At 68.2% G+C, this 181,447-nt stretch carries 153 protein-coding genes, 1 tRNA gene and 2 pseudogenes; 70 read left to right on the forward strand and 86 right to left on the reverse strand.

The annotated features are described in order from the left end of the window. The first annotated feature begins 300 nt into the window (after nt 1-300). The 3 genes from MXC99_RS11905 (at nt 301) to MXC99_RS11915 (ending at nt 6,264) form a co-directional block, all read left to right on the forward strand. Nucleotides 301-1,959: a SpoIIE family protein phosphatase gene (locus tag MXC99_RS11905; RefSeq protein ID WP_247725670.1), complete on the forward strand. Its 1,659-nt coding sequence runs from the start codon at nt 301-303 to the stop codon at nt 1,957-1,959. 160 nt (nt 1,960-2,119) lie between these two features. Next, nucleotides 2,120-5,755 carry a response regulator gene (locus tag MXC99_RS11910; RefSeq protein ID WP_247725671.1) on the forward strand — a complete coding sequence of 1,212 codons (3,636 nt, stop codon included), beginning with the start codon at nt 2,120-2,122 and terminating at the stop codon, nt 5,753-5,755. After that, nucleotides 5,752-6,264, forward strand: a complete 513-nt coding sequence (locus tag MXC99_RS11915) for a response regulator (RefSeq protein ID WP_247725672.1) — start codon at nt 5,752-5,754, stop codon at nt 6,262-6,264. Before MXC99_RS11910 ends, MXC99_RS11915 begins: the two co-directional genes overlap by 4 nt. Before the next feature lie 267 nt (nt 6,265-6,531). Here MXC99_RS11915 and MXC99_RS11920 read toward each other — a convergent pair. The 5 genes and pseudogenes from MXC99_RS11920 to MXC99_RS11940 form a co-directional block, all read right to left on the reverse strand. Further along, nucleotides 6,532-6,714: pseudogene (locus tag MXC99_RS11920) on the reverse strand (IS701 family transposase); the annotation flags it as partial. A 71-nt stretch (nt 6,715-6,785) separates the two neighbouring features. Beyond that, nucleotides 6,786-7,196: a hypothetical protein gene (locus MXC99_RS11925; RefSeq protein ID WP_247725673.1), complete on the reverse strand. Its 411-nt coding sequence runs from the start codon at nt 7,194-7,196 to the stop codon at nt 6,786-6,788. 124 nt (nt 7,197-7,320) lie between these two features. Next, the gene (locus MXC99_RS11930) at nt 7,321-8,283 is read right to left on the reverse strand and encodes an HD domain-containing protein (protein ID WP_247725674.1); all 963 of its coding nucleotides are present in this window, start codon (nt 8,281-8,283) and stop codon (nt 7,321-7,323) included. Then, on the reverse strand, nt 8,276-9,580 hold the full coding sequence (locus tag MXC99_RS11935) for an Arm DNA-binding domain-containing protein (RefSeq protein WP_247725675.1): 1,305 nt from the start codon (nt 9,578-9,580) through the stop codon (nt 8,276-8,278). The genes MXC99_RS11930 and MXC99_RS11935 overlap by 8 nt, the downstream gene beginning before the upstream one ends. Beyond that, on the reverse strand, nt 9,573-9,809 hold the full coding sequence (locus MXC99_RS11940) for a hypothetical protein (protein ID WP_020685467.1): 237 nt from the start codon (nt 9,807-9,809) through the stop codon (nt 9,573-9,575). Before MXC99_RS11940 ends, MXC99_RS11935 begins: the two co-directional genes overlap by 8 nt. Nucleotides 9,810-10,008: 199 nt before the next feature. Between MXC99_RS11940 and MXC99_RS11945 the strand changes: the two genes are divergently transcribed. Beyond that, nucleotides 10,009-10,215: a helix-turn-helix domain-containing protein gene (locus MXC99_RS11945; protein ID WP_282100154.1), complete on the forward strand. Its 207-nt coding sequence runs from the start codon at nt 10,009-10,011 to the stop codon at nt 10,213-10,215. 165 nt (nt 10,216-10,380) lie between these two features. Here the strand turns inward: MXC99_RS11945 and MXC99_RS11950 are convergent. Continuing rightward, a tRNA-Arg gene (locus MXC99_RS11950) sits at nt 10,381-10,457 on the reverse strand. A gap of 146 nt (nt 10,458-10,603) precedes the next feature. On the opposite strand from MXC99_RS11950, the gene MXC99_RS11955 reads away from it, so the two are divergent. After that, nucleotides 10,604-11,065 carry a c-type cytochrome gene (locus tag MXC99_RS11955; protein ID WP_247725676.1) on the forward strand — a complete coding sequence of 154 codons (462 nt, stop codon included), beginning with the start codon at nt 10,604-10,606 and terminating at the stop codon, nt 11,063-11,065. A 145-nt stretch (nt 11,066-11,210) separates the two neighbouring features. Here the strand turns inward: MXC99_RS11955 and MXC99_RS11960 are convergent, their stop codons facing one another. After that, entirely contained in the window at nt 11,211-13,208 is a 1,998-nt protein-coding gene (locus MXC99_RS11960; RefSeq protein WP_247725677.1) for a UvrD-helicase domain-containing protein, read from the reverse strand. 304 nt (nt 13,209-13,512) lie between these two features. On the opposite strand from MXC99_RS11960, the gene MXC99_RS11965 reads away from it, so the two are divergent. Next, a complete protein-coding gene (locus MXC99_RS11965) occupies nt 13,513-14,160 on the forward strand; it encodes a pentapeptide repeat-containing protein (protein ID WP_247725678.1) in 648 nt (215 codons plus the stop codon). Between the two features lie 49 nt (nt 14,161-14,209). Here the strand turns inward: MXC99_RS11965 and lipA are convergent, their stop codons facing one another. The 11 genes from lipA to MXC99_RS12020 all read right to left on the reverse strand — a co-directional run bounded on the left by lipA (nt 14,210) and on the right by MXC99_RS12020 (nt 25,103). Beyond that, entirely contained in the window at nt 14,210-15,157 is a 948-nt protein-coding gene (gene lipA / locus MXC99_RS11970; RefSeq protein ID WP_247725679.1) for a lipoyl synthase, read from the reverse strand. Between the two features lie 102 nt (nt 15,158-15,259). Then, the gene (gene lipB / locus MXC99_RS11975; RefSeq protein WP_282100155.1) at nt 15,260-15,895 is read right to left on the reverse strand and encodes a lipoyl(octanoyl) transferase LipB; all 636 of its coding nucleotides are present in this window, start codon (nt 15,893-15,895) and stop codon (nt 15,260-15,262) included. 86 nt (nt 15,896-15,981) lie between these two features. Continuing rightward, nucleotides 15,982-16,266, reverse strand: coding sequence for a YbeD family protein (locus MXC99_RS11980; RefSeq protein WP_075146715.1), 285 nt, complete (start codon nt 16,264-16,266; stop codon nt 15,982-15,984). Further along, the gene (locus MXC99_RS11985) at nt 16,256-17,119 is read right to left on the reverse strand and encodes a D-amino acid aminotransferase (protein WP_247725798.1); all 864 of its coding nucleotides are present in this window, start codon (nt 17,117-17,119) and stop codon (nt 16,256-16,258) included. Before MXC99_RS11985 ends, MXC99_RS11980 begins: the two co-directional genes overlap by 11 nt. Nucleotides 17,120-17,124: 5 nt before the next feature. Beyond that, nucleotides 17,125-18,252, reverse strand: a complete 1,128-nt coding sequence (locus MXC99_RS11990) for a D-alanyl-D-alanine carboxypeptidase family protein (protein ID WP_247725680.1) — start codon at nt 18,250-18,252, stop codon at nt 17,125-17,127. A gap of 121 nt (nt 18,253-18,373) precedes the next feature. Beyond that, nucleotides 18,374-19,462 carry a septal ring lytic transglycosylase RlpA family protein gene (locus MXC99_RS11995; protein ID WP_247725681.1) on the reverse strand — a complete coding sequence of 363 codons (1,089 nt, stop codon included), beginning with the start codon at nt 19,460-19,462 and terminating at the stop codon, nt 18,374-18,376. A gap of 24 nt (nt 19,463-19,486) precedes the next feature. After that, a complete protein-coding gene (rodA, locus tag MXC99_RS12000; RefSeq protein ID WP_247725682.1) occupies nt 19,487-20,629 on the reverse strand; it encodes a rod shape-determining protein RodA in 1,143 nt (380 codons plus the stop codon). After that, the gene (mrdA, locus tag MXC99_RS12005; protein WP_247725683.1) at nt 20,626-22,581 is read right to left on the reverse strand and encodes a penicillin-binding protein 2; all 1,956 of its coding nucleotides are present in this window, start codon (nt 22,579-22,581) and stop codon (nt 20,626-20,628) included. Before mrdA ends, rodA begins: the two co-directional genes overlap by 4 nt. Nucleotides 22,582-22,593: 12 nt before the next feature. Next, nucleotides 22,594-23,115 carry a rod shape-determining protein MreD gene (gene mreD, locus MXC99_RS12010; RefSeq protein WP_247725684.1) on the reverse strand — a complete coding sequence of 174 codons (522 nt, stop codon included), beginning with the start codon at nt 23,113-23,115 and terminating at the stop codon, nt 22,594-22,596. 3 nt (nt 23,116-23,118) lie between these two features. Next, the gene (mreC, locus tag MXC99_RS12015; RefSeq protein ID WP_247725685.1) at nt 23,119-23,991 is read right to left on the reverse strand and encodes a rod shape-determining protein MreC; all 873 of its coding nucleotides are present in this window, start codon (nt 23,989-23,991) and stop codon (nt 23,119-23,121) included. Nucleotides 23,992-24,059: 68 nt separating this feature from the next. Continuing rightward, the gene (locus tag MXC99_RS12020; protein WP_075146708.1) at nt 24,060-25,103 is read right to left on the reverse strand and encodes a rod shape-determining protein; all 1,044 of its coding nucleotides are present in this window, start codon (nt 25,101-25,103) and stop codon (nt 24,060-24,062) included. A 147-nt stretch (nt 25,104-25,250) separates the two neighbouring features. Here MXC99_RS12020 and gatC point away from each other — a divergent pair, with 147 nt between their 5' ends. The 5 genes from gatC (at nt 25,251) to MXC99_RS12045 (ending at nt 30,119) form a co-directional block, all read left to right on the forward strand. Beyond that, on the forward strand, nt 25,251-25,538 hold the full coding sequence (gene gatC / locus MXC99_RS12025) for an Asp-tRNA(Asn)/Glu-tRNA(Gln) amidotransferase subunit GatC (protein ID WP_107219551.1): 288 nt from the start codon (nt 25,251-25,253) through the stop codon (nt 25,536-25,538). 127 nt (nt 25,539-25,665) lie between these two features. Further along, on the forward strand, nt 25,666-27,141 hold the full coding sequence (gene gatA / locus MXC99_RS12030; RefSeq protein ID WP_247725686.1) for an Asp-tRNA(Asn)/Glu-tRNA(Gln) amidotransferase subunit GatA: 1,476 nt from the start codon (nt 25,666-25,668) through the stop codon (nt 27,139-27,141). Nucleotides 27,142-27,171: 30 nt separating this feature from the next. After that, complete coding sequence (gene gatB, locus MXC99_RS12035; RefSeq protein ID WP_247725687.1) at nt 27,172-28,644, forward strand: Asp-tRNA(Asn)/Glu-tRNA(Gln) amidotransferase subunit GatB; 1,473 nt, start codon at nt 27,172-27,174, stop codon at nt 28,642-28,644. Nucleotides 28,645-28,787: 143 nt separating this feature from the next. Next, nucleotides 28,788-29,630, forward strand: a complete 843-nt coding sequence (locus tag MXC99_RS12040; RefSeq protein WP_247725688.1) for a class II glutamine amidotransferase — start codon at nt 28,788-28,790, stop codon at nt 29,628-29,630. 60 nt (nt 29,631-29,690) lie between these two features. Then, nucleotides 29,691-30,119: an HIT family protein gene (locus tag MXC99_RS12045; protein WP_247725689.1), complete on the forward strand. Its 429-nt coding sequence runs from the start codon at nt 29,691-29,693 to the stop codon at nt 30,117-30,119. A gap of 69 nt (nt 30,120-30,188) precedes the next feature. Here MXC99_RS12045 and phoR read toward each other — a convergent pair whose 3' ends face one another. Together phoR and phoB are read right to left on the reverse strand one after the other, a co-directional pair. After that, nucleotides 30,189-31,466: a phosphate regulon sensor histidine kinase PhoR gene (gene phoR / locus MXC99_RS12050; RefSeq protein WP_432654253.1), complete on the reverse strand. Its 1,278-nt coding sequence runs from the start codon at nt 31,464-31,466 to the stop codon at nt 30,189-30,191. Nucleotides 31,467-31,551: 85 nt separating this feature from the next. Beyond that, nucleotides 31,552-32,262, reverse strand: coding sequence for a phosphate regulon transcriptional regulator PhoB (gene phoB, locus MXC99_RS12055; protein ID WP_247725691.1), 711 nt, complete (start codon nt 32,260-32,262; stop codon nt 31,552-31,554). Nucleotides 32,263-32,508: 246 nt separating this feature from the next. On the opposite strand from phoB, the gene MXC99_RS12060 reads away from it, so the two are divergent. The 4 genes from MXC99_RS12060 to MXC99_RS12075 are packed head-to-tail and all read left to right on the forward strand — an operon-like array spanning nt 32,509 to nt 35,206. After that, nucleotides 32,509-32,931, forward strand: a complete 423-nt coding sequence (locus tag MXC99_RS12060) for a gamma-butyrobetaine hydroxylase-like domain-containing protein (protein WP_247725692.1) — start codon at nt 32,509-32,511, stop codon at nt 32,929-32,931. Between the two features lie 7 nt (nt 32,932-32,938). Next, nucleotides 32,939-33,676 (forward strand): bifunctional demethylmenaquinone methyltransferase/2-methoxy-6-polyprenyl-1,4-benzoquinol methylase UbiE, encoded by a 738-nt coding sequence (gene ubiE, locus MXC99_RS12065; RefSeq protein ID WP_075146695.1) that lies wholly within the window; start codon nt 32,939-32,941, stop codon nt 33,674-33,676. A gap of 19 nt (nt 33,677-33,695) precedes the next feature. Beyond that, nucleotides 33,696-34,571 (forward strand): Tim44 domain-containing protein, encoded by an 876-nt coding sequence (locus tag MXC99_RS12070; RefSeq protein WP_247725693.1) that lies wholly within the window; start codon nt 33,696-33,698, stop codon nt 34,569-34,571. Nucleotides 34,572-34,624: 53 nt separating this feature from the next. Next, nucleotides 34,625-35,206, forward strand: coding sequence for a ubiquinone biosynthesis accessory factor UbiJ (locus MXC99_RS12075; RefSeq protein ID WP_247725694.1), 582 nt, complete (start codon nt 34,625-34,627; stop codon nt 35,204-35,206). 185 nt (nt 35,207-35,391) lie between these two features. Here the strand turns inward: MXC99_RS12075 and MXC99_RS12080 are convergent, their stop codons facing one another. From MXC99_RS12080 to MXC99_RS12120, 9 genes are all read right to left on the reverse strand, one after another. Next, the gene (locus MXC99_RS12080) at nt 35,392-35,817 is read right to left on the reverse strand and encodes a F0F1 ATP synthase subunit epsilon (protein ID WP_107219535.1); all 426 of its coding nucleotides are present in this window, start codon (nt 35,815-35,817) and stop codon (nt 35,392-35,394) included. Nucleotides 35,818-35,870: 53 nt separating this feature from the next. Continuing rightward, complete coding sequence (atpD, locus tag MXC99_RS12085) at nt 35,871-37,271, reverse strand: F0F1 ATP synthase subunit beta (protein WP_075146691.1); 1,401 nt, start codon at nt 37,269-37,271, stop codon at nt 35,871-35,873. Between the two features lie 26 nt (nt 37,272-37,297). Next, nucleotides 37,298-38,167 carry a F0F1 ATP synthase subunit gamma gene (gene atpG, locus MXC99_RS12090; RefSeq protein WP_247725695.1) on the reverse strand — a complete coding sequence of 290 codons (870 nt, stop codon included), beginning with the start codon at nt 38,165-38,167 and terminating at the stop codon, nt 37,298-37,300. A 21-nt stretch (nt 38,168-38,188) separates the two neighbouring features. After that, entirely contained in the window at nt 38,189-39,727 is a 1,539-nt protein-coding gene (gene atpA / locus MXC99_RS12095) for a F0F1 ATP synthase subunit alpha (RefSeq protein ID WP_075146689.1), read from the reverse strand. Between the two features lie 12 nt (nt 39,728-39,739). After that, nucleotides 39,740-40,273, reverse strand: a complete 534-nt coding sequence (locus MXC99_RS12100; RefSeq protein WP_247725696.1) for a F0F1 ATP synthase subunit delta — start codon at nt 40,271-40,273, stop codon at nt 39,740-39,742. A 3-nt stretch (nt 40,274-40,276) separates the two neighbouring features. Beyond that, on the reverse strand, nt 40,277-40,750 hold the full coding sequence (locus MXC99_RS12105; RefSeq protein ID WP_075146687.1) for a F0F1 ATP synthase subunit B: 474 nt from the start codon (nt 40,748-40,750) through the stop codon (nt 40,277-40,279). 47 nt (nt 40,751-40,797) lie between these two features. Next, nucleotides 40,798-41,043: a F0F1 ATP synthase subunit C gene (atpE, locus tag MXC99_RS12110; RefSeq protein WP_002925444.1), complete on the reverse strand. Its 246-nt coding sequence runs from the start codon at nt 41,041-41,043 to the stop codon at nt 40,798-40,800. A gap of 65 nt (nt 41,044-41,108) precedes the next feature. Next, nucleotides 41,109-41,954: a F0F1 ATP synthase subunit A gene (gene atpB, locus MXC99_RS12115; protein ID WP_075146686.1), complete on the reverse strand. Its 846-nt coding sequence runs from the start codon at nt 41,952-41,954 to the stop codon at nt 41,109-41,111. A 2-nt stretch (nt 41,955-41,956) separates the two neighbouring features. Continuing rightward, on the reverse strand, nt 41,957-42,298 hold the full coding sequence (locus tag MXC99_RS12120; RefSeq protein ID WP_247725697.1) for an ATP synthase subunit I: 342 nt from the start codon (nt 42,296-42,298) through the stop codon (nt 41,957-41,959). A 267-nt stretch (nt 42,299-42,565) separates the two neighbouring features. On the opposite strand from MXC99_RS12120, the gene MXC99_RS12125 reads away from it, so the two are divergent. Next, nucleotides 42,566-43,879 (forward strand): MFS transporter, encoded by a 1,314-nt coding sequence (locus MXC99_RS12125; protein ID WP_247725698.1) that lies wholly within the window; start codon nt 42,566-42,568, stop codon nt 43,877-43,879. A gap of 19 nt (nt 43,880-43,898) precedes the next feature. Here the strand turns inward: MXC99_RS12125 and MXC99_RS12130 are convergent, their stop codons facing one another. The 4 genes from MXC99_RS12130 to mnmG form a co-directional block, all read right to left on the reverse strand. Then, nucleotides 43,899-44,750, reverse strand: a complete 852-nt coding sequence (locus tag MXC99_RS12130) for a ParB/RepB/Spo0J family partition protein (protein ID WP_247725699.1) — start codon at nt 44,748-44,750, stop codon at nt 43,899-43,901. A 14-nt stretch (nt 44,751-44,764) separates the two neighbouring features. Then, nucleotides 44,765-45,535, reverse strand: a complete 771-nt coding sequence (locus MXC99_RS12135) for a ParA family protein (protein WP_247725700.1) — start codon at nt 45,533-45,535, stop codon at nt 44,765-44,767. 114 nt (nt 45,536-45,649) lie between these two features. After that, a complete protein-coding gene (rsmG, locus tag MXC99_RS12140; RefSeq protein WP_247725701.1) occupies nt 45,650-46,306 on the reverse strand; it encodes a 16S rRNA (guanine(527)-N(7))-methyltransferase RsmG in 657 nt (218 codons plus the stop codon). Between the two features lie 79 nt (nt 46,307-46,385). Then, the gene (gene mnmG, locus MXC99_RS12145) at nt 46,386-48,317 is read right to left on the reverse strand and encodes a tRNA uridine-5-carboxymethylaminomethyl(34) synthesis enzyme MnmG (RefSeq protein WP_247725799.1); all 1,932 of its coding nucleotides are present in this window, start codon (nt 48,315-48,317) and stop codon (nt 46,386-46,388) included. Nucleotides 48,318-48,689: 372 nt separating this feature from the next. On the opposite strand from mnmG, the gene MXC99_RS12150 reads away from it, so the two are divergent. Next, entirely contained in the window at nt 48,690-49,904 is a 1,215-nt protein-coding gene (locus MXC99_RS12150; RefSeq protein ID WP_247725702.1) for an MFS transporter, read from the forward strand. 79 nt (nt 49,905-49,983) lie between these two features. Here MXC99_RS12150 and MXC99_RS12155 read toward each other — a convergent pair whose 3' ends face one another. From MXC99_RS12155 to MXC99_RS12165, 3 genes are read right to left on the reverse strand one after another with little or no spacing between them, the layout of a single operon-like run. Next, entirely contained in the window at nt 49,984-51,177 is a 1,194-nt protein-coding gene (locus MXC99_RS12155) for an acyl-CoA dehydrogenase family protein (RefSeq protein ID WP_247725703.1), read from the reverse strand. Nucleotides 51,178-51,188: 11 nt separating this feature from the next. Further along, a complete protein-coding gene (locus tag MXC99_RS12160) occupies nt 51,189-52,460 on the reverse strand; it encodes an acyl-CoA dehydrogenase family protein (RefSeq protein WP_247725704.1) in 1,272 nt (423 codons plus the stop codon). A gap of 48 nt (nt 52,461-52,508) precedes the next feature. Beyond that, nucleotides 52,509-53,603 carry a substrate-binding domain-containing protein gene (locus MXC99_RS12165; RefSeq protein WP_247725705.1) on the reverse strand — a complete coding sequence of 365 codons (1,095 nt, stop codon included), beginning with the start codon at nt 53,601-53,603 and terminating at the stop codon, nt 52,509-52,511. A gap of 383 nt (nt 53,604-53,986) precedes the next feature. Between MXC99_RS12165 and fdhD the strand changes: the two genes are divergently transcribed. The 4 genes from fdhD to MXC99_RS12185 are packed head-to-tail and all read left to right on the forward strand — an operon-like array spanning nt 53,987 to nt 59,189. Continuing rightward, complete coding sequence (gene fdhD / locus MXC99_RS12170) at nt 53,987-54,808, forward strand: formate dehydrogenase accessory sulfurtransferase FdhD (protein ID WP_247725706.1); 822 nt, start codon at nt 53,987-53,989, stop codon at nt 54,806-54,808. 15 nt (nt 54,809-54,823) lie between these two features. Then, nucleotides 54,824-57,577, forward strand: coding sequence for a molybdopterin-dependent oxidoreductase (locus tag MXC99_RS12175; protein WP_247725707.1), 2,754 nt, complete (start codon nt 54,824-54,826; stop codon nt 57,575-57,577). Then, a complete protein-coding gene (locus MXC99_RS12180; RefSeq protein WP_247725708.1) occupies nt 57,574-58,221 on the forward strand; it encodes a 4Fe-4S dicluster domain-containing protein in 648 nt (215 codons plus the stop codon). The genes MXC99_RS12175 and MXC99_RS12180 overlap by 4 nt, the downstream gene beginning before the upstream one ends. Next, nucleotides 58,218-59,189, forward strand: a complete 972-nt coding sequence (locus tag MXC99_RS12185) for a DmsC/YnfH family molybdoenzyme membrane anchor subunit (RefSeq protein ID WP_247725709.1) — start codon at nt 58,218-58,220, stop codon at nt 59,187-59,189. Before MXC99_RS12180 ends, MXC99_RS12185 begins: the two co-directional genes overlap by 4 nt. Here the strand turns inward: MXC99_RS12185 and paaX are convergent. After that, on the reverse strand, nt 59,123-60,085 hold the full coding sequence (gene paaX / locus MXC99_RS12190) for a phenylacetic acid degradation operon negative regulatory protein PaaX (protein ID WP_247725710.1): 963 nt from the start codon (nt 60,083-60,085) through the stop codon (nt 59,123-59,125). The two genes, MXC99_RS12185 and paaX, sit on opposite strands and share 67 nt — an antisense overlap. A 288-nt stretch (nt 60,086-60,373) precedes the next feature. Between paaX and MXC99_RS12195 the strand changes: the two genes are divergently transcribed. Continuing rightward, nucleotides 60,374-61,204: an extracellular solute-binding protein gene (locus MXC99_RS12195; protein WP_247725711.1), complete on the forward strand. Its 831-nt coding sequence runs from the start codon at nt 60,374-60,376 to the stop codon at nt 61,202-61,204. Between the two features lie 6 nt (nt 61,205-61,210). Here MXC99_RS12195 and MXC99_RS12200 read toward each other — a convergent pair whose 3' ends face one another. Continuing rightward, nucleotides 61,211-61,681, reverse strand: a complete 471-nt coding sequence (locus MXC99_RS12200) for an Lrp/AsnC family transcriptional regulator (protein WP_075146671.1) — start codon at nt 61,679-61,681, stop codon at nt 61,211-61,213. A gap of 165 nt (nt 61,682-61,846) precedes the next feature. Here MXC99_RS12200 and leuA point away from each other — a divergent pair, with 165 nt between their 5' ends. The 7 genes from leuA to MXC99_RS12235 all read left to right on the forward strand — a co-directional run bounded on the left by leuA (nt 61,847) and on the right by MXC99_RS12235 (nt 70,411). Beyond that, nucleotides 61,847-63,577 (forward strand): 2-isopropylmalate synthase, encoded by a 1,731-nt coding sequence (gene leuA / locus MXC99_RS12205; RefSeq protein ID WP_247725712.1) that lies wholly within the window; start codon nt 61,847-61,849, stop codon nt 63,575-63,577. Between the two features lie 173 nt (nt 63,578-63,750). Further along, nucleotides 63,751-64,635: a DNA ligase gene (locus MXC99_RS12210; RefSeq protein WP_247725713.1), complete on the forward strand. Its 885-nt coding sequence runs from the start codon at nt 63,751-63,753 to the stop codon at nt 64,633-64,635. Between the two features lie 158 nt (nt 64,636-64,793). After that, a complete protein-coding gene (locus MXC99_RS12215) occupies nt 64,794-66,512 on the forward strand; it encodes an acyl-CoA dehydrogenase family protein (protein ID WP_247725714.1) in 1,719 nt (572 codons plus the stop codon). Between the two features lie 60 nt (nt 66,513-66,572). Then, nucleotides 66,573-67,703: an alpha-hydroxy acid oxidase gene (locus MXC99_RS12220; RefSeq protein WP_247725715.1), complete on the forward strand. Its 1,131-nt coding sequence runs from the start codon at nt 66,573-66,575 to the stop codon at nt 67,701-67,703. Between the two features lie 210 nt (nt 67,704-67,913). Then, complete coding sequence (locus MXC99_RS12225; protein WP_247725716.1) at nt 67,914-69,605, forward strand: FAD-dependent monooxygenase; 1,692 nt, start codon at nt 67,914-67,916, stop codon at nt 69,603-69,605. Between the two features lie 12 nt (nt 69,606-69,617). Next, entirely contained in the window at nt 69,618-69,809 is a 192-nt protein-coding gene (locus MXC99_RS12230) for a hypothetical protein (protein WP_247725717.1), read from the forward strand. A 116-nt stretch (nt 69,810-69,925) separates the two neighbouring features. Next, complete coding sequence (locus MXC99_RS12235) at nt 69,926-70,411, forward strand: MarR family winged helix-turn-helix transcriptional regulator (RefSeq protein WP_247725718.1); 486 nt, start codon at nt 69,926-69,928, stop codon at nt 70,409-70,411. A gap of 17 nt (nt 70,412-70,428) precedes the next feature. Here the strand turns inward: MXC99_RS12235 and MXC99_RS12240 are convergent, their stop codons facing one another. From MXC99_RS12240 to MXC99_RS12255, 4 genes are all read right to left on the reverse strand, one after another. Next, nucleotides 70,429-72,627 carry a DUF6351 family protein gene (locus MXC99_RS12240; protein ID WP_247725719.1) on the reverse strand — a complete coding sequence of 733 codons (2,199 nt, stop codon included), beginning with the start codon at nt 72,625-72,627 and terminating at the stop codon, nt 70,429-70,431. 147 nt (nt 72,628-72,774) lie between these two features. Beyond that, on the reverse strand, nt 72,775-75,477 hold the full coding sequence (locus tag MXC99_RS12245) for an AAA family ATPase (RefSeq protein ID WP_247725720.1): 2,703 nt from the start codon (nt 75,475-75,477) through the stop codon (nt 72,775-72,777). Further along, nucleotides 75,474-76,631: a metallophosphoesterase family protein gene (locus MXC99_RS12250; protein WP_247725721.1), complete on the reverse strand. Its 1,158-nt coding sequence runs from the start codon at nt 76,629-76,631 to the stop codon at nt 75,474-75,476. Before MXC99_RS12250 ends, MXC99_RS12245 begins: the two co-directional genes overlap by 4 nt. 112 nt (nt 76,632-76,743) lie before the next feature. Continuing rightward, complete coding sequence (locus MXC99_RS12255) at nt 76,744-78,534, reverse strand: ABC transporter transmembrane domain-containing protein (protein WP_247725722.1); 1,791 nt, start codon at nt 78,532-78,534, stop codon at nt 76,744-76,746. A gap of 248 nt (nt 78,535-78,782) precedes the next feature. Here MXC99_RS12255 and MXC99_RS12260 point away from each other — a divergent pair, with 248 nt between their 5' ends. Both MXC99_RS12260 and MXC99_RS12265 read left to right on the forward strand, forming a co-directional pair. Then, complete coding sequence (locus MXC99_RS12260) at nt 78,783-79,493, forward strand: type 1 glutamine amidotransferase (RefSeq protein ID WP_247725723.1); 711 nt, start codon at nt 78,783-78,785, stop codon at nt 79,491-79,493. A 94-nt stretch (nt 79,494-79,587) separates the two neighbouring features. Beyond that, nucleotides 79,588-80,079 (forward strand): annotated as a pseudogene (locus MXC99_RS12265) (LEA type 2 family protein); the annotation flags it as partial. Nucleotides 80,080-80,284: 205 nt separating this feature from the next. On the opposite strand, the gene MXC99_RS12270 reads toward MXC99_RS12265, so the two are convergent. Continuing rightward, nucleotides 80,285-81,619 (reverse strand): hemolysin family protein, encoded by a 1,335-nt coding sequence (locus tag MXC99_RS12270; RefSeq protein WP_247725725.1) that lies wholly within the window; start codon nt 81,617-81,619, stop codon nt 80,285-80,287. A 634-nt stretch (nt 81,620-82,253) separates the two neighbouring features. Here MXC99_RS12270 and MXC99_RS12275 point away from each other — a divergent pair. Then, complete coding sequence (locus tag MXC99_RS12275; protein WP_247725726.1) at nt 82,254-83,216, forward strand: TerC family protein; 963 nt, start codon at nt 82,254-82,256, stop codon at nt 83,214-83,216. Nucleotide 83,217: 1 nt separating this feature from the next. Here the strand turns inward: MXC99_RS12275 and mnhG are convergent, their stop codons facing one another. The 7 genes from mnhG to MXC99_RS12310 all read right to left on the reverse strand — a co-directional run bounded on the left by mnhG (nt 83,218) and on the right by MXC99_RS12310 (nt 92,195). Next, nucleotides 83,218-83,574: a monovalent cation/H(+) antiporter subunit G gene (mnhG, locus tag MXC99_RS12280; RefSeq protein ID WP_247725727.1), complete on the reverse strand. Its 357-nt coding sequence runs from the start codon at nt 83,572-83,574 to the stop codon at nt 83,218-83,220. Next, nucleotides 83,571-83,855 (reverse strand): K+/H+ antiporter subunit F, encoded by a 285-nt coding sequence (locus MXC99_RS12285; RefSeq protein ID WP_107219499.1) that lies wholly within the window; start codon nt 83,853-83,855, stop codon nt 83,571-83,573. The genes mnhG and MXC99_RS12285 overlap by 4 nt, the downstream gene beginning before the upstream one ends. Continuing rightward, nucleotides 83,852-84,370: a Na+/H+ antiporter subunit E gene (locus MXC99_RS12290; RefSeq protein WP_247725728.1), complete on the reverse strand. Its 519-nt coding sequence runs from the start codon at nt 84,368-84,370 to the stop codon at nt 83,852-83,854. Before MXC99_RS12290 ends, MXC99_RS12285 begins: the two co-directional genes overlap by 4 nt. Continuing rightward, nucleotides 84,367-86,013 (reverse strand): monovalent cation/H+ antiporter subunit D, encoded by a 1,647-nt coding sequence (locus MXC99_RS12295; RefSeq protein WP_247725729.1) that lies wholly within the window; start codon nt 86,011-86,013, stop codon nt 84,367-84,369. Before MXC99_RS12295 ends, MXC99_RS12290 begins: the two co-directional genes overlap by 4 nt. Further along, a complete protein-coding gene (locus MXC99_RS12300; protein WP_247725730.1) occupies nt 86,010-86,351 on the reverse strand; it encodes a Na+/H+ antiporter subunit C in 342 nt (113 codons plus the stop codon). Before MXC99_RS12300 ends, MXC99_RS12295 begins: the two co-directional genes overlap by 4 nt. Then, the gene (locus MXC99_RS12305; RefSeq protein WP_247725731.1) at nt 86,351-89,260 is read right to left on the reverse strand and encodes a monovalent cation/H+ antiporter subunit A; all 2,910 of its coding nucleotides are present in this window, start codon (nt 89,258-89,260) and stop codon (nt 86,351-86,353) included. Before MXC99_RS12305 ends, MXC99_RS12300 begins: the two co-directional genes overlap by 1 nt. A 196-nt stretch (nt 89,261-89,456) precedes the next feature. Then, nucleotides 89,457-92,195, reverse strand: coding sequence for a cation-transporting P-type ATPase (locus MXC99_RS12310; RefSeq protein WP_247725732.1), 2,739 nt, complete (start codon nt 92,193-92,195; stop codon nt 89,457-89,459). A 284-nt stretch (nt 92,196-92,479) separates the two neighbouring features. On the opposite strand from MXC99_RS12310, the gene MXC99_RS12315 reads away from it, so the two are divergent. From MXC99_RS12315 to MXC99_RS12345, 7 genes are all read left to right on the forward strand, one after another. Beyond that, nucleotides 92,480-95,326: a DEAD/DEAH box helicase family protein gene (locus MXC99_RS12315; protein WP_247725733.1), complete on the forward strand. Its 2,847-nt coding sequence runs from the start codon at nt 92,480-92,482 to the stop codon at nt 95,324-95,326. Then, nucleotides 95,326-96,864 carry a restriction endonuclease subunit S gene (locus tag MXC99_RS12320; RefSeq protein WP_247725734.1) on the forward strand — a complete coding sequence of 513 codons (1,539 nt, stop codon included), beginning with the start codon at nt 95,326-95,328 and terminating at the stop codon, nt 96,862-96,864. The genes MXC99_RS12315 and MXC99_RS12320 overlap by 1 nt, the downstream gene beginning before the upstream one ends. Next, nucleotides 96,861-98,357, forward strand: coding sequence for an RNA-binding domain-containing protein (locus tag MXC99_RS12325; protein ID WP_247725735.1), 1,497 nt, complete (start codon nt 96,861-96,863; stop codon nt 98,355-98,357). Before MXC99_RS12320 ends, MXC99_RS12325 begins: the two co-directional genes overlap by 4 nt. Nucleotides 98,358-98,364: 7 nt before the next feature. Continuing rightward, a complete protein-coding gene (locus MXC99_RS12330) occupies nt 98,365-99,840 on the forward strand; it encodes an HsdM family class I SAM-dependent methyltransferase (RefSeq protein ID WP_247725736.1) in 1,476 nt (491 codons plus the stop codon). A gap of 90 nt (nt 99,841-99,930) precedes the next feature. Next, a complete protein-coding gene (gene uvrA, locus MXC99_RS12335) occupies nt 99,931-105,648 on the forward strand; it encodes an excinuclease ABC subunit UvrA (RefSeq protein WP_247725800.1) in 5,718 nt (1,905 codons plus the stop codon). An 8-nt stretch (nt 105,649-105,656) separates the two neighbouring features. Next, nucleotides 105,657-107,759: a sensor domain-containing diguanylate cyclase gene (locus MXC99_RS12340; protein WP_247725737.1), complete on the forward strand. Its 2,103-nt coding sequence runs from the start codon at nt 105,657-105,659 to the stop codon at nt 107,757-107,759. Continuing rightward, a complete protein-coding gene (locus MXC99_RS12345) occupies nt 107,756-108,445 on the forward strand; it encodes a cytochrome b/b6 domain-containing protein (protein WP_247725738.1) in 690 nt (229 codons plus the stop codon). Before MXC99_RS12340 ends, MXC99_RS12345 begins: the two co-directional genes overlap by 4 nt. Before the next feature lie 87 nt (nt 108,446-108,532). Here MXC99_RS12345 and MXC99_RS12350 read toward each other — a convergent pair whose 3' ends face one another. Both MXC99_RS12350 and MXC99_RS12355 read right to left on the reverse strand, forming a co-directional pair. After that, nucleotides 108,533-108,994 carry a c-type cytochrome gene (locus tag MXC99_RS12350; RefSeq protein WP_247725739.1) on the reverse strand — a complete coding sequence of 154 codons (462 nt, stop codon included), beginning with the start codon at nt 108,992-108,994 and terminating at the stop codon, nt 108,533-108,535. Nucleotides 108,995-109,128: 134 nt separating this feature from the next. Further along, nucleotides 109,129-110,610, reverse strand: a complete 1,482-nt coding sequence (locus tag MXC99_RS12355; RefSeq protein ID WP_247725740.1) for a DegQ family serine endoprotease — start codon at nt 110,608-110,610, stop codon at nt 109,129-109,131. 247 nt (nt 110,611-110,857) lie between these two features. Here MXC99_RS12355 and MXC99_RS12360 point away from each other — a divergent pair, with 247 nt between their 5' ends. Continuing rightward, on the forward strand, nt 110,858-111,805 hold the full coding sequence (locus MXC99_RS12360; protein ID WP_247725741.1) for a hydrogen peroxide-inducible genes activator: 948 nt from the start codon (nt 110,858-110,860) through the stop codon (nt 111,803-111,805). Between the two features lie 146 nt (nt 111,806-111,951). Next, a complete protein-coding gene (locus tag MXC99_RS12365) occupies nt 111,952-112,422 on the forward strand; it encodes a Dps family protein (RefSeq protein ID WP_247725742.1) in 471 nt (156 codons plus the stop codon). A 94-nt stretch (nt 112,423-112,516) separates the two neighbouring features. Here MXC99_RS12365 and MXC99_RS12370 read toward each other — a convergent pair whose 3' ends face one another. After that, nucleotides 112,517-113,038 (reverse strand): Lrp/AsnC family transcriptional regulator, encoded by a 522-nt coding sequence (locus tag MXC99_RS12370; RefSeq protein ID WP_247725743.1) that lies wholly within the window; start codon nt 113,036-113,038, stop codon nt 112,517-112,519. A 116-nt stretch (nt 113,039-113,154) separates the two neighbouring features. Here MXC99_RS12370 and ipdC point away from each other — a divergent pair, with 116 nt between their 5' ends. After that, on the forward strand, nt 113,155-114,783 hold the full coding sequence (gene ipdC, locus MXC99_RS12375; RefSeq protein WP_247725744.1) for an indolepyruvate/phenylpyruvate decarboxylase: 1,629 nt from the start codon (nt 113,155-113,157) through the stop codon (nt 114,781-114,783). A 25-nt stretch (nt 114,784-114,808) separates the two neighbouring features. Here the strand turns inward: ipdC and MXC99_RS12380 are convergent, their stop codons facing one another. The 4 genes from MXC99_RS12380 to MXC99_RS12395 form a co-directional block, all read right to left on the reverse strand. Further along, nucleotides 114,809-117,403 (reverse strand): DNA topoisomerase III, encoded by a 2,595-nt coding sequence (locus MXC99_RS12380; protein WP_247725745.1) that lies wholly within the window; start codon nt 117,401-117,403, stop codon nt 114,809-114,811. A 103-nt stretch (nt 117,404-117,506) separates the two neighbouring features. Further along, nucleotides 117,507-117,977: a DUF494 family protein gene (locus MXC99_RS12385; protein WP_247725746.1), complete on the reverse strand. Its 471-nt coding sequence runs from the start codon at nt 117,975-117,977 to the stop codon at nt 117,507-117,509. A 105-nt stretch (nt 117,978-118,082) separates the two neighbouring features. Beyond that, nucleotides 118,083-119,255, reverse strand: coding sequence for a DNA-processing protein DprA (gene dprA, locus MXC99_RS12390; protein WP_247725747.1), 1,173 nt, complete (start codon nt 119,253-119,255; stop codon nt 118,083-118,085). Between the two features lie 19 nt (nt 119,256-119,274). After that, complete coding sequence (locus MXC99_RS12395) at nt 119,275-120,309, reverse strand: LysM peptidoglycan-binding domain-containing protein (RefSeq protein WP_247725748.1); 1,035 nt, start codon at nt 120,307-120,309, stop codon at nt 119,275-119,277. Between the two features lie 208 nt (nt 120,310-120,517). On the opposite strand from MXC99_RS12395, the gene def reads away from it, so the two are divergent. The 4 genes from def (at nt 120,518) to tpx (ending at nt 123,597) form a co-directional block, all read left to right on the forward strand. Beyond that, the gene (gene def, locus MXC99_RS12400) at nt 120,518-121,021 is read left to right on the forward strand and encodes a peptide deformylase (RefSeq protein ID WP_247725749.1); all 504 of its coding nucleotides are present in this window, start codon (nt 120,518-120,520) and stop codon (nt 121,019-121,021) included. Then, nucleotides 121,018-121,989, forward strand: a complete 972-nt coding sequence (gene fmt / locus MXC99_RS12405; RefSeq protein WP_247725750.1) for a methionyl-tRNA formyltransferase — start codon at nt 121,018-121,020, stop codon at nt 121,987-121,989. The genes def and fmt overlap by 4 nt, the downstream gene beginning before the upstream one ends. Nucleotides 121,990-122,076: 87 nt before the next feature. Continuing rightward, nucleotides 122,077-122,916 carry a zinc metalloprotease HtpX gene (gene htpX / locus MXC99_RS12410; RefSeq protein WP_247725751.1) on the forward strand — a complete coding sequence of 280 codons (840 nt, stop codon included), beginning with the start codon at nt 122,077-122,079 and terminating at the stop codon, nt 122,914-122,916. Nucleotides 122,917-123,096: 180 nt separating this feature from the next. Next, nucleotides 123,097-123,597, forward strand: a complete 501-nt coding sequence (tpx, locus tag MXC99_RS12415; RefSeq protein WP_247725752.1) for a thiol peroxidase — start codon at nt 123,097-123,099, stop codon at nt 123,595-123,597. Nucleotides 123,598-123,745: 148 nt separating this feature from the next. Here tpx and MXC99_RS12420 read toward each other — a convergent pair whose 3' ends face one another. The 7 genes from MXC99_RS12420 to earP form a co-directional block, all read right to left on the reverse strand. Further along, the gene (locus MXC99_RS12420; RefSeq protein WP_247725753.1) at nt 123,746-125,632 is read right to left on the reverse strand and encodes a hypothetical protein; all 1,887 of its coding nucleotides are present in this window, start codon (nt 125,630-125,632) and stop codon (nt 123,746-123,748) included. Between the two features lie 72 nt (nt 125,633-125,704). Next, the gene (locus MXC99_RS12425; protein ID WP_247725754.1) at nt 125,705-126,004 is read right to left on the reverse strand and encodes a PilZ domain-containing protein; all 300 of its coding nucleotides are present in this window, start codon (nt 126,002-126,004) and stop codon (nt 125,705-125,707) included. A 294-nt stretch (nt 126,005-126,298) separates the two neighbouring features. Continuing rightward, nucleotides 126,299-127,033: a response regulator gene (locus tag MXC99_RS12430; protein WP_247725755.1), complete on the reverse strand. Its 735-nt coding sequence runs from the start codon at nt 127,031-127,033 to the stop codon at nt 126,299-126,301. Between the two features lie 190 nt (nt 127,034-127,223). After that, nucleotides 127,224-129,146, reverse strand: a complete 1,923-nt coding sequence (locus MXC99_RS12435) for a B12-binding domain-containing radical SAM protein (RefSeq protein ID WP_247725756.1) — start codon at nt 129,144-129,146, stop codon at nt 127,224-127,226. A 94-nt stretch (nt 129,147-129,240) separates the two neighbouring features. Next, nucleotides 129,241-129,699 carry a hypothetical protein gene (locus MXC99_RS12440; protein WP_247725757.1) on the reverse strand — a complete coding sequence of 153 codons (459 nt, stop codon included), beginning with the start codon at nt 129,697-129,699 and terminating at the stop codon, nt 129,241-129,243. A gap of 131 nt (nt 129,700-129,830) precedes the next feature. After that, entirely contained in the window at nt 129,831-130,388 is a 558-nt protein-coding gene (gene efp, locus MXC99_RS12445) for an elongation factor P (protein WP_075146635.1), read from the reverse strand. Between the two features lie 66 nt (nt 130,389-130,454). Then, entirely contained in the window at nt 130,455-131,639 is a 1,185-nt protein-coding gene (gene earP / locus MXC99_RS12450; RefSeq protein WP_348772098.1) for an elongation factor P maturation arginine rhamnosyltransferase EarP, read from the reverse strand. Nucleotides 131,640-132,042: 403 nt separating this feature from the next. Between earP and MXC99_RS12455 the strand changes: the two genes are divergently transcribed. Continuing rightward, nucleotides 132,043-133,023, forward strand: coding sequence for a hypothetical protein (locus tag MXC99_RS12455; protein WP_247725758.1), 981 nt, complete (start codon nt 132,043-132,045; stop codon nt 133,021-133,023). A gap of 9 nt (nt 133,024-133,032) precedes the next feature. Here the strand turns inward: MXC99_RS12455 and MXC99_RS12460 are convergent, their stop codons facing one another. Beyond that, entirely contained in the window at nt 133,033-133,779 is a 747-nt protein-coding gene (locus tag MXC99_RS12460; protein ID WP_247725759.1) for a 16S rRNA pseudouridine(516) synthase, read from the reverse strand. Nucleotides 133,780-133,921: 142 nt separating this feature from the next. Here MXC99_RS12460 and MXC99_RS12465 point away from each other — a divergent pair, with 142 nt between their 5' ends. The 6 genes from MXC99_RS12465 to MXC99_RS12490 all read left to right on the forward strand — a co-directional run bounded on the left by MXC99_RS12465 (nt 133,922) and on the right by MXC99_RS12490 (nt 137,905). After that, nucleotides 133,922-134,389: an SRPBCC family protein gene (locus MXC99_RS12465; protein WP_247725760.1), complete on the forward strand. Its 468-nt coding sequence runs from the start codon at nt 133,922-133,924 to the stop codon at nt 134,387-134,389. Nucleotides 134,390-134,502: 113 nt separating this feature from the next. Next, a complete protein-coding gene (locus tag MXC99_RS12470; protein ID WP_247725761.1) occupies nt 134,503-135,471 on the forward strand; it encodes a recombination-associated protein RdgC in 969 nt (322 codons plus the stop codon). Between the two features lie 362 nt (nt 135,472-135,833). Further along, nucleotides 135,834-136,289 carry an NfeD family protein gene (locus MXC99_RS12475; RefSeq protein WP_247725762.1) on the forward strand — a complete coding sequence of 152 codons (456 nt, stop codon included), beginning with the start codon at nt 135,834-135,836 and terminating at the stop codon, nt 136,287-136,289. Nucleotides 136,290-136,314: 25 nt separating this feature from the next. Further along, nucleotides 136,315-137,178: an SPFH domain-containing protein gene (locus tag MXC99_RS12480; protein WP_247725763.1), complete on the forward strand. Its 864-nt coding sequence runs from the start codon at nt 136,315-136,317 to the stop codon at nt 137,176-137,178. 63 nt (nt 137,179-137,241) lie between these two features. Further along, nucleotides 137,242-137,625, forward strand: a complete 384-nt coding sequence (locus MXC99_RS12485) for a hypothetical protein (protein WP_247725764.1) — start codon at nt 137,242-137,244, stop codon at nt 137,623-137,625. 85 nt (nt 137,626-137,710) lie between these two features. Beyond that, nucleotides 137,711-137,905 carry a hypothetical protein gene (locus tag MXC99_RS12490; protein WP_247725765.1) on the forward strand — a complete coding sequence of 65 codons (195 nt, stop codon included), beginning with the start codon at nt 137,711-137,713 and terminating at the stop codon, nt 137,903-137,905. A 22-nt stretch (nt 137,906-137,927) separates the two neighbouring features. Here the strand turns inward: MXC99_RS12490 and MXC99_RS12495 are convergent, their stop codons facing one another. Continuing rightward, nucleotides 137,928-139,550, reverse strand: a complete 1,623-nt coding sequence (locus tag MXC99_RS12495) for a peptide chain release factor 3 (protein ID WP_247725766.1) — start codon at nt 139,548-139,550, stop codon at nt 137,928-137,930. A gap of 168 nt (nt 139,551-139,718) precedes the next feature. Between MXC99_RS12495 and MXC99_RS12500 the strand changes: the two genes are divergently transcribed. Continuing rightward, nucleotides 139,719-140,297 carry a mechanosensitive ion channel family protein gene (locus tag MXC99_RS12500; protein WP_247725767.1) on the forward strand — a complete coding sequence of 193 codons (579 nt, stop codon included), beginning with the start codon at nt 139,719-139,721 and terminating at the stop codon, nt 140,295-140,297. Nucleotides 140,298-140,446: 149 nt separating this feature from the next. Continuing rightward, nucleotides 140,447-140,677, forward strand: a complete 231-nt coding sequence (locus tag MXC99_RS12505; protein ID WP_247725768.1) for a DUF2798 domain-containing protein — start codon at nt 140,447-140,449, stop codon at nt 140,675-140,677. Nucleotides 140,678-140,771: 94 nt separating this feature from the next. Here MXC99_RS12505 and MXC99_RS12510 read toward each other — a convergent pair whose 3' ends face one another. Together MXC99_RS12510 and MXC99_RS12515 are read right to left on the reverse strand one after the other, a co-directional pair. Next, on the reverse strand, nt 140,772-140,990 hold the full coding sequence (locus MXC99_RS12510; RefSeq protein WP_247725769.1) for a glycine zipper 2TM domain-containing protein: 219 nt from the start codon (nt 140,988-140,990) through the stop codon (nt 140,772-140,774). A 223-nt stretch (nt 140,991-141,213) separates the two neighbouring features. Then, on the reverse strand, nt 141,214-142,596 hold the full coding sequence (locus MXC99_RS12515; protein WP_247725770.1) for a class II fumarate hydratase: 1,383 nt from the start codon (nt 142,594-142,596) through the stop codon (nt 141,214-141,216). 365 nt (nt 142,597-142,961) lie between these two features. On the opposite strand from MXC99_RS12515, the gene MXC99_RS12520 reads away from it, so the two are divergent. Further along, nucleotides 142,962-143,897, forward strand: coding sequence for an AEC family transporter (locus tag MXC99_RS12520; protein WP_247725771.1), 936 nt, complete (start codon nt 142,962-142,964; stop codon nt 143,895-143,897). 266 nt (nt 143,898-144,163) lie between these two features. Next, on the forward strand, nt 144,164-144,532 hold the full coding sequence (locus MXC99_RS12525; protein ID WP_247725772.1) for a hypothetical protein: 369 nt from the start codon (nt 144,164-144,166) through the stop codon (nt 144,530-144,532). 15 nt (nt 144,533-144,547) lie between these two features. On the opposite strand, the gene mscK is transcribed toward MXC99_RS12525, so the two are convergent. The 5 genes from mscK to MXC99_RS12550 all read right to left on the reverse strand — a co-directional run bounded on the left by mscK (nt 144,548) and on the right by MXC99_RS12550 (nt 151,795). Further along, on the reverse strand, nt 144,548-147,877 hold the full coding sequence (gene mscK, locus MXC99_RS12530; RefSeq protein ID WP_247725773.1) for a mechanosensitive channel MscK: 3,330 nt from the start codon (nt 147,875-147,877) through the stop codon (nt 144,548-144,550). Nucleotides 147,878-148,085: 208 nt separating this feature from the next. Next, nucleotides 148,086-148,478, reverse strand: coding sequence for a hypothetical protein (locus MXC99_RS12535; protein WP_247725774.1), 393 nt, complete (start codon nt 148,476-148,478; stop codon nt 148,086-148,088). 138 nt (nt 148,479-148,616) lie between these two features. Further along, the gene (locus MXC99_RS12540) at nt 148,617-149,516 is read right to left on the reverse strand and encodes a radical SAM protein (protein ID WP_247725775.1); all 900 of its coding nucleotides are present in this window, start codon (nt 149,514-149,516) and stop codon (nt 148,617-148,619) included. A 61-nt stretch (nt 149,517-149,577) separates the two neighbouring features. After that, entirely contained in the window at nt 149,578-150,672 is a 1,095-nt protein-coding gene (locus MXC99_RS12545) for an FUSC family protein (protein WP_247725776.1), read from the reverse strand. 106 nt (nt 150,673-150,778) lie between these two features. Further along, the gene (locus tag MXC99_RS12550; protein WP_247725777.1) at nt 150,779-151,795 is read right to left on the reverse strand and encodes a class I SAM-dependent rRNA methyltransferase; all 1,017 of its coding nucleotides are present in this window, start codon (nt 151,793-151,795) and stop codon (nt 150,779-150,781) included. Nucleotides 151,796-151,914: 119 nt separating this feature from the next. On the opposite strand from MXC99_RS12550, the gene MXC99_RS12555 reads away from it, so the two are divergent. From MXC99_RS12555 to MXC99_RS12565, 3 genes are all read left to right on the forward strand, one after another. Then, a complete protein-coding gene (locus tag MXC99_RS12555) occupies nt 151,915-152,556 on the forward strand; it encodes a LysE family translocator (protein WP_247725778.1) in 642 nt (213 codons plus the stop codon). 10 nt (nt 152,557-152,566) lie between these two features. Continuing rightward, nucleotides 152,567-153,745, forward strand: coding sequence for an MFS transporter (locus tag MXC99_RS12560; RefSeq protein ID WP_247725779.1), 1,179 nt, complete (start codon nt 152,567-152,569; stop codon nt 153,743-153,745). A gap of 97 nt (nt 153,746-153,842) precedes the next feature. Beyond that, entirely contained in the window at nt 153,843-154,847 is a 1,005-nt protein-coding gene (locus MXC99_RS12565) for an MBL fold metallo-hydrolase (protein ID WP_247725780.1), read from the forward strand. A 24-nt stretch (nt 154,848-154,871) separates the two neighbouring features. Here MXC99_RS12565 and MXC99_RS12570 read toward each other — a convergent pair whose 3' ends face one another. Together MXC99_RS12570 and gpmI are read right to left on the reverse strand one after the other, a co-directional pair. After that, a complete protein-coding gene (locus MXC99_RS12570) occupies nt 154,872-156,200 on the reverse strand; it encodes a ferredoxin reductase family protein (protein ID WP_247725781.1) in 1,329 nt (442 codons plus the stop codon). A 148-nt stretch (nt 156,201-156,348) separates the two neighbouring features. After that, the gene (gene gpmI, locus MXC99_RS12575) at nt 156,349-158,001 is read right to left on the reverse strand and encodes a 2,3-bisphosphoglycerate-independent phosphoglycerate mutase (protein ID WP_247725782.1); all 1,653 of its coding nucleotides are present in this window, start codon (nt 157,999-158,001) and stop codon (nt 156,349-156,351) included. Between the two features lie 366 nt (nt 158,002-158,367). On the opposite strand from gpmI, the gene katG reads away from it, so the two are divergent. Continuing rightward, entirely contained in the window at nt 158,368-160,542 is a 2,175-nt protein-coding gene (katG, locus tag MXC99_RS12580; RefSeq protein WP_247725783.1) for a catalase/peroxidase HPI, read from the forward strand. Nucleotides 160,543-160,619: 77 nt separating this feature from the next. Here katG and MXC99_RS12585 read toward each other — a convergent pair whose 3' ends face one another. Further along, nucleotides 160,620-161,180 carry a YgjP-like metallopeptidase domain-containing protein gene (locus MXC99_RS12585; protein ID WP_247725784.1) on the reverse strand — a complete coding sequence of 187 codons (561 nt, stop codon included), beginning with the start codon at nt 161,178-161,180 and terminating at the stop codon, nt 160,620-160,622. A gap of 28 nt (nt 161,181-161,208) precedes the next feature. Next, on the reverse strand, nt 161,209-163,278 hold the full coding sequence (locus tag MXC99_RS12590; RefSeq protein WP_247725785.1) for a TonB-dependent receptor domain-containing protein: 2,070 nt from the start codon (nt 163,276-163,278) through the stop codon (nt 161,209-161,211). A gap of 1,263 nt (nt 163,279-164,541) precedes the next feature. Between MXC99_RS12590 and MXC99_RS12595 the strand changes: the two genes are divergently transcribed. Both MXC99_RS12595 and MXC99_RS12600 read left to right on the forward strand, forming a co-directional pair. Further along, a complete protein-coding gene (locus MXC99_RS12595) occupies nt 164,542-165,414 on the forward strand; it encodes a hypothetical protein (protein ID WP_107222251.1) in 873 nt (290 codons plus the stop codon). Nucleotides 165,415-165,428: 14 nt separating this feature from the next. Then, on the forward strand, nt 165,429-166,262 hold the full coding sequence (locus MXC99_RS12600; RefSeq protein WP_247725786.1) for a hypothetical protein: 834 nt from the start codon (nt 165,429-165,431) through the stop codon (nt 166,260-166,262). A 117-nt stretch (nt 166,263-166,379) separates the two neighbouring features. Here MXC99_RS12600 and MXC99_RS12605 read toward each other — a convergent pair whose 3' ends face one another. From MXC99_RS12605 to dnaA, 9 genes are all read right to left on the reverse strand, one after another. Further along, nucleotides 166,380-166,658, reverse strand: coding sequence for a type II toxin-antitoxin system RelE/ParE family toxin (locus MXC99_RS12605; RefSeq protein ID WP_247725787.1), 279 nt, complete (start codon nt 166,656-166,658; stop codon nt 166,380-166,382). Then, entirely contained in the window at nt 166,658-166,927 is a 270-nt protein-coding gene (locus tag MXC99_RS12610; RefSeq protein WP_107219447.1) for a CopG family ribbon-helix-helix protein, read from the reverse strand. Before MXC99_RS12610 ends, MXC99_RS12605 begins: the two co-directional genes overlap by 1 nt. Nucleotides 166,928-167,074: 147 nt before the next feature. Then, a complete protein-coding gene (locus tag MXC99_RS12615; RefSeq protein WP_107219446.1) occupies nt 167,075-167,338 on the reverse strand; it encodes a Txe/YoeB family addiction module toxin in 264 nt (87 codons plus the stop codon). Then, nucleotides 167,335-167,577: a type II toxin-antitoxin system Phd/YefM family antitoxin gene (locus MXC99_RS12620; RefSeq protein WP_012584201.1), complete on the reverse strand. Its 243-nt coding sequence runs from the start codon at nt 167,575-167,577 to the stop codon at nt 167,335-167,337. Before MXC99_RS12620 ends, MXC99_RS12615 begins: the two co-directional genes overlap by 4 nt. A gap of 212 nt (nt 167,578-167,789) precedes the next feature. Next, the gene (locus MXC99_RS12625; protein ID WP_247725788.1) at nt 167,790-168,980 is read right to left on the reverse strand and encodes a hypothetical protein; all 1,191 of its coding nucleotides are present in this window, start codon (nt 168,978-168,980) and stop codon (nt 167,790-167,792) included. Beyond that, entirely contained in the window at nt 168,977-169,588 is a 612-nt protein-coding gene (locus MXC99_RS12630; protein WP_247725789.1) for a hypothetical protein, read from the reverse strand. The genes MXC99_RS12625 and MXC99_RS12630 overlap by 4 nt, the downstream gene beginning before the upstream one ends. Before the next feature lie 377 nt (nt 169,589-169,965). Next, nucleotides 169,966-172,467 carry a DNA topoisomerase (ATP-hydrolyzing) subunit B gene (gene gyrB, locus MXC99_RS12635; protein ID WP_247725790.1) on the reverse strand — a complete coding sequence of 834 codons (2,502 nt, stop codon included), beginning with the start codon at nt 172,465-172,467 and terminating at the stop codon, nt 169,966-169,968. A gap of 49 nt (nt 172,468-172,516) precedes the next feature. Further along, a complete protein-coding gene (dnaN, locus tag MXC99_RS12640; RefSeq protein WP_247725791.1) occupies nt 172,517-173,638 on the reverse strand; it encodes a DNA polymerase III subunit beta in 1,122 nt (373 codons plus the stop codon). Nucleotides 173,639-173,703: 65 nt separating this feature from the next. Next, nucleotides 173,704-175,194, reverse strand: a complete 1,491-nt coding sequence (dnaA, locus tag MXC99_RS12645; RefSeq protein ID WP_247725792.1) for a chromosomal replication initiator protein DnaA — start codon at nt 175,192-175,194, stop codon at nt 173,704-173,706. Nucleotides 175,195-175,490: 296 nt separating this feature from the next. Between dnaA and rpmH the strand changes: the two genes are divergently transcribed. The 7 genes from rpmH (at nt 175,491) to MXC99_RS12680 (ending at nt 181,298) form a co-directional block, all read left to right on the forward strand. Further along, nucleotides 175,491-175,625, forward strand: coding sequence for a 50S ribosomal protein L34 (gene rpmH / locus MXC99_RS12650; protein WP_002926183.1), 135 nt, complete (start codon nt 175,491-175,493; stop codon nt 175,623-175,625). Between the two features lies 1 nt (nt 175,626). Continuing rightward, nucleotides 175,627-175,989, forward strand: a complete 363-nt coding sequence (gene rnpA / locus MXC99_RS12655) for a ribonuclease P protein component (RefSeq protein WP_107222249.1) — start codon at nt 175,627-175,629, stop codon at nt 175,987-175,989. Continuing rightward, nucleotides 175,986-176,195, forward strand: a complete 210-nt coding sequence (gene yidD, locus MXC99_RS12660; RefSeq protein WP_075149499.1) for a membrane protein insertion efficiency factor YidD — start codon at nt 175,986-175,988, stop codon at nt 176,193-176,195. Before rnpA ends, yidD begins: the two co-directional genes overlap by 4 nt. Nucleotides 176,196-176,214: 19 nt before the next feature. After that, the gene (yidC, locus tag MXC99_RS12665; protein ID WP_247725793.1) at nt 176,215-177,861 is read left to right on the forward strand and encodes a membrane protein insertase YidC; all 1,647 of its coding nucleotides are present in this window, start codon (nt 176,215-176,217) and stop codon (nt 177,859-177,861) included. Further along, the gene (gene mnmE, locus MXC99_RS12670) at nt 177,833-179,188 is read left to right on the forward strand and encodes a tRNA uridine-5-carboxymethylaminomethyl(34) synthesis GTPase MnmE (protein WP_247725794.1); all 1,356 of its coding nucleotides are present in this window, start codon (nt 177,833-177,835) and stop codon (nt 179,186-179,188) included. The genes yidC and mnmE overlap by 29 nt, the downstream gene beginning before the upstream one ends. Nucleotides 179,189-179,552: 364 nt before the next feature. Further along, nucleotides 179,553-180,866 carry a tyrosine-type recombinase/integrase gene (locus MXC99_RS12675; protein ID WP_247725802.1) on the forward strand — a complete coding sequence of 438 codons (1,314 nt, stop codon included), beginning with the start codon at nt 179,553-179,555 and terminating at the stop codon, nt 180,864-180,866. Between the two features lie 129 nt (nt 180,867-180,995). Beyond that, on the forward strand, nt 180,996-181,298 hold the full coding sequence (locus MXC99_RS12680; RefSeq protein ID WP_247725795.1) for a hypothetical protein: 303 nt from the start codon (nt 180,996-180,998) through the stop codon (nt 181,296-181,298). The last annotated feature ends 149 nt before the right edge of the window (nt 181,299-181,447 follow it).

Below are 181,447 nucleotides of genomic sequence, written 5' to 3' on the forward strand. Positions count from 1 at the left end.
CCGAACGCTTCAATTTCGACTCACCCATCGGGTGACTTCCTTGATCAACGCCAAACCCTTAGCCTGCCAGTATTACGGGCAAACTGCACCTCACCAACTGAGGTTTCTAGGATCATTACAACAAAGCACCGTCTGGCCGTTGTGTCAGAACTGCAAACAACTTGCAAGTTGAGAGGCCCCCGGCATTTCGCCTTCCAATCGCGCGATACACTCGAGGGCAGAACAACGGACGGATTCGCTGTGCTTCCTCAAACCGGATCCATGCTACCTTCAGGGGCTGAATGCAAGCCCATGCCCAGCATGAACAACAGCCTGAGCACCATTGAACCACCACACAAAATGCCGGGCCATCGCTCGAACATCCTGATCGTCGACGATGCGATCTCGAACATCGAGACGCTCGCGAAAATCCTCGAGTCCGACTGCGATGTCAGCATTGCGACATCCGGCCCGAAAGCCCTGGATTTACTGACCCGCTCGGCCCGACCCGACCTGATCCTGCTCGATGTGATGATGCCGGGCATGGACGGTTTCGAAGTCTTCGATGCCATCAAGCGCATGCCGGCCCTGTGCGACATTCCGGTGATCTTCATCACGGCGATGTCCGATGCAGCGAGCGAATTCAGGGCGCTGGCCGCGGGTGCGATGGACTTCATCCAGAAACCCTTCAATCCGGCAGTCGTGCTGGCGCGGGTCCAGCTTCATCTGGGTCTGGTACAGCAACGCAAGGATCTCGAAGCGCTCAATCTCAAGCTGGCTCAAAGCCTGCTCGAAACCCAGCAGGCGCAGGAGAAAATGCGCGTGCTGGCCACTGCACTGGAGTACAGCCCGACCTCGGTGCTGATCACCTCCCCTGCCGGACTGATCGAATACGTCAACCCGCATTTCGTCCGCAGCACGGGTTACACCGCCGACGAAGTCGTGAGCAAGAACCCCAGACTGCTCAGTTCGGGCCTGACCGGACGGGATGTTTACAAGAACTTGTGGGCCACGCTGCATCGTGGCGAGGTATGGTCGGGCGAACTGATCAACCGCGCCAAGGATGGCCGGATCTATCGGGCCGAGGCGCATATTGCGCCGGTCAAGGATGACCAGGGTCGCACCTCCCGTTACGTCGCCATTCAGCTCGACATCACGTCAAAACATGAAGCCGAGCAGGCTGCCATCCGGGCACGACAGCGCGAGCTGGAAATCAGCGCAAACATCCAGCAGCAATTGCTGTTCGGACAATTGCCGTCGAACATGCCGGCCTACTCGATCGCCTGTTTTTCGGAAGCCTCGCAGGTCGTGGATGGCGATTTCTATACCTTCACGACCCTCGGCCCGGCCAGTTTCGAAGTGCTGACCGGCGACGTGATGGGCAAGGGCGTGTCCGCCGCGCTGGTCGGGGCCGGGGTCAAGAACACCTACCGCGAGGTCTTCCTCGACCTGATGATCGGCGCCAATGGCCAGGGCCTGCCCTCACCGGCCGCGCTGATCAATGCGATCCATGCGCGGACCTCTCCGCATCTGATCGATCTCGGCGTGTTCGTGACCCTGTCGCTGCTGCGCTTCGACCATGCGGCCAGCACCGTGACCTGGGTCAATGCCGGGCATGGCCCCACCCTGCTGGCGACCGGTCAGGGCGAGGTGCAGGAACTGCTCGGCGACAACATGCCACTGGGCGTGATGCAGGAAGAAATTTATGTCGAGCATGTCACCCCGATGCGGCAGGGCGACACACTGCTGGTGTTTACAGACGGACTCTCCGAAGCGACGGACGGCCAGCAGAACCAGTATGGCATCGAACGGGTCAAGAACGCTCTGCAACACAGTCAGCAAGTCGGGCTGAGCCCACAAAGCACCCTGGACAAGATGCGTGCTGAAGTGGGTCATTTCACGGACCACGGCAAGCTGCATGACGATCTGACCGTGATTCTCGTGCAGTCCCTGGCACCCGGCTCGGCTTCGAACGGGTGAGCCACACGCTGGCGTGCTGAATGCGCCTAGCTGACCGGGTTAAGATGCGTTCCCTGAGCACGGGGCAGGACTTTGCCTGACCTCCCCGCTGCCATGCAGGCTACGGGCCGAATGACCAAGGCTTGGTCGGGGGCTGCCCGATTGCACGAATGGACCCTTGATGACGGCCCTGATACGCGACCGCTTCCAGATCGAATGGCTACTGCTGATCGCCAGCCTGCTGGTGGTCGGCTGCGCGCTGGGCTGGTCTAACTATAGGGAGTACGACGGAATCGGCCGGCACGAGCATGACCGGCTGGGGGTGCAGGCCCGGGTCATCGAGCACTCGGTGAGCCGTACGCTCGATGTGATCAACCGCACACTGACCAACATCCGTGACAACCTGCCGGTCTGGCAGTTGCAGCAGGATAGGGTGGATAGAGCCAATTCACGCCTCGCCGCCTTTGCCGACGCGATGCGCAGCGTGCGTACTTTCCTGGTGCTCGACGCCTCGGGCAAGGTCATCGCAGCCAGCCGACCGGAACTGCTGGGGCAGAACTTCAGCGAGCGTCAGTATTTTCAGACACCGCGTGCGCAGCCCGACCCCGACCGCCTGTATGTCAGCCCGCCCTTCCGCACCGTGCTCGGCGTCTGGACGATGATCGTCACACGGATGGTTCCCGGCCCGGACGGCTCGTTTGCCGGGGTCATCACCGCCACCCTCGATCCGGAAGAACTGCGGGCGGAACTCGGCGCTGTGCTGTACGAACCGGACATGTGGGCGGCGCTGGCGCATGGCGACGGCCTGCTGCTGATGACGGAGCCGGCGGTCAATGAACTGCCCGGCAAGAATCTGGCGCAGCCCGGCAGCTTCTTCACACGACACATGAACAGCGGCCTGACGGCACAGGTGCTGGAAGGCACCGTGCTGGCCACTGGCGAGTACCGGCTGATGGCGCTGCACACCATCTGGCCGGCCGGACTGCGGATGGACAAACCGCTGGTGGCGGCGATCAGCCGGGACGTCGGCGCACTGTACGCGGACTGGCGTCAGCGTGCCTGGTACGAGGCCGGGCTGTTCGGTACGTTCGCGCTGCTGAGCCTGGTCTGGCTGCAGCGCAGCCAGCGGCGACGCAGATGGCTGCAGGCCCAGCAGGGTCAGGCCGACGCAGCCCTGGCCGAGAGCGAACGCTTCATGCGCTCGCTGGTGGACATCATCCCCGGCATGGTGGGCTACTGGGACAACGACCTGCGCTGCCGTTTCGCCAACAAGTCCTACCTGGAATGGTTTGGCAAATCCCCCGAAGAGATGCAGGGCATCGAGATCGCGGCGCTGATGGGCGAGGAGCTGTTCCGGCAGAACGAGCCCTTCATCCGCGGTGCGCTCGCCGGCCAGCCGCAGGAGTTCGAACGCACCCTGATCAAGCCCGACGGCAGCATCGGCTACACTTGGGCGCATTACATCCCGGATGTGGTGGGCGGGCATGTGGTGGGCGGGCATGTGCTGGGCTTTTTCGCACATGTAGCCGACATTTCGGCGATCAAGCGCATCCAGCAGCAACTCGAAGTCAGCAATGCTGAGCTCGAGAAGCGCAGCATCGAGGCCGAGGCCGCCAGCCGGGCAAAAAGTGCCTTCGTCGCCAACATGAGCCATGAGATCCGCACGCCGATGAACGCGGTGCTGGGTCTGCTGCAGTTGCTGGAACTGACCCGGCTGGACGCGCGGCAGCTGGACTATGTGCGCAAGGCGCAGGGTGCCGGGCAGTCCCTGCTGGGCCTGCTCAACGACATTCTCGACTTTTCCAAGGTGGAGGCCGGCAAGCTGGAGCTCGACGTGCTGCCCTTCCGGCTCGACGAGATGTTGCGCAACCTGTCGGTGATGCTGGCCGGAGCGGTACGCAGCCAGGCCGTCGAGGTGCTGTTCCAGCTCGATCCCGGGCTGCCGCATGCACTGCGCGGCGACGGACTGCGCCTGCAGCAGGTGCTGCTGAATCTGGCCGGCAACGCGATCAAATTCACCGAGCGCGGCGAGGTGGTGGTCGCGCTGAAGTTGCTGGAGGAAACGCCGGAGGCGGTGCACATCGAGTTTTCGGTGCGCGACACCGGCATCGGCATTGCGCCGGACGTCCTGCCCCGGCTGTTCAGCGCCTTCGAGCAGGCGGACGCCTCGACCACCCGACGCTTCGGCGGCTCTGGTCTGGGGCTGGCGATCAGCCGGCGACTGGTGCAGCTGATGGGTGGCGAGCTGGCGGTGGAAAGCGTGCCGGGACAGGGTAGCCATTTCCATTTTTCCGTCCGCTTCAGCCGCGATGCCGAAGCGCACGCACAGGAATCTGCCAGCACTCCACCCCGCCAGACGGCCCAGCCGCTGAGGGTGCTGATCGCGGACGACAACGCCACCGCCCGCGAGGTGCTCGCTGCGATGGCCGAATCCTTTGGTTGGCAAGTGACAATAGTCGCCAGCGGCAGGCAGGCACTCGAACAGTTGCGCGCGGCCGACGACGCTGGACAGCCCTTCGACGTGCTCTGCGTGGACTGGATCATGCCCGACATGGACGGCTGGGCAACCCTGCAGCAGCTGCGTTCCAGCCATCCGGGCCGTCTGCCGGCCATCCTGATGGTGACGGCCCATGGCCGTGAGCTGGTCGAGGAGCAACTGGTCAAGCACCCCCAGGCGCTCGACGGCCTGCTGGTCAAGCCGGTGACCCCGTCGATGCTGTTCGATGCAGTTTCCCAGGCTACCGGCGGCGAGAAAAGCATCCCTCAGTCCACCGGCGAGCAGCTTGCCCAGACGAAACAGCCACTCGCCGGCCTGCGGGTGCTGCTGGTCGAGGATCATCCGCTCAATCAGCAGGTGGCCCGCGAGTTGCTGTCCCGCGCTGGAGCAGAGATCGAAATCGCCAGCAACGGCCTGCAGTGCATCGAATGCGTCCGCGCTGCCGCCCGGCCTTTCGATGCGATCCTGATGGACATCCAGATGCCGACGATGGACGGCTACACCGCCACCCGCATCCTGCGCACCGAAACCGGCATCACCACGCCGATCATCGCGATGACCGCGAATGCCATGCCCGCCGACCGCGAGGCCTGCATCGCAGCCGGCATGAACGACCATGTGGGCAAGCCGATCGACATCCGTGTCCTGATCGACTGTCTGCTGCGGCATTGCCGCCGGACACCGGTCGGCCACGCACCCGCTGAGGTCCGCCAGCCACCTGCGCTACCCGAGATACCCGAGGACTTCGACCTGGCCGCTGCGCTGGCCAGGGTCGATGGCAACCCCGACCTTTTTGTCCAACTGGCACGACGCTTTGGTGCAGATGGTGCGGCCATCCTGGCAAACGCCATGGCCGCCTGGCAGCGCAGTGATCATTCAACGCTGGCCAAAGAGATGCATACGCTGAAGGGCCTGGCGGCCACGCTGGGCGCACAAGCCTTGCAGCAGCAGGCTGCCGACATCGAAGCGGCGATCAGGGAAGCACCCGACACCGACCTCCTGCGCCAACTGACCGACCTGGTGGTCGAGCTGGCATCGGCAGCGGCCACGCTGCGGACGGTGGCCGATGCGCTTGCCCCCGAGCAGAAAACCGCTGAAGGAGAGATGACTCCAGCTCAGTTCCGGGAACGACTCGAAGCGCTGGATGCCTTGCTTGCGGAGTCCAATATGCGCGCACTGGATGTGTTTGCCGCGTTCAAACAGGAGGCCGGGGCAGCGTTCGCCCAAAGCTTGGCCCCACTCGACGACGCCTTGCAGGCTTTCGATTTCACCACTGCCCGCAAGATAATCGACGGACTCGAAGCGGATCTGAAATCATGACATATCCTTACAACCTGCCGCCCGAGCTCCACGCACTGGCCCAGCTGCCAGAGCGGCCTCGCTTGCTGATCGTCGACGACCAGCCGATCAACCTGCAGTCGCTCTACCAGATATTCCAGGCCAACCATGAGGTGTTCGTGGCTACAAGCGGCCAGCAGGCGCTGGACTTCTGCCACAGCAAACCACCGCCCGACCTGATCCTGCTCGACGTTGTGATGCCCGGCATGGATGGTCTGGAAACCTGCCGACAGCTGAAAGCTGAACCCGCCTTTGCCGACATTCCGGTGATCTTCGTGACGGCCGGCACCACGCCGGCCGACGAGGCAGCGGCACTCGAAGCCGGCGGCGTGGATTTCATCGCCAAGCCCTTCAACCCTGCCGTGGTACGCGCCCGCGTTCGTACCCATCTCACGCTCAAGGTACAGACGGAACTGCTGCGCTCGCTGCTGCTCACAGGCGTTGCCTCACACGGCAGCCCGAGCAGCAATGCGCGAACTGCGCCCGGATGAGCGCCACACCGCCCTGGCCCCCGGGCCAGTAAAACTGAACTGAATCGGCCAGCGATGCGCCGCCGCAGTTGATCAGCCTGTCGGCGCGCGTCTAAAACTACCCAGCGGTGCGCGTTGAATTTTACCCAGGCAATTTAGCTGCTCGTCATGGAGCAGCCGATGTTCAGTGTAGTCGAGTTACTGACCGCGAGTGTGCGCAGAGAAGCCCGCGAAGGGCGTAGCCCGAGGCGGGCTTCTCTGCGCGGGGCGCCTTGACGGACGCTATCCCACCCAGGCCAGTTGTTCCACCGTCGTCCCGGCTGGAGCCCAGGTGGTAAAGAACGCCAGCTCACCACCGAGCACGCGGCGCCGAATCAGCAGCCCACGCGTCCATCTTCCGATCAGCGCGGCGTTATAGTCATTGGCGTCCAGGTCGGCCTGTTGGACATAGGCCCAATCATGCAGACGAGGAAGATGCTTTCTGCCGTATCGTGTCTTCGACTTTGCGCGAGCACCACGCCTTTTCATTCTGCGTGGCATGCTCAGCGCATCGGTTCACCTTGAGGCGATCGACTACCGCGCGAGATTGAAGGCACTGCATGCGTGAAGCCACGAAAAGCGCGGTCATACGATAACCCTCGCCGGAACGCGGGGTCGCGGACATAGCTCGGCGCCGCCTCGGCAGCGATCAGCGCCGGTGCGAACGCCCCTGCCCACGTGCACGCCGCCTGGCGGAAGAACGGCAGCGCCTCGCCTGCGCGCCCAGTGCGCGCGAACGCGTCATCGACCGCCACCACGGCCTGCCAGCCGCGCGCCGCGTAGTCGAGCGCGTAGCGCCCGATCACCGTCTGCTCGAACTCGGGCGTGCCGCGCGGCGGCAGGCCCGCCGGATCGAGGTCGTCGAGCGGGATCTGGAAGATTTCGGGGGCTTGGGCAGGGCAGGGAAAAATCAAGAAACCCCCGCAGCCACGTTGGACTGCGGGGGCTGATGGACTGCGCGTGCGATCACGCCGGCTGGCTTCGTGCTCCCCGAACGCGCTCACATTCCCGTTGCCGGTGCTGGCATCGCCCGCTCCTTCAGACGCTTGTCCCAACCACGTAGGGCTGTCCGCGCAGGTGGGGATGAAAGCGCCCGAAGCCTGCCTGGGCCGGCGAGTGCCGCGCCATCAGCTCGATCTGCCCCGAGAGCCGGTCCGCAGCCGAGAGCAGGATCGCATCGAGCGTGCAGGGCTCGCGCAGCCCGAGCCACTCCGGGGCGCCGCGTGCGCTCGTGAGCGCATGGATCAGGCCGACGTACTGGGGCTCGGGGATGCAGACGCGGGCGTTGGCGACGGCCGCCGCGATCCACTCGATGATGGTGTGGCGGTGGCCGATGAGCTTGCCGCGCGTCGTCATCTCGAGGCCGCTACCGCCCAGGCAGTACTCGTCGGCTTTACCGGCGTCATGGAGCAAGGCCGCCATCAGGAGCACGTCCGGGCAGGCGAGCGCCTGGCTCTCGGCCATCTTGAGCGCCTGCTCCGCCACTTCCAGCGTGTGGCGGAGGTTGCCGTGTGCACCGCTGTGGTGCCCTCTCAGCGAACTCGCGCCGAGCAGGTAGCGGTGCAGCCGCGACGCGTCCCAGAAGATGGCGTTGAACAAGTGCTGGAAGTGGGGTGACAGCCTCTGCCACAACGCACTGGCACGACTGACCAGCGTGCGCTCCTGCACCCAGGCTGTCGGGATCGTCTGGAATACGTCGACACTCGGCTCCGGGCGCTCGAGCACCGCGAGGCGGCTGATGCGTACCGCACCCCCCAGACTCTCGGGCCTGCCAAGCCAGCGGATCGACACTAGGCTGCCGACGCCGAGCCGGGCGTCGACCTTGCGCGAAGGCCACTCGACCATCAGGCTGGCGCGCTCGTGAAACAGCACCGCGCGGTTCAGGGCATAGTGATTATCGAGCGGCAAACGGCTGATCGATTCCACACGAAAGATCGGTGGCAGCTTCGCCACCACGTTGTCCGGAGCAGCGGAAGGGATGGGCAGGTGCTGTTCAGTCATGATGCTCTCCTTCATCGGCCTGTTCGGCGACCGACTCGGTTTCCGGCACGGTGTTTTCGTCCTGCCCGGTTTTCACCGGCAAGGTCGTGCCCAAGGTCTGCGTGATGAGTCGCTCGAAGGCCGAGCCGTCACGCCGCGTCAAGTTGGGCACGTAACGCGAATACACGCGAAAGAGCATCTCGGTGGTGGTGTGCCCGAGCTGGCGGGCGATCCACTCCGGCGCCTCGCCGCTGGCGAGCCACAACGTCGCCGCGGTGTGGCGACACTGATACGGGCGGCGCTTCTTGAGGTTGAGGTGTCGCAACAGCGGATACCACACCCGGTTCGTGACGTTCTTGTGGTCGAGCGGAGTCCCCAGCCGGTTGCAGAACACGAACTTGCTGAGCTTGCCTGTGGCTTCGAACTGCGCCTTGAGTGCATCAAAGACCAATTGGCTCATCTGGATGTCGCGCTGGCTGCCGTCGGTCTTGGTGTATTCCTCCTCGCCACCCACCACGGTCTCGCGAACCAAGATCAGGCGGTTCTCGAAGTCGACGTACTTCCACTGCAAACCATCGATCTCGCCCGTGCGCATGCCGGTGAAAAAGCGCACGGTGAAGTAGTGCTTGAAGTCGGGCCGCACGGTGTCGAGGACCTGCTTCACCTCGGCGAGCGTGAAGGGGTCGACATCGGTCCGCTTCGTCTTGAGCTGTTTCACGCTGTCGAACGGCGTGCGAAAATCAAAGCGGTCGGCCGCTTCATTGAGGATTTGCCTGAGCGGGTTCAACATCTTGTTGATCCTTGCCGCAGACAGTTTGCTTTGCTTGCCTTTCGCGGTCGCTTTGCCGAGCTCGGCGCGATAGGCAAGGACGTCCGCCTTGGAGATCTGGCCGACCTCCTTCTCCCCAAACTTAGGGATCAGCGCACGGTCGAGCTCCCGGCGGATCGTCGTGCGGTACGAGCGACGCCACTCCACCTCTTTCTCGGCGAACCAGGTCTCGGCGAAGTCCTTGAAGAGCGGCGTGCTCGGGACGCTGGCTGCCGCCGACGGCAACGCAACCACAGCAGCGGTTGCCGACCCGACCATCCCTCCATGGGCTGGATCGAACTTCGCGGCGTTCTTGCTGCCGGGGAAGAAGCGGCGGTAGTCGAAGGTTCCGGCGGCGATGTCGGCCTCGATCGCGCTCAAAACCTTCTCAAGCTTCTTTTTGTTCGGAGCGGTCTCAGGGAGCGCGGTGTACTCGCGGCAGCGCACACCCTGATAACGGAAGTCGAAGAAAAGAAACCCCGTTTGGCTATGCTTGCGAATGCTACCCATGACACACCCCGCCATTTGCCATCGGGATTGCGAAGCTGGAGACACTCGAGGTGAGCCCCATATCGCGCTCGATATGCTCCCAGATGTAGAGGATCTTCCTGCCGCCGAAGGGGCGGATGTAGTGTGTTCCTTCGATGAGCACCGAATCCTTCAGCCGCTCACGGATCGTCCGCGGGTCGTACTTGATGAGCCCCGCGAGCTCGTCGGTGGTTAGATAGGTCAGCGACATCACAGCCTCCTTGATCTGATCGGTTATCAGCGATCTACATTTAAGATCACCTGATAACAAATTTAATCACGCCTTTGCAGGATGTCAACATCAGGCGATAATATTTTTCATCACCCGTTAGAAAACAGGCTCAGGTGCTCACATGATCAGGTTCCGACTCAAGGAGCTCATCGCAGAAAAGGAGTTTCGGGAACGTCGCGTGATCACGATGACGGAGGTCGCGGCCCAGACGGGTATCAACCGGATGACCCTGTCGAAAATCGCCAACCACCCGGGCTACAGCACCGTGACGGATAACCTGGACAAGCTGTGCGACTACTTCGCATGCCGGCTTGAGCAGCTTGCCGAGCATCTACCCAACTTGAAGCCTGCCGACGACGACGGCGTAGGCGATGCCCAGAAGTAGCGGTCAATTGGGCGGTGATACCGGGCCAGGGAAGCAAGGGTCGAAACCGCTGGCTCCAAGTGATGGCCCGCCAGGACGAGGGCCAAGGATGGGCCAAAAACGGGCCAAGCGTGGGCCAAAAAGAAAATGGGCTAGGCCCCTTAAGACCTAACCCATTGAATTCTTTGGCGCGCCCGAGACGATTCGAACGTCCGACCCCTGCCTTCGGAGGGCAGTACTCTATCCAGCTGAGCTACGGGCGCGCGGGTCGCGCGGCTTGCTGCGCGCGAGGCCGGCAAGCATATAACGCTTCGCCGGCAAAGTCCATGGCGCGCTGCCACAACGGGGTGACGCCCGCTATAATCCCGGCTTTCGCCTTGCGCCGTACAACAAGTCAAAGGAACCGAGCATGCCCAAGCCCCACGCTCCGCGCCCCCACCGGCGACCCGCCCGCCTTGCCCTGCCCCTTGCCGCGGTGGCCGCTGCCGCAGCGCTGACCGCGTGCGGCAAGCCGGACGCGATCGACCCCGAACTCAGCGCCTCGCTGATCCAGCCCGTCGCCCGACTCGAAGTCCAGGCGGTCACCGTTGCCCCCGGCAGCCGGACCGGGGAGCAGATCTACACCTCGCTGTGCACCGCCTGTCACGACACCGGCGCGGCGGGTGCGCCGAAAGCGGGCAACGCCGACGAATGGAAGCCGCGCCTGGCGCTCGGCCTGGACGGCCTGACCGCCTCGGCGATCGCCGGCAAGGGGGCGATGCCCCCGCGCGGTGGCGGCAGCGACCTGACCGACACCGAAGTCAAGCGCGCGGTGGCCTACCTCGCCAACACCGCCGGCGCCGGCTACACCGAGCCGCCGGTCGAACAGTAAGGCAGGGCGGCGCCGACCGCCTCCGCAGCAAAAAGGGCAGCCACGCGCTGCCCTTTTTGCTGCCCGCCTTCCCCGGCTCCCGCCCGCGTCACCCTCGCCTCACGGCGGCGATGCAATCGTCCGGTGGCAGCCCGAGGGCCGTGGCTCAGCCGCCCTCGCCGCCGCGCCCCTCGAGCATCGCCATCAGGTTGGCCAGCCGCGCCTTGCCTTCTTCCTTCGACACCGGCGCGGCGGTTTTGCGGTCGTTCATCCTGATGTCGCCGCCCATCTCGGCGATGAAGCGGCTCGGCTCGCAGGTACGGAATTCCTTGCCCGATTTGCGCCGCTCGCACCAGGTGAGGTTGAGACTGCGCTGGGCGCGGGTGATGCCGACGTACATCAGGCGGCGCTCTTCCTCGACCTTGTCCTCGTCGATGCTGCTCTGGTGCGGCAGCAGGCCTTCCTCGACGCCGACGAGGAACACATGGGGGAACTCCAGCCCCTTCGACGCATGCAAGGTAGCGAGCTGGACGCCGTCGAAGTCGGGGTCGTCCTTGTCGAGCATCGACATCAGCGCGATCGTCTGGGTGAGCTCGATCAGGTTCTTGCCGTCCTCCTCGCCCTTCTTGCCCAGCCAGCCGACGAAGTCGCGCACGTTGCTCCACTTCGACTCGGCCTCGCGGGTGTCGCAATGCTCGAACAGCCAGGCCTCGTAGCCGATCGCGGCGAGCAGGTCTTCGAGCAGCTGCGCCGCCGGCTCGCGCGGCGCGCGGTACTGCAGGCGGTTGATGAAGCCGGCGAATTCGTGCACACCGGCGAGCTGCTTGGCGTTCAGGTGCTGCGCCGCGCCTTCCTCGAACACCGCCGCAAAGAGGCTGATGTGGCGGCGCCCGGCGTAGGCGCCGAGCGCTTCCAGCGTGCTCGGGCCGATGCCGCGGCGCGGCGTGGTGATGGCGCGGATGAAGGCGAGGTCGTCGTCCTCGTTGAGCAGCAGGCGCAGGTAGGCAATCAGGTCGCGGATCTCGGCCTTGTCGAAGAAGCTCTGCCCGCCCGACAGCACGTAGGGGATGCGCTGGTTGCGCAGCTGCTGCTCGAGGATGCGCGCCTGGTGGTTGCCGCGGTAGAGCACGGCGTAGTCCTTGAAGCGGGTGCGGTGCTCGAACTTGTGCGCGGCGATCTTGGTCGCCACCCACTCCGCCTCGTGCTCGGCGTCGCGGCAGTTGGTGACGACGATCTGCTCGCCGGTGCCGTGCTCGGACCACAGGCGCTTGTCGAACAGCTTCTCGTTGTGGGCAATGACGGTGTTGGCGGCCTCCAGGATGCGGCGCGAGGAGCGGTAGTTCTGCTCGAGCTTGATCACCTTCAGCTTCGGATAATCGGTCTGCAGCAGCTTCAGGTTCTCGACGTCGGCGCCGCGCCAGGCGTAGATCGCCTGGTCGTCATCGCCCACCGCGGTGAACGCACCGCGCACGCCCGAGAGCAGGCGCAGCAGCCGGTACTGGGCGCGGTTGGTGTCCTGGTACTCATCGACGAGCAGGTAGCGCAGCTTGTTCTGCCAGCGCTCGCGCACTTCGGGGTGGGCGTCGAACAGGCGCACCGGGAGCGCGATCAGGTCGTCGAAATCCACCGCCTGGTAGGCGCGCAGGGTGCGTTCGTACTCCTTGTAGAGCTTCGCCGCGACCGAGGCGATCTCGTTGTCGGCGAGCTGCGCCGCCTCCTCAGGCGTGATCATCGCGTTCTTCCACGACGAGATCTGCCACTGCATCTGCTTGGCGATGCCCTTGTCGCTGTCGCCGGCGACGTCGGCGACGATCTGCACGGTGTCCGAAGCGTCGAGGATGGAGAACTGCGGCTTCAACCCGCAGTGCTTCGCCTCCTGGCGGATGATGCGCACGCCCAGGGCGTGGAAGGTGCACACGGTGAGCCCCTTCGGCACCCGCCCGCCCATGAGATGGGCGACGCGCTCCTGCATCTCCTTGGCGGCCTTGTTGGTGAAGGTGATCGCGGCGATGTTGGCCGGGCCGATGCCGCACTCGTTGATCAGGTGCGCGATCTTGTGCGTGATCACCCGCGTCTTGCCGCTACCGGCGCCGGCGAGCACCAGGCAGGGGCCGTCGAGGTAGCGGATCGCTTCGCGCTGCGGGGCATTGAGGAGGGCGGACATCGTCGGCGGCACGGAAAAACGAAGCCACCCGGACGGGTGGCGGAGCGTAATTCTAGCCGATCATCCGTAGCGGGTCCGCCGGCGTTACAGATCGGCGCCGCCGCTCCTGCGAGCTCATCGCGTGAACAGCGGCAGGCCCGGCAGGTGACAAGACGCGGGGTCTCACGCACAATCGCCGCGCATCGGAACGTGGTCGCGCCCGCGGCCTCCCCCTTCCGCGCTCCGCCCCGAGACCGAAGAGAAACGCCGAACCCAGCCGATTTCCGCCTGTCGGATCAACGACCGAACCCGCACTCCATCGTCCATGCCCAAGACCCGCGCCGCGCTGCTCGCCACCCTGTCCGCCACGGCCTTGCTCGCGCTGCCGCTATCCGCCGCGGCGCAACGCCCAGGCAATGTCGGCGGCTGCGACATCCGTCGCGGCACCTTGTGCACCAACATGAACCTGAACGGTGCCCAGCTCGCCGGGGTGAATCTGGCCAACTCGCAGTTCACCCGCTCCGACCTGTCGGGCGCCGACCTGCGCCGCGCGACGCTCGACGAGGCCAATTTCTCCCAGGCCGAGATCGCCGGCGCCACGCTCGACGAAGCCTCGTTGATGCGCGCCAATCTGCGCGGTGCCCGCCTCGTCGGCGCCAGCCTGAAAGGCGCCAACCTGCGCAACGCGATCCTGCAGAACGCCGATCTGCACGACGCCGACTTCAGCGGCGCCCAGCTCGGGGGGGCGGATCTGACCAATGCCCGCGCCGAGCGCACCCGCTTCGACGGCGCCGACCTGCAGCGCGCCAACCTGCGCGCGGCCAAGCTGTCGGGCGCCTCCTTCGCCGGCGCCAAGCTGCAAGGCGCCAACTTCACCCGCGCGCAACTCACTGATGCCGACCTCACCGGGGCCGACATCGCGCAGGCGGTCTTCCTCAACGCACAGACGGACGGCTGCAAGGGCTGCCCCTGAGGCCTTCTGCCAGACACCGCGCTCGGTATGTGCCGGGCGGTTTCGAGCGTCAGACCACGCCGGCGCCGTGGGCCTGCTGGTCGGCCCAGTAGCTCGAGCGCACCATCGGGCCGCAGGCGGCGTTCTTGAAGCCCATCTTCAGCGCTTCGGTCTCGAACATCTTGAAGGTGTCCGGATGCACGTAGCGCAGCACCGGCAGATGGCCGCCGGACGGTTGCAGGTACTGGCCGATGGTGAGCATCTCGACGTCGTGCGCGCGCAAATCGCGCATCACCTCGAGGATTTCGTCGTCGGTCTCGCCGAGGCCGACCATCAGCCCCGACTTGGTCGGGATTTCAGGATGGCGCGCCTTAAACGCCTGCAGCAGCTTCAGTGACCACGCGTAGTCGGCGCCGGGACGGGCCTGCTTGTACAGGCGCGGCACGGTTTCGAGGTTGTGGTTCATGACGTCGGGCGGGGCGGCGTCGAAGATGTCGAGGGCGATCTCCATGCGGCCGCGGAAATCGGGCACCAGCACTTCGATCGCGGTCGCGGGCGAGGCGGCGCGGGTTTCGCGGATGCAGTCGACGAAGTGCTGGGCGCCACCATCGCGCAGGTCGTCGCGGTCGACTGAAGTGATCACCACGTAATTGAGCCGCATCGCGGCGATGGTCCGCGCCAGCTCGGCCGGCTCGGCGGCGTCGAGCGGCGCAGGGCGGCCGTGGCCGACGTCGCAGAAGGGGCAGCGCCGGGTACAGATGTCGCCCATGATCATGAAGGTCGCGGTGCCCTTGCCGAAGCACTCGTGGATGTTCGGGCAGGAGGCTTCTTCGCACACGGTGTGGAGCTTGTGCTCGCGCAGCGTGGACTTGATCTCGTTGAAACGTTCGGCTTCCGTGCCGGCACCGAGCCGGATGCGGATCCAGTCGGGTTTTTTCAGGCGCTCGGCAGGAACGATCTTGATCGGGATGCGGGCGGTCTTGTCGGCGCCGCGCTGCTTGCGAACGGGGGTTTCCATGGTCGCTGTTCTCTGTGGGTTCCGGTGGGAAAGGGGAAAGCGGTGTTGTCGGACGAGGGTGGTCGAACGACAGTGTTCGGTCGGGGGTGGCCCGAGCGCGGATTATGAACCGGACGGCGCCGCTTCGACAGCCCGCATCGGCGGCAGCAGGCGCTGCAGGTGCCCGAGCAGGCGCTCGCCCACCGCCGCCACATCGTCGGCGACGCCGAAATCGTGCATGCGGACCGTCCTGAGGCCGGGGTAGCCGCAGGGGTTGATCCAGCCGAAGGGGGTGAGATCGGCATTCACGTTGAGCGCCAGTCCGTGATAACTGCAGCCCTTCCGGACCCGCAGGCCGAGCGCGGCGATCTTGTCGCCGGCGACGTACACTCCGGGAGCGCCGTTCTTGCGCTCGGCTGCAATCCCGTAATCGGCCAGCGTATCGATGATCGCCTGCTCCATCAGCAGCACCAGTTCGCGCACTTTGAGCGCGCGCCGCGGCAGGTCGATCAGCAGATAGGCGACAAGCTGGCCGGGGCCGTGGTAGGTGATCTGGCCGCCGCGGTCGATGTGCACCAGCGGAATGCCGGCCGGGTTCTGCAACAGGTGCTCGGCCTTGCCCGCCTGACCGAGGGTAAATACCGGCGGATGCTGGAGCAGCCAGATCTCGTCGGCGGTGGCCGCCTCGCGGGCAGCGGTAAACACCCGCATCGCCTCAAGAGCCGGCGCGTAGTCCACCACGCCGAGGCGCTTGACCACGCAGGACGGGCGGGCGCGATCGAGTTCGCCGGCGCCCTCGCCCGGCGCCGGGAGCGCATCGTGCGCAAGGCCGGCGCAGCCGGCGCTCACAGCACCACCTTGACCATCGGGTGCGCGGTCAGCTCGCGGTACATCGAATCGACCTGGAACTGCGACACCGCGCGGAACGTGCAGGTCACCGCGAGGTAGTTGCCCTTGCTCGACGGGCGCATTTCGGCGCCGGCGGGGTCGAAATCGGGGGCGTGGCGCAGCACGACCTCGATCACCGCCTGGGCAAAGCCGTCCACCCGCGCCCCCATCACCTTGATCGGGAAATCGCAGGGAAATTCGAGCAGGCTCTGGCGCGTCCGCGCGCCTTGTTCATCCGCCATTTCGCATTACCGTCCGTTTGAAGTCCTGGTACCAGCCATGCATCTGCCGTGCCACCGGCCCGGGGCTGCCGCTGCCCACCGGGCGCCCGTCGAGCGTGGTGATCGGCAGCACCTCCTTGGTCGACGAAGTCATCCACAGCTCGTCGGCGGCACGCACTTCGGCTTCGAGCACCTCGCCCACTACGTGGTGCAGGCCGTGGGTGCGCGCCAGTTCGAGGACCACGTCGTAGGTGATGCCGGGCAGCATCAGGTGGCTCTTCGGCGGCACGCGCAGCACGCCGTCCCTGACCACGAAAATGCTCGAAGCCGCGCCTTCGGTCAGGAAGCCGTCGCGGAACAGCACGGTCTCGGCGCAACCGTGGTCGATCGCGTGCTGGCGCAGCAGGCAGTTGGCGAGCATCGACACCGTCTTCAGGTCGCAGCGCAGCCAGCGGATGTCGGCAGCGCTCACCGCCGCCACGCCGCGCGCGAGTTGCTCGGCGTCCGGCGCCGGCAGCGGCTCGCTCATCAGGAACACGGTGGGCTTCACTTCCGGCCCGGGGAAGGCGTGGTTGCGCTTCACGTCGGCGCCGCGCGTCACCTGCAGGTAGACCGACTGGTCCTCCCACGGGTTGCGTGCGACGAGTTCGGCGACGATCGCCTTCCATTCGGCCGCCGGGTGGGGGTTGTCCATCCGCATCGCCGCCAGCGTCGCCGCCAGGCGGGCGATGTGCTCGTCGATGCGGAAGGGCCGCCGCGAATACACCGGGATCACTTCATAGGCGCCGTCGCCGAACAGGAAGCCGCGGTCCATCGGCGACACCCGCGCCTCGGCCAGCGGCAGGTAGGCGCCATTGACGAAGGCGGTGTTGATCGCGCTCACAGCTGCTTGAACAGCATCACGATCGCATCCCACAGGCGGCCGAAGAAACCCGCCACCGGCACCTCCTGCAGCGCCACCACCGGGTACTGTCCGGCCGGTTTGCCATCCACGGTCAGGGTCAGGGTGCCGACCTCCTGGCCCTTGTCGAGCGGCGCCACCAGCGGCTGCCGGCTCTCCAGGGTGACCTGGATCTTGTCCGCCGCTTCCTTCGGCAGCGAAATCACGAAGTCCTGGGCGAAGCCGACCGGCAACTCGTTGAGCTGGCCTTTCCACACCCGGAACTGCGACAGCGCCTCGTCGGCTTTGTACAGCTTCACCGTCTCGAAGAACTGGAAGCCGTAGTTGAGCAGTTTCAGCGACTCCTGCGCGCGCACGGTATCGGAAGCCGCCCCCAGCACCACCGAAATCAGCCGGCGCGGTCCGCGCTCGGCGGTGGACACGAGGCAGTAGCCGGCGGTGCTGGTGTGGCCCGTTTTCATGCCATCGACGGTCGGGTCCATGTACAGCAGGCGGTTGCGGTTGGGCTGGCGGATGTCGTTGTAGGTGAACTCCTTCATCGAATACAGGCTGTAGTACTCGGGGAAGTCGCGCACGATCGCACTGGCCAGGCGGGCGAGGTCGCCGGCGGTGGTGTACAGCTGCGGGTCGGGCAGGCCGGTGGAGTTGGTGAAGTGGGTGTTGACCATCCCCAGGCGCTGGGCTTCGCGGTTCATCAGCGCGGCAAAGCCTTCCTCGCTGCCGGCGATCAGCTCGGCCAGGGCGACGCAGGCATCGTTGCCCGACTGCACGATCACCCCCTTGATCAGTTCGTCGACGGTCACCGGCTTGCGCGGCTCGATGAACATCCGCGAGCCTTCCATGCGCCAGGCGCGCTCGGACACCGGCACCACCTGCTCGGCGGTGATCGTGCCCGCCTTCATCGCGGCGAAGGTCAGGTAGGCGGTCATCAGCTTGGTCAGCGAAGCCGGTTCGATGCGGGTATCGGGGTCCTTCGCCGCCAGGGTCTGGCCGGTGGCGTGATCGATCAGGATCCAGGCGTTGGCGGCCAACGCCGGCGGCGGCACCGACTGCGCGAGCGCGCCCAGGGAAAACAGTGAAACGAAAACCGCGATCAGAAAACGCATGACGAAACCCGGGGAAGGTGAAAAGAAAGGAGGTGATAGCGCCCGATTATAGGCGTCACCCGAAAACAGGCCAAAAGCCGAAAGCCTTTGTTGCAACCATAGCCGCGATCCCCACCCACGCTCAACGCACGACCACCAGCGGCTTGAGCTTGAGCAACGAAGCCATGCGCTCGGCGGCGCTGCGCGCCGCGGCGACGCTGTCGTAGGGGCCGGCATGGAGGCGGAAACGCTCGCCGTCGGTGAACACTTCGAAGCGCTCGGCGAGGGATGCGGCCTGGGTCTGCACCGCATCGCGGAAACCTTCGGCATTGGCATAGGAGGCGAAGGCGCCCAGTTGCAGGAAGATGCCGCCGCTGGCCGAAGCGATCGGCGGCGCGATCCCGGCCGCCCCGGCAGCGCGCGCGGCGGCCGGCGCAGCCGACGCCAGCGGCGCCAGCGCGCGGGGCGCGAGGGCGGGCGCCTCAGCCGCCACCACGCCCTCGTTGCCGCGCGCCGGCAGCGGCGGCACCGGCCGGGCGCCGGCCACCAGCGGAGCCTCGTCGGGGAGGATCTGCTCGACTTCGACCTGGGCGCTGCCGACATTCACGTAGCCCAGCTTGTACGCCGCAGTGTAGGACAGGTCGATGACCCGTCCGCGCAGGAAGGGGCCGCGGTCGTTGACCCGCACCACCACCGAGCGGCCGTTGTCCAGGTTGGTGACCCGCGCGTAACTCGGGATCGGCAGCGTCGGGTGTGCCGCGGTCATCGCGTACATGTCGTAGGGCTCGCCGCTGGAGGTGGGACTGCCGTGGAAGCGGCGCCCGTACCAGCTCGCGTGGCCGCGCTGGCGGAACGGGCGCAGCTCGGTGGCGGGCACGAAGCTCTGCCCCATGACGTGGTAGGGGCGGTTGGCGAAGCGGTGCAGGGGCTCGGCGCGCGGCTCGGCGTCGGGCACCGCGTCGAGGTTGTCCGGCGGTGCGTCGTCCGGACCGTCGTCCTTGTAGTAGCCGCCTCCGCGCCGGGGCTTGACCGCCGCCGGAGCATCGGCGCGCGGCCCGGAGGGGTCCGCAGAATCGCCGGGACCGCGCAGCGGAGCGGAGCCGCAAGCCGACAGCAAGGCGGCGGCGGCGGCCAGGCTCAGGACGGAGGCGACCCGCGTCAGGGTCAGGGGGGAAGGCCGGCAAGGGCCACAGGCGGCGGACGGCGGCAGGGCGGCAGGTTGGCAATTCATCGTTCTTCTCTCTCGGTTCCGCGCTCAGCCCTTGTCGGCGAAGCGGCTGCGCTGGATGCTCATCAGGATACCGATGCCCAAACACAAGGTGACGAGCGCGGTTCCTCCGTAGCTGATGAAAGGCAGCGGCACCCCCACCACCGGCAGGATGCCGCTGACCATGCCCATGTTCACGAAAGCATAGGTGAAGAAGATCAGCGTGATCGCTCCGGCGAGCAGGCGCGAGGCGTGGGTGGGAGCCGCCGCCGCGATCGCGAAGCCGCGCAGCAGCAGCACGGCGTAGGTGGCGAGCAGCACGAGCGTGCCGAGCAGACCGAACTCCTCGGCCAGCACCGCAAAGATGAAGTCGGTGTGGCGCTCGGGAAGGAAGGCCAGGTGGGTCTGGGTGCCGTCCATCCAGCCCTTGCCGGTGATCCCGCCCGAACCGATCGCGATCGTCGACTGGATGATGTGAAAGCCCTTGCCGAGCGGATCGCGGGTAGGATCGAGCAGGGTGCACACACGCTGCTTCTGGTATTCGTGCAGCACCTGCCAGTCGACTTCGGGCTGGCACAGGGTATCGCCGAACGCGACGATCGAGCCCAGCCCGATCACCCCCGCCGCGAGCAGCGGAATGATCAGCTTCCACGACAGGCCGGCGAAAAAGATCACATACAACCCGGAGGCGGCCACCAGCAGGCTGGTGCCGAGATCGGGCTGGATCAGGATCAGTCCGACCGGCAGCGCCAGCAGCACGCCGGCGAGGACGAAGTCGAGGAAGCGGGTCTCGCCTTCGCGCTGCTGGAAGAACCAGGCCAGCACCAGCGGCATCGCGATCTTCATCAGCTCGGAAGGCTGGATCCGCGTCACCCCCAGGTCGAGCCAGCGCTGCGCGCCTTTTGACACTTCGCCGAACAGCTCCACCGCGACCAGCAGGATCACGCCGAGGGCATAGAGCGGGACGGCGAGCGCGAGCAGGCGCTTCGGCCTGAGCCAGGCGAGCAGCCACATCCCGCCCAGCGCCACGGCGAAGTGGATGAGCTGAGTGTCGACGCGCTCGGGCGAGGCGCTACGCATCAGCAGGTGGGCGTAGCCGAGCAGGGTGGCCAGCACCAGCAGCAGCAACGGGTCGAGCGGGCGCACCAGGGCGCGGACCAGGGCGAAGGGGTTGAAGCGGGGTTCGTTCATGGCACGCTCCGGGAAACGTCGGGCGGCGCGGCGGCCGGCGGCGCAGGCGCAGCGGCTTCGTCCTCCACCGCCTCGCCGCTTTCCGTGTCCTCCTCCGCCGGCGCCGCGGCGCGGCGCTCGAGCAGGTAGTAGTCGAGCACCTGGCGTGCGATCGGCGCCGCCGACTGGGCACCGAAACCGCCGTTCTCCACCAGCACGGCGAGGGCGATGCGCGGGTTTTCCGCCGGAGCGTAGGCGACGAACCAGGAATGGTCGCGCAGGCGCTCGCGCACCCGGCCTTCGACGTAGCGCTGGCCGCGCAGCGAAAACACCTGGGCAGTGCCGGTCTTGCCGCCGACGGTGTAGGGCGCCCCCTGGAAGGCGCGGCGCCCGGTGCCGCTGCGGTTCACGTCGACCATCGCATCGAGCACCGACTTGAGGTGCGCCTGGCGCAGCGGGATCTCGCGTAGCGGCGCGGGCTCGATCACCCGCCGCGCGCCGCTGCGCGGGTCGACCACGTGCCGGACCACGTGCGGGCGGAACAGCTTGCCGTCGTTGACCAGCGCCGCCAGCGCGTTGGCGAGCTGCAGCGGCGTATAGGCGTTGTAGCCCTGGCCGATGCCCACCGAGATCGTCTCGCCGGCGTACCAGCGCTGCTGCTCCGCCTTGCGGAAGCGCTCGCGCTTCCATTGCGGCGAGGGCAGCACGCCCGCGGCCTCGCCCGGCAGGTCGATGCCGGTGCGCGCGCCGAAGCCGAACGGCGCCATGAAGGCGGCGATGCCGTCGATCCCCAGATCGTTGGCGAGCTGGTAGTAGTAGGTGTTGCACGACTCGACGATCGACTTGTGCAGATCGACCATGCCGTGGCCGCCGATCTTGTCGTCCATGAAGCGGTGACCGCCGAAGTTGAAATAGCCGGCATCGTGGATCGCCTGCTTCGCCGTGCGCTTGCCGCCCTCGAGGCCGGCCAGGGCCATGAAGGGCTTGAAGGTGGAGCCCGGCGGATAGGCGGAATAGATCGCGCGGTGGAGCAGTGGATGGTCGGGCGAGTCGTTGAGCGCCTTCCAGTCCTGGGTGGAGATGCCATCGACGAACAGGTTGGGGTCGAAGCTGGGCATCGACGCCAGGGCGAGGATGCCGCCGGTGGCCGGCTCGATCGCCACCAGCGCGCCGCGGCGCTCGCCGAAGGCGTTCTCGGCGACGCGCTGGAGCTCAACGTCCAGCGTCAGCTCGAGGTCATTGCCGGCCACCGCGGCCGTGCGCGACAGGGCACGCACGGCGCGGCCGCCGGCATTGACTTCGACCTGCTCGACGCCGGTGGTGCCGTGCAGCTCGGCCTCGTAGGACTGCTCCAGTCCGGCCTTGCCGATGTGCTGGGTGCCGCGGTAGTTGGCGGTCTCGCCGCGCTCCTCGATGCGCTCGATGTCGCGCGGATTGATCCGGCCGATATAGCCCAGCACATGCGCTGCGGTGCTGCCCTGGGGATAGTCGCGCAGCAGGCGCGCCTTCACGTCCACGCCGGGCAGGCGGTAGCGCTGCGCAACCACGCGGGCGACTTCCTCGTCGCTCAGGCGGCTGCGCAGCGGCACGCTCTCGAAGTTGCGGCTCTCTTCGAGCAGCTTGCGGAAGCGGCGGCGGTCGCGCGCCTCGATCGGCACCAGCGCGGCCAGCTCGTCGAGGGTGAGGTCCAGGTCGTGGACTTCCGAGGGCGTGATTTCCAGCGTGTACGTGGCGAAATTGCGCGCCAGCACGACGCCGTTGCGATCGACGATGGCGCCGCGATGCGGCACCACCGGCAGCAGGGCGATGCGGTTGTCCTCGGCGCGGGTGAGGAAGTAGTCGTGGCGCTGCACCTGGAGGACGTAGAAGCGCAGCGCAAGCAGGCCGAAACACAAGAGCACGAAGACCGCCGCTGCCAGCACCCGGAGGCGGAAGCGGGCGAGTTCGGCGGCAGGGGCACGGAACGCGGTCACCGGTGGCTGCCCTCAGATCGGGCGGTTGTCATCGCGCTCGACCGGCTGGTATTGCGGCAGCAGCAAGAGGAAAGACAGCGGCGTCCACAGCACGGCGGCGCTGAAGCTCGACAGGAAATACGACCAGCCGGGAAACTCGGCTCCGGCGAGCAGGCGTACCCCCATCATCAGCGCCTGGCTCAACAGCAGCAGCGGCAGTACATGCACCGCCTGCTGCCACGGCGGAAACCAGAGCACCCGCCGCGCCAGGCGATTGGCGGAATAGGCCAGCACCACATAGGCGAGCGCATGCTGGCCCATCGCCGCCCCCAGGCCGACGTCGACCAGCAGGCCGAGGACGAAGCCGGTGCCCATGCCGATGCGCAGCGGCTCGCGCACGCACCAGAAGGCCAGCACCAGCGCCACCCAGCTCGGCAGCCCGGGCAGACGCCCGGTCGGGATGTATTCGAGGCCAAGGGCGACGAACAGGCTCAGGACCACGAACCAGAGCTTGACCGGCAGCAGGATCCGGCTCGAACGGTGGGTGGGCTGCATGGTTCAGCGCTCCTTGCCGGCTTCGGGCGGCGGCGGCGGATAGGCGGCACGGCCGATCACCAGCACATGCACGCTGCGCTCGACCGCCGCCAGCGGCGCGCACTCGATCCGGGCGAAGGCGTCGGCGTCGCGGTCCACGCGGAGTACGGTCGCCACCGGCAGGCCGGGCACGAAGACGCCGTCGAGGCCCGAAGTGACGAGCCGGTCGCCGGGCTGGAGATCGACATCGGCGAGCGCGTGGCGCATCTCCAGGGTGCCGCGGCCGTTGCCGTAGAGCACGCCGCGCACGCCGTTGCGCACCACGCTGACCGGGATCGCCTGCCCGCGGTCGGTGAGCAGGGTGACTTCGGACTGGATCGGGTGGACGCGGCTGACCTGGCCGATCACGCCCTGCGCATCGACCACCGCGAGCCCGGCCTCGACGCCCTGTTGCGCGCCGCGGTCGAGGATGACTTTGCGCGCGAAGGGATCGGGCGCGTTGTAGAGGATCTCGGCAGCGATGCTCTCGACTCCGACGCGCTGCGACATCTGCAGCAGCTCGCGCAAGCGGGTGTTTTCCTGTTCGAGCTGCTCGAAACGCAGCAGGCGCTCCCCGGCGCCGAGCTGATGGCGGCGCAGCTCGGCGTTCTCGAGCTGGATGTCGATCAGGGTGCCGAAGTAGCGCGCAGCGTTGCGCACCACGTCGGCCGGCGTCGCCGCCGCCATCTGCAGCGGATAGGTGATCACCGACAGGGCGTTGCGCATCACTTCCAGATAGCGGAAACGCAGATCCGCCACCAGCAGCAGCAGGCAGACGGCGACGAACAGGAGCAGGCGCACCAGCGGTGCGGGCCCGCGCCGGAAAATGGGAGGAGTCTGATGGCCGGAGAATGACATCCGCGAAGCCGGGAGCCGTCAGGTCGTACGGGTTGGCAGGGCCCCGGCGGGCGGGCCGGGACGGTGCATCACTCGGAGGTGAAGATGGAAGCGAGCTTGTCCATCTTGTCGAGCGCCATCCCGCAACCGCGCGCGACACAGGTCAGCGGCTCCTCGGCGACGACCACCGGCAGGCCGGTCTCTTCCATCAGCAGACGGTCGAGGTCGCGCACCAGCGCGCCGCCGCCGGTCAGCATCATGCCGCGGTCAGCGATGTCGGCGCCGAGTTCGGGCGGAGTCTGTTCGAGGCCGATCTTGACCGCGGAGACGATCTGGTTGAGCGGCTCGGTCAGGGCCTCGAGGATCTCGTTGGACGAGATCGTGAAGCTGCGCGGGATGCCTTCGGCGAGGTTGCGACCCTTGACTTCCATCTCGCGCACTTCGGAGCCGGGAAAGGCCGAGCCGATCTCCTTCTTGATCTTTTCGGCGGTGGTCTCGCCGATCAGCATGCCGTAGTTGCGGCGGATGTAGTTGACGATGGCTTCGTCGAACTTGTCGCCGCCGACCCGGATGCTGCCCGAGTACACGATGCCGCCGAGCGAGATCACGCCGACTTCGGTGGTGCCGCCGCCGATGTCGACGACCATCGAGCCGGTCGCGTCCGACACCGGCAGCCCGGCGCCGATCGCCGCCGCCATCGGCTCCTCGATCAGGAACACCTGGCTGGCGCCGGCGGCAAGCGCGGCGTCGCGGATCGCGCGGCGCTCGACCTGGGTCGAACCGCAGGGCACGCAGATGATGATGCGCGGGCTCGGCGACAGCAGGCGCGAGTCGTGCACCTTCTTGATGAACTGCTTGATCATCTGCTCGGTGACGACGAAGTCGGCGATCACGCCGTCCTTCATCGGCCGGATCGCGGTGATGTTGCCCGGCGTCTTGCCGAGCATCTGCTTGGCCGAGTGGCCGACCGCCTGGATCGAGCGCTTGGAGTTGGGCCCGCCTTCGGTGCGGATCGCCACCACCGAAGGTTCGTCCAGCACGATGCCCTTGCCACGCACGTAGATCAGGGTGTTGGCGGTGCCGAGGTCGATCGCGAGATCGTTGGAGAAATAAGAGCGCAGGAAACCGAACATGAAACCTTCCGAAGCCGGTGGATGTGTTTGTCGCGTGCCGCATCGCGAACGCCCGTCCGCTACCGCCAAGCGCTGTAGCCCCGGGCGGGGCAAAGAGACTTATGATAACCTACAAACCTTTGTGGATTCAGCAGGTTTTGTTACCTCATGTCGCTGTCCAATGAACAAGTCGGGCACATCGCCCGCCTCGCGCGGATCGCGCTTTCCGACGCCGAAATCGACGCCACCCGCGCCAAGCTCGACGGGATCTTCGGCCTCATCGAGCAGATGCAGGCGGTCGACACCGCCGGCATCGAGCCGATGAGCCACCCGCAGGAACTCGCCACCCGGCTGCGCGCCGACGCCGTCACCGAAACCGACCGCCGCGACGCCTTCCAGAAGGTCGCCCCGCAGACCGAAGCCGGGCTGTACCTGGTGCCGAAAGTGATCGAGTAAGCGCGCCGCGGCACCGCGCAAGGCCGGGCGCCCCGGCCCGCAGCGTTTCGTTCCCGCACCGCCGGGCGTTCCCCCCGCACCCCGGCCGGCACTCCCGCCCGCACACCCCGTCCGTTTTCCGCCCGCCATGATCAACGCCACCCTCACCGAACTGCGCCGCGCCCTCGACCGCAGGCAGATCTCCAGCGTCGAGCTCACCACCCTGTTCCTCGACCGCATCGACGCCCTGAACCCGCAGCTCAACGCCTTCATCACCGTCGACCGCGACGGCGCCCTCGCCGCCGCGCGTGCCGCCGACGAACGCCTCGCCGCCGGCCAGGGCGGAGCGCTCGTCGGCATCCCGCTCGCGCACAAGGACGTGTTCTGCACCGAGGGCGTGCTCACCACCTGCGCTTCGAAGATGCTGGCGAACTTCGTCAGCCCTTACGACGCCCACGTCGTGAGCCTGCTCAAGGCCGCCGGCGCGGTGAGCCTGGGCAAGACCAACATGGACGAGTTCGCGATGGGCTCGTCGAACGAAAGCTCCTGGTACGGCCCGGTGAAGAACCCGTGGCACACCGGGCGCGTGCCCGGCGGCTCCTCCGGCGGCTCGGCCGCGGCGGTCGCCGCACGCCTGGCGCCGATCGCCACCGGCACCGACACCGGCGGCTCGGTGCGCCAGCCGGCGGCGTTCTGCGGCATCACCGGGATCAAGCCGACCTACGGCACGGTGAGCCGCTACGGCATGATCGCCTACGCCTCTTCCCTCGACCAGGGTGGAGCCTTCGGCGCCTCGGCCGAAGACTGCGCGCTGCTGCTGTCGGCGATGACCGGCTTCGACGCGCGCGACTCGACCAGCCTCGAGCGCCCCGCCGCAGACTACGCCGCCGCCCTCGCCCCCTCCGCCCCGGGGGCGAACCCGCTCGCCGGCCTCACCATCGGCCTGCCGCGCGAGTTCTTCGCCGAAGGCATGGCCGACGAGGTGCGCGCCGCGGTCGATGCCGCGCTCGACGCGTACCGCGCCCTGGGCGCGACCACGGTCGAAGTCTCGCTGCCGAATGCGAAGCTGGCGATCCCGGCCTATTACGTAATCGCACCGGCCGAAGCCTCGAGCAACCTCAGCCGCTTCGACGGCGTGCGCTACGGCCACCGCGCCGCCGACTACGGCGACCTCGCCGACCTGTACAGCAAGAGCCGTGCGGAGGGCTTCGGCGCCGAAGTCAAGCGCCGCATCCTGGTCGGCACCTACGTGCTGTCGCACGGTTACTACGACGCCTACTACCTCCAGGCGCAGCGCCTGCGCCGGCTGATCGCGCAGGATTTCCAGGCCGCATTGCAGCAGTGCGACCTGATCGCCGGACCGACCACCCCGACCACCGCCTGGGCGCTCGGCCAGATGGCCGACGACCCGGTGCAGATGTACCTGTCGGACATCTACACGATCGCGGTCAACCTCGCCGGCCTGCCCGGCCTGTCGCACCCCTGCGGTTTCGGCGCCGAGGGCCTGCCGATCGGCCTGCAGCTGGTCGGCGACTACTTCGCCGAGGCCCGCCTGCTCAACGCCGCGCACCAGTACCAGCACGCCACCGACTGGCACCTGCGCCGTCCGGCCTGTGCGGCCTGACCCGCGCCGCATGCAACGAGAGACACGAACATGAGCCGATCCGATTGGGAAGTCGTCATCGGGCTGGAAGTCCACACCCAGCTCAACACCGCGAGCAAGATCTTTTCCGGCGCCAGCACCGCCTTCGGCGCCGAGCCCAACCGCCAGGCGAGCGCGGTGGACATCGCCCTGCCCGGCGTGCTGCCGGTGCTCAACCGCGGCGCGGTCGAGCGCGCAATCCGCTTCGGCCTGGCGATCGGCGCCCACGTCGCCGAAAAGAGCGTGTTCGCACGCAAGAACTACTTCTACCCCGACCTCCCCAAGGGCTACCAGATCAGCCAGATGGACCTGCCGGTGGTGCAGGGCGGCGCGATCACGATCCGCGTCGGCGAGGGCGAGCAGGCCTACGAGAAGACCGTGCGCCTGACCCGCGCCCACCTCGAGGAAGATGCCGGCAAGAGCCTCCACGAGGACTTCCACGGCATGACCGGCATCGACCTCAACCGCGCCGGCACGCCGCTGCTCGAGATCGTCTCCGAGCCCGACATGCGCTCGTCCACCGAGGCCGTGGCCTATGCCCGCGCGCTGCACGCGCTGGTGCGCTGGATCGACATCTGCGACGGCAACATGCAGGAGGGCTCGTTCCGCTGCGACGCCAACGTCTCGGTGAGGAAGAAAGGCGCCACCGAGTACGGCACCCGGCGCGAGATCAAGAACCTCAACTCCTTCCGCTTCCTGCAGCAGGCGATCGATTACGAGGTGCAGTGGCAGATCGACACCATCGAGGACGGCGGCCGTGTCGAGCAGGCCACCGTGCTGTTCGACCCCGACACGGGCGAGACGCGCATGATGCGCAGCAAGGAAGACGCCCACGACTACCGCTACTTCCCCGACCCCGACCTGCTGCCGCTGGTGATCGCGCCCGAGTGGAAGGCGCGCGTGCAGGACGAGATGCCCGAGCTGCCGGGGGCGATGAAGGCGCGCTTCATCGACGCGTGGGGCCTGTCGGCCTACGACGCCACCACCCTCACCGCCGCCAAGGAAGTCGCCGACTTCTACCAGGCCACGGTCGCCGCGGCCGGCACCGCACTCGCCAAACCGTGCGCCAACTGGGTCATGGGCGAGCTCGCCGCACGCCTCAACAAGGCCGAGCTCGACATCACCGCATCGCCGGTCGCCCCCGCCCAGCTCGCCGGGCTGGTCGCGCGCATCGCCGACAACACGATCTCGAACGCGATCGGCAAAAAAGTGTTTGAGGCCCTGTGGAACGGCGAAGGCGGCGGCAAGGCCGACGCCGCCGACGAAATCATCGACCGTCAGGGCCTCAAGCAGGTTACCGACAGCGGCGCGATCGAGGCCATGATCGACGCGGTGCTCGCGGCCAACCCGAAGTCGGTGGATGAATTCCGCGCCGGCAAGGAGAAGGCCTTCAACGCCTTGGTGGGACAGGTCATGAAGGCCAGCAAGGGTAAGGCCAGCCCGGCCCAGGTCAACGAGCTGCTGAAGAAGAAACTCGCCGGCTGAGCCCGCCCGTGGCGGGTGGTGCATCCACGGATCGCGCAGTGGCCCGGGCGGCCGCACGGACGGGGCGCGGAAGCGCCCGCGCGAGGCGGCGCGATCGTTTCGCTATACTTGAAGCAGCCTTTCGCCCGCCGCGGAGTCCCGCCATGTGCCAATTGCTCGGCATGAACTGCAACGTGCCGACCGACATCTGCTTCTCCTTCGCCGGCTTCCGCGCCCGTGGCGGACTCACCGACCACCACCGCGACGGCTGGGGGATCGCCTTTTTCGAAGGCGCCGGAGTGCGCGTCTTCCTCGACCCGGCGCCGAGCGCCGCCTCCCCGGTCGCCGAGCTGGTGAAGCACTACCCGATCCGTTCGCTGAATGTGATCGCCCACATCCGCAAGGCGACCCAGGGCGGGATCCGGCTCGAGAACACCCATCCCTTCCAGCGCGAGCTGTGGGGGCGATACTGGGTCTTCGCCCACAACGGCAACCTGAAGGAGTTCGCGCCGGCGCTCGGCGGACGCTTCCTGCCGGTGGGCACGACCGACTCCGAGCGGGCGTTCTGCTACCTCCTCGACCGCCTCGCCGCGCGTTTCCCGCAGGGGGCTCCAGCCCCCGCCGCACTGCACGCCGCGCTGCGCGAGCTCGCGCTCGAAGTCGGCCGCCGCGGCGAGTTCAACTTCCTGCTCTCCGACGGCGACTGGCTGTTCGCCCACTGCTCGTCGCGCCTGTGCTACATCCTGCGCAAAGCGCCGTTCGCCGTCGCCCACCTCGCCGACGAGGACCTGACGGTCGATTTCAACCAGCTCACCACGCCCGACGACCGCGTCGCCGTGATCGCGACGACGCCGCTGACCGACAACGAGGCCTGGACCGAGATCCCCCCTGGCAATCTGTTCGCCTTCCATGACGGCCTCCCGGTCGGGCTGGGCGAGACCCGCACGGTGGCACAGGACGTTCCGCGCCGCCTCCCGGACAATGGCCGCGCGCCGGATGCGGAATAATTCCTCGCTGCCCGGGCGCGAACGCGGTAGAACGCTTTCCTCTCCACCCGCCCCGCACCCATGCCACCGAACCCGCCCCCGAACTGTCCGCTGTGCGCCCTGCCTCCCGCTGACATCCTGTGGGAAGACGCGCGCTGCTGCGTGATCCGCGTCGCCGACGCCTTTCATCCGGGGCTGTGCCGGGTGGTGTGGCGCGAACACGTGGCCGAGATGACCGACCTGCTGCCCGCCGACCGGCACCACCTGTTCGCCGTGGTGATGGCGACCGAGGCCGCACTGCGGGCGCAGCTGCGCCCCGACAAGATCAACCTGGCGAGCTTCGGCAACATGGTGCCGCATCTGCACTGGCACGTGATTCCGCGCTACCGCGACGACCGCCACTTCCCCGAAGCGGTGTGGGGCGCGGCGCAACGCGAAGGCGCAGTGCATGCCCCCGCCGACCCGGTCGCCCTCGCCCGCGCCATCGACAACGCCCTCGCGGAACACTGACGGCGCGGCCGCAGCGCAGGCCGCTTCCCGCAGCGCCGAGAGCGGCGGTGACGGCCGCGGCGACCCGCTTCAGCGCCGTGCGCGCTCGATTCGGGCCGGCGGGAAACGGACCGTAAACCGGCTGCCTTCGCCCGGCGTGCTGTCGACGACGAGTTCGGCCTGGTGGCGGGTGACGACATGCTTGACGATGGCCAGCCCCAGGCCGGTACCCCCGGTCTCGCGCGAGCGGCCGCGGTCGACGCGATAGAAACGCTCGGTCAGGCGCGGGATGTCGGCGGCGTCGATGCCGATGCCGTCGTCGCCGACCCAGAACTCGCCGCCCCCTTCGGCGCATTCCGGGCCGCTGCGCCAGCCGATCTCGATGTGACCGCCGGCGGGGGTGTAGCGCACCGCATTGCTCGCCAGGTTGGCGAACGCGCTGTGCAACTCCTTGCGGCTGCCGAGCAGCATCCCGTCGCCGGTCAGCTCCAGGCGCAGCGTATGGCGTCCCGCCGACAACAGCCGGGTTTCGTCGTAGACCTCGCGCACCAGGACTTCGGCCTCCACCGCCTCCTCGAGCGGCGCCGGCGCGCCGGTTTCGAGCGCGGACAGGGTCAACAGCTCCTCGATCAGGCGCTGCATGCGGGTGGATTGCTCGCTGGCGAGGGTCAGGTAATGGAGGATCTCCTCGCGCGAGAAATCGTCCATGCCATCGATCAGGGTTTCGAGAAAGCCGCCGACCACGGTCAGCGGCGTACGCAACTCGTGGGAGACGTTGGCGACGAAGTCGCGGCGCATGTTCTCGAGCTTCTCCAGCTGTGAAATGTCGCGCGACAGCAGCAGCCGGCGATGGCCGGCGAAACGGATCAGCTGCACCTGCAGGGTGCGTTCCTTGCGCCGCAGCGAGCGCATCAGCAGTGGCTCGCGCTGGTCACCGGCCTCGAGGTAGCGGATGAATTCGGGCTGGCGCACGAGGTTTCCGATCGGAATCCGCAGGTGATCGCGCCGGTCGAGATCGAAATGCTGCTCGGCCACCGGATTGAGCCATTCGATGCGGTCGCCCTCGCCCAGGTACAGGACGCCGTCGGGCATCGCCTGGGCCGCCTGCTGGAAACGGCCGAGCTCGGCCGACAGTTTTTCCCGCACTTCGGCCTCGCGCTCGAAGCGGTCGCCGAGCTCGGCAAAAACGCTCCCCCACAGCCCTTCGCCGCGCGGCACCGGAGTGTCGACCGGCTGCCGCGCCCATTCGACCAGCAAGCGCAGGTGACGGGCGAGCATGATCGCCCAGCCGAGCACGCACAGGGCGAGGATCGCCAGCGCGGCATCGCTGTCGCGGTACAGGCCGGCGAGCGCGGCGAGCAGCAGCATCGCCAGGACCGGGAGCGCGATACCGAGGCCGATATAGCGCACGGATCGAAAAATCACACGTTTTCCATGAACCGGAAGGACACGCTCAGCGGACCGCCGGCGCGCTTTCCGGATGCACCGAAAAGCGGTAGCCACTGCCGCGGACGGTCTGGATCAGCCCGTCGTGCGCACCCGGTTCGAGCGCGCAGCGCAAGCGCCGGATATGGACATCGACGGTGCGCTCCTCGACGAAGACGTGATCGCCCCACACCTGGTCGAGCAGCTGCGCGCGCGAATGCACCCGCTCCGGGTGGGTCATCAGGAAGTGCAGCAGACGGAACTCGGTCGGCCCCAGGGCTAGCGTCTCGCCGCCGGCGCTGACCCGGTGGGTGGCCGGATCGAGGCGCAGCCCGCCCAGCTCCACCGCGTCCTCGGTGGCCTGCGGCGCCCGCCGCCGCAGCACGGCCTTGATCCGGGCGACGAGTTCGCGCGGGCTGAAGGGCTTGGTGATGTAGTCGTCGGCGCCGGTTTCGAGCCCGGCGACCTTGTCCTGCTCTTCCCCGCGTGCGGTCAGCATGATGATCGGAATGGCCCGGGTGCGCTCGTCGGCGCGCAGGCGGCGGGCGAACTCGATGCCCGACATCCCGGGCAGCATCCAGTCGAGCAGCACGAGGTCCGGCAGCGCGTCGCGCACGATGCGCTGCGCGCTTTCCGCATCGGCGGCACGCACGACGTGATGGCCGGCGCGATGGAGATTGGCGGCGACCAATTCCTGGATCGCCGGCTCGTCTTCCACGAGCAGAATGTTCGCTGGCATGCGCTGGACTCCCTGGTTGCGCGATCGATCGAAGGGGAGCTGCGGACGGCGTCCACGCCCGCCCGGGCGATCGCATGGCAGCCCGTAGTGTATTGCCGTTGCTTGACGGTTTGATGACACGTCATCGGCCTGAAATGGCCACGCCGGGGCACACCGCCTTCCGCGGGGGCAAAGCCACACTGCGCACATGGAAACGCAGCGCGGCGATTCGGGTATGATTGTGTCCCCAAAAACGGGACGGATGCCATGGCCGGACTTGACAGCAACACCCCGATCCCCACCGAAATCATTCTGCACAGCAGCTCGAAACGGCTTGAAATCGCCTTCGACGACGGCAGCCGCTTCTTCCTGCCGTTCGAATACCTGCGGGTGTATTCGCCCTCGGCCGAAGTACGCGGCCACGGCCGCGGCCAGGAAACCCTGCAACAGGGCAAGCGCGACGTCGATGTCGTGAACCTGGTGCCGGTCGGCAACTATGCGATCAAGCCCGAGTTCTCCGACGGCCACGACAGCGGACTGTACTCCTGGGACTACCTGTACATGCTCGGCCGCGATCAGGAAGAACTGTGGGCCGACTACCTCGCACGCCTCGAGCGCGCGGGCGGCACCCGCGACCCCGCCCTGGTCCCGCCCCCGGCTCCGCGCGGCGGCTGCGGGCATCACCACTGAGTTCACGATGAGCGACAAGACCACCCATTTCGGCTTCCAGACGGTCGCCGAGGAACAGAAGGAAAAAAAAGTGGCCGAGGTCTTTTCCTCGGTCGCGCACAAGTACGACATCATGAACGACCTGATGTCGTTCGGCCTGCACCGGCTGTGGAAGGCGTTCACCATCCAGGTGTCGGGAGTGCGCGAAGGCGACCGCGTGCTCGACGTCGCCGGAGGCACCGCCGACCTGTCGCTCGCTTTCGCGCGCAAGGTCGGGCGCAGCGGCCAGGTCTGGCTCACCGACATCAACCACGCCATGCTCGCGCGCGGTCGCGACCGCATGATCGATCACGGCTTCGCCATGCCGGCAGCGCAGTGCAACGCCGAAAAGCTGCCCTTCCCGGATGACTGGTTCGACTGCGTCACCGTCGCCTTCGGCCTGCGCAACATGACCCACAAGGACGTCGCCATTGCCGAGATGCGTCGCGTGCTGCGCCCCGGAGGCCGCCTGCTGGTACTCGAATTCTCGCGCGTGTGGAAACCGCTGGCGCCGTTCTACGACCTCTACTCCTTCAAGCTGCTACCGTGGATGGGCAAGCAGGTCGCCAACGATGCCGAAAGCTACCGCTACCTGGCCGAATCGATCCGCATGCACCCCGGCCAGGAAGAATTGAAGGCAATGATGGAACAAGCCGGGCTCGCCCGGGTCGATTACTTCAACCTGAGTGCCGGCGTCGTCGCCCTGCACCGGGGCTACAAGATCTGAACCTGGAGACCACCCACCGATGAAACACCTCTTCCTGACCCTGATCGTCGCCATCCTCTCGTTCGGTTTCGCCCCTCCCGAGGCCGAAGCCAAGCGCCTCGGCGGCGGCAGCAGCTTCGGCATGAAGCGCCAGGCCACCCCGACCACGCAACCGCGCCAGCCGGCCGCGACCCCGCAGCAGAGCCCCGCCGGAGCCACCCCCGCGGCCCAGCCCAAGCGCTCGTGGATGGGTCCGATCGCCGGCCTCGCCGCCGGCCTCGGCCTCGCCGCGCTGTTCTCGCATCTGGGAATGGGTGAAGGCTTCGCCAACTTCGTCATGATCCTGCTGCTGGCCGCCGCTGCGTTCTTCGTCTTTCGCCTGATCTTCCGTCGCGGCACCGCCGCCAAGCAGCAGGGGCAGGGGCTGCAGTACGCCGGCGCGCCGGGTAATGCCGCGGACAGCGTGCGGCCGTTCGAGGCCCAGCAGGCGTTCGGCGGCAGCGCACAACCCGCAGCAGAAAACTCCGGACTCGCCAAAGCCATCGCCTCCGGCTTCGATGTCGACGGTTTCGCCCGCCAGGCCAAGCTCAACTTCATCCGTCTGCAGGCGGCCAATGACAGCGCCAACCTCGACGATCTGCGCGAGTTCACCACGCCCGAAGTCTTCGCCGAGTTGTGCATGCAACTCAACGAGCGCGGCGGCGCCGCCCAGCGCACCGATGTCGTCGAGCTCAATGCCGAAGTGATCGACGTCGCCGAGGAAGATCAGCGTTACGTGGTCAGCGTGCGCTTCAGCGGTCTGCTGCGCGAGGAGGCCGACGCAGCGCCGGCAGCCTTCGACGAAATCTGGCACCTGACCAAAGCCGCCAGCGGCAGCGGCGGCTGGCTGATCGCCGGCATCCAGCAGGCCGGCTGAACGCCACCGTCCCCCCAGGAGGCCGCCGCGCCTCCTTTTTTCTGCCCGATACCATGCTGTCCAGCCTCTTCCTGTCCGCTACCAACCATCTCCTGGCCCAGTCCGGCTGGGCGCGGGCGCGCCTGCGTCCGCATGCCGGTCGCAGCGCACGCCTGGTCCTCGCCCCCTTCGCCGAAATCCGCTTTTCGGTCAGCGCGGACGGCCATCTTGCCGACCACACGAGCGAAGAGGCGCCCGAAGTCAGCCTGCACCTGGCGGTCGCCGAGTTGCCCCGGCTACTGGTCGATGGCCTGGAAACGGCGATGCGCCATGTGCGCATCGAAGGCAACGCGGAATTCGCCGAAGCCCTCGGCTTCGTATTCCGTCACCTGCGCTGGGACGCCGAGGAAGACCTGGCGCGCATTTTCGGCGACATCGCCGCCCATCGCATGGTCGAGGGCGGGCAGCGGGTCGTCGGCGAAGCGCAGCGTGCAATGGCGCGCGCGTCGGGCAGTCTGGCCGAATATCTCACCGAAGAAGCCCCCCTGCTGGTGTCCCGCCACGCCCTCCCCGCGTTCGCGCAGGAGCTGATCGCCGTGCGCGATGGCGTCGCCCGCCTCGACAAGCGCATCGCCCGGCTCGAAAAATCCGGATGAAGCTCCCGGACGCGAGGACGGCGGGAGCGAACCCTGCCCTCCCCGCCCCTTTCGCGCACGGGAGCCGTTCTTCCGCTCGCGGCGCCCATTTCAAGCACCGGTGGCAAAAACGGCGGACAACAAAAAAGCAGCCCGGCGAGCTGCTTTTTTGTTGTTGCCACCCCGCTGCGTAGCGGAGCGTGCGCTCAGTGGCCGCGCTTGCGCAGACGCTGGATCGCCGCAAGCTGGGCCACCGCTTCCATGAGCTCGGCCTGGGCCTTGGCATAATCCAGGCGTGCGCTCTGGTTGGCCATGGCCTCCTCGGCCTTGCGCTTGGCTTCGAGCGCCTTCGCTTCGTCCAGATCCTTGCCCCGGATCGCGGTGTCGGCAAGCACCGTCACCAGACCCGGCTGCACTTCCAGCAGGCCACCGGCGACGAAGACGAGTTCTTCCTCGGTCGCGTTCTGGGCACGCACACGCACCACCCCCGGCTTGATCCGGGTCATCAGCGGCATGTGGCCAGGCAGGATGCCGAGTTCGCCCGCCTCACCAGGGAGGGCGACGAATTCGGCCAGCCCGGAGAAGATCTGCTCTTCCGCACTGACGATGTCGACATGAACCGTCATAGCCATAGTGTTTCCTTTTCAAAACCGCGCGGCGCCGAGGCGCCGCGCGGGCGGGCGGATTACTGGAGCTTCTTCGCCTTCTCGATGGCCTCGTCGATGCTGCCGACCATGTAGAAAGCCTGTTCCGGCAGATTGTCGAGCTCGCCGCTGACGATCATCTTGAAGCCCTTGATGGTGTCCTTGAGCGAGACGTACTTGCCAGGCGAACCGGTAAACACTTCGGCGACGTGGAACGGCTGCGACAGGAAGCGCTGGATCTTGCGCGCGCGGGCGACGGCGAGCTTGTCGTCGGGCGACAGTTCGTCCATGCCCAGAATCGCGATGATGTCGCGCAGTTCCTTGTACTTCTGCAGGGTCATCTGCACCTGACGCGCAACCCCGTAGTGCTCTTCGCCGACGACCAGCGGATCGAGCTGGCGGCTGGTGGAGTCGAGCGGGTCGACGGCCGGGTAGATACCCAGCGCGGCGATGTCGCGCGACAGCACGACGGTGGAGTCGAGGTGGAGGAAGGTGGTCGCCGGCGACGGGTCGGTCAAGTCGTCTGCGGGCACATACACGGCCTGGATCGAGGTAATCGAACCCACCTTGGTCGAGGTGATGCGCTCCTGCAGACGGCCCATTTCTTCCGCCAGGGTCGGCTGGTAGCCCACCGCGGACGGCATCCGGCCGAGCAGCGCGGACACTTCGGTACCGGCCAGGGTGTAGCGGTAGATGTTGTCCACGAAGAACAGGATGTCGCGGCCTTCGTCGCGGAAGCGCTCGGCCATGGTGAGGCCGGTCAGCGCCACGCGCAGGCGGTTGCCCGGGGGTTCGTTCATCTGACCGAACACCATCGCGACCTTGTCGAGAACGTTGGAGTCCTTCATCTCGTGGTAGAAGTCGTTCCCTTCACGGGTCCGCTCGCCAACCCCGGCGAACACCGACAGGCCCGAGTGCTGCTTGGCGATGTTGTTGATCAGCTCCATCATGTTGACGGTCTTGCCCACGCCGGCGCCGCCAAACAGGCCGACCTTGCCGCCCTTGGCGAACGGGCAGATCAGGTCGATGACCTTGATCCCGGTCTCGAGCAGCTCGACCGAAGGCGAGAGCTCGTCGAACTTCGGCGCCTTCTGGTGGATCGCGCGCAGTTCGTCGGTCTCGATCGGACCGGCGTCGTCGATCGGGCGACCGAGCACGTCCATGATCCGGCCCAGCGTCCCCATGCCGACCGGCACCGAGATCTGCTTGCCGGTATTGGCAACCTTCATGCCGCGGCGCAGGCCGTCGGAAGAACCCATCGCAATCGTACGCACCACACCGTCGCCGAGCTGCTGCTGAACCTCGAAGGTCAGATTTGCTTCGGCGAAGGAGTCGGCCACGTCCTCGAGCTTCAGGGCGTCATACACCTTGGGCATCGAGTCGCGCGGGAACTGGATGTCCACCACCGCGCCGATGCACTGAACGATCGTACCTTGACTCATCGTCGTTTCCTTAATTCAATAATCCGTTACACCGCGGCGGCGCCGCCGACGATTTCCGACAGCTCCTTGGTGATCGCGGCCTGGCGGGTCTTGTTGTAGACCAGCTGCAGTTCGCCAATCACGTTCTTGGCATTGTCGGAAGCGGCCTTCATTGCCACCATGCGCGCGCTCTGCTCGGATGCCATGTTCTCGGCCACCGCCTGATACACCAGGGCCTCTACGTAGCGCACCAGCAACTCGTCGATGACGACCTGCGGATCCGGCTCGTAGAGGTAGTCCCACGACGTCTCGGGCGTGCCCAGCTTCTCGCCGGACAGCGGCAGCAGCTGCTCGAGCACCGGCTCCTGCTTCATCGTGTTGATGAAGCGGGTGTAAGCCACATAAACCGCGTCGAGCTCGTCGTTCTGGAACGCGTCGAGCATCACCTTGACCGGACCGATCAGCTTTTCCAGGTGGGGCGTGTCACCGAGCTGGGTGACGTTCGACACCACCTTGGCGCCCATGCGCTGCATGAAGCCCAGACCCTTGTTGCCGATGCAGCAGGCCCGGATCTCGGTCACGCCCGAGGACTCCCAGTCCTTCATGGCGGTCAGCGCGACACGCTGGACGTTGGTGTTGAGACCCCCACACAGACCCTTGTCGGTGGTCACCAGGATCAGCCCCACCCGTTTCACCTGGTCCTTGCGGACCAGGAAGGGGTGCTTGTAGTCGGTCACATTGGCCTGGGACAGGTTCGCGGCGAGGCGGCGGATTTTGTCGGCGAAGGGGCGGGCAGACCGCATCCGGTCCTGCGCCTTGCGCATCTTGGATGCGGCCACCATCTCCATGGCCTTGGTGATCTTGCGCGTGTTCTGCACGCTCTTGATCTTGGTACGGATTTCCTTACCGCTAGCCATATTCCGTCTCCGTCCGCGGCCTTAGGCCCAGCTCTTCTTGAACTCGGCGATCGCGGCCGCCAGAGCCTTCTCGCCATCGGCGTCGAGCTCCTTCTTGTCCAGGATCGAAGAGATGAGCGCAGCCTGCTTGGTCTTGACGAACTGCAGCATGGCGGCTTCGAAGGGCAGCACGCGGGCGACCTCGACGTCGTCGAAGTAGCCGTTGTTCACCGCGTACAGGACGATGGCCATTTCGGCGATCGACATCGGCGAGTACTGCGCCTGCTTCATCAGCTCGGTGACGCGGCGGCCGCGCTCGAGCTGCTTGCGGGTGGCATCGTCGAGGTCGGAAGCGAACTGGGCGAAGGCGGCGAGCTCGCGGTACTGCGCGAGGTCGGTACGGATGCCGCCGGACAGCTTCTTGATGACCTTGGTCTGGGCCGCACCACCGACGCGCGACACCGAGATACCGGCGTTGATCGCGGGACGGATGCCGGCGTTGAAGAGGTCGGTCTCGAGGAAGATCTGGCCGTCGGTAATCGAGATGACGTTGGTCGGCACGAACGCGGAGACGTCGCCGGCCTGGGTCTCGATGATCGGCAGCGCGGTCAGCGAGCCGGTCTTGCCCTTGACTTCGCCGTTGGTGAACTTCTCGACGTAGTCGGCATTGACGCGCGCGGCGCGCTCGAGCAGACGGGAGTGCAGGTAGAACACGTCGCCCGGGTAGGCTTCACGGCCCGGCGGACGGCGCAGCAGCAGGGAGACCTGGCGGTAGGCCCAGGCCTGCTTGGTCAGATCGTCATAAACGATGAGGGCGTCCTGGCCGCGGTCGCGGAAGTACTCGCCCATCGTGCACCCGGCGTAGGCGGCCAGGTACTGCATCGCGGCCGACTCGGAGGCGGTGGCGGCGACGACGATGGTGTATTCCAGGGCGCCGTTCTCTTCCAGCTTGCGCACCACGTTGGCCACGGTCGAAGCCTTCTGACCGATCGCCACGTAGACGCAGAACATGTTCTGGCCTTTCTGGTTGATGATCGCGTCGACCGCAACCGCGGTCTTGCCGGTCTGGCGGTCGCCGATGATCAGCTCGCGCTGGCCGCGGCCGATCGGCACCATCGAGTCGACCGACTTCAGGCCGGTCTGCACCGGCTGCGAGACGGACTGGCGGGCGATGACGCCGGGCGCGACCTTCTCGATCTTGTCGGTGAGCTTGGCATTGATCGGGCCCTTGCCGTCGATCGGCTGACCCAGGGCGTTGACCACGCGGCCGATCAGCTCGGGGCCGACCGGGACTTCGAGGATGCGGCCGGTGGCCTTGACCGTGTCGCCTTCGGTGATGTGCTCGTATTCGCCGAGCACGACCGCGCCCACGGAATCGCGCTCGAGGTTGAGCGCCATGCCGTAGGTGTTGCCGGGGAATTCCAGCATTTCGCCCTGCATCACATCGGTGAGGCCGTGGATACGGGTGATGCCGTCGGTGACGGAGACCACCGTGCCCTCGTTGCGCGACGTGGCGGCGAGCTGCAGGTTCTGGATCCGGCTCTTAATCAGGTCACTGATTTCAGAGGGGTTGAGTTGCATGTATGTATGCTCCTAGTTCTTTAGCGCAGCGGCCATGTTCGCGAGCTTGCCGCGGACCGAGGCGTCGATGACTTCGTCGCCGACAGCGATGCGGACCCCACCGATCAGTTCGGGGTCGATGCTGACCGTGACGTTGATGACGACCTTGAAGCGGGCTTCGAGGTCGGCCTTCAACGCGGCCAGCGCGGCATCGTCGAGCGGGAAGGCAGAGGCGATTTTCGCCTCCAGGACGCCTTCGTGTTCGTTCTTGAGTGCAACGAACAGGTCACGGATCTCCGGAAGCACCTGCAGACGTTCGTTCTCCACGAGGACGCGGATGAAGTTCTGCTGTTCGGCGTTCAGATCGCCAGCGACGTCCACCATCAGCTTGTAGAGCTGATCGGCGGACAGCTTCGGATCGTTGAAACACGCCTGCATGGTGGAGTCGGCCGCCACGAGGGCGAGCCGATCCAGCACTTCCGACCAAGGCCCCAGCGCATTCGCCCCACGAGCCAGCGCGAAGGCGGCATCGGCATAGGGACGCGCGATGGTGACGTTCTCGGCCATGACTTATTGCAATTCCTGTTTCAGGTTGGCAAGCAGCTCGGCGTGCACCTGGGTGTTGATCTCGCGGCGCAGGATTTTTTCCGCGCCGGCAACAGCCAGATGGGCGACCTGGTCGCGCAAGGCTTCCTTGGCGCGCTGCGCGGCGACGCCGGCTTCGGCTTCGGCGGCTTCACGCGCGGCGGCGATGATGCGGTTGGCTTCGGCGCGAGCCTCGTCGATCAGCTGGCTCGCCTGCTTTTCAGCGGAGGTACGCACATCACCCGCGGATTCGCGGGCCTTGCGCAGTTCCTCGACGACCTTCTTCTCGGCGAGCGCCAGGTCGGCCTTGGCCTTGTCCGCAGCTTCCAGCCCGTCGGCGATTTTCTTCGCACGCTCGTCCAGTGCCTTCACGATGGGCGGCCACACGAATTTCATCGTGAACCACGCCAGAATGAAGAACACAACGAGCTGGGCTATCAGAGTTGCGTTCAAATTCACGGTTCTTGGCCCTCAGGTTGGTTCAATAAAGGATGAACTCGAACCGATCAGAGCTGGAACGGGTTGGCGAAGGCGAACATCATGGCGATACCGACGCCGATCAGGAACGCGGCGTCGATCAGGCCGGCGAGCAGGAACATCTTGGTCTGCAGCGCGTTCATCAGTTCGGGCTGACGGGCGGAAGCTTCGAGGTACTTGGAACCCATGATGCCGATACCGATACAAGCACCGATCGCACCCAGACCGATGATCAGACCGGCAGCCAGAGCAACAAAACCCAGAACGTTTTCCATGACAACTCCTTAATGGGGAAGGTGAGTTTAAAAACCAGGTACTGCTTTGAAGGTGAAACCGAAACTTAGTGACTTTCGTGCGCCTGACCGACGTACACCAGGGTCAGCATCATGAAGATGAAGGCCTGCAGGGTGATGATCAGGATGTGGAAGATCGCCCAGACGGTGCCCGCAACAACATGACCGACGAAGCCGAACACGGTGGCGGTGCCGCCGAGCAGGGCGATCAGGATGAACACGAGCTCACCGGCATACATGTTGCCGAACAGTCGCATGCCGTGGGAAACGGTCTTGGCGACGAACTCGATGATCTGCATCGCGAAGTTGACCGGGTAGAGCAGCGGATGGCTGCCGAACGGCGCGGTGAAGAGCTCATGCACCCAGCCGCTGACGCCCTTGATCTTGACGTTGTAATAGAGGCAGAGGAGCAGCACGCCGATCGACAAGCCCAGCGCGGCGGACAGGTCGGCAGTGGCGACGACGCGCATGTAGGCGTGCGCCGGATCGCCGCCACCGGCGGCATAGACCCCTTCCCAGATGCGCGGCAGCAGATCGACCGGCAGCAGGTCCATCGCGTTCATCAGGAAGATCCAGACGAAGACGGTCAGGGCGAGCGGAGCGACGAACTTGCGCGACTCGGCACTATGAACGATGCCCTTCGCCTGATCGGCGACCATTTCCACGAGCATCTCGATGAAGCCCTGGAAACGCCCGGGCACGCCCGAGGTGGCGCGGCGTGCGGCAAGCCACAGCAGGAAAACGGTCAACAGACCGAGGGCGACCGAATAGAACATCGAATCGATGTTGATCACACTCCAGTCCACGATGTTTTCTTGCGCGTGACCGGTGTTGTTGAGGTGCGTCAGGTGGTGAACGACGTACTCGGATGCGGTGGGAGCGTTTCCAGCCATGGTCAGGTCTTTACCAAAAATGCAAATAAATTCGCTTTCAGCGCCAGTATCAGCCCGATCAGCAGCGCGCCCCAATGGACGTCCGGATAGAGCGCCAATACCAGCCCAAGTAATCCCACGATCGAGGCGAGCTTGACGAGCTCACCGGCGACGAAAGCCGCCACGGAGGCGGTGCCTTTGCGCCGCGTCATCGCCGTCAGCCGCCAGGCAAAGAACCAGCTCGGCAGCACACAGGCCAGCCCGCCGGCCGCGGCAGACAGCGCGCCGCGCGACCCGAAAAAAACGGCCGCGATGGCCGTTGCCAGAAGGGTTGCGCCGAGCTGCAGCAGAACTGCCTTGTGCATCCTTTCCTCGCCGGCGAGCCGCAACACACCGCGACCGCCCAAAAATCCCGTCAATACTAGGGGTTAACCGTAGCAAAGTCAAACCCGGGCGGGAGCAGGGACATAAAAGTCTTATCTCATATATAAGATGCAGGTGGCGGCCGATATTGACAGCCGCCGGACCCGCCCACCACCATCCGTGCCGTCCTTGCAGCGGACTCGGCCGGACCCCGCCGCGCACCTCCCCCGCGGGCTCCGCTGCACCACGACTTCCACCGGAGGGCCACATTGAGCCACCAGTTCGCGCTGCTCGGACGGCGCCGCTTCCTGCCGTTTTTCCTCACCCAGTTCCTCGGCGCGTTCAACGACAACGTCTACAAGAACGCGCTCGTGGTGCTACTCACCTTCCACGCCGCCCGCTACACCACGCTCGCCCCGGGAGTGCTGGTGAATCTGTGCGCGGGTCTGTTCATCCTGCCCTTCTTCCTGTTCTCCGCCACCGCCGGCCAGATCGCCGACAAGTTCGAGAAGAGCCGGCTGATCCGCCTCACCAAGCTACTCGAAATCGCGGTGATGGCGCTCGCCAGCGCGGCCTTCGCCCTCGGATCGCTCGCGCCGATGCTGCTCTGCCTGTTCTTGATGGGCGCCCAGTCCGCCCTCTTCGGCCCGGTCAAGTACGCCATCCTGCCGCAGCACCTGCGCGAGGACGAGCTCGTCGGCGGCAACGCCCTGGTCGAGTCGGGCACCTTCGTCGCCATCCTCGCCGGCACCCTGACCGGGGGCGTGCTGATCGCCCTGCCGCAAGGCATGGCCTGGGTGTCGGCCGTCGTCATCGCGCTCGCCGTGCTCGGCTATGCCGCCAGCCGCCACATCCCTGCAGCCGCGCCGGCCGCGCCCGGCCTGCGGATCAACTGGAATCCGCTCACCGAGACCTGGCGCAACTTCCACTTCACCCGCGGCAATCGCACCGTTTTCCTGTCGATCGTCGGGGTGTCGTGGTTCTGGTTCTACGGCGCGGTGTTCCTGTCGCAGTTCCCCGCCTATGCCAAGGACACGCTCGGCGGCGACGAGCATGCGGTGGTCCTGCTCCTCACGCTGTTCTCGATCGGCATCGGCATCGGCTCCCTGCTGTGCGAGCGCCTGTCGGGCGGGCGCATCGAACTCGGCCTCGTGCCTTTCGGCTCGATCGGCCTGTCGCTGTTCGCCCTCGACCTGTGGTGGAGCAGCCCGGCGCCGGGTGCAGCGGCGGCGGCGCTGACGATCGGGGAAGTGCTCGCCCGCGGCGAAAACTGGCGGGCGCTCGCCGACCTGGTCGCGATCGGCATGTTCGGCGGCTTCTACATCGTGCCGCTGTATGCCCTGATCCAGCGCCGCAGCGAACCCGCCCACCGCTCGCGCGTGATCGCCGGCAACAACATCCTCAACGCCTTCTTCATGGTGATCGCAGCAGCGATGGGTGCCGGGCTGCTCGCCGCCGGGGCCAGCGTTCCCCAGCTCTTTCTCGTCACCGCGCTGCTCAACCTCGCGCTCGCCGCCTACCTCTACACCCAGGTGCCGGAGTTCGTGCAGCGCTTCGCCGTCTGGCTGCGCCGCCTGCGCTGAGGCGAAAGCGTGGCTCCCCTCAGCGCAGGCGGCCGAGCAGGCCGTCGAGCTGGTCGAGGCTGGCGAAGCGGATCGTCACTTCGCCCGCCCCCTTCTTGTTGGCCTTGATCTTCACCATGGCGCCGATCGAGTCGGCGATCTCCTCCTCGAGTCGCAGCAGGTCGCGGTCGGGCTGGGGCGCAGGCTTTTTCTGGCGCGGATTGAGGACCTGCTGCACCAGGCGCTCGGTATCGCGCACCGACAGCTGGCGGGCGGCGACCTGGTTGGCGAGCTGGATCTGGCTGGCACCGTCGAGCGGCAGCAACGCGCGCGCGTGCCCCATGTCGATGTCGCCGGCCATCAGCAGCTCCTGCACCGGCCGCGCGAGGTTGAGCAGGCGCAGCAGGTTGGACGCCGCCGGACGCGAGCGGCCGACCGCGTCGGCGGCCTGCTGGTGGGTCATCGCGAACTCGTCGATCAGGCGCTGGATGCCGCCGGCCTCCTCGAGCGGGTTGAGGTCCTCGCGCTGGATGTTCTCGATCAGCGACATCGCCAGCGCGGCCTCGTCCGGGATCTCGCGCACCAGACAGGGCACCTCGGCCAGGCCGGCGATCTGCGCCGCGCGCCAGCGCCGTTCGCCGGCAATGATCTCGTAGGTATCGTCGTCCACCGGGCGCACCAGGATCGGCTGCATCACCCCCTGGAGCTTGATCGAGGCTGCCAGCTCCTCCAGCGAGCCCGGGTCCATCCGGGTGCGCGGCTGGTAGCGGCCGGGCTGCAGGGCGATCGTCGGCAAGGACTGCAGCGCACCCTTTTCGGCCTCGTCTTCGTGGTTGGCTGCGAGCAGCGCATCGAGTCCGCGGCCGAGGCCCTTGAGTCTGGGTTTGTTCATGGTCTTGTCCGGCTTCAGAAGGTTTTCGCGCGCTCGATCATCTCGTGGGCGAAAGCCATGTAGGCCTGCGCCCCCTTCGACGCCTTGTCGAACACCACGCCGGGCATGCCGTGGCTGGGCGCTTCGGCCAGGCGCACGTTGCGCGGCACGATGGCGCGGAACACCTTGTCGCCGAAGTGGCTTTCGAGCTGGGCCGAGACCTGCTGCTGCAGGGTCACCCGGGGGTCGAACATCACCCGCAGCAGGCCGATGATCTTGAGCTCGCGGTTGAGGTTGGCGTGCACCTTCTTGATCGTGTTGACCAGATCGGACAGCCCCTCCAGCGCGTAATACTCGCACTGCATCGGAATGATGACGCCATGGGCGCAGCACAGGCCGTTGAGGGTCAGCATCGACAGCGACGGCGGGCAGTCGATGAGGACGAAGTCGTAGTCGTCGTGGAAGGCGGCGAGCGCATTGCGCAGGCGTTTTTCACGCTGCTCGAGGTTGACCAGCTCGACTTCGGCGCCGGCAAGGTCGCGGTTGGCCGGGAGCACGTCGTAGCCCCCCGAAGGCGAGCTCACCCGTGCGCCGGCAAGATCGACCAGGCCGACCAACAGCGGGTAGACCGAATCCTTCAGGCTGCGCTTGTCGATCCCGCTGCCCATCGTCGCGTTGCCCTGCGGATCGAGATCGATCAGCAGGGTGCGCTGGCCGGCACGGTGGAGGGCGGCGGCGAGGTTGACGCAGGTGGTGGTCTTGCCCACCCCGCCCTTCTGGTTGGCGACACAGAAAATCTTGGCCATGGTCGATTCAGGCTATTCCGTTGGCAAGGGTTGGACGGCGGCCGCGAAACCCGCAGCGGATGTCGATAGCACGGCCTTCGCGGGGTGCCGCGGCACGATCGCTTCCGCCCCCCATCATGGCGCGCGGCGGATGACCAGCAGATGACGCTCGGCACCGAGCCCGGGCACGTCCAGCGGATGGATCGCGCTCACCGTCCAGCCCGCAGGCAGGGCGGCGATCTCGGCGTCCGGGCGCAGCCCCTTCATTGCGTACAGCGCGCCGCCCTCGGCAACGAGGTGGCCGGAGAGGGCGACGAAATCGGCCAGGCTGGAGAACGCGCGCGAGATCACCCCGTCGGCCGCGCCGCCGGGCAGCGCATCGCCCCGCACCTGCTCGACGCGCCGGTGGAGCACGCCGAAGTTGCCCAGGCCGAGCTCGATCTTCGCCTGCTGCTGGAAGCTCGCCTTCTTGCCCACGGCCTCGATCGAGGTCACGACCAGGCCGGGGCGCACGATCGCCAGCACCACGCCGGGCAGCCCGCCGCCGGAGCCGATGTCGGCGAGCCGATTCACCGCCGCCAGGTGCGGCAGCACCGCAAGCGCGTCGAGCAGGTGGTGGGTGACGAGCTCCTGCGGACTGCGGATCGCGGTGAGGTTGTAGACCCTGTTCCACTTCAGCAGCAGCTCGCCGAAAGCGAGCAGGCGGTCGACGGTTTCCTGCGCCAGCACGAGGCCGAGTCCGGCGATGCCCTCGGCGAGCTGGGCGGCATGGGGCACGAGACGTCCGCTCACGGGACGACCCTCCGGTCGCTACGCGACCCCCTCCACCGGGACGGTGAGCGCTTCCCTTCGCACGGCCGTGCGGGCGCGCTCATGCCGCAGGCCTCCGCGCCGGGGGCGCTTTTTCTGCCGCGCCGGCGCGCGCCGCCAGCTCGCGGCGCTTGAGCCACACCAGCAGCAGCGAGATCGCCGCCGGCGTCACCCCCTGGATCCGGCTCGCCTGGCCGATGGTCTCCGGCTTGTGCTGGTCGAGCTTTTGCTGCACTTCCTTCGACAGCCCGCGCACCTGGGCATAGTCGAGGTCGGCCGGCAGACGGGTGGCCTCGGCCCCGGCCTGCCTCGCCACTTCATCCTGCTGGCGGTCGATGTAGCCCTGGTACTTGGCGGCGATCTCGATCTGCTCGATCACCTGCGGGTCGGTCTCGGGCGCATCCGGCGCGCCGGGCAGGCTCATCAGCGCGGCGTAGGTAGTCTGCGGCCGGCGCAGCAGCTCGAAGTAGCGCTGCTCGCGCTCGAGCGCCTTGCCCAGCACGCGCTCCTGATCGGCCGCCGGAATCGCCTCCGGTCGCGCCCAGGCGGCCTTCAGCTGCGCGCTGCCGCGCTCGATCGCTTCGCGCTTGGCGCAGAACGCCGCCCAGCGCGCGTCGTCCACCAGGCCCAGTTCGCGCCCCTTCGCAGTCAGGCGCAGGTCGGCGTTGTCCTCGCGCAGGCTCAGGCGGTACTCGGCACGCGAGGTGAACATGCGGTAGGGCTCGGCCACGCCGCGGGTGATCAGGTCGTCCACCAGCACGCCGAGGTAGGCCTCGTCGCGGCGCGGGCACCACGGCGCGCGCCCCTGCGCCTGGAGCGCGGCGTTGGCGCCGGCGAGCAGGCCCTGCGCGGCCGCTTCCTCGTAGCCGGTGGTGCCGTTGATCTGGCCGGCGAAGAACAGCCCGGCGATCGACTTCGTCTCCAGGCTGGACTTGAGGTTGCGCGGGTCGAAGTAGTCGTACTCGATGGCGTAGCCGGGGCGCAGGATGTGGGCGTTCTCCAGCCCGCGCATCGAGCGCACGAGCGCGAGCTGGACGTCGAAGGGGAGCGAGGTGGAAATCCCGTTGGGGTAGATCTCGTGGGTTTCCAGCCCTTCCGGCTCGAGGAAGATGTTGTGGCTGTCACGGTCGGCGAAGCGGTGGATCTTGTCCTCGATCGACGGGCAGTAGCGCGGCCCCACCCCCTCGATCACGCCCGAGTACATCGGCGAGCGGTCGAGGTTGGCGCGGATGATGTCGTGGGTGCGCGCGTTGGTCTGCGTCATCCAGCACGGCAGCTGGCGCGGATGCTGGCCGGGGTGGCCGAGGAAGCTGAACACCGGCACCGGGTCGTCGCCCGGCTGCACCGTCATCACCGAAAAGTCGATCGTGCGCGCATCCAGGCGCGGCGGGGTGCCGGTCTTCAGCCGCCCCTGCGGCAGCGCGAGTTCCTTCAGGCGCGCGCCGAGCGAACTCGCCGGCGGATCGCCGGCGCGCCCCGCCGGGTAGTGTTCGAGGCCGACATGGATCAGGCCGTTGAGGAAGGTGCCCGCGGTCAGCACCACCGCCTGCGCCTCGAAGCGCAAGCCGATCTGGGTCACCACCCCGGTGACGCGGTCGCCGACCACGGTGAGGTCGTCCACCGCCTGCTGGAACAGCCACAGGTTCGGCTGGTTCTCCAGCCGGCGCCGGATCGCCGCCTTGTACAGCACGCGGTCGGCCTGGGCGCGGGTGGCGCGCACCGCCGGCCCCTTGGAGGCGTTGAGGATGCGGAACTGGATCCCGCCCTCGTCGGTGGCGGCGGCCATCGCGCCGCCCAACGCATCGACCTCCTTCACCAGGTGGCCCTTGCCGATGCCGCCGATCGAGGGGTTGCAGCTCATCGCGCCGAGGGTCTCGAGGTTGTGGGTGAGCAGCAGCGTGGCCGCCCCCATGCGCGCCGCGGCGAGCGCGGCCTCGGTCCCGGCGTGACCGCCGCCGACCACGATGACGTCGAAACGGGTGGGGTAGAGCATCATGCGCGCCGCGCCGGAAAGCTGGTGGAGAAGGGGCGCGATTCTACGCCGAAGCGCGCCCGAAGCCTAGTCCGCAAGCCCCGTGTTTCACGAAATAATCATGCTGAAACATTGGTTTATCTTTGCCTTGCGGAATCCGTGAGAGGCCCTATGGACGGCTGCCGGGGCCGTATCGGCGCCCGTGCCGGCCGCGGGCGGGAGCGGCACGGCGGTTCCGCCCGGCGCTTGCGTACCGGCCACGCCCGCACGCGCGGCGCGGCTCGCTGCCCTGGTCTGCAACCGGGACCCGCCGGGGCTATCCCGCGGCGCGCCCGCCCTCTATAGTGCGGGCCGAAACTTCAATCCCGATCGCGGCTCCGGATGCCCTCCCCAATGTTCCGTTCGCTCGACTCCCGTGACGTCCTCCTGACCACCCTCGCCGCGGCCGGCATCCTGCTGGTGACGATGGGCGCGCGCCAGTCGATGGGCCTCTTCGTCGGCCCGCTCAACACCGCCACCGGGCTCGGGATCGCCACCATCAGCCTGGCGATGGCGGTGGCCCAGTTCGTCTGGGGGGCGATCCAGCCGGTGGCGGGCGCCGTCGCCGACCGCTACGGCGCCCGCCCGGTGCTGGTCGGCGCGCTGCTGCTGCTCGCGCTCGGCAGCGCGATCACCCCGTTCATGGACTCCACCTCCGGCCTCGTGCTGACGATCGGGCTGCTGACGGCGGTGGGTTCCGGTGCGGCCAGCTTCTCGGTGCTGATCGGCGCCGCCGCACAGCGCATTCCGCTCGAAGCGCGCGGCACCGCCTCGGGGGTGATCAACGCCGGCGGCTCCTTCGGCCAGTTCCTGTTCGCCCCGATCCTGCAGAAGCTGATCCAGAGCGTGGGCTGGATGGGGGCGATGTGGGCGATGGCGCTGATGACGCTGGCCGCGCTGCCGCTGATCGGCCGCCTGACGCGCGCGGGCGCGCCCCCGGTGGTGCACGCCGAGGCCGACCACGGCGTGCTGCAGGCGATCGGCGTCGCGCTCAAGGACCGCAGCTACCGCCTGCTGCACCTGGGTTTTTTCACCTGCGGCTTCCACATCGCCTTCCTCGTCACCCACCTGCCGGGCGAAGTCGAGCTGTGCGGCCTGCCGCCCACGGTGGCGAGCTGGTCGCTGGCGATCATCGGCCTGGCCAACATCGCCGGCAGCCTCTACGCCGGGGCCTGCGTGTCGCGCTACCGCAGCAAGCACATCCTCGCCGCGATGTACGCCTCGCGCGCGCTGCTGGTCGCCGCCTACCTGATGATGCCGCGCACCGAATGGACCTTCTACCTGTTCGCCGCCGGCCTCGGCTTCACCTGGCTGGCGACGGTGCCGCCGACCGCGGCGATCGTCGGCAAGCTGTTCGGCGTGCGCTACCTGGGCACCCTGTTCGGCCTCACCCTGCTGTCGCACCAGATCGGCGGCTTCCTCGGCGCCTGGCTCGGCGGCCTGGCGCTCGTCGAGTTCGGCGACTTCCGCTGGATGTGGTACGCCGACATCGCGCTCGCGGGCATGGCCGCACTGGTCAACCTGCCGATCCGCGAAGCGAAGGTGACGCGCCGCCTGGCGCCGGCCTGAGCGCCACCCCGTTCGCGCGCCACCCCCTTTCCCGAATCCCCTTTTCCGATTCCCTCCCCGCGCCCGCCGGCGGCCTTGCTCAGGCCGCGAGCAGGCGGGCGAAGCGTGCGAGGTGGTCCTGGGTCGAGCCGAAGCGCTTCTCGATCGCGAACAGGCAGCGGAAGCAGTGCGCGATGTCGAGCTCCTCGGTCATCCCCATTCCGCCGTGGAGCTGGACCGCCTGCTCGCCGACGAAGCAGCAGGCCTCGCCCACCACCACCTTGGCCGCGGACATCGCCCGCGCCCGCTCCGCCGCCGTCCCGGCGCCCGCGCGCGCAGCGGCGAGGTAGGCCATCGAACGCGCCTGCTCGAGGTGGATCCGCATGTCCGCGATGCGGTGCTGCAGGACCTGGAAGGTGGCGATCGGCGCGCCGAACTGGGTGCGCGTGCGGGTGTATTCGACGGTCGCCTCAAGGCTGCGCTCGAGCACCCCGACCGCCTCCCCGCACACCGCCGCCAACCCGGTGTCGAGCACCGCGAGCAGGGCTTCGGCGGCATCACCCTCACCGCGCCCCTCGCCCTCACTTTCGCCCTCACTTTCGCCCTCACTTTCGCCCTCACCTTCTCCGAGACGGGCCGACGCGGGCAGGTAGACCTGTTCGAGGAACACGTCCGCCGCCCCGCCGCCATCGACCGTCGGATAGGCCGCCAGGCGCAGGCCGGGGGTCTCACGCCCGAGAGCGAACAGCGCCGCCCCGCCGCCGTCGGTACACGCCGACACCAGCAGCAGATCGGCGCGCGCGCCGTGCTCGACCGCCGTCTTGCGACCCTCGAGCAGGTAGCCGGCGCCGACCCGGGTCGCGCGCGTCGACAGCGCCAGGGCATCGCCGCGGGTGCCGCGCTCGTCATGGGCGAAGGCGGCGATCAGCGTGCCCGCCGCCATCGGCCGCAGCCAGCGGCGGCGCTGGGCGGGGGAGCCGAGGCGGACGATCGCCTCCGTGGCCAGCACCGCGCTCGCCAGATAGGGCTCGGCGAACAGGCCCTTGCCGAAGGCGGACATCACCAGCAAGGTGTCGACCGCGCCGCCACCCACGCCGCCGTCTTCCTCCGGCACCCGCAGCGCGAGCAACCCCAGTTCGGCCAGCGTGCGCCAGAGGCCGGCCTCCCGTGCGCCACGCTCGCCGCCGGCGCCGCCCAGGATCGCGCGCCGGGTGTCGAAGCCGTACTCGCGGGCGATGAAGCGCGCCGCGGTGTCGCGCAGCAGCAACTGTTCGTCGGTGAAGGAAAAGTCCATCGCCTCGCTCCTTACAGGCCCAGCATGCTGCGGGCGATGATGTTGCGCTGGATCTCGTTCGAGCCGCCGTAGATCGACAGCTTGCGCATGTTCAGGTACTGCGAGGTCGGGGTGCGCGCGTGGACCGGCAGCGGGCAGTCGCCCGCGTAGCCGGCCGCCATCGCCTCGCGGTCGTAGGGCAGCGCCTGCAGGCCGAGGGCCTCGGTCATCAGGGCGAAGATCTCCTGCTGGATCTCGCTGCCGCGGATCTTCAGGATCGAAGCTTCCACTCCCGGCGCGCGCTGCTCGGCCTCGGCCGAGAGCACGCGCAGGTTGGTGATCTCGAGCGCGATCAGTTCGATTTCGACGCGCGCGACGCGGGCGGCGAACAGCGGCGCCTCGAGCAGCGGACGGCCGTCGCAGGTCTCACTGCGGGCGAGACGCTTCAGCCGCGCCAGTTCGCGGCGGGCGATGCCGATCCCGGCGATGTTGCTGCGCTCGTGGCCGAGGAGGAACTTGGCGTAGGTCCAGCCGCGGTTTTCCTCGCCGACAAGGTTGACCACCGGCACGCGGACGCCTTCCAGCCACACCTCGTTGACCTCGTGGGCGCCGTCGAGGGTGCGGATCGGGCGCACGCGGATGCCGGGCGAGCGCATGTCGATGAGCAGGAAGGAGATCCCGCGCTGGGGCTTGGCCGCAGGGTCGGTGCGCACCAGGCAGAACATCCAGTCGGCGTAGTGGGCGAAGGTGGTCCAGGTCTTCTGCCCATCGACCACGTAATGCGCCCCGTCGCGCACCGCCCGCGTCCGCAGCGCGGCGAGGTCGGAGCCGGCGCCCGGTTCGGAATAGCCCTGGCACCACCACGCCTCGCCCGCCAGGATCGGCGGCAGGAAGCGCTGCTGCTGCGCCGCGCTGCCGAACGCCATCAACACCGGCGCCACCATTTTCAGCCCGAACGGCACCAGCCGCGGCGCGCCGGCTTCGGCGCAGGCGTCGTCGAACAGGTACTGCCGCACCGGGTCCCAGCCGGTGCCGCCGAACGCGACCGGCCACGACGGCCCGCCCCAGCCGCGCGCATGGAGCACGCGCTGCCAGGCGAGATAGTCTTCGCGCTCGAGGTAGATGCCGTTGAGCACTTTGTGGCGCACGGCGGCGGGTAGGTGATCGCGCAGGAAGCTGCGCACTTCGTCGCGGAACGCCCGTTCTTCGGCAGTGAAATCCAGGTCCATCGTCATCCCTTCGCTACGGTCGGCCGGCTGCACGGGGGAGGCATTCCCGCCCGCCCCCTCGCCGATCCGGCTCATCACAGGCCCTCGGCGCCGGCTCGCCGTCAACTGGCCATCGAACAAGCCTCATGCCGCCCCCCGCCGCGCGAACCGCCACCACGGCAGCACCCGGCTCATCGACAGCACCGCACCGCTCGACATCGGCGCATAGCCGGGCAGGGCGGCGAGGCGGCGCTGCCAGGCGGGGGTCGCGAGCAGGGCGAGCAGGGCGCGGGTGGCGGGCTGATCGAGGCTGCTCTTGAGGCAGGCGAGATAGTAGTTCTCCTCGGCCAGGGGGACGAAGCCCAGGCCGCGCGCACGCGCGCTGGCTTCGATGCCGAGGCCGGCATCGGCGTCGCCGCTCGCCACCGCCTGGGCGATCGCGGCATGCGAAGGTTCCTCGCGGCCATAGCCTGGCACCACCGCAGGATCGATCCCGGCTTCGGCGAGCAGCTCGTCGAGCAGCACCCGGGTGCCGGTGCCCCGCACCCGGTTGATGAAGCGCGCCTCGCGCACGGCCAGATCGGCGAGCGAATGCAGGCCGAGCGGATTGCCCGGCGCCACGATCAGCCCCTGGGTGCGCCGCGCGAAGCCGATCAGCTTGTGCTGGCCGGGGCGCAGCAGCGGTTTGTAGGTGCGCCGCGACAGCGAGTCGGGCGCAGGCGCGAGCCGGGTGTGGAAGCCCGCCATCGTGCACCGCCCTTCGTTGAGCGCGCGGATCGCATCGACGCTGCCGGTGAAGCGGATGTCCAGGTGCAGGCGCTCGCTGCGCGCGTGCTCGCGCAGCGCGGCAAGCGCCTCGTCGTGGCTGGCATAGAAGGTCAGCACGTGCGCCGAATCGTCGAAGGCCACCGCGAAGGCGCGTTCGAGGTCGGCGCGCAGGGCCTCGATCTGCGGCAGCAGCCGTGCCTGAGCCTGGCGCTCGGCCCACAGCAGCTTGGCGCCGAACTCGCTCAAGCGCGCCGCCTGCCCCTTCTCCCACAGGATCAGGGGCTGGCCGAGCTCGCTTTCCCAGCGTTTGAGCTCACCCCAGACGTGGCGGTAGGACAGCCCCAGCGTACGCGCCGCGGCCGAGATCGAACCCTGCTCGCGCACCGCCTGCAGCAGATCGAGCAGGGGATTGCGGATCGGCGCGGTGCCGGCGCTGCCGCCGAGGACGTAATTCAGTCTGACTCTGTGCATGTTTCCGGCTCATCACCGCCCTGCAGCCCTCCGCAGGACTGCGCGCAGGGTACCGCATTCCGGCCGTCATCGACGCTGCGCCAAGCGCGGGCACCGTCCTTGCCGGCGGCTCCGTTGCGGCACAACGAAAATCCATCGAGGCTGAACCGGGGCCCCCGGACGCCTCTGCGGAAGCGTTTTCCTATGCACCGGATTTCATACCGGAAAAGGCGCACACAGACTGAAGTCATGAAAAACCATGAATTCAAGTCAATGAAAAATAATAGATTTTTATGACTTGATACATAAACATTGATTTTAATTTGTTAATTTGTATCATGAAAAAACCGCGCATCAAAAGCGCGAATCGACTTGCAGAAGACGTTTCAAAAACGGAGTTTGCTATGCATACGAGTTCCTATCCGGTCACGGAGACACATGGCCGCTACGGCGTCGAGCGCTGGAGCGGCGGCGACACGGTGCACGCCGAAGACACCGTCGCCGAGGAGACCCCGGTCGCCCTGGTCTACAACGGTTTCTCGCAGGCGGTGATGCTGGCCACGCCGCAGGACCTGGACGATTTCGCCCTCGGCTTCAGCCTCAGCGAAGGCATCATCGAGCGCCCGGGCGAGCTCTACGACATCGACGTCATCGAGCACGGCAGCGGCTGTGAAATCCGCATGCACCTGGCCGGCGAGCGTTTTGCCCACATGCGCACCCGGCGCCGCGCGCTGGCCGGACGCACCGGCTGCGGCCTGTGCGGCATCGAAAGTCTCGAGCAGTTGCTCCAGCGTCCTTGCCCGAACCGGAGCACCGCCGCCACCGCCGTGGCCTCCGACGCGCTGCTGCGCGCGCAATCCGAACTGCACGCCCTGCAGCCCCTGTTCCACCTCACCGGCGCGGTCCATGGCGCGGCCTGGTGCCGACTCGACGGCAGCGTCGCGCTGGTGCGCGAGGACGTTGGCCGCCACAACGCGCTCGACAAGCTGATCGGCGCCATCGCCGCCCAGGGTGGCGGTTTCGGCGACGGCTTCGTGCTCATGACCAGCCGCGCCAGCTACGAGATCGTGCAGAAGGCGGCCGCGGTCGGCATCCCGGTGATCGCCGCGCGCTCGGCGCCCACCGGGATGGCGGTGCGCGTGGCCCAGACCGCCGGGGTGACCCTCGTCGGTTTCGCCCGCGATGCCCGCCACAGCGTCTATTCCCACCCGCAACGGATCCACTGAAACGAGGCCCCTGTGATGACCAGCGAAACCACCCGGACGGTGCGGAACGTTCCCACCTACTGCTACAACTGCGTGGCCGGCCCCGACTTCATGACCGTGAAGGTCGTCGACGGCGTCGCCACCGAGGTCGAGCCCAGCTTCGCCGCCGCCGACGTCCATCCGGCGCGCGGACGGGTGTGCGTCAAAGCGCACGGCCTGGTGCAGAAAACCTACAACCCGCACCGCATCCTGCAGCCGATGAAGCGCACCAATCCGAAGAAGGGGCGCAACGAGGATCCGGGCTTCGTGCCGATCTCGTGGGACGAGGCGCTCGGCATCATGGCCGACAAGCTCAACGCGATCCGCGCCAAGGGCCTGATCGACGAGTCCGGCCTGCCGCGGGTCGCGGCCAGCTTCGGCCACGGCGGCACACCGGCGATGTACATGGGCACCCTCCCCGCCTTCCTCGCCGCCTGGGGGCCGATCGACTTCAGCTTCGGCTCCGGGCAGGGAGTCAAGTGCGTGCATTCCGAGCACCTGTACGGCGAGTTCTGGCATCGTGCATTCACCGTCGCCGCCGACACCCCGCTGACCCGCTACGTGATCTCGATCGGCAGCAACGTCGAAGCTTCCGGCGGTCCGTGCGCGGTCACCCGCCACGCCCAGGCGCGGGTGCGCGGCTACAAGCGTGTGCAGGTCGAACCCCACCTCTCGATCACCGGCGCCTGTTCGGCCGAATGGGTGCCGATCCGCCCCAAGACCGACCCCGCCTTCATGTTCGCCCTGATCCATGTGATGGTGTGCGAACACGGCCTCGCCCGGCTCGACCTGCCCTTCCTGCGCGATCGCACCTCCTCGCCCTACCTGGTGGGGCCGGACGGGCTCTACCTGCGCGACCCGGACAGCGCCAAGCCGCTGATCTGGGACAGCACGCGCGCGCGCGCCGTGCCCTTCGACACGCCGGGTGCGGTGCCGGCGCTGGAGGGCCGCTTCCGCGTCGCCGCGGCGATCAGCGTCGACGCCGACGACAGCCGCCGCCCCCTCGTCGAAGTCGACGGCGTCCCGGCCTTCGTCAAGCTCGTCGAACACATGCGCAAATACAGCCCGGAGTGGGCGGCGCAGGTGTGCGACATCCCGGCCGACACGATCCGCCGCATCGCCGGCGAGTTCCTCGACAACGCCGGCATCGGCGGCACCATCGAGATCGACGGCGCGACCCTGCCGCTGCGCCCGGTGGCGGTGACCCTGGGCAAATCGGTCAACAACGGCTGGGGCGCATTCGAGTGCTGCTGGGCACGCACCGTGCTCGCCACCCTGGTAGGGGCGCTCGAAGTTCCCGGCGGCACGCTCGGCACCACCGTGCGCCTGAACCGCCCGCACGACGACCGCCACCTCAGCGTCGTCGCCGGCGAGGACGGCTTCATGGCGCAGAAGTTCAACCCCACCGACAAGGAACACTGGGTCGCCCAGCCCACCGGGCGCAACGCCCACCGCACCCTGGTGCCGATCGTCGGCAACTCGGCCTGGAGCCAGGCGCTGGGACCGACCCAGCTGGCGTGGATGTTCCAGCGCGAAGTGCCGCAGGACTGGAATCTGCCGACGCCGACGATGCCCGAGATGTGGTTCATCTACCGCTCCAATCCGGCAATCTCGTTCTGGGACACCCAGACCCTGGTGGACACCATCGCCACCTTCCCGTTCACGGTGTCGTTCGCGTACACGATCGACGAGACCAACTTCTTCGCCGACCTGCTGCTGCCCGAGGCCACCGACCTCGAATCGCTGCAGATGATCCGGGTCGGCGGCACCAAGTTCGTCGAGCAGTTCTGGACCGCGCGCGGCGTCGTGCTGCGCCAGCCGGCGGTCGAGCCGCAGGGCGAGACGCGCGACTTCACCTGGATCAGCACCGAACTGGCGCGCCGCACCGGCCTGCTCGAGGCCTACAACAAAGCGCTCAACCGCGGTGCCGGCGGAGTGTCGCCGCTCAAAGGCGAGGGTTACGATTTCAGCCTCGACCCGGCCCGCGAACACGATGTCGACACAATCTGGGACGCCGTCTGCCGCGCCGCCTCGGCCGAGCTTTCCGGCGGACGCGAAACGCTCGACCTGGCCTGGTTCAAGGAACACGGCTTCTACACCGTGCCAATGTCGCAGAAAGCCTGGTATCTGACCCCGACCCTGGCGGAAAAGGGGCTGCGCTACGAGCTGCCCTACCAGGAACGCCTGCTGCGCATCGGCCGCGAGCTCGGCAACCGCCTGCACGAAAACCGGATGCACTGGTGGGACGAACAGCTCTCCGAATACACCGCGCTGCCCGAATGGCACGACGTGCCCGGACGCTGGGAGCAGGCCCTGGTGCGCAGCGGGGCGAAGGCGGAAGACTTCCCGCTGTGGCTGCTGGCGACCAAGAGCATGCAGTACCACACCGGCGGCAACGTCAGCATCGCGCTGATGCGTGAAGTCGCGCAGAACGTGCGCGGCCACGCCGGAGTGATCATGAACGCCGACACGGCCAAGCAGTACGGCATCGCCGACGGCGACCGCGTCGAGATCCGCTCGCATATCGGCGCCACCTACGGCAAGGCGGTGCTGGCAAACGGCATCCGCCCCGACACGTTGGTGATCATCGGCCAGTTCGACCACTGGGCCACTCCCTTCGCCAAGGATTTCGGCATGCCCAGCCTGAACACGATCGCACCGATGTCGATGGAGCTCACCGACGCCACCGGCTCGGGTGCCGACATCGTCCGCGTCGCCATTCGCCGCATCTCCGGGAGGCCAGCGCAATGAGCCGCTATGTGATGACCATCGACCTGCGCCGCTGCGTCGGCTGCCAGACCTGCACCGCCGCGTGCAAGAACACCAACGCCACCCCGCCCGGGGTGCAGTGGCGGCGCGTGCTCGACCTCGAGACCGGGACGTTCCCCGACGTGCGGCGCAGCTTCCTGCCGATGGCCTGCATGCACTGCGAGAACCCGCCGTGCGAGGAAGTGTGCCCGACCCAGGCCACGCAGAAGCGCGGCGACGGCCTGGTCGCCATCGACTACGACGTCTGCATCGGCTGTGCGAACTGCATCATGGCCTGCCCCTACGAGGCGCGCTCGATCGTGCACGAAGCGCGCTTCGCCTACGGCGACCAGCCGATCGCCTCGGAAGCGGTGCGCTTCGATCCGGCACGCATCTCGGTGGCAACCAAATGCACTTTCTGCAAGGACCGCATCGACGAGGCCGCGCGCAGCGGACGCATTCCGGGCCGTGACCCGGAGGTCACTCCGGCCTGCGTCAACTCGTGCATCTCCGGGGCGATGGCCTTCGGCGACATCGACGACCCCGACAGCGCGGTCAGCCGGCTGCTCGCCGAAACACAGCATTTCCGCATGCACGAGGAGCTCGGCACCGGGCCCAGCGTGTATTACATCTGGGATCAGGCATGAAACACGTTCAGCAAAGACCCGCCGGCCATCTGGCGCCCCGCCGGCAGCAAAACTGGGACTGGCGCGCCGCGGGCAACTTCGTCTGCGGGGGGGCGGGCGGCGGCCTGCTGTTCCTGGCCGCGCTCGCCCACCTCGCCGGCGCCGAAGTGCGCCATCTGATCGGTGCCGGCCTGCTGCTGGTGGGCACCGGACTGTTCTGCGTATGGCTCGAAATCGGCCGCCCATGGCGCGCGCTCAACGTCTTCCGTCACCTGCGCACCTCGTGGATGACGCGCGAAGCTTCGGTGGCGCCGCTGCTCTTCATTTCCGGCGCGCTCGCCGTCGCCGGCCTCCATCCGGCGCTGCCGGTGCTCGCCGGGCTGTGCGGGCTGGCCTTTCTCTACAGCCAGGCGCGCATTCTGGCTGCAGACAAAGGCATCCCGGCCTGGCGCCATCCGCGCTGCGCGGCCGTGGTGGTGGCCACCGGTCTCGCCGAAGGCGCCGGCCTGCTCGCCCTCGCCGCGCCAGTCCTGCCTGCACGCCTGCTGCCGGCGGCCGCGCTCGTCCTGATCCTCGCCCTGCTCGCCCGCCTGTGGCTGTGGAAGCGTTATCTCGCCGGCCTCGAGGCCGACGGCGCCCCGCTCGGCAGCCTGCAGGCGCTGAGCGCGATCGAGCGCCGCTTCGTGCTGTTCGGCCATCTCGTGCCGGCCGCTTCCGCCATCGCGGCGGCGATCGGGGTACCAGGGGCGACGGCCGCCTGCATCCTCGCCGGACTGATGGCGGTCGGCGGCGGCTGGTTGTTCAAGTACACCCTGGTCCGGCGTGCCGCATTCACCCAGGGAATCGCCCTCAAACACCTGCCGGTACGCGGCCGCGGTACGCCCGGACCGGCAGTCAAACCGGGCTGGAGCGGGGCGTCTCGCTACGGCGCGGCGACGATCCCGGTCACGTCGTCGGCCATGTCGCCGAGGCCGCCGAAGCGCCGGTAAAAGTCCGGCGAAGGGGGCGGCAGCGGCCCGCTCGGCGTCTCACACAACGCCAGCAGGTGCTGCTGGGCGAGACGGTAGGTCAGCCGGTACAGGGACTGGCACAGGTTGCGCGCCAGCGCGCCGCTCCATTTGTTCGGCGTCATCTGCGCCGGCAGTTGCGGATCGTGCAGCAGGACACGCCGGAACTCGTGCATCAGCAGGGTCTGGACCAGGAAGCATTGTTCGGGATCGAGGCTGCGGGCGGCGCTGAGGGTGCGCAGCACGGGGCGAAAGCGCGCGATGAATTCATCGTAGGTGGCGCCGATCGCCTCCAGATCCCAGCATTCCCGGGCCAGATCCTTGAGCGGCAGGCCGGTCAGCGCGTCGAGGCTGTGGGCGTCGAGCGGCACCACCTTGTCGCGCGTGCCGGTGCCGTCGAGGATTTCCATCAGGGTCGCCGAATCGGACGAGGGACGGACAAGCACGCCCGGCGCCACCGCACCGTACCCCGCCCACGACAGTTCCCGGCGCAAGGCATCGCGCAGGCGCACGGACAGGGTCGCGGGCAGGATCACGACCTGCCACCGGCCGTCCCACTCCACGCAGCGCACGTCGTAGATCCGCCGCGAGGCATGCTCGGCGCGGCGCAGGCCGGACGGGGTCAGACGGTAATAGCTGCGCCGCCCGATCTGTTCGGACGCCAGCCAGTCGTCCTGCACCAGCCGGTACACGCTGGTCCTGACCACGCGCTCGTTCAGCCCCAGCGGCTCGACCAGGCGGATGAAGTCGCTGAGCCAGACGCCGCCCCCGTGCGCGGCGATCAGATCCCCGTAGACGGTGATGATCAGCGAATTGGCGCTGACGCGGCGCTCGCTCAGGTAGTCGTTGATCCAGCGATCGATGACGCGGCTTTTCATCCAGTTGTCCGTTGAGTGGGCACGGCGGGCCGTGCGGGCTGCAAGCGCGGGGAAGGCAGCCCTCGATTCTACGGTTTCAATCGCAGACCACCAAAACCCCCGGCCAAACCCCCGGCCAACGGACAGCGCGGCCCCCGGGCGCGGCGGTGCCCTATGCACATCCGTTCATATTGATCACTTGCCGGGCGATCCATAGATTCCGGCAATGCACCGCCACCTTCGGGGCCAGGCCTTCGCGCCCGCCGCCGATCCAAGCCATCCACCGCGCCCCCGCGCAGGAGACATCGCATGCAACCCGTCCGCTTCATCCGCCACCGGCTGGCGCGCCTGGCCGCCGGCACCGCCCTCACCCTGCTGTCCTTCGCCGCGCTGGCGCAGGCCGCCCCCGCCATCGTCGTCGCCTCGACCACCTCGACCGAGCAGTCCGGCCTGTTCGGCCACCTGCTGCCGCGCTTCACCCAGGCCAGCGGAATCGAGGTCAAGGTGGTGGCGCTCGGCACCGGCCAGGCGCTCGACATCGGCCGCCGCGGCGATGCCGACGTGGTGTTCGTGCACGACGAGGCGGCGGAGCAGAAGTTCGTCGCCGAAGGCCATGGCGTCGACCACCGCAAAGTGATGTACAACGACTTCGTCCTCGTCGGCCCCGCCAGCGATCCCGCCGCCACCCGCGGCAAGGACATCACCGGCGCGCTGCAAAAGATCGCCGCAGCCGCTGCCGCGTTCGTCTCGCGCGGCGACAAAAGCGGCACCCACGCGGCCGAATTGCGCTACTGGAAAGCCGCCGGCGTAACCGACAAGGGTACCGGTTACAAGGAATGCGGCTGCGGTATGGGCCCGGCACTGAACATGGCAGCCTCGGCCGGCGCCTACGTGCTCGCCGACCGCGGCACCTGGCTCAGCTTCAAGAACCGCGCCGACCTCGCGGTGCTGGTCGAAGGCGACACCCGTCTCTTCAACCAGTATGGCGTGATGGTGGTGAATCCCGCGCGCCATCCGCACGTCAAGGCCGCCGAAGCGCGCAAGTTCGTGGACTGGGTAGTCTCGGACGAAGGCCAGGCCACGATCGCAAGCTACCAGATCGATGGCGAGCAGCTGTTCTTCCCCAACGCCGAGCGGTAAAAGGCGTCACCCCCCGCCCACCGGCAGCGCCGTCTTGTCGATCACCCGGCGCAGGACGAAGCTCGAATGCACGCCGGTGACGCCGGGAATGCGGGTGATGCGATTGAGCAGCAGCTCCTGGTAGGCGTCCATGTCGGCAACGACCACCTTGAGCTGGTAGTCGGCGTCCTGGCCGGTGATGAGCAGGCATTCGAGCACTTCGGCAATGGCGCCGACCTCCGCTTCGAAGCGGCTGAAGCGCTCGGGGGTGTGGCGGTCCATCGAGATGTGGATCAGCGCCATCAGCGCCAGGCCGAGTTTTTTCGCGTCGAGCAGGGCACGGTAGCCGAGGATGAGGCCGGCCTCCTCCAGCGCGCGCAGGCGGCGCAGGCAGGACGAGGGCGACAGCGCGATGCGGTCGGCGAGGTCCTGGTTGCTGATGCGGCCGTCCTGCTGCAGGACATCGAGGAGCTGGCGGTCGTAGCGGTCGAGTTGCATGATCAGCGCCATCCACGGATTAGATCGGCAGATCATTGCACGAAACATACGATATTTGAAATATCGTTCTCATAATGGGCGAATTGCAGTGCAACAACGCAATCGTCTGCCGCAGCCCCCGGCGTAGACTTTCCTCCATCGAACCACGCCCCCGAGGAGCGCGCCATGATGCTGCCCGACCCCGCCGCCAAGTACCGCCCTTTCCCGACCATCGCCCTCGCCGACCGCCAGTGGCCGGGCAAGACCATCGAGCGTGCCCCGGTGTGGATGAGCACCGACCTGCGCGACGGCAACCAGGCGCTGTTCGAGCCGATGAACGTCGAGCGCAAGATGCGCATGTTCCGCACCGTGTGCGGCATCGGCTTCAAGGAGATCGAGGTCGGCTTCCCGTCCGCCTCGCAGACCGACTTCGACTTCGTCCGCACACTCATCGAAGGTGGCCACATTCCGCACGACGTCACCATCGAAGTGCTGACGCCGGCACGCCCGGAGCTGATCCGGCGCACGCTGGAGGCGGTGCGCGGCGCGCGCCGGGCGATCATCCACGTCTACAACGCCACCTCGCCGGCCTTTCGCGAAATGGTATTCGCCATGGAGAAGGCCGAAGTGGTCGCGCTCGCGGTCTCGGCGGTACGCCTGATCAAGGACATCGCCGCCACCATGCCGGAAACCGCGATCGTGCTCCAGTACAGCCCGGAGACCTTTTCCGCCACCGAGCTCGAGTTCGCCGGCGAGGTGTGCGATGCGGTGACCGCCGCATGGGGCGCGACGCCGGCCGACAAGGTCATCCTCAACCTGCCGGCGACGGTCGAGGTCGCCACCCCCAACGTCTACGCCGACCAGGTCGAGTGGATGCACCGCCACCTCGCCCGCCGCGACAGCGTGGTGCTCTCGCTCCATCCGCACAACGACCGCGGCACCGGCGTCGCCGCCGCCGAACTCGGCCTGATGGCCGGTGCCGACCGCATCGAAGGCTGCCTGTTCGGCAACGGCGAGCGCACCGGCAACGTCGACATCGTGACCTTGGCGCTCAACCTGTACACCCAGGGCGTGGCGCCCGGGCTCGATTTCTCCGACATCAACGCCGTCGCGCGCACGGTCGAATACTGCAACCAGCTCCCCATCCACCCGCGCCATCCCTATGTCGGGGATCTGGTGTTCACCGCCTTCTCCGGCTCCCACCAGGACGCGATCAAGAAGGGCTTCGCCGCCCGGCAGGCGCTCGGTGGCGGACACCGTGGCGACATGCAGCCATGGAACATCCCCTATCTGCCGATCGACCCCGCCGACCTCGGCCGCAGCTACGACTCGGTGATCCGCGTCAACAGCCAGTCGGGCAAGGGCGGCATCGCCTACCTGCTCGAGACCGAATACGGCATCGTCATGCCGCGGCGGCTGCAGGTGGAGTTTTCGCGCGAAGTGCAGCGGGTCACCGACGCCACCGGCGGCGAAATGTCGGCGGCGGCGATCTGGGCGCTGTTCCGGCGCACCTACCTCGACACCGTCGACCCGGTGCGCTATGTCGAGCACCACCTCTTCGAGCACGGCGCGGCACAGGGCATCCGCCTCGTCGTCGAGATCGGCGCCACCCGCCACCTCCTGGTCGGCGGAGGCAACGGCCCGATCGACGCCGCGGTGCACGCGCTGCACGGCGCCGGCCTCCACGTCACCGTACGCAGCTACGAGGAGCGCTCGCTCGCCCCCAGCGACGCCGCCGGCGAGGCGCGCGCCTGCGCCTTCGTCGAGCTGAGTGCCGAAGGCTGCGGTGAACGCTACGGCGTGGGCGTGGACGGCAACATCGTCACCGCCTCGATCCGCGCCCTCGTCAGCGCAGCCAACCGCCTCGGCGCCGGCGCGGGCGAGGCGGGCAAGGATCGTCACACCCTCGCCGCCTGACCGTCCAGCGCCCGCCGGCTGCATTCCGGCGGGCAGCACGACCGCCGGGCGCCCCACCCAGGCGGGACTCCCCCCGCCCGCCCCATTTCCTGTTCTGGTCCTGTCCAGATCGCCTGGCGGCGCCGCAATAATGCTTATATCATCGACCGATTCTATGTCATCGATATAAGACGATGCTTCTTTCGCGCCCTCTTTCACGTCCGCTCCCACTCCTTTTCCGTTTCGCCCTGGGCCTCTTTCTGGGCGCTTCCGGCGCCGTCTGTGCCAACACTGGGAGCGGCTTTCCGGCACCGCCGGCGATGCACGCCGAGCGCTACCACGACGGCATCGATCCGGCCGACTACTGGGTCAGCGAAAAACTCGACGGCGTGCGCGCGCACTGGGACGGCAGCCGCCTGCGCCTGCGCAGCGGACAGCCGATCACCGCCCCCGCCTGGTTCACCGCCGCACTGCCGGCGGTGACGCTGGACGGGGAGCTGTGGATGGGACGGCGCAGCTTCGACCGCCTCTCCGGCCTGATCCGGCGCAACGCGCCCGACGATCCGGCGTGGCGCGAAGTGCGCTACATGGTGTTCGAGCTTCCCGGCGCGGAGGACGAGTTCAGCACCCGCGTGCACCAGCTGCGCGCACTCGCCGAGCGCGCTGCCGTGCCCTGGCTGGAGGCCGTGCCCCAGACCCGGGTCGCCGACCTGCGCGCACTGCGCCGCCGCTTCGAGGAAGTCGTGCGCGGCGGCGGCGAAGGCCTGATCCTGCACCGCGCCAGCGCGCGCTGGACACCGGGACGCAGCAGCGCACTGCTCAAGCTCACCCCCTGGCACGACGCCGAAGCGCGCGTCCTCGCTCACCTGCCGGGCAAGGGCCGGCTGCAGGGGCTGACCGGCTCCCTGCTGGTGGAAACGCCCGACGGCCGTCGCTTCCGCCTCGGCAGCGGACTCAGCGACGCCCTGCGGCGCGCCCCGCCGCCCCCCGGCACCCTGGTCACCTACCGCTACCGCGAACTCACTCCCGCCGGCCTGCCGCGCTTCCCGCGCTACCTGCGCGTGCGCGACCTGCCCTGAACGTCGCCTCCGGCCCGGGCTGCACCCGGCCCGACACGTCTTCCCGACGCCTCTTCCCGGCCGCGCGGACACGGCACACATGGCAACCGCCGCATCGGCTTCCTACACTGCGAAGAAGCCCCTTCTTCATCGCCGGCCCGGACGGCACGGGAGGACGCATGCGGGAAACCCATCAGGTGTTCAACCAGGTTCCGCCCCTGGTCGACTACAACCTGTTCGCCTGCGATCCGGCACTGCACGACGCCCTCGCCCGCGAGGGCGGCGGTGCCCGGGCCACCGCCCTCGATGCCCTCGGCGCACAGCTGGGCGGCGCCGGAATCCTCGCCCTCGGCGACCAGGCCAACCGCCACCCGCCCGTGCTCGCCACCCACGACGCCTGCGGCCGGCGGGTGGACCGGGTCGATTTCGACCCCGCCTGGCACCACCTCAGCGCCCTCCTCTACGCTTCCGGTGTGCACAGCGCGGCCTGGCTCGACCCGCAGCCCGGCGCCCACGTTGCGCGCGCCGCCGCGTTCTATCTCCACGGCCAGGTCGAGGCCGGCAGCCTGTGCCCGGTGACGATGACCTTCGCCGCGCTGCCGCTGCTGCGCGCCGAACCGGCGCTGTGGCGCACCCTCGCGGGGCGCTTCGCCGCACGCGACTACGACGCCCGCGACCTGCCGCTGGCAGCCAGGCGCACCCTCACCGTGGGCATGGGGCTGACCGAAAAGCAGGGCGGCTCCGACCTGCGCGCGACCACCACCACCGCGCGCGCACTGGGCGCCGGCGGGCGCGGGGCGGAGTACGCCCTGGTCGGCCACAAGTGGTTCTATTCCGCCCCCGCGGCCGACGCTCACCTCGTCCTCGCGCGCAGCGCCGACGACGCCCTGTCGTGCTTCTTCGTGCCGCGCTGGCGGCCCGACGGCACGCGCAACGCGATCCGCATCGAGCGCCTGAAGGACAAGCTCGGCAACCGCGCCAACGCCTCCGGCGAGGTCGAGTTCGACGACGCCTTCGGCGTGCTGGTGGACGAACCCGGGCGCGGCCTTCCCGCCCTGCTCACGATGGCGGCCCGCACCCGGCTCGACTGCGTGCTCGGCAGCGCCGCGCTGATGCGCCGCGCGCTCACCGAAGCGCTGCACCACGCCCGCCACCGCCGCGCCTTCGGCCGCCCGCTGCTCGAGCACGCGCTGATGCGCAACGTCCTCGCCGATCTCGCCCTCGAGAGCGAAGCCACGCTCGCCCTCGCCCTCCACCTCGCCGCCGCGGTCGATGCCGGCGGCGAAGGCGAGCCGGGCGAGGGCGAAGCGGCCGCCAGCCCCGCCGGGGAAAGCACCGGCGGCGACGCCGCGGCCCTCGCCCGCGCCCGGCGCCGCATCCTGACTCCGGCGGCGAAGTTCTGGGTGTGCAAGCGCGCGATCGCGTTCACCGCCGAATGCATGGAAATCTGCGGCGGCAACGGCTACATCGAGGACGGCCCGATGCCCCGCCTGCTGCGCGAAGCGCCGGTCAACTCGATCTGGGAGGGCGCGGGCAACGTGATGTGCCTCGACGTGCTGCGCGCCCTCGACCGCGAGCCCGAGGCCGCCACCCGCTTGTTCGACGACCTCGCTGACAGCTGTGCCGGCGAACCCCGCCTCGTCCGCGCCCTGCACGCCCTCCTCCCCGCCTTGAGCACGTCGGCCGCCCAGCAATGGCAGGCCCGCGCCCTCGCCGCCGGCCTCGTGCTCCTGACCCAGGCCGTGCTGCTGCGCCGCCACGCCCCGGCCGCAGTGGCCGACAGCTTCATCACCAGCCGCTTCGCCGACACCGCCGCTGGCACGGGCGACCCGCTCTTCGGTCTGCTCGCCGACCCGGCGGCGGCGCCGATTTTGCTGGCACGGGCCTGGCAGGCATAGGCACGGTGCGCCGGCGGCGGCCGATACAATGGCCGCCTCATCCATGGATCCGGGGCCCCGATGAAACTCAACGTTGAAGACTACCGGCGCGCCGCGCGCGCGGTCCTGCCACGCTTCGTGTTCGATTACGTCGACGGCGCCGCCGAGCGCGGCGACTGCCTGCAGCGCAACCGCGGCGGGCTCGACCGCCTGGCGATGCTGCCGCGGGTGCTGCGCGACACCCGCGGACTCGACACCCGGATCGAAGTGTTCGGCGAAACCTGGCAGCGGCCGTTCGCGATCGCACCGATGGGCTTCAACGGCCTCACCCGGCCGCAGGGCGACGTCCTGCTGGCGCGCGCCGCCGCCGCCGCGGGCGTCCCGTTCGTGCTGTCGACGGCGTCGAATGCGCGCCTCGAGGCCGTCGTCCAGCCGTCGTCCGCGCTCAACTGGTTCCAGCTCTACGTCATGGGCGAACGCGCCATCGCCGAGCAGATGGTGCGCCGGGCGCGGCGCGCCGGCTACCGCGCGCTGGTGCTCACCGTCGATGTGCCGGTCAGCGGCTATCGCGAACGCGACGTGCGCAACGGCTTCAAGATGCCGTTCCGCCCCTCACCCGCGACCCTCGCCAACCTGGCGACGCGGCCGCGCTGGCTGCTGCGCTTCATCGCCCACGGCATGCCCGGCTTCGTCAACCTCGCCGAAGAGGAAGGCAGCGACACTCTGCAGCTGCAGGCCGCCCTCCTCAGCCGCGAGATGGACCGCAGCCTGAGCTGGGACAGCCTGGACTGGCTGCGCCGGCTGTGGGACGGACCGCTGCTGCTCAAAGGCGTGCTCCACCCCGAGGATGCGCGCCAGGCGCGCGCTCGCGGCGTCGACGGGCTGATCGTCTCCAACCACGGCGGCCGCCAGCTCGACGGCGCGATGTCCACCATCGGCGCGCTGGAAGCGGTGCTCGATGCGGTCGAGGACCGCCTGCCGGTGTTCGTCGACAGCGGTTTTCGCAGCGGGCTCGACGTCGCCAAGGCGCTCGCCCTCGGCGCCCGCGGCGTGTTTCTCGGCCGCCCGCTGCTCTACGGGCTGGCGGTCGATGGCGAAGCCGGTGCCACCGCGGTGCTCGAGCTGATCGCCACCGAGCTCGAACGCACGATGATCCTCACCGGCGCGCGACGCATCGCCGAGCTCGAGCGCGGCCTGGTGCGCGCAGCCTGACCCGGCGCCCGGCTCCGCAGCGCACGCGGGAAGCGCCGGCCGGCGCCGCGCGCGTACCGGAAAGGGTGGTGAGGGGACGGAAACGTGCACCGCTTTTGATCCGGGTCATGGCGGGCGGGATATCTGGTTGCGCGCGCAACTTTTCATCCTTATAGTTGCACGCGCAACCAAAACAAGATTGCCCGCCCCCGCCCCCAAGGAGAGCCCACGATGCATACCCCGACCACCGAACCGCGCCCGTCGATCTACTACGACTACCGGGTGCACGCGCCCTGGCTGCCGTCCGCCCATCCGCCCCGGCAGCGCAGCAAGGTACTGATCGTCGGCGCCGGCCCGGCGGGCATGGTCACCGCCCTCGAACTCGCCCGCCACGGCGTGCCCAGCGTGGTCGCGAGCGCCGAGCTGCAGGTCTCGCAAGGCAGCCGCGCGATCGTGTTCACCCGCCGCTCGATGGAAATCCTGCAGCAGCTCGGGGTCACCGCGCGGATGACCGAAAACGGCCTGCCGTGGCGCTTCGGCAACTCCTATTACCGCGGCCAGCGCGTGTTCCGCATGGAAGCGCCGCACGACCCCGACGACCGCTTCTTCCCGATGCTCAACCTCCAGCAGCAGTACCTGGAGGAATACCTGCTCGAGGCCTGCGCGGCCAGCCCGCTGATCGAGGTGCGCTGGGGCAACAAGGTCACCCGCGTGGACCAGATGGAAGGCTACGCCCGGGTCGGGATCGACACCCCGGCCGGGCCCTACACGCTCGACGCCGACTGGGTGGTCGCCGCCGACGGCGGCCGCTCGGGCATCCGCACCGCGCTCGGCCTGCAGATGGAAGGGGCCTCCTACGAGGGCCTGTTCGTCATCGCCGACATCCGCATCGACCTGCCGCTGCCGACCGAGCGCCTGGCCTTCTTCGACCCCGACTGGAACCCGGGCAACACCATCCTGATGCATCGCGAGCCGCACGGCATCTGGCGCGTCGACTACCAGCTGCCGCCCGGCGAGACCCCCGAGGAGGCACTGCGCCCCGAATCGCTGAAAGCGCGCATCGACGCCCAGCTGGCGATGATCGGCCACCCCGGCGCCGAATGGGAACTGGACTGGAGCTCGGTGTACTCCGCACGCGCCCTGACCCTGCCTGACTACGTCCATGGCAGCGTGATCTTCACCGGCGATGCCGCCCACCTGCTGCCGATCTTCGGCGTGCGCGGCGCCAACACCGCCTTCCAGGATGCCCAATCGCTGGGCTGGCAGCTCGCCTTCGTCATTCGGGGCCTGGCCGGCACGAAGCTGCTCGCCAACTACAGCGCCGAGCGCGTCGGCGCCGCCCGCGAAATCATCGACGAGGCCGGCAAGAGCACGCGCTTCATGACCCCGCCGTCGCGCGGCTTCCGCCTGCTGCGCGACGCGGTGCTGTCGCTGTCGCTGAGCGAAGCCTTCGTCCGCCCGCTGTACCACTGGCGCACTTCGCGCCCGCACGAGTACACCCGTTCGATGCTCAACAGCGCCGGCGACGACAACGCGCTGTTTACCGCCGGCCCCGCCCACGGCGCGCCGCCGCAGAACATCCGCCTGGCGGCCGACGACTTCCTCCTCGACCACCTCGGCGGCGGCTTCGACCTGCTCTATTTCACCGCGGCAGCGGCCATTCCCGCACCGCTGCAGGACGTGGTCGCGGCCGCGCGCGCGCGCGGCGTGGCGCTGAAAGTGATCGCGGTCGGCGCGCCCGCGCCCGTCGCCGGCGCCGACCTGACCCTCGCCGACGCCGACGGCCACTTCCGCCGCCGCTACGGCATCCAGGCCGGCGGCGGCGCTTACCTGCTGCGCCCCGACCAGCACGTCTGCGCACGCTGGCTGACGCTCGACGCCACCCGCCTGCACGCCGCCCTCGACACCGCCCTGCCGCAATAAGGAGAACCGACCATGACACCCACCAAGACGCTGGACATCGCCGGACTGGAAACGGTGTACGACGCCCTCGCCACCGCCATCGACCAGGCCGGGCAGGACAAGGCCGAGCTCTTCCTGGTCAAGCTCGCCCTCCTCAACGCCAACGCGCTGGGCGACGCCGGCCTCTTCCAGCAGCACCTGCAGGCCGCGTTGAACGACCTCTGACGCCTCGTCCGCCCGGACCGGGAGCGCTCCGGGACCCCGGGCGCCCCCGGGTCGCCCGGGCCGGCCGCACGCCGAACACCGATAAAATCCCCGCTTTCCTCCACGCCCTTGCCCCCATGCCCCACTCCGACCGCCCGCGGCACGCCCCGGTGCCGCCGCTCGAGCGCACCTTCACCTACCGCTTCAACCTCCTGCGCAAGGACATCGAGCGCGCCAGCGCGCCCGGCTACGCGGAGGCGGTCGGCGTGTCGTTGAGCGACGGGCGCAGCCTCGCCGCGATCGGCAGCTTCGCCCCGCTGTCGATCAAGGAGCTGGCGAGCCGCTCCCATCTCAACAAGAGCCAGGCCAGCCGCGCCGCCCAGGCCCTGGTCGACCAGGGCCTGGTGCGCAAGGACGACAGCACCGAGGACGGGCGGGGCGTGGTGCTCACCCTCACCGCCGCCGGGCAGCAGGTCTGGGCGCGGACGATGGAGTACGTCCACCGCCGCAACGAGCAGATCCTCGCCTGCCTCGACGACGAGGAGCGGGCGACGCTGAGCGCCCTCCTCGATCGCCTCATCGAACACAACCAGCACGGCGGCGACGCCAACCCCGGGCGCTGAGGCCGGCGCCGGCGCACTCAGCGCCCGCGCACCGCCACACCAGCGCCCGCACCCGCCGGCCGCCCCGCATCTCCCCGGCGGTAATCGCAGACTCCTTCGGGGAAAATCTCCCTCAGGCGAGCGGCATGAGGACGCATGTCCACCGGGTGGTACACCCCGGCCGCGACCGCCGCCTCCACCGCCTGCAGGTGGCACTGGAACAGATCGCCGGCGAGCGGCCCTCCGGCCGCGCTGCGCGAAGTGCCGAAGCTGCGCATGGCGCGCGTGCACGCTCCCGGCGCGGCGCCGTTCCAGTCCCCGTCCCAGACCCCCTGGCCACGGGCGATGATCCCCCCGCGGGCATCGAAACACGCATCGTCGGCGCGCGCCGGGCGGTTGCCGGCGACCCCGCGCCGTGGCTGCGCGCGCACCGCCCCGACCCATTCGTCCATCACCCGCAGGGCCTCCAGGGTGGGATCGAAACCCGGTTCGGCAACCCAGATCAGCTGCCGCGCGCTGTCGCCCAGCGCACGCTCGATCCGCAGCCGGGTCGCGAACGAGGCGCTGAGGTGATGCATGTTGAGCTGCGCCTCGAGGTCATGACGGACATCGATCACCGGAATGTCCAGATACCCCATGAACACCTGCCCGCTGCGATACGCCGCGGCGATGGCCTCGGCATCGCCGCGGCTGCGCGGAGCGGGGCCGTGGCCCGCGGCACGTTCCATGTTGTGCGCGCCCCACATCGACAGCCATACCGGCAGCGCGCCGTCGAACAGCCGCCATAGCCGTTCCGGCGCCATCTGCGCGGCGGGCTTCCAGCCGCCGATGCGCGCATTCAGGTCGAGAAAGGCCGCCGCCGAAATGGCCCCGCTGCGCAAGGCCTGCAGCCCGTACTGGACGCCGACGTTGTCCCAGGTGCGGCGCGCGTGGCCGCTGGCATCGCGGCCGTAGATCGACACCAGATCGTCCCAGTAGGTCCAGTTCACCGCCTCCACCACGTCGTCGGCATAGTGGCGGGCGAGCGGGGTAAAGCGCGGATTGAGCACCAGCGGCGTCAGCCCGCGCCACCCCTGGACGCACTCGCTCGCTCCCGTCGGCAGCCGCGGCCAGCGCCCCTGGAGCAGGAAGTTGGGCGGATAGAGCGCGGCAAAGCGGTTGGCGGCGCCGTCGAGGGCGTTGAGCCCGCCGACCGCGCGCCGACGCCGATGATCGCGCCAGTACGCCGGGTCGGCAGCGGCAACGTCGAAGTAGTATTCGAGCAGCTCGCAGTCGAGCACATGGATCGTCTGCGTGACCATGTCCGGGTAAGCGTACTGCGCGATCGCGCCATCGATCAGGCCGGGCAGGTTCTGGGCGAACAGGTATTGCTGCAGCCCGCCGCCCGAGCCGCCGAGGCCGATCGTGTGCAGCGGCGCGCCGTAGCGCGCGGCGAACTGGCGCTTCACCCGCAGCGCGGTATCCCCGGCGAGGCCGATGTTGTAGTGGTTGCTGGTGTGATTGCCGGTCGACGTCGCCAGCGCGTAGCCCTGGGCGAGGATCTCGTGGTTGCGGTCGAGCACCTTGCTCAGCGACAGCCGCCCCTGCCGTCGGCCGATGCCGACCCCACCGCCGAACAGATAGACCAGGCGCCGGTTCCAGTAGCGCCCGTCCGGCGCCGCGGGATCTTCGCCGGGGTCGGCGAGGACCGCAATGGCGTAGAGGAAGCGGTTCAGCGTGCCACGCTCGAGGCGGACGATGAAGGGCACGCGGCGGGCGCCGTGCGCGATCAGCTCGACGTCGCCCGCCGCCGGCGTCCAGGGCAGGAAGTGCGCCGCGCCGATGGGCTTGTAGTAGTAATCGACCCGGGTCGCGACCCCGCAGTCGCGGCTGAAGCCGATGAGGCGATCAGTGCGTTCGCCGTCCGCGCGCTCGGCGTACACCGCAACGCCGTGGCCACGCCGGTTGTCGACCCGCGGCTGGCCCAGCCCCGAGCGCGCGCTCTCGCACAGGAACGGATACTGCAGCGGGGGCGCGCCCGCTACCCGCGCCGAGCCGACGCTGCCGAGCGCGACGGGGTAGCGCTCGGGGATGGACACCGGGTCGAATTCGCCCGCGGTTTCATCGGCGATCGCGACCACCCGGATGGGCGTCTTTTGATCCTGCAGGCCGAACGCGACCGCGCCGGCGAGCGCACCGAGCAGCACGACCGGCAACAGCACGCGGATGGGGGAAAAGCGGCGGGGCAAGGGTTTCACGGTGAATCCCCCGGAGTCGGTTGCAATCCTCGATCCCTATGCACGATGGGACACGGCCACCGCCGCGGCGTTCTCCTGCGGCCCGGGCGCCGGCAACACATCCGCCGCCGTGCCTTGCGCACGCGCGGCGGGTGCCCCTCCTGCATATTAGACGACGGCGTTCAGCCCGCGCAGCGCCGCCAGCGACCTCGCCCCCGTGCCCAGGTCGCGCCACGCGGCGGGGTGACAGGTGAACAGCAGGATCTGGTGGCGGGTGGCGGCATCGAACAGCACCCGCTTCATCTGCGCCAGGCGCTCGGCATCGCTGTGCACCAGCGCATCGTCGAGGATCACCAGCGTCGGCCGGCCCGCTTCGGCGAGCAGGTCGGCATAGGCGAGACGGCTGAGGACGCCCATCTGCTCGCGTGCGCCGAAGCTCAGGGCCTCGAAGTCGCCGGTTTCGAGGCCTCCGCCGGCGCCGGCGAGCGGGCGGGTGAGCGGGCCGGGAACGAGGTCGTCGTCGATGTCGACGCAGGCGTGCGGGAACAGCAGCTGCAGGTAGCGGTTGAGGTGCTTTTGCAGCGGTGCCTGCAGGCGGCGGGTGAGGGCGCGGCGCTGATCGCGCAGCAGGCTGCGCAGCAGATCGAGCGCCTGCGCCCGGCGGCGCAGCTCGGCGGCGCGGCGGGCGGCCCGGGCGTGGTCGCGGGCGCATTCGGCGCGGCGCGCCTCCAGCCCCTGGGCGCCCTCGCTCTGGAGCTCGATTTCGAGGCGCACGAGCTGGTCGCGGCGCTCGGCATGGCGCTTTTCGAGCTGCTCGGCGCTGCTGCGGAAGCGATCGACGTCCTGTTCCAGGATGTCGGGGCGGGCCGCGGCGATTTCGGCCGCGAGCGCTTCGCTGCGGGCGGCCAGGGTGAGCTGCTCGGCGCGTGCATCGGTGAGGGCGACGCTCGCTGCGGCGGCGCGGCGGGCACGTTCCGGGGCCGCAAGCTGGGCGCGGGCGGCGGCAAGTTCGCGCGCGGCGGCGGCGAGCGCGGTTTCGGCATTGGCGGCGGCGAGCTGGGCGCGGTGCAGCCCCTCCTGGATCGCGGCGAGCGCGTGGGCGGCGGCCGCCTCGGCCGCCTCGGCCTCGGCGACGGAAGCGGCAGCGGAAGCGGCAGCGGAAGCGGCGGGCGCGCCGGCCTCCGCCGCGGCGGAGGCGGCGAGGCGGGCGAGCGCCTGCGCGGCCTCGGCGGCCCGCGCCTGCAGGCGGGCATGTTCCGCGCGCAGCGCATCGATGCCGCCCGGAGCGAGCGCATCCAGGGTGGCCTGGGCGGTGGCGAGCTCGCCGCCGAGGCGCGCGTGCTCGAGCTGGCGGCGCTCGGCGGCGTCCACCGAACCCAGCCCGAGACGGACGAGCAAGGCCTGCTGGCGGGCTTCGAGGTCGGCGCCACGGGCGGCGAGCGCGGCAAGGTCGGCGCCGCCGGGAGCGATCTGCAGGCGGCCGAGGCCGGGCAGGGCGAGGCTGGCGGCGGCAAGCAGCCGGCGTTCGCCGGCACCGCTCAGGGTGTCGCCGTCGAGTTCGAGACTGCACCCCGGCTCCAGCACATAGACGAGCCGGGTGGCCGCCGCCGCCTGCTGCAGGCGTAGGTCGGCGAGCGCGCGGTCCTGGGTGCGCAGGGTCTCGAGGTCGGCCGGACGCAGCTCGTTCGCCGCCACCGCATGCTGCAGCGCCAGCACCTGGGCGTGGGCGGCTTCGGCGCGCGCCAGCTGGGTCGCGCTGGCGGCGTGACCGGTGCGGCTGGCGGCGGCCTCGCGCGCGAGGCTGTCGCGGGCTTCGGCCTGGCGCGCCGCACGCAGGGCGGCACGCGCCGTCTCCAACGCCTGCGCGGCCTGGGCGCGCCGTACCGTCCACTGTTCGAGCGGCGCGCGGGCGCTGTCGAGCGCCGCGCGCGCAGCCTCGAGCGCGGCGGTGCGGGCGGCGGCAGCCTCGTCCTCGCGCGCGAAGCCGTCCACCTGGCTGCGCAGCAGGGCGAGCTGGGCATCGACCTGGGCCGCGCGCGTACGGGTCGCGGCGAGCATCGCCTCGCGCTCGCGGACGGCCGCCAGACGCTCGGCGGCCGCCTGCTGATGGGTGCGGAACGCACGCCAGGGCTGCTCCGCCTCGTCGGCGGCATGTTCGGCGCGCAGCGCGGCGAGCGCATCGACGCGCTGGCGGTAGCGGGCGATCGCCTCATCGAGCGCGCCCAGCTCACCGGCCAGGGCGACCTCGGCTTCGAGCGCCTCCTTGTAGGCGCCACGCGGACGGCCGCCGGCTTCGGTGAGCAGTTCGGCGCGCTGCGCCTCCACGGTGGCAAGCAGGGCGTCGCCGCCGCTGGCGGCGACTTCGCCGAGCGCGCCTTCGAGCGCGCCGCGCAGATGGTCGCCGGCATGGCCAACCGCTTCGCGCAGCGCCTGCGCGCCGCCCTGCTCGATCCACAGCAGTCCCGGAATGCCCCAGTGTTCGGCCTTGCTCGCGCCGCGTCCGGCGTGCTGGAAGCCGAGTAGCGCAGCGAGGCGGTTTTCGGCCTCCTCGCCATCGAGCGTCTCACCCCCGATCTGCAGCGTGCAGCGCTTTTTCGCCAGGAAGGTCTTCACCAGCCGGCAGGGCTGGCCGTCCAGCTCGAAGTCGAGCGCCACCGTGGGCGCGGCGGCGGGATCGCCCCAGGGGCGCAGATCGTCGACGCTGGCGGAGCGGTGGCGCTCGAAGAAGGCGGCGCGGATGGCGGCGACCAGGGTGCTCTTGCCCGCCTCGTTGGGGCCGGTGAACAGGTTCAGGCCGGCATCGAGGCCGTCGATTTCGAGCGCGCTGCGGAACTGGCGGAACTGGTCGACGCGGATGCGGGTGAGCTTCATCGGTCCCCTCCGGGCGCAGTGGCAGAAGCGGCCGCGGCCGGGGCGCGGCGTTCGAGAAGGCCGGCGAGCAGCACCAGGGCGTCGCGCGCGGTCTGCGCCGCCGCCGGCTCGGCGCCGTGCTGGGCGCCCTGCAAGCGGGCGATGACTTCGCCCAGATAGCCGTCGGCGGCGAGGCCCTCGAGGTCGGCGACGGTCGGTTCGAGCTGCAGCGCGCCGAGCTCGGCGACCAGGCTGCGCGCACGCCCCCGGGCCTGGCCGAGCGCATCGCTCAGGCGGCGGTGGCCGGCGAGGTCGGTACGGCCGCCGACCTTGAGCTGGACCACGTCGTCCGCGCCGAAGCCGGCAAGCTCCGCGAGCAGGCGGTCGACGTCGCTCGCCACCTGCAGCTCGGCGCTGAGCGCCTGCCACCGATAGCGCCCGCTGGCGAGCACGCTGACCGCGGGCAGCGCACCGGGCGCGGCAAGCTCGACGAGGAGCGCCTGGCCGGAATCGTTGGCGCGGAAACGGTCGGTCTCCGGGGTGCCGGCGTACCAGCAGCGGGCATCGATCCGGCGCGTGCCGTGCCAGTCGCCGAGCGCGAGGTAGTCGAGCCGGGCCGATGCGGCACGGCCGGCGGCGATCGGGTTGGCGGCGTCGATGTCCTCGGCGAGGATGCCCTGCACGCTGCCGTGGGCGAGGCCGACGCGCACCAAAGCGGGCGGAGTGTCGGCGCCGGCGAACCACTCGGTGAGGTCATTGAAGGTATTGCGCTGGGTCAGCGGCGCCGGCAGCACCACCGCCCCGGCCGCTTCGAGCAGCACCGGCCGCGCCTCCAGGCAGACGGTGACGTTGGGCGGGATCGCGTGCAGGCGCGCCGCGCGCGTCCACACCGACTCGGCGAGCGCGGCGTCGTGGTTGCCGGGCAGCAGCAGCCACCGCCCGGCAAAGCCGGCCATCGCGTTGAACAGGCGGTGGACGGTGCGATCGGCGACGGTCTGGGCGTCGAACACGTCGCCCGCCACCAGCACCGCATCGACCGCATGCTCCTGGGCGAGGCGGGCGAGGCGCTCGACCGCGGCAAAGCGCTCCTCGGCAAGGAGCGCGGCTTCGTCGGGCTCGAACTGGCCGAACAGCTTGCCGATCTGCCAGTCGGCGGTGTGAAGGAAGCGGGGCATCGGAGCGTCTCGGACGAAGTCGGGGGAAGAGCGGGCGGCAAGGCGGCACCGCCGATGATGATAAATGAGCCGGGCCGGCGCCGCAGGATCGCACCGCTCGCCCCGCACCCGCTCACGATGCCAGCTGCAACGCCGCGAGGCGCGCGTAGAGGCCGCCCTGACGGCGCAGGTCGGCCGCGGTGCCGGTCTCGACGATGCGCCCGTGGTCGATGACGACGATGCGGTCCACCTGCTGCACGGTGGCCAGGCGGTGGGCGATGATCAGCGTGGTGCGCCCTTCCATCGCCGCTGCCAGCCCCTGCTGGACGAGGACCTCGGATTCAGCGTCGAGCGCGCTGGTGGCCTCATCGAGGAGCAGCAGGCGGGCGCCGCCGAGGATCGCGCGCGCGATCGCGATGCGCTGGCGCTGGCCGCCGGACAGGCGGGTGCCGCGCTCACCGAGGAAAGTGGCGTAGCCTTCGGGCAGGCGGGCGATGAAGGCATCGGCGGCAGCGGCCTGCGCCGCCGCGACCACTTCGTCGTCGCCCGCCGTCGGCCGCCCGTAGCGGATATTCTCCAGCGCGCTGGCGGAAAAGATCACCGGCTCCTGCGGCACGAAGGCGATGCCGCGGCGCAGGTCGCGCAGCGCGAGCGCGCGGATGTCCTCGCCATCGATGCGGATGCAGCCCGCCGACACGTCGTAGAAACGCAGCAGGAGCTGGAACAGCGTGGTCTTGCCCGCCCCCGACGGCCCCACCAGTGCCACCCGCTCGCCGGGCGCGACTTCCAGGCAGATGTTGTCGAGCGCCCGCACGCCGGGCCGCGCCGGATAGGCGAAGCTCACATGGTCGAAGACGATCCCCACCTGCGCCGCCTGCCGCGGCGGCGGCGGCGGCGCGCTCGCCTCGCGGATCGCCGACTCGGCCTGCAGCAGCTCGAGCAGGCGCTCGGTGGCGCCGCTGGCGCGCATCACCTCGCCCCACACTTCGGCCAGCGTGCCTGCCGCCCCCGCCACCAGCCCGGCATAGAGGACGAAGGCCCCCAGCTCACCGAGGCTGAGGGCGCCGGCCTGCACCTGGCGCGCGCCGATCCACAGCACGAAGACGATCGTGCCCATCACCGCGGCGATGATCAGCGCGGCCAGCAGCGCCCGCACCCGGGTGCGCCGCAACGCGGTGTGAAAGCTGGTCTCGGTGCGCTCGGCGAAGCGCCGCGCCTCCCTGTCTTCCTGGACGAACGCCTGCACGGTGGGCATCGCGTTGAGGATCTCGCCCGCCAGCGCGGAAGCGTCGGCGATGCGGTCCTGCGATTCGCGCGACAATGCCCGCACCCGCCGGCCGATCGCCGCGATCGGCAGCGCGAGCAGCACCATCAGGCCGAAGATCAGGGCGAACAGGTGCACGCTGGTGACCGCCAGCATCGCCATTCCGCCGATGAACTGGAGCAGGCTGCGCAGCCCCATCGACACCGAGCTGCCGACCACGGTCTGCACCAGGGTGGCGTCGCCGCTCAGCCGCGACAACACTTCGCCGGTCTGCAAGGTCTCGAAGAACTGCGGCGACTGTCCCAGCACACGCGCATAGACCGCGCAGCGCAGGTCGGCAGTCACCCGCTCGCCGACCCACGACACCGCGTAGTAGCGCGCCGCCACCACCACCGCCCAGAACACCGCGAGGACGAACAGCGCGACGAACCGTCCCCCCCCGCCGATCCCGCCGAGCAGCGCGCCCTCCACCGTCTCCCCCTTGCCGAAGCCGGCGTCGATCAGGTCGCGGAACACGACCGGCATCGCCAGCAGGGTGACCGAACCCAGGCACAGCAGCACGAAGGCGAGCACGACCCGGCCGCGATAGGGGCGCAGGAAGGGCAGCAGGCCGCGCAGCGCGGACAGGCGGCGGACCCCCGCGGCCGCATCGGCAGGCATCGCCGGGGCCGCGTCCGGCACGGCGGCAGGCGCGCCGCGGGCGGTGTTTGCGGTCTTCAGAACCCGTTCTCCCTTTCGTTCCCGCAGGGGTCCAGATTGGGCCGAACGCCCCGCCCCTGTCCACCCCCGCGCTCACCGCGGGCGATTTTTCGCGAACCGCCGCGCCAGCCCCCTCGAAACCACGGCCGGTCTTACGATACCGTTCCCGGCCCCTCCTCCATCGCCCGTCCACACCCGCAGACAAGCACATGAAAGTCCACATCCTCCAGCATGTCCCGTTTGAAGGCCCCGGCGTCATCGAACACTGGCTCGCCGAGCGCGGCGCCGACATCGGCTACAGCCGCCTCTACGCATCGGCCGCCCTGCCCGATCCCGCCGGCGTCGACCTGGTGGTGGCGATGGGAGGGCCGATGAGCGTCAACGACGAGGCCGAATTCCCCTGGCTCGCCGCGGAAAAGCGCTTTCTCGTGCAGGCCGCCGCGCAAGGGGTGGCGGTGCTGGGGATCTGCCTCGGCGCCCAGCTGATCGCCAGCGCACACGGCGCGCGGGTGTCGCGCAACGCGGAGAAGGAAATCGGCTGGTTCGACATCGAGGCCGTCGCTGCCCCGCCGGGCACGGCAGACAACGCCTGTTTCCGCTTTCCGGCGCGCACCACGGTGCTGCACTGGCACGGCGAAACCTTCGAGCTGCCCGCCGGCGCGCGCCGCCTGGCGTCGAGCGCGGCCTGCGCCAACCAGGCCTTCCAGCTCGGCGAGCGCACGATCGGCCTGCAGTTCCACCTCGAAATGACGGCCGAAACGCTGCGCGCGATCGTGGATAACTGCCGCGACGAACTCGTGCCGGCGCGCTGGATCGAGGACGAGGCGGCGATCCTCGACGCGGCGCCGGGCCATTTCCGCTCCACCCATGCGCTGATGGGCGAGGTGCTGGACTATCTGAGCCGCCCGCCACGACGCTGAAACCCATTCCCCGGCGGGAACGCCGGCAGCCGCGAGCGAACAACGCGAAGCCGGACGTAGAATGTCCCCGCCCCTGTCGACGAAGGAGCCCACGATGTTCCGCCCAGCCTTCCCCGTTGCGCTCCGCCCTGCCGCCGCCCTGCTCGTGGCGCTCGTCCTCGTCCTCGCCGGTTGTGCCAGCCTGGGGCTGCGCGAACCGCTGCGGATCAACGTCGTCGGCATCGAACCGTTGCCCGGCCAGGGCATGGAAATCCGCTTCGCGGTGAAGCTGCGGGTGCAGAACCCGAACGAGCGCGCGATCGATTTCGACGGTCTCACGCTGGAGCTGGACCTCAACGACAAGCCTTTCGCCACCGGGGTCAGCGACCGCCAGGGCAGCGTGCCGCGCTTCGGCGAAGCGCTGATCGAGCTCCCGGTGTCGGTATCCGCCGTCGCCGTACTCCGCCAGGCGCTCGACGCGCTCGAAGGCACGCCCGCCGCCGAAGTGCCCTACACCCTGCGCGGCCGGCTCGCCGGCGGACTGCTGGGCGGCATGCGCTTCTCCGATTCCGGCACGCTGAAGCTGCCCGAGCCCTTGCGCCCCCCTCCCGCCCGGCCAGCGCTGAACGCACCCCGCCCTTTCCGCCCATTGCCAAATTTTGCCAAGCAAGTCTGGCGCGTACTGCACGGCCAGCGCGACATTCCCGCCTGGATGCAGGATCCGGACCCCTTCGCCTGACACAATCGCCCGGCGCTCACTGGGCCGGTTATCCTCACGGTCCGCTTACCGGAGTTCCGCGGCGGCGCAGTGCTCAGCTCTGGGCAGGGGCCTGAGGGGCGGCGTCGACGGCGACTTCGGGGGCGGGTTCCGGCAGTTGTGTCGCCAGCACCTTGTCGATGCGCTTGCCGTCGAGGTCGATGACCTCGAAACGCCAGTTCTCCCAGGTAGCGATGTCGCCCGTGCCCGGCAGACGCCCGAGCAGCCACATGACCATGCCCGACAGGGTGTGGTAGCGGCCTTTCTCCTCTTCGGGCACCGACTTGATCCCCAGGCGGTCCTTGAGCTCGACGATCGGGATCAGCCCGTCGAGCAGCCAGGATCCGTCCTCGCGCTGTATCGCCCATGCCTCCTCGGTGTCGTGCGACAGGAATTCGCCGGTCACCGACTCGATGACGTCGTGCAGGGTCACCATGCCCTGCACCTCGCCATATTCGTCGATCACGAAGACGACATAGGTGCCGGAGGCGCGGAACTGGTCGAGCAGTTCCATGCCGGTGAGCGATTCGGGCACATACACCGGCGCCTGCAGATTCCTGGTCAGATCGACGGTTTCGCCGCGCAGCATCTGGGCGAAGATCTGCTTGGCGCTGACGATGCCGAGAATGTCGTCGAGCCCGTTCCTGCATACCGGGAAGCTGGAATGCGCCGATTCGGCCACCAGGGCGAGGTTCTCGTCGAGCGGGCGATCGGCGTCGACGGTGACGATGTCGGCACGCGGCACCATCAGCGAGCCGATCTGGCGGTCGTCGAGGCGAAACACGTTGCGCACCATCTCATGTTCGCTCTTCTCGATGACGCCGGCTTCCGAGCCCTCGTTGAGCAGGGCGTGGATCTCCTCCTCGGTCACACTCGGTCCACCTGTTTCGCGCTGGCCCATCAAGCGCAGCAGGACCGCGGTCGAACCGGCCAGCAGATGGACGAAGGGGCGCGAAGCGATGGCCAGCACGTTCATCGGCCGCGCCACCAGACGGGCGATGCCTTCGGGGTTGATCTGGCCGATGCGCTTGGGCACGAGTTCGCCGACCACGATCGAGACGTAAGTGATGACCACGACCACCAGGACGGTAGAGCCGACTTCGCTGATGCGCTGCTCCACCCCCAGCGACTGCAGCCAGTCGGCGAGCGGGCCCGCCAGGGCCGCCTCGCCGACGATGCCGTTGAGGATGCCGATCGAGGTGATGCCGATCTGGATCGTGGACAGGAAGCGGGTCGGATCCTCGCCGAGCTTCATCGCCACCTGGGCCGCGCCGTCTCCATCTTCCGCGAGCCGGGCGAGTCGAGCGCGGCGCGCGGTCACGAGCGCGATTTCGGACATCGCGAAAGCACCGTTGAGCACGATGAGGGCGATCAGCAGGGCAATTTCCATGGTGTGAGGTCAGCGAAGGGCGTAGGAGTGGGGGCAGGAGCAGGGGCGAGCGGGGAGCGGCCCGCAGGCATGGCCGAAAAAAGACGGCAGGAAACGCGCCCGGAATCGCCGCAAAGGCGCGAGGCGAGCCCGACGAGCCCGGTCACGGCAGGCTTCGTGCGTTTCATGTGCGGGGACAAGCGTTGTACGGACCAGGGACGGCACCAACCTGGAGCGTCTTCCGGAGACGGGCGGTTTCCATCGTCCGGGGATGCGGAGAGAATTCTCCGGGGGGCGAAAAAACGACTCATAAGGCGGAGTGCATGGCACCCCGCGCAATCCTTGATCCGTTGGGACGAAATCGATCATGCCCGAGATGGATTGGCATGTCGACCGCCGGGAAGGGGCCGGGGCTACCGCACCTCTTGACTTTGCCGCGGCGCGACCTACACTCGCGCTCCATCAAGGGGAGTAGCTTTTCACGCTGCAGCGTCGTCATCACGGCAGGACTGTCACAGACAGTCTCCCGGTGCTGCAGGCAACGAGTTCGTTGCAAGCGAGACCTTGCCCGAGGGCAAGGTCCGTGCGCGCAAAGTAGCGCCAAGGGTCTGTGTCCTTCGGGAACAGGCCCTTTTTGTCTTGTGCGGAGCGCGCGATGGAATCGATCGGAACGTGGTGGATGTGGGCGGCCTTTGCCGCCATCGTGGCAACGATGCTGCTGGTGGACCTGTTCGCCTGCGGCGGCGGCAGGCAGCACCGGGTGTCGCTGAAGGAAGCGGCGGGCTGGTCGCTCGCCTGGGTGACGGTTTCGCTGCTGTTCGCCGGCGGGCTGTGGTGGTACCTCGACGGCACGCTGGGACGCGCCCTGGCCAACGAGAAGACGCTCGCCTTCGTCACCGGCTACCTGGTCGAGAAATCGCTCGCGGTCGACAACGTCTTCGTCTGGATGATGATCTTCAGCTTCTTCGCCGTACCGCTCGAGCTGCAGCGCCGCGTGCTGCTGTACGGCATCGTCGGCGCGATCGCGCTGCGCACGGTGATGATCTTCGCCGGCAGCTGGCTGATCACCGAGTTCCACTGGCTGCTCTACTTCTTCGGCGCCTTCCTCGTCGTCACCGGGATCAAGATGGCGTGGTTCTCCGAGCACGACCCCGACCTGGAAAAGAACCCCTTCATCCGCTGGATCCGCAACCATTACCCGATCACCGAGAAGCTCGAAGGCGAACGCTTCTTCGTGATCCGCGACGGCGTGCGCTGGATGACGCCGCTGTTCCTCGCCCTGGTGCTGGTCGAGATCTCGGACGTGATCTTCGCCGTCGACAGCATCCCGGCAATCTTCGCCATCACCACCGACCCCTTCATCGTGCTGACCTCGAACCTGTTCGCCATCCTCGGCCTGCGCGCGATGTACTTCCTGCTCGCCGATCTCGGCGACCGCTTCGAGCTGCTCAAGTACGGGCTGGCGGCGATCCTGGTCTTCATCGGCACCAAGATGCTGATCGTCGAGTGGGTGAAGGTTCCGGTGCTGGTGTCGCTGGCGGTGGTCGCCACCCTCCTCGCCTGCGCGGTGGCCGCAAGCCTGTGGTATGCGGCGCGGAAAGCAAAACCGCTCGCCTGATTCAGGGGCTGCCTGCGTCGCCCCCCGCATCCGCCTCGCGGGCGGCGCGCAGGTCCCGATACACCGCCGCACGCATGATCAGCATCGACACCACGGGCGCGGTCATCAGCACGAAGCCGCTGATCAGCAGTTCGTGGATCACGAGGCGCGACTGGGTCACGGTGAAGTACAGCATCGACGCCACCAGGATGCAGCCGGCGCCGAGCGCGATCGTGATCGCCGGGCCGTGGATGCGCTGGTAGAAGCTGTGCAGCCGCGCCAGGCCGAGCGTGCCGATGACGGTGATGAAGCCGCCCAGCACCAGCAGGAAGGCGACCGGGACGGCCGCCCACCAGGGTAGGGATTCGGCGCCGTTCATTCGATCACCTCCCCGCGCATCAGGAACTTGGCAAGCGCGATCGTGGACACGAAGCCGAGCAGGGCGATGATCAGCGCCGCTTCGAAATAGATCTGGCTGCCGTGGCGGATGCCCAGCAGCAGCGCCAGCACCATCACGCACATCCACAGCGTGTCGAGCGCGAGCACGCGGTCCTGCGCGGACGGGCCGATCATCAGGCGCAGCGTGCACAGCAGCATCGCCAGCACCACGCAGGCGAGCGCGAAAAAAATCGCCGCCGAGAGCAGCGTCGCCGTCGTCATCTCCGGTCTCCTCGGGCTTCGGGCGTCTCGAACACCTCGATGATGGGCTGTTCGTAACGCGTCTTGATGGTCTCCACCCACCACGCCTCGTCGTGCAGGTCGAAGACGTGGAGCAGCAGTTCGTAGCGCTCGGGGAGGATTTCCACCCACACCGTGCCGGGGGTCGAATTGATCAGGCAGGACAGCAGCGCCAGGCCGTGGGGGCTCTTCAGGTCGAGCGGTACGCGGATGAACTGCGAGTTCACGTCGGCCGAGCGGCGCAGCAGGATGATCTGGGTGACGTTGACGCAGGAGCGCACGATCTCGATCGCGGCCATCCACAGCAGCCGGGCCAGCGCCAGCGGGCGGCGGATGCGCGCATGGCCATGCGGCTGCAGCGGGCGCGACAGCAGCGGCGCGACGATGCCGAGCACGGCACCAAGCAGCCAGTGCGCCGGCTCCGCGCTCTGGTTGAGCAGCAGCCACATCGCCAGCAGCGCCAGCGACAGCAGCGGTGAAGGCAGCCAGCGTCTCATCGCCCCCCCTCCGCGGCCGGAAGCCGCTGCACGGCGGGCTCGCCGAGCACGCGCACGGTGTAGTCGCCGCCGCGCAGCAGCCCCTCGGTGGTGCGCCCGAGGTATTCGAACACCGTGCCCGCCTGCACCGTCAGCAGCACGCACAGCATCACCAGCGCGCCCACCGGCACCGCTTCGGAAAACTGCAGGCGCGGCGGCGTGACCACGCCCGCGGCCCAGAAGGTGCGCACCCCCAGGCGCATCAGCGCGATGATCGCCGCCAGCCCGCCGACCACCATCAGCGCGATCAGCAGCCAGGTCATTGCCGGCACCTTGTCCGATGACGCGGCGAGCATCGCGTGGAAGAGGCTGAACTTGGCGACGAAGCCCGCCAGCGGCGGCATCCCGGCGATCACCAGGGCGCAGGCGGCGAAGCTCAGGCCGAGGAAGGCGAGGGTACCGGGAATGCCGACTCCGACCGGATCCTCGGGCTTGTCCTCGATCGCGAAGGCCTCCATCGTGATCGCCAGCAGTGCCGCGCCCGGCGGCCGGATGCGCTCGGTGAGCTCGATCAGCAGCATGAACGCCGCCATCGCCAGCGTCGAGCCGAGCAGGTAGTACAGCCCCGAAGCCAGCACCGCGCCGCCCGAATGGCCGATCACCGCGAGCAGCGTGCCCGAGGACACGATCGCGCCGTAGCCCGCCATACGCCCGCCGTCCTGGCTCGCGAGCATGCCGATCGCACCGAACAGCAGGGTCGCCATGCCGCCGACCATCAGCGCGGCGAAACCGAAGCCTTCCAGGGCGTGCGCAGCGTCCCCGTCCCCCGCGCCGCCATCGCCGAACACCGCCAGCCACACCCGCAGCACCGCATACACGCCGACCTTGGTCATCAGCACCAGCATCGCCCCCACCGGCGCCGAGGCCGAGGCGTAGGTGGTGGGCAGCCAGAAGCCGAGCGGCCACATCGCGCCCTTGGTCAGGAAGGCGAGCGCCAGCACCACCGCGCCGATCTGCAGCAGCCAGGCGTCCTGCGCCCCGAGCAGGGCCACGCGGGCGCCGAGGTCGGCGATGTTGAGCGTGCCGGTGGCGGCGTAGATCAGCGCCACCCCGATCAGGAACAGCAGCGAAGCCACCAGGTTCACCGCGAGGTACTGCATCCCGGCCTGGATGCGGCGCAGGTTGTAGCCGTGCAGCACGAGGCCGTAGGAGGCCGCCAGCATCACCTCGAAGAACACGAAGAGGTTGAACAGGTCGTGGGTCAGGAAGGCGCCGTTGAGCCCCATCAGCAGGAACTGGAAGAGCGGATGGAAGCTCACCCCGACGCGGTCCCAGCGCCGCGCCGAGAACACCAGCACGGCGAGCGCGATCGTCGCGGTGAGCACCAGCATCAGCGCCGAGAGGCGGTCGGCCACCAGCGCGATACCGAACGGCGCCGCCCAGTTGGCGGCCAGATACACGCCGATGCCGCCCGGCCAGTGCCCGCCGTCGGCCAGCACCAGCAGCGCGAGCGCGACTACCCACAGCAGCATCCCGCTCGCCAGGCCGAGGGCGAACTTGAGCCCGTGGCGCTTCTGGTGGATCGGGATCATCAGCGCCCCCACCACCAGCGGCAGCAGCACGGGGACGATGATGAGGTGGTTCACCCAGGGCAGAGAGCTCATTGCCGCGGCTCCTCGCCATCGACGTGGTCGCTGCCCGACAGGCCGCGCGCGCCGATCATCATCACCAGGTAGAGCGCGGTGGTGGCGAAGCCGATCACGATCGCGGTCAGCACCAGGCCCTGCGGCAGCGGGTCGGCGAACTGCGCCGGGTCGATGCCCGGGGCGGGCGTGATCGGGGGTTTGTCCACCCACAGCCGCCCCATCGCGAAAATGAACAGATTGACCGCATAGGACATCAGCAGCAGCCCGGTGATGAGCTGGAACGTGCGCGGGCGCAGGATCAGCCAGATTCCCGCGCCGAACACCACGCCGACGGCGATCGCAAACACCGCTTCCATCAAGTCCGCCCCCCGTCCGCCGCCGCCGATCCATCCGCCGCCACTTCTTCGCCGGGCTGGCGATGCCCCCGCAGCGACTGGTGGGCGAGCGCCACCAGCATCAGCATCGTGGTCCCGACCACCGTTGCGAACACGCCGAGGTCGAACACGAAGGCGCTCGGCAGGTGCAGTTCGCCCACCAGCGGCCAGTCCACATGGGCGGTATGGGTGGTGAGGAAGGGATGGCCGAACCACCAGGCACCGAGGCCGGTGGCGCACGCCAGCAGCAGGCCGAAGCCGAGCCAGCGGTGCGGGCGCAGATGCACGTGGCTCTCGACCCACACCGTGCCGGCGAGCATGTACTGGACCAGGATCGCCACCGCGAAGATGAGGCCGGCGACGAAGCCGCCACCGGGCAGGTTGTGGCCGCGCATGAAGAAATACACCGCGATCACCCCCATGAAGGGCAGCAGCAGGCGCAGATAGATGCCCGCCACCAGCAGGTAGCCGCTGTTGGCCTGCTCGGCGGGGCTCTGCCCGCTCGCCGGATCGGCCTCGAAGCGCTGCTGCGGCGGAATGCCCGCGCTCTCGGGCGCCGGGCGGAAGCGGCGCAGCAGGGCATAGACGGTGAGCGCGACGATCGCAAGCACGGTGATCTCACCCAGGGTATCGAAGCTGCGGAAGTCCACCAGCAGCACGTTCACCACGTTGCTGCCCCCGCCGCCGCCGAGGGCATTGAGGAGGAAGAAGTCGGCGATCGTGTCCGAGGCCGGGTGCACCAGCACCGCATAGGTCAGCGCCGCCAGCGCCACTCCGCCGCCGAGCGCGAGCGCGAGGTCGCGCGCACGGCGCGCCCACACCCGCCACAGCGGCTGGACCGGGCCGGCGATCGACTCGAGCCGCGGCGGCAGCCAGCGCAGGCCGAGCAGGATCAGCACCGTGGTCACCGTCTCCACCATCAGCTGGGTCAGCGCGAGGTCGGGCGCCGACAGCCACAGGAAGGTCGCCGCGGTGACGATGCCGGTGCCGCCGACGAGCGCGAGCGCGGCGAGGCGGTGGTATTTCGCCATCCACGCCCCGGCCACGGCGCAGCCGGCGCCGATCGCCCAGAGGCCGGCGAAGAGCGGGTCGAAGTCCTGCAGCGGGAGCGCGGTCCACGCCGGCGGCGCGCCGGCGAGCAGCAGCGGCCCCCCCAGCAGCGCCGCCATCAGCAGCAGCAACTGCGGCTGCAGCCGGCGCGTGCCGACGCGGTGCAGCAGCCACTCCGCGCTGCGGGTGAGCTGCAGCATGGTGGTCTCATAGGTCTGGGCGCCGTTGAAGCGGTGGATCAGCGGCACGCGCTCGCGCTGCGCGAGGTCGAAGTGGCGGCGCAGCACCGCGTAGAGCAGCACCCCGCCGACGAGCGCGCCCACGCTCATCAGCAGCGGCAGGTTCACGCCGTGCCACACCGCCAGGTCGTAGTCCGGCGTCGCCTCGCCCAGGGTCGCCACCACCGCGAGGTGCAGCAGCGGCCCGATGCTGACCCCGGGGGCAATGCCGACGACGAGGCAGGCGAGCACCAGCAGTTCGACCGGAAAACGCATCCAGCGCGGCGGTTCGTGCGGCTCGCGCGGCAGGCCCTGGGCCGGCGCGCCGAAGAACACCGAGATGAAGCGTAGCGAGTAGGCGACGCTGAACATGCCCATCGCCACCGCGGCGTACGACATCCACCAGTTGCGGTCACCGCCGACGTGCAGCGTCTCGGCGAAGAACATCTCCTTGGACAGGAAGCCGTTCAGCAGCGGCACCCCCGCCATCGCCGCGCTGGCGACGATCGCCAGCGTCGCGGTCACCGGCAACGAATGGCGCAGGCCGCGCAGCAGGCGCAGGTCGCGGGTGCCCGATTCGTGGTCGATGATGCCGGCGGCCATGAACAGCGAGGCCTTGAAGGTGGCGTGGTTGAGGATGTGGAAGATCGCGGCGACGATCGCCAGCGGCGTGCCGATGCCGATCAGCACCGTGATCAGGCCGAGGTGGCTGATCGTCGAATACGCCAGCAAGCCCTTGAGGTCGTGCTGGAAGATGGCGACGAAGGCACCGATCAGCAGGGTGCATACCCCCGCGCCGCCGATGATCCAGGTCCATTCCGGCGTGCCCGCGAGCGCCGGCCACAGGCGCACGAGGAGGAACACCCCCGCCTTCACCATCGTCGCCGAGTGCAGGTAGGACGACACCGGGGTGGGCGCCGCCATCGCGTGCGGCAGCCAGAAGTGGAAGGGAAACTGGGCGCTCTTGGTCAGTGCGCCGAGCGCGATCAGCACCAGCGCGGGCCGGTAGAGCTCGTGAGCGCGGACGGTGTCGCCGGCGGCGAGCACCGTGTCGAGGTCGTAGCTGCCGACAATGTGGCCGAGCACCAGCACCCCGGCGAGCAGGCACAGGCCGCCGCTCGCCGTCACCGTGAACGCCATGCGCGCGCCGCGGCGGGCGTCGGCGCGGTGGTGCCAGTAACCGATCAGCAGGAAGGAGGTGAGGCTGGTGAGTTCCCAGAACACCACCAGCTGCACCAGGTTGCCCGACAACACCACCCCCAGCATCGAGCCCATGAAGGCGAGCAGGAAAGCGAAGAAGCGCGGCACCGGATCTGCCGGCGACATGTAATAGCGCGCGTAGAGAACCACCAGCAGGCCGATCGCCAGCACCAGCATGGCGAACACCCACGCCAGACCATCGACCCGCAGCACGAAGTGCAGCCCGTTCGCCGGCAGCCAGGCGAACTCCGCGCGCACGACCTCGCCGCCGGCGATCTGCGGCAACAGCATGGCGACGATCGCCATCCCGCCCACCGCCACCGCGATCGCCAGCCAGGACTCGCGGTTGCGGGCGTCCTGCGGCATCAGGGCCGCGACCAGACTGCCGAGGAAGGGAAGGAAAATGAGGGCGGCGAGCAGCATCGAAGAGGGATCGAACGGCAGGTCGGTTCGGACGTGGTGGTGAGGTCGGGGGGTGCTGCGGCAGACCCCGGTGCGATACGGAATTTATCACAGCAAGTTCAATGCCAGATTCCCTGGATATGTGGTCGAGCGCGAAATTCTCCGAAGGTCGCATGGTTCACCCGGCATGCACCCGCGCCCTGCGGGTGCCGGGGGCTCACGCCAGGCCAAGCCGCCCTGCCAGCCCGCTGCGCCTGACCACGGCCTTCTCCAGCTCGGCGACGCTGAACACCAGCAGGCCGGCGCCGATCACCTTGCACCATTCGACCGGGCTCAGCGCCGCCGACCCGAAGATGCCCTGCAGCAGCGGCGCGTGCGTGTAGGCGAGCTGCAGGGGAATGCAGGCGGCGATCGCGACCAGGACGCAGGGATTGCCCGCAAGCCCCTCGCGACTTATCACCGGGCGCAGGATGAAGCGGCTGTTGAGCAGATAGAACATCTCCGCCGCCACCACGGCATTGACCGCCATCGTGCGCGCGGTCTCGACGCGGGTGCCGGCGTTCAGCTCCCACAGGAACAGCCCCAGTGCGCCGCTCATCATCAGCAGCGACACCATCAGCACCCGCCACACGAAGAAACCGCTGAGCAAGGCCTCAGCGGGCGGTCGCGGCGAACGGTTCATGATGCCCCGCTCGGCAGGCTCGAAGGCCAGCGCCAGGCCGAGGGTGCTGGAGGTGACCATGTTGATCCACAGCACCTGCGCGGGGGTGAGCGGCAGGGTGAGTTCGAACAGGATCGCGGCGATCACCACCAGGGCTTCCCCGCCATTGGTGGGCAGCATGAAGAGGATGAACTTCTTCAGGTTGTCGTAGACCGCGCGGCCTTCGCGCACCGCCTGCGCGATGGTGGCGAAGTTGTCGTCGGCGAGCACCATGTCGGCGGCCTCCTTGGCGGCCTCGGTGCCCTTCAGGCCCATCGCCACGCCGACGTCGGCGCGCTTGAGCGCGGGAGCATCGTTGACCCCGTCGCCGGTCATCGCCACCACCTGGCCGTCGTCCTGCAGCGCCTGCACCAGGCGCAGCTTGTGCTCCGGCGCCGCGCGCGCGAAGACGTCGATCTCCATCGCCACGCGACGCAGCGCAGCGTCGTCCATCATCTCCAGCTCCGCGCCCGTGATCGCGGGCTTGCCCGCGCCGATCGCCAGTTGCGCACCGATCGCGCGCGCGGTCTCGGCGTGGTCGCCGGTAATCATCTTGACCCGGATGCCAGCGTGGTGGCAGTCGCCGACCGCCCGCACCGCCTCTTCGCGCGGCGGATCGATGATGCCGACCAGGGCGAGCAGCACGAAACCGCCCTGCATATCCGCGAAGCCCAGGCTCGAGCCCTGCGGCGCCGCACGCCGGCAGGCCAGGGCGAGCAGGCGCAGGCCTTGCGCCGCGGTGTCGGTCGCCATGCGTCGCCAGTCGTCAATTTCCAGCGCCTGTTCGCCGTCATGGCCGAGCTGGCTGGCGCACATGTCGAACACGGCTTCCGGCGCCCCCTTGACGAAGATCCACGAGGCGTCCTCACTGTCGCGGTGATGGGTGGCCATGAAGCGGTGCTGCGATTCGAAGGGCAGGGTGTCGAGCCGGGGCCACGCAGCGTGGGCGAGATGCTGGCTGAAACCGGCCTTGCCGCCGAGCACGAGCAACGCGGCTTCGGTGGGGTCGCCCTCGATCCGCCACAGCATGTCGTCCTCGTACAGGCGGGCATCGTTGCACAGCACGCCAGCGCGGATCGCCATCGTCAAGGCGGGATACTGCTCGGGGTCGATGATGCGGCCATCGATGCTGAGGTCGCCCACCGGCGCATGACCGACGCCGCCGACGTCGAACACGTGGCCGGTGCAGACCACGCGCTGCACCGTCATCTCGTTGCGCGTCAGCGTGCCGGTCTTGTCCGAGCAGATCACCGTCACCGCGCCGAGCGCCTCCACCGCAGGCAGGTGGCGGATGATCGCGTTGCGGCGCGCCATGCGCTGCACGCCCATCGCCAGGGTCACGGTCATGATCGCGGGCAGGCCCTCGGGGATTGCCGAAGCGGCCAGCGCCACCACCATCATGAACATCTCCGCCGCGCCATGCCCGCGCCAAACGGTGCCGAGGAGAAAGGTCAGCGCCGAAAGGCCGAGGATGACCATCGCCAGCACGCGGGCGAAATGGTCCACCTGACGCAGCAGCGGAGTCGTCTGACGGCCGATGTCGGCCAGCATCCGGTTGATCCGGCCGAGTTCGGTATCGGCACCGGTGGCGACGACGATGCCGCGCCCTACCCCATGGACGACCAGCGTCCCCGAGTAGGCCATGTTCTGGCGATCGCCGAGCGGCGCCGCGACGGCCACGGCGTCGACGGCCTTTTCCGCCGGCAGGGATTCGCCCGTCAGCGCGGCCTCCTCGACGCGCAGCTCGGTCACCGCGACGAGTCGCAGGTCGGCCGGCACGCGGTCACCCGAGCTCAGCACGACGACATCGCCCGGCACCAGCGCCCCGGCGTCGATCTCCTGGCGCTGGCCGTCACGGATCACCGTGGCGCGTGTCGAGAGCATGGCACGGATCGCATCGAGCGCGGATTCCGCCTTGCCTTCCTGGATGAAGCCGATGATCGCGTTGATGATCACCGCCATCATCAGCACGCCGGTGTCGATCCAGTGTTCCAGCAAGGCGGTGATGACGGCGGCGCCCATCATCACGTAGAGCAGGATGTTGTGGAACTGCAGCAGGAACCGCTGCAGCGGCCCGCGGCGCTTGGGCGGGGCCAGCCGATTCGGGCCGTAGCGATCCAGCCGCGCCCGCACCTCGGCGTCGCCCAGCCCTGCCGGACCGGTCCCGAATTCCCGCTCGACCTGCCCGCAGGGCAACGCATGCCAGTCGCCCTGGGGCGGCCTCTCGGGTAGGGGTGCAGCAGAACGATTCGTCATCGGACGCGCCTCGCCTCGCAGGTCATGAAAGGTGAATGCCGGTTCTGCATCTGAATAAATCCTGCCACATGCGCGTACCGTCCTGCAGGGTCCGGGCGATTTTCTCTCGCAACGCTTGCCAAATCAGCGCCGCTCTCGTTAGCCACCCGATTGTAGCGAGCTCCGCCCGCTGCACTTGCGCCTTGGTTCTCCGGGTAGCTCTTCCGGCATTGCCCCCTGCCTGCCCCCAAGCGAAAGTACTACCATCCTGCCAACATATGCCGGCAATGATGGAAGCTCGCTCGATGACCCTCAACCAGAATCCCGAACAACGCGCCCGCGACCAGATCGACGCGCAGCTCACCGCCGCTGGCTGGGCGGTGCAAGCCAAGAAGAAGATCGACTTCAGCGCCGGCCTGGGGGTCGCGGTACGCGAATACCAGACCAGCGTCGGCCCTGCCGACTACATCCTGTTCGTCGAAGGCAAACCGGTCGGCGTGATCGAGGCCAAGCCCGAGACGGCCGGCCATCACCTCACCGCGGTCGAGAGCCAGACCGAGGGCTATGCCAACGCCCAGCTGAAATGGGTCAAGGCCAGCGAGCCGCTGCGCTTCCTCTACGAAGCAACCGGCGTCATCACCCGCTTCACCGATGCCCGCGACCCCAGGCCGCGCTCGCGCGAAGTGTTCAGCTTCCACCGCCCGGAAACCCTGCGCGAATGGCTTGGCCAGAGCGCTACGCTACGCGCTCGCCTGCAAGGCATGCCGCTGCTCAATCCACACACGCTGCCGGCCAGCGCCTTGCGCCTGCGCGACTGCCAGGAAGTGGCGATCAGCAAGCTGGAAGAATCCTTCAAGACCGACCAGCCGCGCGCGCTGATCCAGATGGCCACCGGGGCCGGCAAGACCTATACCGCCATCACCGCCATCTACCGCCTGCTCAAGTACGCCGGCGCCCGGCGCGTGCTGTTCCTGGTCGACACCAAGAACCTCGGCGAACAGGCCGAGCAGGAAATGATGAGCTACCTGCCCATCGACGACTCCCGCAAGTTCACCGAGCTGTACCCGGTCCAGCGCCTCAAGTCCTCCTTCATTGCCAGGGACAGCCTGGTCTGCATCAGCACCATCCAGCGCATGTACGCCATCCTCAAGGGCGAGGAGCTGGACGAGACGCTGGAAGAGCGCAGCCCGGCCGAACAGCTGACCCAGCCCAAGAAGCCGATGCCGGTGGCCTACAACCCGGCGATCCCGCCGGAGTTCTTCGATTTCATCTTCATCGACGAATGTCACCGCTCGATCTACAACCTGTGGCAGCAGGTGCTCGACTACTTCGACGCCAGCCTGATCGGCCTCACCGCCACCCCGGACAACCGCACCTACGGCTTCTTCAAGAAGAACGTGGTCAGCGACTACAGCCACGAGAGGGCGGTGGCCGATGGCGTCAACGTCGGCAACGAGGTCTACCTGATCGAAACCGCCGTCACCAAGCAAGGCGGCCAGCTCAAGGCCGAACAGCAGGTGGAGCGCCGCGAGCGCCTGACCCGGCGCAAGCGCTGGGAGCAGCAGGACGAGGACGCGGCCTACAGCGGCAAACAGCTCGACCGCGACATCGTCAGCCCCGACCAGATCCGCACCGTCATCCGCAGCTTCCGCGACAGGCTGCCGGAGATCTTCCCCGACCGCATCGAGGCGGACGGCCGTTACCAGGTGCCCAAGACGCTGATCTTCGCCAAGACCGACAGCCACGCCGACGACATCATCCAGTGCGTGCGCGAGGAGTTCGGCGAGGGCAATGCCTTCTGCAAGAAGCTCACCTACCGGGTCGCCGACGGGCGCAAGGACGCCGAGGGCAACCTCGTCGAGGAAGGCGAAGACCCGCGCTCGGTCCTCGCCCAGTTCCGCAACGCCTACCACCCGCGCATCGCCGTCACCGTGGACATGATCGCCACCGGCACCGACGTGAAGCCGCTGGAGTGCCTGCTGTTCATGCGCGACGTGAAGAGCCGCAACTACTTCGAGCAGATGAAGGGGCGCGGTACCCGCACCCTCGACAAGGACGATCTGCAGAAAGTTTCCTCGGCGGCGAAAACCGCCAAGACCCACTACGTCATCGTCGATGCCATCGGTGTCACCAAGTCGCTGAAGACCGCCAGCCAGCCGCTGATCACCAAGCCCGGCGTGCCGTTCAAGGATCTCGCCATGGGCGTGATGCGCGGCGCCAGCGACAGCGATACCGTCAGCTCGCTGGCCGGGCGGCTGGCGCGTCTGGCCAGGCAACTGGAGCCGGTCGAGCACAAGAAGGTGGAAGCGCAGACCGGCGGCCAGCCGCTCAGCCACATCGTCGCCGGCCTGTTCAACGCCATCGACGCCGACCAGGTGGAAGCCCGCGCCCTGGAACTGGCCGGCCAGCCCGAGGGCAGCGACCCCGGCGATGCGCTGCGCGACCAGGCCCAGGCCGCGCTGGTCAAGGACGCCGCCAAGGCGCTCAACGGCGAGCTGATCGAGCTGCTCGACCGCATCCGCCGCGAGCGTGAGCAGATCATCGACCACGACACCCTGGACGAGCTGCTGCATGCCGGCTGGCAGGCGGACAGCGCCGAGGTGGCCCGCCAGCAGACCGAAGACTTCGCCGCCTGGCTGGACGCGCACCGCGACGCGCTGGTGGCGCTGGCCATTTATTTCAACGTGCCGCAGCGCCGCCGCGAAGTCACCTTCGAGCAGCTGCGCGCGGTGGTCGACGCGCTCAAGGCCGACCGCCCCAAGCTGGCGCCGCTGTCCGTCTGGCAGGCCTATGCCCGGCTGGAGGACTACAAGGGCAAGCACCCGCTCAGCAACCTCACCGCGCTGGTAGCGCTGATCCGCCGCGTGTGCGGGCTGGACGACACGCTGACGCCCTTCGAGGAAACCGTGGCGCGCAACTTCAAGGCCTGGATCTTCAAGCGCCACGCCGGCAAGGGCGAGAAGTTCAACGCGCAGCAGATGGAATGGCTGCAGATGATCCGCGACCATATCGCCAGCTCGGTCCATATCGACACCGACGCGCTAGACTTGCCGCCCTTCGACCGCGCGGGCGGGCTGGGCGAGTTCTACGAGCAGTTCGGCGATGCCTACGAGGCCGTGCTGGATGAAATCAATGAGGCGTTGGTGGCGTGATGAGTGACGAAGCAGGAAGTGCAGTAAGAGCCCAGCTTGGCTGGGTAATCCGCCAAGACGTGGATAAGGCAGGCCCTGCGGCGACCGACGGCGAAGAATTTATCTACGTCGACATCAGCAGCATCGACCGTGACAGCAAAAAAATCACGGATGCCAAGAAAATAGCGACCAGCAGCGCACCGAGCCGCGCCAAACAGCGACTGCAAACTGGCGACGTTCTTGTTTCCATGACGCGACCGAACCTCAACGCCGTGGCCATGGTCCCCCGCGAACTTGATGGGGCAATCGGCTCCACTGGATTTCATGTCATACGCACAGAGCACGTTGATTCCAGATTCGTTTTTTATCTAACTCAAACTAGAGATTTCATCGAGTCACTGAGTCAGCGTGTTCAAGGCGCTCTTTATCCAGCAGTTCGACCAGCTGACATCGATTCTTTTGAATTCTTGTTGCCTCCCACCGCCGAGCAAGTCCGCATCGTCGCCAAGCTGGACGAACTGTTCTCCGAACTCGACCAGGGTGTGGAAAACCTGCGCACCGCCCAGCAGCAGCTCAAGGTCTACCGCCAGGCCCTGCTCAAGCACGCCTTCGAGGGCAAGCTGACCGCCGAATGGCGGGCGCAGAATCCCGACAAGCTGGAATGCGCCGAGGCGCTGCTGGCGCGCATCCAGCAGGAGCGCAAGGCGCGCCAGCAGCAGCTGACGGAATGGCAGGAAGCCCGGCAGGCCTGGGAAGCCAACGGCAAGAGCGGCAGCAAGCCGGCCAAGCCCAAGGCTCCGAAAGTATTGCCACCGCTGACGACCAAAGAGCTGGCGGAGTTGCCGGGATTGCCGGCGGGTTGGGCGTGGATGAAAATCCATCAACTCTGCGAGGTTGTCAGAGGGGGATCACCACGCCCAGCAGGAGACCCCAAGTTCTATGACGGGAATATCCCATTTCTTAAGGTTGCTGATCTTACCAAGGGCTCTTCTCCGTACCTGACAAGCTACACATACACAATAAAAGAGGCAGGGCTTAATAAAACTCGACAAATAAAGCCAAACACACTGCTTTTGACGAATAGCGGTGCAACCCTTGGTGTTCCTAAAATCTGCCTGATCTCAGCAACAATGAATGACGGTGTGGCCGCATTCCTCGGGCTCCCACAAGATCAACTCCTTTACCATTACTATTTCTGGCAGAGCCAAACGGAGCGGCTGCGGAACATTGATCAGGGTGCGGCGCAGCCAAACTTGAATACTGACCTGATCAAAGAGACCCCAATCCCCGTCTGCTCGCCAGTCGAGCAAGCGACCCTGACCCAAACAATCGAAGCAGCCCTTTCTGGAGCTGACCAACTCGAGCAAACAATCACCACCTCCCTGCAACAAGCCGAAGCCCTGCGCCAGTCCATCCTGAAAAAGGCCTTCTCCGGCCAGCTGGTGCCGCAGCACCCCGACGACGAGCCGGCCAGCGTGCTGCTGGAGCGCATCCGCGCCGAGCGTGCCGCCCAGCAGCCCGCCACAAGGCGCGGGCGCCAGCGCAGGGCTGAGGCATGACCCCGGACCATCTGGCCGAACTGCTGCGCGGCGGCGAAGGGCTGACCGTCGAGTTCAAGCGCGCCCGCGCGGCGCTCAACCGCGACATCTACGAGACCATCTGCGCCTTTCTCAACCAGCGCGGCGGCACCCTGGTGCTGGGCGCGGCGGACGACGGCACGGTGACCGGCATCGCCCCCGAGGCGCTGGTGCAGATGCGCAAGGACCTCGCCAACACCCTGCACAACCCGCAGAAGATCAACCCGCCGATGCCGCTGGTGCCCGAGCCGGTCGAGCTGGACGGGCAGACCCTGCTGGTGCTGAGCGTGCCGGAAAGCTCGCAGGTACATAGCTGCAACCAGCGCATCTACAGCCGCAACGAGGATGGCGACTTCGACATCACCGGCCACGGCCAGCTGCTGGCCGAGCTGTACTTGCGCAAGCAGGTCGGCTACAGCGAGAACCGCATCTTTCCGCAGATCCGCCTCACCGACCTGCGCAGCGACCTGATCGAGCGCGTGCGCCGCAACGTGCGCCTGCAGCGCGCCGGCCACCCCTGGGCCGAGCTGGACGACCTGGAGTTGCTGAAAAGCGCCCGCCTCTACCAGCGCGACTACCAGACCGGCGCCGAAGGCATCTCCATGGCCGGCGCCCTGCTCTTCGGCCGCGACGAGGTGGTGCTGGGCGTGGTGCCGCACCATCGCACCGACGCCCTCCTGCGCGTGCAGGATCTCGACCGCTACGACGACCGCGACGACATCCGCACCAACCTGCTGGAAAGCTACGACCGGCTGATGGCCTTCGTGAACAAGCACATCGCCGACCCCTTCTACCTGGAGGGCAGCCGGCGCGTCAGCCTGCGCGACCGCATCTTCCGCGAGGTGGTGGCCAACCTGCTGATCCACCGCGAATACCTCAATCCCTTCCCGGCCAAGCTGATCATCCAGCGCGACCGGGTGGTCACCGAGAACAGCAACAACCCCCATGGCCTGGGCCTGCTGCGCCCGGACGACTTCGCGCCCTCGCCGAAGAACCCGGCCATCGCCCGTGTGTTCCGCGAGATGCAATGGGCCGAGGAGCTGGGCTCGGGCGTGCGCAACCTGTTCAAGTACGCCCGTGCCTTCGGCGGGCACGACCCGATCCTCAATGAGGCGTCGATCTTCCGGGTGACGGTGATGCTGCCAACGCTGCCGATGAGTGCGACAGCCAGCCAGACTGGCGTCAAGCCGCAGCCAGAATCAGGGGCAGAGTCAGGGGCAGAGTCAGGGGCAGAGTCAGGGGCAGAGTCGCAGGCGCGCCGCGTGCTGGGCGCGCTGGTCGACGGACCGCGAAGCAAGGCCGAACTGGTCAGCCGACTCGCCCTGCCGTCGGTCAGCGGCGCGCTGAACCGCAGCATGCGCAGTTTGCTCGACGCCGGCCTGATCGAATACACCCTGCCCGACAAGCCCAACAGCCGTTTGCAACAATACCGCCTGACCGCTGCCGGCCGGGCGCATCTGAATCTGCAGGACTGAATTCCCCATGAGCACCGATGCCATCGTCTCCAGAGTCTGGAGCTTCTGTACCACCCTGCGCGACGACGGCGTGGGCTACGGCGACTATCTGGAACAGCTGACCTATCTGATCTTCCTCAAGATGGCCGACGAATACGCCAAGCCGCCGCACAAGCGCGACATCGGCATTCCCAAGGGCTATGACTGGGCGAGCCTGCGGAACAAACGCGGCGCCGAGCTGGAAGTGCATTACGTCAACACGCTGATGCGGCTCGGCGGTAAGCCGGGCCTGCTCGGGCAGATCTTCACCAAGGCGCAGAACAAGATCCAGGACCCGGCCAAGCTGAGCCGGCTGATCAGCATGATCGACGAGACGCGCTGGGTGAAGCTGGGCGCCGATGTGAAGGGCGACATCTACGAGGGCCTGCTGGAGAAGAACGCCGAGGACACCAAATCCGGCGCCGGCCAGTACTTCACCCCGCGCGCGCTGATCCGTGCCATGGTCGAGTGCGTACGCCCCGCGCCGGGCAAGACCATCGCCGACCCGGCCTGCGGTACGGGTGGCTTCTTCCTCGCCGCTTATGACTACCTGGCCGCCAACCCGGCGCTGGACAAGGAACAGAAAGCCTTTCTCAAGAACGCGACCTTCCATGGTAACGAGATCGTCGCCAGCACCCGCCGCCTGTGCCTGATGAACATGCTGTTGCACAACATCGGCGAAATCGACGGTCAGAGCAGTATTTCCCCCAACGATGCGCTGATCGCCGATGACGGCCGGCGCTTCGACTATGTGCTGGCCAACCCGCCGTTCGGCAAGAAAAGCTCGATGAGCTTCACCAACGCCGAGGGCGAGGAAGAAACCGACGAACTGACCTACAACCGCCAGGACTTCTGGGCGACCACCTCGAACAAGCAGCTCAACTTCCTCCAGCACATCCGCAGCATGCTCAGGACCACCGGCCAGGCGGCCGTGGTGCTGCCGGACAACGTTCTGTTCGAGGGCGGCGCCGGCGAGACGGTGCGCAGGAAGCTGCTGGAAACCACCGAACTGCACACCATCCTGCGCCTGCCGACCGGCATCTTCTACGCCCAGGGCGTCAAGGCCAACGTGCTGTTCTTCGACAACAAGCCGGCGCGCAAGGAGCCGTGGACGCGGGAAGTGTGGATCTACGACTACCGCACCAACATCCACCACACGCTGAAAAAGAAGCCGCTGCGCTTCGAGGATCTGCAGGACTTCATCGCCTGCTACCGCCCTTCGAGCCGCCACGAACGCCGGGAAAGCTGGCACGAGACGAACCATCCGGAAGGGCGCTGGCGCAAGTACGGCCTCGAGCAGATCCTCGCCCGTGACAAGACCAGCCTCGACATCTTCTGGCTCAAGGACAAGTCGCTGGCCGACCTGGAGAACCTGCCGGAGCCGGACGAACTGGCCGAGGAGATCATCGAGAACATCGAGGCGGGACTGAACAGCTTCCGGGAGATTCTCAAGGGGCTGGGCTAGGAGCCCCCGCGGGAACCTTTCCCCCCTGGACATGGGATCCGAGCCCGATCCCCGCCTAAAATGGCGGCTTCCGCCTTCGCCTCGCTCCCCATGCCCGCCTCCGCACCCCGCTACATTCCGGTTGGTTCTTCCGTTTCGGTGGCCCCCGCCTCGGTCGCCGACGCCATCCGCATCCGCGGCGCGCGCCAGAACAACCTGCGCAACCTCTCGCTCGACCTGCCGCTCAACCGCCTGACGGTGGTCACCGGCGTGTCCGGTTCGGGCAAGTCCTCGCTGGTGTTCGACACCTTGTACGCCGAGGGCCAGCGCCGCTACGTCGAGACCTTCTCGCCCTATGCGCGCCAGTTCCTCGACCGCATGGACAAGCCGCAGGTGGATCGGATCGAGGGCGTGCCGCCGGCGATCGCGATCGACCAGACCAACCCGGTGCGCACCTCGCGCTCGACGGTGGGGACGATGACCGAGCTCGCCGACCACTTCAAGCTGCTCTACGCGCGCGCCGCGCAGCTGCACTGCCGCGGTTGTGGCAAGCCGGTGCGGCGCGATTCGGCCGACAGCATCGCCGCCGACCTGCGCGCGCGCGCGGCGGCGGCGGGCGATCCGCGCCTGGTGGTGTGCTTTCCGCTGGCGGTGCCGGCGAACTTCAGCACGGACGAGGTCGCCGGGCTGCTCGCCGCGCAGGGCTATACCCGGATCCAGGAACGCCTCGCCGGGGCCGGCGCCGAAGGGCAGGACGTGCTGCAGGTGGTGCAGGACCGCTTCCGCGCCTCGAACGCCGAGGATGCGCGCCTGGCCGAGGCGCTGGAGACGGCGCTGGCGCGCGGCCATGGGCGGCTGTCGGTGCATGTGTCGGGCGCGGGGGGGGCGTCGGAGCGCACGCCGGGCGAAGCAGTGTGGCGCTATTCCTCCGGCCTGCATTGCGCCGACTGCGACATCCACTATTCGGAAGCGACACCCGGCCTGTTCTCGTTCAACTCGCCGATCGGCGCCTGCGACACCTGCCGCGGCTTCGGCCGGGTGATCGGGGTGGATTTCGGCCTCGTGGTGCCGGACGAATCCAAAACGCTCGCCGAAGGCGCGATCAAGCCGTGGCAGACCGAAAGCTACCGCGAATGCCAGGAAGACCTGGCGAAGATGGCGAAGAAAAACGGCGTGGCGATGGACATCCCGGTGCGCGACCTGCCGCCGGAGCATCGCGCCTGGCTGTTCGAGGGCGACCCGAAGTGGAAGAACTGGGACAGCTCGTGGCCGCGCTACTGGTACGGCGTGCGCCACTTCTTCGACTGGCTCGAGAGCAAGGCCTACAAGATGCACATCCGCGTGCTGCTGTCGCGCTACCGCAGCTACACCGAATGCCCGGCGTGCCACGGCGCGCGGCTGAAGCCGGATGCGCTGCTGTGGCGCTTGCCGGTGGGCGACCGGGGCCTGCCCATTCACGAACTGATGGCGTTGCCGGTCGATCGCATCCGGGCGGCGATCGAGGCCCTGGCGCTGCCCGGTGCGGCGGACGAGGCCACCGCGCTGGTGCTCGGCGAGATCCGCAGCCGGCTCGCCTATCTTGCCGACGTCGGCCTCGGCTACCTGACCCTGGACCGCCAGTCGCGCACCCTGTCGGGCGGCGAAGTGCAGCGCATCAACCTGACCACCGCACTCGGCACTTCGCTGGTGAATACCTTGTTCGTGCTCGACGAACCTTCGATCGGGCTGCATCCGCGCGACATCGGCCGCATCCTCGGCGTGATGACGCGGCTGCGCGACGCCGGCAACACCCTGGTGGTGGTCGAGCACGACCCGCAGGTGATGGTCGCCGCCGATGAGCTGCTCGAGATCGGCCCCGGCCCCGGCGAGCGCGGCGGCAATATCGTCGCCCGCGGCACGCCGGCGGAGATCGCCGCCAACCCCGATTCGGTGACCGGGCCCTGGCTGGCGGGGAAGAAGCACATCGACGTCGATCGCCCGCCGCGCCCGGTGGAGGGCGCCACGCCGCACCTCACCTTGATCGGTGCCCGCCAGCACAACCTGCGCGACCTCAGCGTGGGCTTTCCGCTGCGGCGCCTGACCTGTCTCACCGGGGTGTCCGGCTCGGGCAAATCGACGCTGATCCAGGACGTGCTGTTCCCGGCGCTGGCCAAGCATTTCGGCGAAGGCGCCGAATCGCCGGGGGCCTTCGACCGCCTCGAGGGTGTGGATAACTTGCGCGGCGTGGTGATGGTGGACCAGTCGCCGATCGGCAAGAGCTCGCGCTCCAACCCGGTGAGCTACGTCGGCGCCTGGGACCCGATCCGCGCCCTCTTCGCCGCCCTGCCGGAGGCCAAGCAGCGCGCCTACACCCCCGGCACCTTCAGTTTCAACGCCGGCCACGGGCGCTGTCCGACCTGCACCGGCTCGGGCTTCGAGCACGTCGAGATGCAGTTCCTGTCCGACGTCTGGCTGCGCTGCCCGGACTGCGACGGCAAGCGCTATCGCCCAGAAGTGCTTGAATTGCAATGGAACGGGCTGTCGGTGGCGGATGTGCTGGCGCTGACCGTGCACGAGGCGCTGGACGTATTCGGCGCGCATCCCAAGGTTCTCGCCGCGCTCGCGCCGCTCGCCGACGTCGGCCTCGACTACCTGCGCCTCGGCCAGCCGGTGCCGACCCTGTCGGGCGGCGAGGCGCAACGCCTCAAGCTCGCCGGCCACCTCGCCGAAGCCGCACAGCGCAGACCTGTACGCAAAGCCAGTGCTGTGGATAAGTCTGGGGGCAAAGCTGGGGACAAGCCGGAGCCGGGCCTGCTGTTCCTGTTCGACGAGCCCACCACCGGCCTGCATTTCGAGGACGTCGCCACCCTCCTCGGCGCCTTCGACAAGCTGCTGCAGGCCGGCCATTCGCTGATCGTGATCGAGCACAACCTCGACGTGATCGCCGCTGCCGACTGGATCATCGACCTCGGCCCCGAGGGCGGCGAAGGCGGCGGCGCGATCGTCGTCGAAGGCCCGCCCGAGACGGTGCGCGCGCACGCGAGTTCGCACACCGGCGCCGCGCTGCGCGATTACGCCGAGGCGCTGAGGGAAATCGGGGCCAGGCAGACAACAGGGAACACGGCGGGGGGTAGGGGCGACGCGGCGGGTCGCCCCCACATCGCCGCAGAGGCGCGGGCGGAATACCGCATCGCCGCCCCGGCGATTGAAATCCGCCACGCCCGCGAGCACAACCTGAAGAACGTCAGCCTGCAGATCCCGCGCGACCGCTTCACCGTGATCACCGGTCTGTCCGGCTCGGGCAAGTCCACGCTGGCCTTCGACATCGTCTTCGGCGAGGGCCAGCGCCGCTACCTGGAATCGCTCAACGCCTACGCCCGCCAGTTCGTCCAGCCCGCGAGCCGGCCCGACGTCGATGGCCTGTTCGGCATTCCGCCGACGGTGGCGATCGAGCAGCGCACCAGCCGCGGCGGCAGGAAGAGCACGGTGGCGACGCTGACCGAGATCCACCCCTTCCTGCGCCTGATGTACGTCAAGCTGGGCACGCAGTTCTGCCCCGACTGCGAGGTCCCGGTGACGCCGCAGAGCTTCGAGGCCATCGTCGCCCAGCTCCAGCGCGAGCTGCGCGGCGCCTCCGTCGAAGTCCTCGCACCGCTGGTGGTCAACCGCAAGGGCCTGTACACCGACCTCGCCAAGTGGGCGCGGGCCAAGGGCCACGCCCAGCTGCGCGTCGATGGCGATGACCTGCCCACCGCCAAGTGGCCTCGGCTGGACCGCTACAAGGAGCACAACATCGAGCTGCCCGCCGGCAGGGTGGTGGTGCAGCCCGAGCACGAGGCCACGCTGCGCGCGCTGGTGGAACAGGCGCTGGAGATCGGCAAGGGCGTGATCAAGGTGCTCGACACCGGCAAGCCCGGCGCGGCGCCGATCACCTTCTCCACCCTGCGCGCCTGCCCGAGTTGCGGCACCGGCTTCCCCGAGCCCGATCCGCGCCTGTTCTCGTACAACGCCAAGCACGGCTGGTGCCCAAAGTGCTACGGCACCGGACTGAAGACCGCGGCGCGCATCGAGGACCCGGACGCGCTCGACCTCGGCGATGCGGAAGAAGTCATCGTCAGCGACGAGCCCTGCCCCGCCTGCGCGGGCGCTCGCCTCAACCCGGTGGCGCGCGCGGTGCGCTTCCGCGAGCTCGGCCTGCACCAGCTCGCCGCCTGGCCGGTGGACAAGGCCGCCGCCTTCTTCGCCGATCTGGCGCTCAACGCACGCGAAACCGACATCGCCCGCGACCTGGTGAGCGAGATCCGCGGCCGCCTCGCCTTCCTCCAGCACGTCGGCCTCGGCTACCTGGCGCTGGACCGCGCCGCGCCCACGCTGTCGGGCGGCGAAGCACAGCGCATCCGCCTCGCCGCCCAGCTCGGCTCCAACCTGCGCGGGGTGTGCTACATCCTCGACGAGCCCACCATCGGCCTCCATCCGCGCGACAACCGTCTGCTGCTCGACACCCTCGAAGCCCTGCGCGACCGCGGCAACACGCTGCTGGTGGTGGAGCACGACGAGGACACCATCCGCCGCGCCGACCACGTCATCGACCTCGGCCCCGGCGCCGGCGTGCGCGGCGGCCGCGTGGTGGCCGAGGGCACGATCGACGATCTGTTGAACGCGCCCGCATCGGCCACCGGCGAATGCTTCCGCCACCCGCTGCAGCATCCGCTGCGTCCGCGCCGCGCAGTGGCGGACGGGCATGCGGCGATCCGCATTGAGGGCGCGAACCTGCACAACCTGCGCGACCTTTCGGTGCGCATCCCGCTCGCCCGCCTCACCGTGGTCACCGGCGTTTCCGGCTCGGGCAAGTCCAGCCTCGCACGCGACGTCATCCACGCCAACCTGCGGGCGCGGCTGGGCGACCCCGAGGCCACCCGCGCCCGCCGCCGCGGTCAGGCCCAACCCGACGAGGTCGACCAGGCGCTGGTCGGCTGCAAGGCGATTCGCGGCTGGCAGCAGGTCGGCCGCGTGCTCGAAGTCGACCAGACCCCGATCGGCAAGACCCCGCGCTCCTGCCCGGCGACCTACGTCGGTTTCTGGGACGCGGTTCGCAAGCTCTTCGCCGACACCTTCGACGCCCGCACCCGCGGCTGGAACGCCTCGCGCTTCTCCTTCAACACTGGCGCCGGGCGCTGTCCGGTGTGCGACGGTGCCGGCCAGACCACGGTGGAGATGAGCTTCCTGCCCGACGTCAAGACGCCGTGCGAGGGCTGCGGCGGCGCACGCTTCAACGCCGAGACCCTGTCGGTGCGGTGGAAGGACAGGACCGTGGCCGAAGTGCTGGCGATGGCGGTGGACGAGGCGGTGGACTTCTTCTCCGCCCATCCGGCAATCGCCCACCCGCTGCAGCTGCTGCAGGACGTCGGCCTCGGCTACCTGACCCTGGGTCAGCCCAGCCCGACCCTGTCCGGCGGCGAAGCGCAGCGCATCAAGCTTGTGACCGAGCTGGCCAAGGTGCGCCGCCGCCCGGGCGATGCCGAGGACACCGGCGGCGTGCCGCTGCCCGCCGACAAGCACAGCCTGTACGTGCTCGACGAACCCACCGTCGGCCTGCACATGGCCGACGTGGATAAACTGATCCGCGTGCTCCACCGGCTGACGGATGCCGGCCACACCGTACTGGTGATCGAGCACGACCTCGACGTCATCGCCGAGGCCGACTGGCTGATCGACCTCGGCCCCGAAGGCGGCGACGGCGGCGGCCGGGTGGTGGCCGAAGGCCCGCCGGAAGTCGCGATGGCGACGCCGGAATCGCACACCGGGCGCCATCTGCGCGAGTTCCTGGCGACGCGGGGCGGGGGGAGCTAAATGCCAGCATGGCCGTGTACGAGCCCGGCAAGCCTGCAAGCCGCGCCTTTTGGCATAATCACCCCGTGCTTTCCTTATTTTCCACCGCCTCCGGCGCCGCCTGGCGTCGACCTTTCGCCATGGAGTGGATCCTTCTGGCGGGGGGGCTTTTCGTCGTGGCCAGCTTCCTCGCTTTCTCGCTGGATGAGGAGCGGCGCGTCACCGACACTCGTGAACACGAGCGGCTGACGACCCAGGCAAGGGTGATTCACGACAATCTTGCCCGACAGCTCGAGGGGGTCAACCGTGCGCTGGAAAGCGTGCTGGACGATCTACCCCTCTGGCAAGGCCAGTCTTCAGGCATGGCACACGCAAACAGGCGCTTGCGCGCCTTCACGGAAGCAATGCCCGGCGTGCGCACCCTGATCATCATGGACGAGAAGGGCGTTGCCGTTGCCGCCAACAGGCCGGAACTCATCGGCAGGAACTTCCGGGATCGCGCCTACTTCCAGGCCGCCATCCGCACCCCCGATCCGGAAACCTTGTACGTCTCGCCTCCGTTCAGGACTTCGCTCAATGTCTGGGCAATCAACGCCGTGCGCATGGTTTCCGGGCCGGACGGCAAGTTTGCCGGAGTCGTCACCGCAACGCTCGATCCGGACGCATTCGCCACCCTGCTCGATTCGGTGCGCTATGCCCAGGATATGCGCGCCGGGATCATCCATGGCGACGGCGAGATTTTTCTGGCCGCACCGCCGCGCCCGGAAATCTACGGCAAGAATCTGTCCACCCCGGATTCGTTCTTCACCCGCCACAAGGAGAGCGGGCGCGACGAGAACACCTTTCAGGGCGTCATCCGTTCGACCAATGAGGAGCGGATTGTCACCCTCCGAACCATCAACCCGGCCGCGCTCAAGATGGACAAGGTGCTCATCGCCGCCGTCAGCCGGGAGCAGGGCGCGGTTCATGCCAGATGGAAAAGCAGGGCCCGCTCCGACGCCCTCTTGTTCGCGCTGCTTGCGCTGACCAGCTGCACGGGGCTGGCCGTGCTGCAACGCCGTCGCCGCAGCGCGGCCGAACAGATGGCACAAGCGGAAGCGGCGTTGCGCAAGAAAGACGCGGCAATCGACCGGTTCTTTTCGGTCAGCATCGACCTCTTTGCGATTTCGGACATAGACGGCCGTTTCCTCAAGCTCAATCCGGCCTGGGAACGGGTTCTCGGTTATCCGGTTTCCGAACTGGAAGGCGCCCATTTCATCGATCTCGTTCATCCGGACGACCGGGAGGCAACCCTGAAGGTGGTGCCGCCACTTGCCAGCGGCGAGATGGTTTCCGATTTTACCAATCGCTGTCGGGCAAAAAATGGCGAGTACCGCTACATCGAATGGCATTCGGTGGCGGTGCCGGAGGAAAGCATGATCTACGGTGCCGCCCGCGACGTCACCGAGCAGTACCGGACCGAAGAAAAATTGCACGAACTCAATGCCAGACTGCTTGCCCAGGCTGAACTGCTGCAGACCCAGGCCTATGTCGATGGCCTGACCGGGATACCGAACCGGAGAAGGTTTGATGAGGCCTTCATCGCTGAATGGCGGCGCTGCCGGCGCGAAAAGGTGCCGCTGGCCGTGCTGATGATCGACATCGATCACTTCAAGCACTACAACGATCACTACGGCCACCAGGCCGGCGACGCGACGCTGAAAGCCGTTGCCCGCGTGCTGCAGGCCGGCTTGGGCCGCTCCTATGACCTGGTGGCCCGCTACGGTGGCGAAGAGTTCGTCTGCATTTTCCCCGACTCAAGCCTGGCAGGGGCGAGTGCAAAGGCTGAAGCCTTGCGGGCCACGGTCGAGGGATTGGGCATCCCCCATGCCGGCCCATCTGCTTCGGGCGTCGTGACCCTCAGCATCGGCGTGGCGGTCGACACGCCGGGCGAAAACAGTGCTGCGGAAATGCTGCTGGCCGTTGCGGACAAGGCGCTCTATGCCGCAAAAAATGGCGGGCGTAACCGGGTAAATGTCGGGCAGGTCGCAAGCCATTTCAACCGTGCCCGGGGCGTACGCCCGGACAACCTTTCCCAAGCGGACGACCACCAGGGCGTCGGTCCGGAACCACCACACGGAAAAGACTCATGAGCCTGCGCAAACTGTACGTATGGGATCTTCCCACCCGTCTTTTTCACTGGTTGGCGGCGATCCTGATCGTCGCCGCCTATATCACCGGCGGGATTGGCGGCGAGTTCATCGTATGCCACGGCCGCGTCGGCATCGCCATCACCGGCCTGCTCGCCTTCCGCCTGGTGTGGGGCGTGATCGGCTCGACCTATGCGCGCTTCGCCGATTTCGTGCCCGGCCCCGCCCATCTGTGGGCGCATCTGCGTGGGCACTGGAGCGGCCTCGGGCATAACCCGCTCGGCGCGCTGTCGGTGCTGGCCCTGCTCGGCGTGATGATCTACCAGGTGCTCACCGGCCTCTTCGCCAATGACGACATCGCCTTCTCCGGTCCGCTGCGCACGCTGGTGAGCGCCGACACCAGCAACTGGCTGAGCAGCCTGCACCGGCAGAACTACTGGCCGATCCTCCTCCTCGTTGCGCTGCACGTGGGCGCCGTGCTGTTCTATGCGCTGGTCAAGAAGGACAATCTGGTCGGGCCAATGATCACCGGCCACAAGCTCGTCGCCGAGGCCGAGGCCGAGGCCAAGCCGGCGCAAGGCGGCGGCGCAGTGGCCTTCCTCATCGCCCTGGCGATCGCCGCCGGCGTGCTCTACCTCGCCACCGGCAGCTTCATCGAAGCGCCGCCGCCGCCCGTCGCCCCTTGGTGAGCCCCTGCGAAACCGGAGTCTGTCACCGGTTCTGCGCATAAAAAAAGCCACCGCTGAGGTGGCTTTCTTGCGCGTGGGCGAAGGAGCTCACTCCATGCGGTATTTGTCGTGACAGGCTTTACAGGTTTCGCCGGTTGCGCCGAAGGCTTTCTGCACTGCGGCCTTGTCGCCGCTGGCGGCGACCTTGGCGAGGTTGGCGGCGGCAGCGTTGAAGTCGCCGGCGAGCTTGCCGACGTTGTCCATTTCCTTGAAGAGCTCGGGCTTCACCCGCGTCTTGCGCTCGCCGATGTCCTTGTCCGTACCCGGACCGTAGAGCGCACCCATGCCCGAGCCGGCGATTGCGGCGATGGCGTTGGCGGCGGCTTCGACCTGCTTGGCGTTGTATTCGCCTTCGAGGTTGGCCTTGATCTTGCCCATGTTCCAGCTCATGAAGCTGTAGCCGGCCTGGCGGAACTTGATCTGGTCCTCGGGCTTGACCTGGGCCGAGGCGGCCGTCGCCAGCGACAGGGCGAGCACGCCGAAAGCGGTGCGGAGAAGGGGTTTTTGCATGGTGACCTCGTAGCGTGGGAAGGAAACGAGCGAACCGGGCCGGCCTCGCGCAAGCCCGGTTCATTAGGTTAAAATTATATTCTAAAAGGATCGACACCGCCCCGCCACGCCGGTAGCGCCGGGGCGGTAGCCGCTTACTCGATGCGCACGGGCACGAAGATGCGCGCTTCGCCGCGCTGCACCAGCACGGCGAAGCGGTTGCCGGCACGCTCGAGGAGGGCGCGCAGTTCGCCCACGGAAGCGAGAACCTGGTTGTTCACCGCGAGGATGATGTCGCCGCGCTGGATGCCGGCGCGCGCCGCGGCGCCATCCACCCCTTCGACGACGACACCGCCGCGCAGCTTGAGCTCGCCGGCTTCCTGCGCGGTCAGCGCGCGCACGCTGAGGCCGAGCTTGGGACCCAGACTCTCGACCTGGCTCGGCGCCGCGGGGGCGGCGCTGGCGACGGTGCTGTCGGTGCGCAGCTCGTCGAGGGTCGCGACCAGGTCGCGGCTGCGGCCGTTGCGCCAGATTTCCATCCGCACCTCGGTGCCGGGGCGCTTGTCGCCGATCACGCGCGGCAGTTCGGAAGAGTCGGTGATGCGCCGCCCATCGACGCCGAGCACCACATCACCCGCCTGCAACCCGGCTTTCTCCGCCGCGCTGCCCGGATCCACGCTGGCCACCAGCGCGCCGCGCGCATCCGGCAGGCCGAAGGACTGGGCGAGATCCTTATCCACCTCCTGGATGGCGATGCCCAGGCGGCCGCGCTGCACGCGGCCATGAGTGACGAGCTGGTCCTTGACGTTCATCGCGACGTCGATCGGGATCGCGAACGAGATCCCCATGAAGCCGCCCGAGCGCGAATAGATCTGCGAGTTGATGCCGATCACTTCGCCGGCGAGGTTGAACAGCGGCCCGCCCGAGTTGCCCGGGTTGATCGCGACGTCGGTCTGGATGAAAGGCACGTAGGTCTCATCGGGCAGGCGGCGCGCCTTTGCCGAGATGATGCCGGCGGTCACCGTGCTGTCGAAGCCGAAGGGCGAACCCATCGCCACCACCCACTCGCCGACGCGGGCCTGTTCGGCATTGCCGATCTTCACCGCCGGCAGGTCCTTGGCGTCGATCTTGAGCAGGGCGACGTCGGTGCGGCGATCGATGCCGACCACGGTGGCCTTGAACTCGCGCTTGTCGATCAGGGTCACGGTGACTTCGGAGAGCGTGGCGTCGGCGTTTTCACCGGCGACGACGTGGGCGTTGGTCAGCACGTAACCGTCCTTGCTGACGATGAAGCCGGAGCCGATTCCCTGCCGCGCGCGCGGCCCCATGCCGGGCTGGCCGGGCATGCCCGGCACCGGTACGCCGAAGCGGCGCAGGAAATCGTAGAAGGGATCGTTGGCGAAGGGGTGCTCGCCCATCGTGCCCTGCGCCTGGCGCTGGACCACGCTGATGTTCACCACCGCGGGGCCGACCTGTTCGACGAGGTCGCCGAAATCGGGCAGTCCGAAGCGGTTCGGCGCCACCATCGAGGAGGCCGGTGCGGAGGCCTGGGCGAAGGCGGGCGACAGAAGGCTGCCCTGCGGGAGCGCGGCCGCAAGAGCAACGGCCAGGGTGCTGACGGCTAGGATTTTTCGCATAGCGGGATTCATCGAAAGTAATGGGGAAGGAGTCGGCCTGCTGGCAATCGACCTGCAGTGGTGGACGCGGGTTCCGCCGTCCTGTTCCCGAGGAGACTCCGGCTTTCAGATCGGGGGCGTTCGCGGCGGGTTCAAGCCGGCCTCCGCTCATTGCAGGAGCATCCGGGTGCGCAGGACGCGGGGCGACGGGGTAACATCCGGAAGCTGCCGGCCTATGGTTTCATAATCCTTCCTGCGTGTCGTCGCCATGACCCTTACCGACCTGCGTTATCTCGTCGCGCTCGCCCACGAGCGCCATTTCGGGCGCGCTGCCGAAAAGTGCCACGTCTCCCAGCCCACCTTGTCGGTGGCGATCAAGAAGGTGGAGGATGAACTCGGCATCCAGCTCTTCGAGCGCAGCGCCACCGAAGTCAAGATCACCGAGACCGGGCGGCGCATCGTCGCCCAGGCGGAAAAAGTGCTGATGGAGGCGAGCCAGATCCAGGAGATCGCCGCCGCCGGCAAGGACCCGCTGGCCGGGCCGCTGCGGGTCGGAGTGATCTACACCATCGGCCCCTACCTGCTGCCGCGGCTGATTCCGCGCGTGCACCAGCTCGCGCCGAAAATGCCGCTGATCATCCAGGAAAACTACACCGCGAGGCTCGCCGAAGCGCTCAAGCGCGGCGAGCTCGACGTCATCGTCATCAGCCTGCCGTTCGACGAGGCCGGGGTGGTGGCGCAGCCGGTCTACGATGAGCCGTTCCGCGTGCTGATGCCGGCCGAGCACCCGTGGACGCGGGAAGCGCGCATCGACCCCGGGCACCTTGCCGAAGACCAGCTGCTGCTGCTCGGCGCCGGCAACTGCTTCCGCGAACAGGTACTCGAAGTGTGTCCGAGCTGCCGCAACGTCGGCGGGCTGCAGCGCACCCTGGAAGGCAGCTCGCTGGAGACGATCCGCCACATGGTCGCCACCGGGCTCGGCGTCACCGTGCTGCCCAGCTCGGCGGCCGACGAGCTGACGGCGCAGAACCCGCTGATCGCGGTGCGCCCTTTTTCCGAACCCGAACCTTCGCGGCGGGTGGCACTGGCCTGGCGGGTGACCTATCCGCGCAGCGGCGCGATCGACGTGCTGCGCACGGCGATCCTCGACAGCGCGCTGCCGGGCGCGCGGCCGGTCGGGCGCGCACCCGGGCTCGAAGCGCTGGTCAGCGCCTGATTCATAGCCCATGTAGATCGAAGAGATTTTTTCGATCGATTGGATCGATCAATCCGATTGCTTTAGCATGGAAGCATGGGCTCGGCGTTGTGCCGACGCTCCTTCCGATACACCTCGCCACTTCACCACCGCGCACGGAGAACGACATGAAAATCGATATCGGCATCAGCGAACAGGACCGCACCCAGATCGCCGACGGGCTGTCCCGCCTGCTCGCCGACAGCTACACCCTGTACCTGATGACGCACAACTTCCACTGGAACGTCACCGGGCCGATGTTCAACACCCTGCACCTGATGTTCGAGCAGCAATACACCGAGCTCGCGCTGGCGGTGGATCTGATCGCCGAGCGCATCCGCGCCCTCGGCTGCCCCGCGCCGGGCACTTACCAGGCCTTCCAGAAGCTCACCAGCCTGGCCGAACCCGAAGGCGTGCCCAACGCCCAGGACATGATCCGCCAGCTCGTCCGCGGCCAGGAAGCGGTGATCAAGACCGCACGCAGCATCGCCCCGGTCGCCGACAAAGCCGCCGACGAGCCGACCCTCGACCTGCTGACCCAGCGCATGCAGGTGCACGAGAAGAACGCCTGGATGCTGCGCAGCCTGCTCGAAGGCTGAGGCGGAAATCCTCCATTGCGAAGCGCGAAACGGGCCGCAAGGCCCGTTTCGCATTGGTGCGCCGCCGCACCCTGACCGACAGGCGGGCTGCGCCTCATCCGCCGGCATAGCGCAGGCGGGAAGCGGGCCGCGGCGGGCGGGCGATGTGTTCCAGCGGCAGGACGTGGGTCTGCTTGATCTTGTGCAGGGCGATGTCGGTCTTGATGTTGGCGACACCGGGCAGGCGCAGCAGGCGCTTCATCATCAGCTCGGAAAAGGCGGCCAGATCGGGGGCGACGATGCGCAACACGTAGTCGGCGCTGCCGCTCACCGAAAAGCACTCGAGCACTTCGGGAAGCGCGGCGACGCCGCTCTCGAAGGCATCGGGGCGCTGTGCGCCATGGCGTTCGAGGGTGACGTGGGCGAAGGCGGTGACGCCGAGGCCGAGCGCAGCCGGGTCGAGCAGCGCCGCATAGCCGGCGATGAGGCCGGCGTCCTGCAGGCGCTGCAGCCGGCGGCTGACCTGCGAGGCCGACAGGTGCACGTGCTCCCCGAGCACGGCGTTGGTGGCGTTGCCGCTGCGCTGCAGCGCGTCGAGGAGAGCGAGGTCATGGCGGTCGACCGTGATGGCGTTCATTCTTCAGCTTCTTCATGCACGAAACGTGCACATCATCGCATTTTAAGGCACTAAAAAGCGCACACCGTGCAGGGCATGCGCAGCATAATTTTCCGACCATTCCGGAGGAGACCAGCATGAACCTGACCGAATCCCTGCTCCATGCGCTGAAGGCGCATGGCGCCCGCCAGATCTTCGGCATTCCCGGCGACTTCGCCCTGCCGTACTTCCGCATCATCGAGGAGTCGCAGATCCTGCCGCTGTACACCCTGTCGCACGAGCCCGCGGTCGGTTTCGCCGCCGACGCCGCGGCCCGCGTCGGCGGCGGGCTCGGGGTGGCGGCGGTCACCTACGGTGCCGGCGCGCTCAACATGGTCAATGCGGTAGCCGCCGCCTACGCCGAAAAATCCCCGCTGGTAGTGCTCTCCGGCGGCCCGGGCAAGGGCGAGTCGCGTTCCGGCCTGCTCCTCCACCACCAGGCCAAGACGCTCGATTCGCAATTCCAGATCTTCCGCGAGATCACCTGCGACCAGGTGCGCCTGGACGATGCCGCGCGCGCCCCGGCCGACATCGCCCGCGTGCTCGCCAGCGCCCGGCGCAACTCGCAGCCGGTGTACATCGAGATTCCGCGCGACATGGTCGCCGTGCCGTGCGCGCCGGTGGCTGCCAAAGCGCCGCCGGCGATCGATGCCGAGGCCCTGTCTACCTGCGTCGACGAGATCCTCGCGCGCCTCGGCCGCGCCCGCGCGCCGGTACTGATGGCGGGCATCGAAGTGCGCCGCTTCGGCCTCGAGGACAAGGTCGCCGAACTGTCGCGCCGCCTCGGCCTGCCGGTGGTCACCAGCTTCATGAGCCGCGGCCTGCTCGCGGAGCAGGATGCGCCGCTGATGGGCACCTACATGGGCCGCGCCGGCCTGCCCGAAGTCACCCGCCTGGTGGAGGATTCCGACGGCCTGTTCCTGCTCGGGGTGATCGTGTGCGACACCAACTTCGCGGTGTCGGAAAAGCACATCGACCTGCGCAAGACGATCCACGCCTTCGATGGGCGGGTGACGATGAGCTATCACACCTATCCGGCGATTCCCCTCGCCGCCCTGGTCGACGGCCTCCTCGCCCGGGTCCCGGCGCGCGGCGCCGCGGTCGGCGGCGAGCGCCAGGTGTTTCCACGCGGCCTGGTCGCCGACGACGCCCCGGTGTCGCCGTCCGACATCGCCACCGCAGTCAACGACCTGATGGCCACGCACGGCAAGCTGCCGATCGCGGCCGACGTCGGCGACTGCCTGTTTACCGCGATGGATATCGAGAACACCGCCCTGGTCGCGCCCGGCTACTACGCGACGATGGGCTACGGCGTGCCCGCCGGCTTCGGCGTGCAGGTCGCCACCGGCCAGCGTCCGCTGATCCTGGTCGGCGACGGCGCCTTCCAGATGACCGGCATGGAGCTGGGCAACTGCCGGCGCTACGGCTGGGATCCGATCGTGCTGCTGTTCAACAACGCGAGTTGGGAGATGCTGCGCACCTTCCAGCCCGAATCGAGCTTCAACGACCTCGGCGATTGGGGCTTCGCGCAGATGGCGGCCGGCCTCGGCGGCGACGGCGTGCGCGTCCATACCCGCGCCCAGCTGAAGGCGGCGCTCGACGCCGCGTTCGCCACCCGCGGCCGCTTCCAGCTGATCGAAGTGATGATTCCGCGCGGAGTGCTGTCGGAGACGCTGTCGCGCTTCGTCAACAGCGTCAAGCGCCTGACCGTGGCCAAGCCGGACTGAAGCGGTGCGCCCGGCGGGGGCGGTTTCAGCCCGCCTTGGGCGCCGCGGTGCGCTTGCACGCGGCCGGCTTGGCGGTCGCGGGGGCTTCGCCGGCGGCGTCGGCATCGCCGCCGGCTTTCGCCGCTGCGCTCTTGGCGCCGGCTTTCGGTGCCTTCGCTTCGAACTCGAAGCCGACCTTGCCGTCCTTGCCGCGCACCAGGTAGGCGGAGAACTTGCGCCGGGTGCGCGCCGAGACAAAGCCCTTGAGCAGCTCGGTCTTGCCTTCGGCAAGGAGCTTCGCCATCTGCTCGCGCTCGATCGGCTGCTGCAGGATGACTTTGCCGGAGCGGAAATCGCAACGCTTGCCCGGTCCCACGGATTTTTCGCAGACGTAGGCCATGCCGTGCTCGAACACGCGGGCGGCGCATTTCGGGCAGGCGCCGACCGGCGTCTGTTCCGAGAAATCCACCGCCTCGGCCTCCTCGCCTTCCTTGGGCTGGCCGAAGTCGAAAGTGGGCTGCTTGTCCTCGTTCAACACGATGTCGGCGTTGAACAGGCGCCCCATCTTGTTGCGGAAGCCGAGCAGCGGGCCGACCTTGCCCGCGCGCAGCAGGGTCTCGATCTCGTCGTACTCGAACTGGCGCCCGGCGACGATCTTCCAGGTGCTCCAGTCGCAGCTCTGGCAGGCGAACTTCTTGTAGTTTTCCTTCACCACCCCGCCGCACTTCGGGCACGGGGTCTGCAGGGTGACGAACTCGCCCGGCACGGTGTCGGACTCGTAGCGCTTGGCGCGCTCGACCACCTCGCGCGTCATCTCGGCGATCTCGTTCATGAAGGCTTCGCGGCTGAGCTTGCCGTGTTCCATCTGCGCGAGCTTGTATTCCCAGCCGCCGGTCAGTTCCGGCGAAGTCAGCGCAGTGACGCCCAGACCCTTCAGCAGCGTGATCAGCGAGAACGCCTTCGCACTCGGGATCAGCTCGCGGCCTTCACGGTGGATGTACTGCTCGCCGATCAGGCCTTCGATGATCTGCGCCCGCGTCGCCGGAGTGCCGAGGCCGCGCTCGGCCATCGCCGCGCGCAGCTCCTCGTCGTCGACCATCTTGCCCGCGCCTTCCATGGCGGAGAGCAGGGTGGCTTCGTTGAAGCGCGCCGGCGGCTTGGTCTGCAGCGCCTTCACCACGATGTCCTCGGTGGCGACGGTCTCGCCCTGCTTCACCGCCACCAGCTGCGGGCCGCCGTCCTTGGCGTCCCCGGGTTTTCCATCTTTCTCGTCGCTGGCGGCTTCCTTGCCATACACCGCGAGCCAGCCCGGATTGACCAGCACCTTGCCCTCGGTCTTGAAGACCTCGCCCTCGACGCGGGTGATGCGGGTGGTGATCTGGTACTCGGCCGCGGGGTAGAACACGGCGAGGAAGCGCTTGGTGACGAGGTCGTAGATCTTGTGTTCGGCCTCGGACAGGTTCTTCGGCAGCGCCCCGGTGGGGATGATGGCGAAGTGGTCAGAGATCTTGGCGTTGTTGAAGATGCGCTTGTTCGGCTTCACCCAGCCCTGCCGGGCGATCTCGCCGGCGAAGGGCGCGTACTGATCGGGCAGGGTGCGCAGCACCTCGCTCACCGTGGCGAGGTAGTCCTCGGGCAGGGCGCGGGCGTCGGTCCGCGGGTAGGTCAGCACCTTGTGCTTCTCGTACAGCGCCTGGGCGAGTTGCAGGGTGACGCGGGCGGAGAAGCCGAAGCGGCCGTTGGCTTCGCGCTGCAGGCTGGTGAGATCGAACAGCAGCGGCGACAGCTGGGTGGAGGGCTTGGACTCCTCGCTGACCACGCCCGGCTTGCCCGCGCACTTGGCGCGGATGGCCTCGGCCCGGGCCTGGTCCCACAGGCGGAAGGCGGTGGCGTGCTCGTCGCCTTCGGGCTTCTTGAACTTTTCGTCGAACCAGCGCCCGGGGTATTCGCCGGCGGCACAGGCGAAGCGCGCTTCGAGTTCCCAGTAGTCGCGCGACTGGAACTTGCGGATACGGTCTTCGCGCTCGACCACCATCGCCAGCGTCGGCGTCTGCACGCGACCCACCGTGGTGAGGTGAAAGCCACCGGTCTTGGAGTTGAACGCGGTCATCGCCCGGGTGCCGTTGATGCCGATCAGCCAGTCCGATTCGGCGCGGCAGATCGCGGCGTTACGCAGGCCCTCGACGTCCTGCGCGGCGCGCAGGTGGGCGAAGCCGTCGCGGATCGCCTGCGCCGTCATCGACTGCAGCCACAGGCGCTGCATCGGCTTCTTGGTGCCGGCGTGCTGGGCGATGAAGTTGAAGATCAGCTCGCCCTCGCGGCCCGCGTCGCAGGCGTTGATGAGGCCGGTGACGTCCTTCCTCTTGATCAGCCGGGTGAGCAGCTTCAAGCGGTCCTCGGTCTTCTCGATCGGTCTGACCGCGAAGTGGGGCGGAATCACCGGCAGGTGGGCGAAAGTCCATTTGCCGCGCTTGACCTCGAATTCCTCGGGCACGGCAAGCTCGAGAAGGTGGCCGACGGCCGACGACAGCACGTAGTCGTCGGACTCGTAGTAGTCCTTCTCCTTGGTGAAGCCGCCCAGCGCACGGGCGATGTCCTGTGCGACGGAGGGCTTTTCCGCGATGATCAGTTGCTTGCTCATGCTTTGGCAGGAAGGGGGCTGGGCGCCGCTAGGCGCAGGGTTCAGGAAGCGGCCGATGATAAGGACAGCACGCCGGCGCGTGCAAGCCGCTCGGGAGATGCGCTCAATGCACGACCGGTTCGTAGTCCCAGTCGTCTTCCTCGGTCAGCAGTTCGTCCACCATCAGGGTGTCGATCGGTTCTTCCTGCTGCCACAGCACCATCAGCACGATCACTTTCAGGCGATTCAGCGTGATGGTGAAGTCGTGCAAGGCCATCGCCCGTTCGATGATCAGTTCGCGGTGAGCGGCACCGAGCACGCCGGCGCTTTCCAGCAAGCTGAGGAAGCCGCGGCAGGGGGCATCGAGCTGGGTCTGTTCCGCTTCGGTGTAGATACGCACCGAGCCGGCGCTCGGTGCACACCCCGGATGGATCTCGCGCGCCACCCGGCGCAGGCCGGCGAGCCACTCCAGCGCTTCCGAGATTTCTTCCTGCTCGAAGCCGGCCGCCGACAGCTTGCGCGCCAACAGCTCGGATTCGGGGCAAGCGTCGGCGTGGATGTAGCTTTCGAACAGGTATACAAGGATGTCGAACAAAACGGCCTCTTCTGGATTCGGCGGTGCGGGACGCATGCGGCAAACGCGCCTGCCGACCACTTCGGCCGTGGCGCAGGCGGTGTTTCGGGACGGGTGGCACCCGCTTCAGGTGCGTTGCAGGCGGCTGCCGGGCAGGCGGACGAGGCGCCCGTCCAGCTCCAACGGCAGCAGGATGGCGTAGAGGGCATCGACCGTCAAGCCGCAGCGCTGGGCAAGGGTGTCGATGTCCACCGGGTCGTGGCCGAGGATCTGGAGCACCCGTGCAGTGTCGGCGTCGAGGGCGAGCGCGGCCTGCGCCGGAGCGGCGGGGGACGATTCCGGGGCACCGGCGCCGGAGGCGCGGCGTCCGCGGTGGCGTGGGGGAGCAGGGAAGGGCGGGGAGGCCCAGCCGAGTCGGCCGCGCAGCTCCTCGACCACATCCTCGGCGGTTTCCACCAGCTTGGCGCCCTCGCGGATCAGACGATGGCAGCCGCGCGCCAGCGGCGAGTGGATCGAGCCGGGAATGGCGAACACTTCGCGCCCGCTTTCGGTCGCCAGGCGGGCGGTGATCAGCGAACCGCTGTTGACCGCCGCTTCCACCACCAGTACGCCGTGGGCGAGTCCGGCGATCAGGCGATTGCGGCGCGGGAAGTTGTGCGGCAGGGGCGGCGTGCCGAGCGGCAGCTCGCTGACGACCACGCCGGCGGCCGCGATCTCGCGCGCCAGCGCGGCATTCTTTGCCGGATAGATGCGGTCGATGCCGGTCCCGATCACCGCCACCGTGCCCCCGCCTTCCGCGCCGGCGGCGAGCGCGCCGCGGTGGGCGGCGGCGTCGATGCCCAGCGCCAGGCCGCTGACGATGGCGAAACCCTGGGTGGCCAGGGCGCGGGCGAAGGCTTCGGCGTTGGCATCGCCCTGCACGGTCGACGAGCGCGCGCCGACGAGGGCGAGCGCCGGGCGCTGCAGTAACTCCGGGCGGCCCTTCAGGTACAGCAGAGGCGGCGGGTCGGCGATGTCGAGCAGGCTGCGCGGATAGGCTTCGTCGGCCAGGGTCAGGAGGTGGTTGCCGCTTTCGGCAGCCCAGGCCAGGCCTTGTTCGATGCGCTCTTGCGGTGGCGGGGCGAGCACGGCCGCCGCCGCCTCGCTGCCGACGACCGCGGCGAGCGCGCCGCGGCTGGCGGCGAAGATGTGCTGCGGCAGGCCGAAAGCGGCAAGCAGGCTGCGCTGGTGGGCGGCGCCCAGGCCGGGCACCGCGCTCAGGCGCAGCCAGTGGGCGAGATCGTCGGCGTCGGTTGCCACGCTGCGGTGCCGGGGGCGCTCAGGGTCTGCGCACGGCGTCGGCGAGGGTCACATGGCCGTCGGCGTCCATCACCAGGGCGTAGGCGACGCGCTCGAAGACGCGGAACACGAACGCCGTGCCGTAGCGCTTTTCCGGCAGCTGGAAGCTTTCCTTGCCGTCCTCGCCGTTGAATTCGGCGCTGCCGCGGTTGCGGAACAGCGCCAGCACATGGCCGCGCTCGATGCCGTCGCGCTCGCCGAGGTTGAGGGCGACGACGTTGAGGCGGCCGGTTTCGCTGACGCCGCGATGGATCGAGATGATCCGGCCTTCGAGCGCCTGCGCCGGCGCGTGCGGGACGTAGGAGAACACCGCCGGGCGCTCACTCGGCAGCATCAGGTCGCCGACGCCGATTTCCTCGACCGCGGAGACGATTTCGAGCGTTGCCGGAGTGCCGCGTTCAGTGACGCGGGCGGTGCCGAGGTAGGCCGCCTCCCAGGCGAGGGTCTCGCGCGTCAGCGGGTCTTCGAGGGGCCGCGCGGGGCGGTAGATGTGCCAGACGTCGGCGCTGTCGCCGACGTCCTTGGCGAAGACGGTGTCGCCCGAGCCGGTCAGCACCCGGCTGGTCTCGGTGGCGACGATCGTCGCCGAGCCTTCCAGGCGCGGCCCATCGACCACCAGCGGGCGGCTGAGGAAAGGTTCGATGATCTGCAACGGAATGCTCGGCACCGCGGTGTCGAGGGCTTCACTGTAGATCTGCGGCTGCAGCCGGACCTCGCGGGAGCCGTCGATGCGGCGGCCGATCGACAGCCAGGGGCCGCTGCGATCGAGCAGGATCACCTGCCCCGGGTAGATCAGGTGGGGGTTGCGGATCTGGTCGCGGTTCAGGCGCCAGACTTCGGGCCAGCGCCAGGGCTGCTGCAGGAAGCGGCCGGAGATGCCCCACAAGGTGTCGCCCGCGACCACGGTGTAGCTGTCGGGGGCGTTATCAACGAGGCGCACGCCGGACTGGGCCTGGGCGGCGATGCTGAACAGGGTCGCGATGCCGAGCAGCAGAGGGAATATAATTCGGATCATCGATCGCTTCCGGTAGAAGGGGGGTGTGCCGGAACCGTTCCGGAACGCCGCCCGCCCGTCGGGGTCGAAACGGCAGCGCGGTGCAGGCTTGGTCGCGCACGTGCCGCGCCCACGTACCACGTACTTCCCGCCCCGTTCTCATTACATGTGCATGCATGCGGGAGCGCTGGAAATTCTGCACGCAAAGATTCAACCCGGCAAGGCATTCATGGCTCTCCTACCTATTCTCCGCTACCCCGATCCCCGCCTGCACACCGTCGCCAAACCGGTGGCGCGGATCGACGACGACCTCCGCCGGCTCATCGAGGACATGGCCGAAACGATGTACGAAGCGCCCGGCGTCGGCCTCGCCGCGACCCAGGTCAACGTGCATCGGCGCGTCGTCGTCATCGACGTCTCCGAAGACAAGAGCAGCCTGATGGCGCTGATCAACCCCGAGATCCTCGAGCGCGCCGGCGAGCAGGTGTGTGAGGAAGGCTGCCTGTCGGTGCCCGGCGTCTACGAGAAGGTCAAGCGCGCCGAGCGGGTCAGGGTCCGCGCCCTGAACGAGCAGGGCGAGACGGTCGAGTTCGAGGCCGAGGGCCTGCTCGCGGTCTGCATCCAGCACGAGATCGACCACCTCGACGGCAAGGTCTTCGTCGAATACCTGTCCCAGCTCAAGCTCGGCCGCATCAAGAGCAAGCTGGCCAAGCAGGCCCGCATCACCGCATGACGGCCGCGCCCGCTTCCAATGGCGGCACGTTGCGCGTTGCCTTCGCCGGCACGCCCGAATTCGCCGCGCGCGCGCTCGATGCCATCCTCCAGGCCGGCTACGAAGTTCCGCTCGTGCTGACCCAGCCCGACCGCCCGTCCGGGCGCGGCATGAAGCTCACCCCGAGCGCAGTCAAGCAACTCGCCCTCGCCCACGGCATCGCCGTCGACCAGCCGGAGAAGCTGCGCACCGCAGAGCAGCGCGCCGCGCTCGCCGCCTGTGCGCCCGACGTGCTGGTGGTGGCGGCCTACGGCCTGCTCCTGCCACCGGCGGTGCTGGCGCTGCCGCGCTTGGGCTGCATCAACATCCACGCCTCGTTGCTGCCGCGCTGGCGCGGCGCGGCACCGATCCACCGCGCGATCGAGGCTGGCGACGCCGAGACCGGCATCACCATCATGCAGATGGATGAAGGGCTGGATACCGGGGCGATGCTGCTGGTGCGCAGGACGCCGATCCTGCCCGCCGACACCACCGCCCGCCTGCACGACCGCCTCGCCGCGCTCGGCGGCGAAGCCATCGTCGATGCGCTCGGCGCGCTCGCTGCCGGCACCCTGCAGGCCACGCCGCAGCCGGACGAAGGCATCACCTACGCGGCCAAGATCGGCCGTGCCGAAGCGACGATCGACTGGACGCGGCCGGCGGCGGCGATCGAGCGTGCGGTGCGCGCCTTCGACCCCTTTCCCGGCGCCGTTTCCGTACTGCACGACAGCGCGGTGAAGTGCTGGGCGGCGCAGGTGGTCGCCGGCTGCGGCGCACCCGGCACCGTGCTCGCGGTGGACGATGGCGGCATCACCGTGGCCTGCGGCGAAGGTGCGCTCCGCCTCCTCAGCCTGCAGCGCGCGGGCAGCAAGCGCCTGCCTGCCGGGGAATTCCTGCGCGGCTTCGCGGTCTCTGTCGGCGAACGCTTCGCCGCCGCGTCCCCGGCGTGAAGCGGCGCGGCGGCGGCCGGCTCTTGATTCCGCCTCCCCCGCCTCCATTTTCATTCTCGATCAATCTCGTGCAGGAAGGATTCCGCAATGTTCGGTAACTGGATCAAGACTTCGATACTGATGGCCGGCATCGTCGCCCTGTTCGGCGCGATGGGCGCGGCCATCGGCGGCCAGCAAGGGATGCTGATCGCGCTCGTGGTCGGCGGCGCGATGAATTTCTGGGCCTACTGGTTCTCGGACAAGGCGGTGCTGAAGATGTACCACGCCCGCCCGGTCGATGCCGCCTCCTCGCCCTACCTGTACAACATGGTGCGCGAGCTCGCTCAGCGCGCCGGGCTGCCGATGCCCAAGGTGTACATCATCGACGAAGCCCAGCCCAACGCCTTCGCCACCGGACGCAACCCGGAAAACGCCGCCGTCGCCGCCACCACCGGCATCATCCGCATGCTCTCCGAGCGCGAGCTGCGCGGGGTGATGGCGCACGAACTGGCCCACGTCAGGAACCGCGACATCCTGATCTCGACGATCTCGGCGACGGTCGCCGGCGCGATCTCGATGCTCGCCAACTTCGGCATGTTCTTCGGCGGGCGCGACGGTGAGGACCGCCCCAATCCGGTGGTGTCGATCGCGATGATGATCCTCGCTCCGCTCGCCGGCATGATCATCCAGATGGCGATCAGCCGCACCCGCGAGTTCGGCGCCGACCGCGGCGGCGCGGAGATCTCCGGCGACCCCGAAGCGCTCGCCGCGGCGCTGGCCAAGATCGACGCCTACGCCCGCGGCATTCCGATGCACACTGCCGAACAGCACCCCGAGACCGCGCAGATGATGATCATGAATCCGCTCTCCGGCGGCGGCCTGCGCGGCCTGTTCTCGACCCACCCGTCCACCCAGGAACGCATCGCCCGCCTGCGCGCGATGCGCTGAAGCGGCGGTCCCCGCGTTCCCCCGCCGCTGCCCGGCCGGCGGCGGGGGAACGCCGCGCCCGCGGCACGCATGCCCGATTTTTCACCTTCCCGCCCTGGCCGGATCGTGTACGCTTTGCCTTTCGCCGACCCGCAACGGACAAGCGCGGCGGCTTTCTTCAATCACCCGGAGGACAGACTCATGAGTACAGTGACCCTTGGCGGCAACCCGATCGACGTGGCGGGCCGTTTTCCCCACGCCGGCGATACCGCGCCCGCCTTCAAGCTGACCGGCGCCGATCTCGCCGACATCGGCCTCGACGCCTTCCCCGGCAAGCGCAAGGTGCTCAACATCGTGCCCAGCCTCGACACCCCGGTGTGCGCAACCTCGACGCGCAAGTTCAACGCCGAAGCCGGCAAGCTCGCCGACACCGTGGTCCTGGTCGTTTCCGCCGACCTGCCTTTCGCCGCGAAGCGCTTCTGCGAGACCGAAGGCCTCAACAACGTGCACACCCTGTCGACCTTCCGCAACCCGGGCTTTGCCCAGGCCTACGGCGTGGCGATCACTTCCGGCCCGCTTGCCGGCGTCACCGCGCGCGCCGTGGTGGTGGTCGATGCCAATGACAAGGTCGTGCATGCCCAGCTCGTGCCCGAGATCAAGGAAGAGCCGGATTACGCCGCGGCGCTGGCGGCGCTGAAGTAAGGACACAGGATGCCGCTCACCGCCTGGCCGGTGAGCGGAGCGAGGGCGCCCCGGAGCACATCGCCCGGGGCGCCCTCGTTTTTCCGCAAGGAGAAGAAGTCAGCGAAAACCCCCTGGGGCGGCCAGGGGGCAAAGAGCCGGGCGGGAATCAGAGGATAAAGCTGCCTTCAGCCAGATCGTCCGCCACGCCGGTCACGATGATTTCCATTTCGCTGTCACCGCCGCCGTCGAGGTCGATTTCGAGGGTGTTTTCGTCCGCGTAGCGAACCTCGTTGCCATCGCCCGAGAACGCGTCGCCGCCGATCCAGGTCAGCGTGGTGTCGCTGAGGCCCGATAGATCGAGGGTGTCTTCCGCGACGTCGAAGTCATTGATGGTGTCGGTGGAGATCGTGCCGTCAGACTGGGCGGCGGCGGTATAGACAACGACGTCGGCACCGTCACCGAGGGTGTAGGTGTCGCTGCCGAGGGTGGCGTGGATCTCCGAGCCGCCGTCCCCCATCAGCATGGTGTCGTCGTCGTTGGAGCCGGAAATGCTCAGGTGCCCGGTGAAAGCGGTGGCATCGACATTAACGCTACTGGAAAAGCCGGTGCCATCGGCGCCGTCCGCGCCGTCCGCACCTGCAGTCCCATCATTACCGGCGGTGCCGTCCGCGCCGTCCGCCGGGCTGCTGCCGTCGGTGCCGTCCGCGCCGTCCGCGCCGTCCGTGCCGCTTGCCACCTTGGTGCCGCCATCGCCACCGTCGCCCCCGATACCGCCATCGCCGCTGATGCCGCCGCTGCCTGCGGCACCGCCCGTGCCCGCCGCTCCGCCGTCGCCGCCCGTGCCGCCAGCACCGCCGAGGATGCTGACATCGTAGCTTCCGATGATGAACACTTCGGTCACGGCGCCGTTATCGACCGCCACCCCGCCATCGCCGCCATCACCGCCGGCACCGCCGTCGCCACCGTTGCCACCGTCGCCGGCCGTACCGCCCGTGCCACCGTCACCGCCGGCACCACCGGCTCCGCCGTCCGCGCCGTTCTGGTAAGTCGTGCCGCCGGAATTGATGCCGTCGCCACCGTCCCCGCCATCGCCACCATCGCCACCGGCGGTGCCGTCGCCGCCGTCACCGCCGGCGCCGCCATTGCCGCCGGCCCCGCCATCACCGCCGTCCCCTCCGGCCCCGCCCTGGATCAGGATTGCTCCGGTGGTGGCGTCGATCAGGATGGCGGATGCATCCTGATCGACACTGAGCGCGGCGCCTCCCGCGGTGCCGCCACCTCCCGCATCTCCGCTGGTGCCATCGTTGCCGCTGGTGCCGTCACCACCGTTGCTTCCATCGCTCCCATCGGTGCCGGGAATGCCGGCGGTCGCGGCAACAGGATTGCTGTTGCCCGGTCCTTGGACATACGCATTGCTGCCATCATTACCGTCCGGGCCATCGACTACGGGGGCGGTCGCATCCGCACCGTCAGCGCCCCCGGTGCCGGCGTCACCGGCCGCCCCATCCTCGCCGGGTACGCCATCGTCTCCGGCAGCCGATGCTGCGACCACGAACGGGTTGTCCCCCCACGGGTCGCCGCCTTCGTCGACCACCGCTTCCTTGTCCACCCACTTGATACTGTCGCCGCCATTGACGCTGGTGGCGCGAACGCCGAGCGTGCCGTAGGTTTCCGGATCGAACGCGTCGAGGCCGAAGTCGGCCAGTGAGAACGTCGCCGTTTCGCCCGCGCTGATGAAGCTCGATTTGGTTTCCCCTGCCGCGCCGAGTCCGGTGCCGGACAGCTTGGCGTAGTCGTCCCAGACGATTTTTTCGCTCGTCGCGTTGCCGTCATCGTCCCACACCGTGTTGGCGCCGTTCATGTTGAGGCTGTTGTCCGACTTGACCAGGGTGTAGCCCTCGGAGCTCGCATCGCCGTTCGAGAACCACAAGGCGTTGAGGTCGAAGGACCCCGCCAGGCTGCTTACGGTGAAGGTTTCCGCTTCCGTGTCATACACGACGGTGAATTCCAGTCCGGCACTCTCGGCCCCGAATGTCCAGGTGTAGGTACTCATGATCGACGCTTCCTCTGATTGACTGGATCGACCGGGCCGCCTCCTGGCCGCCCGCGCTTTCAGACCAACGTTCTACAGGGCCGCCGAAAGATATGAATCTGTCATTCTCACCGCGACGCCCGTGCGGCTGCTCCGCCGCTCCCTTCGCACCACTTCTCCGCTGCATTGCATGCACAAAGACCCCAGCGTGGTTTCCAGCTCGAGTTCGAAGCAGATTTCGTTGTCCATCTCAGTGTCGCCCTCGAGTTCGAAGTAGACGCCACCGGCGCTGACATCGCGCGTGATCCCCTCGAGTGCGGCGATGTGCACCGGCATTCTCGCCTGTACCCGTGGATGGGCGCGCTTGCAGAAGGGGGCGGATTTCTGCTTCATGATGGGAAATTGTGGCGAGTTGAGCGGAGGCGGGCATCGGCCAATGCTCCCGCTTCGTGACGGAGGGATCTCCTGAAATTTTCGGGAGGTTTACGGCGACAGCTCCCGATCGGGGCAGGAGTTTCCTCCTATGGCGTCCACCGGTGGCGCTCGTTCGGGAGCAGGCGTTCAGCCGGCGAAGGGCTGGCAGGCGGGCCGGAGTGGAATAAAGCGAGCGTGAAGCAGGCCGCGCTGTGACGATGACGCACGGAGCGGGCACAGCAAAGTGGGGGAAGGTTGTGCCGTGCGAGTCCCTTAGCCGGGAATCGTGATGTTCAGGCGGGCGCTTTGGGGATGCCGTTCGGCGCCGTGCAGCGGGCCGAGGCGTTCGCTCAGCCTGTTGTGAAAAGCGAAGGCAAGCAGGCCGCTGCGGTTGGAGACGCCGAACTTGCCGTAGATCGAGGTGAGGTGGTTGCGCAGCGTGCTTTCGCTGATGTTGAGGCGGCGGGCGAGGGCTTTGCCGGCATCATCGCTGTGGCGCAGCAGGCAGATCACGATGTCCTGTTCACGCTCGGTGAGCTGGGCGAGGCGGGCGGCGACGGGGTCGTCGTGGGCGCCGCTGCTGTGGCGTGAGAACTCGACGAAGATGCGCCCGGTAGCGGCGCGGTCGAGCCAGATCTGGCCGGCGACGACCTTGTCCAGCGCCGCGAGAAACAGTTCGGGTGCGGTAGTGGCGTCGATCACGCCGCGCGCGCCGGCGATCACCGCCTGGTCCTGGAGGGCACTGTCGGCAAGGCGGGTGAGGAGCAGTACCGGGACCTGGGGCGCGGCGGCGTGCAGCGCGCCGACGGTGGCGATGGTCCGAGCAGGAGCGGTGTCGAGATCGAGCAGGACGAGGTCGGCGCGCGCGGCGAGCACGGCCTCGACAGCGCCATCGAGGGTGTCGGCACGGCCGGCGCGGGCGAAGCGCGGTGCGTGCTGGTCGAGCAGGGTTTCGATGCCATGCACCAGCAGGCGGAAGTCGCTGATCAGGAAAACACGGATCGGCATGGACGTGTGCCTCGGGACGAATATTGTCGAGCGCCGTTCGGAGGCGAGGGCGGATGCTCTCGTTATTGCAGACGGCGGCGGCAGCCACCAGCCGCAGCCACGGGCGAGTGTGACAAAGTACCGCTTCGTCGTCCAATCGCACGGTCGGCTTGTTGCCGTTGCGGATGCCACCGCCGGCGGTGGCGCCGGTTCACAACTCCCCCACCTGCAGCGCCTGGGCGATGAACCGGCGCCCCACCCGCGGCCGCGGCACGCGCTCGTCGAACCACTGGCGCACGTCGGCCTCCAGGCCGATGCCGTGCATGTAATTGTAGAGTGCCTTGTTGAGCGCCTTGCCGAGGCGGTCGTGGTCGACGCCGGTGGGGTCGATGAAGGCGATGTCGTTGTTCGCGAACGTGACCTTCGGCAGCGGCACCAGGGTGACACCGAATTCCTCCGGATTCTTGCCCACCGGCGAATGCACGGTGCACGCGAAGCGGTGGAAGAAGCCCGACTGGATGCAGCCGGCGGCGAACAGCTGGCGCACGTATTCGAGCGCATCCACGGTGTCGTGCACGGTCTGGGTCGGGAAGCCGTACATCAGGTAGGCATGGACCAGCACGCCGGCTTCGCTGAAGGCGTGGGTGACGCGCGCCACCTGCTCCACCGAGACACCCTTCTTCATCAGCTTCAGCAGGCGGTCGGAGGCCACTTCCAGCCCGCCCGAGACCGCGATGCAGCCGCTGTCGGCGAGCAGGCGGCACAGTTCGGGCGTGAAGGACTTCTCGAAGCGGATGTTGCCCCACCACGAGATCGCCACCCCGCGCCGCAGCAGCTCCTCGGCCAGCGCACGCAGGGCTTTCGGCGGCGCCGCCTCGTCGACGAAGTGAAAGCCGCTCTGCCCGGTCTCGGCGATGATCGCCTCGATGCGATCGACCAGCACGCTGGCGGCGGCGCCGTCGTAGCGGCCGATGTAGTCGAGGCTGGTGTCGCAGAAGCTGCACTTCTTCCAGTAGCAGCCGTGGGCCACGGTAAGCTTGTTCCAGCGCCCGTCCGACCACAGCCGGTGCATCGGGTTGAGCATGTCGAGCACCGACAGGTAGCGCTCGAGCGGCAGGCCGTCCCAGGTCGGGGTGCCGATCTCGGCGAAGGGCACGTCGGGCTCGGCACAGTCGAGATAGCGCACCGCGCCGTCGGCATCGCGCACGAACGTGCGCACCAGGCGCGCGCGCTCGCGTTTGCCCTGCAGGTGTTCGAGCAGGGCGAGCAGCGGGCGCTCGCCATCGTCCAGAGTGACGTAGTCGAAGTCGTCGAACACGCGCGGCTCGGCCAGTTCGCGCAGCTCGGTGTTGACGAAGCCGCCGCCGAGCACGGTGACGACTGCGGGGTGGCGCGCCTTGATTGCCCGGGCGATGCGAAAGGCGCCGTACACCGAACCGGGAAAGGGGGTGGACACCAGCACCACCTGCGGTGCGTGGCGGGAAACGGCTTCGAGGGCGAGCTCGTTCAGATACGCGTCGACCAGGGTGGGCGGCGCGGCCAGCGCGGCGGCGAGCGGTTCGAAAGTGGGCTGGCTCATCGCCAGCGACTCGGCGTAGCGGACGAACTCGAAGCGCGCATCGACCGCCTCGCGCAGCAGGTCGGCAAGTTCGTTGAGGTACAACGTGGCGAGGTGGCGGGCGCGGTCGGCGAGACCGAGCGCGCCGAAGGCCCAGGCCAGCGGATCGCCGCCGTCGGGATCGTCGGGGTCAAGGTAGGCGTCGAGCACATCGAAGCGCGGCCCTTCGGGCAGGAAAGTGCGGCTGGCGATGCGGTGGGCGAGAGTCGGGTCGCGCCCCTGGAGAAAGGCGATGGTCGGGCCGATGGTGTAGCGGTAACGGGCGAAATGGTCGAGAAAGCCCTGGACCAGCGGCGTGCGCCGTTTTTTCGGCAGGGCCTCGGCGCGGGCGCGAATCGCGTCCAGCCCGGCGGGCGACAGCAGGCGCAGCACCAGGGCGAGGGCGAGGTCTTCCTGCACCGCGTCGATGGCGCGCGAACGCAGGAAGCCGGTGAGATAGGCGGTGGAGGGGTAGGGCGTGTTGAGCTGCGTCATCGGCGGGATGACGGCGAGCACGCGCAGGCTGGCAGAGGGCATCGGCGGGGGGAGTGCGGAGACGGCATCCATATCCGGGAGCCGGATCGGCATCAACCCATGGATTCGAGAGGCCGCCTTTCGATCCAGGATGGCTTCAGCGCGTCGTCTCGCCCGCGGCCGGATGGTCGAGGCGGCGTTCCTCGACCGGCGCCGGCGCCGCGCCGCTCTCGGCCACGTCCGCTTTCGGGCGCACGCTTTCGATCGCGTCCTTGCCCGCTTCTTTGAGCCGCTGAGCGGCATCACGCGTGGCTTCGGCAATGCGCTGCGCTGCATGTTCGGCCGCTTCCTTGGCATCGCGCACCGCTTCTTCCTTGCCTGCCGCCTCGACTTCGTCGCGCACCTTCTGCTCGGAAGTTTCGACGATCGCCTGCGCTGCGGCGGCGCCGGCTTCACCGAGCTTCTTCGCCGCTTCACCCGCCTTGTCCAGGGCCTCACGCGCGGCGGCGGCCGCTTCGGCTGCGGATTTTTCCGCCTTTTCCGCCGGAGTGTCGGGAGCACAGGCGGCGAGCAGGATGCTGGCCGGAACGGCAAGAGCGAGAATCAGGGGCTTCATGGCAGAGCGCTCGGGGAGTGGATCGAAATCGGTGACACCGTGCGCAGAAAGACCGCGCTGGAGACGCGCAGTTCGGCACAGCCAAAAACAAAAGGGCCGCGCGGGCCCTTTTGGCGATGGAACGGCGGCACTTACTTGACGCGGTTCTTGTACTCGTCGGTGCGGGTGTCGATTTCGATCTTGTCACCGATTTCGACGAAGGCCGGCACCGGCAGCTCGAAACCGGTCGAGATCCTGGCCGGCTTCAAGACCTTGCCCGAAGTGTCGCCCTTGACCGCGGGTTCGGTATAGACGACTTCGCGCACCACGCTGTTGGGCAGTTCGACCGAGATCGCCTTGCCGTTGTAGAACACCACTTCGCACTGCAGGCCGTCTTCGAGGTACTTGAGCGCATCGGTCATGTTGTCGGCTTCGACTTCGTACTGCTCGTAGTCGGCGTCCATGAACACGTACATCGGGTCGGCGAAGTAGGAGTAGGTGACTTCCTTGCGCTCGAGGACGACGACTTCGAACTTGTCGTCGGCCTTGTACACCGACTCGGACGGCGCGCCGGTGAGCAGGTTCTTGAGCTTCATCTTGACGACCGCGGAGTTGCGGCCGGATTTGTTGTATTCGGCCTTCTGCACCACCAGCGGGTCGCTGCCGACCATGATGACGTTGCCCGAGCGGAGTTCCTGAGCGGTTTTCATGCTGTTTCCTGAGATGAGCGGCGCGGCTCCGGGGCCGCACGTGCTTGAAAATTCAAGCGCGCGATTCTACCCCGTGACGGCCTCGATGTGGGAACAGAATCTGGTCAAGCGTGTAACGAGATCTTCCCCGGCCGCCAGGCGCCCGCACCAGTGGCGGGCGTGGGCATCGAGCGCCGGCAAGGCCTCGGAAAACGCCGGCCAGGCCTGCGCCAGCGCGGCAGCACTGGTGCCGAAGCCGTTCCACGCCTGCCACAGGGCGACCAGGGCCGCGGCCGGCGCGGGTGCCACGCCGGCCAGATAGCGGCCGAGGAAGGCATCGAGCTTGTCGCGATGCGCCGCCCCGGCCTGCGGGTAGATCTGCCAGACGAAGGGTTTCGCCGCCCACTGCGCACGCACGAAGGAATCCTCGCCGCGGACGAAATTCAGATCGCACGCCCACAGCAGCTCGTCGTAGCCGGCCTGGTCGGTAAATGGCAGCACCTGCACCCCCAGGCGGCCGCGCTGCAGGCGATCGCCCGCCCGCAGCGCGTCGACACCGAGCGCGCGCGCCAGGTCGCCGAGCACGCGCGACTCCGGCACCCGCAGCTCGATCGCCCGGCTCCCGCCCTGCCAGGCACCGATCAGCGCCGCCAGGCCGGGCTGCTCGTAGGCGAACAGCGACACCCACAGGCTGTCCTCCGCCACCGGCCCGCGCCCTGCCCGCCACGCCGCACGGCGGACAGGATCGGCAACGAAGGCATCGCGCCGCGCCAACAGGTCGGCTTCGCGCAGCAGTCCGCCGCTGTCCGTATCGAAGCCGGGAAAGAAAAAATGCTTCACCAGGGGCAGGCGCGGATGGGGCGAAGCCAGGCCGTGGCAGCCTGCCACCCAGTCCTCCGCCGACAGGTATTCGAGGTTGATCCACACCGGGCGCCGGGCCTGGCGCGCCATCGCCTGCAGATGCGCCTCCGGCAGCTCGCAGGCGAAGGCCTCGATGACGATTTCACCGGGCACGAGCACGGGAAAAGCTTCGCCCCAGCGGCGCAGCTCCACTCCCGCGACCACGCCCCCACGGTCGGGATCGATCGCCCGCGCCGGCGGACAGATGCGCCCGAGCACCGACCAGTCATCGACCCAGAGCCGGACCGCGCCTTCCCCGCGCAGAGCCAGATCACAGGCCAGCCGCCAGCAGACGCCGATATCCCCAAAGTTATCCACAACCTGGCAGAAGATTTCCCAACGGGGTCGGGAATTTTCGGGCAAAGACATCATTTCGGTGAGCAATCCTGGGAAAAGAGGCAGGAGAATATGTGGACAACCGGACAAATCCGCAAACCGGAAAAAAGCATGGACATTTCGCGCACACGGGACGAACCGCCTTGCCAACCTCTTGTTCCATGGTTCAAACGCTGCCACGGAAAGGGCACAGCCGACTTATCCACAGATTTTGGCCGACTGTTTACTTCTTTGTTATTTAAATAAATAGAAAAACAGAAGAACAAAACACGATGCTGCGAAGCACGCCCCAAGGCCCGCCGGAGCAAACCCGACATCATTTCGAAAGCGTAGAATGCCCGACAGAAGCTCTTCGATATGCAGGACCGGGCCGGCGCACCGCAGCGGGCAGCGGCAGCTGGATGGCAGTTGGCAATCTCAGCGCTTGGGGGACATCATCGTGACGCCACGACACGCTATTCCTTGCCTTTTCCTGCTTCTCGTCCCCACCGGATCCGCAGTCGCTCAGCTCGGCCTGTCTCCCCCGGCGACTACGACCCCCCGCGAAAATGAAGACGCGCAGGAAACCGGCCTGCTCGAGCAGACCCGGACGAAAGTGCGCGGCTTGACGGTGTGGCTGGGGGAAACGGTGAATGACTGGTTCGGCGACCGTCCCTTCGAAGACGGCGGCAAAGTGACCCACGGCCGGTTGGGGCTGCGCTTGCTCTGGCGCCAGGACGAAGGCTGGGACACCAACGTGCGCCTGCGCGCCCGCTTCGATCTGCCCAACCTGCGCGAGAAGGCCTACATCTTCCTTGGCCGCCAGAACGAGCGCGAACTGGTCACCGACCAGCCGGAAACCTTCACCCGCGAGCAGCAGCTACTGCAAGAACGGCGCAAAGAGGATCAGAGCGGCTTCATCGGGCTCGGCTACGCCTTGCGCCGGAACATCGACCTGCGTGCGGGGGTGCGCGGCGGCTACAAGGTCTATGCCCAGGCCCGCCTGCGCAAGCAGTGGGCCTTGTCGGTACAGGACCGGATCGAGTTCAGGGAAACGGTGTTCTGGACGGTCAAGGACCATTTCGGCTCGACCACGTCGTTCAACTACGAGCACGCCTTCACTCCGGCGCTGGCGTTGCACTGGCAGAACGCGGCCACGATCACCAAGGAAACCGACGGCTTCGCCTGGTCGAGCAGCCTCGGCCTGTTCAGGCAATTCGGCGATCAGCGCGTACTCTCGGGCGAGCTCGTCGCAACCGGCGAAACCGGGATGCGGGACAAGCTCAGCGAATACGGCGTGCGCGTCAAATGGCAGCAGCCGGTGTATCGGGACTGGCTGATCGGCGAATTGATCGCCGGCCATTTCTGGCCGAAGGGCGACGAAGAGCCCGAACGCGAGCAGCGCTGGGCGGTCGGGGCCAACCTCGAAATGCGCTTCTGAACCGGTGCTTCAGGCCGGATCGCGGTCGTAGTCCGCGAGTTGGCGCAGATCGGCCGCTTCCAGCCAGCGCCATTGCCCGGGAGCGAGCCCGGCATCCAGTTCCAGGCCGCCGACGCGGCTGCGGTGGAGCGCTTCGACGCGGTTGCCGGCGGCGCCGATCATGCGCTTGACCTGATGGTACTTGCCTTCGCGGATCGTCAGCCGCAAGGTCGTCGGGCTGGTGAGCACACAGGCCGTGGCGGCGATCGGTTCCGGTTCGTCGTGGAGCTGGACGCCGCCCAGCAGGGTGGCGACGAAGGCTTCGTCCACCGCATGCTTCAGCGTCACCTCATAGACCTTGGGGGTGCGCTTCTTGCCCGAGCTCCACTGGTGGATGAACTGGCCGTCGTCCGACAGCAGCAGCAGCCCGGTGGTGTCCTGGTCCAGCCTGCCGATGCACTGCACGCCGCGTTCCAGCAGCTGCGCAGGTAGCAGGGTGAACACCGAAGGGTGGAAAGTGGGCTTGTGCGAGCATTCGTAGCCCGCCGGTTTGTGCAGCACGATGTAGGCTTGGGCGCGAAAGTGCCAGACCTTGCCATCGACGCTGAATTCGAGCCCGGGCGAACCATCGCTGCTGCCGGGGTCGAATTCGGCATGGGGTGTATCGCAGACGGCGCCGGCCACGCTGACGTAGCCGCTGCGGACCAGGGCGCGGCATTCCTTGCGGCTGCCGAAGCCCTGGGCATGGAGAAGTCGTTCGAGTTGCATGGCGCGCATGTTATCCCGGCTGCGCGCCGGTGCGGGGTAAACTGCGCCCCTGCCCGTCGTCGGGGAAGCCTCATCCGCCCCGGATTCGCCGGCTTCCTCCGGCGCAGAGCGGTGCACGGCACCGTGGCCCCGGGGCGTTCCGGAGATGGATTTGAAATTCGAGCACCTGATCGAGGTCAATGACCTCGCCAATCCCCTGCAGACCCTGCTGACGCGTGAAGAGCTGTGGTTCGGCCTGCTGTGCCGGGCCGAGGACGCGCGCGCCTTCCTCCCCGGCCTCGAAGCCTGCCGCATCGTCGAACGCAGCGACACCACCATGGTGCGCAGCCTGCACTTCGGCCACGCCGTGATCCGCGACCGGGTCACGTTCGAGCCGCTGCAATGGATCCGCTTCGAGTCCGAAGCGACGCCCGAACACGCCGGCGGCAGCCTGACGATCAGTATCGAGGAGCCTGAGCAAGGCGCCCTCTTCCTGCGCTTTTGCTATCGCACGACGCTGCCCGAAGGCGGCGAGGATGGACGCTATGCCGAGTTCGTGCGCGCGGCCTACCACCAGTCCGACGTCGATACCGTGCGCGTCATCCGCATGATCGCCGAATCCGGCGGCCTGCAGCAGTAAGCCTTTTCCCCGCATGCCTGCACTGCGCCGCAGTGGGTGCAGTGCAGGCATGCGTGCGCACCGCGCACCGTTTCGTTTTCCCTTCCCCTCAGTCCAACAGGAATGACACGCCGATGTGGTTCAAGAACTTGCAGATCTACCGCCTTCCCGCAAATTGGGACATCACCCTCGAGCAGTTCGAGGCGCAACTGGCGAAGAAGCCCTTCCACCCTTGCGCCAGCCAGGACATGGAAAGCCGTGGCTGGCTGGCGCCGCTGGGCAATGAAGCGCTGGTCCATGCGGTCGGCGGCCAATGGCTGGTCGCGCTCGGCTTCGAGCACCGCCTGCTGCCGTCGGCCGTGGTCAAGCAGGAAGCCGACGAGCGTGCCGAGGAGCTGGCCGAGCAGCAGGGCTACAAACTCGGGCGCAAGCAGATGAAGGAGCTGCGCGAGCAGATCACCCAGGAGCTGCTGCCGCGCGCGTTCACCCGCCGCCGCCGCCTGTTCGCCTGGATCGACCCGGTGAATGGCTGGCTCGTGGTCGATGCCGCAAGCCAGAGCAAGGCCGAGGATCTGATCGAGCAGCTGCGCCACAGCCTCGACCGCTTCCCGCTCACCCTGCTGCGTACCGAACGTTCGCCGATGTCGGCGATGGCCGACTGGCTCGCCGGTGGCGAAGCGCCGGCCGGGTTCACCATCGACCAGGACTGCGAACTGCGCTCGATCGCCGAGGACAAGGCCGCGGTGCGCTACGTGCGCCATCCGCTGGAAGGCGACGAGGTCAAGGGCCATCTCGAAGCCGGCAAGCTGCCGACCCGGCTGGCGCTGACGTTCGACGACCGGATCAGCTTCGTGCTTACCGAAAAGCTCGAGATCAAGCGCCTGGATTTCCTCGATATCGTCCGTGACCAGCTCGGCGAGGCCGACAAGGACGACGCCGAAGCCGTGTTCAACGCCGAGTTCGCCCTGATGACCGGCGAACTGTCGCATCTGTTGCCTGCCGTGGTGGACGCTCTGGGCGGCGAGATCGGTGGCGAAGCCGTTTCCGCTTCCACTCATGATCCCGCGCCTGCACTGGCGACTGCGGACGATCCTCCTTTCTGAACGTTGGTCTGGTAGTAAAGCGGCCTGGGGACATGCCACAGGCCGTTCTGCCTGTTCTGGTTTGTTATAGGGTTTTTAAATCTTTTAAAAGACTATAAAAACAATGCACTGCCCATTTCTGTGGATAACACGTTTTTGTTTTTTGTAAACAACATTTTGTCCTCTGTACAAGAGGATGGACAGGCGTGCGGGAAAGGCGGGACGGTTTGTTGATGGAAAAAGGGTCGGGAGCGTTTTTACGACTTGTTCACAATTTCACCCTCCCCCGGGCCACAGCTTGTCCACCGGGTCGTGGCCCATCCGGCGGCAGGCGGTATGCCTTTCGGAACCACGGCAGGACAAAGCTGCGTTACAGTGCCGCCATGGAAAACACCCTGATCATCGAATGGTGGCACTGGGAGATCGCCGGCCTGGCGCTGGTGCTGCTGGAACTGGCGGTGCCGACGTTCTTCGTCCTCTGGTTCGGTTTCGGCGCAATGCTGGTCGGGCTGGTGCTGCTGGTGCAGGCCGACCTGTCGTTGACGGCGCAGATCTCGACCTGGGTCGTCGCTTCGGTGGCGATGACGGTGCTGTGGTTCCGGGTGTTCAAGCGCTCGCAGCACAAGACCCTGGTGGGTACCGCGGGTGGCGAGGTGATCGGTGAAGTGGGGCTGCTGGTGAGCGCGGTGGCGCCCTTCGAGCGCGGCCGGGTGCGCTTCCAGCGCCCGGTGCTGGGCGCCGAGGAATGGGCCTGCATGGCCGAGAGTGCGATCGCGGCCGGCGAGCGGGTGCGTGTGGTCAGCGTCGAAGGCAGCTTCGTCAAGGTGGCGAAGGCCTGAACAATCACGAAGCGGGGGAGTGGTCATGACCGAAGGCCTGGCGATTGCCGTTGCAGTGCTGATTTTTGTTGTCATCACCATCGCCAAGGGGGTGCGCCTGGTGGCGCAGGGCGAGGAATGGGTGGTCGAACGTCTCGGCAAGTACCACGCTACGCTGCGCCCGGGGCTCAACATCCTGATCCCCTACCTCGACAACGTCGCCTACAAGCTGGTCACCAAGGACATCATCCTCGACGTCCAGGAACAGGAAGTGATCACGCGCGACAACGCGGTGATCCTGACCAACGCGATCGCCTTCGTCAAAGTCACCGACCCGGTCAAGGCGGTGTATGGGGTGACCGACTTCTCGGAGGCGATCCGCAACCTGATCATGACGACCTTGCGCTCGATTGTCGGCGAGATGGAGCTCGACGAGGCCTTGTCCTCGCGCGACAAGATCAAGGCCCGGCTGCGTGAGAGCATCGCCGACGAAGCGGTGGACTGGGGGCTGACGGTGAAGTCGGTGGAGATTCAGGACATCAAGCCTTCACCGTCGATGCAGAAGGCGATGGAACTGCAGGCCGCCGCCGAGCGCGAGCGCAAAGCCGCGGTGACCAAGGCCGAAGGCGCCAAGCAGGCGGCGATCCTCGAAGCCGAGGCGCGCCTCGAGTCCGCCAAGCGCGATGCGAGCGCGCAGGTGATGCTGGCCGAGGCTTCGGCCGAGTCGATCCGCCGTGTCACCGCCAGCATCGGCGAGGAGGCCGGACCGATGATGTACCTGCTCGGCGAGAAATACATCGCCGCGCTGGAAAAACTGGGCGAGTCCGGCAGCGCCAAGGTCGTGGTGATGCCCGCCGACCTGCACGAAACCCTGCGTGGCCTAGTCGGAAAGCTCGGTGCGCGCGCCTGAGTACGGCAAGACTGGCTGCAGGGGGTACAGAAGCGTTTCAGTGAACCGGATTAAAGGATCGACATGAAGTTCGAGCTTGGAAACACCGCGCGCGCCCTGCTGGCGGCGCTGACCCTGGGTACGGCTGCTGGCGGCGTGCTGGCACAGAATTTCATCACCGACAAGGCCGAGGTCGAAAAACTGCTCACCGGCGCCACCTTCATCGGTGTCTATCTGCGCACCGAAGCGGCGTACACGCTGAAGTTCGGCAGCGACGGCACGCTCACCGACAGCACCGGCGCGAAGGCGCGCTGGTGGGTCGACGACCAGGCCCGCTACTGCCGCGAATGGCTCGACGGCAAGCTCAAGGGCAACACCGGCTGCATGAACGTGGAGTTCGAGGACGGCCAGGTCGCGCTCTATTCCGAAGGCAGGAAAGTGGTCGAGGGCATTGTCTCCGGAAAGTGAAGTGGCACGCCGGGCGGACTTCGGGACTTTTCATTCGGCAGGCTTCGACCACCGGCCACGGGAACAGTCGGGGGCGGTGCACGCCATGGAAGAGACTTCGCGCTGGGTACTGTGGCGGCTCGACGACAACGGCAACCGCTTCGTGGTGGCGGTGTTCGCACGCCGGGACGAGGCGGAGGCAGCGGCGCGCGCTATTGCGGCGCACGGGCACAAGCAGACGTATTGGGTGGAAGCCGCTGCCGACGGCGATACGGCGGCGGATCGAACGGGGGGCGTCTGAGCCCGCCCCCTGCCGCTGCAGCTCAGCCCAGCACCTGCCCGTGCTCGCGCGTGGCGTGGAAGCTCACCTTCGGCCACTTCTCTGCCGTCACTTCCAGGTTGTAGCGGCTGGTGGCGAGGTACACCGGGTTGCCGTCGATGTCCTTGCCCAGGCGCAGGGCCTGTTCGTACTCGAAGTTGCGCCGGGTGGTGTCGTCGGGGAAGGTGAGCCAGCGCGCGGTGTGGATGTCGGCGGACTCGAAGATCGCATCGACCTTGTACTCGTCCTTGAGGCGCTGGGCGACGATCTCGAACTGGAGCACGCCCACGGCGCCGAGCAGGAGCTGGCCGCCTTCGAGCTCGAAGACCTGGATCGCGCCTTCCTCGCCGAGCTCCTGCAGGCCTTTCTGCAACTGCTTGGATTTGAGCGGGTCGCGTAGCCGCGCGGCGCGGAACAGTTCCGGCGAAAAATAGGGAATGCCCTTGAAGCCGAGGGCCTCGCCTTCGGTCAGGGTGTCGCCGATCTGCAGCTGGCCATGGTTGTGGATGCCGATGATGTCGCCGGCGACGCCGTCCTCCATGATCACGCGCTCGTTGGCCATGAAGGTCAGCGCGTTGGCGAGCTTCATGTCGCGCCCGGCACGGACGTGGCGCACTTTCATGCCCGAACTGTAGCGCCCCGAGCAGATGCGGAAGAAGGCGATGCGATCGCGGTGCTTGGGGTCCATGTTGGCCTGGATCTTGAACACGAAACCGGTGAATGCCGGTTCGGCAGGCTGCACCATGCGCGTGCCGGTTGCGCCCGTCCCTGCGATGCGCGCCTGCGGCGGCGGTGCCCAGTCGATCAGCGCCTGCAGGATCTCCTGCACGCCGAAGTTGTTGATCCCCGAGCCGAAGAACACCGGGCTCTGGCGGCCGGCGAGGAAGTCGTCGAGGTCGAAGGGCGGCGAGGCGTCGTTGAGCAGTTCGACGTCGTCGCGCAGCTGGCCGATTTCGAGCGGGAAGCGCTCATCCAGCACGGCGTTGCCGATGCCCTTCAGCACCTCGGCGTCGCTGCGCCGCTCCTCGCCCGGGATGAAGGTCAGCACCTGGTCCTGGAGCAGGTGGTAGACGCCGCGGAAGGCCTTGCCCATGCCCAGCGGCCAGGTCACCGGCGCGCAGCCGATCTTGAGCACGTCCTCGATCTCGGCGAGGAGTTCGAAGGGTTCGCGCACTTCGCGGTCGAGCTTGTTGATGAAAGTGATGATCGGCGTGTTGCGCAGGCGGCAGACTTCGAGCAGCTTGATCGTCTGCACTTCCACCCCCTTGGCGGCGTCGATCACCATCACCGCGGCGTCGACCGCGGTCAGCACGCGGTAGGTGTCCTCGGAGAAGTCCTCGTGGCCCGGGGTGTCGAGGAGGTTGATGGTGTGCCCCTGGTACTCGAACTGCATCACCGAGCTGGTCACCGAGATGCCGCGCTGCTTTTCCACTTCCATCCAGTCGGAAGTGGCGTGGCGGGCGGATTTACGCGCCTTCACCGTGCCCGCGAGCTGGATCGCGCCGCCGAACAGCAGCAGCTTCTCGGTGAGCGTGGTCTTGCCCGCGTCGGGGTGGGAGATGATGGCGAAGGTGCGGCGCTTTTCGACGTCGCGCAGGAGTTCGGGCGGAAACGGAGTGGAAGACAAGGGAGACAACCAGGTTGGGTAAAAGGGGGACTGCGCGGCGGACGCGCGCGCTGGCGGACCTGCGGATTCTACCAAGTGTCGGGTGAGACAGGCTTTTCTGCCGCGCGGGCGGGCAGCTTCCGCCTCTACAATGCGGTCTCCGTCCTTTTTCCGGGAGCCCGCCCCGCCGTGTCCGACCGTTTCCTCGGCAGCCTGAAGCTGCTGCTGCCCAACTGGGCCGTCCCCTGGCTGGAGATCATCGAACTGGGCGCGCAGATCGTCGTCATCGTGTCCGGCGCCTGGCTGCTGGCCATGCTGCTGAGGCGCCTGATCCGCCGCCTCGGCGCGGTGTACAGCCTGCCGCCCGAACTGATGATGGGCGCGCGCCGTGGCCTCGCCTTCGTCATCTACGCCGGTGCGGTCCTGCTGATTCTCGACCGCTTCGGCGTCTCGGGCACGGTGCTGTGGACCGCCTTCACCGGCTTTGCCGCCGTTGCCGCGGTGGCTTTCTTCGCCGCCTGGAGCGTGCTGTCGAACATTTTCTGCACGCTGCTGATCTTCACTGCGCGCCCCTTCCGCCTGCACGACCACGTCGAGCTACTGGAGAACGGCGAGAAGCCCGGGCTCAAGGGCGAGGTGGTCGACATCAACCTGATCTACACCACGTTGCGCGAGGAGGGCGGCGGCCAGGTTCTGCAGGTGCCCAACAGCCTGTTCTTCCAGCGCGTGCTGCGGCGCTGGCGGGAAGAGCCCTCTCCGCGGCAATGAAGGCGGTGGCGCGGGCGAGTGCGCCCGGGTGCTGGCCGTATCGGTGATTCGATGTGCGCGCCGATCGATCGAATCGGCGCTGCGGCGCCGCTGGAGCCGCTCCGATCGACGATAATGCGCGATTCTCCGTTTCCCGCCCGCCCTCTTCGATGCGCCTCAAACCTCAACACATCCAGCCGGTGATCATGGCCGGCATCATGGCCTTCCTGATGACGGCGCTCGTCACCTGGATCAACCTCGGCCTGCGCCCGGACTTCATCGGCTTGTGGCTGAAGGCGTTCGCCATCGCCTGGCCGATGGCGGCGGTGGCGGCCTATATCGCGATCCCGATGGCGCAGCGGATGACCAAGGCGATCCTCGCCCGGCTCCACGCCGAATGAGAAAAGGGCACATCGGCCAAGGGTGGCCGCTGTGCCCGAAAGAGGAGAACAGGAAACACAGGGAAAACCGGGTTGCGACAGGGCTGGGGACGGCTTACTTCCTCTTGCCGACCTGGTCGCCGATGACACCGCCGATCGCGGCGCCGCCCACGGTGCCGAGGAGGCCGCCGTCGGTTACGACCGCACCGGCCACGCCGCCCACGCCGGCGCCGATCGCAGCGCTTTTTTCACGCGAGGACATCCCGTCCCAGGTGGCGCAGCCAGTGGCGGCGAGAACGACCAGCGCGGCAGAAATCAGGGTTCGGGTCTTCATGACAGCCTCCGTATCGTTGCCCGAGCGGAACACGGTGTGCGCCGTTTGTCCGCTCCATGTGCAAGTTTGAGTGCGCCGGCCGGCAAATGATTCTGCGGCGCGGTTTCATAATGTTGCGTGCCGCCCGCTGCCCCGCCCGCTGCCCCGCCTGCGAGCACGGCAGCGGTGCGGGGCGGCGGCCCCCTCCCGGGCGGCGGCTTCCGGATACATCCGGATGCAGCTTTCAGTCGCCGAGCATATGCTCGGGGCGCACCCAGGCGTCGAACTCTTCCGCCGTGGTGAAGCCGAGCGCGAGCGCCGCGGCGCGCAGCGTCGTGTCTTCGGCCCACGCCTTCTTGGCGATCTGCGCCGCCTTGTCGTAACCGATGTGCGGATTGAGCGCGGTCACCAGCATCAGGCTGCGCTCGAGATGTTCGGCCATGCGCCCCGCGTCCGCTTCAAGGCCGGCCACGCAGTGATGCTGGAAACTGCGGCAACCGTCGGTGAGCAGGCGGATCGACTGCAGCAGGTTGTGCGCGATCACCGGCTTGAACACGTTGAGCTGGAGCTGGCCCTGGCTGGCGGCGAAGGCGATCGCGGCGTCGTTGCCCAGCACCTGGCAGGCAAGCATCGACAGGGCTTCGCACTGGGTCGGATTGACCTTGCCGGGCATGATCGAGCTGCCCGGCTCGTTGGCCGGCAGCTTCACTTCGGCAAAGCCCGCGCGCGGGCCGGAACCGAGCAGGCGCAGGTCGTTGGCGAGCTTCATCAGCGCCACCGCGAGCGTTTTCAGCGCGCCGGAGAGCGCGACCAGCGCTTCGTGGCCGGCGAGCGCGGCGAACTTGTTCGGTGCGCTCGTCAGCGGCAGGCCGGTCAGCACAGCGAGCTCGGCGGCGATCGCGGCGGCGAAACCGGGTGGGGCGTTGAGCCCGGTGCCGACCGCGGTGCCGCCCTGGGCGAGCTCGCACACTGCCGGCAGGGTGGCGCGGATCGCGTGGGCGGCGGTGTTGAGCTGGGCGACGAAAGCCGACAGCTCCTGGCCGAACGTGATCGGGGTCGCATCCATCAGGTGGGTGCGCCCGGTCTTGAGCACGCCGGCATGGCGCTCGGCCTGCAGCGCGAGGCCGTTCGACAGCTCGGTGACCGCGGGCAGCAGATCTTCGTGCACGGCGCGGGCGGCGGCGATGTGCATCGCGGTGGGAAAGCAGTCGTTCGAGCTCTGGCCGCGATTGACGTGGTCGTTCGGATGTACCGGGGATTTTCCGCCACGGCCCTGCCCGGCGAGCTCGTTGGCACGCCCGGCGATGACTTCGTTGACGTTCATGTTGCTCTGCGTGCCGCTGCCGGTCTGCCACACCGCGAGCGGGAACTGGTCGTCGTGGCGGCCGGCGAGGATCTCGTCGGCGGCCTGCCCGATCAGCGCGGCAAGCTCGGCGGGCAGCGCCCCGCTGCGGGCGTGGAGGCGGGCGGCGGCCTTCTTGATCAGGGCCAGTGCGTGGATCAGGGCGAGCGGCATGCGCTCCTCGCCGATCGCAAAATGGGCTAGCGAGCGCTGGGTCTGCGCCCCCCAGTAGGCGGCGGCGGGGACGTCGACGGGGCCGAGGCTGTCGGTTTCGATGCGGGTCATGGAAGCTCCTTGCGCCGGAATAATGTTCATCTTGCACGATCGGGGTGGCCAGGCCAGGGTCGCCGGAGGCCGCTGCCGGGGATACCGGTGATTTCCCCGCGGCGCCGGGCCGTGTACCGGGAGTTGGACAGCTGCGCGCCGCCGCTGTTGCCGGGGGCAGGCGCTGCCACCCCCGCCGCATCGCCGGGTGCGCTCGCGGTGTCGCCGGTGCGGCCCGCAATCCGCGTTTTTCCGACTTGATGCGGTCTTGCGGCGGGACCATCATCTCCGACCCGGGCCGGCCGCCGGGCCCATTGACACGAAGCGCCGGCGGCGCGGGGGGCGTCTGCCCTCCGGCGCCGGCCGGAACGCGCAAGGAAACCGCAGTGGACATCATCTTCGGCATCATCCTGCCGGTGTTCGGCACCCTCGGCCTCGGCTACGCCGCGGCGCGCTGCGGTGTGTTCGACGACGCCGCCAATCGCGGGCTGTCGCTGTTCGTGTTCAACTTCGCGCTGCCGCTGATGCTGTTTCGCGCGATCGCCCAGGCCGAGCTGCCCGCGGCGATGCCCTGGGGCTACCTGCTGTCGTACTACCTGGGCGCGTTCGCGGTGTTCGCGCTGGCGATGCTCGGCGGGCGCTGGCTGTTCGCGCGCCGGCTCGACGAGCAGGCGGTGCTCGGCCTCGGCGGCGCCTTCTCCAATACCGGCATGCTCGGCATTCCGTTGGTGATGACCGCCTACGGGGACTCCGCCGCGCTGCCGCTGTTCGTGATGATCGCCTGCCACAGCCTGCTGATGCTGCCACCGACCACCGCGCTGATCGAAGGCGCCCGTGGCGGACAGGAGTCGGTCGGGGCGATGCTGGCGAAGCTGATGAAGAGCGTGCTCGCCACGCCGATCATCTGGGGGCTGTCGTGCGGGCTGCTGTTCGCTCTCGCCGGACTGCAGATTCCCGGGCCGCTGGATGCGGTGGCCAAGGGCCTGGGCAGCGCCGCCACGCCGTGCGCGCTGTTCGCCCTCGGCGCTTCGCTGACGCGCTACAGCCTGGGCGGCAACCTGAAGGAGCCGGCGCTGCTGGTGGCGCTGAAGACGGGGGTGCATCCGCTGCTGGTGTGGCTGCTGGCGACCCAGGTGTTCGACGTGCCGCCGCTGTGGGTGGTGACCGGGGTGGTGCTGGCGGCGCTGCCGGCGGGAATCACGCCCTATCTGTTTGCCCAGCGCTACGACGTCTGCCAGGCCACGGTGGCCTCGGCGGTGTTCCTGTCCACCGTGCTGTCGGTGGTGACCCTGTCGGCGCTGCTGTTCGTGTTGCGCCCCTGAGCGGTGAGGGGCACGGCGCCGCCCGGCGCCGGATTCCTCGCCGGTGCGCGCGGATCGCGGCGGTTCCGGGGGGCGGGATGGAGATTTCGGCCGGGAGCGGCGCGCGCGTTGCATTTGGGCGAAAATGCCCGCTTCCGCCGCGTGCCGCAAAACCGGCGAGCCGTCCCGCGGGTCCGGCGCGGCGGGCGGAATCTTTTGAACGCCGCGGGCTCTGACTCCGGCGATGCGGCGCAGCACGGCGGTGCACGTTATTTCAGGAAATGCTCATGTACAGGGATCCCCGATTTTCCGGCCTTTTCGACAAGCTCCAGCGCGGCGACGGTGCGCCTCCCTCGCTGCTGCAGAAGCTCGTCGCCGTCGTCGTCGCGGTGGCGGTGTTCAGCCTCGCGCTGATGTTCTCGGTGGTGCTGTTCGCCGTGGTGCTGACCGTCGGGGCGGCGGCGTGGGGTTACCTGTGGTGGAAGACGCGCGCGCTGCGCAAGACGATGCGCGCCCAGGGCGAGGCCCGGATGCGCGCGCAGGACCAGGCCGCGGGCGCCCATGGCAGCGCCCGCGGCCTGGTCATCGAAGGCGAGGTGATCCGCGAAGTGCGCACCGGGGAAGAGAGCGGGCGCCCGCCCGGGCCGGACGCCTGAGCCTCCTTTCCGGCATCACTGCCCGCTGCCCTCGCCCGCCGGTGGCGGCATCACCGTCTGCAGTTTCGCTTCCCTGCCGTCGGCGACGCTGCGGATGTGGACGTCCATCTGGTTGAAGGCGATCTCGATGCCGTGTTCGCGGAACAGGCGGTCGATGGCGCGGTTGATTTCGTCGATCGCGGCGTTGCGGTCGGCGAGTTCGCGCACATGGATGCGTAGTTCATGGTCGAGGGTGCTGGCGCCGAAGGCGAGGAAGAGCGCCAGCGGGGCAGGCTCCTCGAGCACGCGCGGATTGTCCTTGGCGATCTGCAGCAGCAGCCGGCGGGTCAGTTCCAGGTCCGCACCGTAGGCCACGCCGACCTTGACCGTGACCCGGGTGACGGTGTCGGTCAGCGACCAGTTGATCAGCTGCCCGGTGATGAAGGCCTTGTTGGGGACGATGATTTCCTTGCGGTCGAAGTCGGTGATCGTGGTGGCGCGGATCTGGATGCGGCTGACCGTGCCCGACACGTTGCCGATGGTGACCACGTCGCCGATCCGCACCGGGCGCTCGAACAGGATGATCAGGCCGGAGACGAAGTTGGCGAAGATCTCCTGCAGGCCGAAACCCAGCCCCACCGACAGCGCCGCCACCAGCCACTGGAGCTTGTCCCAGCTCACCCCGAGGGTGGCGAAGGTGGCGACGATGCCGACGCCGGCGATCACGTAGGACAGCAAGGTGGTGGCGGCGTAGGCGCTGCCCTGCGCCAGCTTCATGCGCGACAGCACCAGCACTTCGAGCAGGCCGGGCAGGTTGGCGGCGAGGATGAAGGCGATGCCGGCGATCAGCAGCGCGCCGAGGACGTCGCGCAGACTGATCGGGGTGCCGCTGCTGCCGTCTGCGGCGGTGAATTGGTAGAGGACGATGTTGTCGAGGTAGGCGAACACGGTGATCAGGTCGGCCCACACCCAGTACAGGGCGCCGAGCAGACCGCCGAGCAGGCCGAGGCGGAGCAGGCGCAGCGACTGCTGGTTGATCTTGTCGACGTCGAGGCTGGGGATGTCGGCGATGTCATCGCCGTCGGCGCCGGTCCGGCCTTCGCGTTCGGCGGCCTCGCGGCGCTCGACTGCGCGCTGGTAGACGAGGCGGCGGGCGGCGACTTCGAGCGCGCGGCGGAGCATTGCTTCGAGCAGGCGCCAGGCGATGAGCACGAACAGGGTGTCGATCAGGCGCCCGGTGAGCTTCAGTGCGGTGTAGTAGTAGCCGGTCAGGAGCGCGCCGATCAGCGCCAGCGGCATCAGCGCGAGGGCGACCGCGAGCGCGGCGCGCAGCGGCGAAGGGCGGGTGGCGCTCGACTTGTGCACCAGCAGGCGGCCCATCAGCCAGGCCATCGAGGCGTAGCCGGCGAGCAGGGTGAGCAGGCCGAGAACGTCGTCGGCGAGCCCCTCGGGCTGGCGTTCGGCGATGGTGACGATGGCGACCACGGCGAGCACGACCAGGCCGAGGTGGCGCATGTGCAGGTAGAGCTCGCGGGTCAGCGCCCCGGCGACGTGGAAATGGCGCTCGGCGACTCCGCCCGGTTCGAGCACGCGGTAGGCGGTGTAGAACACCAGCCAGGCTTCGGCCATCTGCACCAGCGCCGCACCCAGGCTGGCGTTCTGGCCGCGGGCGTCCATCTGCAGGGCGAGCCCGGCGAGGGCGAGCAGCAGGCTCACCGGCAGCGCCAGCAGGACGTTGAACAGGATCGCCAGCGGCGTGTGGAGCTGGCTGTCGCGGCGCACGTAGCCGATGTCGGCGTGCACGCCGTCGAGCCGGGCGCGCAGCCAGCGCCGCCGCCACAGCAGGATCAGGGTCAGCAGCAGCACCGGCAGGAACAGGAAGGGGCGCGCCTGCAGCCCGGTCCACAGCTCGGTGCTGGCGGACTGCCAGGGAATCGCGCCGAGCTGGGCGTGAAGTGCGCCGGGCAGGGCCTGCAGCCAGCCGAAGTCGAGCGGACGGTTGCTCGGAATCCAGAACATCTGCTCATCGAGGGTGGTGCGCAGGTTGTCGGTCGTGGTCTGGAGCTGGCGTTCGTTGAGCTGCAGCGTGATCGATTCGTTGAGCAGGGCGCTGAGTTCGCGATTGAGCCGTTCGAGCAGCTCCGCGCGTGCCGCGAGCAGGGCGCCGAGCTGTTCGCGCAGGGCGCCGTCGGCCTCTTCGGCGGGCGCCTGGGCGAGCAGGCGCTCGGCGTAGGCGGCGGGCTGGGCGAGCTGTTCGCGCTGCTTGTTGATCTCGAACTGGTAGAGGCGGATGTCGGCGATCTGCTCGGTGAGCTGCGCATCGACCGCGGGCTGCGGCAGCGCGCGCTTTTGCTCGAGCAGGATGCGCGACAGCAGGAGGCTGCCCTGGAGCACCTCGATCTGTTCGTCGATCAGGCTGCGGTTGCGGTTCAGGCTGTCGAGCTGCTGGCGGGTGGCGAGATTGCGCTGGGTCAGGGTGTTGAGGTGCTCGGTGGTGCGCAGCAGGTAGTCCGAGAGCTGCTGGTTGGCAGCGGCTTCGCGCGCGAGCAGGCCGCCGGCGCCGGCGTGCCGGCCTTCGCCGGCGGCCGCCTCCAGTGTTTCCACCGCTTCCACCGCATTGGCGCTGCGCCGGGCGTTGATCGCCGCCTGCAGCACCTGGATCTGCTGCCCCAGGCGCTGCACCTGCAGGCTGGCGAGGTCGTGGCGGGCCTGGCCGAGATCCTGCAGCAGGCTGTTGCCGGCGAGCTCCTCCCGGCGTAGCGCGGTCTGGGCCTCGAGTGCGTGCCATTCCGCGGCGAGCGCATCGCGCCGCTCACTGCCGAGCGGGCGGCTGTCGCGGTCAGGTTCGCGGCCGCTCTTGAGCGCGGCCTCGATCGCTGCCATCCGTGCCTGGTTGGCGCTGATCTCGGTCTGGGCGCGCTCCGGGCCGGTGCGCGAGTCCACCAGCAGGGTGTTGGCTTCGTCCAGGCGGCGCTGCCATCCGGCGAGCGCGGTGTTGCGCTCGGCGAGGCGTTCTTCGAGCTGTGCGGGCGAGGTGTCCGCGGCAAATTCAGGGAGGTGGCCGTTGCCGGCCTGCAGGGTGGCGAGCTGGCGCCGGGCGTCGGCGGTGCGCGGCAGTGCGCTGCCGAGCTTTTCCTTCAGGGCGGCGAGCTGCTGGCGGTAGTCGGCGGCGGCAGCGAGCTGCTCCAGGGCCTGCTCCAGTGCCTGCTGGGCGCTGCGGTGCTCGGCTTCGGCGAGCTTGCGTTCGGCGAGGGCGTCGAGCCGGGCGCCCACGTCCGCGGCGGCGGGCGGCACGGGTGCCTGGGCAGCGGCCTGCAGCGACAGCAGGGGAAGCAGGAGGAGGACGAGGAGGCGGAGCAGGTGCATAGAAGTGCCGCAGCGGAAAGCGGGGAGCGGAAGGCGGGTTCCGGGCTGCCGGGGCGGCAGGAAGGGCGGAGTTTACCCGCCCGGCCGCGGACTTCGGTGGAACCGGATCGTAAGCAATGTTCGCTGCCGTCACCGCCCCCGCATCTCCCCTGCCCGCCCCGGCGTTCGGCGGCTGGTCCGCAGGCTTGGTCCGTCTGCGGGTGTGGCGCTACGCCATGCGACATTCGCTGGCGAGGGGTTTGTGGGTCCTGCCGTCGAGCAGCACGCTCTTCCAGGGCAGATCGATCCATACCAGGCCGCTGGAACGGTCTTCGAAACGCGGCAGGCCGGAGTGGGAGGGGTCGCGCTCGAGCCGGTAGCGCCGCCCCTGCCAGTCGATTTCGATACGGTGGTTGACGGCGGCCTGGAGTTCACGGTGCACGCCGACGCGCTGCCCGTGCTCGCAGTCGTAGCGGCCGCTGGCAAGGTCGAAGTCGAGCTGGCCGTCGCGGTGCGCGGTGACGGCGGCGGGGGCCTGGGCGGCGGGCGCTTGCGGCGGGGTTGCGCAGGCCGACAGGATGAGCGGGGAGGCGATGAGCGCGAGCAGCGATAAACGGGTCATTTTCGAGTCCTCACCGGTGGGCGGGCGGCGGGGCCTGGAGCAGGTCGCGGCAGCCGATCGGGCTTCGATACCGAGCTTCGATATTAGTCCAGGGGCTGGGTCCAGGGTAAGGGGGTGGGCCGCGATCGGGGGCGGGCGCTACAGGCTGCGTGTCCATGGCGGGCGCAGGGGCGCCGCCTCGGGGTGTTCGAGGGCGCGGCCGACTTCGGCCAGCAGGCGCGCCTTGTCGGCGCCGAGGGTGCCCTTGAGCACCAGCGCATTGGAGATGTGGTCGGCACGAAACACGGTGCGTCGCAGTTCCAGCGTGGAGAGGAAGCGTTCCATCTCGCGGAACAGGCCGTGCTGCGCGAGGGGCCGCCATTGCGGCCAGGCCTGGCGGAAGCGGGTGCCGCCGCCGTGCAGGGTGAGCACCAGCGTCGACAGGTATTCGGGCTGGGTGGCGTTGGCCAGGCGGGCGGAGTGCTCGGCATGCCGGGCGCTGAGCGCTTCGCCGCCGAGGCCGTTGAGGATCATCACCGAGCGGCCGATGCCGGCCTCGCCGAGCTTGTCGAGGGCGGCGCGCGCCGAGTCGAAGGTTTCGCCCTTATTCACCCGGGCGAGGACTTCGTCGTCGCCGGATTCGGCGCCGAGGTAGGCGAGCTTGAGGCCGGCCTCGGCGAGTGCCCGCAGGTCGGTGACGGACTTGTTCTTGAGGTTGCGCGCGAGGCAGTAGCTCGACACCCGGTGCACTGCCGGCAGATGGGTGCGGATCGCCTCGAGAGTGGTGAGCAGGCGCCGCGTGGACAGCACCAGGGCGTCGCCGTCGGCGAGGAACACGCGGCGGATGCGGCTACCATAGCGTTCCGCACTGTGGCGGATGCTGTCCAGCACCTCGGCTTCGTCGCGGGCGCGAAAGCGCTTTTGCGGCGCGGTGTACATCTCGCAGAAGCTGCACCGGTTCCACGAGCAGCCGTCGGTGAGCGGCAGGATCAGCGAATCGGCCTCGCTCGGCGGGCGGAACACGGGTTCGACGTAGCGGATCGGTGAGCTGGGGGACAAGAGGGTCTCCGGGAAACAGGCGGACAATGATCGGCGCCGGGCCGCGGCCGTGCGAGGCGGTTCAGCGCATGAGGCGCGACGGCGCCAGGCGGCGCAGCTGGCGGCCGGCGACGGCCCGGAAGCGCGGGCTGTGCAGGCAGGCCGCGCCGGCCAGGCCGACGACGCAGCCGAGCACGGTGTCGATCAGGCGGGCCTCGATCAGCACCGCGGGCGTCGCCTGCCCGAGGGTGGCGGCTTCGGCAAGGAAGATCGTCAGCGGGGTGATGAAGATCACGGCGAAGCCGTAGTGGCGCACCACGGTGGTCTCGATGACGAAGACGAGCACGACCATCAGCAGGGCGATGCTCCACGGGTCCAGCGCCAGCAGCAGCAGGCCCCAGGACAGCAGCAGGCCGATCGCGGTGCCGAGGACGCGGTGCAGCTGCTTGTTCCACGCTGCGCGCAGGGACACGCCCTGGATCACCGCGAGGCAGCTCACCGGCACCCAGTAGGGGCGTTCGAGCTGCAGGGCCTGGGCCAGCGCCAGCGAAATGCCGACGAAGGCGCCGATCACGACGGCGTCGAAGACGACGAAGTCGAAGCTCGGCGGCGGGCGCGGGGGCACCGCTTCGGCCGCCCGCAGGCGCAGGCTGTAGAGGCTGTAGAAGAAGGCGATCAGCACCGCGAGGAGCGCGCCCATGGTCAGCAGACCGACCTTGAGCGGCACCTCCAGCACTTCGCCCGGCGAGAAGGCGCCGATCGCCGCGGCCATGATGAAGAACAGGCTGCCCGGCGGTCCGAGGCCGTAGTAGCGGCACACCATGGTGGCCAGGATGGCGATGAAGATCAGCACCCAGGTCATCAGCAGCGGAAAGAAGTGGCTCATCACCCCCAGCGTGAAGCAGGCCGCCATGCCGAAGCTGCAGGCCATCAGCCACACCATGCGGTGCGACAGCGGGGTGTTGGGCAGATACAGGAACACGAGCCCGCCGAGCATCGAGATCAGGCCGTGATCCATGCGCCCGAAATACACCCCGACGAGCAGCGGCAGGCCGGCGGCGAGCGCCGCCGCGACCGGCATCTGCCAGAGGCGGTCGCTCGGGTTGATCGCCGTCAGCTGCTGCAGCTCGCGCTGCAGCAGGCGCTTCAGGCGGTGCCAGTGGCGGGCCTGGGTCATTGGTGGGGCGGGTGAGTCGGCATGTTGGGGTCGGCATTCCTGATCCGCGCGCGCAGCGTGCGATTATCGCCGCTGCGCGGCAGCACGGCCAGGGCGGTGCGGCAGCCTACACCCGCAGCAGCAGCACTTTCAGCGGCGGATTGCCGTCGATGCTGGGAAAGTCCGCTTCGGGGACGATCCACTGCGCCTCACGCAGCGCCCGCCCGGCCTTGCGCGCGCTGCGTTCGAGCTGCTCGAGCCAGGCGTCGCGGTGCACCTGGGCGACGTTGTTGCAGCAGATCAGGGTGCCGCCTTCGGCGGTGGCGAGCAGGGCGGGCTTGAACAGGGCGGCGTAGTCGTTGATCAGGTCGACCACCCCGAACGGGCTTTTGGCGTAGCGCGGCGGATCGAGGAAGACGAGCTCGAAGCGCTGCGGTCCGAGCACGGGAAACGGCGGCAGGTGCTTGCCGCGCACCACCTTCGGCTGGCCGAGGCCGGCGTACTGGCGCAGGGCGGCGAAGGCGTCGGACTTGATGAAGCGCAGGCGGATCGGCAGCGCGTTGAGGCGGGCGTTGTCCTTGCCCACGGCGAGGCTGGATTCGGCGAAGTCGACATTGACGACGTGGCGCGCGCCGGCCTTCGCGGCGGCGACGCCGACGCCGCAGGTGTAGGCGAAGACGTTGAGCAGCGACTTGCCCGCCGCCTCCTCCATCACCCGCCGGCGCGCGGCGCGCAGGTCGAGGAACAGCCACGGGTCCTGCCCGCCGTGGCGCGCCTGGAAGCGGTAGCGCACGCCGAGTTCGCTGAATTCGCCGGGCGCTTCGGCCCGCGCCTGGTGCTCGGGCCGAAGCGCATTGGCGATGCGCGAGTGCCGGCCGCTGCGGTCGTTCCAGACCAGCGCCAGGCCGGGCAGCGCGGCGGCGTAGAACGCCTGCAGCTCGGCGAGGTGCCCGGGCTCGAGCGGGCGGTGGAAGGTCTGGACCAGCAGGGTGGCGCCGTAGCGGTCGACGGTGAGGCCGGGCGCGCCTTCGACGGTGCCGTGGAACAGGCGGTAGGCGTCGGTCCGCTCGGCGGCGAGCCGTTCGATCAGGGGCGCGCGGGCGGCGAGGGCGGCGGCGAGCAGGTCGGTGAGGGACGAGGACATGGGGCGCTCCGGCGCTGGGCGCGCCAGTATGCCCGAGTGCGTGCGCGTGCGCGCCGCTCTTCGGTGCCGCTGCCCGAACCGGCACACTGCGGTATCCTCCGCCTTTCGCGGGAAAAATCATGCATGAACTATTCTCACTTGCAGGGATCGTCGGCGTCCTCATCGTCGGCACGGTCAGTCCCGGGCCCAGCTTCGTCATGGTCGCGCGCACCGCGGTCGGCCGCGGCCGCGTGAACGGACTTGCGGCGGCGGTCGGCATGGGCATCGGCGGCGTCGTGTTCGCGGTCGCGGCCCTGGTCGGGCTGCAGGCGGTGCTGGTCTCCGTCCCCGCTCTGTACGTCGCCTTCAAGATCGGCGGCGGAATCTACCTGATCTATCTCGGCGTGCTGATCTGGCGCGGGGCGAAGCAGCCCCTGACCGCGCGGGCCGCGCCCGGGGAGGGCGACGACGGCGGCGGCGGCGCGCTGCGATCGCTGCTCCTGGGGCTGGGCACCCAGCTCAGCAACCCCAAGGCCGCGATCGTGTACGCGAGCGTTTTCGCCGCCTTCCTGCCGGATGGCGCCGCGCTCGCGGTCGGCATCGCGATCACCGCCCTGGTGTTCGTCATCGAGACGGCCTGGTATGCCCTGGTCGCGGTGATGCTTTCGGCGGCACAGCCGCGCCGCACCTACCTGCGCTGCAAGGCGTCGATCGACCGCGCCGCCGGTGGGCTGATGGCGGCGCTGGGTCTGAAGCTGGCGTCCTCGGCGCACGCGCTGTGAGGGCGAGCGGGTGAAAAAGAACCTCTGGCTGCTGGCGATCGCGCAGGGCCTGTTCCTGACCAACAACGTGGTCTTCATCGCCATCAACGGGCTGGTCGGGCTGCGCCTGGCGTCGGTCCCCTGGATGGCGACGCTGCCGGTGATGGGCTACGTCGTCGGCGGCGCGCTGTCGACCGGGCTGGTGGCGCGCAGCCAGCAGCGCTGGGGGCGCAAGGTCTCGTTCCAGCTCGGCCTGCTGGTCGCCTTCCTGAGCGTGCTGCTGTGCGCGTTCGCGCTCTCCATCGGGAGCTTCTGGCTGCTCGTCGCGGGCACCGTGGTCGCCGGCTATTACAGCGCCAACGGCCAGCTCTACCGCTTTGCCGCGGGCGAGCTGGCGCCGCCCGCGTTCCGCGAAAAAGCGGTCTCGCTGGTGCTGGCGGGCGGCCTGATCGGGGCGGTGGTCGGCCCCAACCTCGCCAACCATACCCGCGACACGCTGGGAATGCCCTTCCTCGGCTCCTATCTCGCGCTCGCCGCGGTGGCGCTGGCGTCGATGGCGGTGATGGCCGCGATCCGCTTCCCGCCCGAACCGGTGCGGGTGGGCAGTGCGGCGTCCGGGCGCACGCTGGGGGCGATCGCGCGCCAGCCCGAGTTCATCGTCGCCACCGCCGGGGCGGCGCTCGGCTACGGCGTCATGAACCTGCTGATGGCGGCGACGCCGCTGGCGATGGATGTGTGCGGGATGCCCTTCGCCGATGCCGCGCTGGTCCTCGAATGGCACGTCATCGGCATGTTCGCGCCGGGCTTCTTCACCGGCCACCTGATCAAGCGCTTCGGCGTCCTGAGCATCATGGGGGCGGGCGTCGTGCTCAATGCGGCGTGCATCGCGGTCGCGCTCTCCGGGCAGGACCTGCACCACTTCCTGGTCGGGCTGTTCCTCCTCGGGGTGGGCTGGAACTTCCTGTTCACCGGCAGTACGACGCTGGCGATGCAGGCCTACCGGCCGGAAGAAAAGGACAAGGCCCAGGCCGCGATCAACTTCGCCGTGTTCGCGACGATGGCGCTGACCTCGTTCGCTTCCGGCGCGCTGGTGACGACCCAGGGGTGGACGCTGCTCAACCTCGGCTCGCTGGTGCCGGTCCTGCTCACCGGCCTCGCCCTGCTCTGGCTCGGCGTGCGCCGGCGCCGGCAGGAACGCCCGGCGGCGTGAGCGGATGCGCGCGGCACCCGGCGGCGTTGCCGATCCGGAGCTATGATGCGGGCCGGGCCGGAGGTCCGTTTTCCCTCGTTTCGTTGGAGATCCTGCGATGCACGCTCATTCCCGTTTCACTTCGGTCCGCCGCCTGCTGGCGCTCGCCGCGTTCGGACTGGCGGCTTCCGCTGCCGGTGCCCAAGGCGTGCCGCCGTCCCCCACCGTCCAGGTGCCCGGATTCTTCCACCAGGCCGTCGGCGCACACACGGTCACCGCCCTTTATGACGGCTACGTCAAGCTCGCGCCGCAGCTGCTGCAAGGGCTCGAGGCGAAGGAAATCCAGACCCTGCTCGCGCGCACCTTCCAGGCCGGCGATGACGGCGTGCAGACCGCGGTCAACGCCTACCTGGTGCATGGCGGGAACAACCTGATCCTGGTGGACGCCGGTGCGGCGCGCTGCTTCGGCCCGACCATGGGCCATCTCGTCGACAACCTGCGGGCCGCGGGCTACCGCCCCGAGGAGGTCGATACGGTGCTGCTGACCCACATGCACCCCGACCATCTCTGCGGCCTGGTCTCGGCCGAAGGCCAGGCCGTGTTTCCGCGCGCGACGGTGTGGGGGGCGAAAGAGGATGCGGACTACTGGCTCGACCCCGGCGCCGCCGCAGCGGCGCCCGAAGCACGTCGGGCGTTCTTCGGCATGGCGCAGGCCGCGCTCGCGCCGTATGCGGCACAAGGCCGGTTCCGGACTTTCGCCAAAGGCGAGACCCTGCCGGGCGGCATCGGGGTCGTCCCCACGCCGGGGCACACGCCGGGGCATGCGTCGTACCTGCTGCAGTCGGGGGCCGAGCGCCTGCTGATCTGGGGCGACATCATCCACGCCCATGGGGTCCAGTTCGCCCGCCCCGTCGTGTCGATCGAATTCGACGTGGACCCGGCGCAGGCGGTCCGCTCCCGCCAAGCGGTTCTCGCCCGGGCGGCGGACGAGGGTTGGTGGGTCGCCGGCGCGCACCTGCCCTTTCCCGGGCTGGGCCGCGTGCGCCCGGAGGCGACGGGCTACGCCTGGGTGCCGGTGGAGTACGGCCCGCTCCGGGAAGGCGGAGCGCAGCAGGGCAAGTAGGCAGGAGAGCCGGGGCATGCGCGCTCAGCGCATTTCGAACAGTTCCTGGTGGAAACGTTCGGGGCCGAGGCCGCGGCCGGCGAAGGCGGTGCGCAGCGCCCGGCCGAAGCCCGCGGGGCCGCAGAACCACACTCCGGCGGCCTGCCAGTCCGGCACCTCGCGGCAGATCGCGTCGGCATCGAGGCGGCCGTCGCGGGCGGCGACGAGGACGTGCAGGCGCACCTTCGCCCGGGCCGCGAGCTCGCGCAGACGGGCGATGAAGCCTTCGTCCGGCGCGCTCGTGCTGTAGAACAGATCCACCGGCGTGGTGCCGGCTTCGCTGGCGAGCGTCTGCAGGCGGGCGACGAAGGGGGTGATGCCGATGCCGCCGGCGACCCAGATCTGGCGCGGCTGTGCGCCGCCGAAATCGAAGCGGCCGTACGGGCCTTCGACGCGTACCGGATCGCCGCTCTTCAGTGTTGCCGGCAGGCTGCGGGTGTAGTCGCCGAGAGCCTTGATCATGAAGCGCATCCGCCCGTCGCCGGTCCACGCCGAGGAGATGGTGAAGGGGTGCGGCCCTTCCTGCGGATCGAAGGTGACGAAGGCGAACTGCCCGGCCTGGTGGCCGCGCCACGGCGTGTTCAGGCGCAGGCCGACTTCGAGGACGTGATTGGTGCGGTGATGGACCAGGGTTTCGATCTCGCCCTCGGCGCGCCGCTTGCGCCCGATGCGCCCGGCGAGCGACATCGCTGCGGCGACGCTGCCGGCGGCCATCAGCGCGCCCATCAGCACGCCGAGCGGTGTCGGCCAGTAGGCGAAGGGCAGCAGGATCACGCCATGGGCGGTCAGCGCCAGGTAGACCGCCGCCATCACACGGTGGGTCTGGAGGAAGCGGCGGTAAGGGAAGCGCTTGATCAGCGCGATCGCGGCCAGGACGGCGAAGGCGTAGAACGCCCATTCGCCGATCGCCTCGGCGAGGCCGCGCTGTTCCTGGAAAAAGCGGAACAGCTCCACCGTCTGTTCGGGGCGCGGGCCGCGGGCGGGCTTTTCCAGCCAGCCCCAGCCCACCGCCCATTTCGGACCTTTGGCCCACAGCCAGTGGACGGTGCCAAGCGTCAGCCCGCCGATCCCCAGCCACTTGTGCAGCCGGTAAGCCTTGTCCATGCCGCCGAGCAGTGGCTCGAGCGCCACCGGACGCAGGGCGAGCAGCATGGCGACGCTCATCATGCCCATCGCCAGCACGCCGGTGTAATGGACCAGGATGCTGCGCACGGCGAAGAAGAGGTCGCCCTGCAGCAGCAGCGGATCGGCCAGCCACCACAGGAGGGTGAGGGTGGCAGGGATGAGGACGAATGCGGACTTGATCTTGTTCATGGGGGCTTCCTGCGAGGGCTCCGGTCCCGGAAAGTGAGGGCCCGGCGAGGAAGAGTGTGCACCACGGCATGGATCGGGCTTGTACCGGCGTGTACAGCGGCGCCAGCGGATCGGCGCCCGGGCGCCGTCCGCCGGGTGAGGGCCTGCCTTACTTGAGCGTGAGCAGGCTGTCGTCCCACTTCGGGTGCTTGTCGAAGCCGAGCAGGTTCGCCACCGTGGCGGCGATGTTCGACAGGCCGGCGTGCTCGGTCGGTTGCAGGCCGAGCCGGCCGCCGCTGACCTTGTCGTAGAGGATCAGCGGCACCGGGTTGAGGGTGTGCGCGGTCTTCGCCTTGGGCGAGCCGTCGGGGTTGAGCGCCGGCTGCTTCGTTTTCTTGTCGAGCTCGAACATCTCGTCGGCGTTGCCGTGGTCGGCGGTGATCAGCGCCACCCCGCCGGCGGCGTCGATCGCTGGCAACAGGCGCGCCAGCGCCAGGTCCACCGCCTCGATCGCCATCGTCGCGGCGCGGAAGTGGCCGGTATGGCCGACCATGTCGCCGTTGGCGTAGTTGCAGCGCAGCACCCGGTACTGGCCGGAGCGCAGCGCGGCGATCATGGCGTCGGTGATCTCGGCCGCCTTCATCCACGGCCGCTGCTCGAAAGGCACGACGTCGCTGGGGACTTCCTGCCAGGTCTCGCCCTCGAACTTGTTCGAGCGGTTGCCGTTCCAGAAGTAGGTGACGTGGCCGAACTTCTGCGTCTCGGAGCAGGCGAACTGGGCCAGCCCCGACTTGCTGAACCACTCGGCGGAGGTGTCGGTGATCGCCGGCGGGGCGACCAGGAAACGCTTCGGCAACTGCAGGTCGCCGTCGTACTGGAGCATGCCGGCGTAGGTGACCTTAGGGGTGCGCACACGGTCGAACGCGGTGAAATCCGCTTCGACGAAGGCGCGGGTGATCTCGATCGCGCGGTCGCCGCGGAAGTTGTAGAACACCACCGCGTCGCCGTCCTCGATGGTGCCGACCGGCTTGCCCTCGTCGGCAATGACGAACTCGGGCAGATCCTGGTCGATGGTGCCGGGGTGCTGCGCGCGCAGGCCATGCACCGCATCGCCGGCGCTGGCGAATTGCGGGCCTTCGCCGAGCACGTGGGTGCGCCAGCCGCGCGCGACCATCGCCCAGTTGGCCTCGTAGCGGTCCATGGTGATGGTCTGGCGCCCGCCGCCGGAGGCGATGCGGGCGTCGAAGCCGGCGCCGCTGACCTCCTGCAGGAAGGCCTCGAAGGGCAGCACGTAGTCGAGCGCGCTGGTCTCGGGTACGTCGCGGCCGTCGAGGAGAGCATGGATGCGCACGGTGGCCACGCCTTCTTCCTTTGCGCGCAGCACCATCGCCTTCAGGTGGTCGATGTGGCTGTGCACGTTGCCGTCGGAGAACAGGCCGATGAAGTGGAGCGTGCCTGCTTTGCCGTTCGCGCCGGCCTTGGCGCCGGCGACGATCTGCTGCCACGCCTCGCCCTGCCAGATCGCGCCCTCGGCGATCGCGTTGGCGACCAGCGCCGCGCCCTGCGCATAGACCTGGCCGGCGCCGAGCGCGTTGTGGCCGACTTCCGAGTTGCCCATGTCGTCGTCCGAGGGCATCCCCACCGCGGTGCCGTGGGCGCGCAGGGTGATGTTGGGACATTCGGCGAACAGGCGCTCGAGGGTGGGCTTGCGCGCGGCGTCGATCGCGCTGCCGACGTGGTGCTTCGGAATGCCGTAGCCGTCCAGCACGATGACGACGACGGGGCCGTTGACGCCGGCGAAGGCGGGGAATTTCTGCAGCATGGTCGCTTCCTGAAGGAGAAATCCGGGGCCGGTCCGGCAGGCAGGGTGCAGAACCGGCGAGGGCGGTATTTTCCTTCAAATCGGCGATGGAATTTCATGCATCGTTTTTATCCGGGTAATGGAATGTATCCGTGCCCCGCCTGCGCCCGCGCATCCTGCGGCGGAAAGACGGGCAGACGGCGGAGAGGGCGCATAGCCCCGCGCGATCATGCCGATTGCTTCAATGTTGTGTGATCTTTGCTACCCTGATCCTGCAGGCGGATCGCCCGGTTGACGTGGCGGCGGTCGCCCCTGGCGGGGGTTTCCTCGCGCAACGGATTCGTCATTTTCGATCACCGTCCAACGCAGCCAGAGAAGGAGAACCACATGAGCGAGAACAGCACGAACACTGCCGGCAAGTGCCCGGTGATGCATGGCGGCAACACCGCCGCGGCGAATTCGGTGATGGCGTGGTGGCCGAAGGCGCTGAACCTCGACATCCTCCACCAGCACGACCGCAAGACCAACCCGCTGGGCGCCGGCTTCGATTACCGCGAAGAGCTGAAGAAGCTCGACGTCGAGGCGCTCAAGAACGACCTGAAGGCGCTGATGACCGACAGCCAGGACTGGTGGCCGGCGGATTGGGGCCACTACGGCGGCCTGATGATCCGCATGGCCTGGCACGCGGCGGGCACCTACCGCGTCGCCGACGGCCGTGGCGGAGCCAACACCGGCAACCAGCGCTTCGCTCCGCTCAATTCCTGGCCCGACAACGGCAACCTCGACAAGGCGCGCCGCCTGCTGTGGCCGATCAAGAAGAAGTACGGCAACAAGCTGAGCTGGGCCGACCTGATGATCCTCGCCGGCAACATGGCCTACGAGTCGATGGGCTTCAAGACCTTCGGCTTCGCGTTCGGCCGCGAGGACATCTGGCATCCCGAGAAGGACACCTACTGGGGCTCGGAGCGCGAATGGCTCGCCCCCAGCGGCAGCGAAGGCTCGCGCTACTCCGGCGAGCGCGACCTCGAGAACCCGCTCGCCGCGGTGATGATGGGCCTGATCTACGTGAACCCGGAAGGCGTCGACGGTCAGCCCGACCCGCTCAAGACCGCGCGTGACGTGCGCGTGACCTTCGCCCGGATGGCGATGAACGACGAGGAGACGGTGGCGCTCACCGCCGGCGGCCACACCGTGGGCAAGGCCCACGGCAACGGCAGCGCGGCCAACCTCGGCCCGGCGCCGGAAGCTGCCGATGTGGAAGAACAGGGCCTGGGCTGGATCAACCACGCCACCCGCGGCATCGGCCGCGACACCGTGACCAGCGGCATCGAGGGGGCGTGGACCACGCATCCGACGAAATGGGACAACGGCTACTTCGACATGCTGTTCAAACACGACTGGTGGCCGCAGAAGTCGCCCGCCGGCGCCTGGCAGTGGGAGCCGGTGAACATCGCCGAAGAAGACATGCCGGTGGATGTGGAAGACCCGTCCATCCGCAAGAAGCCGATGATGACCGACGCCGACATGGCGATGCGCTTCGACCCCGCCTATCGCAAGATCGCCGAGCGCTTCCGCAACGACCAGGCCTACTTCGAGGAGGTCTTCGCCCGCGCCTGGTTCAAGCTCACCCACCGCGACATGGGTCCGAAGGCGCGCTACATCGGCCCCGACGTGCCCGCCGAAGATCTGATCTGGCAGGACCCGGTGCCTGCCGGCCGGACCGACTACGACGTCGCCGCAGTGAAGGCGAAGATCGCCGCCGCCGGCCTGTCGGTGGGCGATCTGGTGGCCACCGCGTGGGACAGCGCGCGCACCTTCCGCGGCTCGGACTACCGTGGCGGCGCCAATGGCGCGCGCATCCGCCTCGCCCCGCAGAAGGACTGGGAAGGCAACGAGCCGGCGCGGCTGGCGAAGGCGCTCGCGGTCTACCAGAAGATCGCTTCTGATACCGGCGCCAGCGTCGCCGACGTCATCGTGCTCGGTGGCAACGTCGGCCTCGAGCGGGCGATCCGGGCCGCCGGCTTCGACATCGAGGTGCCGTTCGCGCCGGGCCGCGGCGATGCCAGCCAGGCACAGACCGACGTCGACTCCTTCGCGGTGCTGGAGCCGGTGCATGACGGCTTCCGCAACTGGCAGAAGAAGGATTACGTAGTCCAGCCCGAGGAGATGCTGCTCGACCGTGCCCAGCTGCTCGGCCTCACCGCGCCCGAGATGACCGTGCTGGTCGGCGGCCTGCGCGTGCTCGGCACCAACCACGGTGGCAGCCGGCATGGCGTGTTCACCGAGCGCGTCGGCGTGCTGAGCAACGACTTCTTCGTCAACCTGACCGACATGGCCTATAGCTGGAAGCCCACCGGGCGCAACAGCTACGACATCGTCGAGCGCAAGAGCGGGGCGAAGAAGTGGACCGCGACCCGCGTCGATCTGGTGTTCGGCTCCAACTCGATCCTGCGCGCCTACGCCGAGGTCTATGCCCAGGACGACAACCAGGAGAAGTTCGTGCGCGACTTCGTCGCCGCGTGGACCAAGGTCATGAACGCCGACCGCTTCGATCTGCGCTGATCCGGGCCGCGCTCACACCGTCCTTCCGCCCACGCCGTGCGCCGCGCGGCGTGGGCGGTTTCTTTGGGTCCCTTTCCCTACGTTCCCCACAGCGCCTTGCCACCCGCCTCGCGGTAGGCGAGGTAGGCGCGCAGGTCGAACTCGTACTGGTGGTAGTCCGGCGCCATGTGCAGGCAGAGCTGGTAGAAGGCCTTGTCGTGATCGCGCACGCGCAGGTGGGCGAGCTCGTGCACGACGATCATGCGCAGGAAGGCTTCCGGCGCCTCGCGGAACAGCGTGGCGATGCGGATCTCGCGCTTGGCCTGGAGCCGCGCCCCCTGCACGCGCGAGATCGCGGTGTGGGTGCCGAGCGCGTTGCGGATCACGTGCAGGGTGTTGTCGAAGCGCACTTTGGCGAGCGGCGGTGCGCTGCGCAGGTGGGCGGCCTTGAGCGCCTGCACGTAGTCATGGAGGGCGCGGTCGGAACGCACGTCGTGCGCCTGCGGATAGCGCCGGCGCAGGGCGTCGGCGAGGCTGCCCTGCGCGATCGCAGCCTCCACCTGATGCACCAGCGCGGGCGGGTAGCCGGCCAGATAAGCGGGGCTGCGCCGCTCCGCGGCGGCGGGCAGGGCGGCGGTTTTCGTGCGGGCGGTGGTCATTTCGCGCATCGGGTGGCCGGGGACGGATTCAGAACGATACTCTGATACCGATGCTGAGGTTGCGCCCTGCGAGCGGGGCGGCGCGCTTGATGAAGGAGCTGTGTGCGTAGGCCAGTTCATCGGTCAGGTTGCTGCCCTTCAGATAGATCTGCCACGGAATGCCGTGGTGACGGCCGCGGTAGCTCAGGTCGAGGTTGAGCATGTCGTAGCCCGGGGTGTTCGTCTCGAACTCCGCCACCTCGTCCTGCCGGCCGACGCGCAACAGCTCCGCCTCGGCCTCCCAGGCATTCCACTTCGCATCGAGCCGCAGACCGACGCGGTGCGCCGGGATGCGCGGCAGGTCGCGGTCGCCTGCGCCGGCGTCGAAGCGGGCGCGGACGTAGTCGCCGAACAGGGTGAGGCCGAAGATGGTATCGAGCTGGCGGCGGAGGGCGCCCTCGACCCCGGTGAAGCGGGCGTCGCGCTGGGCGTACTCGATGAGGCGGAAGTCTTCATGGGCGTCGAGGGTGCGGGCGTGGATGTAGTCGTCGACGCGGTTGTGGAAGACGCTGATCGAGAAGGTGGTGGGGCCTGCCCTCCGCTGCAGGGTGAGGTCGATGTTGTGGGCGGTTTCGGCCTTCAGGTCCGGGTTGCCGCGCTCCCAGGTGAGGGTCGCTGTGTGTGGGCCGTCGGCGTACAACTCCTCGGCGGTCGGCAGCCGCCGGGTGCGCGACAGCGTCGTGCTCAGGCTGTGCTGCGGGGCGAAATCCCACACCGCTCCCACCGACACCGAGCTGCCGCGGTGGCTGCGGTCGCGCTGGGGGCCGTCGACGTCGATGCGCTGCCATTCGTGGCGCAGGCCGGCTTCGAAGCGCCAGTCGGCGAGGGTGTATTCCTCGATCAGGAAGGCGGCGTGCTTGGCGGTGATCGTCGGCGGCACGTAGGCTTCGTCGCCGTCGGCGCGGAAGTCGCGGCGGCCGGCCTGCAGCCCGATCACGCCGCGCCAGCCGCCGAGCGGGACGTGCTCGAGCTCGAGGCGGGCGTCGCCGGCCTTGCTGCGGAAGCGGGTGCCGACGCTGGCGATGCCGTCCTCGCGCTCGATTTCGTCGTGGCCGTAGTCGGTGTGGGAGGCGCGCAGACGGGCGTGGCTGAAGCCGGCGAAAGGTTCGAGCAGTTCGCCGCGCAGGTCCCAGCGCTCGCTGTCGAGGTCGACGTAGGGTGTGCCGGCGAGCGCGGCGTCGTGATCGTGCTCATCGCCGCCCTCATCGTCGTCCTCGTCGCCGTCCTCGCCGCAGTGCAGGCGCCCACCGTGCAGGTGGCAGGCTTCGTATTCGTGGCTGTGGCCGGGGAGGCCGTATTCGTTCTGCTGGCGGGTGAAGGCGAGGCCGAGATAGCCGCGCTCGCCCACCCAGGACAGGCCGAAACTGCCGGTTTCGGTCTGGTTGTAGCTGCCTGCCACCCGGCTGCCCGCGGCCCACCCGCTGCCGACACGGTAGTCACGCGCGTCGCGCGCGAGGCCTTCGGCATGGACGGCGACGTTGCCGCTGCCGGCGGTGAGCTCGAAGGCGCCGGCGACGCCGCGTGCGGCGTGGTCGGCGGTCAGTTCGACGCTGCCTTCCACGCCGTGCGCGGGCAGCACCGTGGGGATGCGGTAGTCGAGCACGTTGACGACGCCGCCGAGCGCGCCGCCGCCGTAGGCCAGCGCGGAGGGGCCGCGCAGCACTTCGATCTGCCGGCTCAGCATCGGCTCGAGCGCGACTGCGTGGTCGGGGCTGATGGTGGAGGCGTCCATGATCTCGCTGCCGTCGGACAGCAGCTTGACGCGCGGGCCGTCCATGCCGCGGATGATCGGCCGGTTGGCGCCAGCGCCGAAATGGCTGGCGGCCATGCCGGGTTCGCCGGCCAGCGTTTCTCCCAGCGTGGCGCTGCGGCGGCGGACGAGCTCGTCGCCGGCGAGCACGCTGACCGGAGTGCTCATCTGCGCGCTGCCGAGCGTGAGCGCACTGGCGGAAACGGTGACGGGGGTGAGCGCGGTGTCATCGGCCCGGGCAAGACACGGACCAAACGCAAGGACAAGACCCAGCATGAGCGGGGTCGGAACGGGATAGCGGCGGGACATCGGTGTTTTCCTTCGTGCTGTGTGCGGGCGCGGCAAGACACGCCCGCCGTCCGCGCGGGGGCGGCGGATGGGCAGGGGGATGGGCGTCGGGCGGGCGGCCCGGCGCGCTCAGATGAGGGTTTGGCGCAACGGCGAAGGAGGCGGGGCCCGGCAGTGCGGTCTCAGCCTGCGGCAGGCGAAGGGGGCCGCGTCCGCTGCAGCGGGCGGGGGGGACGCTCCGCCATCGGCGACCGGGGTGGTCGCGCGTGGGAGCAGGGGGAGGTCGAGCGCAGCGAGCGCGAGGCATTCCAGACAGGGCGTTGCGACGTCGCCGCCGCTGTCCTCGCCCCGGGCCTGCCCGGTGCCCGGTAGCCCCTCGGCGAGCCGCGCCGGGGCCGCCAGGTGGGACAGGGCGTGGGCGAATTGCTCGACCTGGAGGCTGGGCAGGGCGATGGCGATGGCAAGCAGGAGCGCCCAGACCGCGTCCGTGCAGCGGCCGCCCACGCGTCGTGCGAGGCGAGGGAAGAACGGCGGCGCGGGGAGGAAAGCGCGCAGCCCGGCGCGGAGCCGGGCTGCGGGGACGGTGGGGAGCATCGGCGCATTCTAGGCGGACAAGCGCTTTAAGGCAACGGAGTTGCAATAACGCAGAATCGGAAGAGCACGGAGCTGGAAGAGCATGGAGCCGTAATGGCGCCCCGTCCCGGACTTCAGCCCTTAATCCGGACCCGGTGCCCGCGCCGGCCTGATTTGCCGAAGGAGGCGGTGTCCATGTGGATCTCCGCACGCAAGAGTGCCGGTGAAGGCGGACGGGTGTGAAGCCGGAGGGGCGGACAGATTGTCCGTCCTGGCCTACAATCCGCCCTTTCCCACCGATTGAGCACCGCGTGACCCTGCCCGCTCGCCTCCGCTCCGCCCTTTGCCGCGCTTCGCTGCGCGCGGGTGCCGGTTTGCGCGCGCGCGGCATCCTGTCGCCGCTGCGCGATCTCGCGACCCAGCTCGCATTCAAGGTCACAGGGTCTCCCGCCGTGCTTTTCCAGGCCGTGCGGGGATACCACAGGGGCTGAGCCCCACCCCCCGCACGGCACCTTGCCCGGGACGCGCACACCGCGCCTCCCGTTCAACGTGCAGCTGCCGCGGGGCTTTCTCCAGCTTCCCGCCCATCGACCGTCGAGGCGGTCCGGCCCCGGTCCATCCCGACCTTCCCGGCCATCGGCATTGCCCCGCAGGGCTGCACCCGGAACGCCACGCCCGGCACGTGGCGGCGCAATGCACGAGGGGAATGCGATGGTTCTCACCAGAAGTTTCGTCAGGGCGAAGCGGCCCTGCACCGATGGATTCCGCTGGTTCGTCCGCCAGTTCGGCGAAGGCGGCAACTACCAGGCCATGCTCGACGAGATGGTCGCCGCCGGCCGCGTCGGCGACGCCTGCTGGCTGCTCGAGCAGTTCGGCCCCACCGACGAGGTGCGTGTGGTCGATGCGATCGAGGCCGACGCGATCGTGTTCGCCGGCACGCTCGAAGTGCGCGGCGGGGTGGACGTCGATGGCGTGCTCCGCGTCGGCCGTTCGCTGCAGGCCGGAGGTGGGGTGCGCGCAGGCGGTGAAGTCCGGATCGGCGCCGACCTGCGGGCGGGCGGCGGCGTGCGTGGCGAAGCCGGCGTGCACGTCGGTGGCGACCTGCGCGCGGACTGGGGCGTGGACTGCGCGGGCGAGCTGCGCTGCGACGGCGGTCTGCGCACCGGCTGGGACCTGCGCTGCGGCGCCCGCCTGCTTGTGGCCGGCAACGTCTGCGTCGGTCTCGATCTGCTCGCCGACGAAGGCGTGCGTTGCGCCAGGGGGCTGCAGGCGGGCGCTGACATTCGGGTGGCGGACACGCTGCGTGCCGGGCAGGGGATCGCCGCGGGCGGCTCGATCCATGCCGGCCTGCACCTCGAAGCCGGCTGGGGGATCAAGGCCGGTGGCGTGATCGCCGCCGCGGGCGCGATTCGCGCCGGCGAGAGCCTGGTCGCCGGGGAGGCGATCCGCGCCGGTGCGGGCTATGGCGTGTTCGCCGGTCTCGACGTGCAGATGGCAGCCTGGGAAGCGAGCGCGCGAGTGAGCGCGCCGCAGCGCCCCGCAGGCCTGATGAGCGGCTGGTGGGCCGGCCCGGCGGCGTACTGAGCGGAGGTCGTGCCATGAACACCCTCGCCCTGCACCGGCGCGGCCTGCCCGCCCGCCCTACCCTGCGCTCCCACCGTTCCAGCTTCTCCCCGCGCTCGGCGCTCGCCTTTCCGCAGCCGCCGCCGAGTGGTGCCGCACGGGCGGTGGGGTGTGCCGCCTGGCCCGCGGCCTTTCACTCCGCGCTCGGCACTGCAGTCGCCGCCGTCCTCCGCCGCGTGCTGCCGCCGCCGCGGATGGAATTGCGTATCGACGTCAATCGGCCCGACGCCGGCATCGAAGCCGAACTCGACACCCTGTACGGCCGGCTGCACAGCCCGGGCGACCCGATCCACCGCTGCACCCGCCTGCCTGCGCTGCTCCCCGGCCTGGTCTTTCACCATCGAGAGGCCGACGGCGAACACTATGTTTACGTCGAAGACCCGGCCCGCGCGCGGCTCGCGGGCTATACCGTGTTCAATCGCCTGATCGAGGTCGATCGCCGCACCGATCGTCACGTGCGCTCGCCGCACTCCAAATACGCGCCGGCCTACCAGGGGCGCGGCATCGCCAGCGCGGTGTACGGCTGGGGGCTCGACCGCGGCTTCTGCCTGGTCAGCGGTGCGCGCCAGTCGGAGGGGGCGCATGCGCTGTGGCGCGCCCTCGCCCGCCGCCGCCCGCTGCGCTGGGTCGCCCTGCGCGCCAGGCGCATGCACGATCTCGGCGTCTCCATTCCGCCCGCACGCGCGGCCGAACTCGACACCCGCATGATCCTGCTCGGCGCAGGCTGGAGCGTCGCGCGCCTGCACGCGCAAGGCTTGCTCCATCCGCCGGCCGACGCGGCCAACGACGCGATACGGAAGCGTGCTTGAGCGGGACGGGCGGCGTCGAAGAACTCCACGTTGGCCTTCACCCCCGGAGCGCAGCAGGCGCCAGGCGGGGTGGTGGCTGCGCAGGGCGTCGAGGGTGGCGAAGTCGAGGGGCATGGGTCAGGCACGGTCCTCTCGGGTGTGCCACAGCCGCAGGACGTAGATGACCGAGTCCCGGATCTCGTAGCGCACCTCGTACTGCGCGACCAGGATCCGCCGTACCTCGCGCGGCGCGAACTGGAAAAGCTGTTCGCCGATGCGCGGGTTGCTCAGCAGGATGATCGGGGCCTTGGTCAGCGCCTGTACCGTCTTTGCAGCGGCCTGCCTGTTCACCGGCGCCAGTAACTCATGAAGGCGCGCCAGATCGGCAAGCGCCTTGCTGGTCCATTTCAGCTCCATCAGCGCGGCAGCGGCAGGGGCTGGTCGGTGCCCAGGCTGTCGGCCCAGGTCTGCACCGCGAGATGGTCGACGACGAGACCGGCGTCCACATCGGCGAGCGCCTCCTGGGTCAGGCGATCGCGCTCTTCCTCCTGGGCGATCCAGGCGGAGAGCGCTTGCTTCATGATCCAGCCGCGCGAGCGCTCCAGCCTCGCGGCCATCTGATCGACCTTCTCGGCGAGCGGGAGCGGCACATGGGCGGTGAGCACTTTGGTTGCGGCTTGCGTCATCTGGAGACTCGTCGGTTGGGAGCGGGTGCCGGGAAGCGGTCCTGAGGAGCCGCTTCATGCGTTCAGTGCGATGCTGAAAAAATCATAGTGATTGAAAATGAATCAATCAAGGACGCGATGTCGAACGCCGCAATACAGCCCGCCTTCCTACTCGTAATGCGACCACATCCTCAGCACGCGAACCACGCGCTCCTCGGCGAAGACCTCATAGACCAGGCGGTGCTGGATGTTGATCCGGCGCGAGTAGGCCCCGGCAAGGTCGCCCACGAGCTTCTCGTAGGGCGGGGGCGTCTGGAAGGGATCATTCGCCAGGATCGCGAGCAAGTCCTGGGCCTTCGACTTCAGGCCGGCGGCCGCCAGCTTCTTCGCGTCCTTCTGGGCGTGGTTCGAGAACACGAGCTGCCAGCTCACCAGTCGAGCTCCCGGGCGCTCTCGTCAAGCGGCTCGGCCATGCCCTCCTTGATGGACTCGCGCATCCCCGGGATGGAAAGCAGGTGAAGCGTTTCCTGGATGGCCTGCCAGTCTTCCGCGGAGAGCAAGACGGCGCTCGTGCGCTTGCCCGCGATGTGGATGGGCTGATGGGACTCTGCGGCCTGATCGATGAGGCGGTACAGGTTGGCCCGTGCCTCGGAAGCGGTGAGCGTGGTCATTGCGGGTCTCCGTTGGTGCGGATAACGTACGCGTTAGCGTACGTTGTGTCAATCCTGGCGTTTGTTCCTGGCGTTTGTTTTGGGGCAGCAAGTTCCTGTTCGCGGATGCTGCCGAAACCGGACGCTGTGACAGCCGGAGCGCAGTAGTCGTTTGGATAGCGAGTACAGCAGGGAAACGGTCGACCGGTACAGCCCCTTCCAGACCAAGGTCCTTAGATCTGCCGCTTGATCCGCATCGCCAGGGTGCTGACGCCGATGAAGGCGACGCCCATGAGGACCAGCGAGATCGGCCAGCCGAGCGAATCCACGAAGTGTCGGGCGGTGAAGTAGCCGATGAAACCGAGCATCGCGAGCACCGTGGTCAGGAGCAGCGCGCGACTCTGCAGCCGCACGCAGGCGTAGAGCATCGCGGCGGTGACGGCGAAATAGAGCAGCTCGACCGGGGTCTGGCGCAGCAGGTCGAAGAGGCCGCTGTAGGCGAGCGCCGAGCCGATCAGGTAGCCGAGGCCGGCTAGCCGGAGCTGCCGCCCGTCCTTGTGCAGGCCGTAGGCGGCCGACATGACCGAGGCGCCGGTCAGCAGCGCGGCCCAGTCGGCCGCGGCGGCGATGGCGACGCGGTCGAACAAGCCGGCGTTGAGCCAGCACAGCGCGATCAGGTAGGCAAACTCGGCGAGGCTGCGCTGCGGCGACTTTTCAAGCCCGCTGGCGACCACGAACAGCGAGGCGCCGAGGACGAGCGCGCTGAAGCCCGCCGGCACGTCGAGCAGGTCGAGGCCGACCGACAGAAAGGCGTAGACGAAGCACAGGGCGGTGAAGGCGAGCACGCTCAGCGCGTACTGGCGAAACAGCAGGCCCTGATGAATCGCCATCGTGCCGAACACGGCGAGCGCAGCCAGCCGCCAGTCGTCGCCGCGCGGAAAGACCTCGTGGATGAAGACGAACCAGCCGCTCGTCAGCATGAACGCCGTCGCCAGCGTCAGCGGCAGGACGAGCTTGGGAAACTTCTTCTCGTGCAGCGCCGAGACCAGCACGACCAGCAGCGCATAACCGACGCCGAGGGTGACGACGATGCGCATGACGCTGCCCATGCGGTTCCAGAACATGCCGATGTAGGTGCCGATGCCGGCGAGGATGAAGATCGCGCCGAGGTAGATGAAGAGCGTTCGTGCAATCTCGCCGCTGCTGCGTGTGGGTGCTGCGGTCGAGATCAGTGTCGGATCGCGGTATACCGCAGCGACTTCAGCCGGCGAGATGTCATGGGCACGCATCAACTCGGCGATCTTGCCGAGCGCGCTGGTCTTGTCGTTGATCGCGCGGCTGCCGAACAGCGCCGCGGCCAGCGGCCAGCCCCACCAGCCGCCGGCGAGGACGATCAGCACGATCAGCAGCAGGAGCCAGATCACGGCAGCACCCAGCCGACGAAGCGGACCGTGTTGCCGTAGTAGGCGCCTTCGGTGTTGGGCAGCCGGATGCTGCGCCCGTCCTTGATGAGTTCGGCCTGGATCCGGTAGCGCGAAGAACCGAAGAACAGGCCGTCGAAGACGTTTCCGCCGTAGCCGTCGGCGCCGCTGCGGAACGTGTAGCCGTCGGGCGCCAGGCTCGACGAATCGACCTTGAGCTCGGCGAGGTCGGGGACGTCGATGGGGGTCACGCGCGGTGTCTTCTCCGCCTCGACCGGGCGCCCGCTGTTGGGGGCGAGGCCGGGCGGCAACGGCAGCGCGATTTCCCTCACCGCGCCGGTTTTCGGGTTGAAGCGCCACAGCCGCGGGGTCTGGTAGGGCTGCATATTGCCGACGTAGCTGACCTGCACGCGATCACCGACGACCGCGATCTGGATCGCGTTGTGCGCGTTGTTGTAGAAGTTGTAGTTGGTCGCGTACAGCACCTCGTACTGCGGCGGTGCGACCAGCAGGGCGGGAATGCCCGAGATGGCGAGGAATACGGCGACGAGCAGCAGCGGCAGGCCGAGCCCGAAGGCGATGGTCGGGTTGTCGCGGATGAATTTTTTCATGCGGGTCGCTCCGGTCCCGGTGGCTTGGGGGCATGGCAGTCCGAGCGCGTGAGCATAGCAGCGGGATCGTGGGGGCGTTCGGTGCCGCGGAAAGACGTGGGGTTGATGATCCTGCTGGTGGGGCTGCCAACAGTCGAGGGACATTTCTCGGGAGGGATCGATGGTGGTCGCAGACGGACGGATTGTAGCGTTCGCGGGGCACGTGCATGTCATCGAGGCGGTCGCGCGCACGCTCGGGGCCCTGTCGCGGCCGGCTTTCCCGTCGGTAACAGTCAAAGGAAAAGGGCGGGGAACCCTACCGGATTCGCCCGCCCTTTCTGGCCGTCCGCCAATAATTGGCTAGCCATTTGCCAGTTTGTGGTCGCTGCTACAAGAACTCACACATCGATGTTCTGCGCATACAGCGCATTGCCCTCGATGAAGGCCCGGCGCGGCTCGACGTTGTCTCCCATTAGCGTGGTGAAGATCTCGTCCGCGGCGATGGCGTCGTCGATCTGCACGCGCAGCAGGCGGCGCACCGCCGGATCCATGGTAGTTTCCCACAGCTGCTCGGGGTTCATCTCGCCGAGGCCCTTGTAGCGTTGCTTGCTGAGGCCGCGTTCGACTTCGGCCAGCAGCCACTTGATGGCGTCGGCGAAGCGGGTGACGGGCTGGCGCTTCTCGCCGCGGCGGATCTCGGCGCCGGGGCCGATGAGGCCGGCGATGGCCTGGGCGGCGTTGCGGATGCTGCGGTAGTCGCCGGAGACGAGGAAGTCGTGCTCGACCCAGCCGAACTTGCGGTTTCCGTGGTGCAGGCGCTCGATGGTGAGGCGCCAGGCTTCGGATTCGTCGTGGTATTCGGCGTAGATCTGCAGGCCTTCGGGCAGGTGGGGGCGGATGCGTTCGGCCGAGGTGTGCGCAGCGGCTTCGTCGTCGAGACTGACTTCGATGTCGTGGGCGAGCATGACCTGCAGCACTTCGGGGTCGATGTAGCTCGCCAGGCGGCGGACGACGGCTTCGGCGAGCAGGTAGCTGCGCGCCAGGCCGCCGAGGGCCTCGTCGGCGATCGGCGCGGCGCCTTCGCGCGGCAGCAGGCTGGCGCCGTCGAGGGCGAGCCTGAGCAGGTGGCCGTTGAGCTCGTGGTCGTCCTTGATGTAGAGCTCGGTCTTGCCGTGCTTGATCTTGTACAGCGGCGGCTGGGCGATGTAGATGTGGCCGCGCTCGACCAACTCGGGCATCTGGCGGTAGAAGAAGGTGAGCAGCAGGGTGCGGATGTGGGCGCCGTCGACGTCGGCGTCGGTCATCAGGATGATGCGGTGGTAGCGCAGCTTCTCGGGCTTGTAGTCGTCCTTGCCGATGCTCGTTCCCAGCGCGGTGATCAGGGTGGCGATCTCCTGGCTCTGCAGCAGCTTGTCGAAGCGCGCCTTCTCGACGTTGAGGATCTTGCCCTTCAACGGCAGGATCGCCTGGAACTTGCGGTCGCGGCCCTGCTTGGCGGAGCCGCCGGCGGAGTCGCCCTCGACGAGGTAGAGCTCGCACAGCGCGGGGTCCTTCTCCTGGCAGTCGGCGAGCTTGCCGGGCAGCCCGACGCCGTCGAGCACGCCCTTGCGCCGGGTCATCTCGCGCGCCTTGCGCGCGGCGTCGCGCGCGCGCGCGGCTTCGACGATCTTGTTGCAGATGGTCTTGGCGTCGAGCGGGTTCTCGAGGAGGAAGTCGGCGAGCTTGCTGGCGACGACTTCCTCCACCGCCGGGCGCGCTTCCGACGACACCAGCTTCATCTTGGTCTGGCTGGCGAACTTGGGGTCGGGCATCTTCACCGACAGCACGCAGGCCAGCCCCTCGCGCATGTCGTCGCCGGTGATGTCGACCTTGGCCTTCTTGGCGATCTCATTTTCTTCGATGTACTTGTTGATGACGCGCGTCATCGCCGCGCGCAGCCCGGTGAGGTGGGTGCCGCCGTCGGCCTGGGGGATGTTGTTGGTGTAGCACAGCACCTGTTCGGCGTAGCTGTCGTTCCACTGCATCGCCACTTCGACCGCCAGTTCGGCGTCGTGGCCGTGGCCGGTGGGGATGCGGGTGGTGCCGGTGGCGTAGAACACGGTGGGGTGGAGCACGGTCTTGCTGCGGTTGATGTACTCGACGAAGCCCTTCACGCCGCCGGCGAAGGCGAAGTCCTCTTCCTTGCCGGTGCGCTGGTCGACGAGGCGGATCTTGACCCCGTTGTTGAGGAAGGAGAGTTCGCGCAGGCGCTTGGCGAGAATGTCGTAGTGGTACTCGACGGTGCCGAAGATTTCTTCGTCGGCGAGGTAATGGACCTTGGTGCCGCGCTTGGTGGTTTCGCCGATGACGCGCGCCGGGCTGACCTCGATGCCGTCGACGACTTCGATGACGCGGTTCTGCGGCTTGCCGCGCTCGAATTCGAGCAGGTGGCGCTTGCCGTCGCGGGCGACGGTGACGTGCATCCACTTCGACAGCGCGTTGACGCAGGACACGCCGACACCGTGCAGGCCGCCGGAGACCTTGTAGCTGTTCTGGTTGAACTTGCCGCCGGCGTGGAGCACGCACATGACGATTTCGGCCGCGCTGCGCTTCGGTTCGTGCTTGTCGTCCATCTTGACGCCGACCGGAATGCCGCGGCCGTTGTCGGTGACCGAGATCGAGTTGTCGGCGTGAATGGTGATGACGATGTCGTCGCAATGGCCGGCCAGGGCCTCGTCGATGGAGTTGTCGACGACTTCGAACACCATGTGGTGCAGGCCGGTGCCGTCGGACGTGTCGCCGATGTACATGCCGGGACGCTTCCTGACCGCTTCCAGCCCTTCGAGCTGCTGGATGCTGGTTTCGTCGTAGTCTTCGTGAGCCTTGGCGGACGCGGTGGGCAGGTCTTGCGGTTCGGACATGGTCATCTCGGTGATTCGTAAAGAACGGGGGCTGCGCTGAAGCTGCGGCTCAGATCCGCATCGGCATCACGACATACTTGAACTGGTCGTTGCCCGGCAGGGTGATCAGGACGCTGGAGTTGCCGTCGTTGAAATGCCAGTCGATGGTGTCGGAGGAGAGGTTGTTGAGCACGTCGAGCAGGTAGGTGACGTTGAAGCCGATGTCGAGCTTGTCGCCGTGGTAGTCGATTTCCAGTTCGTCATGGGCTTCTTCCTGCTCGGCGTTGGTGCTGACGATTTTCAGCACGCCGTCCTCGAGCACCATGCGCACGCCGCGGAACTTGTCGGTGGTCAGGATCGCGGCACGCTGCAGCGCGGCCAGCAGCGGCTGGCGGGCGAAGCCGACCAGATTGGGATGGGCCTGCGGGATGACGCGCTCGTAGTCGGGGAACTTGCCGTCGATCAGCTTGGTGACGAGCTCGATCGAGCCGAAGCGGAACACCGCCTGGTTGCCGGCGAGCAGGATCTCGAGGGGGTCGTCACTGTCGGTGAGCTGGCGGGCGAGTTCGAGCACGGTCTTGCGCGGCAGGATCGCTTCGGTGCGCGTGCCGTCCTGCGCGCCAAAGGGAGCTTCGAGCGCAGCAGCGGCGTAGGCCAGGCGGTGGCCGTCGGTGGCGACCATGCGCAGTTCGCCGCCGTCGGCGATCAGCAGCAGGCCGTTGAGGTAGTAGCGGATGTCCTGCTGCGCCATCGCGTAGGACACCTGGGCGAGCTGGCGCTTGAACGCGCGCTGGCCGATGGTCAGGCGGGCGCTGTCGCCGTCGGGCGGGGACAGGCGCGGGTAATCGGCCGCAGGCAGGGTCTGGAGCTGGAAGCGGCTGCGACCGGCCTTGAGCGTGAGGCGCTTGTCGTCGAGCGTCAGGCTGACTTCGGCGCTGTCGGGCAGGGCGCGCAGGATGTCCTGCAGCTTGCGCGCGCCGACGGTGATCGCGGCGTCCTCGCCGCCGATGTGGCCGCCGGTGGTGGTGCGGATCTGGATCTCGATGTCGGTGGCGAGCATCGTCAGCTGGTCGCCGTGCTTTTCGATCAGCACGTTCGACAGGATCGGCAGGGTGTGGCGTTTTTCGACGATGCCGGCAACCGACTGCAGCGGAGCGAGGAGCGCATCGCGGGTGGTGGTGAGCAGGAGCATGGCGTCAGACCGGGTCAGTGGGTTGATCGGGAAAACGGTGGAAGGCGAAAGGCATGGGTTCGGGCTCAACCGCGCAGGACCTGGGTGAGCACGTGAACGTCATGGTTGAGCTGGTGGTCGCCAAGGCGCAGTTCGGTGATCGTGCGGCAGGCGTGAAGGACCGTGGTGTGGTCGCGGCCGCCGAAGGCTTCGCCGATCGCCGGCAGCGACATCGGCGTGAGTTCCTTCGCCAGCCACATCGCCACCTGGCGCGGGCGGGCGATCACGCGGGTGCGCTTTTTCGAGTGCATGTCGGCGACCTTGATCTTGTAGTAGTCGGCGACGGTCTTCTGGATGTGCTCGATCGATAGCTGGCGGTTGTGCGCGTGGAGCAGATCCTTGAGCGCTTCCTTGGCCACTTCGAGGCCGATCTGGCGGCCGTGGAAGCGGGCGTAGGCGACGACCTTGTTGAGCGCGCCTTCGAGCTCGCGCACGTTCGAGCGCAGGTTCTTGGCGATGAGGAAGGCGACGTCGTCGTCCACGATCACGCGCAGGGCCTCGGCCTTCTTCTTCAGGATGGCGACGCGCATCTCGAGCTCGGGCGGCTCGATCTGCACCGTCAGGCCCCAGTCGAAGCGGGAAATGAGGCGGTCTTCCAGGCCCTGGATGTCCTTCGGGTAGGTGTCGCAGGTGATGACGATCTGCTTCCTCGCCTCGGTGAGGGCGTTGAAGGCGTGGAAGAACTCTTCCTGCGTCCGGTTCTTGTTGTTGAAGAACTGGATGTCGTCGATGATCAGCATGTCGAGCGAGCGGTAATAGCGCTTGAACGCGTCGAAGCTCTTTTGCTGGTAGGCGCGCACGACGTCGGCGTAGTAGTCCTCGACGTGCACGTAGCGGATCACCGCGCGCGGATTGTGCTTGAACACCGCGTTGCCGATCGCGTGCACGAGGTGGGTCTTGCCCAGGCCGACGCCGCCGTAGACGAACAGCGGGTTGTAGGAGGTGCCGGGATTCTGCGCCACCTGCATCGCTGCGGCGCGGGCGAGGTCGTTGGCGCGGCCGGTCACCAGGGTGTCGAAGGTGAAGTCCGGGTTGAGGCGGGTCTTCTCGTAGGCGAGCTCGAGGCCGGAGGACGGTTCGGCGTCCCGGCCGCCGGCCCCCGGCGCGGCGCTGCGCCGGGGGCGCGCGGGAGCGGGCGGAACGGGGTCGTCGACCGCGGCGTCGGCCGCCATCGGGGCGCTGTCGGCGCGGGTCGGCGGGATGGCGTCGGGGGACGGCCCGGGCGCAGGCAGCGGCCCGGCGGTGGCCGCGGAGCGTGCGCTGCGCGCGGTTCCGGCGGCGGGTAGCTGCAGGTCGACCGGCAGCGGCACGCCGGCGAATTCTTCTCCCAGTTCGAGGATGCGGCGCAGGTAACGCTCGCGCACCCACTGCAGCACGAAACGGTTGGGCGCGAGCAGCACCCACGCGCCGGCTTCGCCGGCTTCGGCCCGCAAGGTCTTGATCCAGGTGTTGAACTGCTGCTGGGGCAGTTCCTGTTCAAGGCGCGACAGGCAGAAGGACCAGAAATCTTGAGTCACGGCGATGTCGTTTCGGATGGCGGGTAGGTTCATTCGGCATGGACGGATCGCTGCGCATGCGCACGCAACGCTGCCTTGCGGCGGGTCTGTCGGGGGCTGGATGCCTGCGCTGCGCTCGGACGGCGGCATTCATGAGCGCGGGGCGCTGTGGCTCGCGCTTGCGGCAAGGCATGGAAAGGCGACATTCTAACCTTCCGGGCGCAGACTTATCCACAGGCTGACCCAAAAATTGTTCTTGACAAACATGACATTATGTATTTAACTCCTCGGTTTGACCCAACACTGGCAGTCCGATCATGAAACGCACTTATCAGCCTTCCGTCGTCCGTCGCAAGCGCACTCACGGCTTCCTGGTCCGCATGAAGACCCGTGGCGGCCGTGCGGTCATCCGCGCACGCCGTGCCAAGGGCCGTCATCGCCTCGCTGTCTGAGGTGAGCCTGCCCTCGGGCGCTGATCAGGGTTTCCGCAGCGCTCACAGATTGCACAAAACGGATGAGTACTCATCCGTTTTTGCTTTTCGGCGGGCTTTGCGCGGACGCTTCTACATGGCGCATTACCGTCCGAACGGCCTCGACAGCGCCCGTCTCGGCGTCGTCGTGGCGAAGAAGCTGGCGAAGCGGGCGAACGTGCGCAACCTGGTCAAGCGGATCGCGCGCGAGATCTTCCGCCGTCATCGCGAATTCCTGCCGGCGGTGGATCTCGTCGTCCGGCTGCATGCGCCGGTGGCGAAAGCCACGCGTGCCGAACTCAACCTCGACCTGCTGCAGTTGCTGCAAAGGCTGCCCCGGCAATGAAGAGCCTGATGATCGCGCCGCTGCGCGCCTACCGCTACGCGATCAGTCCCCTGCTGGGGCGCAATTGCCGTTTTTACCCGACCTGCTCCGAGTACGCCATCGAAGCGATCCAGCGCCATGGTGCCTTGCGCGGCGGCTGGATGGCGGCCAGGCGGGTGGGGCGCTGCCACCCTTTCAATCCGGGCGGGTATGATCCCGTTCCCTGACCTGAGAAGAACGAATCCGATGGATCAACGCCGCCTCATCCTCTTCCTGGTTTTCTCCTTTGCCCTGGTCATGCTGTGGGATGGCTGGATCAAGCAGAACCAGCCCGCGCCCGTGGCGCAGCCGGCGGCGGGTGCCGTCGCCGACGGTTCCGTCCCCACTCCTTCGGCGAGCCTGGCGCCCGGCCAGGCCGTCGTGCCGGGTGAGCAGGGCGGCGCCGCGTCCACCGCGCCGCGCGTTGTCGTCGAGACCGACATGCTGCGCGCGGAAGTCTCGGCCGAAGGGGGGGACATCGTCCGCCTCGAGCTCAAGCAGCATCGTGCCAGTGGCGACAACGGCGGCGATTTCGTCCTGCTGGACGACGGCTCGCGCCACCAGTACGCGGCTCAGTCGGGGCTGATCGGCGACGGCCTGCCGACACACAAGACCGTGTTCGCGCTGCCGGCGGGCGAACAGCGCCTGAAGGACGGCGAGGACAGCGTGGTGCTGCGTCTCCAGGCTCCGGAGCAGAACGGCGTCCAGGTGACCAAGGTCATGCGCTTCGAGCGCGGCAGCTATCTGGTCGATGTCGGCTACGAAATCCGCAACGGCAGCGCCCAGGCGCTCGCTCCGCACGCGTACTTCCAACTCACCCGCGACGGCAACCCGGCCGAGCAGGTCGAAGCGTTCGGCGTCAATACCTTCACCGGCCCGGCGTTCTACACCGAAGGCGGCAAGTTCCAGAAGGTGCAGTTCGAGGACATCACCGACGGCAGCGCCAAGTTCGCCAAGAACGCCAGCGATGGCTGGGTGGCGATGGTGCAGCACTACTTCGTCAGCGCCTGGCTGCCGGAGCAGGGTGCGCAGCGCGAATACTTCGCGCGCGCGCTGGGCAGCAACCTGTTCTCCGCCGGAGTGATCCTGCCGGTGGCGGCGATCGAGCCGGGTGCCGAAAGCCGGGTCGCGACCCGCTTGTACGCCGGTCCGCAGGAGCAGGACAAGCTCGAAGGGATCGCGCCCGGGCTCGACCTGGTGGTCGACTACGGCTGGCTCACGGTGATCGCCGCGCCGCTGTTTTGGGTCCTGTCGTGGCTCCACAGTCTGACCGGCAACTGGGGCTGGGCGATCATCCTGGTGACGGTGGCGATCAAGGCGGTGTTCTTCCCGCTGTCGGCGGCGAGCTACAAGTCGATGGCCAAGATGCGCGTGCTCGGTCCGCGCCTGCAGCGCATGAAGGAGCTGTACGGCAACGACAAGGCGAAGATGCAGCAGGAGATGATGAATCTCTACCGCACCGAGAAGATCAACCCGCTCGGCGGCTGCCTGCCGATCCTGGTGCAGATTCCGGTGTTCATCGCCCTCTACTGGGTGCTGCTCGGCAGCGTCGAGATGCGCCATGCGCCGTGGCTGGGCTGGATCCAGGACCTGTCGGCGAAGGACCCGTACTTCATCCTGCCGGTGATCATGGGCGTGTCGATGCTGGTGCAGATGAAGCTCAACCCGACCCCGCCCGACCCGATCCAGGCCAAGGTCATGATGGCGATGCCGATCGTGTTCACCTTCATGTTCCTGTGGTTCCCCTCCGGCCTGGTGCTGTACTGGGTGGTGAACAACATCCTGTCGATTGCCCAGCAGTGGCAGATCACGCGGATGATCGAGAGTGCAAAGCCCGGCAGCAAGAGCGCCTGACACCATCGCCGCGGTCGCGACCGCGCCGGGGCGCGGCGGCATCGGTGTCGTTCGCGTTTCCGGCGCCGCCCTGAGCGCATTCGCACAGAGCTTGTGCGGGCGTGAGCCGCAGCCTCGCCGGGCGCATTTCACCCGCTTCGCGGATGCGGCGGGGCGGGCGATCGACGAAGGCATCCTGCTGTATTTTCCGGCGCCGGCGTCGTTCACCGGCGAGGACGTGCTCGAGCTCCAGGGTCATGGCGGCCCGGTGGTCATGCAGCTGCTGCTCGAGCGCTGCCTCGAGCTGGGTGCGCGCCTGGCCGAGCCCGGTGAATTCACCCGGCGCGCCTTCCTCAACGGCAAACTCGACCTCGCCCAGGCGGAAGGCGTTGCCGACCTGATCGAAGCCTCCACCGCGGCCGCGGCGCGCTCGGCGCTGCGCTCGCTGTCGGGAAAATTCTCTGAAGAAGTACGGCGCATCGTCGATGCCCTGATCGACCTGCGGATGCTGGTCGAAGCGACTCTCGACTTTCCCGAAGAGGAAATCGAGTTTCTTGAACGCGCCCGTGCACTGCCGCGCCTGGACGGGATCCGCGCCGACCTCGAAGGCCTGCTCGACCGTGCCCGCCAGGGCGCCCTGCTGCGCAGCGGCCTCAACGTGGTGCTGGTGGGAGCGCCCAATGTCGGCAAGTCCAGCCTGCTCAACCGCCTCGCCGGCGAAGAACGCGCGATCGTCACCGACATCGCTGGCACCACCCGCGACGCGCTGCGCGAAACGATCCAGATCGAAGGCATCCCGCTGCACATCATCGACACCGCCGGCCTGCGCGACACCGCCGACACCGTCGAGCGCATCGGCATCGAGCGTGCCTGGCGCGAGATCGAGCGTGCCGATGTGATCCTGCGCCTGGTGGAGGCCGGCGACAGCGGCGAGGAGAGCAGCGACACGATCGACGCCCGCCTGCCTGCCGGGGCGATGCGCGTCACCGTGGTGAACAAGATCGACCTCGCCGGCGGCGAGGCTGCCCGCGAGGATCAAGCGGGGTGCGTGCGTCTACGGCTGTCGGCCAAGACCGGGGTGGGTATCGAACTACTGCGCGAAGAGCTGCTGCGCATCGCCGGCTGGCATGCGCACGGTGAGGACGTGATCCTGGCCCGCGAACGCCACCTTCAGGCCTTGCGCGAGGCGCTGACGCACGTCGTCGTCGCCGGGGAGCAGTGCGCGGCGCTCGAGTTGTTTGCCGAAGAGCTGCGCCTGGCGCAGGAAAGCCTGGCCGAGATCACCGGGGAGTTCACCGCCGACGACCTGCTCGGGGTCATTTTCTCGCGTTTCTGCATCGGCAAGTAGCGACGCTTCCGGCATAGTCCGAAGCCTTCCGCAAAACACCATGAAACCCGCGTCACTGCGGGTTTTTTGTTATGCGCAGGGCTTGAGTGTTCCGCAGCAATCCGCAAGAATGTGTGCCCACGGGTGTGCCCACGGCGGAAATGGTGTGCCCACGGCCATCCGGGCGTGTGCCAATACTGAATTTTCGTACAGCACGAAATGCATAACAGCCGTGGGCACACGGGGCGGAAGTATTGGCCGGATTACCACGAACGGCACGGGGTTCGCTCCGTTAATGAGTCGTTCGTCATCATGCAAGGACAAAGGCAAGATAGAGGCGGGCTTACGGCAGGCCGTGGGCACACGCCAGACAGAGGGGGGAGTCATGACGCTATCGGATGCCAAGCTACGGAACCTGAAACCGCGCAGCGAGCGATACCAGGAGGCCGACGAAGGCGGGCTGTTCGTGGAAGTGATGCCCGGCGGGGCGAAGGTCTGGCGGCTGCGCTACCGGCTGGCAGGCAAACAGGAAAAGGTGACGCTGGGCGACTACCCCGCCTATTCCCTGAGTGAAGCCCGCACCTGGCGGGACGACTGCAAGGCGCTGTCCGGGCGCGGCCTGTCCCCGATGGCGCTGAAGCGCGGGGATGCGATCCCGGACGACCTGTCCGTGACCGTGAAGGAGCGGGCGCAGAAGTTCATCGACGACTGGTGCACCGCCCAGCGCAGGAAGATCGACGCGAAGGAAGCAGAAGCCCGCGCAGCCAGCACGGTAGAGGCGTTCGCCTGGCGCTGGTTTGCCGAGGTGGCCGAGCCGGGCAACAGCAATCCAAGGAACATCCGGCGCGTACTCGAAAAGGACGTGATCCCCGCCATCGGCGCGAAGCAGATCGCCGACGTGACCGTTTCCGACGTGCTGGCGATCACGGACAAGATCAAGGCGCGAGGGGCCGACCAGATGGCGCTGCAAACTCGCAACGTGATGAAGCGCTTGTTCGCCTACGCCATCGCCCGCGAGCTGACCAAGTTCAACCCGGCTGCCGCAGTGGAGGCGCAGTTCATCGCTACGACGAAGAGCCGGGACGTGGCGTTGTCGTCGGACGAGGTGGGCAGGCTGCTGCGGTCGATCTACCAATCCTCGATGAAGCGGGCGAACAAGCTGGCGCTGCATCTGCTGATCCTGTGCATGGTGCGCAAGTCCGAGCTGATCGAAGCGCGGTGGGATGAAGTCGACTTCGATGAGGCCGTGTGGTCGATCCCCGGCGAGCGCATGAAGAAGGACCGCCCGCACATCGTTCCGCTGTCCCGGCAGGCGGTGGCGATGTTCGAGGAGCTGAAGGGGCTTTCGAGCGGCTCCGACTTCATCTTTCCGAGCCGCAGCAGTCTGAACAAGCCCATCGCCCACAGTACGCTGAACGTCGCTGTCCGCACGCTCGACCTCGACGTGCGGGACTTCGTGCTGCACGACTTCCGGCGCACGGCATCCACGCTGCTGCACGAGGCCGGGTTCAACTCCGACTGGATTGAGAAGTGCTTGGCGCACGAGACCAAGGGCATCCGTGGCGTCTACAACCGGGCGCAGTACGCCGACCAGCGGCGCGAGATGCTGCAATGGTGGGCGGACTTCGTCGACAGCCAGATCGAGGAGGGCCGAAAGGTCATCATCGGGCGCTTCGGGAAGGCGTACCGGGCCGCGTGAACCGAGTTTGCCGCGCCTGCTCCGACGGGAGGAAAACCGGGTTCCCTTGCCCGGCCGGCGCGGCACCTATTTCAAGGGCTGTGCCGAAGGGGGGCGTAGATGACAGGGCGGACACTGAGAGATACGGCGATGATGATAATTGCCGACTTCGGGGCGCGTCGTGAGCAAGCCTTTGAACTTGAAATGGCGCGTCTGTTTCCTGGCGAACCCACTAAATTTGACCCCGGAGACCACGAGCGCGCCGAGAAAGGAGACGCCGCGGCCATGCTTAGATGCTTCAGGATCGGCCTGAGCGCAGAAAAGTCCGACCTAGAGAAAATGGGCGAGAGCAAGCTTGCCGGGGCGCTTCTCGCGGCGGAGATGGCAGCTAAGTCAGTGAACATGATCTTCGGTGTTGGCGCCGGTCCAATACTGACCAGGTGTTCCGTTTGAATTCTGACCAGGGACGATAGCCGCCTGTCATTACGGCGACTGTGGATAAGTGTAGCGGTTTTTAGGGTGAGATTTCCTCCGTTGGTGTGGTGAATGTGGCGCGGGGGAATCTGCGAAGGGCGTAGCCCGAAGCAGACTCCCCCGCGCGG

The sequence above is a fragment of the Thauera aromatica genome, assembly GCF_023093595.1.
GTDB classification, from domain to species: Bacteria; Pseudomonadota; Gammaproteobacteria; order Burkholderiales; family Rhodocyclaceae; genus Thauera; species Thauera aromatica_A.

Bases quoted from the DNA above. Each gene is read 5' to 3' on its own strand.
- mreC (WP_247725685.1), bottom strand. From the start codon at position 23,991: ATGTCATTCTCCGGCCATCAGACTCCTCCCATTTTCCGGCGCGGGCCC.
- fmt (WP_247725750.1), top strand. From the start codon at position 121,018: ATGACGGCCGCGCCCGCTTCCAATGGCGGCACGTTGCGCGTTGCCTTC.
- MXC99_RS12610 (WP_107219447.1), bottom strand. From the start codon at position 166,927: ATGACGCAAGCCGCAACCAAAGTGCTCACCGCCCATGTGCCGCTCCCG.
- uvrA (WP_247725800.1), top strand. From the start codon at position 99,931: ATGCCCGCCTCCGCACCCCGCTACATTCCGGTTGGTTCTTCCGTTTCG.
- MXC99_RS12130 (WP_247725699.1), bottom strand. From the start codon at position 44,750: ATGAACAAACCCAGACTCAAGGGCCTCGGCCGCGGACTCGATGCGCTG.
- MXC99_RS12045 (WP_247725689.1), top strand. From the start codon at position 29,691: ATGCCACCGAACCCGCCCCCGAACTGTCCGCTGTGCGCCCTGCCTCCC.
- MXC99_RS12325 (WP_247725735.1), top strand. From the start codon at position 96,861: ATGACCCCGGACCATCTGGCCGAACTGCTGCGCGGCGGCGAAGGGCTG.
- MXC99_RS12120 (WP_247725697.1), bottom strand. From the start codon at position 42,298: ATGCACAAGGCAGTTCTGCTGCAGCTCGGCGCAACCCTTCTGGCAACG.
- phoR (WP_432654253.1), bottom strand. From the start codon at position 31,466: ATGCTGCTGCTCGCCGCGCTCGCCGGCCTGTACCGCGACAGCGATGCC.
- MXC99_RS12195 (WP_247725711.1), top strand. From the start codon at position 60,374: ATGCAACCCGTCCGCTTCATCCGCCACCGGCTGGCGCGCCTGGCCGCC.
- gatC (WP_107219551.1), top strand. From the start codon at position 25,251: ATGTCGCTGTCCAATGAACAAGTCGGGCACATCGCCCGCCTCGCGCGG.
- MXC99_RS12100 (WP_247725696.1), bottom strand. From the start codon at position 40,273: ATGGCCGAGAACGTCACCATCGCGCGTCCCTATGCCGATGCCGCCTTC.
- MXC99_RS12355 (WP_247725740.1), bottom strand. From the start codon at position 110,610: ATGCGAAAAATCCTAGCCGTCAGCACCCTGGCCGTTGCTCTTGCGGCC.
- MXC99_RS12040 (WP_247725688.1), top strand. From the start codon at position 28,788: ATGTGCCAATTGCTCGGCATGAACTGCAACGTGCCGACCGACATCTGC.
- MXC99_RS11995 (WP_247725681.1), bottom strand. From the start codon at position 19,462: ATGAATTGCCAACCTGCCGCCCTGCCGCCGTCCGCCGCCTGTGGCCCT.
- gatA (WP_247725686.1), top strand. From the start codon at position 25,666: ATGATCAACGCCACCCTCACCGAACTGCGCCGCGCCCTCGACCGCAGG.
- MXC99_RS12345 (WP_247725738.1), top strand. From the start codon at position 107,756: ATGAGCCTGCGCAAACTGTACGTATGGGATCTTCCCACCCGTCTTTTT.
- yidD (WP_075149499.1), top strand. From the start codon at position 175,986: ATGAAGAGCCTGATGATCGCGCCGCTGCGCGCCTACCGCTACGCGATC.
- MXC99_RS12150 (WP_247725702.1), top strand. From the start codon at position 48,690: ATGTTCCGTTCGCTCGACTCCCGTGACGTCCTCCTGACCACCCTCGCC.
- MXC99_RS12245 (WP_247725720.1), bottom strand. From the start codon at position 75,477: ATGAAGCTCACCCGCATCCGCGTCGACCAGTTCCGCCAGTTCCGCAGC.
- MXC99_RS12515 (WP_247725770.1), bottom strand. From the start codon at position 142,596: ATGACCCGCATCGAAACCGACAGCCTCGGCCCCGTCGACGTCCCCGCC.
- MXC99_RS12075 (WP_247725694.1), top strand. From the start codon at position 34,625: ATGCTGTCCAGCCTCTTCCTGTCCGCTACCAACCATCTCCTGGCCCAG.
- MXC99_RS11990 (WP_247725680.1), bottom strand. From the start codon at position 18,252: ATGCGTTTTCTGATCGCGGTTTTCGTTTCACTGTTTTCCCTGGGCGCG.
- lipA (WP_247725679.1), bottom strand. From the start codon at position 15,157: ATGGAAACCCCCGTTCGCAAGCAGCGCGGCGCCGACAAGACCGCCCGC.
- MXC99_RS12525 (WP_247725772.1), top strand. From the start codon at position 144,164: ATGTACAGGGATCCCCGATTTTCCGGCCTTTTCGACAAGCTCCAGCGC.
- MXC99_RS12275 (WP_247725726.1), top strand. From the start codon at position 82,254: ATGGAATCGATCGGAACGTGGTGGATGTGGGCGGCCTTTGCCGCCATC.
- ipdC (WP_247725744.1), top strand. From the start codon at position 113,155: ATGAACCTGACCGAATCCCTGCTCCATGCGCTGAAGGCGCATGGCGCC.
- MXC99_RS11905 (WP_247725670.1), top strand. From the start codon at position 301: ATGAACAACAGCCTGAGCACCATTGAACCACCACACAAAATGCCGGGC.
- MXC99_RS12460 (WP_247725759.1), bottom strand. From the start codon at position 133,779: ATGCGCGCCATGCAACTCGAACGACTTCTCCATGCCCAGGGCTTCGGC.
- def (WP_247725749.1), top strand. From the start codon at position 120,518: ATGGCTCTCCTACCTATTCTCCGCTACCCCGATCCCCGCCTGCACACC.
- MXC99_RS12200 (WP_075146671.1), bottom strand. From the start codon at position 61,681: ATGCAACTCGACCGCTACGACCGCCAGCTCCTCGATGTCCTGCAGCAG.
- MXC99_RS12300 (WP_247725730.1), bottom strand. From the start codon at position 86,351: ATGGAAGCGGTGTTTGCGATCGCCGTCGGCGTGGTGTTCGGCGCGGGA.
- MXC99_RS12620 (WP_012584201.1), bottom strand. From the start codon at position 167,577: ATGACCACGCTCACCGCTTCCGAGGCACGGGCCAACCTGTACCGCCTC.
- mscK (WP_247725773.1), bottom strand. From the start codon at position 147,877: ATGCACCTGCTCCGCCTCCTCGTCCTCCTCCTGCTTCCCCTGCTGTCG.
- MXC99_RS12340 (WP_247725737.1), top strand. From the start codon at position 105,657: ATGGCCGTGTACGAGCCCGGCAAGCCTGCAAGCCGCGCCTTTTGGCAT.
- MXC99_RS12235 (WP_247725718.1), top strand. From the start codon at position 69,926: ATGCCCCACTCCGACCGCCCGCGGCACGCCCCGGTGCCGCCGCTCGAG.
- MXC99_RS12185 (WP_247725709.1), top strand. From the start codon at position 58,218: ATGAAACACGTTCAGCAAAGACCCGCCGGCCATCTGGCGCCCCGCCGG.
- MXC99_RS12180 (WP_247725708.1), top strand. From the start codon at position 57,574: ATGAGCCGCTATGTGATGACCATCGACCTGCGCCGCTGCGTCGGCTGC.
- MXC99_RS12475 (WP_247725762.1), top strand. From the start codon at position 135,834: ATGGAAAACACCCTGATCATCGAATGGTGGCACTGGGAGATCGCCGGC.
- MXC99_RS12315 (WP_247725733.1), top strand. From the start codon at position 92,480: ATGACCCTCAACCAGAATCCCGAACAACGCGCCCGCGACCAGATCGAC.
- MXC99_RS12290 (WP_247725728.1), bottom strand. From the start codon at position 84,370: ATGAGACGCTGGCTGCCTTCACCGCTGCTGTCGCTGGCGCTGCTGGCG.
- MXC99_RS12595 (WP_107222251.1), top strand. From the start codon at position 164,542: ATGGTTCTCACCAGAAGTTTCGTCAGGGCGAAGCGGCCCTGCACCGAT.
- atpE (WP_002925444.1), bottom strand. From the start codon at position 41,043: ATGGAAAACGTTCTGGGTTTTGTTGCTCTGGCTGCCGGTCTGATCATC.
- gpmI (WP_247725782.1), bottom strand. From the start codon at position 158,001: ATGCTGCAGAAATTCCCCGCCTTCGCCGGCGTCAACGGCCCCGTCGTC.
- MXC99_RS12550 (WP_247725777.1), bottom strand. From the start codon at position 151,795: ATGTCCTCGTCCCTCACCGACCTGCTCGCCGCCGCCCTCGCCGCCCGC.
- rpmH (WP_002926183.1), top strand. From the start codon at position 175,491: ATGAAACGCACTTATCAGCCTTCCGTCGTCCGTCGCAAGCGCACTCAC.
- MXC99_RS12080 (WP_107219535.1), bottom strand. From the start codon at position 35,817: ATGGCTATGACGGTTCATGTCGACATCGTCAGTGCGGAAGAGCAGATC.
- gatB (WP_247725687.1), top strand. From the start codon at position 27,172: ATGAGCCGATCCGATTGGGAAGTCGTCATCGGGCTGGAAGTCCACACC.
- MXC99_RS12485 (WP_247725764.1), top strand. From the start codon at position 137,242: ATGAAGTTCGAGCTTGGAAACACCGCGCGCGCCCTGCTGGCGGCGCTG.
- MXC99_RS12175 (WP_247725707.1), top strand. From the start codon at position 54,824: ATGACCAGCGAAACCACCCGGACGGTGCGGAACGTTCCCACCTACTGC.
- mreD (WP_247725684.1), bottom strand. From the start codon at position 23,115: ATGCAGCCCACCCACCGTTCGAGCCGGATCCTGCTGCCGGTCAAGCTC.
- efp (WP_075146635.1), bottom strand. From the start codon at position 130,388: ATGAAAACCGCTCAGGAACTCCGCTCGGGCAACGTCATCATGGTCGGC.
- MXC99_RS12545 (WP_247725776.1), bottom strand. From the start codon at position 150,672: ATGACCCAGGCCCGCCACTGGCACCGCCTGAAGCGCCTGCTGCAGCGC.
- MXC99_RS12570 (WP_247725781.1), bottom strand. From the start codon at position 156,200: ATGAACAAGATCAAGTCCGCATTCGTCCTCATCCCTGCCACCCTCACC.
- dnaN (WP_247725791.1), bottom strand. From the start codon at position 173,638: ATGCTCCTGCTCACCACCACCCGCGATGCGCTCCTCGCTCCGCTGCAG.
- MXC99_RS12070 (WP_247725693.1), top strand. From the start codon at position 33,696: ATGAAACACCTCTTCCTGACCCTGATCGTCGCCATCCTCTCGTTCGGT.
- MXC99_RS12510 (WP_247725769.1), bottom strand. From the start codon at position 140,990: ATGAAGACCCGAACCCTGATTTCTGCCGCGCTGGTCGTTCTCGCCGCC.
- MXC99_RS11980 (WP_075146715.1), bottom strand. From the start codon at position 16,266: ATGGCGGATGAACAAGGCGCGCGGACGCGCCAGAGCCTGCTCGAATTT.
- MXC99_RS12420 (WP_247725753.1), bottom strand. From the start codon at position 125,632: ATGAGTACCTACACCTGGACATTCGGGGCCGAGAGTGCCGGACTGGAA.
- MXC99_RS12535 (WP_247725774.1), bottom strand. From the start codon at position 148,478: ATGACCCGTTTATCGCTGCTCGCGCTCATCGCCTCCCCGCTCATCCTG.
- MXC99_RS12360 (WP_247725741.1), top strand. From the start codon at position 110,858: ATGACCCTTACCGACCTGCGTTATCTCGTCGCGCTCGCCCACGAGCGC.
- MXC99_RS12020 (WP_075146708.1), bottom strand. From the start codon at position 25,103: ATGTTCGGTTTCCTGCGCTCTTATTTCTCCAACGATCTCGCGATCGAC.
- MXC99_RS12060 (WP_247725692.1), top strand. From the start codon at position 32,509: ATGGCCGGACTTGACAGCAACACCCCGATCCCCACCGAAATCATTCTG.
- MXC99_RS12680 (WP_247725795.1), top strand. From the start codon at position 180,996: ATGATGATAATTGCCGACTTCGGGGCGCGTCGTGAGCAAGCCTTTGAA.
- MXC99_RS12215 (WP_247725714.1), top strand. From the start codon at position 64,794: ATGCGGGAAACCCATCAGGTGTTCAACCAGGTTCCGCCCCTGGTCGAC.
- MXC99_RS12270 (WP_247725725.1), bottom strand. From the start codon at position 81,619: ATGGAAATTGCCCTGCTGATCGCCCTCATCGTGCTCAACGGTGCTTTC.
- MXC99_RS12365 (WP_247725742.1), top strand. From the start codon at position 111,952: ATGAAAATCGATATCGGCATCAGCGAACAGGACCGCACCCAGATCGCC.
- yidC (WP_247725793.1), top strand. From the start codon at position 176,215: ATGGATCAACGCCGCCTCATCCTCTTCCTGGTTTTCTCCTTTGCCCTG.
- leuA (WP_247725712.1), top strand. From the start codon at position 61,847: ATGATGCTGCCCGACCCCGCCGCCAAGTACCGCCCTTTCCCGACCATC.
- MXC99_RS12490 (WP_247725765.1), top strand. From the start codon at position 137,711: ATGGAAGAGACTTCGCGCTGGGTACTGTGGCGGCTCGACGACAACGGC.
- MXC99_RS12630 (WP_247725789.1), bottom strand. From the start codon at position 169,588: ATGAAAAAATTCATCCGCGACAACCCGACCATCGCCTTCGGGCTCGGC.
- MXC99_RS12430 (WP_247725755.1), bottom strand. From the start codon at position 127,033: ATGCCGATCCGTGTTTTCCTGATCAGCGACTTCCGCCTGCTGGTGCAT.
- MXC99_RS11965 (WP_247725678.1), top strand. From the start codon at position 13,513: ATGCCCAAGACCCGCGCCGCGCTGCTCGCCACCCTGTCCGCCACGGCC.
- MXC99_RS12225 (WP_247725716.1), top strand. From the start codon at position 67,914: ATGCATACCCCGACCACCGAACCGCGCCCGTCGATCTACTACGACTAC.
- MXC99_RS12220 (WP_247725715.1), top strand. From the start codon at position 66,573: ATGAAACTCAACGTTGAAGACTACCGGCGCGCCGCGCGCGCGGTCCTG.
- MXC99_RS12605 (WP_247725787.1), bottom strand. From the start codon at position 166,658: ATGGAGCTGAAATGGACCAGCAAGGCGCTTGCCGATCTGGCGCGCCTT.
- gyrB (WP_247725790.1), bottom strand. From the start codon at position 172,467: ATGTCCGAACCGCAAGACCTGCCCACCGCGTCCGCCAAGGCTCACGAA.
- MXC99_RS12210 (WP_247725713.1), top strand. From the start codon at position 63,751: ATGCTTCTTTCGCGCCCTCTTTCACGTCCGCTCCCACTCCTTTTCCGT.
- MXC99_RS12440 (WP_247725757.1), bottom strand. From the start codon at position 129,699: ATGAAGCCCCTGATTCTCGCTCTTGCCGTTCCGGCCAGCATCCTGCTC.
- MXC99_RS11935 (WP_247725675.1), bottom strand. From the start codon at position 9,580: ATGGGTAGCATTCGCAAGCATAGCCAAACGGGGTTTCTTTTCTTCGAC.
- phoB (WP_247725691.1), bottom strand. From the start codon at position 32,262: ATGCCAGCGAACATTCTGCTCGTGGAAGACGAGCCGGCGATCCAGGAA.
- MXC99_RS12505 (WP_247725768.1), top strand. From the start codon at position 140,447: ATGCGCCTCAAACCTCAACACATCCAGCCGGTGATCATGGCCGGCATC.
- fdhD (WP_247725706.1), top strand. From the start codon at position 53,987: ATGCATACGAGTTCCTATCCGGTCACGGAGACACATGGCCGCTACGGC.
- MXC99_RS12330 (WP_247725736.1), top strand. From the start codon at position 98,365: ATGAGCACCGATGCCATCGTCTCCAGAGTCTGGAGCTTCTGTACCACC.
- katG (WP_247725783.1), top strand. From the start codon at position 158,368: ATGAGCGAGAACAGCACGAACACTGCCGGCAAGTGCCCGGTGATGCAT.
- MXC99_RS12155 (WP_247725703.1), bottom strand. From the start codon at position 51,177: ATGGACTTTTCCTTCACCGACGAACAGTTGCTGCTGCGCGACACCGCG.
- atpB (WP_075146686.1), bottom strand. From the start codon at position 41,954: ATGGCTGGAAACGCTCCCACCGCATCCGAGTACGTCGTTCACCACCTG.
- MXC99_RS12165 (WP_247725705.1), bottom strand. From the start codon at position 53,603: ATGCACAGAGTCAGACTGAATTACGTCCTCGGCGGCAGCGCCGGCACC.
- MXC99_RS11930 (WP_247725674.1), bottom strand. From the start codon at position 8,283: ATGACTGAACAGCACCTGCCCATCCCTTCCGCTGCTCCGGACAACGTG.
- MXC99_RS12470 (WP_247725761.1), top strand. From the start codon at position 134,503: ATGTGGTTCAAGAACTTGCAGATCTACCGCCTTCCCGCAAATTGGGAC.
- htpX (WP_247725751.1), top strand. From the start codon at position 122,077: ATGTTCGGTAACTGGATCAAGACTTCGATACTGATGGCCGGCATCGTC.
- MXC99_RS12380 (WP_247725745.1), bottom strand. From the start codon at position 117,403: ATGAGCAAGCAACTGATCATCGCGGAAAAGCCCTCCGTCGCACAGGAC.
- MXC99_RS12435 (WP_247725756.1), bottom strand. From the start codon at position 129,146: ATGCCCTCTGCCAGCCTGCGCGTGCTCGCCGTCATCCCGCCGATGACG.
- atpD (WP_075146691.1), bottom strand. From the start codon at position 37,271: ATGAGTCAAGGTACGATCGTTCAGTGCATCGGCGCGGTGGTGGACATC.
- MXC99_RS12230 (WP_247725717.1), top strand. From the start codon at position 69,618: ATGACACCCACCAAGACGCTGGACATCGCCGGACTGGAAACGGTGTAC.
- paaX (WP_247725710.1), bottom strand. From the start codon at position 60,085: ATGAAAAGCCGCGTCATCGATCGCTGGATCAACGACTACCTGAGCGAG.
- MXC99_RS12255 (WP_247725722.1), bottom strand. From the start codon at position 78,534: ATGCCTGCCGATGCGGCCGCGGGGGTCCGCCGCCTGTCCGCGCTGCGC.
- MXC99_RS12395 (WP_247725748.1), bottom strand. From the start codon at position 120,309: ATGATCCGAATTATATTCCCTCTGCTGCTCGGCATCGCGACCCTGTTC.
- MXC99_RS12135 (WP_247725700.1), bottom strand. From the start codon at position 45,535: ATGGCCAAGATTTTCTGTGTCGCCAACCAGAAGGGCGGGGTGGGCAAG.
- MXC99_RS12250 (WP_247725721.1), bottom strand. From the start codon at position 76,631: ATGCCCCGCTTCCTTCACACCGCCGACTGGCAGATCGGCAAGCTGTTC.
- MXC99_RS12310 (WP_247725732.1), bottom strand. From the start codon at position 92,195: ATGACGAATCGTTCTGCTGCACCCCTACCCGAGAGGCCGCCCCAGGGC.
- MXC99_RS12565 (WP_247725780.1), top strand. From the start codon at position 153,843: ATGCACGCTCATTCCCGTTTCACTTCGGTCCGCCGCCTGCTGGCGCTC.
- rodA (WP_247725682.1), bottom strand. From the start codon at position 20,629: ATGAACGAACCCCGCTTCAACCCCTTCGCCCTGGTCCGCGCCCTGGTG.
- MXC99_RS12480 (WP_247725763.1), top strand. From the start codon at position 136,315: ATGACCGAAGGCCTGGCGATTGCCGTTGCAGTGCTGATTTTTGTTGTC.
- mnmG (WP_247725799.1), bottom strand. From the start codon at position 48,317: ATGCTCTACCCCACCCGTTTCGACGTCATCGTGGTCGGCGGCGGTCAC.
- MXC99_RS12295 (WP_247725729.1), bottom strand. From the start codon at position 86,013: ATGAGCTCTCTGCCCTGGGTGAACCACCTCATCATCGTCCCCGTGCTG.
- ubiE (WP_075146695.1), top strand. From the start codon at position 32,939: ATGAGCGACAAGACCACCCATTTCGGCTTCCAGACGGTCGCCGAGGAA.
- MXC99_RS12370 (WP_247725743.1), bottom strand. From the start codon at position 113,038: ATGAACGCCATCACGGTCGACCGCCATGACCTCGCTCTCCTCGACGCG.
- MXC99_RS11915 (WP_247725672.1), top strand. From the start codon at position 5,752: ATGACATATCCTTACAACCTGCCGCCCGAGCTCCACGCACTGGCCCAG.
- MXC99_RS11955 (WP_247725676.1), top strand. From the start codon at position 10,604: ATGCCCAAGCCCCACGCTCCGCGCCCCCACCGGCGACCCGCCCGCCTT.
- MXC99_RS12320 (WP_247725734.1), top strand. From the start codon at position 95,326: ATGAGTGACGAAGCAGGAAGTGCAGTAAGAGCCCAGCTTGGCTGGGTA.
- MXC99_RS12305 (WP_247725731.1), bottom strand. From the start codon at position 89,260: ATGCTGCTCGCCGCCCTCATTTTCCTTCCCTTCCTCGGCAGTCTGGTC.
- MXC99_RS12160 (WP_247725704.1), bottom strand. From the start codon at position 52,460: ATGAGCCGGATCGGCGAGGGGGCGGGCGGGAATGCCTCCCCCGTGCAG.
- MXC99_RS12585 (WP_247725784.1), bottom strand. From the start codon at position 161,180: ATGACCACCGCCCGCACGAAAACCGCCGCCCTGCCCGCCGCCGCGGAG.
- MXC99_RS12590 (WP_247725785.1), bottom strand. From the start codon at position 163,278: ATGTCCCGCCGCTATCCCGTTCCGACCCCGCTCATGCTGGGTCTTGTC.
- MXC99_RS12425 (WP_247725754.1), bottom strand. From the start codon at position 126,004: ATGAAGCAGAAATCCGCCCCCTTCTGCAAGCGCGCCCATCCACGGGTA.
- MXC99_RS11910 (WP_247725671.1), top strand. From the start codon at position 2,120: ATGACGGCCCTGATACGCGACCGCTTCCAGATCGAATGGCTACTGCTG.
- mnhG (WP_247725727.1), bottom strand. From the start codon at position 83,574: ATGAACGGCGCCGAATCCCTACCCTGGTGGGCGGCCGTCCCGGTCGCC.
- MXC99_RS12260 (WP_247725723.1), top strand. From the start codon at position 78,783: ATGAAAGTCCACATCCTCCAGCATGTCCCGTTTGAAGGCCCCGGCGTC.
- MXC99_RS12350 (WP_247725739.1), bottom strand. From the start codon at position 108,994: ATGCAAAAACCCCTTCTCCGCACCGCTTTCGGCGTGCTCGCCCTGTCG.
- MXC99_RS12285 (WP_107219499.1), bottom strand. From the start codon at position 83,855: ATGACGACGGCGACGCTGCTCTCGGCGGCGATTTTTTTCGCGCTCGCC.
- MXC99_RS12555 (WP_247725778.1), top strand. From the start codon at position 151,915: ATGCATGAACTATTCTCACTTGCAGGGATCGTCGGCGTCCTCATCGTC.
- MXC99_RS11940 (WP_020685467.1), bottom strand. From the start codon at position 9,809: ATGTCGCTGACCTATCTAACCACCGACGAGCTCGCGGGGCTCATCAAG.
- MXC99_RS12600 (WP_247725786.1), top strand. From the start codon at position 165,429: ATGAACACCCTCGCCCTGCACCGGCGCGGCCTGCCCGCCCGCCCTACC.
- MXC99_RS11960 (WP_247725677.1), bottom strand. From the start codon at position 13,208: ATGTCCGCCCTCCTCAATGCCCCGCAGCGCGAAGCGATCCGCTACCTC.
- atpA (WP_075146689.1), bottom strand. From the start codon at position 39,727: ATGCAACTCAACCCCTCTGAAATCAGTGACCTGATTAAGAGCCGGATC.
- earP (WP_348772098.1), bottom strand. From the start codon at position 131,639: ATGATGTCTTTGCCCGAAAATTCCCGACCCCGTTGGGAAATCTTCTGC.
- MXC99_RS12675 (WP_247725802.1), top strand. From the start codon at position 179,553: ATGACGCTATCGGATGCCAAGCTACGGAACCTGAAACCGCGCAGCGAG.
- atpG (WP_247725695.1), bottom strand. From the start codon at position 38,167: ATGGCTAGCGGTAAGGAAATCCGTACCAAGATCAAGAGCGTGCAGAAC.
- tpx (WP_247725752.1), top strand. From the start codon at position 123,097: ATGAGTACAGTGACCCTTGGCGGCAACCCGATCGACGTGGCGGGCCGT.